The organism is Streptomyces antibioticus, assembly GCF_002019855.1.
In the GTDB taxonomy this organism is placed as follows: Bacteria; Actinomycetota; Actinomycetes; order Streptomycetales; family Streptomycetaceae; genus Streptomyces; species Streptomyces antibioticus_B.
This window is the reverse complement of record NZ_CM007717.1, coordinates 5,922,608-6,151,180: the sequence shown is the minus strand read 5'-3', so window position 1 is coordinate 6,151,180 and position 228,573 is coordinate 5,922,608. Positions and strand designations below refer to the sequence as shown.

The following is a 228,573-nucleotide window of genomic DNA, read 5'->3' as shown; positions in this document are numbered from 1 at the left end:
CCCGCCACCCCGCCGGTATCCGGTCCGCGACCCGCCCGTGCAGGGCCTTGAGCCAGGCACGGGACGGATGGTGCGCGGAGTCCACGGACCGCGCGTGCAGCCCGTCCGCGTACAGCGTGGTGTTCTCCCCGTCGAGCTTCTCGGTGACCACGACCTCCCGCCCCACGAACCCGCCCAGCCCACCGACCCGCACATCGTCGGCGGAGGCGCCCGGTGACCAGGGCAGATGAGGGGTTCGGGGGTAGGGGACACGCATGCGGGGACTATAGGACGGCGCGAAAGGGACCCTCCAGCGGATTTCCGCCCGTCAGACGCGGGCCGCCGGTCTCAGAGCCCCACGATCGAGTTCCACCGCTTGGTGAACTCGACGCGTTCCTTCGACTCGATGTCCCGGGCGATCGCGAGGCGCTCGCGCATCGTCGCGTCGGGGAAGATCAGCGGGTTCTCGGCGAGGGCGGCGGTGTCCTCGTCGTCGGAGTCGGCGAGGACGGCCTGGGCGGCGGGCACCGGGCAGACGTAGTTGACCCAGGCCGCGAGTTCGGCGGCGACCTCGGGGTCGTAGTAGTGGTCGACGAGCCGTTCGGCGTTGGTCTTGTGCCGGGCGAGGTCGGGGATCATCAGAGAGTCCGACCACAGCTCCGCGCCCTCCTCGGGGACGACGAAGCGGATGTCGGGGTTGTCGGCCTGGAGCTGGATGACGTCACCGGAGTACGCCTGACAGGCCAGGACGTCCCCGCTGACCAGGTCCTTGGTGTAGTCGTTGCCGGTGAAGCGGCGGATCTGGCCCCGCTTGACGTTCTTCTCCACCTGGTCGCACACGGTGTGGAAGTCGTCGGCGGTCCAGCGGGTGATGTCGACGCCGTTGCCCTGCATGAGCAGCGCGAACGCCTCGTCGAGGCCGGACAGCAGGGTGACGCGGCCCTTGAGGTCTCCGGCCCACAGTTCGGAGACGCTGTGGATGTCGCGGCCCAGCTTGCGGCGGTTGTAGGCGATGCCGGTGATGCCGGACTGCCAGGGCACGGTGTGGACGCGGCCCGGGTCGAAGGCGGGCGAGCGCAGCAGCGGGTCCAGGTGGGCGGCGACGTTGGGCTGGGCGGACCGGTCCATCTCCTGGACCCAGCCGAGCCGGACGAACCGCGCGCACATCCAGTCGCTGATGACGATGAGGTCGCGGCCGGTCTGCTGGTGGTTCATCAGCGCGGGGCTGATCTTGCCGAAGAACTCGTCGTTGTCGTTGATCTCCTCGACGTAGTCGACGCTGATGCCGGTGGAGCGCTCGAAGGCGTCGAGCGTGGGGCGTTTCGTCGAGTCGTCGTCGTCCGTGTCGATGTAGAGCGGCCAGTTGGCCCAGTTCAGCCGCTTGTCGGTGGCGGAGAGGTCGACCCCGGCCCGGTCGCCGGGCTGAACGTACGCGGCCTGCACCCCGCAGCCGGCGAGGGCGCCGAGAGCGGCGGTGCCGCCGAGGGCACGCAGCAGGGAGCGGCGGGACACGGCGCGCTGGAGCGAGGGAGTCTGGGGCACGCGGCCAGCATGCCGCGAGGCCCGCCCCGGAACAATCGACGCAGCGTCGATCCCACCGACAGGAACCCGACACCCTGTCGATCACCGACCCGCCACCCCAGCTCCCGTCCCGACCCGGCGACTCCCGTCCCAGCCCGACCCGGCGACTCCCGTCCCTGCCCGACCCGGCGGCTTCCGTCCCGACCCATCCCGTCCCGACGGCCCGGCTCCGGTCCCGACCCGGCGGTCCCGTCGCGGCCCGGCACTGCGGCTCCCTGTCCCCGCCCGGCACCCGTCCTCCAGTCCCTCCCGGCCCGGCGGGCACGCAAGTCCACGTCCCGGCCAGGCATGCGGTTCCCGACCCGGCGCTCGCCTTCCTGTCCTCGCACCCGTCTTCCCACTCCCGCCCGGCACGTGCCCCCCATCCCCAGCCCAGCACGTGGTCCCCCGTCCCCGGCCACGCCCCGGCCCGACACCCGTCCTCCCGTCCCGGCCAGGCGGCCCCCTCCTCCCATCCCGGCGGCACCCCCCGGCCCGGCGCCCGTCCTCCACTCCCGGCCCGGCGGCACGCACGTCCACGTTCCGGCCATGCACGCTCCCGGCCCGGCACCCGCCTTCCAGTCCTCGCACCCGGCTTCCTACCCCAGCCCGGCACTTGGCCCCCGTCCCCGGCCCGACACCCGTCCTCCCGTCCCAGCCAGGCACCCGTCCTCCCGTCCCAGCCAGGCGGCCCGCTCCTCCCTGCCGGCGGCACCCCCACGACCCGGCCCAGCCAGTCCCGTCCCGCCGGGCGGCACCCGTCCCCCGTCCCGCCCCAACACGCACACCGGCCCCGGACGGGAGGGTGAACCCGTCCGGGGCCGGACTGTGCGGGTGGACCCGCGGAGCGCTACGCGTCCAGGGACGTCATCACGTGCTTGATGCGCGTGTAGTCCTCGAAGCCGTAGCCCGAGAGGTCCTTGCCGTAGCCGGACTTCTTGAAGCCGCCGTGCGGCATCTCGGCGACCAGCGGGATGTGGGTGTTGATCCACACGCAGCCGAAGTCGAGCTTCTTGGACATGCGCATCGCGCGGCCGTGGTCCTTGGTCCACACCGAGGAGGCGAGGGCGTAGTCGACGCCGTTGGCCCACTCCACGGCCTGGTCCTCGTCCGTGAAGGACTGGACGGTGATGACCGGTCCGAAGACCTCGTTCTGGATGATCTCGTCGTCCTGCTTGAGCCCGGAGACGACGGTCGCGGCGTAGAAGTAGCCCTTGTCGCCGACCCGCTGGCCGCCGGCCTCGACCTTGGCGTGGGCGGGCAGCCGCTCGATGAAGCCGGAGACCTGCTGGAGCTGGTTGGGGTTGTTGAGCGGCCCGTAGAGGACGTCCTCGTCGTCGGGCTGCCCGGTCTTGGTCTCGGCGGCGGCCTTGGCCAGCGCCGCCACGAACTCGTCGTGGATGGACTCCTGGACCAGGACGCGGGTGGCGGCCGTACAGTCCTGGCCGGCGTTGAAGTAGCCCGCCACGGAGATGTCCTCGACGGCCTTGGCGATGTCGGTGTCCTCGAAGACGACGACCGGTGCCTTGCCGCCCAGCTCCAGGTGGACGCGCTTGAGGTCCTTGGAGGCCGACTCGGCGACGGACATGCCCGCGCGCACGGAGCCGGTGATGGAGGCCATCGCGGGGGTCGGGTGCTCGACCATCAGCCGGCCGGTGTCGCGGTCGCCGGTGACGACGTTGAAGACGCCCTTGGGGAGGATCGAGCCGATGATCTCGGCGATCAGGACAGTGGAGGCCGGGGTGGTGTCCGAGGGCTTGAGGACGACCGTGTTGCCCGCGGCGAGCGCCGGGGCGAACTTCCACACGGCCATCATCATCGGGTAGTTCCAGGGCGCGACCTGCGCGCAGACGCCGACCGGCTCACGGCGCACGATCGAGGTCATGCCGTCCATGTACTCGCCGGCCGAGCGCCCCTCCAGCATCCGGGCCGCGCCCGCGAAGAAGCGGATCTGGTCGACCATCGGCGGGATCTCCTCGGAGCGGGTCAGCCCGATCGGCTTGCCCGTGTTCTCCACCTCGGCCGCGATGAGGTCCTCGGCCCGCTCCTCGAACGCGTCCGCGATCTTGAGCAGGGCCTTCTGGCGCTCGGCGGGCGTGGTGTCCCGCCAGGCCGGGAAGGCCGCGGCGGCAGCGGCCATCGCGGCGTCGACGTCCGCCTGTCCGGACAGCGGCGCGGTCGCGTACGCCTCGCCGGTCGCGGGGTTGACCACCTCGGTGGTCCGTCCGTCGGCGGCGTCCCGGAACTCACCGTCGATGTAGTTGCGCAGACGACGCAGCTCGGTGCTCACTGCCGCTCCTCCAAGTTCGCAGGTTGTCCCATGGCTGGTCCCCGTGGCGGGTGTCCAAGGGCTGAGACATCCACCCTAATCCGCCGCCCCACGTTTTCAACACCCCCGATCCCGCCAAGACTGCGAAATCCGCAGGCTTCGGTCACGTAAACAACGAATTTCATCGCAACGGCCTTGCGGAACTGTCGAGACGTCGTGCACAGTGAGGTCGTGGCCAGTCGAAGCGCAGAGCAGCGGGACTCCCGCGAGTCCAGGAACGGCTCCCCGGATGCCGTCAGCCTCGCCATCATCGAACAGCTCCAGGAGGACGGCCGCCGGCCCTACGCCGCGATCGGCAAGGCCGTCGGCCTGTCCGAGGCGGCCGTGCGCCAGCGCGTCCAGAAGCTGCTCGACCAGGGCGTGATGCAGATCGTCGCCGTCACCGACCCGCTCACCGTGGGCTTCCGGCGGCAGGCGATGGTCGGGATCAACGTCGAGGGCGACGTGGAGTCCATAGCCGAGGCGCTCACCGACATGGCGGAGGTCGAGTACGTGGTGATGACCGCGGGCTCGTTCGACATCCTCGCCGAGATCGTCTGCGAGGACGACGACCACCTGCTGGACGTCATCAACAAGCGCATACGGGCCCTGCCCGGCGTGCGCTCCACCGAGAGCTTCGTCTACCTGAAGCTGAAGAAGCAGACCTACATGTGGGGAACCCGATAACCGTGAGGACCCGATAACCGTGAGCACCAAGGACCTCAGCCGCACCGCGTACGACCACCTGTGGATGCACTTCACCCGCATGTCCTCGTACGAGAACTCCCCCGTCCCGACCATCGTCCGGGGCGAGGGCACCTACATCTACGACGACAAGGGCAAGCGGTACCTCGACGGTCTCGCGGGCCTGTTCGTGGTGCAGGCCGGTCACGGCCGCACGGAGCTGGCGGAGACCGCCTTCAAGCAGGCCCAGGAGCTGGCGTTCTTCCCGGTGTGGTCCTACGCCCACCCCAAGGCCGTGGAACTCGCCGAGCGGCTCGCGCACCACGCGCCCGGCGACCTCAACAAGGTCTTCTTCACCACCGGCGGCGGCGAGGCGGTCGAGACCGCCTGGAAGCTCGCCAAGCAGTACTTCAAGCTCCAGGGCAAGCCGACCAAGTACAAGGTCATCTCCCGCGCGGTCGCCTACCACGGCACCCCGCAGGGCGCCCTGTCCATCACCGGCCTGCCGGCCCTCAAGGCCCCCTTCGAGCCGCTCGTCCCGGGCGCGCACAAGGTGCCGAACACCAACATCTACCGCGCCCCGATCTACGGCGACGACCCCGAGGCGTTCGGCCGCTGGGCCGCCGACCAGATCGAGCAGCAGATCCTGTTCGAGGGCCCGGAGACCGTCGCCGCCGTCTTCCTGGAGCCGGTGCAGAACGCGGGCGGCTGCTTCCCGCCCCCGCCCGGCTACTTCCAGCGGGTCCGCGAGATCTGCGACCAGTACGACGTGCTGCTCGTCTCGGACGAGGTCATCTGCGCCTTCGGCCGCCTCGGCACCACCTTCGCCTGCGACAAGTTCGGCTACGTCCCGGACATGATCACCTGCGCCAAGGGCATGACCTCGGGCTACTCCCCGATCGGCGCGTGCATCGTCTCCGACAGGCTGGCCGAGCCGTTCTACAAGGGCGACAACACCTTCCTGCACGGCTACACCTTCGGCGGCCACCCGGTGTCGGCCGCGGTGGGCCTCGCCAACCTCGACCTGTTCGAGCGCGAGGGCCTCAACCAGCACGTGCTCGACAACGAGGGCGCCTTCCTCCAGACCCTCCAGAAGCTGCACGACCTGCCGATCGTCGGCGACGTCCGCGGCAACGGCTTCTTCTACGGCATCGAGCTGGTGAAGGACAAGGCCACCAAGGAGTCGTTCAACGACGAGGAGACCGAGCGCGTGCTCTACGGCTTCCTCTCCAAGGCGCTCTTCGAGAACGGCCTGTACTGCCGTGCCGACGACCGCGGCGACCCGGTCATCCAGCTCGCCCCGCCGCTGATCTCCGACCAGGGGACCTTCGACGAGATCGAGCAGATCCTGCGCGCGACCCTCTCGGAGGCCTGGACCAAGCTGTGAGCAACGCGCACTGATCTTCCTTCTGGATGATCAACACCGGCCCCGGTGGCGTCCGTTCGAGTGAGAAACGGACGACCGGGGCCGTGTGCTGTCCGGACCGCCCCTCGTGCCTGCCTAGCGTGCTCGTGACCGATCGGCCCCGTCTTCGTTCCCCCGGACGGGGGATCGCACGGGAACCACAGATCTGAACCGAGGTGTACGCCCATGGAGGCCCCGCCGGACAACGACGTGCTCTGGGCACGCTCCCTGCACTTCACCCACCGGGACGGCTCACCCGCCCTCGTCGGCGTCTCGCTGGGCGTGCGCGAGGGCGAGATCCTCGCCGTCAGCGGCCCGCGCGGCAGCGGCAAGACGACCCTGCTGCACTGTCTGTCCGGGATGGTGTCCCCCCAGCGCGGCGAGGTGTGGTTCAACAGCGTCCCCGTGCACACCATGGGCCCGATGGCCCGCGAACGGCTGCGCCGCGACCGCTTCGGCTGGATCGACCCGGCACCCGTCCTGGTCCCCGAGCTGAACGTCTGGGAGAACGCCGCCCTCCCCCTGATGCTGCGCGGCACCAGCCGCCGCCGCGCCAAGGCGGCCGCCATGGAGTGGCTGGAGCGCCTCGACATCGGCGACCGGGCCCGGCACCGCCCCGACGAACTCACCCAGGCCGAACGCCAGCGGGTCTGCATCACCCGGGCGCTGGCCCCCGCCCCTTCCGTCCTCTTCGCCGACGAGCCGACGGCCCCCCTCTACCGCGCCGACCGCAACCACGTCCTGCGCACCCTCACCACCGCCGCCCGCTCGCACGGCATCACCGTCGTCCTGGCCACCCACGACCCGGAGACCGCGGCCCTCGCCGACCGCACGGTCTCCCTCATGGACGGGCGCCGCGTCACCACCGTCCACCTCCCGCCGGTCACGGAGCCGGAAGGCCGGGGCGCCCCATGCTCGCTCTCCGTCTGAGCCGCAGCGCCCACCCCGCCGTCCAACTGCGCCGTCTGCTGGTCGCGGCGGCCTCGGCGGGCACCGGCTTCCTGCTGCTGTGCACCCTCGGCCACGCGCTGACCCACCCCGAGGCGTCGGCGACGTCCGTGCTCCGCCTCGCCTGGTGCGTGATCCCGCTGGCCGCGACGGTCTACTTCGCGCTGGCCGTGGCCCGCACCGACCCCGGCACCCGGCCCCGCCCGGGACTGGCGGCGATCGGCCTGGGCCCGGTCCGGCTGATGGCCGTCTCGGCGACCACGACGGCCCTGTCCACGCTGCTCGGCTCCATGCTGGCCCTGCTGCTCTTCCTGCATCTGCGCGGCGACCTCACCGGCATGCCCTTCGACGGCGCCGCCGCCGACTTCCTGGCCGCCGACGCCTCCCTCCCGCTGCCGGCCACCCTCACCCTGCTCGCCCTGGTCCCGCTCGCCTCCTCGGTGTCCGTGGCCCTGATGCTCCGGCCCCGGGACACCCGCCTCGCCGCCCGCGCGGCGGCCCCGAAGCTGTTCGGCACGGCCGGGGCGCTACGGCCCGGGGGCACCGGGACAGGGCGGGCGACGCCCGGACCGCGGACCGGCGACGACCAGGTACGGGCCGCAACCGACGCAACCGACGCACCCTCCGCATCCGAAGCGGTCCCGGCCGCCGAGCCGGCCGCCACCCCCGAGTCCCGGATCGAGCGTCCCGACCCCACGGCCCTGCCCTGGGGCGCCGCCCTCCTCGCCGCCGGGCTCGCCGTCGAGGGGTACGCCAGCCGCACCGCCACCGGCGCCGACGTCCCCCTCCCCACCGGCCTGCCCACCGGCCCCGCCGCGGTCCTCCTCGGCTGGACCCTCACCGCGGTCGGCCTCGCCCTCGCCGGACCCGGCCTCACCCATCTGTGCGGCCGCCTCCTCCAGGCGGTCCGCCCCGGCGCCCTGCGCCTGCTCGCGGGCCGCGGCCTGATGGAGGAGTCCGCCCGCATCGGCCGCCCCCTGGGCGTGGTCTGCGCGGTCGCCTCCGGCGCGTACACGATGGCCGTCCTCTACGACCCCTCCGACCCGGCCTTCGGCCCGCTCACCACGCTCGGCGCGCTGGTCGTCGCCGGCAGCACCGTCGCCACGCTCGTCACCGCCGCCGTGGAGGCCCGCCAGGCCCGCGCCGAGACCACCGCCGCCCTGCTGCGCCTCGGCGCCCCCACCAAGACCCTGCGCAGCGCCGCCGCCCTGCGCACCGGCGCGCTCCTCGCGCTGTTCGTCCCGCTCACCCTGGTCGTGGCCGAACTCGCGGCGCTCCCACTGGCCCGCTGAGAGAAATCCCGGCGCCCGCCGATGAGTTCCGCCGGCGCCCCCGGTCTACCCCTGCGAACAGCACGCACACGACGCACACCGCTCGATGGGAGAGACCCGATGACCGCCCCGGCCTACCAGCAGATGATCTTCGTCAACCTGCCCGTGAACGACCTCGACGCCTCCAAGAAGTTCTTCACGGAACTGGGCTACACGATCAACCCGCAGTTCAGCGACGAGAACGCGACATCCGTGGTGATCAGCGACACCATCGTCGCGATGCTGCTCACCAAGCCGTTCTACGCCACCTTCACCAAGAAGGAGATCGCGGACGCCACGAAGACCAGCGAGGCCCTCATCGCGCTGAGCGCCGAGAGCCGCGACAAGGTCGACGAACTGGTCGACCGCGCCCTCGCCCTGGGCGCCACCCCGAGCGGCGAGACCCAGGACATGGGCTTCATGTACGGCCGCGCCTTCGACGACCTCGACGGGCACACCTGGGAGATCATCTGGATGGACCCGACGGCGGTCGAGGGCTGATCGGGGGCCGAGGGGGAGGGCGTTGAAACGTCCCGGCGGTTAATGAGCGGGCAAAGCCGGGGAGTTCACAGGGGTCCATGGATTGACACTTCTTATGGAACGCTTATAGACCTGTGAGCCTGCTGGGGATGGTGACGCACTCGGCTTCACCGGGGGCGCCATCTCCCCCTCCACCCCCCGCAGTTGCGCTCCCCGTAAGGACAAACGTGTCCCTTTCCCGCCGTACCGCCGCGCGCTCCGTTCGCGCCCTCGGCGTCGCCGCCGCGTCCGCCGCCCTCGCATTCGGCACCGCCAGCTCCGCGTTCGCGTGCACGATCGGCGACTTCTCCGCCACCGCCGCCTGTGACGGCGACAAGGGCGTCATCACCGTCACGGACAAGGACCCGTCGGGCGTCACCGCCGAGGTCACCGTCTTCCTGGAGAACAACAACGCCGACGTCCGCCAGGTCGGCACCGCCCAGACCGTCAAGGGCACCGCGAAGGGCGCGACCATATCCTTCGCGGAGGACTGGGAGCCGAACGCCGTCTACCGGGTCCACATCGAGGCCGGCACGAAGTCCAAGAAGCTGGTCAGCGCCGACATCGACCCGTTCCTGAAGACCCCCGCGAAGGCGTGCAAGGCCGACGACACGACGACGCCGTCGACCCCGTCGAGCACCCCGTCCGGCACCCCCTCGGCGACTCCCTCCGCCTCCCCCTCGGAGTCGGCGGACACCGAGTCCCCGGCGCCGTCCGAGCCGTCGGCCGGTGGCGAGGCCACGCCCGCCCCGGCGGGCAACGACGTCCAGCCGGCCGCTCAGCAGTCCAACCTGGCCGAGACCGGCGCCAGTTCCAACACCGGCCTGATCGTCGGCATCGCGGCACTCCTCGTCGTCCTCGGCGGCGGCGCGGTGTTCTTCGGCCTGCGCCGCCGGGGCTCCGGCGACCGCTGATCCCCGCACACGAAACGGCCCGCTCCCCTCGACGGGGGGCGGGCCGTTCTTTCCGCTCAGGGGGCGTACGCCCCGTCGGCGAGGACGACGGTCTCCGCCCGGTCGAAGGTCACCCCGACCGTGTCCCCGACCTCCGGCGCCTCCCGCAGCGCGCACGCCGCCTCCAGGGCCGGCGCGCCCTCCGGCCGGAGCCGTACGGTGACATGGGTGCCCTTGAAGGTGCGGGCGAGGACCGTGCAGCGCAGGCCGTCCTCGGCGTCGGTCAGCAGGACCCCGGCGGGGCGCACCAGCAGGGTGCGCGGGCCCTGCGGGGAGCCGGCGGGCACCGCGACCTTGCCCCACGGGGTGACCGCGACCTCGTCGGCGACGGTCGCCGTCACGACGTTGTCGAAGCCGAGGAACCGGGCCACGAACTCGTCCGCCGGCCGCTGCCACACCTCAAGCGGCGTACCGGACTGGGCGATCCGCCCGTCCCGCATCACCACAACGCGGTCGGCGAGCGCGAACGCCTCGCCCTGGTCGTGCGTGACCGCGAGCACGGTGGTCCCCAACCGGCCGAACAGCTCGCGCAGTTCGACGACCAGCCGCTCCCGCAGCGAGCGGTCGAGCTGGCCGAGCGGCTCGTCGAGCATGAGCAGCCGGGGTCGGGGCGCCAGGGCGCGGGCGAGCGCGACGCGTTGCTGTTCGCCGCCGGAGAGCGAGGCCACGGCCCGCCGGGCGGCACCGGGCAGCCCGACCAGCTCCAGCAACTCCCCCACCACAGCCTGCCGTTGCCCCTTCGGGACACCGTGCATACGCGGCCCGAAGGCCACGTTGGCGCCGACGTCCCGCTGCGGGAAGAGCTGGTGGTCCTGGAACATCAGGCCCAACTCCCGCTTGTGCGCGGGCACTCCGGACTGGTCGCGGCCGTCGAGCAGCACCCGCCCGGAGTCGAGGGGCTGGAGTCCGGCGACCGCGCGCAGCAGCGTGGACTTGCCGCTGCCGCTGGGCCCGAGCACACACACGGTCTCGTGCTCGGCGACGTCGAGGCCGACGGCGTCGAGCACGGCCCGCCCGCCGAAGCGCACGGTCGCGCCCTGGAGGCTCAGCAGCATCAGAACTCCCCCGTCCGGTCGGTCCGCAGCCGCTCCAGGACCAGCAGGGCCACCGCGCACACCAGCATCAGAATCGTCGAAAGGGCCATCGCCTGGCCGTAGTTCAGTTCCCCGGCGCGGCCGAGCAGCTTGGCCACGGCGACCGGCAGGGTCGGGTTGTCGGGGCGCGCGATGAACACGGTTGCGCCGAACTCCCCGAGCGACACCGCGAACGCGAACCCGGCGGCCACCAGCAGCGCCCGCCGCACCATCGGCAGGTCCACCTCCCGCCACACCCGCCACGGCGACGCCCCCAGCACCGCGGCCGCCTCCCGCAGCCGTCCGTCCACGGCCCGCAGCACGGGCAGCATGGTCCGTACGACGAAGGGGACACCGACCAGGGCCTGCGCGAGGGGCACGAGGATCCAGGTGGCGCGCAGGTTCAGCGGGGGCTCGTCCAGGGCGATCAGGAAGCCGAAGCCGACGGTCACGGCGGAGACGCCGAGCGGCAGCATCAGCAGCGCGTCGAAGCCCCGCACCAGCCGTCCGGCGTCCCGCCGGGTGAGCGCGGCGGCGGCCAGTCCGCCGATCACCACCGCGATGGCGGTCGCGGCGAGGGCGTACTCCAGCGAGTTGCCGACCGCCTCGATCGGCGGCACCAGGAAGACATTGCCCTCGGTGCTCGTCAGGGCCCGGTAGTAGGCGAAGTCCGGCGCGTCGAAGGACCGTTGCACCAGGACGGCGAGCGGCAGCACGAGCAGCAAGGCGATGCTCGCGAGCACCCCGGCCAGCAGCGCCCACTGTCCGGCCCCGCGCGGCCGCCGGGCCGTGCCCGAGGCGTCCACCAGGCGGAGCGCGGTCTCCCGCCGCCGTACGGTCCAGGCGTGCACGGCGAGGATCGCGCCGACGGCGGCGAACTGGACGACGGTGAGCACGGCCGCCGTGGACAGGTCGAAGATCTCGGAGGTCTGCCGGTAGATCTCCACCTCCAGGGTGGAGAAGGTCGGCCCGCCCAGGATCTGCACCACACCGAAGGAGGTGAAGGTGAACAGGAACACCATGAGCGCGGCGGCGGCGACGGCGGGCCCGAGCGCGGGCAGGGTGACCGTGCGCCAGGCACGCAGCCGGGAGGCGCCGAGCAGCCGCGCGGCCTCCTCCTGCCGGGGGTCGAGCTGGGCCCACAGCCCGCCCACGGTCCGTACGACGACGGCGTAGTTGAAGAAGACGTGCGCCAGCAGGATCGCCCAGACGGTGGTGTCGAGGCGTACGCCCCACAGCTCGTCGAGGAGTCCGCCGCGGCCGACGAGCGCGAGGAACGCCGTACCGACGACGACCGTCGGCAGCACGAACGGCACGGTGACGACCGCCCGCAGCACCTGTTTCCCGGGGAAGTCCAGGCGGGCGAAGACGTAGGCGCCGGGCAGCGCGATCAGCAGGGTGAGGACGGTGGAGGCGAGCGCCTGCCAGGTGGTGAACCACAGGACGTGGCGGATGTCGGACTGCGCCAGGACCTCGCCCAGCCGGCCGAGCCGCCACACCCCGTCGACCCTGAGGCCGCGCGCGAGGATCGCGGCGACGGGGTAGGCGAAGAACAGCCCGAAGAACGCGACGGGCAGGGCCATCAGCCCCAGCCGCGCCGCGTTCCCGCGCCGCCGGGCGGCTACTTCAGTACGAGCGAGGTCCACGACTTGACCCACTGGTCACGGTCTGCGGCGATCTTCGCCGGGTCCATCGTCGCGGGGTTCTCGGCGGCGGGACCGTACTGGGTGAACTCGGCGGGCACGGCGGCGCCCTTGAGGACCGGGTAGACGAACATGTTGAGCGGCATGTCCTCCTGGAACCTCTTGCCGATCAGGAAGTCGATCAGCGCCTTGCCGCCCTCGGCGTTGCGGGCGTTGCTCAGCAGGCCCGCGAACTCCACCTGCCGGAAGCAGGTGCCGGTCGCCACCCCGGTCGGCGCGGTGGCCGGCTTCGGGTCGCCGTAGATCACCTCGGCGGGCGGCGAGGAGGCGTACGACACGACGAGCGGGCGGTCCGCCTTGGCCTTCTTGCCGCCGGCCGAGCCGGAGAACTCGTCGTTGTACGCCTGGTCCCAGCCGTCGACGACCTTCACGCCGTTGGCCTTGAGCTTCTTCCAATAGCCCTCCCAGCCGTCGTCGCCGTACGCGGCGGCGGTGCCCAGCAGGAAGCCGAGGCCGGGCGAGGAGGTGGAGGCGTTCTCGGTGACGAGGAGGTTCTTGTAGGCGGGCTTGATCAGGTCGTCGTAGGAGGTGGGCGGGGCCAGCTTGTGGTCGGCGAAGTACTGCTTGTCGTAGTTGACGCAGATGTCGCCGTAGTCGACGGGCGTGACCCGGTGCTTGCCGGCGTCGAGCTGGAAGCGGGTGTCGACCTGGTCGAGCCCCTTGGCCTCGTAGGGCTGGAAGAGGCCGTTGTCGAGGGCGCGGGAGAGCAGGGTGTTGTCGACGCCGAAGAACACGTCGCCCTGCGGGTTGTCCTTGGTGAGCACGGCCTTGTTGACGGCCTGCCCCGCGTCGCCGTCCTCCAGGACGCGGACCTTGTACCCGGACTCCTTCTCGAAGGCGGCGAGCACGTCCTTGGACACGGCCCACGAGGAGTGGCTGACGAGCGTGACGGTCTTGGACCCCTCGGAGCCGCCGTCGTCCCCCGCGGACGAACCGCAGGCGGTCAGCGTGACGAGACCGAGTCCCACGGCCGCGGCCGCGAACGTCTTGAAATGCACTGGATTTCCTCCTGGAGTTGACCAGGAAGAGACGCGGCCCTGCCCGAGAGTCCGTGAGGGCTCCTGGGCAGGGCGCAACAGCTTGAGTAGTGACCGAACTTCCTACCCAGAATGACCTGGGCGAGGTTCAGAGGGTCTGCGGCCCGCTTGCCGCACTCTCAGCGCTGTGGCGCTCCCCTGTCGGAATATGAAGATGTGATGGTACGTGGCCAGATTACCTCTCCGTGGCCGCGAGCTGACCACAGGCGCCGTCGATCTCCTGGCCCCGGGTGTCCCGGACGGTCACCGGCACCCCGTGCGCGGCGATGGCCTCGACGAACGCCTTCTCGTCCTCGGGCCGCGAGGCGGTCCACTTGGAGCCGGGCGTCGGGTTCAGCGGGATCAGGTTGACGTGCACGGGCTTGCCGCGCAGCAGCCGGCCGAGCCGGTCGCCCCGCCATGCCTGGTCGTTGATGTCCCGGATGAGGGCGTACTCGATGGAGAGCCGGCGGCCCGACTTCTCGACGTAGTCGAACCCGGCGTCGAGCACCTCACGCACCTTCCAGCGCGTGTTCACGGGGACGAGGGTGTCGCGCAGCTCGTCGTCCGGGGCGTGCAGGGAGATCGCCAGCCGGCACTTGAAGCCCTCGTCGGAGAAGCGGTGGATGGCGGGCACCAGACCGACCGTCGACACGGTGATCCCGCGCTGCGACAGCCCGAGCCCGTCCGGCGCCGGGTCGGTGAGCGCCCTGATGGCCCCCACGACCCGCTTGTAGTTGGCGAGCGGCTCGCCCATCCCCATGAAGACGATGTTGGACAGCCGCGCGGGCCCGCCGGGCACCTCGCCGTCCCGGAGCGCCCGCATCCCGTCCACGATCTGGTGGACGATCTCGGCGGTGGACAGATTCCGGTCCAGCCCCGCCTGCCCCGTCGCGCAGAACGGGCAGTTCATCCCGCACCCCGCCTGCGAGCTGATGCACATGGTCACCCGGTCCGGGTACCGCATCAGCACCGACTCGACGAGCGTCCCGTCGAACAGCCGCCACAGCGTCTTGCGGGTGGCCCCCGCGTCGGTCGACAGATGCCGCACGACGGTCATCAGGTCGGGCAGCAACGCCTCCCGCAACCGCTCCCGCGCCCCCGCGGGAATGTCGGTCCACTCCGCGGGGTCGTGCGCGTACCGCGCGAAGTAGTGCTGCGAGAGCTGCTTGGCGCGAAACGGCTTCTCACCGATCTCCGCAACGGCTTCCTTACGCTCCGCGGGCGAGAGATCAGCAAGATGCCGCGGCGGCTTCTTGGCTCCGCGGGGAGCGACGAACGTGAGTTCTCCGGGCTTAGGCATGGCTGTACCAGTGTCGCAGATCGACTCGGGGAGCCCAGGCCAGAGCGGGGTGGGGGTGGTCACCCGTGGGTGCCGTCTGTCAGCGTTGGTCGACCTCGGACGGCCCAGGGACGGCCCAGGGGCTGGCTCAGCGGTCGCGGGCACAATCTGCGGCACGCGACTCTCCGCTCAGAGGGAACTTGACCGTGACCTCCGCTTCAAGCTGGCGTAGGTCAGCCCTACAAGGGCACCTTGTAGGGCGTTCACCCTCCGCGCCAGCCCCTCCTTACGGCATCCTACGTGTACGCGTAGGAGCAGAACCGAAAAGCTGAAGCTGTACCTGTGGGGGAGCCATGGAAATCGTTGATCACTTCCTTGCACGCTACGCAAAGGAGTACGACTTCTACAACCGGGCAGCAGAATTAGTTGCTCAAGCCCTGGGAAGGGACCTCAAGGAGTCAGGTGTCCGCTGTATCGTCACTCACCGCGCGAAGGACATCAAACGCCTAGAAGAAAAGTGCCGCCAACGAGCACCTAGAAAGAACTACACCACTGTAGAAGACGTCTACGACGATATCGTCGATTTGGCGGGCGTCCGCATCGCGCTCTATTTTCCAGGTGAACAAGACCAGGTAGAAAAGGCCGTCAATCGCCTGCTCGATGTGACGGAGAAAAAAGATTTTCCCGAATCGAACGAGAGGCCACCTGGAAAAGAGTTTTCCGGATATTCGGCGACCCACTATCGAGTTAGACTAAAGGAACGCGAGCTAGTCGATTTGGATAAGCGATACGCGAAGGCGCGTGTCGAAGTGCAGGTCGCTTCAGTACTTATGCACGCATGGTCAGAGGTTGAGCACGATCTCGACTATAAGCCACTGTCGGGCGAATTGTCCGACGCAGAAAAAGCGATCCTAGACCAACTCAATGGACTGGTGATCGCTGGCGAGATGTCGCTCAAAATGCTGCAAGAAGCGAGTGAGAATCGAGTCGCCAGGAGCGGACGATTCCTCAACCACTACGAGTTGGCTGCATATCTATTGAGCCAGGCGGGGAAGATTTTGAACGAGCCGGTTGGAGACTCGGGCCTAGGACGAGTTGACCTGCTGTTCAATTTCTTGAGGAAACTGGAAAAAGAGTCACCTGCCGATCTGGCTCCGTATCTAGCATCACTGCACGACAACGTCGAGATGCGCCCTCTCGCAGAGCAGGTCATCGATGCCCTTCTCGCCGAAGACCCTTCGCGATACGAGCACTTCAACATGGTTCAAGTTGACGCAGATACCGCTTCACTTGATCCCCTTTCTCAAAGCGCACGAATGCATCAACAGATCGGTCATTTCCTTACAAGCTGGGTAGAGCTAGAAGAGTCTTTGCGCAACCTAGCACCACAGGAAGATGGCGAGCGGATCGCACCACCGATCTTCAGGCTCCTCGACCGTCTACCGATGCTGGACACGGAGACTCGCCACGAAATCGATCTGCTGCGCAGGGTTCGTAACAATGTGGTTCACGGGAGGGATGTGCCAGCCTCCAGCTACCTAGCCGAAGCTACTGATCGAATCCAAGAAATCACGAAAAGAGTGCGCCACTTGCTCTCCTCTCGATGATGGAAATTGCAGCTCTACCGCCGCCGCTGGGAAATTAGGTCGGTGGAGCGGCTTTGGGCTGGAGCTGCTTTGGGGCGAGTGATCATGGCCCCGTAAGCTTCCGGCGAGTCGGGCAGTCTGTGGACCTGCCCGTTAAAGCACGACGTTGGGGCCATGATCTTAGAGGCTCGCCCCAAAGTGGCTGCCTAAAGCCGTGGAGCCGGCCGCCCCAGCCACAGAGGGTGTCTCCCACTTCATGCCCGCAGCCGCCGAGCGCGCCGCCGGGCGCGGCCAGCCGGGGCGCAGACAGGAGGCAGGCCGCGCCGCAGAGGCGGCGCGCGCCCGCGCCGTGCGCGGGCCTTGATGAACGTAGGGAAAGTCTTACCGCACCCATGATCGGCAACCGCCCCGATCGTGGCCTGTCGGCTCTCTGCTCGCCTCGGCTAACGTTCCATGCATGCCTTCTGCACTGGACACGCCCCAGGGAGCGGCCGAACTCGCCGAGTCCCTGCTTCCTCCGCTCGGGAACCGCTGGCTGCACACTCAGGCCGTGGCCGCTCGGGCGCGCGAGGCATCCGCGGCTGTGTCCGAGGCGGACCGGGATCTCCTCGTCGCTGCTGCGTGGCTGCATGACATCGGCTACGCCCCCGAGCTGCGTGACACCGGCTTCCATCCCCTCGACGGTGCTCGGTACCTCGAATCGCTGGGTGCGCCGGCGCGCCTGGTGCGGCTGGTCGCTCACCATTCCGGAGCCGTGTACGAGGCGGAGCAACGCGGGCTCTCGCCAGAGCTGGCCGTCTACGAGCGGGAAGACTCCCCTGTCCTGGACGCACTGATCTTCGCTGACATGACGACCGGCCCCGCCGGGCAGTCCTTCGACTTCGACACCCGGATTGACGAGATCCTCGTCCGCTACGAGCCGGGCAGCGAGGTGCACAACGCGATCAGCAAGGCACGGCCGTACCTCCAGGGCGCTGTCGAGCGGACCCGCGACCGCATGGCGCATCAGCCGATGTAGGGCTCCGCCCAGTCGGCCAGGCCGTGCTCGATCCGCATGCGCATCGACGGATGGATGTTCAGCTCGTCCAGCCTGCTCGGGTCGACGAACGCCACTTCCTTGCTCTCGCTGCTCGTCCGCAGCTCACCGCCGGTGATGCGGGCCTGGAAGCAGATCGAGAACTGCTGGCGGACCTCTCCGTCGTCGTACGCCATGACGTGGCCTGGGTTGGTGTAGATGCCGACGAGGCCGGTCACCTCCACGTCGAAGCCGGTCTCTTCCTTCGTCTCGCGCACGGCTGCGTCTGGGGCCGACTCGCCCAGGTCGACGCCGCCACCGGGCAAGGCCCAGAGGTCGTTGTCGGTCTTGTGAATCAGCAAGACCTCTCCGGCCTCATTGCGCGCCACGGCGGTCACGGAGGGGACGAGGCTGTTCGCCTTCGGGGCGTTGGGATCGTTGAAGTAGTCGACACGGGCCATGTGTTCAGCGTTGCACGTCCGGACCCTGCTATGCCTCCCGGCCCCGCTCCCATGCGTAGTCGAAGCTCCGCATGTAGTGCCGGAAGGTCCGCGCTCCGGGGAGGTACCGGAAGTGCATCACCGGGTTCTGACCGGCGGGAGCTCCGAGAACATGCGGGTTCACAAGAACGTCCTCGTCGAACCGGTAGATCGAGTTGTAGAGGATCGTGTCGTGCAACCGGACTTCGACGCCGGGCGTCGACATGGCGGGCTCGAGGTAGCGCCGGGTGATGCGGGCACGTGCGGCCAGGTCACCACCGATGCCCTCCTCTTCGCCGCGCTGGCGGACCGCTTCGGAGTCGGGGTCCCCGAGCAGGATGCGGACCTGGGCGCCGGCCTTCGCCTTCTCGCCCAGTTGGTCGGGCAGGTCCGGGTTGCTGTCGAAGAGAAAGAGTCCGGCGTACACGAGGACGTCGACCTGATCCGTCGCCTTCTCGATCAGGGATGACCAGAGCGGGGCGGGCACCGCACCACGGTGCGGGTAGTACGTGATCAGCTCGGACGTGCTGGCCTTCTCCGCCTGCTTCTCCACGGACGGCCAGAGGTAGACCTCGTCGACTCCGAGGAAGCTCGCCGCCTTCCAGCGGTGCCCGCGGTGCGGAGTGCGGCCGGTGGTGATCCACCGTTCGACGCTCTTGGGGTCCACTGCGACGTGCTCGGCAACGGACTGAATCGTCTCGCCCTTCGCTGAAATCGCCGCGCGCAGACGCTCGTTCGCCATGACGTGCCCTTCACTCGGACGGCTAGGACGTTTTGACGGTACCTCAGACGTCCCTAAACGTCCATACGGGCGGTGATGCGTCCACCCCTTCTCACGGCTAGGACGTTTTGACGGTACCTCAGACGTCCCTAAACGTCCATACGGGCGGTGATGCGTCCACCCCTTCTCACGGTCTCCTGATCTCACCGACGGGATGTCGGTCAACACCTCACCGCAACAGGAGACAAGACGATGCGTCAGATCCCCGTGGACACCGCCAACGCCACCGTGATGGTCGCCAAGGCCCCGCAGCCCAAGGTGAAGGACCGCCGTACCGGTGAGATCGCCACCGACAAGGACGGTGCCACCCTGATGGTCGTGGAGGTCATGTTCTCCACGCCCGACGAGGTGGAGATCCTCAAGCTCACCGTCCCGCAGTCCGGCGTCTCCGAGGACCTGGACATGGGCACCCCGGTGATCCTGACCGGCCTGGTCGCCTCGCCGTGGGAGAACGAGTTCAACGGCCAGAAGCGGCACGGCATCGCCTTCCGCGCAGTCGCGGTGACCTCGCTGACCGCTGCGGACTCGGCCTCGAAGGCGGCCTGAGCCATGACGTGGCTGATCGTCGCCCTGGTGCTGGTCGTCGCCGCTGCGGGTCTCCTGCGGTGGCGGCGCCCCGCCTGGTACTGGCTGACCTTCGGGGTCACCCTCGCCGCGCTGCGGGTCCTGGTCCGGTACGGCTCGGTCATGGACGCCTGCGGCCTCACCGTCCCGGCCCCTCGCTGGCGACTGACGCTGGCCCGGATGACGAACCGCCCCGTTCCCGGACCCCGTGCCCCGCGCATTCTGCGGGTCCGAGTAACCCGAACCGGCCTGGTGCTCCGGCTCAAGCTCCGCCCCGGTCAGGACGCCTTCGACGTGGCCGCCTCATGTGATCGGCTGCGGCACTCATTCGCCATGTACGGCGTGACCTCTCGTGAGCTGCGCTCGGGTGTGGTCGAGCTGCGCATGACCGGCTACGACGTACTCAAGCGCGTGCAGATGCCTGCCGTGGTCGACACCCGACCGATGCGGGTCCCGGTTGCCCTGCGTGAAGACGGGGCCGTCCACTACCGCGACTACCGCGCCGTTCCGCACGCCCTCACCCTGGGGGCTACGGAGTCCGGGAAGTCGGTCTATCAGCGCAACCTCGTCGCCGCCCTCGCGTCGCAGCACGTCGCCCTGGTCGGCATCGACTGCAAGCAGGGCGTCGAGCTGTTCCCGCTGGCCCGCCGGTTCTCCGCGCTCGCCGACAACCCCGACACCGCCGCTGAACTCCTCGACGCGCTGGTGTCCCACATGGAGGACGTCTACCAGCTCATCCGGGCCGAGCAGCGGATCACTGCTGACGTGCCGGATGCGGAGATCGCCGCCGACATCTGGGACCTGCCCGAAGGACTGCGCCCGGTGCCCATGGTGGTCCTGGTCGACGAAGTCGCCGAACTCGCCCTCTTCGCGACGAAGGAGGAGGAGAAGCGGCGGGACCGCATCATCACCGCCCTGGCCCGGCTCGCCCAGCTCGGTCGCGCGGCCGGCATCTACCTGGAGATCTGCGGGCAGCGCTTCGGCTCCGAACTCGGCAAGGGCATCACCATGCTCCGCGCCCAGCTCACCGGCCGCACCGCCCACCGCGTCAACGACGAATCCTCCGCGAACATGGCCCTCGGCGACATCGCCCCGGACGCCGTCCTCGCCGCCATCCAAATCCCCACCGACACCCCCGGCGTCGCCATCACCGGCGACTCGACCGGCGGCTGGGCCCGCATCCGCGCCCCGCACACCTCGCTGCGGCAGGCCGTGAATATCTGCAATCGGCACGCCGACCTGACCCCGGACCTTCCCGCCCTCGCCCCGTTCCGGCCCGCGCTCGGCACCCTCACACCGGTTCCGGCCCCGGCAGTCGAGTCCGCCCCGGCCGCTGCCTGAGCCACACCACCTGATCGGTCGGCGCAACCGCTTCGCGCCAAGTCCCTACCCCTGCCATGCCAGAAACCGGAGGTGCACCCGTGGACACCCGCGAGGACTTCAACCGCACGGTGCAGCTGCTCAGCGCCCTGGCCCTGTACGCCCACACCTATGGAGCCGACCCCGCCTTCGTCGACGCCATCGGCCCCTCCCTGGCCGTCTCCCTTCCCGACCCCCCGCCCGGCATCTTCCCGCCCGGCTACGACCCCACCGACGGCCCCCAGTACCCGGGAGGGCAGCCGTGATGGCCCGCCTCCGCGTCGACGCCGTCCTGGTCCAGGCCGTCATCGCCGGGGCGCTGTCCTTCGCCCACCTGCACGACCTCGCCGCCGCTGCCGGACAGGACGGCTGGAAAGCCTGGGCCTACCCGGTCTCGGTCGACCTGCTCCTGGTCGCCGCCTGGCGTCGACTACGTACGGACGGGCCGTCCCGGCTCGCCTGGTGCTGGTTCCTCATCGCCCTGGTCGCCTCGCTCGGCGCGAACGTCGCCACCGCCGGACTCCTCGACCTGAACGACGTCCCGGCCTGGCTGCGCATCCTCGTCGCCGCCTGGCCCGCCCTGGCCTTCATGGGCGGCACCCTCCTCGCCCACTCACCCACTCGGCAGGAGCCGGAAGCGCCGGCACCCTCCGCCCCGGACCCGGAGCATGAGCCCGAACCGGTCACCGCTGCTGAGCCGGACCCGGAACCTCAAGCCGTAGCGGTCCCGGCGGCCGAGGAAGCCCCGGCGCTGCCCACCGCGAAGCCCCGTCCGGTGGTGCCGGTCCCGGCCGCGCTGGTCGACCACGCCCGCAAGGTCGCCGCCGACCACCAGCAGCGCACCGGCTCCCGGATCGACACTGACACCCTCCGCGCCCGCCTCGGCGTCCCGCCCCAGCTCGCGGACGCCATCGCCGCCCAGCTCACCTGACCCGAGAGGAGACCCCGTCATGCCCGCTCGCGACTTCTTCCACTCCGTGATGCGGATCGGCCCGGTGCAGATCGGCACCCACCGCGACCGCAACGGCCAGACCAAGCACGCCGCCGTGTGCAGCTCTGACGGCTGCGGCTGGTCCGCCGACTACTCCAGCCAGTCCGCCGCCCAGCTCGCCGCCCGCACCCACCGCTGCAAGGTCCGCTAGGAGGCCACCCCATGGATGTCCCCCTCTGGTTCGCCCTGGTCGTCGTCGGCTGGCTCGGCGTCAAGCTCATCCGCCCGCCGCTCTGGCTGGTCCTGGTGCTGCTGCTCGGCGGCTACCTCCTCGCCGACAGCCTCCTGTCCCCGGTCATCGACACCGCCGTCAAGTAAGGAGACCCGCCCATGTTCCGGCCCAAGCTCCCGACCATGCCCCAGCCCACCGGCCAGGTCACCCCGCCCGCCGTGGTGGAGCCGACCACCATCACCCCGGGCACCTCGGCTTCGACGCCCATCCCGGCCCCGGTCGCTGGCCCCGCCCGACCCACGGTCCAGCTCACCCCCGGCACCGCACTCGCCCTGGTCGGCGGCGGTACCGCCGTGGTCCTGGTCGTCGGCGCCGTCCTGGTCTCCATGCTCCTCGCGGTCGCCGTCACCGCCGCCTCGGTCGCCGTCTGCGCCGTCGTCCTGCGCTCGCTGCTGGCCTCCCAGCACCGCCGCTGACCGGTCCCGGTAGCGACGCACAAGCCGCCAAGCACGCCGCCGCCTTCCGGGACCCCGTACCTCGCCAACCGCCGTCACCGAAGGGAACACTCATGGACCTGCAGATAGCCGCCGCCCTGGTGCCGTTACTGGGCTGGGCCGTGCACGGGGGCGTCCTCACCCACCGGCTCGCCGCCGCCCGCCGTGACCCGCTGACCGGTCTGCACACCCGCGCCGGATGGACCGCCCGCGCCGAACACTGCATCCGCCGGCATCCGGCCACTGCCGTCCTCCTGGTCGACCTCGACCACTTCAAGGACCTCAACGACACCCACCGCCACGCCGCCGGGGACGCCGCGCTCATCGCCACCGCCGACCGCCTGCGCACCTGGTGCGGCCGTCACGGCACCGCTGGACGCCTGGGCGGGGACGAGTTCGTCGCCGTCGTCCAGGACCTGGCCGCCGTCGACCTCGACGCGCTCACCACCGCACTCCACCGGCCGCTGCCCTACAACGGCGTTTCGCTGCCGCTGGCTGCGTCGGTCGGCGTCTGCCGCCTTGCCGAGCTGCCGGTGCCGCTGCTTACCGATGCCCTCGCCGCCGCCGACGCGGCCATGTACGCGGCCAAGGGCCGTGGTCGCCGGGGCTCACGCCTCTCTCGCTGACCGGCCGCCGGGTGGCGCACAAGCCGCCAAGCACGCCGCCACCCGGGGCCGTTCCTTCCAACCGCAATCGAAAGGAACCACCATCATGACCCAGCACACCCCGCCCGCGTCGCGTATCTGCCCGGCCTGCGACGGCTTCGCCTCCGTCGCCGTCACCATCGGCGGTCGTGACCCGCGCGGGCACCTGCGCACCATCACCGCTCACTGCCCGGTCTGCCACGGCACCGGCACCGTCACCGCCCGCCGCGTCCGGGAGGGCGCTGGTGCCTGAGACGCTGCTCGACCCGACCACCCTCAGCGACCTGCTGAGGGTGGCTTCGGCCGTCGACTACCACCGCTGGGAAGAACAGATACGCCGCACCGGTGGCTGCGCCGACCCCATCCACCTGACCGGCTGGGTCGTGCACAAGGACAAGACCACCGGCGAGACCCTGCACCACTACTCCACCGAGGGCGAGCCGGGCGGCCGTCTCCGCCTCGCCTGCGGCAACCGGCGTGCCTCCCGCTGCCCCTCCTGTGCCTGGACCTACGCGGGCGACACCTTCCACCTCATCCGCGCGGGCCTGGCCGGTGACGACCGCCGCGACATCCCCGCCACCGTCCGCGATCATCCCCGCGTCTTCCTCACCCTCACCGCACCCTCGTTCGGCCCGGTCCACAACCGGCCCGACCGTGGCGTCTGCCGCTGTGGAGTACGGCACGCCCCTGACGCTCCGGAACTGGGCACCGCCCTCGACCCGGCGACGTACGACTACGCGGGCGCGGTGCTGTTCAACAACCACGCCGGACAGCTCTGGCAGCGCTTCACCAACCGGCTCCGTCGCGAGATCGCCGCTCGCGCCGGCCTCACCCAGCGCGAGCTGAAAGAGCGTGCCCGACTGTCGTACGGCAAGGTCGCTGAGTTCCAGAAGCGCGGTGCCCTGCACTTCCATGCCGTGATCCGACTCGACGGCCCGGACGGCCCGGATACTCCTCCCCCGGCCTGGGCGACCGTCGACCTGCTCGCCGACGCGATCCGTGCAGCTGCGGCGCACTCGTACACCTCGGTTTCCGTCCCGGCCGCCGAAGACCAACCCGCGCGGACCTTCCGCTGGGGCACCCAGCTCGACATCCGCCCCGTGAAGGCGTTCGGGGACGGCTCCGACATCACCGAGCAGGCTGTCGCCTCCTACGTCGCCAAGTACGCCACCAAAGCCGCTGAGAACACCGGCACCCTGGACCGCCGCATCGGCGAGCTGGCCGAGCTCGACCGCCACCAGGTCCCCGACCACACCCGCCGCCTGATCGAAGCCTGCAAGACCCTCGACCCGCTCTACCCGGACCGGCGGCTATGGGCCTGGGCTCACATGCTCGGCTTTCGTGGCCACTTCTCCTCGAAGTCCCGCCGCTACTCGACCACGCTCAGCGAACTCCGCCAGGCACGCGCCGAGTACCGGGCCGCCCAGGAGCGCGCCGCCCTCGGCCTCGAGGACGCCGAGCCGGACACCGTCCTGGTCCTCGCTGACTGGCAGTACGCCGGGCACGGCCACACCCCCGGTGAATCCATCCTCGCCGCGACCATCGCCCGCGACCTCCAGCTCAACCGCGAAACCGCCCGCGAAGCCCTACGCGACCAACTCGCCGACGAAAGGGAGTGCTGACCATGGCCTCAGAGCTGCCGAACCGGTTCCTGACTCCTGAGGACCTGGTCGAGATGTTCGAGCTGCCCAGCGTCGAGACGGTCTACCAGTGGCGTCGCAAGCGCACCGGTCCCCGCGGCTTCCGCGTCGGCCGGCACCTCCGCTTCGACCCGACCGACGTGCGTGCCTGGGTGGACTCACAGATTGGTGAGGCTGCCTGATGGCGGGGCACATCCAAGACCGCTGGTACAAGACAGAGACCGGTCCGGACGGCAAGCCCGTCAAGGTCAAGACTGACAGATACGGCGCTGGCATGCGTTACCGCGCTCGGTACATCGGCCCTGACGGCACCGAGAAGTCCAAGAGCTTCCCGGACCGACAGAAGCGCCTCGCCGAGCAGTGGCTCACGGACATCGCGTCGGACATGTCGCGCGGTCGGTACATCGACCCGCGTGCCGCTCGGGTCACCTTCCAGAGCTACGCCGAGAAGTGGCTCAAGACGCACGGCATCGACCCGGCCAGTCAGGTCGTCGTCGAGCAGCGGTTACGCCTGCACGCGTTTCGCCTGATCGGCTCTCGGCCGCTGGACTCGTTCCGCCCGGAGCACATTCGTGCGCTGGTGAGCGCGCTGGAGAATGACCCGGCCGTGAGCGGCGGCTATGCGCGGAACATCTACGGCGACGTACGGGCCGTCCTCAGTGCGGCGGTCGACGACGGGCTGTTGCCCCGTAACCCGTGCTCCGCGAAGTCCGTTCGTCCACCGGCCGCCGAGCAACGCCGGGTTGTGCCGTGGCTGCCCGCTCAGGTCCGGGCGGTCCGCGCGGCTCTCCCCCAGCGCTACCGGCCCATGGTGGACGTGGGTGCCGGGTGCGGACTTCGTCAGGGGGAGATCGTAGGGCTGGCTGAGGATGCGCTCGACTTCGACGGCGGCATCATCCGGGTCGTCCGGCAGGTGAAGCTGATCCGAGGGAAGGCCGTATTCGCTCCTCCGAAGTGCAACAAGGAGCGGGACGTACCCTTGCCGCCCTCGGTGGCCGAGTCCCTGCGGGCCCACATGGACGCCTTCAAGCCCGTCGAGATCACCTTGCCGTGGCGCAAGCCGGACGGCCCGAAGGTCTCCGCCCGTCTCCTGTTCACGAACACCGCCGGCGGCCTCGTCTGGCGCAGCAACTTCAACGTCCAGGAGTGGAAGCCCGCCCTTGGGGCGGCCGGACTGATCTCGACGGCCGGGGCCGACGGCAAGTACGAGTCCGCTCGGGAGCACGGCATGCATGCCCTGAGGCACTTCTACGCCTCGGTGCTCCTGGACGCCGGCGAAAGCATCAAGGCCGTGAGCGAGTACCTGGGACACGCTGACCCTGGGCTGACGCTGCGGGTGTACGCGCACCTCATGCCGTCAAGTCAGGACCGCACTCGCAGGGCGATCGACAGCGTGCTGAGGTCAACGCCGAAAAAGCGGTGACCTGTTGAGCCATGGGTCCCTAACCTGCGTCTATGGGAGTAGTCAAAACGTGCGGCTGGTGCAACGACCGGTGCAACATGAAGAACGTGCACACAGCCGAGGTTGGCACCGCCGGATGGGGTGAGCTGAAGCGCGTCGACATGGTCTTTCGTTGCGATGGCTGCGGTCATCTCAGCGTCGCAACCGGTCGGCAAGAGCTTGTGCCGTTCAGCTCCAGCGGCAGCACACGCCTGGTCGTGGACGGCCCAAGCGCGTGGTTCCCTCGGCAGGTCGGCAGGCGCGTCTACGACGATGTCCCGGCGACAATCGCCAGCATGGCCATCGAGGCGCACCAGTGCCTATCCATCGAAGCTAACAGGGCGGCTGTAGCCTTGGCCCGTGCTGTTGTCGAAGCCACAGCTAAGGATCGTGGGATCACAACCGGCACTCTCGAAAAGAAGATCGACAAACTGTTCGAGCAGCAACTTATTCGGGAGTACGTCAAGGACGCGGCCCACGAAGTCCGGTTCGGGGGAAACGAAGTCGCTCACGGCGATCTTGTGGCTGAGCCGATGGACAACGCCACCGCGACCGAGGTCCTCGGTCTAATGGACGAGATCCTTGACGAGGTGTTCCAGTCTCCTGCGCGGGTCAGACGTCGCAAGGAGCAAAGACTTGAGCGCGAGCGGCGACTCAAAGAGGGAGACGGGGCCGGCGCCGGTGAGGTGCCGCAAGAGACGCCCGCTGGTGATGTCGTGAGCGTCACCGAAGAGCCCCCGTTCTGACCGCCACGGCCCAGAGACGGCCCAGTGACCCAAACCTAGCCCCCTGCCCGCGCTAAATGCGCTGGTGGGGGGCTTACTGCTGCCCACTCGCTGCCAGTTCTCCGGGCTTCGGCATAACCCTTCCAGTGTGGCAGATCCACTCGGGTGACCCGGCCGGGAGCGTGGGGGCCCGCCAGTAGCATGATCCAATCCGAACCCGGGGGGGCTTGTGCGAACGAGATCGACCGCTGTGACGGCGGCCCTGGCATGCCTGGTGCTGGTGGGAGCCGCCGTGGTCGCGGGCGACAGCGCGGCGGAGGAGCGCTCCGCCGCGGAGGTGCTCGACGAGGCGAACGAGAGGATGCGTGCGCTGACGTCGGTGACGATCGACGGGGTCACCGATGTCGCCGGTGGCGGTGGCTACTCCATCCATGTGACGACCGACCTCACAGGCCGTTGTACGTCCAAGGTGACGTGGGACACGGGCGCCGGGCTGGAGCAGATCCGCATCGGTGATTCGGACTACGTCCGCCCGAACCGCGCCCTCGTCGAGCAGTCGGGCCAGGACGTGGCCGGGACTCAGGAGCAGCGCTTTTGGGCGAAGACCCCTGCCGCCGAGGCGCAGCGCGAGGAAGGGCTCATCGACTGCACCCACGACTTCACCTCCTTCGGCACAGTGACGAAGGGGAAGCCGGCCGAGGTCGACGGTGAGTGGGCGATCGTGCTGAAGGTGACCGAGGCGGACGACGAAGGGTCCTTCACCTTCTACGTCGCAGCCGAGGGCGAGCCGTACATACGCAAGGTCGTCTACGAGGGGCCCGAGTATCACTCCACGACGGAGTTCAGCGCCTTCGACGAGCCCCTGAACGTGCGGCCCCCGGCCGAGGCCGACGTGCTGGACATGAGCGTCCTCGGGCGGTGAGGGGGACGGGGGCCGGCTCGCTCAGAACAGCCGGAGGGTCGCCCTCGTGGGCGAACATGCGACGGGCCCCCGACCTGGGCTTTCAGGACGGGGGCCCGGTTCACGCGCGTGCGGGGCGTCAGCCCGAGCCCACGAAGAGGACCAGGAGGAGCCAGACCACCGGGGCCGTGGGGAGCAGGGAGTCCAGGCGGTCCATGATGCCGCCGTGGCCGGGCAGCAGCGTGCCCATGTCCTTGATGCCCAGGTCCCGCTTGATCATGGACTCGCCGAGATCGCCCAGCGTGGCGCTGGCCGCGACCGCGAGGCCCAGCAGCAGACCCTGCCACCAGGTGCCGTCGTCGATCAGGAACTGCATGCACAGCGCGCCCGCGACCATCGCGAAGGACACCGCGCCCAGCAGGCCCTCGCGGGTCTTGCCGGGGCTGATGCGCGGAGCGAGCTTGTGCTTGCCGAAGCGCCAGCCGACGGCGTACGCGCCGGTGTCGCTGACGACCGTCAGCAGCAGGAACGTCAGCACCCGGAAGGCACCGTCGTCGGCCGTGAGCATCAGCGCGACGAAGGTGGCCAGGAACGGGACGTAGAAGGCCGCGAAGACACCGGCCGTCACGTCCTTCAGATAGCCCTCGGGCGGCTCGGTCATCCGCCAGACCAGGACCGCGAGCGCGGTCAGGGCCATGGCGACCCAGGCGCCCTCGGGCCCCCGGACGTACCCGGCGACGACCATCGCCGCGCCGCCGACCGCGAGCGGCACCAGGGGCGCGTTGATGCCCTTGCGCTCCTGGAGCCTGCTGGTCAGCTCCCACAGCCCGACCACGACGGCGACCGCTATCACGCCGATGAACACGGCCTTGACGACGAACAGCGAGGCGACGATCACCGCGCCGAGCCCGACGCCGACCCCTATGGCGGCGCCCAGGTCTCGGCCCGCGCTCTTCTTCTGCGGTGCGGGCGCCGGCTGGGGGGCGTCGGGCATGGGCTCCGGATTCTGCGGCACCGCCGCAGAGGGCTGTGCCGACGGGGTCTCGTGGCGGAACGTCTCATCACGGAACGCCTGGTCGGGCGCACCGGGGCGGAACGTCTCGTCTCGGAACAAGGGACCGCCCAGCCGAGCGGCCCCCCGGTCGTCATCCTGGTTTCCGCCGTGTGCGGGTACGTCGGGGACGATGGGCATGGGGCGAGTCTGCTGCGCCTCAGGCGCATCGTACGCGGGACCCGCCGGGGCAGCCCCCTGGACAGGCCCCTGGCCGACGGACCGCTGGTCGACGGGCCCCCAGTACGCCGGCTGGTACCCCGGCTGTGCCCCCGTGTGCGGGTGGCCGGCGTGCGGCGGAGGGCCCCAGGAAGAGTCGTTCATCAGACCTCGAGGAGTTCCGACTCCTTGTGCTTCAGGAGCTCGTCCACCTGGGCGACGTACTTCGCCGTGGTGTCGTCGAGCTCCTTCTCCGCACGACGGCCCTCGTCCTCGCCGACCTCGCCGTCCTTGACGAGCTTGTCGATCGCGTCCTTGGCCTTGCGGCGCACCGAGCGGATGGACACCTTGGCGTCCTCGCCCTTGCCCTTGGCGACCTTGATGTACTCGCGGCGGCGCTCCTCGGTCAGCTCCGGGAACACCACACGGATGATGTTGCCGTCGTTGCTGGGGTTGACGCCCAGGTCCGAGTCGCGGATGGCCTGCTCGATGTTGCGCAGCGCCGTCTTGTCGAACGGGGTCACGACCGCCATGCGCGGCTCCGGCACGGAGAACGAGGCCAACTGGTTGATCGGCGTCGGCGCGCCGTAGTAGTCGGCCACGATCTTGTTGAACATCGCCGGGTGCGCACGGCCGGTGCGGATCGCGGCGAAGTCCTCCTTGGCGACCACGACGGCCTTCTCCATCTTCTCCTCGGCCTCGAGGAGGGTCTCTTCGATCACCACTTGCTCCTGCGTGTCTTGAGTAGGCCCGGCTGCGGTTCCCTGTCGGTGGCGGCGGCCGGCTGCGTCGCGTCTTCTTCCTGCACGGTTCCCGACCGGCAGGACATTGTCCATCCCCCGGCCAGGGTCCGTCCCCCGGTCAGGTGTTGTCGTGCGGACCGGGGTTTCAACCGGTCAGGCCCGGCTGTCCTGCTCACCCACAAGCGTGCCGATCTTCTCACCCCTGACGGCGCGAGCGATATTGCCCTCCGCCAGAAGCTCGAAGACGAGGATCGGGAGCTTGTTGTCGCGGCACAGCGTGATGGCGGTGGCGTCGGCGACCTTCAGGTCCCGGGTGATGACCTCGCCGTAGCCGAGGGCGTCGAACTTGACGGCCTCGGGGTTGGCCTTGGGGTCGGAGTCGTAGACGCCGTCCACGCCGTTCTTGCCCATCAGCAGCGCCTCGGCGTCGATCTCCAGGGCGCGCTGGGCGGCGGTGGTGTCGGTGGAGAAGTACGGCATGCCCATACCGGCGCCGAAGATCACCACGCGCCCCTTCTCCAGGTGGCGCACGGCGCGCAGCGGGATGTACGGCTCGGCGACCTGGCCCATGGTGATGGCGGTCTGGACCCGGCTGTCGATGCCCTCCTTCTCCAGGAAGTCCTGGAGGGCGAGGCAGTTCATGACGGTGCCGAGCATGCCCATGTAGTCCGACCGGGCCCGGTCCATGCCGCGCTGCTGGAGTTCGGCGCCGCGGAAGAAGTTGCCGCCGCCGATGACGACGGCGACCTGCGCGCCGTCACGGACGACGGCCGCGATCTCCCGGGCGATCTTGTGCACCACATCGGGGTCCACGCCGAGGCCCCCGCCGCCGGAGAATGCCTCGCCGGACAGCTTCAGCATGAACCGGCCGCGTACTTTGCCGTCGTCGCTCTTCTGGGCCTTGGTGGTCATGGGGGTTCCCGCCTCTTTCACGTGGTGCACATGCGAAGAAGGCCATTGCCGGTGGGGTGTCGATCGCATCCCATACGCGGCAATGGCCTCCTCGTCAGATCTGCTGTCGTCCGCCACGCACACGCGCGTGACGGCGTACCGGGACGACTGCCTACGACCCTCTTGGGGCCGACCCTATAGGGGTCCGGCGTCCGTCGCGGTACGGACTCAGATGCCGACCTTGATGCGCGAGAAGCGCTTCAGGGTGACACCGGCCTCGTCCAGGACCTTCTGGACGGACTTCTTGTTGTCGAGCGCGTACGGCTGACCGAGCAGCGTCGCGTCCTTGAAGAAGCCGTTGAGGCGACCCTCGACGATCTTGGCGATCGCGGCCTCGGGCTTGCCCTCGGCGCGGGTGGTCTCCTCGGCGATGCGGCGCTCGGACTCGACGACCTCGGCCGGCACGTCCTCCTTGGAGAGGTACTTCGGCGCGAAGGCGGCGATGTGCTGGGCGACGCCCTTGGCGACATCGGCGTTCGGCTTGTCCAGCTCGACGAGGACACCGATCTGCGGGGGCAGGTCGGGCATCGTGCGGTGCAGGTACGCGGAGACGAAGCCGTCGGCGAACTGCGCGAAGCGGTCCAGGACGATCTTCTCGCCGAGGTTGGCGTTGGCCTCGTCCACGAACGCCTGGACGGTCTTGCCGGGCTCGATCTCGGAGGCGAGCAGGGCCTCCAGGTCGGCCGGGGCGGTCTTGGCGACGTGCTCGGCAATGGTCTTGGCCACGGCCTGGAACTTCTCGCCCTTGGCGACGAAGTCCGTCTCGCACTTCAGCTCGACCAGGACACCGGAGGCGTTGTCGTCGGCGATGATCGCGACCACGGCGCCGTTCTCGGCGGAGCGGCCCTCGCGCTTGGCGACGCCCTTCTGGCCCTTGATCCGGAGCGCCTCGACGGCCTTCTCGACGTTGCCGTCGGCCTCGTCCAGGGCCTTCTTGCAGTCCATCATGCCGGCGCCGGTGAGCTCGCGGAGCTTCTTGACGTCAGCGGCGGTGTAGTTCGCCATGAGTCTTGAGTCTTTCTCGAAGTCTGGAAGATCGGAGATCCGCACGGGCCCGCGACCGGCGTGCGGCCGGATCGCGGGCGTCATGTCGGCCTGCGGGTGACGGGTGGGGGCGGGGTTGGGGCCGCCCCCACCGTCAACGCCGGTGTCAGGCCTCGTCGCCCTCGGCCTTGACCTCGGCGGCGGCGTTCTCGACGGCCTCGGAGATCGGGGCGTCGGGGGCGGGGGACTCGGCGGCGACCTCGACGGCCTGCGCGGCCTCGTCGGCCTTCTTCTCGCCCTCGAGCAGGTCGCGCTCCCACTCGGCCAGCGGCTCGCCCGCGGCCTTCTCGCCCTTGTCGCCGGTGGCGACGCCGGAACGGGCGATGAGGCCCTCGGCGACGGCGTCGGCGATCACGCGGGTGAGCAGGGTGACGGAGCGGATCGCGTCGTCGTTGCCCGGGATCTTGTAGTCGACCTCGTCGGGGTCGCAGTTCGTGTCGAGGATGGCGACGACCGGGATGTTCAGCTTCCGGGCCTCGCCGACCGCGATGTGCTCCTTCTTGGTGTCCACGATCCAGACGGCGCTGGGAACCTTGGACATCTCACGGATACCACCGAGGGTCTTCTCCAGCTTGGCCTTCTCGCGCGAGAGCACGAGAAGCTCCTTCTTGGTGAGACCGGACGCGGCGACGTCCTCGAAGTCGATCTGCTCGAGCTCCTTCAGGCGCTGAAGGCGCTTGTAGACGGTCGAGAAGTTGGTGAGCATGCCGCCCAGCCAGCGCTGGTTGACGTAGGGCATGCCGACGCGGGTGGCCTGCTCGGCGATGGCCTCCTGCGCCTGCTTCTTCGTGCCGACGAACATGACCGTGCCGCCGTGGGCGACGGTCTCCTTGACGAACTCGTAGGCGCGGTCGATGTACGACAGCGACTGGAGCAGGTCGATGATGTAGATGCCGTTGCGCTCGGTGAAGATGAAGCGCTTCATCTTCGGGTTCCAGCGACGGGTCTGGTGACCGAAGTGGACGCCGCTCTCCAGCAGCTCCCGCATCGTGACGACGGCCATGGCCGTTCTCCTTGGGTTTCTCGGTTGTGCCGCGGATGCCGGACGGCTCCCGCGCCTGACGCCCGCGGTGCGCCGAGCCACGAAGGACCGAGGGGCGCGGATACCGGAAGACCGACCGTGGCCGGCCCCCGATACCGGGGCGTGCGAAGTCGACCCGGTGACCCGGATCGCCAGAAGAAGTGTACGGGACCGGCGAGGCACCGGGTGACGCCGCTCTCCACAAGCGCGGGGTTGTCCACAGGTCCCGGCCATGATCGACGGATTCCGGGACGGTGAGTCCATGCACGTCAACCGACCCACCTGGTCCCTGCCGCTGTGCCTGCTCCTGCCGCTCCTGCTGCTCCTGTGGCCCACGACGCTGTGGTCACCGGCCCGGGCGGCCCCCGACCCGCCCCCGTCGTCCCCCTCGGTCCCCGCCATCGGCCGGACGTGGCCGGTGGGGACCCGCCCGGCGGTGGTCCGCGCCTGGGAACCCCCGCCGACGGCGTACGCCCGCGGCCACCGGGGCGTGGACCTGGCGGCGCCCCCCGGCGCACCGGTGCGCGCGGTGGCGGCGGGCGTGGTGTCGTACGCCGGGCGGGTGGCCGGCCGCGGCGTGATCTCCGTGACCCTGACAGGCACGAACCTGAGAACGACCTACGAACCGGTACGCCAGTCGGTCACGAAGGGCACGGAAGTCACCGCCGGCCAGGTCGTCGGCACAGTGGAACCAACGGGCTCCCACTGCACGACCCCATGCCTGCACTGGGGCCTACGCCACGACAGAACGTACGTGGATCCGCTGTCGCTGTTCCCTCCCTGGCTCTTGCGCAAGGGCCCGTCGAGACTGCTGCCGGTGCTGGGGGTGCCACTGCCGGGGTGAGGAGGGGGTGAGGGGACGGAGGTGGGGTGGGGGCCCGCGGGGAGCCCCTCAGCCCAGGACCCCCCGCAGCACCATCGACACCGTCGCGTCCGTGATCGTGTCCGGCTCCTCCGCCGCGCCGAGTTCGATGCGGCGGACTGCCGCGTCCACGACGCCCTGGACGAGCATCGCTGCCATGCGGGGTTCTGTGTGGCCCAGTTCTGCCAGGGCTTCGACGATCATCGCTACGAGGGCGCCGTGGGCCGCGCGGATCTTCTCGCGGGCGCCCGCGTCCAGCTCGCTCGCGGAGATCGCCACGACGGCGCGGTGCCGCCGGTCGCCGACGAGGGCGAGTTGCCGGCGGACGTACGCCTCGACCTTGGCCTCGGGGCCGTCCGCCGCGGCCATCGCCGACTCGACCTCCGCCGCCCACACGGGGAAGTCGACCTCGCACAGCTCCTCGACCACGGCCGCCCGCGACCGGAAGTACTCGTACACGGACGAACGCGCGAGGCCCGTCCGTTCGGCGAGCGCGGGGAAGGTCAGCGCCTCCGTCCCGCCCTCGGACAGCAGGGAGCGTGCCGCGTCCAGCAGGGCGGCACGCTGCATCGTCCGGTGCTCGGCCACGGAGGCCGCTCGAATCCTTGGCACGTCGTCCACTGTACGGACGCCGCTTCCTCAGCGGGAGGGACTCACCTCGACGCGCCCCTCGCCGGCCCCCGGTCAGCGCCCGAAAGCAGCGAGTTTCGCCCGCAACTGGAGCACCGATTTGGTGTGGATCTGGCTGACCCGGCTCTCGGTGACACCCAGCACGTTCCCGATCTCGGCGAGCGTGAGCCCCTCGTAGTAGTAGAGCGTGACGACGGTCTTCTCCCGGTCGGGCAGGGTGTTGATCGCCCGGGCCAGGAACCGCCGCAGCTCGCGGTCCTCGGCCACCTCCACGGGGTTGTCGGCGGCCGTGTCCTCCAGGGTGTCCATCAGGCTCAGCCGGTCGCCGCCCTCACCGCCGACATGCAGCAGCTCCTCCAGGGCCACCACGTTGGCCAGCGACAACTGGCTGAAAACGGCGTGCAATTCCTCGACGGCGATGCCCATCTCGGCGGCCACCTCGCACTCGGACGGTGTCCGCCGCAGCCGCGCCTCCAGCGTGGCGTACGCCCGCTCCACATTGCGGGCCTTCTGCCGCACCGACCGCGGGATCCAGTCCAGCGCGCGCAGTTCGTCGATCATCGCGCCCCGGATCCGGGTGATCGCGTACGTCTCGAACTTGATCTCCCGGTCGATGTCGAACTTCTCGATCGCGTCGATCAGTCCGAAGACCCCGGACGAGACGAAGTCAGCCTGCTCGACATTGGGCGGCAGCCCGACGCTGACGCGCCCCGCCACATACTTCACCAGCGGCGAGTAGTGCAGGATCAACTGCTCCCGCAGCCGTTCGTCCCCCGTCGTCTTGTACGACCGCCACAGCTCGTCGAGCGTCGAGGGCGCGGGCGGCCGCACGCCGCCACCGTCGCGGGCGGCTGGGGGTACCGCCGCCGCCCGGTCGGACCCGGAGGTGTGCTGGGGCATACGTCGCCTTGTGCCGTTCTGCCGTGAAGTACGGGGAGTCGGGGGTGCCTGGGTGCTCTGCTGATCGGAAGTCGCGCTGCTGCCGTTCTGTACCGGAATCCACGTGAGCGTAGCGTGACTGGAGCGTCGCGGTGCGCGAAGGGCGTGGCCCCACCTGTGCGCAGATACGTTCCGCTGGACGCTCCCCCGGGGCACGGCGGTCGCTCACCGTGACCCCCGGACCGCGTCAACTGGGGGAATTGGCAAGGGCTTCGGCGTTCCCCCGGACGGCCGAACACCCTCGGTCAGCGCGGGCTCCGGCCCGCTCGAACGGAGACCATCGCCTGGCGTGTCAACTTCCAGCCGTCGCCAAGTCGTTCGACATAGCCCAGCGCTCTGAGTTCGTACAGTCTCGCGATCGCGTCGTCGGCGGTGGTGCCCGCCTCACGGGCCACCTCCCCGGCCGCCGCGGGCCGGTCGCCGGGCAGCGCGGCCAGCACACGCCGGGCGCCCGGCTCCAGCAGATCGCGCGGCAGCACCGGCCCGCGCCGGTCCGGGGCCAGCTCCCCCATGTCCCCGACGAGTTCGACGACCTCCGCGGCATCCGTGACCAGCACCGCCTCCTCGCCGCGCAGTATTTCGTGCACTCCGGCGGAGAGCGCGCTGGTCGCGGGCCCCGGCACGCCCATGGTGTGCCGGCCCAGCCGTCGCGCCGCCCGCGCGGTGACCAGCGAGCCGCTGCGATAGGCGGCCTCGACGACGACCGTGCCCCGGGTGAGCGCGGCGATCACCCGGTTGCGCAGCACGAACCGGTGCGGAGTCGGATGGTCACCGGGCGGCAACTCCCCGACCACCAGCCCCTGTTCGGCGATTCTGTTGATCAACTCGGTGTGGCCGCGCGGATAGGGCCGGTCGACCCCGCAGGCGAGGACGGCGACCGTGGCACCGCCCGCCCCGAGAGCCCCGCGATGGGCCGCCCCGTCGACCCCGTAGGCGCCGCCGGAGACCACCACCCACCCCCGCTCGGCGAGGCCGGCCGCGAGGGTGGCGGCCATATGGGCGCCATAGGCGGTGCAGGCGCGGGCGCCGACCACGGCGACGGAGCGCAGCGCCCACATCCGCAGGCTGGGCCGGCCGCGCACCCACAGTCCGAGCGGCCGGGCGTCCCCGAGGTCGTCCAGCGGGCCGGGCCACTCGGTGTCCCCCGGGCACACGAACCGCACCCCGGCCTCGGCCGCGACCGCGAGATCCCGCTCGGGGTCGGCCGGCGCGGCGCGGGCGGTCAGCCCGCCCCACCGGCGCGCGGACACCCCGGGCAGCATCCCCTCGTCCGAGCGCAGCCGTCGGACCACCTCGGCGGCGCCCAGCTCCCGCACCCACCGGCCCCCGACCTCGTCCCCGGGCTCGACGACCCGGGTGAGGAACACCCGCGCGAGCCGGTCGCCGGCCTGCGGACCGGCCTGCCCCTCCACCACCCGTTCCCCGGCCACCGCCCGTTCCCCGGCCTCCCCCTCAGCCTCCTCGGCGCCGCTCACGCGACGGCCCCATGAGCCCCCTGGGCGCCGCGCGCCCCACCGGCCCCGAGCGCCATCGGCACCCCGCGCGGAACCCCCGTGCGCAGTTGCAGCGCGAGGGCGACGTCCCCGGCGTCGGGCCGGTCGTGGCCGACCAGGTCGGCGACCGTCCACGCGACCCGCAGCACCCGGTCGAGCCCACGTGCCGTCAGCACACCCCGCTCCAGGTTGCGTTCGGCGTCGTCCATCGCGCCCGGCGCCGCGTGGTAGCGGGTGCGCAGCTCCCGTCCCGGTACCTCGCTGTTGGTCCGCCACGGAGTGCCCGCCAGCCGGACCGCGGCGCGTTCCCGTGCCGCCCGCACCCGGTCGGCGACCGTCGCCGTGGACTCCCCTCCCGGGCCGCGGTGGGCGAGTTCCGTCCGGCTGACGGGGTCCACCTCGACCCTCAGGTCGACCCGGTCGAGCAGCGGCCCGGAGAGCCGGGCCTGGTAGCGGCGGATCGCCGACGGCGGGCATTCGCACAGGCTGTCCCGCAGCGAGAAGCGGCCGCACGGGCAGGGGTTGGCGGCGAGGACCATCTGGAAGCGCGCCGGGAACCGCACCACGCCCGCACTGCGCGCGATCACCACATGGCCGGCCTCCAGGGGCTGCCGCAGCGCGTCGAGGGTCTGGCCGCTGAACTCGGGTGTCTCGTCCAGGAACAGCACGCCCCGGTGAGCCAGCGAGACGGCGCCGGGCCGGGCGATGCCGGGGCCGCCGCCGACCAGGGACTGCATGGTCGCCGAGTGGTGCGGGGCGCAGTAGGGGGCGACGTCGATCAGCGGTTTGCCGGGCGGCAGGAGTCCGGCCACCGAGTGCACCGCCGTGACCTCCAGCGAATCCTGCCTGGTCAGCCGAGGCAGAACGGCCGGGAGCCGCTCCGCGAGCATGGTCTTGCCCGCACCCGGCGGGCCCTCCAGGAAGAGATGGTGTCCGCCCGCCGCCGCCACTTCCACGGCGGTGCGGGCCGAGCGCTGTCCGACCACGTCGGCGAGGTCGTGCCCCTGGTCGTGCTGGGCGGCGCCGAGGCTGTGCATACCGGTGGCCGCGCCGGTGCCGGGCATCCGCAGCCCGGCGAGCAGCGGGTCCGGGCGGCCCTGCTCGTCGGGCTCCTCCTCGGGCACGGGCTCGTCCGCGAGGATGGCGATGAGCTGCCGCAGACTGCGCACGCCGAGCACGGAGACACCCGGTACGAGCGACGCCTCGGCGGCCGCGCACTCGGGCACCACCACCTGTTCGTAGCCCGCGTCCGCGGCGGCGAGCACCGCGGGCAGGATGCCGCGGACCGGCCGCACCCGTCCGTCGAGGCCCAGCTCGCCGATCATCACGATGTCGGTGAGCACCCGGGGATCGATCCGCTCCGACGCGCCCAGGACGGCACTCGCCACGGCGAGGTCGAAGCCGCTGCCGGCCTTCGGCACCGAGGCCGGGCTGAGCCCGACGGTGAGCTTCTTCTGCGGCCACTCGCCGCCGGAGTTCACCACCGCAGCCCGTACCCGGTCCCGGCTCTCGGTCAGGCTCTTGTCCGGCAGCCCCACCAGCGTGAACGCCGCCACTCCGGGTTCGAGGTCCGCCTGCACCTCGACCACGACTCCTTCGACGCCGACCAGCGCCACCGAGCAGGTCCGTGCGAAGCCCATCTCAGACCACCCCCCGCACATGCTCGACCGCGGGTGCGCCGCGCGGGGGCAGGATCACCCCGACGACGTCGATACGGACGCCGCCCGGCGGTGCTCCGCCGTGGGCCTGGATCCAGCCCAGCGCGAGGTCCCGCAGCCGCTGGGCCTTCTCGGGTGTGACCGCCGCGAGCGGGTGCTCGAAGGCATCGCCCCTGCGGGTCTTGACCTCGCAGACGACGAGCACGTCCCCGTCCCGGGCGACGATGTCGATCTCTCCGGTACGGCCGCAGCGCCAGTTGCGCGCCAGGACCGTCATCCCGGCCTCGGTCAGCCGCCGCGCGGCCAGCTCCTCGCCGTACCTGCCGAGCGCGCTGCGAGCCCGCTGGGGCCTGCGAACCGTACTGCCGTTGTGTGCCTGTTGTGCGTTCATGTGGACACCACCTCCGGGGCCCACATTCACGCATCAGCCGCCACGAAAAGGATCTTGGTGGACAACCCGGCGACTGTGGAAAACTCCGTCACTCACACGAGGGAGCCGAAGAAGACGATCAGCTCCCCGGCAACTCCAGATCACTCTTGTTCAGCTCCTCAATGTTCACGTCCTTGAACGTGAGCACGCGGACCTGCTTCACGAACCGGGCCGGCCGGTACATGTCCCACACCCAGGCATCCGCCATCGACACCTCGAAGAACACCTCGCCCTGGACCGAGTGCACCTGCATCTCGTAGTCGTTGGTGAGGTAGAAACGCCGCTCGGTCTCGATCACGTATTTGAACAGACCGACGACATCGCGGTACTCCCGGTAGAGCTTCAGCTCCATCTCGGTCTCGTACTTCTCGAGGTCCTCGGCGCTCATGGCATGTTCCCCTTCAGCCGTGCGATCTCCCCATTGTGCGCCAGTCCCGTCGGCGTCTAGACGATTTCCGTGTCAAGGGTGACGGGCCGTGCCGGGGGACCGTCGTCGAGCAGCCTGCGCAGCAGCTCGGCGAGTCTGGTCGGATACACCGTCTCATGCGACCGGGCGAGTTCCCGACACGTCCACCAGCGTGCTCCGGCGACACTGCGCCGCTCCAGCTCGGTGAGCGCGGTGGCCCGCGTCGCCGTCACGCTCGTCCGGGCCAGGAAGTACCACTCGTCCTGGTCCCAGCGGCGTCCCGCGAACGGGAAGGAGCACCGGCGCCGCCACAGCACCGGGCCCAGCTCGACGTCGGTGATGCCGGTCTCCTCGGCGAGTTCCCGCAGCGCCGCCTGTTCCCGGGTCTCGTCGCCCTCGACACCGCCGCCGGGCGTGAACCACCAGTCGTCGGCACGGTCGTCCGGCTCATGGCCGTGCAGCAGCAGAATGCGGTCCTGCGGGTCGAGCAGCACGACCCGTGCGACCCGCCGCAGGCCGCCCTCATAGGTGTCGGCACAGGTGTCGGCCGAAGCTCCCCCGGCCGCGCCCGTCGCCTCAGCGGGCACCGGCGGGCTCCGGCCGGGTGCGGGTGCGGCGGGCGGCCGCGCGGGAGGCGATCGGGCCGTAGGCCCCGCCGCCGAGCACCAGCACCGCGCCGCCGAGGATCATCCACTGGATCGTGCGCAGCGGTCCCGGCTCGGAGAGCGCGCCGAGTTCCGTGAAGCCGGTGGGGCGGGCGAGCATGCCGTCCCAGGGCCAGACGACGGCGTCCACCCGGGCCTTGACCGCGGTGCGCGCCACCGTGCCGCTGGCGGCGTCCGTGAGGTGGGCGGTGGAGTCCAGCGAGCCCTGCCGCTCGTCGCCGAGGAGGAACAGCCGGCCCTCGGGGACCGTCACGGTCGGGAAGCCCTTGATCTCGGCGAGGCTGCCCTCGGGCAGATACGGCTCGTCGATCTCCTTGCCGTTGACGGTCAGCTTGCCCTCGGTGCAGCAGGCGACCGTGTCGCCGCCGACCGCGACGACCCGCTTGACCACGGCGGAGCCGGTGACCCAGGTCTTGTCCTCGAAGACGACGACGTCACCGCGGCGCACCTCGTCGCCGTCCACCCGCTCGGCCACCACGCGCGCGCCCGCGCCGATCGTGGGCGACATGGAGCTGGTGGGCACGGTGTAGGGCCGGTAGACCAGGGCCGCCCAGACGAATCCGCCCAGGAACAGCACGAGGCCCAGCGCGACGGCCAGTCCGGACAGTCGCTGTCCGGTCCGGCTGCCCACCGGGCCACCGTTGGTACCACCCCCGCTGTGCGGGGCCGTTCGTGTCGTGCTGTCGCCGCCCATGGGTCCGCACCCTACCCGGCGGTACCGAGCGGGGTCAGCCCTTCCTTCCCGGCCAGGACCCCAAGCTTGGGAAAGGGTTTACCGACCCGGTGCGGCCAGGTCAGCCCTTCCAGGACAGCTCCTGGCGCCGACGGCGCCACAGGACCACCGGCACGACCCCCACCAGGGCGAGCCCCTGCGGGGCGACGGCCAGGGCCGGACCGGACGACGACCGCGCGTTCAGGCCGGGCTGGTCGAAGGTGTCCGGAACCGGCAGGGTGCCCCAGCGGGTGATCGGCCACGCCTTGACGATGGCACGGCCGACGACCTGGTCGACGGGGACCATGCCGTGGTGCTTGTCGGACTGGTTGTAGCGCGAGTCCCGCGAGTTCTGGCGGTGGTCGCCCATCACCCAGATGTAGCCCTTGGGGACCTTCACGGAGAACTGACCACCCTGGTCGTCCTGGCTGCACGGGGTGTTGCCCGGGTACACGTACGGCTCGTTCAGCGCCTTGCCGTTGACGGTCAGCGGGCCGGTGCCCTTGCAGGTGACGGTGTCACCGCCGACCCCGACGACCCGCTTGATCAGGTCCTTCTCCTCGGCGGACGGCATCAGGCCGATCCAGCTCAGGAAGGTCTGGAAGGCGTTGGGATCGGTGGTGGCCTCGCCGGCCAGCCAGTTGTCCGGGTCGTGGAAGACGACGACCTCGCCGCGCTCGGGCTCGGAGCCGAACCACGGCGTCAGCTTGTCGACGAGGACCCGGTCGCCTTCCTTGAGGGTGTTCTCCATGGAGGCGGACGGGATCGAGAACGCCTGCACCAGGAACGTCTTGATCAGCAGCGCCAGCACCAGCGCGATGCCGATGAGGATCGGCAGCTCCTTCCAGAAGGAGCGCGGCCTCCTCGGTGCCGGGGCGGCACCGCCCGCTCCCCCGCCGCCGCCGGGGCGCGGGGGCTCGTCCGCGGGCGGCTCGCCGCCGCCCGCTCCCGGGTCACTCCCGGAGGTCACGGCGCCGTCCGGGGCCGGGCCGGCGGCCACGGGGCGTCCGCGGTGCTCCTCGCCGTCGTGCCCGGACCGTGCGCCAACCGCCACATCCCCCACGCCAACTCCTCACTCTCTGCCGCTGCCTGCCCCATGTACGGCGCAGGCCCACCACTCCCATAACGAGCGGGAGTTCCGCAGGGCTCGGGAGTTCTCGGATCGTTCCGTTCGGATCGTCCGGGGCAACCCTATGCGACGGCTGGGCGGCGGCGGCCGACCCGACGGTCGAGCCGGTCACCGAGGAGAAAGTTTGCGGTTCCTTGAGACGGTTCCAGTGCCCGAGGGGCCAGGCGATCACCATGGCGCGTCCGACGACCTCGTCCTCGGAGACGGTGCCGCCGTAGTCGGTGTCCTGGTGGGCGCGGGAGTCCGCGGAGTTGGCCCGGTGGTCGCCCATCACCCACAGGCGGCCCTGCGGGACGGTGATGTCGAAGGCGCTGTCGGAGGGCGCGTTCCCGGGGTACAGATAGGTTCCCTCGTCCAGGGGAACGCCGTTGACGGTGACCCGTCCCTGCGCGTCACAGCACTGGACGCGGTCGCCGCCCACTCCGACGACCCGCTTGATCAGGTCCTTCTCGTTGTCGGACGGCAGCAGACCGATGAAGGTGAGCCCTTCCTTGATCTGCTTGACGACGACGGGGTCGTCCTTGCGGGCGGTGGTCTGCTCGTCCGCGAGCCAGCCGCCGGGGTCCTTGAAGACGACGACGTCCCCGCGCTGCGGCTTGGAACCGAACCAGGGGGTGAACTTGTCGACGAGGACCCGGTCGCCGATCTGGATGGTCTGCTCCATGGAGCCCGACGGGATGACGAACGCCTGCACCAGGAAGGTCTTGAGGACCAGGGCGATCAGGACGGCGACACCGACCAGCAGCGGTATCTCGCGGACCGCGGAGCGCCTGCGCTTGCGCTTGACCTTCTGCTGGAGCCTGCGCCGCTCGGTGCGCGAACGGCCCGCGGCCGGGTAGGAGGCGCGCCGGGCGCCGGTGGGCAGAAGCTCGTCGGCGGGTGAGCTGGGGACCCCGCGCGGCTTGCCGCGGTTACCCATGTGCGCCCTCCGCGTCCCCCTGCACACCCTGCGCGGCGGGCACGCGCGCGTAGGCGTCCGGGCGGGTCAGCCGGCCGGCGTGCGCGGCGGGCCAGACGATCCAGTCGGCGCGGCCGATGACACGGTCGACGGGGATCATGCCGCCGCCCGGGGAGCCGAGGTGGTCGCGGGAGTCGCTGGAGGCGCCGCGGTGGTCCCCGAGGACGAACAGGGTGCCCTCGGGCACGACCACGTCGAAGTCCACGGAGGACGGGCTGTCGCCCGGATACAGGAACGCGGACTCGTCGACCGACCGGCCGTTCACCCTGATCCTCCCCTCCTTGTCACAGCAGACCACGTGGTCTCCCCCCGCACCCACGACGCGTTTGACGTAGTCGGCGTTCCCGAAATACCCGGCCCCGTCGAACACGACGACGTCGCCGCGCCGCGGTCCGGCACCGAAACGGTACGCCAACTTATTTACGAGAACGCGGTCGCCGATCCTCAATCCGTTCTCCATGGATCCGCTGGGGATCTGGAAGGGCCGCACGACGAACGCGTTGAGGACCAGCGAAAACAGCAGGCAGACGAGGAGTGTGAGGCTGATCCGGCCGCCCGGGAGCCATCGCGTGATCCGCGCCACCAACGCGAAACGCGACCGTCCCTCCGGCCTCTCCGCGCGCGGGGCCTCGTCCTGAGAGGCCGCCGCGGGGTCGGAGGGGCGGGAGGAGCGGTCGCGCTCCGTCGTCGGCTGAGCTTCGGTGTCCATCGGGGCCAGATGCTATCCGGCCCCTCCATGGATCTCCGAGTCCGCTCAGTTGTCGCGCTTCTCCTTGATCTTCGCGGCCTTGCCGCGCAGCTCACGGAGGTAGTACAGCTTGGCGCGGCGCACGTCACCACGGGTGACCAGCTCGATCTTCTCGACGATCGGGGTGTGCACCGGGAAGGTGCGCTCGACGCCGACGGAGAACGAGACCTTGCGGACCGTGAAGGTCTCGCGGACACCGGCGCCCTGGCGGCGGATGACGACACCCTTGAACTGCTGCACACGGGAGCGGTTGCCCTCGATGACGCGCACGTGGACGTTGACGGTGTCACCCGGACGGAAGGCCGGGATGTCGCTGCGCAGCGACGCGGAGTCGACGGTGTCGAGCAGGTGGGACATTGCGTCTGCTTTCTTCGCCGATGCCACAGGTCATCAGCGGGATCAAGGTTTCTGGGAGGGTGTCGTCACCGTCGGAGCGGGCGTCGTGTCCCCCTGTGGCAGGGGCGCACGCCGGACGGCGGACAACAGCGGCCTATTCTTCCATGCCGTTCGTCCTGCGCCAAAATCGGCCGTACGCCGCTCCCTCCGGGTCGGGCGCCCAGCCGAGGATGGAGAGCATCTCGCGGTCCTTCTTGTCGAAGGCGGCGGGCTCGCAGCGTTCGATCAGGTCGGGCCGGCTGGCGGTGGTGCGGCGCAGGGCCTCGTCGCGGCGCCAGCGGGCGATCTTGCCGTGGTGGCCGCTGAGCAGTACCTCGGGGATGCCCCGGCCGCGCCAGGCGGGCGGCTTGGTGTAGACGGGCCCCTCCAGGAGGCTCGCCATGGCGCCGGGCGCGAAGGAGTCGTCGCGGTGGGACTCGGCGTTGCCGAGCACTCCGGGCAGCAGCCGTGCCACGGCCTCGGTGACGACGAGGACGGCCGCCTCGCCGCCGGCGAGGACGTAGTCGCCGATGGAGACCTCGTAGACCGGGATCCGGGCGGCGTACTCGTCGACGACCCGCCGGTCGATGCCCTCGTAGCGGGCCGGGGTGAAGATCAGCCAGGGGCGTTCGGACAGCTCGACGGCGAGGCCCTGGGTGAAGGGGCGGCCGCTGGGCGTCGGGACGATCAGCGCGGGCCGGCCGGCGCCGCCCTCGTAGCCGTCGGCGAGGACGCTGTCCAGGGCGTCGCCCCACGGCTCGGTCTTCATGACCATGCCGGGGCCGCCGCCGTAGGGGGTGTCGTCGACGGTGTTGTGGCGGTCGTAGGTCCACTCCCGCAGGTCGTGGACGTGCACGTCGAGCTGTCCGCGCGCGCGTGCCTTGCCGACGAGGGAGACGTTCAGCGGGTCGAGGTACCCGGGGAAGATCGTGACGACGTCGAGCCGCATCAGGACGCGTCCCCGCTCTCGCCCCGGGGGGACTCCTCGCGGGACGACACGATCTCCGCGCGGTCGTCGATCAGTCCCGGCGGCGGGGTGATGACCGCCCGCTGCTCCTCCAGGTCGATCTCGGCGACGATCTCCGAGACGAACGGGATCATCACCTCGCTGCCGTCGGGGCGCTCGACGATGAAGAGGTCCTGGGAGGGCAGGTGCGAGATCTCGGTGATCCGGCCCACCTCGACGCCGTCGGCGGTGACCACGTCGAGGTCCATGAGCTGGTGGTCGTAGTACTCGTCCTCCTCCTCGGGCAGCTCCTCCGGGTCGACCTCGGCGATCAGGAGGGTGTTGCGCAGGGCCTCGGCGGCGGTGCGGTCGGCGACGCCGGCGAAGCGCAGGAGGAGACGGCCGCTGTGGACCCGGCCGGTCTCGATGGTGAGCGGTCCCGCGGCGGCGGGATCGGTGGCGAGCACGGCGCCGGGCGCGAGCCTGAGTTCCGGCTCGTCGGTACGTACCTCCACGGTGACCTCGCCCTTGACGCCGTGGGCACGGCCGATCCGTGCGACTACGAGCTGCACTGTCCTTGATCTCCTGTCATACGACTGCGGGCCGGGGACGGCCCAGTGGCCCTCCCCGGCCCGAGCCGGTTTGCAACAAGCGTCAGCGGACGTGGTCCACGTCGACGAGGTCGACACGGACGCCCCGGCCGCCGATGGCACCCACGACGGTCCGCAGGGCGCGGGCGGTACGGCCGTTGCGGCCGATCACCTTGCCGAGGTCGTCGGGGTGGACCCGGACCTCCAGCACACGCCCCCGGCGCAGGTTGCGCGAGGCGACCTGCACGTCGTCGGGGTTGTCGACGATGCCCTTCACGAGGTGCTCGAGAGCCTCCTCGAGCATGCTCAGGCCTCGGTCGACTCAGACGAAGACGACTCGGCCGCGGCCTCGTCCTTCTTCTCGGCCTTCTTCTTCTGGGTGATGGCCTCACCCTTGCCCGAGTCGTCGCCACCGAGGGCCTCGAACGACGGGCGCGCCTTCTTCGGCTCGGCCACGAGCAGCGGAGCCGGGGCGGGCTCGCCCTTGAACTTCTGCCAGTCGCCGGTCTTCTTCAGAATGGCGAGAACCGGCTCGGTCGGCTGCGCGCCGACACCCAGCCAGTACGCGACGCGGTCGGCGTCCACCTCGATGACCGACGGGTTGTAGGTCGGGTGGTACTTGCCGATCTCCTCGATCGCACGGCCGTCACGACGGGTGCGGGAGTCGGCGACGACGATGCGGTAGTGAGGCGAACGGATCTTGCCCAGACGCTTCAGCTTGATCTTGACTGCCACGGGAGTGGACTCTCCTGGTTTTGACGTGGTTGGGCACGCGAGAAGTCCGCGTGGGGTTGCGGTACCCGAATGCCCGATGGACGCGTCAGCCGGAGGAGAGAGGGGTCCTGTGCGACTGTCGAGTACAGCTAGCCATTGTGCCACACCCGGCCGGCCGCCCCGCGCCGAGGGGACCGGTGAGGAAGCCGGGCATGGCTGGGAAGCACCCGGCGCGCGGAGGGGACGCGCGACGGATGCGGGGTGCGCGGCCGGGCCGTCGCGGGGTGCCGGGAACGGCGAACAGCACCCCGCCGACGCGCCGACCTGAACCGACAGCCACGAGATGCCGGTGCAGGACCGTCCGCGGTTACGCCGCCCCCGCGATCTCCGGGATGCGGAACGGCTTGCCGCAGCCGCCGCACACGATCGGGGCCTGGGCCAGGACCGACGGCACCACCCGGACGTTGCGACCGCAGTCGCAGACGGCCTTGACCCGCACCCCGCCACCGGAGGACCCGTGACGGGCCGCGGGGCCGCGGAAGGTACGGCTGGTGTTGTCGGCGGAGGTGGCCGCGGTGTGGGCCTTGAGGGCCCGCTGGAGGCGCTCGATCGTCGGACGGTAGCGGCGCTTGGCCTCGGGGTTGAGCGTGACCAGGGAGAAACCGCTGCTCGGGTGCGGTTCCTCGGGATGGTCCAGGCCCAGCTCCTCGGCGATCGCGAGGAATCTGCGGTTGTGGTAGCGGCCGGCGCGGGAGGTGTCGCGGACGCCGCGGGACGCGGCGATGCCATGGACTGCCTCATGAAGCAGTCGCTCGAAGGAGAGCTCGTGACCGCAGGCGGACGACGACTCCCCGATCAGGGATTCTGGCGCGGCAAGGTCCGGCAGCTCGGGGTGGTACCGCTGAATGTCGGCCCACGCCTGTGCCAGCTCTGCGGCGAGAACAGGTGGTGTCTGTGTCGTGCTCACGTAATGACAACGAGCGGAGGTGCCCCCGTGTTCCTATTCCGGGGCATCTCAAATAATTTGCACGTACCCGTCAGTTGCCGCTGATGCGTGGAGACGAGGGCGGGTGCGCTGATCTGCGGAGAAGCCTCACAGCTCACCACAAGGTGGTGCGTAGTCCGCCGTACGCCCCGGCGCGTAGACGATGTCCGCGCGCCGGGGTGAGGACGTTCGGCAGGGGCGCAAGAGGTGTTTCGGCCGCGCTCCCGGCGGAGGGCCCCGTCTCAGTAAGCGCGCGCGACGACCGCGACGTTACCCGGAGCGTCCCCGTCGTCCGGCACCGACCCGTCCTCGGCGACCAGACACCGTACGGTCACCGCGTGCTCGGCCAGCCGGGCCTCGCCCTCCTCGCCGAGCGTCGCCCACGGAATACGCGCCCAGCCGCCGGACACGGCCGCCTCCACCGCCTCCTCGGCCGTGGACACCTCCGTCGTCCGCGACTCCCGGCGCTCCCGGGACTGCCGCAGCAGCAGCGCCTGGTCCTCCTCCAGCATCCCCGGCACCAGCTCCACCAACCGGTCGACGGCCACCGGCTCCTTCCCGCCCGGGATCCGGCGGGCCACCATCGCCGTGCCGTTCTCCAGGTCACGGGGCCCGATCTCGACCCGCACCGGCACCCCCTTCAGCTCCCAGTCCACCGCGCGCCGCCCGAACGGCACGTCCGTACGGTCGTCCACCCGCACCCGGACACCCGCCGCCCGCAACCGGTCGCCCAGCTCACGGACCGCGGCCAGAACCGCCTCGTCCCCCTTGATCGCCAGCACCACGACCTGGATCTGCGCCAGCCGCGGCGGCACCCGCAGACCGTCGTCGTCGCCGTGCATCATCACCAGCGCCCCGATCATGCGGGTCGTCGACCCCCACGACGTCTGCCACACCAGCTCCTGGGTGCCCTCCTTCGACAGGTACGACGTGTGGAACGCCTTCGCGAAGTTCTGGCCCAGCTCATGACTGGTCGCCATCTGCAGCGCCTTGCCGTCCCCCATCATCCCTTCCAGGGTGAGGGTGTTGATCGCCCCCGCGAACCGCTCCTTGACGGTCTTGCGGCCGGGGACCACGTCCATCGCGAGGACGTTCACCATGAAGTCCTCGTAGACCCGCCGGTGGATGTGCGCGGCGAAGTCACGCGCGTCCTCGTACGTGGCGTGTGCGGTGTGCCCCTCCTGCCAGAGGAATTCGCTCGTGCGCAGGAACAGCCGCGGCCGCAGCTCCCACCGCACCACGTTGGCCCACTGGTTGATCAGCAGCGGCAGATCGCGGTAGCTCTGCACCCACTTCGAGAAATAGTCGTTGACGATCATCTCGGAGGTGGGACGGACGACCGCCGGCTCCTCCAGCTCCTTGCCGCCACCGTGCGTCACCACGGCCAACTCCGGCGCGAAACCCTCCACATGGTCGGCCTCACGGGCCAGATACGACTGCGGGATGAGCAGCGGGAAGTACGCGTTCTGGGTACCCGTCTCCTTGATGCGGGCGTCCATCTCCGCCTGCATCCGCTCCCACAGCCCGTAACCGTACGGTCGGATCACCATGGTGCCGCGCACCGGACCGTTGTCCGCCAGCTCGGCCTTGTTGATCAGATCCTGGTACCAGCGCGGAAAGTCGTCCGCGCGCGGGGTGAGAACGGGTGCCTTCGCCATGGCGCGATGGTACGGGCCCGCGTTGCCGGAATGTGAATTTTCGCCACAGGCACATGCCGTCCCCAAGCAGGGACCCGCAACCCCTGGACGCGACCGCGGACGGGGAGTTACCTGGCATACGAGGGCGGTGCGAGACACCGCGCGGGGGGCACCTGATCAGGACTCATGAACTCAGGCACGGCGACAGACTCTCTCGGCGGATTGGGGCGCTTTTCCATGACACCTGTGCTCGTGCGACAGCACCTGTCTCACGCGGGGCCGGTGCCCCGCGCGGACCAGGGTGCACGCGCGCGTGACTGGTCCGAGATCCAGGAACGCATGCTCGTTCCGCTCTACGAGGCCGTCCACCAGCGACTCGACGTGGGACCGGAGACCCGGCTCCTCGCCCTCGGCTGCGGCTCCGGACTCGCCCTGGTGATGGCCGCCTCCCGGGGCGCCGCCCTCACCGGCGTCGAGCCCTCCTCCCCCGCCCGCCTCGCCCTCGCCCGCGAGCGGCTCCTGCCCGACCGGCCGGACGGCCCGCACAACGGCGGCACACACCCGCGTACCGGCATCCGGCTCACCGACCGCCTGCCCGCGGACCGGCCCGACCCGCGCACACCCGCCCACACCCTCGTCACCGCCTTCGAACCCATCGGACGCGTCGCCGGAGACGCGGAAGCGCTGACCGCGCTCCTGACCGCCGCCACCCCGCTGGCCCGGCGCGGCGCCCCCGTGGTCCTCACCGGCTGGGGCCCGCCCGAGCGCTGCGCCACCACCGCGGTCCTGCGGGTCGCGGCCCGACTCGCCGAACAGGACCGCGGCACGGTCCGGCTGCGCCCCGCCCTCCGCGACGACCTGGAGGAGGTCGCCCAGCGCGCCGGACTGCGCCCCGACGGATCGGGCCGGGTCGCCTGCCCCTTCGGCTACGCCGACCTGGACAGCGCCCTCAAGGGCCTGCTCTCCACCGGCCTGTTCGACGCCGCCGTCACCGCCACGGACCAGGCCCAGGTCGAGAAGGAACTCACCGAGGCCCTCCACCCCTACCGACGCCCCGACGGCACCGTCTGGATGCCCAACGTCTTCCGGTACCTGATAGCCCGGACCCCCTGAAACCCACCGGACGCCTCAGGTCTCCGACTTGGACAGCCGGGTGATCCCCGCGATGCGGTACGCCTCCGCCTCCTCCAGCGTCTCGTTCTCCAGCAGCGCCTCGGCCAGCGCGTCCAACTGGGCACGATGGTCCCGGAGTTTGCGGCACGCCTCCTCGTAGCACTCGTCCACGATCCGGCGCATCTCATGGTCGATCGCGTCGAGCGTGGCCGGCGCCGCCGACAGACCGTACGCCTGCTGGGCATCGCTCGGCAGCGCGGAGAGCCGGCCCACCCGCGGGCTCATCCCCCACCGGGCGACCATCCCGCGCGCGATGTTGCTCACCTGCTCCAGATCGTTCTCCGCACCCGTCGTCACCACCCCGTACACCTCGTGCTCGGCCGCCATCCCGCCGAGAGCGCCGATGATGCGGCCCCGCAGATACTCCTCGGAGTGCGCGTACCGCTCCACCTCCGGAGTCGACAGCGTCACGCCCAGCGCCCGGCCGCGCGGCACGATGGTGATCTTGCGAACCGGATCGGCGCCGGTCTGGAGCATCCCCAGCAGCGCGTGACCGCTCTCGTGATACGCGGTCCGCCGACGGTCCTCCTCCGGCATCACCAGCGTGCGCTCCGCCCCGAGCTGCACCTTCTCCAGCGCCTCCGACAGATCCGACGCCGTCACCTGCTTCTGCTTGCGCTTGACCGCGATCAGCGCCGCCTCGTTGGCGAGATTGGCCAGATCCGCACCCGTCATACCCGGCGTGGTCCGCGCCACCTGCGTCAGGTCCACATCCGCGGAGAGCGGGATGTCCCGCGTATGGATCCGCAGGATCGCCTCACGCCCGCCACGGTCCGGCGGCGACACATTGACGACCCGGTCGAAACGGCCCGGCCGGGTCAGCGCCGGATCCAGGATGTCCGCACGGTTCGTCGCGGCGATCACCACGACACCCTCCGAGCCGGAGAAGCCGTCCATCTCGGTCAGGATCTGGTTCAGCGTCTGCTCCCGCTCGTCATGCCCGCTCACCGAGGCACCCGCGCCCCGCACCCGCCCGATGGTGTCGATCTCGTCGATGAAGATGATCGACGGCGCCACCTTGCGCGCCTCCGCGAACAACTCCCGCACCCGCGACGCACCCACACCGACGATCATCTCGATGAACTCCGACGCCGACGCCGAGAAGAACGGCACCCCCGCCTCCCCCGCGACCGCCCGCGCCAGCAACGTCTTCCCGGTGCCCGGCGACCCCGCCAGCAGCACCCCGCGCGGCATCTTCGCGCCCATCCTGCGGTAGACGTCCGGATGCTCCAGGAAGTCCACGACGTCGTCCAGCTCGCCCTTCACCTCGTCGATACCGGCCACGTCCGCGAACGTCGTGCGCTGGGTACCCGGCAGCAACTCCACAGGCTTCGGCGGCGTCTTCCGGCCGAGCATGCCGCCCGCCCCGCCCGGCCCACCGCCGAACCGCCGCGCGAAGAAGATCCACACCGCGACCAGAATCACGATCGGCACCAGCGACAGCAACAAGTTCGGCAGCAGCCCGCGCTGCTGCACCACCGGCCGCGCGGTCACCGTGACGTCTTGCCGGTCCAGGCTCTGCCAGAGGTCGTCGTCCGCGAACGCCGGACGCTGCGTCTCGAACCGGGTGTACTCACCGTCCCCGTCGGGATCCTCCCGGGCCTCCTTTAGCTGCCCCTGGATCGCGTCGCCCTTGGAGTAGATCTTCTCGACATTGCCCTCGTCGACCTGCCGGCTGAACTCCGTGTACGAGATCGTCGGCTCGTCGCCGCTGTCGAGATAGTTCAACCCGATGTACACCGCCAGGAACACGATCACAGCGGTGACGGCGAGCCCCCACCACCGGCCGCGCATCCTCCGGCCGCCCGAGCGCCTCGGGGGCTCCTCGGGGGTTCCCTCGGTGCGCCACGGCTGGTCAGGTGCTGCCCTGCGGGGTGGCACGGCATTGCCCATATCTGGACGTTACGGCACATGGAGTACGTCGGCATGCGCTGAGGACGCCACCCCGTACGCGCCGAGGGCGCCCTCCCGCGCGGGGAGAGCGCCCTCGGGGCGACACCAGGGCGGCGGAAGCCGTCAGCCCATGAACTTCTTGAACCGTCAGCCCATGAACTTCTTGAACTCGTCCGGCAGCTCGAAGTCCTGGGCGCCCTGCTGCGGCAGCCCGAACGCGTTGCCGCCCTGGGCGCCGGCCTCCCGGCGACGGGCCGCCTCTTCCTCCTGCTGCTTGCGCTTCATCGGGTTGCCCGAGCGCTGCTTGCCCTTGGCCTGCTTCGGCTGCTTCTTCTGCCGGCCCGGGCCGCCGCCCATGCCCGGGATCCCCGGCATACCCGGCATGCCGCCGCCCTGGGCCATCCGGGACATCATCTTGCGGGCCTCGAAGAACCGCTCGACCAAGCCCTTCACGGCGCTGACCTCGACACCGGAACCCTTGGCGATACGGGCGCGGCGCGAGCCGTTGATGATCGTCGGGTCCTGGCGCTCGCCCGGGGTCATCGACTTGATGATCGCGGCGGTGCGGTCGACGTCCCGCTCGTCGAGGTTGTTGATCTGGTCCTTGATCTGCCCCATACCGGGCAGCATCCCGAGCAGCTTGCTGATGCTGCCCATCTTCCTGACCTGCTCCATCTGGGCCAGGAAGTCGTCCAGGGTGAAGTCCTGGCCCTTCTTGGACGCCAGCTTGGAGGCCATCTTCTCGGCCTCTTCCTGGCTGAACGTCTTCTCCGCCTGCTCGATCAGGGTGAGCAGGTCACCCATGTCGAGGATGCGGGAGGCCATCCGGTCCGGGTGGAAGGCGTCGAAGTCGTCGAGCTTCTCGCCGTTCGAGGCGAACATGATCGGCTTGCCGGTGATCTGCCGGATCGACAGCGCCGCACCACCGCGGGCGTCACCGTCGAGCTTGGAGAGCACCACGCCGTCGAAGCCGACGCCGTCACGGAAGGACTCGGCGGTGTTGACGGCGTCCTGGCCGATCATCGCGTCGACGACGAACAGGATCTCGTCGGGCGAGACGGCGTCGCGGATGTCCGCGGCCTGCTGCATCAGCTCCTGGTCGATACCGAGGCGGCCGGCGGTGTCCACGATGACAATGTCGTGGACCCGGGTCTTGGCGAACTCGATGGAGTCCTTGGCGACCTGGACCGGGTCGCCGACGCCGTTGCCCGGCTGCGGGGCGTAGACGGCCACGCCGGCCCGCTCGGCGACCACGCTGAGCTGGTTGACGGCGTTGGGGCGCTGGAGGTCGCAGGCGACGAGCAGCGGCGAGTGGCCCTGCTCCTTCAGCCAGCGGCCGAGCTTGCCCGCGAGGGTGGTCTTACCGGCACCCTGGAGACCGGCCAGCATGATCACGGTGGGCGGCTGCTTGGCGAACCGCAGACGACGGGTCTCACCACCGAGGATGGTCACCAGTTCGTCGTTGACGATCTTGAGGACCTGCTGGGCGGGATTCAGGGCCTTGGAGACCTCGGAGCCGAGGGCACGCTCCTTGACGTTCTTGATGAACGTCCGCACGACCGGCAGGGCCACGTCGGCTTCGAGCAGCGCGATGCGGATCTCGCGGGCGGTGGCGTCGATGTCCGCCTCGGAGAGCCGTCCCTTGCCGCGCAGGTTCTTGAAAGTCGCTGAGAGGCGATCGGAGAGGGTATCGAACACGGCGGCGTCGGTCCTTGGGGTCGGCGACAGTCTGGGCTGCCCTCCAGGGTATCCGGCTCAGCAACCAATTCGTCCCCGCCTGCTGTGATCAGCGGGCGGGGACGCGAAGGTCACGCCCGCAGCGTCTCCTCCAGCTTGCGTGCCACCGTCGTGGCCTCCTCGCCCGGCAGGGGCGAGCCGTCGCTCCCGGTGACGTAAAAGGCGTCCACGGCATTCGCGCCCAGCGTGGACACGTGCATGCTGCGGACGCGCACGCCCGCGTCGTCCAGGGCCGTGCCGATGCGGAAGAGGAGGCCCGGGGCGTCCTGGGCGCGGACCTCGATCACCGTGGCGTGGCGGGAGGCGGCCGGGGCGACCGTGACCCGGGGCGGGGGCGCGATGACGCCGCGCCGCCGGGGGTAGGCCGCGTCGCGTTCGGCGAGCCGGCCGGCGATGTCCAGGGTGCCGTCCAGCGCGCGGACGAGGTCGGCGCGCAGCCGGGCGGCCTGGGGCAGGGAGCCGTACTCGGCGGCGACCCGCCAGTTCAGCAGCAGGACGGAGCCCTCGACGCCGTCGGGCAGGTCCAGGGCGCGCAGCTCGGCGGTGCGGACGGTGAGGCGGTGCACGGCGAGGACGCCGGCCACGGCGGGCAGGACGCCCTCGCGGTCGGGTACGGCGATGAGCAGTTCCACGCCGAGGGGTTCGGGGTCGCCGGGCGGCTGTTCGGTGTCGTCGGCGGGGGGCTCGGTCTGGGCGCGCAGGGCGAGCACCGGGCTGCCGGTGGCGACGGCCTCGATGGCGAGGCGTTCCTGTTCGGCGGTGGCCGCCGCGGTGGCGGGTTCGTCGGGCTCGTCCCCGGCGAGGACCGCGGCGACGCGTTTGACCAGGTCCGTGACGAGTGAGGCGCGCCAGGTGGACCAGGCGGCGGGCCCGGTGGCCAGGGCGTCGGCCTCGGTGAGCGCGTGCAGCAGTTCGAGGGTGCTCTGGGAGCCGACCGCCTCGGCGACGGAGCGGACGGTGGCGGGGTCCTCCAGGTCGCGCCGGGTGGCGGTCTCGACGAGCAGGAGGTGGTGCCGTACGAGGGTGGACAGGACGGTGACGTCCGCGCGGTCGAAGCCGATGCGGGCGGCGACGTCCTTGACGATGATCTCGCCGGCCACCGAGTGGTCGCCGGGCCAGCCCTTGCCGATGTCGTGGAGGAGGGCGGCGACGAGGAGGAGGTCGGGGCGGCTGACCCGGCGGGTGAACTCGGAGGCGCGTACGGCGGTCTCGATGAGGTGCCGGTCGACGGTCCAGATGTGGACGGCGTTGCGTTGCGGGCGGCAGCGGACCCGCTCCCAGTCGGGCAGCAGGCGGGTGATGAGTCCCTCGGCCTCCAGGGCTTCCCAGACCTCGATGGTGGGCGGTCCTGAGCCGAGCAGGGTGACGAGCTGTTCGCGGGCCTCGGCGGGCCAGGGGGTGGGCAGCGGGCGCACGGTGGCGGCGAGGCGGCGTACGGCGTGCAGGGAGAGCGGGAGGCCGGCCTGGGCTGCGGCGGCCGCGGCGCGCAGCGGGAGCACGGGGTCGCGTTCGGGGCGGGCGGCGCGGGCGAGCACGACCTCGCCGTCCTGTTCGACGACGCCTTCGGCGAGCGGGGAGCGTTCGGCGACGGGTTTGCCGCCGCCGAGCATGGCGCGCAGCCGGGGCCGTACGGCGCGGGAGCGCAGCACGCGGCCGACTTCGCGCCAGGTGACGTCGCTGGCGTACGACACGACGCGGGCGGCCTCGTAGACCTGGCGCAGCAGGGTGTCGGCGTCGAGGAGGCCGAGTTCGGCGGCGACCTGGTCCTGTTCCTGGAGGGCGAGCCGGTCGGTGGCGCGGCCGGTGGCGAGGTGGAGGGCGTCGCGGACGTCGAGGAGGCGGCGGCGGGCGTCGTCGAGGCCCTCGCGGGGGGCGTCGGCGACCCAGGAGGCGGCGACGGCGCGCAGGGCGGTGGCGTCGCGGAGGCCGCCGCGGGCCTCCTTGAGGTCGGGTTCCAGGAGGTACTGGAGTTCGCCCTGGCGTTCGGCGCGTTCGGCGCAGAGTTCCTGGAGTTCGGGGAGGCGTTTGGGGGCCTGGTTGCGCCAGTCGGCGAGGACGGTGGTGCGCAGGGCGGAGGTGAGTCCGAGGTCGCCGGCGAGATGGCGGGCGTCGAGCAGGCCGAGCTGGACCTTGAGGTCCTCGGAGGCGGTCCTCCGGGCCTCCGCGGGGGTGCGGACGGAGTGGTCGAGGGCGAGGCCGAGGTCCCAGACGGGGTACCAGAGGCGGTCGGCGAGGGCGGCGACGGCCTTGCCGTCCCCGCCGTCGTGCAGGAGGAGCAGGTCGAGGTCGCTGCGGGGGGAGAGTTCACCGCGGCCGTAGCCGCCGACGGCGACGAGGGAGACGCCGCGCAGGTCCTCGGCGCCGGCGGTGAAGAGGCCGGTCAGCCATTCGTCGGTGAGCCGGGACAGGGCCGCACGGCGCGGCGGCCCGGACCGCGCCTCCTCGGTGAGGAGGCGCAGCCGGGCCGCCGCGTAGCCGCTGGGTCCCGAGTCCTCTGCATCGTTGCGCATGTCCGTACTCGTCACCCAGCGACTCCTGTTCTGTTCTGCGGTCAGAGCGCGTCCGGGCCGCGCTCGCCGGTGCGGACCCGTACGGCGGTCTCGACCGGGAGGGACCAGACCTTGCCGTCACCGATCTTGCCGGTGCGGGCGGCCTTGACGATGACGTCGATGAGCTGTTCGGCGTCGTCGTCCTCGGCCAGGACCTCTATGCGGATCTTGGGCACGAGGTCGACGGTGTACTCGGCACCGCGGTAGACCTCGGTGTGTCCCCGCTGCCGGCCGTAGCCGCTGGCCTCGGTGACCGTCAGGCCGTGGACGCCGAACGCCTGGAGGGCTTCCTTGATCTCGTCGAGCCGGTGGGGCTTGACGACGGCGGTGATGAGCTTCATGCGTCCACCTTCTTGCTCGCGTCGGCCACCGGGGCCGGGACGGCGGTCGTGCGGGCGGCGCCACCACCGGCACCGCTGAAGTCGTATGCGGTCTCGGCGTGCTCGGCCTGGTCGATGCCCGCCACTTCCTCGTCCTCGGAGACCCGCATCCCGATCGTCTTGTGCAGGAGGAAGGCGATGATCGCGGAGACGACCAGGGAGTAGGCGAGGACACCGAAGACTCCGGCGCACTGCTTCCAGAACTGGTCGAGGCCGCCGCCGTAGAAGAGGCCCTCGACGTCGGACTGGCCCTTGCCGGTGGCGAAGAAGCCGATCAGCAGGGAGCCGATGACACCGCCGACGAGGTGGACGCCGACCACGTCGAGGGAGTCGTCGTAGCCGAACTTGTACTTGAGGCCGACGGCCGCGGCGCACAGGACACCGGCGATGGCGCCGACGGCGATCGCGCCGAGCGGGGAGACGGCGCCGCCGGCCGGGGTGATGGCGACGAGGCCGGAGACCGCGCCGGAGGCGGCGCCCAGCGTGGTGAAGGCGCCGTGGCGGATCTTCTCGTAGATGAGCCAGCCGAGGACGGCGGCGCCGGTGGCGACCTGGGTGTTGACGAACATCAGCGCGCCGACGCCGTCGTCGTTGCCGAGCCACGAGCCGGCGTTGAAGCCGAACCAGCCGAACCACAGCAGGGCGGCGCCGAGCATGACCAGCGGGAGGCTGTGCGGGCGCATCGGGTCCTTCTTGAAGCCGACGCGCTTGCCGATGACCAGGATGACGCCGAGGGCGGCGGCACCGGCGTTGATGTGGACGGCCGTACCGCCCGCGAAGTCGATGACGCCGAGTTCGTAGGCCCAGCCGCCGGCGCCCCAGACCCAGTGGGCGACGGGGAAGTAGACGACGGTGACCCACAGGGCGATGAACAGGGCCCAGGCGGTGAACTTGACGCGGTCGGCCAGGGCGCCGCTGATCAGGGCGGGCGTGAGGATGGCGAACATCATCTGGAAGATGAGGAAGACGAACACCGGGATGGTGTAGCCGTCCCACAGCTCGGTCAGGCCGATGTTGCTGAGGCCGACCCAGTCGGAGTTCCAGCCGATGACGCTGCCGGAGTCGGTGCCGAACGCGAGGGAGAACCCGTACAGCACCCACAGGATGGTGACGATGCCGAGGCTGATGAAGCTCATCATCAGCATGTTCAGGGTGCTCTTGACGCGGACCATGCCTCCGTAGAAGAAGGCGAGGCCCGGTGTCATCAGCATCACCAGGGCGGAACAGATGAGCATGAAGCCTGTGTTCGCGGACGACAGCGTGGGTGCGTCCGCCGCAAGCGTGATGGCTGATGCCATCGGCGTCTCCTCGTCGTAGGTGCGGCCCCGTGCGGGCATAGCCAGAGCGGGTTGTGAGGGGGTGGGCCGGTTATGCGCCATGAGATTGACGCAGCGCGGTTTCGGTGGACGCCCCTCGTTGTTTCGCCGTCGTGACGAAGGCACCCGGTGCGTTACGCGTCGGTGAACTGGGTGATGTCCGCCGAGCGGATCGTTATCGTGGCGCAACCTTCTCCGAGGGATGCAAACCGGCCGCGGTCGGCCTTCCGATGACCTGGCACGGGGGAGCCGAGTCGGGCGGTTCGGGAAGGCCGGCCGCGGCCGGGGTTCTCGGGTTTTCCTCGGTGGAGGTGCGGTTCAGACGGCTTCGGCGGTCTCCGGGAGTTCGATGGCGAGCCGCTCGGTGAGGTCGACGACCTCGGACAGCTCACCGAACTCGCGGACGGCGGTGTCGACCGTCTTTCGGATACGAGTGTTGACGCGCTCGGAGCGGACCTTCTTGGCCTCCCTCATGGCCTGCTCGGCGAGGGTGGCGCTGTGCTCGGGCTCGCGGCGCAGAAGGTGGACGGTGGCCATGCCGATGAGGTTGAGGACGTAGGACCGCTGGTGGTCGCCGTCGTTCGCGAAGAGTTCGACGGCCTTCTGCATGAGGGGTTCGGCGAGGGAGGCGTAGGCGGGGCTGCGGCCGGCGACATAGGCGAGGTCGCGGAAGGAGTGGCTGTTCTCGCCGTACAGCTCGGCCTCGGAGAAGAAGCGGATCCAGTCGGGGTCCGGCTCGTCCCACTCCTCGGCCTCGGCGAAGGTGTCCTCGGCCATCCGCACGGCCCGCTTGCAGCGCCCCGGCTGTCCCATGTTGGCGTAGGCGCGGGCCTCCATCGCATACAGCATGGACTGGGTGCGGGGGCTCGCGCAGTCGCGGCTGCCGTACTGGGCGAGGTGGATCAGCTCCAACGCGTCCTCGGGGCGGCCGAGATGGATCATCTGGCGGCTCATGCTGGACAGGACGTACGAGCCGAGGGGGCGGTCGCCGGCTTCCTTGGCGGCGTGCAGGGCGAGGACGAAGTACTTCTGGGCGGTGGGCTGGAGCCCCACGTCGTAGCTCATCCAGCCCGCCAGTTCGGCGAGTTCGGCGGCGACCTTGAAGAGTTTGCGGGAGGTCGCCTCGGGTTGGGGCTCCTGGAGGAGGTCGGTGACCTCGTGGAGCTGTCCGACGACGGCCTTGCGGCGCAGACCGCCGCCGCACTGGGCGTCCCACTGCCGGAACATCACGGTGGTGGACTCCAGCAGGTCCAGCTCGGGCCGGGAGAGCCGGCCGCGGGCGCGGCTGGTGGGGACGGACCCGGGCTCCTCGGGCGGGGCGGGCGGGGCGGGCACCAGCCAGCGCTGCATGGGTTCGATGAGGGACGGTCCCGCGGACAGGGTCAGTGAGGTGCCGAGGAAGCCGCGCCGCGCGAGCATCAGGTCGCTGCGGGAGAACTCGCTGAGCAGCGCCACCGTCTGCGGGCCGGTCCAGGGCAGGTCGACGCCGGTCGCGGAGGGCATCTGGCGGGTGGCGCGCAGTCCGAGGTCCTCGACGGAGACGACACAGCCGAAGCGCTCGGAGAACAGCTCGGACAGGATCCTGGGGATGGGTTCGCGGGGGTTCTCGCCGTCCAGCCAGCGGCGCACGCGTGAGGTGTCGGTGGAGATGTGGTTGGCGCCCAACTGACGGGCTCGGCGGTTGACTTGACGGGCCAGTTCGCCCTTCGACCAGCCGCTGCGCACGAACCACGACGTGAGCAGCTCGTTCGGGCGCTTGTCCGCGCTCACCGCGCTGTTCCCGCTTCCGCCGTTGCCGCTCACTGGAACGCCCCCATCCCTCGAGACCACTTGTCACTGAGTGCGCCAAGCCCTATCAGAATGCCGGTGATCCCGGCCTCTCGTCCGGCAGTTGTCACCCCTCGAACGGAAACCCGACTTGCCTCCGGCATACCCACAAGCGCGTGTGCTCTCAGGGACCCGCACACTCAAAGTAATCCTACGATCACTGCTCCGGCCATGGCGATCCCGGAAACGCCACCATTCGCCACCCCTTCGAATGAACTCCCGGGGAGCTGTTCACGATTCACTTGACAGTGGACGGCCGAGAGATGGCGGAGCGAAGCACTCAGGGGCGCGCACGGCAGACCGCACCACCCGGAGCGCTTCCGGGCGCCGTCAGCGCACTACGCCCGAAGGGCGGCGAAAACACGCAGAGTTACTACGTACGTCCGTTACGTAACCACACCCGCGTCGGACCCGTTGGAGGGGGCATGGGCTTCACGATCGGCGGCATCCGCGAGATCCGCTCCGGCGCGCGCAGGCGCGGTCGCTCGTCCGAGTGCACCGCCGTCGCCGAGTTCACGGGACTGTGGGGCTGGGACGTGGTGCCGGGCGCCCGCGCCGCGGCCGGCGTCTGCTCGTGCGGCCGCCCCTCCTGCCGCGAGCCCGGCGCGCATCCCCTGATCTTCGCCCCGCAGGTGCCGGCCGGCGCCACGCTCGACGACGTCACCCGGGCCTGGTCCGAGTATCCGGGCGCCGCGGTGATGCTGCCGGTCGGGCAGGCGTTCGACGTGATCGAGGTGGCCGCCCCTGCCGGGCGCCGCGCGCTGGTCCGGCTGGAGCGGATGGGGCTGCCGCTCGGTCCGGTCACCGTCACGCCCGAGGGCCGCACCCAGTTCTTCGTCGCCCCCGGCGCCGCCGCCGAGCTGACCGGGCTCCTCTACCGCATGGGGTGGGACGACCCGGGCTCCCTCGATCTGCGCGGCATCGGCCCCGGCGCGTTCATCACCGCCCCGCCCTCCGACCGGGGCGGCCTCGGCCCGGTTCGCTGGCTGCGCCCGCCCGCGCTGGACTCGGCGAGCCGGCCCCCGGAGGCCCGGCTGCTGCTGGGCACGCTGGCGTACGTGGCACACCGGTCACGGGCGTAGCCCCACGCGCCCGCCTTTCCCCTCCCTGTACCCACTCCCCCTCGCCTTCCCCTCGCCGTCCGCCCGCCGCGGACACGGCGAAGCGCCCGCTCCCACTGCACCGGGGGCGGGCGCTTCTCGCGTGACCGAGGGCTTGACCGAGGGATCGGCCGGGGGATTCTCGTAAGGCCGGGGAGTCCGTGGGGTCAGTCACCGATCAGGGCGTCGACGAACGCCTCCGGCTCGAACGGCGCGAGGTCGTCGGGGCCCTCGCCGAGCCCGATGAGCTTGACGGGGACGTTCAGCTCGCGCTGGACGGCGATCACGATGCCGCCCTTGGCCGTGCCGTCGAGCTTGGTCAGCACGATGCCGGTGATGTCGACGACCTCGGCGAAGACGCGGGCCTGCACCAGGCCGTTCTGTCCGGTGGTCGCGTCCAGGACGAGCAGCACCTCGTCGAGCGGGGCGTGCTTCTCGACGACCCGCTTGACCTTGCCCAGCTCGTCCATGAGGCCGGTCTTGGTGTGGAGGCGGCCGGCGGTGTCGATGAGGACGACGTCGACCCCCATCTCCTTGCCCTCCTTCACCGCGTCGAAGGCGACGGACGCGGGGTCGCCCGCCTCCGGCCCGCGCACGGTGTGGGCGCCGACCCGCTCGCCCCAGGTCTGGAGCTGGTCGGCGGCGGCGGCCCGGAAGGTGTCGGCGGCGCCGAGGACGACCGTACGGCCGTCGGCGACGAGCACGCGGGCGAGCTTGCCGGTGGTGGTGGTCTTGCCGGTGCCGTTGACGCCGACGACCATCACGATGCCGGGCTTGCGGTCCTCGGGCTCGGTCTTCACCGTGCGGTCGACGTCGGTGCCGACCAGCTTGAGCAGTTCCTCGCGCAGCAGGGTGCGCAGTTCCGCGGGGGTGCGGGTGCCGAGCACCTTGACCCGCTCGCGCAGCCGTTCGACCAGTTCCTGGGTGGGCATGACGCCGACGTCGGCGGTGAGGAGGGTGTCCTCGATCTCCTCCCAGGTGTCGTCGTCCAGGTGCTCGCGCGAGAGCAGCGTGAGCAGGCCCTTGCCGAGGGCGTTCTGGGAGCGGGAGAGACGGGCGCGCAGGCGGACGAGCCGCCCTGCGGTGGGCTCCGGGATCTCGATCTCCGGAGCCTCGGCGGTGAGGTCGGCGGGCGGTTCCTCGACCGTGACCCCGGCCGGGCCGCCGCCGTCGGGTAGGTCCACCTCCTCGATCGTGCGGCGCGGTTCGTCGCGCGGTGTCTCGGCCTCGTCGCCGACCTGCGGCTCGGCCGGGGGTGCGGTGATGTCGGGCGCTGCGGGGGGCGGCGGGGGCAGCGACTTCTTCCGCCGGCTGCCGACGACGAGCCCGCCGAGCACACCGAGCACCAGCACGGCGATGACTACAGCAAGGATGACGGTTTCCATAACCCGTCCAGTATGCGTGAGCGCCCTGCGCGGAAGCGGTCGCCGGTGCGTCCGAACGGGCGGTACCGCACCCCTGGATACCTGACGGTGCGTCAGCTAATCTCCCCCTCCACCACGAAGGGGGGCCTCCATGCCCGTCACCGTCGTCCGTTTCAACCTCGTCGCCCCCGGCGCCTCCCCCGCCGAGCTGGGCGCCCGCTACCGGACCGCGCTGGAGATGGCCGCGTACGCCGACGGGCACGGGATCACGACCGTGCAGACCGAGGAGCACCACGGGGCCGAGAACAACTGGCTGCCGTCGCCGTTCGCCTTCGCGGGCGCGGTGCTCGGGGCGACCCGGCGGCTGGCGGTGACCGTCTCCGCGGTGATCGGCCCGCTGTACGACCCCTTGCGGCTGGCCGAGGACATCGCCGTACTGGACCTGCTGAGCGGCGGCCGGCTGGTCACGGTCGCCGGGATCGGCTACCGGCCCGAGGAGTACGAGCGTGCCGGCGTCGACTGGAAGCGGCGCGGCCGGCTCCAGGACGAGCTTCTCGAAACCCTGCTGAAGGCGTGGACGGGCGAGGAGTTCGTGTACCGGGGCCGTACGGTACGGGTCACCCCGCGCCCGTTCTCGGACCCGCACCCCCTGCTGCTGGTCGGCGGCTCGTCGAAGGCCGCCGCCCGCCGGGCCGCCCGGCTGGGCCTGCCGTTCTTCCCCAGCGCGCATCTGCCGGAACTGGAGGGCTACTACAAGGAGCGCCTGGTCGAGTACGGCACGGAGGGCTGGACGATGATGCCGGCCCCGAACACCCCGCTCCTGCACATCGCCGAGGACCCGGACCGGGCATGGGCGATGTACGGCCACCACTTCCTCCACGAGGCCCGCACCTACGCCTCCTGGCAGTCCTCCGAGATCCGCTCGGCGGTCCGCTCCACGGCCACGACGGTCTCCGAACTCCGCGAGGAGGGCGTCTACCGCGTCCTCACCCCGGCCGCCTGCACCACCACCGACCTCGACAACCTGGTCCTCCACCCCCTGGCGGGCGGAATGCCGCTGGAAGAGGGGTGGCGCAGCCTACGGCTGTTCACGGAGCGGGTGATTCCGGCGCTGGAGGGGTGAGCTGGGGGGCGGGCGCGCGGGGTGTCTGAATCGGGCTGGCCGGTGGGCGCGGGGCGACTGAACCCGGCCGGCGGACGCACCACCGCCCCCGTCCCGGGATTGACCGGGTCAGGGGCGGCGGTGGTGCGAGGGGAGGGGCGGCGGGGTGGTGGCCCCTCTCCTCGGGTTCGGGTGGGCGTCAGCCCATTTCCTCCAGGGTCTTGCCCTTCGTCTCCTTGACGTAGCGCAGGACGAACGGGACGGAGAGGGCGGCGAAGGCCGTGTAGATGACGTAGGTGACGGAGAGGTTCCAGTCGGCCAGGGACGGGAAGCTCGCCGTGATGGCCCAGTTGGCGATCCACTGCGCGGAGGCGGCGACGCCGAGGGCGGCGGCGCGGATCCGGTTGGGGAACATCTCGCCGAGCATGACCCAGACGACCACACCCCACGACAGGGCGAAGAAGAGGACGAAGACGTGCGCGGCGATCAGGGCGATCCAGCCCTGCGCGGCCGGGAGCCTGCCGTCGACCAGGTCGAAGGAGAAGGCCCATGCCTCCAGCGCGAGGCCGACGACCATGCCGACCGAGCCGATGATGGCGAGCGGGCGGCGGCCGATCCGGTCCACGAAGATCATGGCGATCACGGTGCCGACGATGTTGATGATCGACGTCGTGAACGAGTAGAAGAAGGACTCTGTCGGGTCGACGCCGACCGACTGCCACAGCGTCGAGGAGTAGTAGAAGGCGACGTTGATGCCGACGAACTGCTGGAAGACCGACAGGCCGATGCCGATCCAGACGATCGGCTTGAAGAAGAAGCCGCCGCCGAGCAGGTCCTTGAACGCGGACTTGTGCTCGCTGTTCATGGCGTTCTCGATCTCGGCGACGCGGGCGTCCAGGTCACCGCTCTCGCCCTCGACCTCGGCGAGGATCTCCCGGGCCCGCTCCCGCCTGCCGACGGAAATCAGGAAGCGCGGGGACTCGGGGATCGCGAAGGAGAGCAGGCCGTAGAGGACGGCCGGGACGACCATCACGCCGAGCATGACCTGCCATGCCTCCAGGCCCATCAGGGTGCCGCGCTGGTCGCCGCCGGAGGCGTTGAGGAGACCCCAGTTGACCAGCTGCGAGACGGCGATGCCGATGACGATCGCGGCCTGCTGGAAGGAGCCGAGCCGGCCGCGGTAGGCGGGCGGGGCGACCTCGGCGATGTAGGCGGGGCCGATGACCGAGGCCATGCCGATGGCGAAGCCGCCGACGACGCGCCACAGGGCGAAGTCCCACAGGGAGAAGGGCAGCGCCGAGCCGACGGCGCTGACGGTGAACAGCACGGCCGCGATCTGCATGACCCGGATCCGGCCGATGCGGTCGGCTATCCGGCCGGCCGTGGCGGCACCGATGGCACAGCCGATCAGGGCGATGGCGATGACCTGCGCCAGGGCCGCGGACCCGATGTCGTAGCGGTCCCGGATGGCCTCGACGGCACCGTTGATCACGGAGCTGTCGTAGCCGAAGAGGAACCCGCCCATCGCGGCCGCCGCCGCGATGAAGATGACATGCCCGAGATGATCGGGATGTGCCGTCCCGGGTCCTGACTTCTGTGCCTGCGCTGTGGTCACGTTCCACTCCCTCGTGGGGCCTCCAGATAGGTGGTACCTGAAGGTAAATCCAACGTTGCAGAGACTATGCCTTCAAGTCTCAAAATCAAACGTGGGGAAATGTGAGAACGGAGACACAAGAACGCCACATGCGTTCACTTCTTGAAGCCAGAAGCCCTGGCCCGACAGCGAGCGCAGCGCTCAGCGCAGCCGCTGGCTGATCACCTTCGACACCCCGTCGCCCTGCATCGAGACGCCGTACAGCGCGTCGGCGACCTCCATGGTCCGCTTCTGGTGCGTGATCACGATGAGCTGGGACGCCTCCTGGAGCTCCTGCATGATGCGGATCAGCCGCTGGAGGTTGGTGTCGTCGAGGGCCGCCTCGACCTCGTCCATGACGTAGAACGGACTGGGCCGGGCCTTGAAGATCGACACCAGCATGGCGACGGCGGTCAGCGACCGCTCGCCGCCGGACAGCAGGCTGAGCCGCTTGACCTTCTTGCCCGGCGGCCGTGCCTCCACGTCCACGCCGGTGGTGAGCATGTTGTCGGGATCGGTCAGGATCAGCCGCCCCTCGCCGCCCGGGAAGAGCCGGCTGAACACCCCCTCGAACTCGCGCGCCGTGTCCCGGAACGCCTCGGTGAAGACCTGCTCGACCCGCTCGTCGACCTCCTTCACGACCTGAAGGAGATCGGCACGCGTCTTCTTCAGGTCCTCCAACTGCTCGCTGAGGAACTTGTGGCGCTCCTCCAGCGCGGCGAACTCCTCCAGCGCGAGCGGGTTCACCTTGCCGAGCTGCTGGTACGCCCGCTCGGCTGCCCGCAGCCGCTTCTCCTGCTCGGCGCGGACGAACGGCACCGGCTGGTTGCGCGGGTGCTCAGGGTCCTCCGGCAGCTCCTCGCCCTCGGCGGGCGGCGACGGCGGGACGAGCTGGCGCGGGCCGTACTCGGAGACGAGCCCGGCGGGCTCCACGCCCATCTCCTCCAGCGCCTTGGTCTCCAACTGCTCGATCCGCAGCCGCTTCTCGGCGCCCAGGACCTCGCCCCGGTGCACGGAGTCCGTCAGCTTGTCCAGCTCGGCCTTGAGATCGCGTCCGGCGGTCCGGGCGGCGGCCAGGTCCTGCTCACGGCGCGCCTTGGCGGCCTCGGCGGCCACCCGCTCCAGGTCGGCGCGGCCGAGCGAGACCTCGACATGGGCGAGCAGTTGCCGGGCACCGGAGGCCACGGCCTCGGCGACGGCCGCCTCGTGGCGCAGCCGCGCCCGCCGCTGCTCGGCACGCGCGCGTGCCTCGCGTTCGGCGCGGGCGGCCCGGTCCAGCGAGTCGGCCCGTCCGGCGAGCCCTTTCACCCGTTCCTCGTGGGTACGGACCTGGAGGCGGGCCTCCATCTCGGTCTGGCGCGCGTTGGCCCCGTCGGCGGCGAGCCGGTCCCGCACCGAGGTGTCGGGCTCCTCCTCGACCGGCATCTCCTCGGCCACGGCCAGCCGTTCGGCGAGCACCTCGGCCTCCTCGACGGCCCGCTCCAGCGCCTCCTGCGCCCGGGCCGCGGCGGCGGTGGACCGCTCGGCCTCCCCGGCCGCTCCGCGCGCCTGCCCGGCGAGCCGGCCGAGCTGCTGGGCGACGGACGACTTCTCCCGGTCGGCGGCCCGGCGCCGCTCCCCCAGCTCCTCGACCAGCGCGGCGCACTCCGCCCGGCGCGCGGCGGCCTCCTGCTGCGCTTGGGTCAACTCCGTGCACCGTACGGCCAGTTCGGCCAGCTCGGCGGCGGCCTCGTCGACGGACGCCTGCACCTCCAGCAGGCTGGGCGCGCCGGCCGACCCGCCGTGCGCGAAGTGCGCCCCGAGCAGATCGCCGTCGGCGGTGACGGCGGTGAGACCGGGCCGCGCGTAGACGAGTTCCTCGGCGTCCTCCAGGGTCGGCACCACCACGATCCCGCGCAGCAGCGTCCGTACGGCGGCCATCAGCCCGTCCGGCCCCCGCACCAGATCGGCGGCGTACGGCGGCCCGTCCTGCGGTGCCGCCCGCTCCGCGGGTCCGGGGGCGCCGTCCAGCAGGAGGGCCGCGCGTCCCGCGTCCTGCTTGCGCAGCAGCCGGATGGCGTCGGCGGCGGCGGTGGGTCCGCTCACGGCGACGGCGTCGGCCGCGGCGCCGAAGGCGGCGGCGAGCGCGACCTCGTGTCCGGGGACGACGGTCAGCAGTTCCGCGGCGGGGCCGAGCAGTCCGTCCAGCCGGTCGCGGGCGCCGAGCAGCGCGCCGGTGCCGTCCTTGCGGCGCAGGCCGAGGGCGAGGGCCTCGTGGCGGGCCTGGGTGGCGGCGCGCCGGCGTTCGGCCTCGGTGACGGCCTCGCGGGCGGCGGTCAGCGCGGCCTCCGCCTCGGCGAGCCCGCGCTTCGCGGTGTCGTGGTGCCCGGCGAGTTCCGCGTCGCCCGCGTCGAGGCCGTCGACCTCGGCCTGGAGGGTCTCGTACTCCTCCTGGGCGGTGACGGCCCGCTCCTGGGCCTCGTCGCGGGCTGCGGCCAGCCGGTCGATCTCGGCCTGGGCGGAGGCGGCGCGCGAGCGGGCCGCGTTGACCTGGCCGTTGAGCCGGGCGAGGCCCTCGCGGCGGTCGGCGATGGCCCGAGCGACGTCCTTGAGCCGCCGTTCCTCGACGGCGAGTTCGCGCTCCAGGTCGGCGCGGTGGGAGACGGTGTCGTCGAGGGCGTGGCTGGCCGCCTCCAGGGCGGCCTCCAGCTCGGCCTCCTGCTCGCGGACGCGGGAGGCCTCGCGCTCCATGTCCTCGGGGTCGCGGCCGCGCCGCTCCTCGGGCGGCGCGGAGGTGGCGCTCTTGATGCGGGCGTCGGCCAGCGAGATCGTGCCGCGGACGCGTTCGGCGAGCTGGGACAGCTCGTACCAGGTCTGCTGGGCGCGCTGGAGACGCGGCGTGAGCTGCCGTACCTCGTCCTCCAGGAGTCCTTCGCGCTGGAGCGCCTTGCGCAGCTCCTGTTCGGCGGTCTCCTTGCGTTCCTTGAGGGCGGCCTCGTCGGCCACCTCGGCCTGGAGGGCCTCGCGCAGCCGTACGAGGTCGTCGGCGAGGAGGCGCAGGCGGGCGTCGCGCAGGTCGGCCTGGATGACCGCGGCCCGTCGGGCCACCGCCGCCTGCCGGCCCAGGGGCTTGAGCTGGCGGCGCAACTCGTCGGTGAGGTCCTGCACGCGCGCGAGGTTGGCCTGCATCGCGTCGAGCTTGCGCAGCGCCTTCTCCTTGCGCTTGCGGTGCTTGAGGACGCCCGCGGCCTCCTCGATGAAGGCGCGGCGGCCCATCGGATCGGCGTGCAGGACGGAGTCGAGCTGGCCCTGGCCGACGATGACGTGCATCTCGCGGCCGATGCCGGAGTCGGACAGCAGGTCCTGGATGTCGAGCAGCCGGCAGGTGTCGCCGTTGATCTGGTACTCGCTGCCGCCGTTGCGGAACATGATCCGCGTGATGGTGACCTCGGCGTACTCGATGGGCAGGGCGCCGTCGGAGTTGTCGATGGTCAGGGACACCTCGGCGCGGCCCAGCGGGGGGCGGCCGGTGGTGCCGGCGAAGATGACGTCCTCCATCTTGCCGCCGCGCAGGGACTTGGCGCCCTGCTCGCCCATGACCCAGCTCAGCGCGTCGACCACGTTGGACTTGCCCGAGCCGTTGGGCCCGACGACACAGGTGATCCCCGGCTCGAACCGGAGTGTGGTCGCCGACGCGAACGACTTGAACCCTCGGAGGGTCAGGGCCTTGAGGTGCACGGCGCTGGACTCTACCTTCCGGGCCGGTCTCACTCCATGAACGCCTGCCGCCCCTCGGTTTCACCCTTGAACGCGCAGGGCAGACCACACGTTGTAGAGACTGGGAGGAGCAGACGGGGGAAACGGGAGTCGTACGACCGGGGGAACGGCGGGAAGACGGCGGGGAAAGAACGAAGGGACGCCGAGGCGTCCCTTGCAACTTCTGACAACTTAAGCGGTCCGACGCGGTTGATATGTGCCGCCCGACCTCTGCATGTGCTGTCGTGGAGCGGTGCAGCGATCAGGTGAGCGCAGGCTCCGCCTGGTGTGCGTCGATGCTCTCCATGAACCTGTCGTGAGAAGCGGCAGCCGTCAGAGCGTCGTTCTCGGCCTGGATCCGTCCGAGCTCGGATTCCAGGTCCTGGACGCGCTGCTGGAGCCGTCGCATCTCGGCGAGGAGTCGCGGGTCGGAGCCGCCGACGTAACCGAGAAGCGCCTTTGCCATGATGGATGGTCCTCCACACTGAGTGACCGACCGAAGCGGTGTGGGTCGTGAGGGATTCGCACCCGCGGTGTCTGGATGGATCTTGTTCGTGCTGCCGTTCATCCATGCCAAACAGCGGAGGTGCGCGGGGCTTTCAGCGTCTCACCAAAAAGTTTGACGGTCAACACGATCACGCCCCGTATTGGCGGGCAACCCGTTGCCGCGCGGCCGGAACGGCGGCGCTGCGGCACCCTCGGGACCCTCGGGCGTGGCGATCATCCTTGCGTGCGGAGCATGCCATCGCAAGCGATTCTTGGCAACCACCTGCTCCTTTTCGCCGGGGGCGGGTGCCGACGGCACCTTCCGCCGCTTCCGCGGGGCCGCCCCGCACGCGTGCCTCAGCGGATCGCGAAGCCGTCGTAGCCGCCCCGCGGTGTGTCCCATATCTCTGTGACTCCGTCCACGCGCCCGGGCGTGTCGTCGCCCGCGAGCCAGTGGAGCAGCCCCTCGCAGCCCTCCCGGGCGCCTTCCGCGACCACCTGGACCCGGCCGTCGGCCAGATTGAGAGCAAAGCCACTCAGTCCGCCGATCTCCAGCGCCTTGGCCCGGGTGAACCAGCGGAAACCCACCCCTTGGACATGTCCACGCACCCAGGCGACCAGCCGTACATCCTCGCTCATGGGTGCAACCTAACCGGGCAAAGTCCCTCGGGGCACTTCCTCCCCCTGCGCCATGCGGTACCGTCCCCTCCCAATGATTCTCATATGAAACTCACTCGATCGAGTGAGTCGGGCCGAGCACAGGGCGCACGAGGGTCCAACCGCCCCGGCCGGCCGGTGGAAACACCGCATTGGACGAGGAAGGCAAGGACATGGGACGCCACCGACGCTCCGCCGCCGGCCGCGCCGCCACGGGCCGCGCCACGGGGGTCGCACAGCCGGACGACTCGTACCCCGGGGGCCACGACCCCCGGGACTCGTATCCGGGCGGAGCGCGGACGATGGGCATCGCGCCGTATCTGAATCCGGAGGCGTACGCCGAGTCGGTCGCACGCAGCCAGGAGTACCTCTACGCCACGGACGGGCTGTACGGCCCCGCCGACGGAGCGCAGGAGTACGCCCACGTCGGCGCCGCGGACGACTACGCGCGGAACTCCACGCCCGACTACGCCGTCCACCACGGCCGGGCCTACGGCCGGGACCTCCCCCCGGAGCACGGCCCCGGTCTCGGCTCCGACCTCGACCGCGATTTCGTCTCGGACTTCACTCCCGATGTCGCTCCCGATCTCGGTCCTGGTCTCGGTCCCGACTTCGGTCCCGACGACACCGCGCTGTTCACGATGGACGGCTACGCGCCCGACGGGGGTGCCCTGCGGCCCGGCTCGGGCCGGGGCGGCACCGGCCGGCGCCGTAAGCGCAAGCCCGTGACGCCCGTGAAGACGGGTCTGCTCGGGGTGTCGGCGGCCGTCGCGTTCGGCACGGTCGCGGTGGCCACCGGTGTGGTGCCGGGCCTGGACAGCTACCGCCTCGGGGGCGGCAGCGGTGCGGGCGACAACGTGCAGGCGGTGGACTCCCCCAGCAACTCGGCCTCCGAGTTCGGCGGCACGTCCGGCGCGGCCGACGGCGGGCGCGGCGACGCCTCGACCGGCCAGGGCACGGGCACCGCCACCTCGCCGTCCACCTCGACCTCCCCGTCGGAGTCCACGGCCTCGCCGAGCGAGACCGGCGGCGACCGGGCGACCGAGGACACGGAGACCACCCCGGCCGAGGAGCCGACCCGGGACCCGTCCTCCGAGGCCACCACGCCCAAGGCCCCGGAGAAGACCGAGGCGCCCGCGAAGCCGGAGACCCCGGCGACCGTCTCCGCCGAGACCCTGGCCGCGGCCGAGGTCCTCAGGCTGGTCAACGAGGAGCGGTCCGAGGCCGGGCTCGGCGCGCTCACCGCGAGCGGTTCTCTGGCGGACCTGGCCGAGCAGTTCAGCGACGACATGGCCGCCCGCGGCTTCTTCGACCACACCGACCCGGAGGGCCTGACCCCCTGGGACCGCGCCACAAGCGCCGGCGTGTCCGGACTCGGCGGCGAGAACATAGCCAGGGGCCAGTCCGACGCGGCCGCCGTCATGGACGCCTGGATGAACAGCCCCGGCCACAAGGCGAACATACTGAACCCCGACTTCAAGACCCTGGGCGTCGGCGTCCACTTCGGCGCGGGCGGCCCTTGGTGGACCCAGGACTTCGGCTACTAGGGCCCGCCGTGGAAGCACCTGGCCGGGGGCGCTGTCTCAGGGGCAGCGCGATCTGATGGTTCGCGCTGTCTTCGCGTACGCTCGGGGGATGAGCAGCGCGGAGCGAGCGGGGGAGCGGGAGCTTCCGTACGACGTGTTCGCCAAGGTGTGCCCCTCGCGCGGGACGCTGGAGCATGTCACCGGGCGGTGGGGCGGGCTCACGCTCGGGGCGCTGTACGAGGGGTCGCTGCGGTTCAACGAGCTGCGCCGGCGGGTCGACGGGGTGAGCGAGAAGATGTTGTCGCAGACCCTGCACGCGCTGGAGCGCGACGGGCTGGTGCACCGTGAGGCCCAGCCGACCAATCCGCCCCGGGTGGACTACGAGCTGACCCCGCTGGGCCGTGAGGTCGCCGGCCGGCTGCTGTCGCTGATCCACTGCGTGGAGGGGCGGATGGACGAGGTGCTGGCCGCCCGGGAGCGCTACGACGCGGCGCGCGGCGCCCTCTGACACGTCGGGCAGAAGTAGCTGGAGCGGTTCATCCAGGGCCGGCGGCGCATCGGCGTACCGCACCGCTTGCAGGGCAGCCCCTCGCGCCCGTAGGCGTCCAGGGAGCGGTCGAAGTAGCCCGACTCGCCGTTGACGTTGACGTACAGGCTGTCGAAGCTGGTGCCGCCGACGGCGAGGGCCGCGTTCATCACGTCCCGGACGTGGCCCAGCAGTTCGAAGGAGCGCGGGCGGGTGAAGGTGTGGGTCGGGCGGTCGTAGTGCAGGCGGGAGCGCCACAGCGCCTCGTCGGCGTAGATGTTGCCGACGCCGCTGATCAGTGACTGGTCGAGCAGGGCCCGCTTGATGGTGGTCCGCTTGCGGCGCAGCGCCTGGTGGAACGCCTCGTCGTCGAACAGCGGGTCGAGGGGGTCGCGGGCGATGTGCCCGATGACGTCGGGCAGTCCGTCCGCGGTGGTGTCGTGCAGAGAGAGGCCGCCGAAGGTGCGCTGGTCGACGAAGCGCAGTTCGGTGTCCACGGTGTCGGCGAACCGCACCCGGATGCGCAGATGCTTCTCGTCCGGCGCCGCGTGCGGCTGGACCAGCAGTTGGCCGCTCATCCCGAGGTGGGCGAGGATCGCCTGCCCGGAGTCCTCCAGCGGCAGCCACAGGTACTTGCCGCGGCGGCTGGGGGTGCCGATCCGGTGGCCCGCCAGGCGGTGCGCGAAGTCGTCGGCGCCCGCGAGATGGCGGCGGACGGCACGGGGGTGCAGCACCTCGGCGTCGGCGACCGTGCGATGGGCGACCCATCGCTCCAGACCGCGCCGGACGACCTCGACCTCGGGCAGTTCAGGCATGGATCCCCCGTACGGAACGCCCGCCTCCGGGTGGGAGGCGGGCGTTCGTCTCGTACTTGTGTTCCTGTGCGGGTGTTCGTCAGGCGGAGGCGGCGGACTCGGGGTCCACCGAGGCGTCGGCGGTGGCCGCGGCCGTGGCCGCCTTCGCCGCCTCGGCGCGCTCGTCCGCCGCGGCCCGGATGGACCGCCACGCGGACTCGGCGGCCTGCTGCTCCGCCTCCTTCTTGCTGCGGCCGGTGCCGGTGCCGTACGAGACGCCTCCGACGCGGGCGGCAGCAGTGAAGGTCTTCTCGTGATCGGGGCCGGTCTCCGTGACCAGGTACTCGGGGACACCGAGCCCTTCGGTCGCGGTCAGCTCCTGGAGACTGGTCTTCCAGTCCAGGCCGGCTCCGAGGTTCGAGGACTTCTCGATCAGCGGGTCGAACAGGCGGTGCACCAGTTCGGAGGCCGCGTCGAGGCCCTGGTCGAGATAGACCGCGCCGATCACCGCTTCGAGGGTGTCGGCGAGGATGGACGCCTTGTCCCGGCCGCCCGTGCCCTCTTCACCACGGCCGAGCCGGATGAAGGCGCCCAGGTCGAGGCCACGGCCGACCTCCGCCAGCGCACGCGAGTTGACCACCGCGGCCCGCAACTTGGCCAACTGGCCTTCGGGCAGGTCGGGGTGGGTGCGGTACAGCGTGTCCGTGACGACGAGGCCGAGCACGGAGTCCCCGAGGAACTCCAGCCGTTCGTTCGTCGGCAGACCGCCGTTCTCGTATGCGTAGGAGCGGTGGGTCAGCGCACGCACCAGAAGGGCGGACTCGAGCTGATAGCCGAGCCGCCCTTCCAGAAGCGTGTGGGACGAGGCCGCGTTGTCCGCCTGTTTCTTGGCGGTCGAGTCCGCCTTGGCGTCAGACATGAAGCCTCTCACCAGCCGCTCAGACCTCGAGGACCTGGCGCTTGTTGTAGGTGCCGCACGACGGGCACGCGATGTGCTGCTGCTTGGGCTCGTGGCAGCGCTCGCACGCAACCAGGGTGGGGACCGCAGCCTTCCACTGCGACCGGCGGTGGCGCGTGTTGCTGCGCGACATCTTCCGCTTCGGAACAGCCACGGCTACTTCTCCTGCTTCTCGTTGGCGCGCGCCGAACCGGGCGCTTCGCCACTCATCTCGTCCTTCTCGCCGTCTCCGAGTGAACCGGCGAGTCCCTGCAATGCCGCCCAACGGATGTCGGTGGCGTCGTGGTGGTGCCCCGGGTCGTCCGCCAGCCGGGCTCCGCATTCGGAGCACAGGCCGGGGCAGTCGTCCTGGCACACCGGCTGCATCGGCAGTGCGAGCACCACCGCGTCCCGCAGCACGGGTTCGAGGTCGAACATGCCGTCCTCGATGAAGAGCCTGTCCTCGTCGTCCTCGGCGTCGTCGGCCGGTTCCGCCTTCACGCGGCCCCGGTCATCGGCGTCAGGGTACGAGAACATCTCCTGGAAGTCCGCTTCGAGCGCGAGCTCCAGCGGCTCCAGACACCTTACGCACTCCCCCTCGGCCTGTGCACGGGCGGTGCCTGTGACGAGCACACCTTCCATGACCGACTCGAGCCGGAGTTCGAGCTCCACCGGGGCGCCTTCCGGCACTCCGACGACGCCCTGGATGCCGAGATCCACGGGGGCGTCGATCACGCGGGTCAGGCGCTGCAGCGCGCCAGGACGCCGACCCAGCTCGTGCGTGTCGAACACGAGGGGGTTGCGGTGGTCCAGCCGTGCGTTGGGAGCCATTCCTGCTTTCGATCTTCCAAGCTCTGAGGGTCGCCGCCCTTCGGTGTTCCGGGCGACGAAGATCGCGGGCGGATACGAAGGCAGCAAAACCGACGAACGCACACGCGACCGAAGAGCCAGGATACTGGAGCTTTCCCGCTCAGCCCAATCCGGGGCCCGCGCCGCCCGGCCCCGGCGTCCTACAGACCGCGTTCCTGCTCGTAGGCCCGCAGTTGCTCCGGGCTGATCATGCTGGTGTCGAAGAGGCTGGTCTCGTCGAGGGCGTACCCCGGCTGCTGCTGCATCTGCTGGGCCTGCTGCGGGATCTGCTGGGCCTGCTGCATCTGCTGCGGGTCGTAGGCGGCCTGCTGGGTGTCGTAGCCCTGATAGGCGTACGGGTCGGCCTGCTGGTAGCCGTACGGGTCCGGCTGCTGGCCGTAGCCCTGCTGCTGGGCGTAGCCGCCCGCGTAGGGGTCGGGCTGCTGCTGGTAGGCGTAGGCGTCCTGCGCCACCTCCTGCGGCTGCTGCTGCTCGTAGGGGTTCGGCGCGGCGGGCTGCTGTGCGGCCCGGGTGTCCTGTTCGGCGAGGGCGGCCAGGTCGGCGAGGTAGTCGGCGTCCGAGGAGTGCTGGAAGGTCGAGTCGTCGTCGGCGAGGGCGCCGAGGGCGTCGGTGGCGATCCGGCCGTGCAGCTTCTGGCGGCCCTTGCCGACCGCCTCCAGGGTCTTGCTGAGGACCGCCTCGAAGGCGCCCAGCTTGACGTCCACATAGGCGTCGGCGTCGCGGCGCAGGGTCTCGGGGTCGTGGCTGCGCTCGGGGGCGTCCTCGTCCTCGTAGCCCTGGTCGTCCAGGCCCGAGCCGGTGCCGAGGAGCTTCTCTCGGCCGCGGCCGACGGAGCCGATGGTCTTGGTGAGGACGACCTCGAAGTTGGCGAGCTTGGAGTCGACGTAGTCGTCGGCCTCCGCGCGGATCTCCTCGGCCTCCTGGCGGGCCTCGGCGAGGATGCGGTCCGCCTCGGCCTGGGAGCGGCGGGCGATCTCGGTGTCGGAGATCAGGGAGCCGCGTTCGGCGTGCGCGCCGGAGATGATCCGCTCGGCCTCCTGGCGGGCCTGTTCGACCATCTGCTCCCGGCCGCCGATCAGCTCCCGGGCCTCGGCGAGCGAGTCGGGCAGGGCCGCGCGCACCTCTTCCAGCAGGGCGAGCAGCTCGGCGCGGTTGACCACGCACGAGGCCGACATGGGCATCGACCGGGCACTGGAGACCGTGGTGACGATCTCGTCGAGCTTCTTCTGCACGTCCACCGGTTGCTCGCCACTCTCTGAAACTGTGTTGGAGACGGACGGGACGACTGTAGCCCCATCAGCCCGCGCGCAGGCGGGCGTCGAGGGCGTCGAGGACCACCGGGGGCACCAGGTGGGAGACGTCGCCGCCCCAGGTGGCCACTTCCTTGACCAGGGAGGAGGACAGGAAGCTGTAGGTGGGGTTGGTGGGGACGAAGAGCGTCTCGACGCCGGAGAGGCCGTTGTTCATCTGGGCCATCTGAAGCTCGTAGTCGAAGTCGCTGACCGCGCGCAGGCCCTTGACGATGGCCGGGATGTCGCGCTGCTTGCAGAAGTCGACCAGGAGGCCGTGGAAGGCCTCGACGCGGACGTTCCCGTACTCGCTGGTGACCTGGCGGATCAGGTCGATCCGCTCGTCGACCTCGAACAGGCCCTTCTTGGACTTGTTGATCATCACCGCGACATAGACCTCGTCGTACAGACGGGAGGCGCGGGAGATGATGTCGAGATGTCCATTGGTGATCGGGTCGAACGACCCGGGACAGACGGCGCGGCGCACTTGAGATCCCTCGCTCTCCGGTCCGGTCATCGTGCGTCTTCGCACGTAGAGGCGGCGCGACCGTACCAAAACGTTCCCTCGCCGTAGCGACGGGCCCGGAGTCCTTCGAAACCGTCGGGCCAGTGGAACTCCCCGCCTCTGGTGCTGCGCTCCACGGTGACGAGGGCGCGCGCCGCGAGCCAGCCCCCCGAGCGGAGTGTGAGCAGGATCTCCCGAAGATCGTCGTCCGTGACGGCGTACGGCGGATCGAGGAAGACCAGGTCGTACGGTGCCGTCGGCGCGGTCTGGATGATCTGGCGGGCCTTGCCCGCGCGGACCTCGGCGCCGGGGAGGGCGAGGCTCTTCACGTTCTCCCGGATGACGCGGGCCGCTCGGGTGTCGGCCTCGACGAGGAGGGCGTGGCCGGCGCCGCGGGAGAGGGCCTCCAGGCCGACGGCGCCCGATCCGGCGTAGAGGTCCAGGATGCGTTCGCCGTCGAGGGGGCCGCCGAGCAGGGACTGCCAGGTGGAGAACAGGCCCTCCTTGGCGCGGTCGGAGGTGGGGCGGGTGCCGGTCCCTGGCGGGACGGCCAGTCGGCGTCCGCCGGCCGTGCCGGCGATCACGCGGGTCATCTTCGGGTCCTTGGTCGTGACGGCGGGTGTGCGTTCAGTGTGGCCGGTCGCGGGGGTCTCCGCGCTCGCTGGGGGCGGCCCGGGGCACTCACCCCTTCTCCAGGTACTGCTCCCGCTCCTCGTCCACGAGGGCGTCCAGGGCGGTGCGCAGTCCGGGGTGCGCGGTCAGTTCCGGGTCCGCCTCGACGACGGCCACCGCCTCCTCGCGGGCCTGCTCGATGACCTCCTCGTCCTCGATGACCGCCAGGACGCGCAGGGAGGAGCGGGCGCCGGACTGGGCCTGGCCGAGGACGTCGCCCTCGCGGCGCTGTTCGAGGTCGATGCGGGACAGTTCGAAGCCGTCGAGGGTGGCGGCGACGGCGCCCAGCCGCTGCCGGGCCGGGCTCGCCTCCGGCATCTCGGTGACCAGCAGGCACAGGCCGGGGGCCGAGCCGCGCCCCACCCGGCCGCGGAGCTGGTGGAGCTGGGAGACGCCGAAGCGGTCGGCGTCCATGATCACCATCGCGGTGGCGTTCGGGACGTTGACGCCGACCTCGATGACGGTCGTGGCGACCAGGACGTCGGTGTCCCCGGCGGCGAAGCGCCGCATCACGGCGTCCTTGTCGTCGGGGTGCATCCGGCCGTGCAGCACCTCCACGGTGAGCCCCTGCAGCGGGCCCTTGGCGAGGTGGTCGGCCACGTCGAGGACGGCGAGCGGGGGGCGCTTCTCCGCCTCGTCCTCCGGGGACTTCTTCCGCCCGGCCTTCTTGGGGTCCTCGTCCTCGTCGCCGATGCGGGGGCAGACGACGTACGCCTGATGGCCGTTCGCCACCTCCTCGCGCACGCGCTCCCAGGCGCGGGCCAGGAAGTGGGGTTTGTCGGCGGCCGGGACGACATGGCTGGCGATGGGCGAGCGGCCGGCCGGGAGCTGGTCGAGGACCGAGGTCTCCAGGTCGCCGAAGACGGTCATCGCGACCGTGCGCGGGATGGGGGTGGCGGTCATGACGAGCAGGTGCGGGGGCTGCTTGCCCTTGCCGCGCAGGGCGTCGCGCTGTTCGACACCGAAGCGGTGCTGTTCGTCCACCACGACCAGGCCCAGGTCGTGGAAGCGGACCTTGTCCTCGATCAGGGCGTGGGTGCCGATCACGATGCCGGCCTCGCCGGTGACCAGGTCCAGGAGGGCCTGGCGGCGGGCGGCGGTGCCCATGGAGCCGGTGAGCAGCACGACCTTGGTGGCGCGGTCCGCGCCGCCCAGCATGCCGCCCTCGGCCAGTTCGCCCATCATCTCCACGACGGAGCGGTGGTGCTGCTGGGCGAGCACCTCGGTGGGGGCGAGGAGGGCGGCCTGTCCGCCCGCGTCGACGACGGCGAGCATGGCGCGCAGGGCCACGAGCGTCTTGCCGGAGCCGACCTCGCCCTGGAGCAGCCGGTGCATCGGATGGTCGGTCGCCAGGTCGTCGAAGATCTCCGCGGAGACCTTCCGCTGGCCGTCGGTGAGGGTGAAGGGCAGCCGGTCGTCGAAGGCGGAGAGCAGACCGTCGGCGGCGGGCCGGCGCGGGACCGCCGGGAGCTGGGCGTCGGCGTGCCGGCGGCGGGCCAGGGCCACCTGGAGGACGAACGCCTCGTCCCACTTCAGGCGGGTGCGGGCGGCGTCGATGTCGGCCTTGGTGTGGGGGCGGTGGATCTTGAGGAGGGCCTCGGGCAGGGAGACCAGGCCGCGGCCCTCGCGCAGGCTGTCCGGGAGCGGGTCGACGGCCTCCTGGGCGCTGGGCAGGACGGTCTGGACCGCCTTGCCGATCTTCCAGGACTCCAGCTTGGCGGTGGCGGGGTAGAGCGGGATCAGCGCCCCCGCCCAGGTCTCGACGGCCTCCTCGGTGTCGCCGCGCAGCAGTTCGTACGCCGGGTGGGCGAGCTGGAGGCGGCGGTTGAAGACGGAGACCTTGCCGGCGAACATCGCGCGGGTGCCCGGCAGGAGTTCCTTGTGGGGCTTGTGCACGCCGTTGCCGAAGAAGACCAGTTGGAGCCGGCCGTGGCCGTCGGTGATGGTGACCTCGAGCCGCTGGCCCTTGCCGCGCGGGGACTTGGCGGAGGCGAAGGAGTGCAGCCGGGCGTCGGCGACCATGGCGACCACCGTGACGTGCTCGTCCATGGGGAGGTCGGCGAGGTGGGTGAGCTGGCCCCGCTCCTCGTATCTGCGCGGGTAGTGGTGCAGGAGATCGCCGACGGTGTGCAGGCCGAGATGCTCGGCCATCACCTTCGCGGTAGGTGGGCCGAGCACCTTTTTGAGCGGTTCTTCGAGTGCGGGCACGAGATCCATTGCACACCACCGCACTGACAACGGTGGACACGCGTCACCCACATTGCCGGATCCTTATCCCGAAACCCCTGGTCAGACGGCTCGTTCGGGCCCTAGGATGGCGCGCCTCCAGCCATCATTCGCGGTCACCGCCCCACCGGGACCGCCCGACCCCGCGCCGTGCCCGACCCCAACCCGCGGCGCCGTAGCGATGGACTCCCAGACCTCACAGGCATCCCAGGCAACTCCGTCACCACACACCTTCCAGGTCGACCTGCGTGGTCTGGTGGACCTGCTGTCCCATCATCTGTACTCAAGTCCCAAGGTCTACCTGCGCGAGCTGCTCCAGAACGCCGTGGACGCCATCACGGCGCGCCGGGCCGAGGAGCCCGACGCCCCGGCGCGGGTGCGGCTGTTCGCGGCCGACGGCGCGCTGCGGGTGGAGGACTCCGGCGTCGGGCTCACCGAGGCCGATGTGCACACCCTGCTGGCGACCATCGGGCGCAGCTCCAAGCGGGCGGACGACCTGCGGGAGGCGCGGGCCGACTTCCTCGGCCAGTTCGGCATCGGACTGCTGGCGTGCTTCGTGGTCGCCGAGCGGATCCGGGTGGTCAGCCGCAGCTCGCGCACCCCGGACGCGCCGCCCGTGGAGTGGACGGCACGCGACGACGGTTCGTACACCGTGCGGACGCTGCCGCACGAGGAGCGGCCCGAACCGGGCACCACCGTGCATCTGGTGGCGCGGGCCGGGGCCGCGGAGTGGCTCACCGAGGAGCGGGTGCTCCGGCTGGCCCGCGACGTCGGTTCGCTGCTGCCGTACGACGTCCGGGTGGGCGAGGAGGCGGTCACCGATCTGCCGGCGCCCTGGGACCGGCCGTACGCCTCCCCCGCCAACCGGCGGGTGGCGCTGGCCCGGCACTGCCACCAGCTCTTCGGATTCACGCCGTTGGACACCATCGAGCTGGACGTGCCGGCGGCGGGCGTGCGCGGGGTGGCGTATGTGCTGCCGGCCGCGGTCAGTCCGGCGCAGCGGGCCACGCACCGGGTGCACCTCAAGGGCATGCTGCTGACCGAGCGGGCCGAGCAACTGCTGCCCGACTGGGCGTTCTTCGTGCGCTGTGTGCTCGACACCGACAGTCTGCGGCCGACGGCCTCGCGCGAGTCGCTGTACGAGGACGAGACGCTGGCCGCCGTCCGGGAGGCGCTGGGTGAGCGGATCCGGGCCTGGCTGACGGGTCTCGCGGCCGGTGACCCGGAGCGCCTCGGGGCGTTCCTCGCCGTGCACCATCTGGGGGTCAAGTCCCTGGCGCGGCACGACAAGGAGATGCTGCGCACGATGCTGCCGTGGCTGCCCTTCGAGACGACCGACGGGCGGCTGTCGCTGGAGGAGTTCGCGCAGCGCCACCCGGTGGTGCACTTCACGCGCACGGTGGAGGAGTACCGGCAGGTCGCGCCGATCGCGTCCGCGCAGGGCGTCGGGGTGATCAACGGCGGTTACACCTACGACAGCGAGCTGGTCGAGGCGCTGCCGTCGGTGCGGCCGGGGACGGTGGTCGCCGAGCTGGACGCGGACACCGTGACGGCCCATCTGGACTCGGTGGACCCGGCGGAGGAGCTGGCGCTGGCGGGGTTCCTCGCGGTGGCGCGGGCGAAGCTGGACCCGCTGGGCTGCGACGTGGTCCTGCGGGCCTTCCATCCGCTGTCGGTGCCGGCGCTGCATCTGGACGACCGGGCGGCCCGGCACGAGCAGGCGCGCGCCGAGGCCGAGGCGCAGGCCGACGATCTGTGGGCGGGCATCCTGGGCTCGCTGCGCGGCAGCGCCCCGCGCGCGCGTCTGGTGCTCAACCATCTCAACCCGCTGATCCGGCGGATCAGTTCGCTCGGGGAGCCCGAACTGATCGGGACGGCCACCGAGTCGCTGTACGGGCAGGCGCTGCTGATGGCGCAGCGGCCGCTGCGGCCGGCGGACTCGGCGCTGCTGAACCGGGCGTTCATCGGCCTGCTGGAGTGGGCCACGCACGGCGAGGCCGTTCCCGGTTCCGATTCCGACACCGCGGGGGGCGGTCACTGAATGAGCGAGATCACGGACTTCGACGCCCTGCGCCGGGCGATGGCGGAGAACGGCGAGCGGCCGGAGGGACCGGCGCGCAACGCGCGCGCGGAGCAGTTGCTGGTGGCGGCCGAGCGGCTGAACGAGCCGCTCGCGGTGATCGAGGCGCTCGGGCACCAGCTCAAGGTCTACAACTACAGCTCCGAGAAGGCGAAGATGTTCGTCCCGTTCGCGCGGCTGCTGCGCATGTGGGACGAACGGCCCGGGGACTTCGACGAGTACGAGACGCACGCGCTGCACTGGGTCTTCAAGTGGATGTCGGCCGGCATGCTGGACCAGCCGCACATCCCGCTGGCGTCGGTCGAGAAGTGGCTCGGCGAGATGGACCACCGCTACCGGCTGGCCGGGCACTCGGAGCGCGCGGTGCGCAGCGCCGAGCTGAGCGTGGCCGCGCACGTCGGGGACACCGCGCGCGCGGAGCGGGCGTTCGACGCCTGGCTGGCGGCGGACCGGGACGCGATGGCCGACTGTCACGCGTGCGAGCTGCACGGGCAGGGCTGGTGGCACGCCGAGAGCGGCCGGGACGCGGAGGCGCTGGAGCTGTGGGCGCCGGTCCTGGAGGGCGCGTACACGTGTGCGCACGAGCCGCACACCGTGCTGGCGTCGTCGCTGGTGCCGCTGCTGCGGCTGGGCCGCGCGGACGAGGCGCGCGCCAACCATCTGCGGGGTTTCCGGCTGGTGCGGCCGATGGAGAGCATGCGCGGCGCGTACGCCGACCATGTGGAGTTCTGCGCGCTGACCGGCAACGAGGCGCGCGGTCTGGAGCTGCTGGCGGAGCGGCCGGCGTACTTCACGGACGACGGGCATCCGCGCAGCAGGCTGGAGTTCCTGTGCGTGGTGGTGCTGCTCATGGAGCGGCTGGCGGACATGGGCCTGGAGGGGCAGCGGGTGCCGGGTCCGGCGGGGCGGGAGTGGACGGCGGCCGAGCTCGCCGCGCACGCGCGCGCGGAGGCCCTGGCGCTGGCCGCGCGGTTCGACGAGCGCAACGGCACACCGCACATCGGTGAGCGGGCCCGCGCGCGGATGGCACAGCGTCCGCTGGTGGAGCGGCTGCCGCTGGGGGTGCGGGCGGCCCGTCCGGCCCCGGCCGCGGCGAGCGCGCCGCCCGCGGCCCGGGAGGCCGGGGCGGCACCGGCCGACGGGGCCGGTGCGGAGGGTCTGGAGGCGCTGATCGCCGAGGCCAGGCGGCTGTCGGACACGCTGCGGCCGAACGCCGTGGAGGCGTGGGCGGCGGTGGCGCGGGCCGCCGAGGCCGCCGAAGGCCCAGCGGGGGCCGGGCTGGACGCGCGGGACCGTGCGGAGATCGCCGACCACGCGGCGATCGCGCTCGGCCCGGAGGGCGCTGAAACGTTCGCGCGGGCCGCGGAGCTGTACGCGGAGGCGGGCGACCCCGGCGAGGCCCTGGCGGCACACGCGCGTGCGGCGTACGTCCACGCGCTCGCCGAGGACGACGTCCCGGGCGCGCTCACGGCGGTCGCCGGCCCCTACGACGAGGTCCTCGCCCTGTACGCCGACGGCGGCACCGGGGTGCGGCAGGCGGCGGGCGTGCTGATGTCCCGGGCGCGGATCCTGATGCGCTCCGTCCACACGGCCGAGGGGCCGGTCGCGGAGCCGGTCCTCGCCGACGCGGAGAGCGCCGTACGGGAGGTGCTGGCGCTCGTCGAGGGGCGGACCGACGACGACGTACGGCTGGCCGCGCGGGTCGCCGAGGCGCACGCGATGCTCGCGGAGCTGGCGACGCGCTCGGGGGACCCGGAGTCGGGCGCGGAGCTGTTCGCGCGGGCGGCGGCGGAGTTCACCGGGGCGGGGCTGCCGTGGTTCGCCGTGGAGTACGAGGCCCGGCTGGCCGGGCTCGCGCACCATCTGGGCGACATGGTGGAGGCGGAGCGGGCGCTGCGGGCGGCCCTGGAGCACGGCGGGCCGTATCTGGAGCCCGTGGGCCGGGCCCAGCTCCATCTTCAGCTCGCCGAGGTGGTCGGGGGCCGGGGGCAGGCCGACGAGGCCACGGAGCACGCCCTGGAGGCCGCGCACTGGGCCGACGAGTCGGGCGAGGGCCCGGCGTTCGGCGCGTGGGCGCGTCATCAGCTCGGCGGGTATCTGGTCCGCCAGGGCCGCTGGGCGGAGGCCGCCGAGGTGCTGGAGTCGGCGCTGGCCGACCTGAACGCCGAGACGCACGGCGACGGGCCGGTCGTGCAGACGATGTGGTGGCTGGGCGACTGTCTGGCCGAGCTGGGCGAGCACCGGGACGCGGCCGAGCGCCGGCTCCGGGCCGCCGAGATCGCCCGGCACTGGCCCGAGCAGCACGACCACGCGACGCTCGCGCATCTGGCCGCCGAGTCGCTCGGGCAGGCCGGGCTGCACGCCGACGCCGACCAGGCGTACGCGCGTGCGGGCGAGCTGTGGCGGGCCCTGGGCAATGTCCACGGGCTGGTGCGCTCGCTGCGGGCCCGGGCCTGGCTCGCGCTGCGCACGGACGACGGCACGGACACCGCGCGCGGGCTGATGACGAGCGCGGTGGAGGAGTGCGCGGACGCGCTCGGCGCGACGGACGACGAGGAGAGCCGGCTGCGGCTGGTCGCCGAGCTGGGGCACACCCACCGCCAGTTCGGGGACCTGCTGGCCCGTTCGGCGGGCGAGGACGCCGACGACGACGCGATCCGGGCCACCCTGGAGGAGGCGCTGTCGCAGGTGGCGGAGGCGGTCGCGGTGTTCGTGGGGCTCGGCGAGGACGGGCTGCCCGCCCGGACCGGCGCCGAGCTGGCGGCGGGCTGGCTGGAGACGGACCTGGGCCGCCCGGCGGACGCGGCGGCCCGCGCGCGTGCCGTGCTGCGGGCCTATCCGGAGGACGACGCGGCCCAGAGCGGCGAGGACGGCGGGCCCGCCCGGGCGCGGCGCGCGGAGGCGGAGCAGCTCCTGCAGGTGGTGGCGGAGCAGACGGCGGACTGAGCGACCCGCTCCCCCGTCAACGGCTACTCGACACCGATGAGCAGCAGCGCGCCCTGCCGCCCGCCCCGGTACACCACCGTGTCGACGGCGAGGTACGCCTCACGCACGCGTGCCTCCAGGTGCTCGGCGATCCCCTCGGGGGCGTCGTCGCCGAGCACCAGGGTCACCAGCTCGCCGCCCGCCGACAGCATCCGGTTCAGGACGCTCACGGCGGTCTCGGTGACATCGGCGCCGATGACGGCGACGTCCCCGTCGACCAGCCCGAGGATGTCACCGGCCTGGCAGATGCCCGCCATGGTCCACGACTGGCGCTCGGCGACGACGACCTCGGCGTGCCGGGTCGCGCCGGCCGCCGAGGTCATCGAGACGACGTCCTCGTCGAAGCGGCGGCCCGGCTCGTGCACGGCGAGGGCGGCGATCCCCTGGACCGCCGAGCGGGTGGGGATCAGGGCCACCCGGATGCCCTCGGCGCGGGCCTGTTCGGCGGCCGCGGCCGCGGTGTGCCGCAGTTCGGCGTCGTTGGGCAGCAGCACGACCTCGCGCGCGTGGGCCCGCCGTACGGCCTCCACCAGCTCGCCGCTGGCGGGCGGCTCCCCGGGGCGCGCCAGGACGGTGGTGGCGCCGGCCTCGGTGTAGAGCCCGGCCAGGCCCTCGCCCGGCACCACGGCGACGACGGCCCGCTGGGCGCGCTCGCGCAGCGGACGCTCGCCCACGCGCGCGTGCGCGTCACCGGCCCCGAAGTGCGTGATGCGGATCCGGTACGGCCGTCCCGCCTCGACGCCCGCCTCCACGGCCGCGCCGGCGTCGTCCACATGGACGTGGACGTTCCACAGGCCGTCGCCGCCGACCACCACGAGCGAGTCCCCGAGGGCGTCCAGGCGGCGCCGCAGCCGGGCGACGGCCGTGTCCTCGGCCTCCAGGAGGTAGATCACCTCGAAGGCCGGGCCGCCGTCCTCGCCGTCCGCCCCGTCGGCGCAGCTCTCCGCGGGCCCGGCGAGCGAATCGGGAAGGGCGTCCACGCGTGCGTGCGGGCCGTCGGTCGCCGTCGTGAGGAGCGCCGGGGCCTCCCCGGCGAAGGTCTCCACCAGCGCGGCGAGGACCGCGACCAGTCCCCGGCCGCCCGCGTCGACCACCCCGGCGCGCGCCAGGACGGCGAGCTGGGCGGGGGTCGCGGCGAGCGCCTCGCAGGCGCCCCGGTGGGCGGCCCGGGCGACCGTCACGCAGTCGCCCTCGGCCCCGTCGGCGGCGTCCGCGGCGGCCGAGGCGACGGACAGGACCGTGCCCTCGACGGGATGGGCGACCGCCAGCCGGGCGGAGTCGGCGGCCCGGCGCAGCGCGAGCCGCAGCCCCTCCCCGCCGCTGTGCGCGGCCCCGCCGTCGGCGGCCAGCACCTGGGCCATGCCGCGCAGCAACTGGGCGAGGATCGTGCCGGAGTTCCCGCGCGCCCCGATGAGGGCGCCGTGCGCCATCGCGCGCACGGCGTCGGCGAGGGAGGGCGCGCCGCCGTCGGCGCCCGCCTCGTACCCCGCGAACACGGCCTCGACGGCGGTCGCCGCGGACTCGACGGTCAGATAGAGGTTGGTGCCGGTGTCCCCGTCAGCGACGGGGTACACGTTGATCGCGTCGATCTCCTCACGCGCGCGTCCCAGCGCCGCGAGGGCGAGGCCGCACCAGGTGCGCACCGCGAGAGCATCGAGAAATGTCTGCGGGGCGTGCGCCACCTGCGCCTCCTTGAGCTGCTGGACTGGACGCAGCGTAGACCCCGGGCCCGGGACCGCCGGACGGAGGTGGGCCGGGGCGGGGGCCCGGCCGGGCGGAGGGCCCTGAGCAGCCATGGTAGTTTCGTTCTACTGGCGCAGTCGTTGTATGCTGCTCCGGTTGCCCGATCCTGATCGGGCCATTCCCCCCGGCAGCGCCACTCAGATCCTACGATCCTGATCCCGGCTTGTCGGGATCATCCGTAAGTGCATCTGAAGTCTTTGGAGTGACCCGTGGCTGCCAACTGCGACGTCTGCGGCAAGGGGCCGGGCTTCGGCAACAACATCTCGCACTCGCACCGCCGTACGTCCCGTCGCTGGAACCCGAACATCCAGCGTGTGCGTACCGTGGTGAGCGGGACGCCGAAGCGCGTGAACGCCTGCACCTCGTGCATCAAGGCCGGCAAGGTCTCGCGCTGACGCTCCGCTGAGCGCGCGGCCATGTCGGTTCGCCGCATCTAGCCGGTCCACCTCGGGTGGGCCGGCTTTTTGCTGTGCTTCCAAGGCCCCGGCAAACGCTCAGGCCGTCCCCCGCCGCAGCTCCCACGCGTGATCCACGGGCCCGATCCCGGCGCCCAGCGAGAACCCGGCCGCGATCGCCCCGGTGACGTACGCCTTGGCCGCCGTCACCGCCGCCGGCACCGACTCCCCGCGCGCGAGATGGGCGGCGATCGCGGAGGCGAGGGTGCAGCCCGTGCCGTGCGTGTGCCGGTTGTCGAGGCGCGGCGCGCTCAGCCAGTGCTCCTCGGTGCCGTCCGTGAGCAGGTCCACGGCGTCGCCGGAGAGATGGCCGCCCTTGATCAGCGCCCACCGCGGCCCGAACTCCAGGACCGCCCCGGCCGCCCGCCGCAGATGGTCCCGCGACGCGACGTGGACGCCGGTGAGTTGCGCGACCTCGTCCAGGTTGGGCGTGGCCACGGTCGCCGCCGGGAGCAGCCTGGTGCGCACGGAGTCGAGCGCCGAGGCGGCCAGCAGCGCGTCGCCGTGCTTGGAGACGCCCACCGGGTCCACCACGGCCGGGGCGTCGGTCCCGGCGATCAAGTCCGCGACCGCCTCGACCAGTTCGGCGGAGGCGAGCATGCCGGTCTTCACGGCCTGGACGCCGATGTCGTCCACCACGCTGCGGTACTGGGCCCGTACCGCGTCCACGGGCAGCTCCCAGGCGCCCTGCACCCCGAGGGAGTTCTGCGCGGTGACCGCGGTGACGACGCTCATCCCGTGGGTGCCGAGCGCGAGCATCGTCTTCAGGTCGGCCTGGATGCCGGCGCCGCCCCCGGAGTCGGAGCCGGCCACCGTCAGGACCCGGGGCTTCACGGGGTCAGGCCCCCTCTATGTCGCCGAAGTGGTCCCAGCCGCCCTGCCGGGTCCAGGGCGCCCCGTCGACCGTCACCTGGGGCAGCGCGGAGGGGTTGAGGACCTCGCCGATCACCTTCCAGCGCGCGGGCAGCTTCACGTCCGGCGGGAAGGTCGCCACGATCGCGTGGTCCTCACCGCCGGTGAGCACCCACTGGACGGGGTCGACGCCGACAGCCTGCCCGATGTCGTTCATCTGGCTGGGGACGTCGATGGCGCCGGAGCGGATGTCGATACGGACCTTGCTGGCCTCGGCGATGTGCCCGAGGTCGGCGATCAGTCCGTCGCTGACGTCGCACATCGCGGTCGCGCCGAGCCCGGCGGCCGCCGGGCCCGCGTGGTACGGCGGTTCGGGGCGGCGGTGCGCCTCGACGAAGGCGCGGGGCGAGCGGAAGCCGCGGGAGAGGACCGCGTACCCGGCGGCGGACCAGCCGAGCCAGCCGGTCACCGCGACGAGGTCGCCGGGCTGGGCGCCGGCCCGGGTGACCGGCTCATGGCCGCGCAGATCGCCGAGCGCGGTGATCGACACCATGATCGTGTCGCCGCGGACCACATCGCCGCCGACCACCGAGGCCCCGGCGACCTGGCACTCGTCGCGCAGGCCGTCCATCAGCTCGCTCGGCCAGGTGACCGGCAGTTCGGCGGGCACCACGAGACCGAGCAGCAGCGCGGTGGGCACGGCGCCCATGGCGGCGATGTCGGCGAGGTTCTGGGCGGCGGCCTTGCGGCCGACGTCGTAGGCCGTGGACCAGTCGCGGCGGAAGTGCCGGCCCTCCAGCAGGATGTCGGTGCTGGCCACGACCCGGCGATCGGGTGCGGCGACCACCGCGGCGTCGTCGCCGGGGCCGACCCGGACCGCCGAGGTGGTGGTGAGACGGGAGGTGAGCTCCCTGATGAGCCCGAACTCCCCTAGCTCACCGACGGTCCCCTTCATTGCCCTTTCGCCCCTTCTGTCCCTGTCCGTGCCCGGTCGCGCAGGACCAGTGTCCTCGATACGGTCGATGTGACCGTCAACCTCTGATGAGCCCGCACTACGGCGCGCGTGTACGGCCCCCCGCAGGTCTCCCCGCGGCGCGCGACGACGCGATACCGTGGCGTTCCTTTTCCCCACATGATCCTCGTGGCCGCCCTGGAGGTTCCGTGGTACAGGCGTACATCCTGATCCAGACGGAGGTCGGCAAAGCGTCGACCGTCGCCGAGGAGATCAGCAAGATCCCTGGCGTGGTCCAGGCCGAGGACGTCACAGGACCGTACGACGTGATCGTGCGGGCCCAGGCCGACACGGTGGACGACCTCGGCCGGTTGGTGGTCGCCAAGGTCCAGCAGGTGGACGGGATCACCCGTACCCTTACCTGCCCGGTCGTGCATCTGTAGCCCCCGTCTACCCTTGGCCGGTGAATCTTTTCCGTCACCGGCTCAGTGGCCTGTCCGCCCTCGTCCTGCTGTGCGCCGCCGCGGGCTGCTCGTCGGCGGACGACACCGCCTCCGCGCGGGTCCCCGCCCCCGCGGCGAAGACCGCGACGGTGTGCGAGAACCTGGACGGGGCGCTGCCGTCGAAGGTGGACGGTCTGGACCGCCGGGATCCCGAGCCCGCCTCCGCGCTGACCGCGGGCTGGGGGAACCCGGCGATCATACTGCGCTGCGGTGTCGAACGACCCGAGAAGATGAGCGATACAGAGGCCGACGGCGTCGAGGTGGACGGTGTGGGCTGGCTGTTGGAGGAGCGGTCGGACGACTCGTTCCGCTTCACCACGACCCTGCGGACGGCGTACGTCGAGGTGACGATCCCGTCGGGACGGACCGGCAACGGCCTCGCACCCCTGGTCGACCTGGCGCCGGCCGTCAAGAGGACGGTCCCGGAAGGGATCGCGGACTGAGAAGTCCCCTCCCCCGTGAAGTCCCCGTCCCCCGCAGAGTCCCCCCGTCGAACCGTGAAGCCCGCCCCGCACGTTCCGCGGGGCGGGCTTCACGTCGTCGTCCGGCCGGTCAGCGCAGCCCGGTGGAGCGGCGCAGGGCGGCCTGGATGAGCCGGTCCACCAGCTCCTCGTAACCGACGCCGCTCGCCTGCCACATCGCCGGGTACATCGAGATCGGCGTGAAGCCCGGCATGGTGTTGATCTCGTTGATGACGAAGTCGCCGTCCTCGGTGAGGAAGAAGTCCGCGCGGACCAGGCCCTCGCAGGAGGCCGCCTCGAAGGCGTCCACCGCGAGCCGCTGGACCTCGGCCGTCTCCTCGGGGGTCAGCGGGGCCGGCACCAGACCCGGGGTGGAGTCGATGTACTTGGCCTCGAAGTCGTAGTACGCGTGCGCGTCCGGCGGCGGGATCTCGGCCGGGACGGAGGCGCGCGGGCCGTCCTCGAACTCCAGGACGCCGCACTCGATCTCGCGGCCCCGCAGCGCCGCCTCGACCAGGATCTTGGGGTCGTGGCGCTGGGCCTCGGCGATCGCCTCGTCCAGGCCGGCGAGGCCGTCGACCTTGGTGATGCCGATGGACGAACCCGCGCGCGCGGGCTTCACGAAGAGCGGCCAGCCGTGCTCGCCCGCGAAGTCGACGATCTTCTTGCGGGCGGCGGACTCGTCGCGCTCCCACTCGCGCGGCCGGATCACCACGTACGGGCCGACCTTGAGCCCGAAGGAGGTGAACACCCGCTTCATGTACTCCTTGTCCTGGCCGACGGCCGAGGCGAGCACGCCCGAGCCGACGTACGGGACACCGGACAGCTCCAGCAGGCCCTGGAGGGTGCCGTCCTCGCCGTAGGGGCCGTGCAGGACGGGGAAGACGACGTCGACCTCGCCGAGCGCCTTGGGCACCGATCCCGGCTCGCTGTAGACCACTTCGCGGTCCGCGGGGTCGAGGGGGAGCACCACACCGCCCTCGGACGACTCGGCCAGCTCCGCGATGTCGGGGGTGCGGCGGTCGGAGATCGCCATCCGCTCCGGCTCGTCGGCGATGAGGGCCCAGCGTCCGTCCCGGGTGATACCGATCGGCAGGACCTCGTACTTGGTCCGGTCGATGGCCTTCAGGACGGCGCCGCCGGTGACCACGGAGATCCCGTGTTCGGAGCTGCGGCCGCCGGACACGACGGCCACGCGCGGCTTGCGCGAGCGCTGCTCGGGGCTCTGGGGGAGGTTCTCGGTGCTCATATCGGCTTGAGAGTACCCGGTGGTAGAGCCCCGACACAGCGTCGGATCCGCAGCTCGCGCGTGGCGTCCCCGGGGCGGCCGCACGGGGCCCTTGCGGGGTCGCTCAGCGTCGCTCGGGCTTCGCGCTGCGCGACATCAGCTCCTTGAGCGCGACCACGGGCGGCTTGCCCTCGTGGACGATGTCCACGACCGTCTCGGTGATCGGCATCTCGACTCCGTGCCGGCGGGCCAGATCCGCCACGGACTCGCAGGACTTGACGCCCTCGGCGGTCTGCCGGGTGACCGCGATGGTCTCCTGGAGGGTCATGCCCTTGCCGAGGTTGGTGCCGAAGGTGTGGTTGCGGGAGAGCGGTGAGGAGCAGGTCGCCACCAGGTCGCCGAGGCCCGCGAGTCCGGAGAAGGTGAGCGGGTCGGCGCCCATCGCGAGCCCGAGCCGGGTGGTCTCGGCGAGACCGCGCGTGATCAGCGAGCCCTTGGCGTTGTCGCCGAGCCCCATGCCGTCCGCGATGCCGACGGCCAGACCGATCACGTTCTTGACCGCGCCGCCCAGTTCGCAGCCGACCACGTCGGTGTTGGTGTACGGGCGGAAGTACGGCGTGTGGCAGGCCGCCTGGAGCTTTTGGGCGACGGCCTCGTCGGTGCAGGCGACCACGGCGGCGGCCGGCATCCGGGAGGCGATCTCGCGCGCCAGGTTGGGTCCGGTGACCACGGCGACGCGGTCCCGGCCGACCTTGGCCACGTCCTCGATCACCTCGCTCATCCGCATGGTCGTGCCGAGTTCGACGCCCTTCATCAGCGAGACGAGGACGGTGTCCGGGGCGAGCAGCGGGGTCCACTCGGCGAGGTTGGCGCGCAGGGTCTGCGACGGGATCGCGAGGACCGTGAAGTCGGCGCCGCGGGCGGCCTCGGCGGGATCGGCGGTCGCCCTGAGGTTCTCGGGGAGTTCGACGCCGGGCAGGTAGTCCGGGTTGGTGCGGGTGGAGTTGACCGCGTCGGCCAGTTCGGCGCGGCGCGCCCACAGCGTGACCTCGCAGCCCGCGTCGGCGAGGACGGCGCCGAAGGCGGTCCCCCACGACCCGGTGCCGAACACGGCCGCCTTGACGGGTGTGCTCACGTGCCGCTCTCCCCCTCGTGTCCGGTCTGGGCCTTGGTGCGGCGGCGCTGCTCGATCCGCTCCTGGCGCGGGTCGTAGGGCGTCGCGGGGGCCTTCTCGCCGCGGATCTCCTCGAGCTGGCGGGTGATGGCCGCCATGATGACCTCGGTGGCCTCCTTGAGGACGTCGGCGGTCATCTCCCGTCCGTAGAACCGCGAGAGGTCCACCGGCGGTCCGGCGAGCACCCGGTGGGTCTTGCGCGGGAAGAGATGCGGCCTGGTGCTGTACGGCGGCAGCAGTTCGTTGGCGCCCCACTGGGCGACCGGGATCACCGGGCACTTGGTCTGGAGGGCGACCCGCGCGGCACCGGTCTTGGCGGTCATGGGCCAGCCGTCGGGATCGCGGGTGATGGTGCCCTCGGGGTAGAACGCGACGCACTCGCCGCGCTCCACGGCGTCGATCGCGGCCCGGAACGCGCTGAGCGCGTCGGTGGACTCGCGGTAGACGGGGATCTGTCCGGTGCCGCGCATCGCGGCGCCCACGAACCCCTTCCTGAACAGCCCGCTCTTCGCGAGGAATCGCGGCACTCGCCCGGTGTTGTACTGATAGTGCGCGTACGCGAAGGGATCGACGTGCGAATTGTGGTTCACCGCGGTGATAAAACCGCCGTCGGCCGGAATGTTCTCCATTCCGCGCCAGTCCCGCTTGATCAGAACCACCAGCCAGGGTTTGCAGAGGACCGCGGCGAAGCGGTACCAGAAGCCGATTCTGCGGCGGGGCACGCGGACACCTTCCTTCTTGGACTTCTCTCCGGCCGGTACTTCTCTCCGGAGCCTGTGAGCCGCACAAGTGTCACCCCGGACCGCCGGTATGTCGAGAACACCGTACGCCCGCCCGCCCGGCCGGCGGACGGGCCGGGTGACAATGTCCGCGAGGAGAGAGGGGCGGTACGCCGGTGCAGTGGACCTTGGTCATACCCCTGAAGCCCTTGGCGCTCGCCAAGAGCAGGCTCGCGGACACCGCCGGGGACGCACTGCGTCCGGGGCTCGCCCTCGCCTTCGCCGAGGACACGGTCGCCGCGGCGCTGGCCTGCGCGGCCGTACGGGATGTGGTGGTCGTCACCGACGACGCACCGGCCGGGAGCGCGCTGGCGGCGCTGGGGGCCCGCGTGGTCCCCGACGAGCCGCGGGCGGGCCTGAACGCCGCTCTGACGCACGCGGCGGCCCACGCCCGCGCGGTACGCCCCGAGACGCCGCTGGCGGCGCTGAACGCCGATCTGCCGGCCCTGCGTCCGCCGGAATTGGCCCGGGTGCTCGACGCGGCCGCGGAATTCCCGCGCGCATTTCTCCCGGACGCGGCCGCAATCGGCACGACCCTTCTCGCCGTGGCCGCCGGACGTGAATTGCTTCCCGTATTCGGGACGGATTCCCGCGTCCGGCACCGCGCCTCGGGCGCCACCGAACTCCGGCTGACCGCCGTGGATTCCGTACGGCAGGACGTGGACACCGGTGACGACCTGCGGGCGGCTCTGGCACTGGGGGTGGGTCCCCGGACGGCCGCCGCGGCCGCGCGGCTGCTGGGGATCGGGCAGTAGGCTGCGGCCATGCAGGCCACCGCGTACACGTACGACCCCGAGAGCCGCAGCGGACAGGTGCTCCTCGACGACGGCACCCCGGTGCCGTTCGACGCGCCGGCCTTCGACGCGGGCGGGCTGCGGTTGTTGCGGCCGGGCCAGCGGGTGCGGATCGAGACCGAGGGCGAAGGCGACTCCCGGCGGGCCGTGCTGGTCACCCTGCACACCTTCTGAACACCCTGACGGGTTCCGACCACCCCCGCGGGGGTCTCGACACCCCGGCAGGAGTGCGCACACGCCGCGGGCCGGACTCCGAGAGGGAGTCCGGCCCGGCGCGTGAGTGCCCATGCGTGTGCGGCCCGTGGGCGGGTTGCCCGGCGGGCGGTGTGCTCAGCGGGCGGTGGCCTTCTTGGCGGTGGTCTTGCGGGCGGTCGACTTCTTGGCGGGGGCCTTCTTGGCGGTCGCCTTCTTCGCCGGGGCCTTCTTGGCCGCCGTCTTCTTCGCGGTGGCCGTCTTGGCGGTGGTGGTCTTCTTCGCCGCGGCGGAGGTCTTCTTCGCGGTGGTCTTCTTCGCCGTCGTCTTCTTGGCGGCGGCCGTCTTCGCGGTGGTGGCCTTCTTCGCCGTGGTCTTCTTCGCGGCGGCGGTCTTGGCGGTGGTGGCCTTCTTCGCGGCGGCCTTCTTGACCGTCGCGGAGGCACCGCCGGTGAGGCTGCCCTTGGGGGCCTTCTTCACGGCGACCTCGCCACCGCGCGGAAGCTTCTTCGAGCCGCTCACCAGGTCCTTGAAGCCCTGGCCCGCGCGGAAGCGCGGCACGGAGGTCTTCTTGACCCGAACCCGCTCGCCCGTCTGGGGGTTGCGAGCGTAGCGGGCCGGCCGGTCGACCTTCTCGAACGAACCGAAGCCGGTGACCGAGACCCGGTCCCCCGCGACGGTCGCGCGGACGATGGCGTCCAGGACCGCGTCCACCGCGTCGGCGGCCTGCTGGCGACCGCCCAGCTTGTCGGCAATCGCTTCTACGAGCTGCGCCTTGTTCACGTCTTCCCCTTCGGAGACCTCGCCAGAACGAAAGTGTTCAAGCTTTTTCGCACGTTAGGCAGATATATACCGCAAATCAAACACGAAACGGGCTAATCACCCTTGTGCCGCAACGAACTCGGCTGCCCCGGAGGCGATCAACGCTCCTCTTCGGGCAGGCGACCCTCGTCGAGGTCCGCCATGAACCGCTCCAGTCGCCTTGTCGCGTCGGCGAGATCGTGCTTGGCCGCGGCCGTAATGACCAGCAGCTTCCGGGTCAGCGCCATCCGTACGCCCTCCGGGACTTGCAGTGCGCGCACGGTTGTGTGCGCTTCCTTGAGCTGGTTCGCGACCGCCGTATAGAGCTCGAGTTGGCCGTCGTGTTCCATGCACAGATTGTGCCATCTAGGGCGAGTTGTCGCCCGCCCAGGGGGCAACTGAAACCTCCCGAAGCGCCGCGAACACCCCCTCACGGCATCTGCGCACAGGCCGCGTACCCCGGCAACCACCCTTCTAACGTGGGAAGTTGGGAGATAGCGCGAAGAGTTCGGCAGCATTTCGAGCCCGGACACGCCCGTACCCCCGATCGGCTCGATCGGGGGTACGGAGGGGGTCTTTCGGTGGCCGAAAGTAGACCGGCCGGGTGGACGGTCAGCTCTGGAGCGTCCTCGGCTTGTACGACGGGCGCTTGGCCTCGTAGGCGGCGATGTCGCCCTCGTTCTGGAGGGTGATGGAGATGTCGTCCAGCCCGTTCAGCAGCCGCCAGCGGGAGTTCTCGTCCAGCTCGAAGGAGGCGGTGACGCCCTCGGCGCGCACCTCGCGCGCTTCGAGGTCGACGGTGATCTCGGCCTGCGGGTCGCGCTCGGTCAGCTCCCAGAGCGCGTCCACGATCTTCTGCTCGATCACCACGGTGAGCAGGCCGTTCTTCAGCGAGTTGCCGCGGAAGATGTCGGCGAAGCGGGACGAGATGACCGTCTTGAAGCCGTAGTTCTGGAGCGCCCAGACGGCGTGCTCACGCGAGGAGCCGGTGCCGAAGTCGGGGCCGGCGACCAGCACGGTGGCGCCCTGCCGCTCGGGGCGGTTGAGGATGAACTCCGGGTCCTTGCGCCACGCCTCGAACAGCCCGTCCTCGAACCCGTCCCGCGTGACCTTCTTGAGCCAGTGAGCAGGGATGATCTGGTCGGTGTCGACGTTGGAGCGGCGCAGCGGGACGGCCCGGCCGGTGTGCGTGGTGAATGCTTCCATGACTGTTCAGACTCCAGCGGGCGCGGGGGTGTCGGCGGACAGGTCGGCGGGGGACGCGAGGTGGCCCAGGACCGCCGTGGCGGCCGCGACCTGCGGCGACACCAGGTGCGTACGGCCGCCCTTGCCCTGCCGGCCCTCGAAGTTGCGGTTGGAGGTGGACGCGGAGCGCTCACCGGGGGCGAGCTGGTCGGGGTTCATGCCCAGACACATCGAGCAGCCCGCGTGCCGCCATTCGGCGCCGGCCTCCTTGAAGACGATGTCCAGGCCCTCGGAGACGGCCTGGAGACCGACCCGCGCGGAACCGGGGACGACCAGCATCCGTACGCCGTCGGCGACTTTGCGGCCCTTGATCAGCTCGGCGGCGGCGCGCAGGTCCTCGATGCGGCCGTTGGTGCACGAACCTACGAAGACGGTGTCCACGTTGATGGACTTCAGCGGCTGGCCTGCCTCCAACCCCATGTATTCCAGGGCCTTTTCGGCGGCGAGGCGCTCCGAGGCGTCTTCGTACGAAGCCGGGTCGGGGACCGCGCTCGAAAGCGGCGCGCCCTGACCGGGGTTGGTGCCCCAGGTGACGAACGGCGAGAGTTCGGCGGCCTTGATGACGACCTCGGCGTCGAACTCGGCGTCGTCGTCGGTCTTCAGCGTCTTCCAGTACGCGACGGCGGCGTCCCAGTCCTCGCCCTCGGGCGCGTGCGGGCGGCCCTTGAGGTACGCGAAGGTGGTCTCGTCGGGGGCGATCATGCCCGCGCGGGCGCCGGCCTCGATCGACATGTTGCAGATGGTCATCCGGGCCTCCATCGAGAGCTTCTCGATGGCGGAGCCGCGGTACTCCAGGACGTAGCCCTGGCCGCCGCCGGTGCCGATCCGCGCGATGATCGCGAGGATCAGGTCCTTGGCGGTGACGCCGTCGGGCAGTTCGCCGTCGACCGTGATGGCCATGGTCTTCGGGCGGGCCATGGGCAGCGTCTGGGTGGCCAGCACATGCTCCACCTGGGAGGTGCCGATGCCGAACGCCAGACCGCCGAAGGCGCCGTGCGTGGAGGTGTGGGAGTCACCGCAGACGACGGTCATACCGGGCTGGGTCAGACCGAGCTGCGGGCCGACGACGTGCACGACGCCCTGCTCGACGTCGCCCAGCGGGTGCAGCCGGACGCCGAACTCGGCGCAGTTCTTGCGCAGCGTCTCGAGCTGGGCGCGGGAGACCGGGTCGGCGATGGGCTTGTCGATGTCGAGGGTCGGGGTGTTGTGGTCCTCGGTGGCGATGGTGAGGTCGAGACGGCGCACCGGGCGGCCGTTCTGCCGCAGGCCGTCGAAGGCCTGCGGGCTGGTCACCTCGTGCAGGAGGTGCAGATCGATGAAGAGAAGGTCGGGCTCGCCCTCGGCGCGCCGGACGACGTGGTCGTCCCAGACCTTCTCCGCGAGTGTCCTACCCATCGCTTTCCCTCCGGCCGGCAATGACGCACCGGCCCAACTAGAGATCTTGTGGTGGCGACTCCCTCGGGCGTGTTCCTCGGTGTTCCCGGGCACCCCGCCGCCTGGCCCGCTGGTCTCCGGGCCGCCATGCGTCCAAGGGTTGCGCGTCTCACGGAAAAATGAACTTGCGTTTCACAGAGTGAGACGGGAATATCGTTTCATGGACAACAGTAGCGGCGTGGGCGTTCTGGACAAGGCGGCCCTTGTCCTGAGCGCCCTGGAGTCCGGTCCGGCCACCCTCGCGGGACTGGTCGCGGCCACCGGACTCGCACGACCAACGGCCCACCGACTGGCCGTGGCCCTGGAGCACCACCGCATGGTGGCACGCGACATGCAGGGCCGTTTCATCCTCGGACCCCGCCTCGCCGAGCTGGCCGCGGCCGCCGGCGAGGACCGTCTGCTCGCGACCGCGGGCCCGGTCCTCACGCATCTGCGGGACATCACGGGCGAGAGCGCGCAGCTCTACCGCCGCCAGGGCGACATGCGTATCTGCGTGGCCGCGGCGGAGCGCCTGTCCGGCCTGCGGGACACCGTCCCGGTCGGCTCCACGCTCACGATGAAGGCGGGTTCCTCGGCGCAGATCCTGATGGCCTGGGAGGAGCCGGAGCGGCTGCACCGCGGCCTCCAGGGCGCGCGCTTCACCGCGACCGCCCTGTCGGGCGTACGGCGCCGTGGCTGGGCCCAGTCGATCGGTGAGCGCGAGCCGGGTGTCGCGTCGGTCTCCGCGCCGGTGCGCGGGCCGTCGAACCGGGTGGTGGCGGCCGTGTCCGTCTCGGGCCCCATCGAGCGCCTGACGCGCCACCCGGGCCGGATGCACGCCCAGGCGGTCATCGACGCCGCCGCCCGCCTGTCCGAGGCCCTGCGCCGCACGGGCTGACCCCTACGGGACCCGCACGGGAGAAGGGCCGGCCTCAACGCCGCGGCAGGCCCCTCCCGTCAGGCTCCCCTCAGGACCCTTCCCGCACGGACTCGGGCTCCTTCGCCCCCTCCCCCGACCGGTACGCGTACCGGTCCTTCGCGTACCGTCCGCGCCGCTCCAGCGGCACCTGCCCGTGCGCGGCCGCGAGGCCGAACGCCGGCATGTCCCCGTAGATGGCCTCGTAGGACCCCTCGGGCACGATGTACGCCTCGTGCCAGATGCCGACGTGCCCGCGTATCTTCCCGCCCTTCTCCAGGCGGTTGAGCCGCGCCCACGCCCGGTGGTGGAACGCGTCGGGCGCGCCCGCGTACGCGTACAGCTTCTCCTTGGACTCCCAGTACTGGACGACGTAGTACGTCCGCGGCGAGGCCGTCAGCAGCACCCGGGACAGCAGTCCGCGCTCCGGGTCCTTCTTCAGCTCGGCCAGCATGCGGAACATCGCCAGCATCACCGGCAGCCATTGGTGCACGGCCCAGAAATGGTTGACCCGCATGCCGATCAGCAGGACCACGACGTCCCCGCGGGCGTCGGCGGTGGTACGACTCGGTGTGGTGGACATGCTTGGATAGTGACGCTCACCAAGGAGGGGCGCAAGGGATGCGACTGGCCGAACTCAGCGAACGCAGCGGGGTCTCCACGGCGACGATCAAGTACTACCTGCGCGAGGGCCTGTTGCCGCCGGGACACCAGGTGAACGCGACGACCGCCGAGTACGACGAGGAGCATCTGCGGCGGCTGCGGCTGGTGCGGGCGATGATCCAGGTGGGCCGGATCCCGGTGGCGACGGTCCGCGAGGTGCTCGGGCATGTCGACGACGACTCCCTGGGCCGGACGATCCGGCTCGGCGCGGCCCTGTGGGCGCTGCCCCGGCTCCCGGAGCCGGACGCGGAGGACGAGCACGTCACGGCCGCGCGGACCGAGGCCGACGATCTGCTGACCGCCCTGGGCTGGACCAACGCCCGTCTGCTGACCAGCATCTCGCCGGCCTACCGTTCGCTGGTGGTGGCGGTGGCCGCGCTGCGTCGGCTCGGCTACGACTGGGACGCCGAACTGCTCGCGCCGTACGCCGAGTTGATGCACCGGGCGGCCGTACTGGACCTGGATTTCGTGGAGTCGCGGGAATCGGAGGCGGAGCGGATCGAGACGGCCGTCCTCGGGGCGATCCTGATCTCGCCGATGCTCCAGGCGCTGCACCGGCTGGCGCAGGAGGAGGAGTCGGCACGGCGGTACGGCTTCGAGTGAGCCGGGGCGGTGCGGGCAGGATCGACTCGGTCGGGGAACGCCGAAGGGCCCCCACCGAAGTGGAGGCCCTGTCGGACTGTGTACCCCCGACCGGATTCGAACCGGCGCTACCGCCTTGAGAGGGCGGCGTGCTAGGCCGCTACACAACGGGGGCATGGACACTGCGTTTCCGCAGGTCCGAGCTGGTCTACCTGGACTCGAACCAAGACTAACTGAACCAGAATCAGTCGTGCTGCCAATTACACCATAGACCAATGTGGTTTAGACCAGTCAGTACCCCCGACCGGATTCGAACCGGCGCTACCGCCTTGAGAGGGCGGCGTGCTAGGCCGCTACACAACGGGGGCCCTAGCGATCCCGAGTTGATCGAGATCAGTACCCCCGACCGGATTCGAACCGGCGCTACTGCCTTGAGAGGGCAGCGTGCTAGGCCGCTACACAACGGGGGCTTTGTGGATGTCCTCCACGGTGCGGATGAGCTCCGCGAGCTGGCCTACCTGGACTCGAACCAAGACTAACTGAACCAGAATCAGTCGTGCTGCCAATTACACCATAGGCCACTGGAACGCAAATCCCGGAAGAGGGATCCTGTTCTAGCTTGCGCCCCCGGCTTCCGGCCTTTCGGCCCGCTCCTCGGCGGCGCAGGAAGAACATTACCCGAAGGTGGACCGGGCTCCAAAACGGGTATCGGGGCCGAGGATCGCGGGCAGTTCGGCGAGGGTGACGATCCGGTGCCGGCCGGACGGCGGCTCGACGGCCGCCGTGCCGCCGCGGCGGTCGATCCACACCGAGAGCAGTCCGGCGTCGGCGGCGCCGCGGCCGTCGATCTCCGGATGATCACCGACGTAGGCCACCTCGTGCGGGGGCAGGGCGAGGGCCTCGCAGGCGGCGAGGAAGGCGGCGGCGTCGGGTTTGGAGACGCCCAGCTCGGCGGCGCACAGGATGGTCTCGAAGCGGTGGTGCAGGCCGAGGACGCGCAGCTTGTGGTCCTGGACGGTCAGGCTGGAGTTGGAGAGCACCGCGTGCCGGTGGCTGGCGGCGAGGGCGTCGAGCACGGGCACGACGTCGGGGAACACCGCCCAGGCGGCCTCGTAGTGCCCGATGTAGCGCCGGAACCACTCCTCGGCCTCCGCGTCGGTCAGCTCCGGCCGGTCCAGGAACACCCGCACCCGGTCCCGCCGCTGCCCCTCGAAGGTGACCTCGCCGGCGGAGAACCGCGCCCACTGCCCGTCGGTGACCTCCCGCCACCGGTCCAGGGCCTGCTCCGGGGTGCCGTACCCGGCCATCAGCCCCTCGGCGACGAGATGCGCCCGCATGCCCTCCCGGTCCGCGGTGGTGTAGTCGAAGAGGGTGTCGTCCACGTCCCAGACCACGGCACGAATGCTCATGCCTCCGACGGTATCGCGGGGCCGGTCCGCCGCGTACGGCCGAGGGGCGGCACCCGGTGGTCCCGGGTGCCGCCCCTCGGGCGTGTGGTGTCAGGCCGTGAGCTTGGCCAGGGCCGTGTCGATGCGGGTCAGGGTCTTCTCCTTGCCCAGGATCTCCAGGGACTCGAAGAGGGGGAGGCCGACCGTGCGGCCGGTGACGGCGACGCGGACCGGGGCCTGGGCCTTGCCGAGCTTGAGGCCGTGGGCCTCACCGGCGGCCAGGACGGCCTCCTTCAGGGACTCGGCCGAGGTCCAGTCGGCGGACTCCAGCTTCTCGCGGGCGGTGCGGAGCAACGCGTCCGCGCCCTCCTTCATCGCCTTCGCCCACGACGTCTCGTCGAAGACCGGCTCCGGCAGGAACAGGAAGTCGACGTTGTCGGTGATCTCGGAGAGGACCTTCAGACGCGTCTGGGCGTGCGGGGCGATCGCCTCCCAGCGGGCCTCGTCGAAGTCCTCCGGCGCCCAGGGCGCGAAGGGGGCGCGCAGCCACGGGCGGCAGCGCTCGGTGAAGTCCTTCACGTCCAGCAGCCGGATGTGGTCGGCGTTGATCGCCTCGCACTTCTTCAGGTCGAAGCGCGCCGGGTTGGGGTTGACGTCGGCGATGTCGAAGGCGGCGACCAGCTCGGCGGTGCTGAAGATGTCCTGGTCGGCGGAGAGCGACCAGCCCAGCAGCGAGAGGTAGTTGAGCAGGCCCTCGGGGAGGAAGCCGCGCTCGCGGTAGAGGTTGAGGGACGCCTGCGGGTCACGCTTGGAGAGCTTCTTGTTGCCCTCGCCCATGACGTACGGGAGGTGCCCGAAGGCCGGGATCGCCTTGGCGACGCCCAGGTCGATCAGCGCCTTGTACAGGGCGATCTGCCGCGGCGTGGAGGACAGCAGGTCCTCGCCGCGCAGCACGTGGGTGATCTCCATGAGGGCGTCGTCGACCGGGTTGACCAGCGTGTAGAGCGGCGCCCCGTTGGCGCGGACGATGCCGTAGTCCGGGACGTTCTCCGGGGTGAAGGTCAGTTCGCCGCGGACCAGGTCCGTGAAGGTGATCGTCTCGTCGGGCATCCGGAAGCGGACGATCGGGGCGCGGCCCTGGGCGCGGTACTCCTCCACCTGCGCCTCGGACAGATCGCGGCAGTGGCCGTCGTAGCCGGAGGGGCGGCCGGCGGCGCGGGCGGCCTCACGGCGGGTGTCCAGCTCCTCCTGGGAGCAGTAGCAGTGGTAGGCGCGGCCGGCGGCGAGGAGCTTGGCGGCGACGTCCTTGTAGAGGTCCATCCGCTGCGACTGGCGGTAGGGCGCGTGCGGGCCGCCGATCTCGGGGCCCTCGTCCCAGTCGAAGCCGAGCCAGCGCATCGAGTCCAGGAGCTGTTCGTACGACTCCTCGGAGTCGCGGGCCGCGTCGGTGTCCTCGATGCGGAAGACCAGGGTGCCCTGGTGGTGCCGGGCGAACGCCCAGTTGAACAGGGCGGTGCGGACCAGGCCCACATGGGGGTTACCGGTGGGCGAGGGACAGAAACGGACGCGTACGGGAGAGCCGGATGCGCTAGCCACGCTTGACAACCTTGTTGGTGAGAGTGCCGATGCCTTCGATGGTGACGGCGACCTCGTCGCCGACAGCCAGGGGGCCGACCCCTGCCGGGGTGCCCGTGAGGATCACGTCGCCGGGGAGCAGCGTCATGGCCTCGGTGATGTTGACGATCAGATCCTCGATGGAGTGGATCATCTCGCTGGTGCGGCCGAGCTGGCGCTGCTGGCCGTTGACCGTGAGCTGCACGGTCAGGTCGGAAGCGCGGGCCAGGTCGAGGTCCGTCTCCACCCAGGGGCCGAGCGGGCAGGAGGTGTCGAAGCCCTTGGCCCGGGCCCACTGCTTCTCGCGGCGCTGGACGTCGCGGGCGGTGATGTCGTTGGCGCAGGTGTAGCCGAAGATCACGTCCGCGACGCGCTCGCGCGGGACCTCGCGGCACATCCGGCCGATGACCACGGCGAGTTCCGCCTCGTGGTGGAGTTCCTGCGAGAAGGGCGGGTACTGGATGTCGTCGCCGGGGCCGATCACCGAGGTGGACGGCTTGAAGAAGGCGAACGGGGCGTCCGGCACCTCGTGGCCCAGTTCCTTCGCGTGCTCGGCGTAGTTGCGCCCGAAGGCCACGACCTTGTTGGGCAGCACGGGCGGGAGCAGTCGGACCTTGTTCAGCGGCACCTTGGTGCCGGAGAGCTGGAAGTCCGCGAACGGGATGCCCTTGATGATGTCGAGGACGAGCTCGTCCGGCTTGTCGCCCTCGACCGCGCCGAAGGCGACGTTCCCGTCGATGGAGAACCTGGCGATGCGCACGGGTTGGTTGGCCCCTTGACTGAGCTGGCTGGAGTGTGACGCTCCAGGCTAACGCGGAAGGGCGCCCCCGGCCGGGGACGCCCTTGACATCCTGGGGTGGGGGCCTTTGAGCAATCTGCCGCCCTCACCCGTATACCTCCGCGTGAAGATCGCGTGGATCCCTGTGGAACCTCCGTGGATCCCTGGGGATCTTCTCTGCAGATCTACTCCGCGACGGAGGCCGTGACCGGGGCCTCCATGAGGATGGTGCGCTTGGGATTGGCAGTCTGGGCCGGCAGGTCGACGGCGTGCTCCGGCCGCTCGGGGAGCCGCAGGTCGACGGCGTCCTTGAGGTGCGCCAGCGTGGTGCGCTGCGGGTTGGCGATCTTGTGGAACATCGGCGGCGTCTTCACTGTTGTACGTGACCCTGTCATGTCGGGCGCCTGAGGGCCGGGGAAAGGAGCCCTCGCGCAGGCGCGGCTTGTCGGATATGCCATTTCTGTAAAGCGTCAGGCTAAACACGCGATTCCCCGGGAACGCGTGAAGGTCTCATGATCAGTGTGTGAGTTTGCTCACGAATCAGCGCCCAAAGCGGTCAATTCAGACCGGCGCATGGAGATGAGCAAACGGACATTCCGCCCCTGAAGCGCTTATTCCGCTCCTGATCATGGCGACTGGGACACGTGCCACCACCCGGCACCCTGAGCCCTTATGCCTGCTTTACACGGGTTCGTTCTCTACGGCCCGTGATGCGGCCCTCACATGCTGTCACGCATGTCACAGCCCGGCCAACACACCTTGTTGGAGATCCTGCACTGTGCTGGAATCTCACGAACCGCCGCAGGATCTAGCCGGCGCACAAGGGGCGCACATGCGCCGAAGTGGCGGCGAGAAGGGGGAACCCGCGCCGGTAATTCCGACCACCCGAGGGGCGCAATTCAGGGCTCCCCTCAACACGCCGACACCGTCCTTCCGTTCACCCGGAAGGGCGCCTGGTCCAGAGGTTGCGACGCTAGTGCAGGGACGTTTCAAGAGGGATGGCAGTGCTTCGGCGATGCCGGAGCCGCACGGCGGGACTGCCCCCAGCAATGGCAGCTCCTCGCCCCAGCACGCCCAGAACCCGGGCCAGGCACCGTCCGGCGACGGCGGAGAGCGCTCCGGGCGCCCCGGCGCGTCGGCGTCGTCCGGTCTGCCCCCGACTCCGAAGACGAAGCCCTCGGCCGGTCCGCCCGGCCCCGGCTCGCGCGTGGCGCTGCGCAACTGGCGCATCTCCACCCGACTGGTGGCGCTGCTGACCCTCCCGGTGGTCGCGGCCACCTCGCTGGGTGCGCTGCGTATCAACCAGTCCATGGACGACATCCAGCAGCTCGACAACATGAAGCTGCTGACGGAGATGACCAAGCAGGCCACCGAGCTGGCCGTCGCGCTCCAGGACGAGCGCGACCGCTCGGCCGGCCCGCTGGCGCACGGCGCCAAGGACACCGACTTCGGCGTCAAGGGCAACCGGACCAAGACCGACCGGTCCATGACCGCCTTCCAGGACGCCGCCGAGAAGATCAACGTCGCGTCCACGGACGGCAACCTCCAGGGCGTCCGCGACACCCTCGTGGGTCTCCTCGGCGAGCTGGGCAAGCTCCAGCAGATACGCTCCAGCGCGTACGCGGACGAGGACAACTCGATGCGCACGGTGGACGCCTACCACCAGCTCATCACCAGCCTGCTCGACCTCTCCCAGGACATGGCGCAGGCCACCAGCAACCCGGAGATGATCCAGCGCACCCGCGCGCTGGCCGCCTTCTCCACCGCCAAGGAGTGGGCCTCCGTCCAGCGCGCCGTCCTCGCGGCCGCGCTGCCGGCGAACAACACCACCTTCGGCAAGCTCTCCGAGAACGACCGGCAGTACGCCGACGCCGCCCGCGAGAGCGAGGAGTCGGAGCTGTCGTCCTTCCGCGGCATCTTCGGCGACGAGGGCGCCGAGGACCTGCTCCAGCCCATCGAAAAGGGCAACCCGGTCATCGAGGAGTCCGACACCTACGCCACCCGGGCGCTCAACTCGTCCTCCGGTCTGGCGTCGCTGGACAAGCGGTCCTACCAGGACTGGCTGGACGACAGCAGCACCAAGATCCGCCAGATGAACAACATCGAGCACACGCTGCTCGAGCAGATGGAGCAGAAGGCCCGTGAGCTGCGGGCCGAGTCGGAGCAGGAAGCCATCATCTCCGGTGCGCTGATCCTGCTCGTGCTCGGTGTGTCGCTCGTCGGCGCCTTCGTCGTCGCCCGGTCCATGATCCGCTCGCTGCGCCGCCTCCAGGAGACCGCCACCCGGGTCGCCCAGGACCGCCTGCCCGAGCTGGTCAAGCAGCTCTCCGAGTCCGACCCGCAGGACGTCGACACGTCCGTGGAGTCGGTCGGTGTGCACTCCCGGGACGAGATCGGCAAGGTGGCCGCGGCCTTCGACGACGTGCACCGCGAGGCCGTCCGGCTCGCCGCCGAGCAGGCCCTGCTGCGGGGCAACGTCAACGCGATGTTCACCAACCTCTCGCGCCGCTCCCAGGGTCTGATCCAGCGCCAGCTCTCGCTGATCTCCGAACTGGAGTCCCGCGAGGCCGACCCGGACCAGCTCTCCTCGCTCTTCAAGCTCGACCACCTCGCCACCCGTATGCGCCGTAACGGTGAGAACCTCCTCGTCCTCGCGGGTGAGGAGCCCGGCCGCCGCTGGACCCGTCCGGTCCCGCTGGTCGACGTCCTGCGCGCCGCCGCCTCCGAGGTGGAGCAGTACGAGCGCATCGAACTGTCCTCCGTGCCGACCACCGAGGTCGCCGGCCGGGTCGTCAACGACCTCGTGCACCTCCTCGCCGAGCTGCTCGAGAACGCCACGTCGTTCTCGTCGCCGCAGACCAAGGTCAAGGTCACCGGTCACGCCCTGCCCGACGGCCGGGTGCTGATCGAGATCCACGACACCGGTATCGGTCTCTCCCCGGAGGACCTCGCCGCGATCAACGAGCGGCTCGCCTCGCCGCCCACCGTGGACGTCTCCGTCTCCCGGCGCATGGGCCTCTTCGTGGTCGGTCGTCTGTCCCAGCGGCACGGCATCCGCATCCAGCTCCGCCCGTCCGACTCCGGTGGTACGACCGCGCTGGTCATGCTGCCCGTGGACGTCGCCCAGGGCGGCAAGAAGCCCCAGCCCAAGCCCGGCCAGGGCGGTGCCGCGGGCGGTCCCGCCGCCGCGCAGGCCGCGGCCGGTGCCGCGGCGGCCCGCCGCCAGGCCGGCCAGCAGGGCGGTTCGCTCGGCGCCGGTGCCCCGGCGGCCGGCGGCGCCCTCGGCGCGGGCGCCGGCAACGGCGGCCGGCTCGCCGCCGGTCAGGGTCCCCGGGCCGCGCTGCCCGGCCGGGACGGCGCGGGCCGCCCCGCCGGCAACCCGCCGCGCGCCCAGCAGCCGCCCGCCGCTCCGCCGCAGGGCCGTCCGGCCCCGGCCGGCGCGGGTGCCGGGTACGGCAACCAGACCCAGGGCGCGTCGCAGAACCTCCAGTCCTCCGGGACCGGCGGGCAGGGCACCGACATGTTCGGCGGGCGTCCGCCGCAGCAGCGCGCGAACAAGCCCGAGCAGGGCGGCCGCGGCCGTCAGCCGCAGCTTCCGCCGCGCGGTGGTCCGCGTGCCGAGCTGCCCGGCGGCGACAACCCGCAGCCGCGGGTGACGAGCTGGGGCGACGAGAACGCCCAGCCGCCGGTCGGCCGCACCTCGATGGACGCCCCGCGCGGCCACGAGGAGCCGGACACCCAGCAGACCTCGCGGATGCCGCGGATCGACCAGCGTCAGGGCCCGGCCGGTCCCGCCGACTTCGGCCGCCCCGCCGTCCCGCAGCAGGGTCAGTCCCCGGCGGGCCGCCAGGACACGGGCCAGTTCCCGCGCCCGGGCGCCGGTGCCAACGGCCAGCAGCCCTCGGGCGGCGGCTACACCCGCTCCGACGTCTTCGGCGCCCCCAACGGCCAGCACCCCCAGAACGGTCACGCCCCGGCGAACCCGAACCAGTTCGCGGCTCCCCAGGCGTACGACAACAGCTCCACCGGACAGTTCGCCCAGCCCGGCTACGACGGCTCCGCCACCGGACAGCACGCGCTGCCCGGCCACCAGGACCCGTCCGCCACCGGTCAGTTCGAGCGTCCGCAGCTCAACGGGACGGGCGGCTACGGCCAGCCGCAGCCGTCGGTCCCGCCGCGTCCCGCCGTCCGCCCCGAGCCGGAGGCACTGCCGCCGGCCACGGGTCCGGGCGACGGCCGCACCCCGCTGTACGACACGCTGGAGACCAACTGGTTCCACGGCGGTCCGCAGGCGGGCGGTCAGGCTCCGGCACCGCAGGCCCCCCAACAGCCGGCGCCGCAGCAGCAGGCTCCTGCCAATCCGCAGCGAGCCGCGTCCACCGGCGCCGCATGGCGCACGTCTCCCAACGACGAGCTGGTCCGGCAGGCCGAGCGCGTCAGGCAGCCCGCCGCGGGCGGCGTCACCACCTCCGGCCTGCCGCGCCGGGTACCCCGGGCGAACCTCGTCCCGGGCACGGCTCAGCAGCAACAGCACCAAACCGGTCCGCAGGTCTCGCGTGCGCCTGACGACGTACGCGGCCGGCTGACCAATCTCCGTAGGGGCATCGCCCAGGGTCGACAGGCCGGCAACGGCCCGCAGACCGGCAGTTTCCCCAGCCCCACTCACCCGCAGGAGCGTTAGTTGAGCCAGATGAGCCAGGCGGCCCAGAACCTGAACTGGTTGATCACCAACTTCGTGGACAACACCCCTGGGGTGTCCCACACCGTCGTCGTGTCCGCCGACGGGCTTCTGCTCGCGATGTCCGAGGGCTTCCCGCGCGACCGTGCCGATCAGCTCGCGGCCGTCGCGTCGGGGCTCACCTCGCTCACGGCCGGCGCCTCCCGGATCTTCGAGGGCGGCAGCGTGGCCCAGACCGTCGTCGAGATGGAACGAGGATTCCTCTTCCTCATGTCCGTCTCGGACGGCTCGTCCCTCGCTGTGCTCGCGCACCCCGAGTGCGACATCGGTCTGGTGGGTTACGAGATGGCACTCCTCGTCGACCGGGCGGGTGCGGTACTCACGCCCGACCTGCGCGCCGAGCTCCAGGGCAGTCTGCTCCACTGACCCGCCCCAGTACCACCCGCCTCACGAAATCACCGTCCGGCCGACACAATCCCCCCACCGGCCCAGACGGACGGCACGACCGACCGAGAAATGCTGTCCCGCCCGGAGGATTCATGACCCCGCCCACCGCCCATCATGATCCGTACGCGGAGCCGTACGGGGATGAGGGCGACCAGCCGCTGGTGCGTCCCTACGCGATGACCGGTGGCCGGACCCGGCCGCGCTATCAGCTCGCCATCGAGGCGCTGATCAGCACCACGGCCGACCCGGCAGCGCTCATGGGGCTGCTCCCGGAGCACCAGCGCATCTGCCATCTGTGCCGTGAGGTGAAGTCGGTCGCCGAGGTCTCGGCGCTGCTGGCCATGCCCCTCGGTGTGGCGCGGATCCTGGTGGCGGACCTCGCCGAGGCCGGACTGGTGGCCATTCACCAGCCGGGCGGCGACGAGAACAACGGCGGCGCTCCGGACGTGACGCTGCTCGAAAGGGTGCTCAGTGGACTTCGCAAGCTCTGACGGAGGCCGGGCGACCACCTCCGCGAAGATCGTGGTGGCGGGTGGCTTCGGCGTGGGCAAGACCACGTTCGTGGGCGCCGTCTCCGAGATCAACCCGCTGCGCACGGAGGCCGTGATGACGTCCGCGAGCGCGGGCATCGACGACCTCACCCACACCGGGGACAAGACCACCACCACGGTGGCGATGGACTTCGGCCGTATCACGCTGGACCAGGATCTGATCCTGTACCTGTTCGGTACGCCGGGCCAGGACCGTTTCTGGTTCATGTGGGACGACCTGGTGCGCGGTGCCATCGGCGCGGTGGTCCTGGTGGACACCCGCCGGCTGGCCGACTGCTTCCCCGCGGTCGACTACTTCGAGAACTCCGGCCTGCCGTTCGTCGTCGCCCTCAACGGCTTCGACGGCCAGCAGCCGTACCAGCCGGAGGAGGTCCGTGAGGCCCTCCAGATCGGGCCGGACACCCCCATCATCACGACGGACGCCCGGCACCGCTCGGACGCCAAGAGTGCGCTCATCACACTGGTCGAGCATGCGCTGATGGCCCGACTGCGATAGTTTTCCCATGATCCGTGCCGTACGGCACCCGTCGTAGACGTTCCGGAGCCGACCGTGCCCTTTGACACGGTCGGCTTCGGTGTTCATAACGTTTCGGCAGAGGAATCCGGTGGTACGGCAACGCGTCGCGGTCACTTGGTCTCGCTGCGCGCATGAAAGCCCTGTCTTTTGGCGGGGCTCGCTCTTTTTGACCGTTTTATCTGGGGCTTACATCACAGCGAACCGGCTCTTCTCACTGTTTGGAAGAGCGCTGGTCGTCATGCTGGAATGCCTGAACTGCCCAATAGTCAATGACGTACTCATGGTCGATGGCTGACCGGGCTCTGAGACACTGCGGCACGACGAAGGTGCCGACCGCCGAGAGGTTGTTGGTCGAGTGAGGCGAAGCAATAACAGTCCCGAGCCTGCGGCCCGGGGCAACTTCACCCCGCCGCCGCGCGGAGCGGCGACCGCCCCTGTGCCCGGCTCGGAGCCGACGGCAACGCCCGCGCAGAGCGGCGGCCGTCTCTCCCCGCGCAACTGGCGGGTGCCGACCCGGCTGAACGCGATCCTGCTCATACCCGTGCTGGTCGGCCTGGTCATGGGCGGCTTCCAGGTGAAGAGCTCGATCGACACCTGGCAGGAGGCGGAGGACGCGCAGAACACGGCCCAGCTCGTGCGGGCCGCTCTGACGTACGACGACGCGCTCTACAAGGAGCGCGACATCAGCGCCGCGCCGCTCCTCGCGGGCAAGCGGGACGACGACACCGTCACCGAGGCCCGCCGGAACACGGACGCCGCGGCCGCCGCCTTCAACGAGGCCGCCGAGAGCATGCCGGACAAGCCGGGTCTCCAGCGCCGTCTGGACCTGTTCCGCGCGGCGGAGAAGAACCTGCCGAAGATCCGCGCGGCCGCCTACACCTCGAAGCTCCCCGGCGTCGGGACCGAGGAGGGCTACACCTCGGTCGCCCACCCGCTCATGGAGTTCTCCAACGAGCTGGGCCTCGGCACCGGAAACATCACCTCCTACGGCCGTACGGTCTACGCGATCTCGCTGACCAAGGCCGCCACGTCCCTCCAGCGCTCGATCGGCATGCATCTGCTGATCTCGCCCGGTCCGAAGGACGGCGACTTCGCCAAGCAGCGGGTCGCGCTCTCCTCCTACGCCTACCTCGAGCGCATCGCGATCGAGGAGTACAAGGGCGGTGGCAGCGAGGAGGACGCCGCCAAGCTGGAGACCGCCGAGGCCGAGCTGAAGACGCAGGCCGGCGCGTTCGCCGCCGAGCAGAAGCAGAAGGACGACGACTACGTCCCGCCGCCGTCCGACTCGACCGTCATGGTCGGCGCCATCTCCACGATGAAGACCACCGACGGCGCCGAGCGCGCCGGTCTGGCCCAGGTCGGCATCAGCAAGGAGAACTGGTGGGCGCTCACCACGCTGAAGTACGACGCGTACCGCCAGATCCAGTCGGACATGGCCGACGCGGCCGTGACCGAGGCGTCTGACATCGCCTCGGACGCCAAGACCTCCGCGATCATCACCGGTGCGGCCGTCGTGGTCGCCCTGCTGCTGGCGTTCATCCTCGCCGGCGCGGTGGCCCGCCAGATGTCCCGCGCGATGCGCCAGCTCCGCAACGCCGCCTTCGGCATCGCCGAGCAGCGCCTGCCGATGCTGGTCGACCAGCTTTCCCGCACCGACCCCGGCCGGGTCGACACCCGGGTCGCCCCGATCCCGATCACCACCACGGACGAGATCGGCGAAGTCGCCCGCGCCTTCGACCAGGTCCACCGCGAGGCGGTCCGGCTGGCCGCCGAGCAGGCCCTGCTGCGGGGCAACATCAACGCGATCTTCACCAACCTGTCGCGCCGCAACCAGTCGCTGATCGAGGGCCAGTTGACCCTGATCACCGACCTGGAGAACAACGAGGCCGACCCGGACCAGCTCGAGAACCTGTTCCGTCTGGACCACCTCGCGACCCGTATGCGCCGCAACGGCGAGAACCTCCTGGTCCTCGCCGGCGAGGAGCCGGGCCGCCGCTGGGACCAGCCGGTCCCGCTGGTCGACGTGCTGCGCGCCGCCTCCTCCGAGGTGGAGCAGTACGAGCGCATCGAGCTGTCGGGCGTCCCGGAGGCCGAGATCCACGGCCGCGCCGTGACCGACCTCGTGCACCTGCTCGCCGAGCTGCTGGAGAACGCCACCACGTTCTCCTCGCCGCAGACCAAGGTCCGGGTCACCGCGACCCGTCTGCCCGACGGCCGTGTGATGATCGAGATCCACGACAAGGGCATCGGCCTCACCGCCGAGGACTTCGCGGACATCAACCACAAGCTGGCCAACCCGCCGACCGTGGACGCCGCGATCTCCCAGCGCATGGGTCTGTTCGTGGTCGGCCGGCTGTCCGACCGGCACGGCATCCGGGTCCAGCTCCGCCCCTCGGGCGAGCAGGCCGGCACCACCTCGCTGGTCATGCTCCCGGACGCCATCACCCACGGTGGCGGCGGCGAGCACCAGCCCGAGCGCGACGAGTTCACCGTCTCGCAGATCATCCCGGAGCAGCACGTCCCGGGTGAGGACTTCAACAACGGTCTGCCGATGCGCACCGCCGCCGAGCTGGGCTTCGACGACAGTGCGTACGAGGTTCCGGACGATCTGCGCGACCTGGACCCGGTCGGCCGTTCGCTGATGCGCGAGGAGCGCAGGGCGGCTCTTGACCCCCAGAACGGCCAGCCGCAGCAGGGCCACGAGGCCCCGTCGTACGACGGGGGCTTCGACGCCGGGCAGCAGCAGGGCTTCGACGGCGCGCAGAACGGCTACGACGCGGCCCCGGGCGGGTACGCGGACGCCCCCGCCTCCTACGAGGGCGGCCACTCGGCGTACGACGACCAGCAGCAGGCTCCGTACGAGGAGCAGCAGCGTCCGGCGTACGACGACCAGTACTTCGCGCCCAACGGCGGCTACCCGGACCCCGCGTATGCGGAACCGGTCCAGGAGGAGCGCGCTCCGGCGCACACCCCCGCCGGCGAGGGTTACTCGGGGTACGAGGAGCAGTCCTACCAGGACGACTGGCCGCAGCAGAACGGTTTCCAGAACGGCTACCCGGACCAGTACGCTCCGGAAGCGGAATCCGCCCGGCCCGCTGACGCGGGTGAGCGGGACCGCGTAGGCTTCGACCGGCCGGGACCGGCTTCCGCCGCCCCCCACACGATGACCGACGCCGGACTGCCCCGCCGTGGATCCCTCGGCGCGAGCGGTTCGAACGGCGCCGCACGGCCCGCGAACCGCGAGCCCGCGGCCCCCGCCCCGCAGAGCAACGGCGACAGCGGCTGGCAGTCGGCCAACGACACGCGCTGGCAGCAGGCGTCGGCGCTGAAGAAGCCGAAGGCGGGCGGGGTCACCTCCTCCGGTCTGCCGCGGCGCGTCCCCAAGGCCAACCTGGTCGAGGGAGCCGCCGAAAGCACCCCGCAGGGAGGCCCACAGGTCTCCCGCGCCCCGGAGGACGTCCGAGGCAGGTTGAGCAACCTGCGTCGGGGTGTCCAGCGCGGGCGCAACGCAGGCAGCAGTGAAACGAACGGCCAGGGCTTCGGTCCTGACAGCACCTACAACCAGGAGCGTTAGTGTGAGCCCGATGAGCCAGGCGGCACAGAACCTGAACTGGTTGATCACCAACTTCGTGGACAACACCCCGGGGGTGTCCCACACGGTGGTGGTCTCCGCCGACGGACTCCTTCTGGCGATGTCCGAAGGCTTCCCCCGCGACCGCGCCGACCAGCTCGCGGCCGTCGCTTCCGGTCTGACGTCACTGACGGCGGGCGCCTCCCGGATCTTCGAGGGGGGCGCGGTGAACCAGACGGTCGTGGAGATGGAGCGGGGATTCCTCTTCATCATGTCCGTGTCCGACGGTTCCTCGCTCGCGGTACTTGCACACCCCGAGGCGGACATCGGCCTCATCGGCTACGAGATGGCCCTCCTGGTGGACCGAGCCGGCTCGGTTCTGACGCCCGACCTTCGTGCGGAGCTCCAAGGGAGCCTTCTCAACTAACTAACGGACGGTGCGTTTTGGCGTCCCGAGGCCGTAGGGTTTCGGGACGCGGCTCCACGTGATGGGTGCCAGGCACAGTCGGAGGAGGAGAGAAAGTGGCAACACCCCCAGGCGGTTCTAATTCGGGCAATTGGTCGTACGGCCCTGCCCAGGGCCAGGGCGACGGTTCCCAGAACCCGAACCGTTACAACTTCCCCTCCGCCCCCGGCCAGCAGCGGCCGTACTCGCCCCAGGGTCCGCAGGGTCCCGGGCCGTCCCCGTACGACCAGCCGCCGGCCCCGCGCATCCAGCCCGTGCAGCCGCACCGGCGCAGCCCCGAGGCGGCGCCCGCCGGAGCCTCGAACAACCCCCTGGTGCGTCCGTACGCCATGACCGGCGGCCGGACTCGCCCGCGCTACCAGCTCGCCATCGAGGCGCTGGTGCACACCACTGCGCAGCCGCACCAGATGCAGGGCCAACTGCCCGAGCATCAGCGGATCTGCAATCTGTGCCGTGAGATCAAGTCGGTGGCCGAGATCTCGGCCCTTCTGACCATCCCTCTCGGCGTGGCCAGGATCCTCGTCGCCGACTTGGCGGAGGCGGGCCTGGTCGCCATCCATCAGCCCGGCGGCGACGAGAACGCCGGCGGCCAGCCAGACGTGACACTGCTCGAAAGGGTGCTCAGTGGACTTCGCAAGCTCTAGCGGCGGTCCTTCCCGCTCCACCACCTCGGCGAAGATCGTGGTGGCGGGTGGCTTCGGCGTGGGCAAGACCACGTTCGTCGGGGCCGTTTCGGAGATCAACCCGCTGCGCACAGAGGCCGTGATGACTTCCGCTTCGGCGGGCATCGACGACCTCACCCACACCGGTGACAAGACGACCACCACGGTCGCCATGGACTTCGGCCGTATCACCCTGGACCAGGATCTGATCCTGTACCTGTTCGGTACGCCCGGTCAGGACCGTTTCTGGTTCATGTGGGACGACCTGGTGCGCGGCGCCATCGGCGCGATCGTCCTGGTGGACACCCGCCGACTGGCCGACTGCTTCCCCGCGGTCGACTACTTCGAGAACTCCGGCCTGCCGTTCGTGATCGCCCTCAACGGCTTCGACGGCAACCAGCCGTACAACCCGGACGAGGTCCGCGAGGCCCTCCAGATCGGCCCGGACGCCCCGATCATCACGACGGACGCCCGCCACCGCGCGGACGCCAAGTCGGCGCTGATCACCCTGGTCGAGCACGCGCTGATGGCGCGGCTGCGGTAGTACGCCCGTGCCGAAAGGCCCCCGTCCCTCCCGGTGGAGGGGCGGGGGCCTTTCGCATGCCCTCCCACGCGCGGGAGGCGCCCGGGTACGCCGAAGGGGGCCCACCCGGGCGGGTGGGCCCCCTTCGGGGCCGTACAGGGGCTACAGGAGGCTCAGCGCCAGCTGTGCGGGGCGCGGAAGCCGCCCTCGCGTTCCAGGCGGCGCCAGCCGGCCCTGGGGCGGCCACGGTGGGCCAGGGCGGGCTCGGAGGGGCGGGCGGCGGCACGGGCCAGCAGGATCGCCGTGATGGCGGCGACCTCTTCGGGCTCGGCGTGGCCCTTCTCGACGCGGATGTCGGGAGTGCTCATGGGTGTCAGTCTCCGTGGATGAGGTTTCCGCAGGGGTACCGCGAGGGATCGGGCGGGTTACTGCGGAGGGTTGCCGTGCTTGCGCGACGGCAGGTCGGCGTGCTTGGACTGGAGCATCGCCAGCGAGCGGATGAGCACCTCGCGGGTCTCGGCCGGGTCGATGACGTCGTCGACCAGACCGCGTTCGGCCGCGTAGTACGGGTGCATCAGTTCGGACTTGTACTCCTTGACCATGCGGGCCCGCATGGCCTCGGGGTCCTCCGCCTCGGCGATCTGGCGCCGGAAGATGACGTTGGCGGCACCTTCGGCGCCCATCACGGCGATCTCGTTGGTCGGCCAGGCGTAGGTGAGGTCGGCGCCGATGGACTGGCTGTCCATGACGATGTACGCACCGCCGTACGCCTTGCGCAGGATCAGCGAGATCCGGGGCACGGTCGCGTTGCAGTAGGCGTAGAGGAGCTTCGCGCCGTGGCGGATGATTCCACCGTGCTCCTGGTCCACGCCGGGCAGGAAGCCGGGTACGTCCAGAAGAGTGACGATCGGGATGTTGAAGGCGTCGCACATCGTGACGAAGCGCGCGGCCTTCTCGGATGCCTCGATGTCGAGCACGCCGGCCACCGACTGGGGCTGGTTGGCGATGATGCCGACGACCTGGCCGTCCAGGCGGGCCAGCGCGCAGATGATGTTGCGGGCCCAGCGCTCGTGGACCTCCAGGTACTCGCCGTCGTCGACGATCTCCTCGATGACCTTGGTCATGTCGTACGGCCGGTTGCCGTCGGCCGGGACCAGGTCGAGCAGGACGTCGCCGCGGCGGTCGGCCGGGTCGCTCGACTCGACGCGCGGCGGGTTCTCGCGGTTGTTCTGCGGGAGCAGCGACAGGAGGTAGCGCACCTCCGCGATGCAGGTCTCCTCGTCGTCGTACGCGAAGTGGCAGACGCCGGAGGTCTCGGCGTGCACGTCGGCGCCGCCCAGGCCGTTCTGGGAGATCTCCTCGCCGGTGACCGCCTTGACGACGTCCGGTCCGGTGATGAACATCTGCGAGGTCTCGCGGACCATGAAGACGAAGTCGGTGAGGGCGGGGCTGTAGGCCGCGCCGCCCGCGCAGGGGCCGAGCATCACGGAGATCTGCGGGATCACGCCGGACGCCTTGGTGTTGCGCTGGAAGATGCCGCCGTAGCCGGCGAGGGCGGAGACGCCCTCCTGGATCCGGGCGCCGGCGCCGTCGTTCAGGGACACCAGTGGGGCGCCGGCCGCGATGGCCATGTCCATGATCTTGTGGATCTTGGTGGCGTGGGCCTCGCCGAGGGCGCCGCCGAAGATCCGGAAGTCATGGGCGTAGACGAAGACCGTGCGGCCCTCGACCGTGCCCCAGCCGGTGATGACACCGTCGGTGAAGGGCTTCTTGGCCTCCAGGCCGAAGCCGGACGCGCGGTGCCGGCGAAGCTGCTCGACCTCGCGGAAGGACCCCGGGTCCAGGAGCAGCTCGATGCGCTCCCGGGCGGTGAGCTTGCCCTTGGCGTGCTGCGCCTGGGTGGCCTTCTCGCTCGGGCCGGCCAGAGCCTGCGCACGGATCTCGTGCAGTTCGGCCACGCGGCCTCGCGCGTCCGTGGGCTCGGTCGACTCGCCCGTCGTCTCTTCCAAAACGGTCATGTAGTGACCTTACGAAGCCGACCAAGGAAAGCGAGACGTCGACTCCGTACAGTCTCCGGCGCGTTTTCCTGGTACCCCTGAACAGAACCCGGGGCGCGTGCAGGCGTTCCGACTGCTCAGGGGGTCCGCGCGTTGTGGGGGTCCGACAAAGGGCGGGGTGAGATCCCCTTCACATCCGGGATCGGCCGAGGGGGTGACGGGCCGTCGGAGACACCCCGGACGCAGATGTTGAACATTGAACGGAATAGGTCTAGGGTCGTGCTCGTTGGAGGTCGTTGAGAGTTAAACATTACGGCTCTCGACCACCGGATCCTCACCACCCGCCCGTCCCCAAGGAGCACACGTCATGGGTATCTTCGGCCGCAAGAACGACACCGAGACCACCACCGCGACCGCGACCGCCGTGAACCCGGAGCTGGCCGCCCTGACCGGCGAGTACACGATCGACCCGTCCCACTCGTCGCTCGGTTTCGTCGCGCGCCACGCCATGGTCACCAACGTCAAGGGCAAGTTCCTGGACTTCAGCGGCTCGCTGCACCTCGACGGCACGGACCCGTCCCTCTCCACCGCCTCGCTCGACGTCACGATGGACAGCATCGACACCGGCTCGGCGGACCGCGACGGTCACCTCAAGAGCGCGGACTTCTTCAAGACCGACGAGTTCCCGACGATGACGTTCCGCTCCACCTCCGCCGAGGCGCTGGGCGGGGACGACTACCGCATCACCGGTGACCTCTCGATCCTCGGCGTCACCCGGCCGCTCACCATCGACCTCGAGTTCAACGGTTCCGCCAAGGACCCGTTCGGCAACGAGCGCGTCGGTTTCGAGGGCAAGGCCGAGCTGCTGCGCTCCGAGTGGGGTCTCACCTGGAACGCGGCGCTGGAGACGGGCGGCGTTCTCGTCTCGGACAAGATCAAGCTGAACTTCGACATCTCGGCGATCAAGAACGCGTGATGATTCGTCCCGAATCTGTCTGATTCGCTGTGGTTACGGCAATAAAGGGCCGGAAGTGATCAACTTCCGGCCCTTTGCTGTGATCTGTGCCACAGTCACGGACATGAGCACCAGGACAGGGCCCCAGAAGTACCCGGGGGCGAACCGGGACCACTGGTACCAGGCGCGGTTCGGCGGTGACCGTATGGAGGTCAACGTCGTCGTTCTGCACACGACGGAAGGCCGGTCGCTGCCCGACTATCAGGGCGGCGCGGTCGCGCCCAACCTCACGGCGGTGCCGGATCTCGCCGCCCGCAGGCTGAAGTGGTACCAGCACTTCGACATCGACATCTCCTCACGGGCGCTCGCCAATCTGCGCGGCGGCGTCGAGACGAACACCCTCAACGTCTGTCAGGTCGAACTCGTGGGCACCTGCGCCCCCGAGACCCACACCAAGTGGAAGACGAGCGACAAGGCCCACGTCTACTGGCCGAAGGCCCCCGAGTGGGCGCTGCGCGAGGTCGCCGGCTTCCTCGCGTGGGCCCACCTCCACCACGACGTCCCGCTGCGCGGACCCGCCCTGTGGCCCGCCTACCCCAAGTCCTACGGCAACGGCGGCGGGCAGCGCATGAGCTTCTCCCGCTGGAACTCCTTCCGGGGCGTCTGCGGCCATATGCACGTCCCGGAGAACCTCCACGGCGACCCCGGCGCGATCGACTTCGACACCCTGATCGGCTACGCGAAGTCGGCGGCCCAGGACTGACCTCGACGGGGGCCCGCCGACGGTGCGTCCGCTACCGTCCTCGCGTGCCCACGGGCCGGCCCCGGCCGCGCCCCTCACCCCCGGAGCGTCACCCATGACCGCCACCGACCCCGCCGCCTGGGCGCTCGTCGCCTCCTACCCGAACCTGCCCGGGCGGCCGTCTCCCCGGACCGCCGTGCACGGTTGACTGCGGGAGCGCGGGATCGACTGGATGCCGTTCGCCCCCGACCAGATGCGGTGCGACCTCATGTGCGGCCTCGGGGAGGACGGGCGCTGGTGGGGCGAGTTCTCCGTGTTCGTCGACGCGCGGGCGCTCGCCGCGCTCGGGCTTCTGGACGGGCAGCCGACGGCCGCGGCAGCGTCGCCGCCGGGGTGGTGGCATGCCGCCGGGGAGCGGTACGCGGCCTCGCGGTGGCCTCTTGTCCGGGTCGGGTAGCCCAGCGTGGCTGAATCGCGGCTCTTGTGCTGCGGGTCACAGGGTTCTCATAATCCAGCCACAGGCTTGACCTGACCATGCCAGGACCTTCCCACGGGTTCTGGAGTGACATGGGCATGTCATGAGTTCCCCCCACACACGGAGGCAGCACCATGAAGAAACTGCTCACCGCGCTCAAGAGACTCGCGGCCGCCGGCGCCACCGCGCTCGCCGTCGCCAGCCTTCAGCCGGTCTCGGCGGCGCACGCCGCTCCCTCGCCCGTGATCGGCGGCAGCCAGGCCGCTCAGGGCGAGTTCCCGTTCATGGTCCGCCTCTCGATGGGCTGCGGCGGCGCGCTCTACACCCAGCAGATCGTGCTCACCGCCGCGCACTGCGTGGGCAGCACCGGCGCGAACACCAGCATCACCGCCACCGCCGGTGTCGTGGACCTCCAGTCCACCAGCGGCCGGGTCCAGGTGCGCTCCACGTACGTCTACCGGGCCCCCGGCTACAACGGCAACGGCAAGGACTGGGCGCTGATCAAGCTCGCGCAGCCCATCAACCTGCCGACGCTGAAGATCGCGACCACCACGCAGTACAACACCGGCACGTTCACCGTCGCCGGATGGGGCGCGGCCCGCGAGGGCGGCGCGCAGCAGCGGTACCTGCTGAAGGCCAGCGTGCCGTTCATCAGTGACGCCACCTGTCGCACGTACAGCGGCTACAGCGGGCTCATCGCGAGCGACGAGATCTGCGCCGGGTACGCGTCCGGCGGTGTCGACACCTGCCAGGGCGACTCGGGCGGCCCGATGTTCCGCCGGGACGCCAACAACGCCTGGATCCAGGTCGGCATCGTGAGCTGGGGCATAGGCTGCGCCCGGCCCAACGCGCCCGGCGTCTACTCCGAGGTGTCCACCTTCGCCTCGGCGATCGCCTCCGCGGCCTCCTCGCTCTGACGCCTCCCGCTCAGCACCCCGTGAGGGCCCGGCACCGCGCCGGGCCCTCACCGGTGTCTAGAAGCCTCCTCCGAAGTCCCCTCCCCCGCCGAAGTCCCCGCCCCCGAACCCGCCGCCGTCGCCGCCGAAGCCTCCGAAGTCGCCCGTGTCGAAGTCGGCGCCGGAGACGTCACCGCCCTCGTAGCCGCCGAAGTCGCCGTAGCCGGAGCCGTAGTCGGAGGCGTAGGCCGGGGCGGACATCATGCCGCCGAGCATCGTGCCGATGAGCAGGCCGGGCAGCAGACCGCCGCCGAAGTAGCCACCGGCCCAGGGGCCGTAGGCCGGGCCCGCCTCCCAGTAGGGGCGGCGGCCGTAGTCGCTGTCGACCTCGCGGACGGCCGGGTCGCGCCCCTCCTTCAGCCGGCCGGCGTCCGCCGCGCAGACCGGGACCTCGCGCGGGGAGCCGCCCGGCGGGGTCCACTCGGCGTCGGTGACGGACGGCCCGTGGCGCGGGTCGAAGAAGCAGGGCGGACGACGTTCGGGCAGCGGGCGCCCCTCGCGGCGGGCGGCCAGCACGGCCAGCGAGAAGCGGCCGTCCTCCAGCGCCTCGGTGACCGGCCGGACGTCCTCGGGGCGGGCCGCCGCCGCCATCGCCGACTTGGCCCGGTCATAGGCGTCCAGGGCCCGTTCGTAGTCGCCGCGCATCGCGTCGTCGGCGCCGGGCTCGGCCGGGTGGAAGTCCAGCCGGTCCAGCTCCTCGCCGAAGGCCGTGATGTCCTCGTCCACGACGACCCGCAGCCGGTCGAGTGCCGCGCGCCGCTCCTCCTCGTGCCGTTTCCGGTTGCGCCGCACCACCGTGTAGGCGCCCGCGCCGCCCGCCACCAGGACCACGCCCGCGGTGATCAGCGCGCTCGTGGACACTCCGCCGCCCCCGCCGGACGAACCCCAGCTCGCGGGCGCGGACCCGCCCATGTTCGCCAGCGCCCGGTCGGTGAAGTCGTCGAGCTGGGTCTTGACGTCGTCCTCGCCCTGGACGCTGGTGACCAGGTTGCGGACCGCCGTGCGCGACAGGACCGAGGAGTCGGCGCGGGCGTCGAAGCGGTCGCCGAGCCGGATCGCGTAGAGGCCGGTGACTCCGGTGGCGGTGCGCAGGTCGGTGAAGAGGTCCTCGGTCGGATAGCCGGCCGGGAGAACGGCGATGAAGAGCGGCTTGTCGGCCTTCTCGATGCGCTCCTGGAGGGCGTGCGCGTCCGCCTGGGAGAGCAGTCCCGATGCCTCCGGGTCGACATAGACCGGGCTCTCGCGCAGCGCCCGGGCGATCGTGGAGACGTCGGTGGCCGCGTCGGCGCGTGGGGCGAACACCGCCAGTACGGCCAGGGCGGCGAGCACGAGCGCGGCCACGAGGGAGAGGGGGCTCCGGGCCGACGGTACGACCTTCATACCTCGAAACTACCCGAAGCCCCCTAAATCGGTCATCAGTACGGAGGTGCCGGAGGGCTCAGCCCGCCCGGTACGCCTCCGTCAGCTTCTCCACCGCCGCCCCGTACCGGCCGGTCAGCAGCAGATGCTCGGCGTCGGCGAAGGGGGCCGCGACCCGTGCCGTGATCCGGCCGCCGGTCTTCTGCTGGACGATCAGCCGGGCCTTGGTGACCAGGGCGCGCCCCACCGTGTCGGCGCCCGCCCGCTCGGCCGCCCTGGCCGCGATGCCGAGCGCCTTCAGGGTGGCCGTACCGCCCTGCGGCACCTTGGTCAGGGTCGTCAGACCCCAGCCGTACGGGTACTGCGGGTCGTAGGCCCGGTCGCCGACGTTGACCGGGAGCTGGGCCTCGGAGCGGGGCCAGGTGACGGGGAGCTGCCCGGTGAAGGCGCGCCGGCCGTAGAGCACGTCGGCCACCCCGGCGCCCTCGGTGCCCGGCAGCCAGCTCGCGACCAGGGCGTCGATCGCCCCGAGCCGGTCGCCGACGAGCTGCGGCCGTCCGGAGACGACCAGCACCACGCACTTCACGGCCGCGCACACCGTGTCCACGGCCGCCCGGTCGGCGGCGCTCAGCTCCAGGTCGTGGCCGTTGCCGACATCGCCGACGCCCTCGGCGTACGGGGTCTCGCCGACCACGACCACACCGACGTCCTGGCCGGTCAGGGGCGCGGAGGCGTCCTTGGAGTACGTGACGGTGCCGCCCGCCGCGCGTATGCCCTCCAGGATCGTGGTGCCGGGGGTGATGGCGCCGGACGCGCCCTGCCAGGTGATGGTCCAGCCGCCGGTCTGGTTGCCGATGTCGTCGGCGTTGGATCCGGCCACGTAGACCTTCTGGCTCTTCTTCAGGGGCAGGACGCCGCCGTCGTTCTTCAGCAGGACCTGGGAGGCGGCGGCCGCCTGCCGGGCCACGGCGCGGTGGGCGGCGGAGCCGATGCGGGAGGCGCCACGGGTGTCGGCGTAGGGCCGCTCGAAGAGGCCGAGGCGGAACTTCTGGGTGAGGATGCGGGCGACCGCGTCGTCGAGCCGCCGCTCGCTGACGCGTCCGGCCTTCACCTCGGCGACCAGGGCCGCGCTGAACTCCTTGTAGCTGTAGGGGACCATCATCATGTCGACGCCGGCGTTGACGGCGGTGCGGACCTGGGTGGCGTAGTCGCCGGGCAGTTGGTCGATGGCGTTCCAGTCGCTGATCACGAAGCCGTCGAAGCCCATCCGGCCCTTGAGGACGCCGTTGATCAGGTCGGCGCGGGCGTGCATCTTGACCGGGCCGCGGCCGTCGCCCGCGAGGTCGAGCGAGGAGTACGACGGCATGACGGTGCCGACGCCCCGGTCGACCGCGTCCTGGTACGGCGACAGGTGGACGGCCTCCAGCTCGCGCCGGGTGACCTCGGTGACGCCCTGGTCGATGGTGTAGCTGCCGGTGGTGGAGGAGCCGTAGGTGGTGCCGCCGTCGCCGACGAAGTGCTTGGCGGTGGCAAGGACCTTGTCGCCGTCCTTCAGGTCGCGGCCGTCGCGGGCGCCCTGGAGGCCCTGGATCACCGTCTCCATGGACTTCACCAGCGCCGGGTCCTCACCGAACGCCTCGTAGGAGCGGCCCCAGCGTTCGTCGCGGGTGACGCACAGGCAGGGCGCGAAGTCCCAGGGGACGCCGGTGGCGCGGACCTCGGCGGCGGTCACCTCGCCGGTGCGCCGGGCGAGTTGCGGATCGCGGGACGCGCCGATGCCGATGTTGTGCGGCATGACCGTCGCGCCGACGAGGTTGTTGTGGCCGTGCACCGCGTCCACGCCGTAGATCAGCGGGATCTGGAAGCGGGTCGCCTGGGCCCGGAGCTGGAAGCCGTCGATCATCTTCGCCCAGCCGGCCGCGGTGTTGGGCGTCGGGGTGGAGCCGCCACCGGAGAGCAGCGAGCCGAGGCCGTAGCCGGCGATGTCCGCGGGGGCGGTGATCGCACCGCGCTCGGCCTGGGTGGCCTGGCCGGCCTTCTCCGCCACGGACATCCGGGACAGCAGGTCCTTCACGCGCTGCTTCACCGGCAACTTGGCGTTCAGGTACGGCAGTCCGTGCGCGTCGACGACGATCTGCGGGGTCTCGGCGGGCGGGGCGGCGCCGGTGACGGTCAGTTTCAGGGGGACGGTCTCGGCGGCCTCGGCGGTGCGGTCCTTGACGGTCGGGACCTTGATCGTGCGGACGGCGCCGGAGGCGGTGCCCGCGGGGAAGGTGACCGTGCCGGAGACCGGGGTGTAGTCGGCGCCCGCGGACGCGGTGCCGCCGCCGGTCTCGTAGGCGACGGTCACCGGCCGGTCGACGGGGGCCGCGCCGGTGGTGGTGAGGGTGACACGGACGGCGGCGGAGGCGCCCTCCTCGACGGGGTACACGGCGGCGTCGGTGGTGACGGAGGCGCGCCGCGTCTGGTCGGCGCCGCCGTACAGCTCGACGCCGTCCATGGCGAACTCGCCGCTCTCGCCGGTGGGGAGGGTGACGGCGTAGCCCCACATGGCGGTCAGTCCGAGGACCTGGTCGATGCCGCCGACGGGCTGGTAGTCGGTGCGGTAGACGAAGTCGGAGAACGGGATCTCGATCCGCTTCCAGCCGGTGAAGTCGTCGGTGAAGGACGTCGTCCACAGCTCGGACGCCTCGCCGTGGGCGCCGCCGTCCTTGATCTCGAAGTTGATCTTCTTGCCGGTGGACCGGCCCTCCCACCAGAAGCGGATCCCGCGGTGGGCGGACCAGTCGTGGGCGGGTTCGGCGGCGGCGTAGTCGTGGGTGAAGCCGCCCCAGCCGCTGATGGCGTAGGTGCCGGCGAGGACCTTCTGCCCCTCGGGGGCGTCGGGCCGCTCGGCGAGGCGCAGCGTGGGCGGGTCGTCGGCGTCGCTGCCCCAGGTGAAGATGCCCTCGGCGGGCTGGGCGGCGAAGGGCACCTCGCCCTCGAAGCGGTCGACGGGGGTGGGCGCGGGATCCTCGGCGGCGGCGCGGGAGGCGGCCGGGGTCAGCAGGGCGGCGAACAGGGCGGTGGAGACGAGCAGGGCCGTTCTCGATATGGACCGTTCCCTTTGCATAGACCTTCCCTACGGCTCGTGGGTCTCGGGTCTCTGATGTGCAGGGCGCTGGTTCACTGAGGTGCGGGGCGCTGGTTCACTCGGACGCGCACGGTTCACTCATGACTTAGATCATGTCGTGAGTTAACTGGCGTTGCATGAACCCGTCAAGATGTCCCGTCCGGACGACTCGGTCCCGCGCCTGGTGCACCATGGGGGAAAACGATCGGGAGTGTGCCATGACCACAGCACGGGACCTGTTGTTCGTCTCCCTCGACGTGCCGTCCGCGCGGCCCGTAGAGCGGGGGGACCTGTCACTCGCGCTGGCGGGGGCCGAACTGGTCGATCTGCTCGATGCCGGGGCCGTCGCGCTGGACGGCGACCGCGTCGTGCCGGGCACGGGCGCGCCCACCGGTGACGGCCCGCTGGACGAGGCGGGCGCGGCGCTCGTCCGGCAGGAGCCGTACGAGTCGGTCGAGGACTGGCTGTGGCGCCGGGGCGACGGGCTGGCCGCGGCGTACGCGGCGGGTCTGGAGGCCGAGGAGCGGTCCGGGCGGCCGCGCCGCTCCTGGCTGGCGCGGGGGCGGGCGGACACCTCCGCGTCCGCGCAGCCGTCGGCGGACGCCCCGGACCGGCGGCACGCGGCCGACCGCTGGGCCGCCCGCGAGCCGGTCCTCGTCGGGCTCGCGGCCGCCCTCGGCATCCCTGAGGAGGCGGCCGGCGAGCCCGAGGGACTCGCCGACGACACCGAGGCCGTGCTGGCGGCGGTGCACGGCGCGCTGACCGAGCTGGAGGCCGTGCGTCAGCGGCGCCGGATCGAGGACGCCGCCTTCGACAACGTCTGGCGGGCTCCCTGAGGGGTGCCTACTCGGCCGGGGTGACGCCCGCCCGCAGCAGACCGTAGGTGTACGCGTCCTCCAGGGCCTGCCAGGACGCGGCGATGACGTTCTCGGCGACACCGACCGTCGACCACTCCCCCGCCCCGTCCGTCGTGGAGATCAGGACGCGGGTGGTGGACTGGGTGCCGTGGACGCCTTCGAGGATGCGGACCTTGTAGTCCACCAGGTCGAGCTTGGCGAGCTGCGGGTAGATCTTCTCCAGGGCGACGCGCAGGGCCCGGTCGAGGGCGTTGACCGGGCCGTTGCCCTCCGCCGTGGCGACGATGCGCTCGCCCTTGGCCCACAGCTTCACCGTGGCCTCGTTGGCGTGGGTGCCGTCGGGGCGGTCCTCGACGATGGCCCGCCAGGACTCGACGTCGAAGTACTTCAGCGGGCGGCCCTCGACCTCGGCGCGCAGCAGCAGCTCGAAGGAGGCGTCGGCCGCTTCGTACGTATAGCCCTTGAGTTCGCGTTCCTTGACGCGCTCCACGACCCGGCCGACGAGTTCGCGGTCGCCGCCGAGGTCGACGCCGAGTTCCTTGCCCTTCAGCTCGACCGAGGCGCGGCCCGCCATGTCGGAGACCAGCATCCGCATGGTGTTGCCGACCTGCTCGGGGTCGATGTGCTGGTAGAGGTCCGGGTCGACCTTGATGGCGGAGGCGTGCAGACCGGCCTTGTGGGCGAAGGCGGAGACACCCACATAGGGCTGGTGGGTGGAGGGCGTGAGGTTGACGACCTCGGCGACGGCGTGCGAGATCCGGGTCATCTCGCGCAGCCGGCCCTCGGGCAGCACCCGCTTGCCGTACTTCAGCTCCAGGGCGGCGACGACCGGGAAGAGGTTGGCGTTGCCGACGCGCTCGCCGTAGCCGTTCGCCGTGCACTGGACGTGGGTCGCGCCCGCGTCCACCGCGGCGAGGGTGTTGGCGACGGCGCAGCCGGTGTCGTCCTGGGCGTGGATGCCGAGCCGGGCGCCGGTGTCGGCGAGGACCGTGGAGACGACCGCCTGCACCTGGGCGGGCAGCATGCCGCCGTTGGTGTCGCACAGGATGACGACGTCCGCGCCGGCCTCGGACGCGGTGCGCACGACGGCCTTGGCGTACTCGGGGTTGGCGCGGTAGCCGTCGAAGAAGTGCTCGCAGTCGACGAACACCCGGCGGCCCTGCGCGCGCAGATGGGAGACGGTGTCCCGGACCATCTCCAGGTTCTCGTCCAGGGTGGTGCGCAGGGCGAGTTCCACATGCCGGTCATGGGACTTGGCGACCAGGGTGACGACCGGCGCGCCGGACTCCAGCAGCGCCTTGACCTGCGGGTCCTCGGCTGCCTTCGCACCGGGCCTGCGGGTCGCGCCGAAGGCCACCAGCTTGGCGTGCTTGAAGTCGATCTCCTGCCGCGCGCGGGCGAAGAACTCGGTGTCCCGCGGGTTGGCGCCGGGCCAGCCGCCCTCGATGAAGCCGACGCCGAAGTCGTCCAGGTGCCGTGCGATCGCGAGCTTGTCGGCGACGGTGAGGTTGATGCCCTCCCGCTGGGCGCCGTCGCGCAAGGTGGTGTCGAAGACGTGGAACGAGTCGTCGAGTTCGCTGGTTGCCGTCTCGGTCATGGTCTCAAGGCTCCTGTTGTGGATCTTCGGTCTTACCGGAATGACCGGCTCCACCGTCCCCATGGTCCCTCGTGCGCTCGCTCCCGGCTGCGGGTGGGCCAGAAAAGCGAAAAACCCCTCGCGGGTGCGAGAGGTCTGCGCGCGGGTCGAGGACGACGGTGGCCACCCGTACCTGGTCGTACGTGGTGGTCACTGCGGACCGGCGCGCCTGCTGCCAATAATCGTGGCGAACGAGAGCACGGGGGAAGTCTGGCACAGGCCGCCCGGGTGCTCACGGAGTGTCTCAGGATGCGAGCAGTGCGGTATCGAGAAACTCGCGGACGTGCGCGAGCGCCCGGTCCCGGCCGGTGCCGCGCAGGCCGATCGCCACATGGATGGAGAGGCCGTCGAGCAGGGCGCGCAGCCGGGTGGCGAAGCGGTCGGCGTCGACGGGGCGGAACTCGCCGCGCGAGACGCCCTCGGCGAGCAGGGCGACCAGGTCGCGGTGCCAGGCGCCCTCGATGGCGGCCTGCCGGTCGCGGGCGGTGTCGTCGGCGTTCTGCGAGCGGGTCCAGACCTCCAGCCAGAGCGTCCAGTGCGGGTCGCGGTGGCCGTCGGGGACGTACAGGCCGACGTAGGCGTCGAGCCGTTCGCGGGCGGAGCCCCCGCGGGTGAGCAGCCGGGAGCGCTCGGCGCCCAGGCGGCCCTCGCTCCACTCCAGGGCCTGGAGCAGGAGTTCGTCCTTGGAGTGGAAGTAGTAGAGGAGATGGCCGCTGCTCATGCCGACCTCGCGGCCGAGCGCCGCCATCGTCAGCTTCTCCAGACCGCGTTCGGCGATCATCGCCATGGCGGCGGCGAGGACCTCCTCACGGGGCGGGGCGTTCCGGCGCGCACCGGCCATCCGCTGTACTCCTCGATCGTCCGGATCCCTCTAGATCCTCGGCTGCTGCTGGGTGATGCAGTGGATGCCACCACCGCCGGAGAAGATCGTACGGGCGTCGACCAGGGTCACCGTCCGCTCGGGGAACAGCCGGCGGAAGATGCCCGCCGCCGTCTCGTCCCGGGGGTCGTCGAAGCCGCAGAGCACGACGCCGCCGTTGCAGAGGTAGTGGTTGATGTAGGAGTAGTCGGCCCAGTGCCCGTCGGCCTCCAGGACGGTGGGCGCCGGGACCTCCACGACCTCCAGACGGCGGCCGCGGGCGTCGGTCTGCGCCTTCAGCAGGCCGATGACCTCTGTGCTCACCTCGTGGTCGGGGTGGGCGGGGTCCGGCTGGGAGTGGGCGACGACGACACCGGGGCGGGCGAACGCGGCGACGATGTCGACATGGCCGAGGGTGCCGTAGCCGTACGGGGGATAGTCGCCGGTGAGGCCGCGGGGCAGCCAGATCGCCTTGCGGGTGCCGAGCATGGCGTGGATCTCGGCCTCGACCTCGGCGCGCGTCCAGCCGGGGTTGCGCTCCGGGCCGAGCTGGACCGTCTCGGTCAGCAGGACCGTGCCCTCGCCGTCGACATGGATCGCGCCGCCCTCGTTCACCAGCTTCGAGGCGTACGTGCGGGCCCCGGCGAGATCGGCGACATGGGCGGCGATCTTCGCGTCGTGCTCCCAGCGGGCCCACTCCTGGGCGCCCCAGCCGTTGAACGTCCAGTCGACGGCGGCGAGTTCACGGCCGTTCGTGAGGAAGGTGGGCCCGATGTCGCGCATCCAGGCGTCGTCCAGGTCGCGTTCGACGGTGTCGACGCCCGGTCCGAGCATCGTCTGCGCCTCCGCCGACCGGCCGGGGCCGCACACCACCGTCACGGGTTCGAAGCGCAGGACGGCACGGGCCACGGAGGCCCAGGCCATCCGGGCGGCGATCAGGTCGTCCCGGTCGTCGAAGGTGGGGTTGGGGCCGGGCCACGCCATCCAGGTGCGGGCGTGCGGGGTCCACTCGGCGGGCATGCGGAAGCCGTCGGCGGCGGGGGTGGCCGACGTGGCGGTGGCCGAGGTGGCGGTGGCCGGGGCGGGCGTGGTCTTCGGGCTCATGTCCGGTGTCCTTGGCGGCGTCAGAGGAAGTACAGGCGGTTGAGGGAGACGGAGTCGGCCGGTTCGGAGCGCAGCAGCTCTCCGTCGAGGGTGACAAGGCCGGTGCGCCGGTCGACGTCGACCGCTCCGGTACGGGAGTTGAGGCGCAGATCGGCCGGGCCGATCCCGCGGGTGCCGCGCACGGCGACCCGGCGGCGGCGGGTCGGCATCCGGTCGTCGCCCCGGTCGAGCGCGGCCCGGGACACGAACGCCACGGAGAGATCGGCGGGGGTGGCGCCGTAGGACCCGAACTGCGGTCCCAGGACGAGGGGTTCGCAGGTGTCGGTGGCCGCGTTGGGGTCGCCCACCACGCCGTAGGCCGGGAAGCCGGACTTGAGCACCAACTGCGGTTTGGCGCCGAAGTATTCGGGGCGCCACAGCACGATGTCGGCGAGCTTGCCGGTCTCGATCGACCCGATCTCGTGCGCGAGTCCGTGCGCGATCGCGGGGTTGATCGTCAGTTTGGCGATGTACCGCAGGACGCGTTCGTTGTCGTGGTCCTCGGGCGCGCCGAACTCGGCCTTCATCTTCCCGGCCATGGCGAAGGTGCGGCGGACGGTCTCGCCCGCGCGGCCCATGCCCTGCGCGTCGGAGGAGGTGATGCCGATCGCGCCCAGGTCGTGCAGGACGTCCTCGGCGCCCATGGTGCCGGCGCGGATGCGGTCGCGGGCCATGGCGGCGTCGCCGGGCAGATCGGTCTTGAGGTCGTGGACGGAGACGATCATGCCGTAGTGCTCGGCGACGGCGTCCCGGCCGAAGGGCAGGGTGGGGTTGGTGGAGGAGCCGATGACGTTCGGGACCCCGGCCATCTTCAGCACGTTGGGCACATGACCGCCGCCGCAGCCCTCGATGTGGAAGGCGTGGATGGTCCGCCCCTCCAGCACCCGCAGGGTGTCCTCGACGGACAGGCACTCGTTCAACCCGTCGCTGTGCAGGGCCACTTGGACGTCGTGCTCCTCGGCGACCCGCAGGGCGGTGTCCAGGGCGCGGGTGTGGGCGCCCATGTCCTCGTGCACCTTGAACCCGGACGCGCCGCCTTCGGCGAGCGCCTCCACGAGCGGGGCCGGGTCGGAGGACGAACCCCGGGCCAGGAAGCCGATGTTGACGGGCCAGGCGTCGAAGGCGTTGAACGCGTGGCGCAGCGCCCAGGGCGAGTTGACGCCGACGCCCCACACCGGGCCGAACTCCTGCCCGATGACCGTGGTCACCCCGGAGGCGAGGGACGCCTCCATGATCCGCGGGGACAGCAGATGGACATGGGTGTCGACGGCCCCGGCGGTGGCGATCAGCCCCTCGCCGGAGACGATGGAGGTGCCGGTGCCCACCACGACGTCGACACCGTCGAGGGTGTCGGGGTTGCCGGCCCGGCCGATGGCGTGGATCCGCCCCTCGCGGATGCCGATGGACACCTTCCGCACGCCCAGCACGGCGTCGATCACGACGACATTGCTGATCACGACGTCACAGGTCTCGCGGACCGCGGCGGCCTTGAGGTGCAGTCCGTCCCGGGCGGTCTTGCCGAACCCCGCGAGGAACTCGTCGCCGGGCCGCTGGGAGTCGGACTCCACGCGGATCACCAGGCCCGAGTCACCGAGGCGGATCCGGTCGCCGGCCCGCGGGCCGTGGGTCGCGGCGTACTCGTGGGGGGTGAGACGGCGGGCCTCGGCGGGGTGGCCTCCGGGGCGGCTCATCGGTCGGCCTCCTGCTCAGGGGTTTCCGGTACGCCGAGATAGCCACAGGCGGCTGCGCGGCGCAGCGCCTCCGCGCGGGCGCCGGGCGCGTCCAGCGGTCCGTCGACGAGTCCGGCGAAGCCGACGGCGACACGGGCGCCGCCGATCGGCACCAGGCCGATCTCCAGCGACTCCCCCGGCCCGAACCGCACCGACGACCCGGCGGGGACGGCGAGCCGCATCCCGTAGGCGGCCGGACGGTCGAAGTCCAGGCGGGGGTTGGCCTCGAAGAAGTGGAAGTGGGAGGTGACGGAGACGGGCACGCCGGCGGTGTTGGTGACGGTCAGCCGGAGGGCGGGCTCGGGCTCGCCGGACCCGGCGTCCTCGCTCGTGTCCTCGGGCCGCGGGAGCAGTGCGCCGGGGGCCCGGTCGCCCAGGCCGCCCGCGATCGGGGCGGAGACGACCGCGAGCCGGGAGCCGTCGTCGAAGACGGCCTCGACATGGACCTCGGTGACGACGTCCGCGACACCGGGCAGGACGTCGTCCGGCCCGAGCACCGAGCGGGCGCGCTCGATCGCCTCGGCGAGCCGGGCGCCGTCGCGGGCGGCCTCGCAGACGGTGTCGGCGATGAGGGCGGTGGCCTCCGGCACGTTCAGCCGCAGGCCCCGGGCGCGGCGGGCGCGGGCCAGCTCGGCGGCGCCGAAGAGCAGCAGCCGGTCGCGTTCGGTGGGGGTCAGTCTCACGTCGCGGCACCTCCTTGCGTTCCCTGGGCTTAGAGCATCACTCTAAACGCGAGATTCATGCAAACGAAACGTTGACGGACCAACTTCGACTGCGTCACATTGAACGCCGCTCAAACATTCAGCCAGGCGGCCGTCGAAGGAGACCAGCCATGCCGATCGAACAGCACGGGGTCGACACCATCCCGGAGAGGGAACGGACCAGCGGGCCGAAGGACCTCGTCTCGATCCTGCTCGGCTCCAACCTCTGCCTCGGTGTGATCATCTTCGGCTGGCTGCCGCCGTCCTTCGGACTCGGCTGGTGGGCGTCGGTCTCCTCGGTCGTGGTGGGCACGCTCGTCGGCACCCTGTTCACCGCCCCGCTCGCCCTGGTCTCGCTGCGCACCGCGACCAACCTCTCCACCTCCTCCGGCGCCCAGTTCGGGGTGCGCGGACGGCTGGTCGGCTCGGTCGTGGGCCTGCTGCTCGCCCTCGGCTACACCGCCCTGACCGTGTGGATCGGCGGGGACGTGATGGTGAGCGTGCTCGGCCGGCTCTTCGGACTGGAGGCGAGCGGAGCGGCGTACGGGATCGTCTACGGGCTGCTCGCGGCGGCGACGGTGGCGGGCGCGGTGTACGGCTACCGGGTGCTGCTCGCCATGTCCCGGGTGCTGGCGGTCGGTATGACGGCGCTGCTGGTCGTCGGCGTGGTCGCGTACGCCCCGCACTTCACGACCGGGGCGCTGCCCGAGGCGGGCGGATATCTGCTCGACGGGTTCTGGCCGACGTGGCTGCTGGCGACGGTGGCCGCGGGACTGTCCGGGCCGGTCGCCTTCATCACCCTGCTGGGCGACTACACCCGTTACATCTCCCCCGCCCGGTACTCCTCCCGCCGGGTCCTGCACGCCACCTGGCTGGGCCTGACCGCCGGGCTGCTCGTCCCCCAGCTCTTCGGCACCTTCACGGCGTACGCGGCCCGGGCGGCGACAGACTACGCGGGCCCGCTGGTGGACGCGGCGCCCGGCTGGTACCTGGTGCCGCTGCTGCTCGCCGCCTCCGCGGGCTCGGTCGGCAACGCCGGTCTGATGCTCTACTCCATGGGCCTGGACCTGGACGCGATCCTGCCGCGCGCCTCCCGGGCGCGGGCCACGTACGCGGTCGCCGTCGTCGCCACGGCGTGTGTGTTCGTGGGGCACTACGCCTCGGACGCGCAGTCCGCCATGACGTCGTTCGTCCTGCTGCTGACGGCGATCGGCACCCCTTGGGCGGTCATCACCCTGATCGGCTTCGCCCGCTGCCGCGGGGTCTACGACGCCGACGCCCTCCAGGTCTTCAACCGCCGCTCCCGGGGCGGGATCTACTGGTACCGGTCCGGCTGGAACGTCCGCGCGACCGTCTCCTGGGCGCTGGGCGCCGCGGTCGGTCTGGCCGCCGTCTCCCTGCCGTCCCACGAGGGTCCGCTGCTGTCCCTGACGGGCGGGGTGGACTGCAGTTTCCTGCTGTCGGGCACGGTCGGCGGTCTGCTGTACCTCGCGCTGAGCCGGGGGACGGCACCGGCCGTGGCGGAGGGCGAGCCGGGGACGGCCGACCGGGGCGCCTCCCAGGAGAGCGCCCCGGTGTGAGCGGGGTCCCGGTGCGGGACGCTCCGGGTCAGCCGAGCGGGTGCATCCAGCCGTGGGTGTCGGCGGCCGTGCCGCGCTGGATGTCCAGCAGGGCCTGGCGCAGCCGCAGCGTGACCTCGCCGGGCTCGCCGCCGGACTGCTGCCACTCGGCGCCGGTGCGCTTGACCGTGCCGACCGGGGTGATCACGGCGGCGGTGCCGCAGGCGAAGACCTCGGTGAGGGAGCCGTCGGCGGAGTCGCGCTGCCACTGGTCGACGGAGATCCGGCCCTCCTCGGCCTCGTAGCCCAGGTCGCGGGCGACGGTGAGGAGGCTGTCGCGGGTGACGCCCTCCAGGATGGAGCCGGTCAGCGACGGGGTGATGATCTTGTTGCCGTACACGAAGTACAGGTTCATGCCGCCGAGTTCCTCGACCCAGGTGCGCTCGACCGCGTCGAGGTAGCAGACCTGGGCGCAGCCCTGCTCGGCGGCCTCGGCCTGGGCGAGGAGGGAGGCCGCGTAGTTGCCGCCGGTCTTGGCGTCGCCCATACCGCCGGGGACGGCGCGGACGTGGTCCTCGGAGACCCAGATGGAGACCGGCTTGACGCCGCCGGGGAAGTAGGCGCCGGCCGGGGAGGCGATCACCAGGAAGAGGTACTCGTTGGCCGGCTTCACACCGAGGCCGACCTCGGTCGCGATCATGAAGGGGCGCAGGTAGAGGGACTCCTCGCCGCCGTGCGCGGGCACCCAGTCCTTGTCCTGGGCGACCAGCGCGTCACAGGCCGCGATGAACGTCTCGACGGGCAGCTCGGGCATGGCGAGCCGGCGGGCGGACGCCTGGAAGCGCTTGGCGTTGCGGTCCGGGCGGAAGGTGGCGACCGAGCCGTCGGGGCGGCGGTACGCCTTCAGACCCTCGAAGATCTCCTGGGCGTAGTGCAGGACGGTGGTGGCCGGGTCCAGGGGGATCGGCGCGTACGGGACGAGCTGGCCGTCGTGCCAGCCGCGGCCCTCGGTCCACTTGATCGTCACCATGTGGTCGGTGAAGTGGCGGCCGAACCCGGGGTTCGCCAGGATCGCCTCCCGCTCGGCGGTGGCGAGGGGGCTGGCGGAGGGCTTGAGCTCGATCGTGGGCGTCGTCATGAGTGGTTGTCCTTCACCGGTTGTAGTGACGGGCCGCGCTCACGTCCACCCGGCCGGTGGCCTGTGCTAGGACGTCCGAGCATTCCCTCACTCCGCGGCTCCGCGTTCGATTATCGCAAGCGGGAACCGTGGAAGAAAACGGCGTGAATGCGACCCAGGGGATGATGGTGGCACCCGGCGGGGGACAGGGGAAAGCCGCCGGGTGCGGATGCGACCCGGCGGCTTCGAGGTGTGTGCGAGCGGCGCGGGTCAGCCGGCTACTCGTACGGCGAGCGCGTCGCCGATCTCGGACGTGCTGCGGGCGGGCTTGCCGGTGCGCTCCGCGAGGTCGGCGGAGACGGCCTCCTCGATTCGCGCGGCCTCGGCGTCGTAGCCCAGATGGCGCAGCAGGAGGGCGACGGACAGGACCGTGGCGGTCGGGTCGGCCTTGCCCTGGCCGGCGATGTCGGGCGCGGAGCCGTGCACGGGCTCGAACATCGACGGGAACTCGCCGGAGGGGTTGATGTTGCCGCTCGCGGCGACGCCGATGCCGCCGGAGACGGCCGCGGCGAGGTCGGTGATGATGTCGCCGAAGAGGTTGTCGGTGACGATCACGTCGAAGCGGGCGGGGTCGGTGACGAGGTAGATCGTCGCCGCGTCGACATGGATGTAGTCGGTGGTGACCTCGGGGAACTCCTCGGCCACCTTGTTGAAGACGTTGGTCCACAGGTGTCCGGCGAAGGTCAGCACGTTGTTCTTGTGGACGAGCGTGAGCTTCTTGCGCGGGCGGGCCTGGGCGCGGGCGAAGGCGTCGCGGACGACGCGCTCGACACCGAAGGCCGTGTTCACGGAGACCTCGGTGGCGACCTCGTGCTCGGTGCCCTTGCGGATGGTGCCGCCGTTGCCCGTGTAGGGGCCCTCGGTGCCCTCGCGGACCACGACGAAGTCGATGCTCGGCTCGCCGGCCAGCGGGGTGGCGACACCCGGCAGGAGCTTCGAGGGACGCAGGTTGACGTGGTGGTCGAAGGCGAAGCGGAGCTTGAGCAGGAAGCCGCGCTCCAGGACGCCGGAGGGGACCGACGGGTCGCCGATGGCGCCCAGCAGGATCGCGTCGTGCCGCTTGAGCGCGTCGAGGTCGGCGTCGGTGAGGGTCTCACCGGTGTCGTGGTACCGCTTGGCGCCGAAGTCGTACTGCTCGGTCTCCAGCTTCACATCCTGCGGAAGGACGGCGGAGAGGACCTTCAGACCTTCGGCCACGACCTCCTGGCCGATGCCGTCACCGGGAATCACTGCGAGATTGATGCTGCGAGACATGCGGGAACCCTACTCCTCGTCCCAGGTGATGACACGGACCGTCCGCCATACGGACGAGGAGGCGGGGTTCCGAGGCAGGCGGCCTACAGGTGGCCGGTCTCGCCGCCGTTGTCGCGGCGGTCGAGGGCGCGCTGGAGCGCGGCGGCGGCGTTCTTGCGGTCGGACTCGCTCGTACGGGAGGTGTGGCGGACTCGGCGGCGGACGGTCGTCTCGGCCATGGGAAATCGACTCCTTCGAAGACCAGGGAGTGCGGAAATGGGATTGCGAGACGCCGGTGGGCGGGGAGCACGGCCGCAGGGGTTGCCTGCACGGGTCGGCTCTCGACCGCCATTCGCTTGATCGAGCGAGACGTTCGGCTCCTACAAAACTAAGGGAGGAGCACGCGCCTGTCTCCACAGTTAGTCGGACTTCCTACTATCTGAGACGGGCACGGGAAACGGGCGCGGGAAAGGGCATGGGAAAGGGCCGGGCCCGTGAGGGGGCCCGGCCCTGCTCCCAGGGGGGGGGGGAGGACTGGGGGTACCGCGCAGGCGTCAGCCCATGTGCGGGTACGTGTAGTCGGTCGGGGCGACCAGCGTCTCCTTGATGGCGCGGGTCAGCGTCCAGCGCATCAGGTTCTGCGGGGCGCCGGCCTTGTCGTCGGTGCCGGAGGCGCGGCCGCCGCCGAAGGGCTGCTGGCCGACGACGGCACCGGTCGACTTGTCGTTGATGTAGAAGTTGCCGGCCGCGTAGCGCAGCTTCTCCATCGTGTACGCGGTCGCGGCACGGTCGTTGGAGATGACCGAGCCGGTCAGGGCGTAGTCGGACACCGACTCCATCTGGGTCAGCATCGCGTCGTAGGCGTCGTCCTCGTAGACGTGCACGGCGAGGATCGGGCCGAAGTACTCGGTGGTGAACACCTCGTTCTCCGGGTCGGTGCACTCGACGACCGTCGGACGGACGAACCAGCCGACCGAGTCGTCGTAGCTGCCGCCCGCGACGATCGTGCAGGTCGGGTCGGCCTTGGCGCGGTCGATGGCGGCCTTGTTCTTGGCGAAGGACCGCTCGTCGATGACGGCGCCGAGGAAGTGCGACAGGTCGGTGACGTCACCCATGGTGAGGCCGTCGATCTCGGCGGCGAACTCCTCCTTGAAGCCGGAGTTCCAGATCGACGCCGGGATGTAGGCGCGGGAGGTCGCCGAACACTTCTGGCCCTGGTACTCGAAGGCACCCCGGGTGAGGGCCGTCTTCAGGACCGCGCGGTCGGCGCTCGGGTGGGCGACGACGAAGTCCTTGCCGCCGGTCTCGCCGACCAGCCGCGGGTAGGAGCGGTACTTCTCGATGTTGTTGCCGACCGTCTTCCACAGGTACTGGAAGGTCTTGGTCGAGCCGGTGAAGTGGATGCCGGCCAGGTCGCGGTGTTCCAGGGCGACCTCGGAGACGGCGATGCCGTCGCCGGTGACGAGGTTGATGACGCCCTTGGGCAGCCCCGCCTCCTCCAGCAGCTCCATGAGAAGGACGGCCGCGTGGGTCTGGGTGGGGGACGGCTTCCAGACCACCACGTTGCCCATCAGGGCGGGGGCGGTCGGCAGGTTGGCGGCGATGGCGCTGAAGTTGAACGGCGTGATCGCGTAGACGAAGCCCTCGAGCGGGCGGTGGTCGAGGCGGTTCCACACGCCCGGCGAGTTGGCCGGGGGCTGCTCGGCCAGGATCTGGCGGGCGTAGTGGACGTTGAAGCGCCAGAAGTCGACCAGCTCGCAGGGGCTGTCGATCTCGGCCTGCTGGGCGGTCTTGGACTGGCCCAGCATGGTGGAGGCGGCGATGGTCTCGCGCCAGGGGCCGGCCAGCAGCTCGGCCGCGCGCAGGATGATCGCGGCGCGGTCGTCGAAGGACATCGCGCGCCAGGCCGGGGCGGCGGCGAGGGCGGCGTCGATCGCGTCCTGCGCGTCCTGGCGCGTGGCGTGCCGGCCGGTGCCGAGGACGGCCTGGTGGTTGTGCGGCTGGACCACCCGGAAGGGCTCGCCGCCGCCGAGCCGCTTCACGCCGCCGATGGTCATGGGCAGCTCGACCGGGTTGTCGGCCAGCTCCTTGAGCTTGGCCTCAAGCCGGGCACGCTCGGGCGAACCGGGGGCGTAGCCGTGCACCGGCTCGTTGACGGGGGTGGGGACCTGGGTCACAGCGTCCATGAGATCCGTAACTCCTTGACTTGAGCGGGTGGTTCGGGCTCAGCCCTTGGTGAGCATGCTGCGCGCGAAGAAGCGCAGGTTCGCCGGCTTCTCGGCGAGGCGGCGCATGAAGTAGCCGTACCAGTCGGTGCCGTAGGCGGTGTAGACGCGCATGCGGTGGCCCTCGGCGGCGAGCCGCAGGTGCTCCTCGCCGCGGATGCCGTACAGCATCTGGAACTCGTACTCGTCGAGCTTGCGGCCGGCCTTGCGGGCGAGTTCCTGGGCGATCGAGATCAGGCGCGGGTCGTGGGACCCGATCATCGGGTACCCCTCGCCCTCCATGAGGGTGCGCAGGATCCGGACGTACGCCTTGTCGATCTCGTGCTTCTGCTGGTAGGCGACCTCGGCGGGCTCCTTGTAGGCGCCCTTGACGAGCCGGACGCGGCTGGCGCTGTCGGCGAGGCGGCGGGCGTCGGCCTCGGTGCGGAAGAGGTACGCCTGGATGACGCAGCCGGTCTGCGGGAAGTCCTTCCGCAGCTCCTCGTGGATGGCGAACATCGAGTCGAGGGTGGTGTGGTCCTCGGCGTCGAGGGTGACGGTGGTGCCGATGGCGGCGGCGGCCTCGACGACCGGGCGGACGTTGGCGAGGGCCAGCTCGTGGCCGCCCTCCAGCGCCTGACCGAACATGGACAGCTTGACGGACATCTCGACCCGCTCGCCGAGGCCGAGGTCGCGCAGCCGGTCGATCAGCGTGAGGTAGGCGTCGCGGGCGGCGGCGGCCTGCTCGGGGGTGGTGATGTCCTCGCCGACGACGTCCATCGTCAGCTCCAGGCCGCGGCCGGTGAGGTCCTCGACGATCGGGACGATGTCGTCGACCGTCTCACCGGGGATGAACCGGTCGACGACCTGCTTGGTGACCGGAGCCGCCGAGATCAGGCGTCGCATCCGGTCGCTGCGCGACGCGGCGAGAATCACGGGACCCAGCACGGGGCACCTCCACATACCAACCCATACGAGGCCGACACCCGACGGTCCGGGAACGGCACGGAGAACCACCGTGAAACCTAAGGATCCCTCCGATCGTCGGCCATCGACACCTGTCACGCATCCGTGCCGCGGATCTCAGACATATGTATGAAGGCTCCCCGGGGATGGGAGAGAATGCCCCGGTGACGTCCGAACACAGGGGTGACTACCAGGAGCCGGTCGACGAGATCTCCGAGCTGCTCGGCGCCCCCGCGACCCTGGAGAACCGGGACTTCGAACTGATCGCGTTCGGCGCCTACGACAGTGAGGACGAGCTGGACGCGGCGGCGCTGGACCCGGTGCGCACCCGCTCGATCCTGACCCGGCGCTCCACGGCGGCGGTCCGCACCTGGTTCGAGGGCTTCGGCATCACCCGGGCGACCGGCCCGGTCCGGATCCCGCCCACCCCGGAGGCGGGCGTGTACCGGGGGCGGATCTGCCTCCCGGTACGCCATCGGGGGGTCGTCCTCGGGTACGTCTGGCTGCTGGACGACGATCCGGGGCCCTCGGACGCGCAGCTCGCGGCCGCGATGGAGGTCGCCGGGCGGATCGGCGCGCTGCTCGCGGACGAGGCGCAGCACGGGGCTGACCTCACCCGGGAGCTGCGGGCGGTGCTGACCGCGGGGGCCGACTGGCAGCGGGACATGGCGGTGGCCGAGCTGCGCACGGCGCTCGGGGTGCGCGCCGACGGCCCGCACACGGTGGTGTGCGTGGCGCCCTGGCCGTCGGCGGAGCCGGACGACGCGCCGTCCCTGCGCACGCTCCCGGGGGCGACGGCGCTGTGCGCGGTGCCGTGGGACACGGCGGGCCGGTGTCTGGCGGTGCTGGTGCGGCTGCGCGCCCCGGACGTGCCGACCGCGGCGGGAGCGGTGGCGCACCGGCTGCTGGAGCGGGCGCCGGGCGCGGCGGCGGGTGTCGCGGCCGGCCGGTCGGGCCTGACGGACCTGGGCACGGCCTGGCGTGAGGCGGCGGCCTCGGCACGGGCGGCGCTCGCGGAACCCCGTCTCGGCCCGGTGGCCCAGTGGGCGTCCATCGGCCCGTACCGCCTCCTCACGGCCCTCCCCCCGCAGTCCTCCCAAGACCCTTCGGTACGCCCCCTGTTGACCCCGGCCCACCGCGAACTCGCCCGCACCGCCGAGGTCTACCTCGACCGCGCGGGCCAGGCCGGCCGCACCGCCGCCGAACTGGGCATCCACCGCCAGACCTTGTACTACCGCCTGTCCCGCGTGGAACAGCTCACGGGCCTGGACCTGGACGAGGGCGAGGACCGCCTGCTGCTGCACATGGCGCTGAAGGCGGCGCGGCTGTCGGGTCCGGCCGGGGGCTGACCGTCGGGAGGGGGCGGCCCGGGGCCGTGGAGGCGCACACTGGGAGGCCAGGGGCTCGCCGCAGCCGGGGCGGGTCCGTCGACGGTTCCCGGTCCGGTCGTGCCGGCCAGGAGGTGCCATGTCCGTATCGTCGGCCCGGACCGGTGTGGCGTTGTGGCGTCGTGCCGTTCCGTTCCTCGGTCGGCGGCGGGTGCGGGCCGGTCCGGCCCGGCCGTCCCGCGAGGCCCAGGTGGGGGCGCTGCTCGCCGTGCTGGAGGAGGCCGTCGCTCTTCAGCGGTCGGCCGACGCTGCGGTGGCCGCGTGCGGTGAGCCCGGTGCCGTGGCCGGGCGGGTGGCCCGGGACTGCGGTGTCGCCGGTACGGCGATCCTGCATGTGCGGTCCCGGCTGCGGGAGTTGACGCTCACCGAACCGGATCTGCTGGAGGCGCGGGCCTACGCGGGGCGGCTGCTGGACTACGGGCAGTGGATGGTGCACCAGTCGGCGAACCTGGCCTTCACCGTGCGCCGGGACGCCCGTACGGAGGCCGCCCGGTGCCAGTTGAACGGCCTGGGACGGCCGGCCGACGATCTGCGACGGCTGCGCGACACCCTCACCGCACGGGAGGGCCGTCCGTGACGCCCTCGATGACCTGGCGCAGGCCCTCGGTGAGGGCGTCGGCGTCGGGTGCGGTCCTGGGGTCGAAGGTCCACTGGGCGATCAGGCCGAGCATCAGCGTCGTGTAGAAGCCGCCGAGGGTGTCGGCGGTGGCGTCCGTGACCTTCTCCTCGGGCACGCCCATGAGCAGGGAGACGAAACCGCGCGCGCCCTCCCGCTGGGCACGCGCCAACTCGTCGCGCACGCCCGGCAGTTGATCACCCATGACGACGATCTCCATGCTGAGCCGCCAGAGCGAGCCCGGCTCGCGCATGGTGGCGACCACGTTCGCCCAGACCGCCCGGAACCGCTCCAGGGAGCCGGGCTCCCCCGGCGCCTGCCCGGCCGCCTCCGCGTCGAAGGCGTCGGACAGCTCCTCCACCAGCGTCACGTATGCCTGCGCGAGCAGGGCGTCCTTGGAGCCGTAGTGGTAGCCGATCGAGGCGAGGTTGGTCCCCGACTCCTTCACGATGTCGCGCGCGGTCGTGCGCGCGAACCCCTTCTGAAGCAGGCAGCGCTTGGCGCCTTCGAGCAGATCCTCGCGGTGTCCCATGCGGGGCAGCGTACCCCAGGATCCATACAGGCGTCCTAGACGTGCGACTTATACGAGCGACTTATACATTCGTTCTAGACACTCGTTTAATACAGCCGTACAGTTCTCGGCATGACGAACTCGACCTGTACCGACGGGACTTCGACAGGCCCGCGCGCCGGACGCCGGGAATGGACCGCCCTCGGCGTGCTGATGCTGCCGCTCCTGCTGGTCTCCATGGACCTGTCCGTCCTGTACTTCGCGATCCCGGCGATCAGCGCGGATCTGGAGCCGAGCGGCACCCAGCAGCTCTGGATCTTCGACATCTACGCGTTCGTGCTGGCCGGCCTGCTGATGACGATGGGCTCGCTCGGCGACCGCGTCGGCCGCCGCCGGCTGCTGCTCGTCGGCGCCCTCGCCTTCGGCGCCGCCTCCCTGGCCGCCGCCTACGCGAACAGCGCCGAGACCCTGATCGCGGCCCGCGCGGTCCTCGGCATCGGCGGCGCCACCCTGATGCCCTCGACGATGGCCCTCGTGCGCACGATGTTCACCGACCCCGCCCAGCGCGCCAAGGCGATCGGTCTGTGGTCCGGGGTGATGACGGCCGGGATCGCTCTCGGCTCGGTACTGAGCGGGGTGCTGGTCCACTACTTCTGGTGGGGCTCGGTCTTCCTGGTCAACCTGCCCGCCATGGCCCTGCTGCTGGTCCTCGGCCCGATCCTGCTGCCGGAGTCCCGCGACCCGGCCCCCGGCCGCTTCGACCGGCCCAGCGTCCCGCTGTCGATGGCCGCCGTGCTCCCCGTGATCTGGGGCCTGAAGGAGATCACCGCCGAGGGCTGGCACTCCGCCTACGTCGTCTCGATCACCGTGGGCCTGCTCTTCGGCGCCCTGTTCGTCCACCGTCAGCGCACGGCCGCGAACCCGATGATCTCCCCCGCCCTGTTCCGTGCCCCCGGCTTCGCCCCCGCGGTCGTGCTGAACCTGGTCTCCGCGTTCGCCATGGTGGGCTCGGCCTTCTTCACCACGCAGTACCTCCAGTCGGTGCTCGACAAGAGCGCGCTGGAGGCCGCCCTGTGGGCGCTGCTGCCCTCGGTGCCGATCGGCATGGCCGCTCCCCTGGCCACCTCCCTGGTCCAGAAGGGCGTCGCCCGGGCCCATGTCGTCACGGCGGGCTTCGCGATCGCCGCCGCCGGCTACGCCCTGCTGGCCCTGGCCGGCACGGACGCGATGTGGCTGGTCCTGGCGGCCTGCGGGGTGCTCGCCTCCGGGATCGTCATGGTCATCTCCCAGATGACGGACCTGGCGCTCGGCACGGTCCCGGCCGAACGCGCCGGTTCCGCCTCCTCGTTGCTGGAGACGGGCACCGAGTTCGGCGGCGCCCTGGGCATGGCCGTCCTCGGCTCCATCGGTACGGCGATCTACCGCCACGAGATGCCGGCCGCCGCACCGGCCCCGGCCCGCGAGACGCTCGGCGGCGCCCTGGCCGTCGCCCACGAACTGCCGGGGCGCGCGGGAGACGCCCTGGCGGCCGCGGCCCGGGAGGCGTTCACCACCGGCATGCGGGGCGCGGCGCTGGCGGGGGCGCTGGTCCTGGCGACCGCGGCGGTGACGGCGGTGTCGACACTGCGGAGACGGTGACATCGCAAACGCCGGACGGGCTGACCAACCAGCCCGTCCGGCGTTTGAGGACAAGGCCCGTTCAGGGCCGAAGCGGGGGCCTGGGGGCGGCAGCCCCCAGAAGTGCGGTGGGCCTAAACCAGGTTCACCGCACGAGCAGACGTCGCACCGATCTCCGCCGCGACCTCCGCCAGCACCCCGGAGGGCACCGTGTCGTCCACGGTCAGCACGGCCAGCGCCTCGCCGCCGACCGCCGCACGGGCCACCTGCATACCGGCGATGTTGATCCCGGCCTCGCCGAGGATCCGGCCGACCGTGCCCACGACACCGGGACGGTCCTCGTACTTGAGGACGACCATGTGGTCGGCGAGGGCGAGATCGACGTCGTACTCGCCGACCGCGACGATCTTCTGGAGGTGCTTCGGGCCGGCCAGGGTGCCGGAGACCGACACCTCCTCGCCGTCGCCGAGGGTGCCGCGCACGGTGACCACGTTGCGGTGGTCGGCCGACTCGGAGCTGGTGGTCAGACGCACCTCGACACCGCGCTCCTGCGCGAACAGCGGGGCGTTGACATAGGACACGGTCTCGTCGACGACGTCCTCGAAGACGCCCTTGAGCGCGGAGAGTTCGAGCACCTTCACGTCGTGCTGGGTGATCTCGCCGTACACCTCGACGTCGAGGCGGACGGCGACCTCGCCGGCCAGCGCGGTGAAGATCCGGCCCAGGCGCTCGGCCAGCGGCAGACCCGGCTTGACGTCCTCGGCGATGACACCACCCTGGACGTTCACCGCGTCCGGGACCAGCTCGCCGGCGAGGGCGAGGCGCACCGAGCGGGCGACGGCGATACCGGCCTTCTCCTGGGCCTCGTCGGTGGAGGCGCCGAGGTGCGGGGTGGCGACGACCTGGTCGAACTCGAAGAGCGGGGAGTCCGTGCAGGGCTCCTTCGCGTACACGTCGAGGCCGGCGCCGGCGACCCGGCCCTCCTTGAGCGCCGAGTACAGCGCCTCCTCGTCGACGATCCCGCCGCGCGCGGCGTTGACGATCCGCACGCTCGGCTTGACCTTGCGCAGCGCCTCGTCGCCGATCAGACCGACCGTCTCGGGGGTCTTGGGCAGGTGGACGGTGATGAAGTCGGCGACTTCCAGCAGCTCGTCGAGGGTGAGGACCTTGACGCCCATCTGCGCGGCCCGCGCGGGCTGCACATAGGGGTCGTAGGCGACGACCTTCATGCCGAAGGCGGACATGCGCTGGGCGACGAGCGCGCCGATGCGGCCGAGGCCGACGACACCGAGCGTCTTCTCGGCCAGCTCCACACCCGTGTACTTGCTGCGCTTCCACTCGCCGTTCTTCAGCGCGGCGTTGGCCTGCGGGATGTGGCGGGCGGTGGCCAGCAGCAGACCGCAGGCCAGTTCGGCGGCGGTCACGATGTTGGAGGTGGGGGCGTTGACGACCATCACGCCGGCCTTGGTGGCGGCGGAGACGTCCACGTTGTCCAGGCCGACGCCGGCGCGGGCGACGACCTTCAGCCTGTTCGCGGCGGCGATCGCCTCGGCGTCGACCTTGGTGGCCGAGCGGATCAGGATGGCGTCGACCTCGGCGATGGCCGGCAGCAGTTCGGCGCGGTCCGCGCCGTTGCAGTGCCGGATCTCGAAGTCCGGACCAAGCGCGTCCACGGTCGCGGGCGACAGCTCTTCAGCGATGAGTACGACAGGTTTCGAGCTCACGTGAGTCCTCACAAGTCCAAAGCGTGCGGACGGCCGTCCCGACGGCCGCAGGCGGAGGAGGGGCTAGCCGCGTGGAAGACGCACGACGCTGTGGGCCTGAACGCGTATGTAGGCAGCAGTGTAGTGCTGCGGCGGAGGCCGCCTCACGCCTCCGCGGAAGGATCACCCGTCCGTGGTTCGACGGGATGGCCAAAAGGGCCGGAGCGGCTCGCTCCGGCCCCCGGCCGTGAGGCTCACGCCTCTTCGTTCACCCAGCTCATCAGCTTGCGGAGCTGCTTGCCGGTGGTCTCCAGGAGGTGCTCGGAGTCGGCGTTCTTGTACTCGTTGTACTTCTTCAGACCGCCGTGGTACTCGTCCATCCAGTTGCGGGCGAAGGTGCCGTCCTGGATCTCGGCGAGGACCTGCTTCATCTCGGCCTTGGTGGCGTCGGTGATGATGCGCGGGCCGGTGACGTAGTCGCCCCACTCGGCGGTCTCGGAGACGGACCAGCGCATCTTCTCCAGGCCGCCCTCGTACATGAGGTCGACGATCAGCTTCAGCTCGTGGAGGCACTCGAAGTAGGCGATCTCCGGCTGGTAGCCGGCCTCGACCAGAGTCTCGAAGCCCGCCTTGACCAGCGCCGCGGTGCCACCGCACAGCACGGCCTGCTCACCGAACAGGTCGGTCTCGGTCTCCTCGGTGAAGGTGGTCTTGATGACACCGGCGCGGGTGCCGCCGATGGCCTTGGCGTACGACAGGGCGAGCGCGAAGGCGTTGCCGGTGGCGTCCTGCTCGACGGCGGCGATCGCGGGGACGCCGCGGCCCTCCTCGTACTGGCGGCGGACCAGGTGACCCGGGCCCTTCGGGGCGACCAGGGCGACGTCGACGCCGGCCGGGGCCTTGATGAAGCCGAAGCGGACGTTGAAGCCGTGCGCGAAGAACAGCGCGTCGCCGTCGTTCAGGTTCGGCGCGATGGACTCCTCGTAGACCTGGGCCTGGATCGGGTCCGGGATCAGGATCATGATGACGTCGGCCTCGGCGGCGGCCTCGGCGGGCGTCACCACGCGCAGGCCCTGCTCCTCGGCCTTGGCCTTGGACTTGGAGCCCTCGTGCAGACCGACGCGGACGTCGACACCCGAGTCACGCAGGGACAGCGCGTGGGCGTGGCCCTGGCTGCCGTACCCGATGACCGCGACCTTGCGGCCCTGGATGATGGACAGGTCGGCGTCGGCGTCGTAGAACAGCTCGGCCACTTTGGGTTCTCTCCTTGTGTACGGGTCTTGCGTCCCACCGTATGACGGCGGGCGGGAGCGGAGTTTCGGGGTCTCGGTATGCGGGCGGGTGACCCGGGCGGCCGTCGGTCGGCGGCCGCCCGTTCCCATCCTTATGCCGATCGGTCGAGAGCGCGCAGCGACCGGTCCGTGATCGAACGGGCGCCGCGTCCGATCGCGATCGTGCCGGACTGGACCAGTTCCTTGATGCCGTACGGTTCCAGCATCTTGAGCATGGCGGACAGCTTGTCGTTGCTGCCGGTGGCCTCGATGGTCACGGCCTCCGGGGAGACGTCCACGGTCTTGGCGCGGAAGAGCTGGACGATCTCGACGATCTGGGAGCGCGTCTCGTTGTCGGCGCGCACCTTCACCAGAACGAGTTCACGGTGGACGGCCTGGGCCGGCTCCAGTTCGACGATCTTCAGCACCTCGACGAGCTTGTTGAGCTGCTTGGTGACCTGCTCCAGCGGCAGGGCGTCGACGCTCACCACGATCGTGATGCGGGAGATGTCGGCGTGCTCGGTGACGCCGACCGCGAGCGAGTCGATGTTGAAGCCGCGGCGGGAGAAGAGGGCGGCGATCCGGGCCAGGATGCCCGGCTTGTTCTCCACCAGGACGGAGAGCGTGTGCTTGGACATTTCTCGTTCGTCTCTCTCGCTCAGTCGTCTTCGTTGTCGCCGAAGTCGGGGCGGACGTCCCGGGCGGCCATGATCTCGTCGTTGGAGGTGCCGGCGGCGACCATCGGCCAGACCATCGCGTCCTCGTGGACGATGAAGTCCACCACCACCGGACGGTCGTTAACGGCGTTCGCCTCCTCGATGACCTTGTCGAGGTCGTCGGCGGACTCGCAGCGGATGGCGTGGCAGCCCATGGCCTCCGACAGCTTCACGAAGTCCGGGACCCGGGTGCCGCGGGCCTCCGGGTTGACGTCGCTCGGGCCGCTGTGCAGCACGGTGTTGGAGTAGCGCTGGTTGTAGAACAGCGTCTGCCACTGGCGGACCATGCCCAGGGCGCCGTTGTTGATGATGGCGACCTTGATCGGGATGCCGTTCAGGGCGCAGGTGGTCAGCTCCTGGTTGGTCATCTGGAAGCAGCCGTCGCCGTCGATCGCCCAGACCGCCTGATCGGGCGCGCCGGCCTTGGCGCCCATCGCGGCCGGGACCGCGTAGCCCATGGTGCCCGCGCCGCCGGAGTTCAGCCAGGTGGCGGGCTTCTCGTACTTGATGAAGTGGGCGGCCCACATCTGGTGCTGGCCGACGCCCGCGGCGAAGATCGTGCCCTCGGGGGCGAGCCGGCCGATGCGCTCGATGACCTGCTGCGGGGAGAGCGAGCCGTCGGCGGGCTGGTCGTAGCCCAGCGGGTAGGTGTCGCGCCAGCGGCTGAGGTCCTTCCACCAGGCGCTGTAGTCGCCGCGCTGGCCCTCGCTGTGCTCCTTCTGGACCGCCTGCACCAGGTCCGCGAGAACCTCGCGGGCGTCCCCGACGATCGGCACGTCGGCGGCGCGGTTCTTGCCGATCTCCGCCGGGTCGATGTCCGCGTGGACGATCTTGGCGAACGGCGCGAAGCTGTCCAGCTTGCCGGTGACGCGGTCGTCGAAGCGGGCGCCGAGGGCGATGATCAGGTCGGCCTTCTGGAGGGCGGTCACGGCGGCCACCGAGCCGTGCATCCCGGGCATGCCCAGGTGCAGCGGATGGCTGTCGGGGAAGGCGCCCAGCGCCATCAGCGTGGTGGTGACGGGCGCGCCGGTCAGCTCGGCGAGGACCTTCAGCTCGGCGGTGGCGCCGGCCTTGAGGACGCCGCCGCCGACGTAGAGGACGGGCCGCTTGGCGGTCGTGATCAGCTTGGCGGCCTCGCGGATCTGCTTGGCGTGCGGCTTGGTCACCGGGCGGTAGCCGGGCAGGTCCATGACCGGCGGCCAGGAGAACGTCGTCTTCGCCTGGAGGGCGTCCTTGGCGATGTCGACCAGGACCGGGCCCGGGCGGCCGGTGGAGGCGATGTGGAACGCCTGCGCGATGATCCGCGGGATGTCCTCGGCCTTGGTGACCAGGAAGTTGTGCTTGGTGATCGGCATGGTGATGCCCACGATGTCCGCCTCCTGGAAGGCGTCCGTGCCGATCGCCTTGGAGGCGACCTGGCCGGTGATCGCGACGAGCGGCACCGAGTCCATGTGGGCGTCCGCGATCGGGGTGACCAGGTTGGTCGCGCCGGGGCCCGAGGTGGCCATGCAGACGCCGACCTTGCCGGTGGCCTGCGCGTAGCCGGTGGCCGCGTGGCCGGCGCCCTGCTCGTGGCGGACCAGGACGTGGCGGACCCGGGTGGAGTCCATCAGCGGGTCGTAGGCGGGAAGGATCGCACCGCCGGGAATGCCGAATACCGTGTCGGCGCCGACCTCCTCGAGGGAGCGGATGAGGGACTGCGCGCCCGTGACGTGCTCGACGGGGGCGGAGTGTCCTCCGGATCGGGGCCGCGGCTGCGGATGAGCCCCGGTGGCCTGCTCGGTCATCGGCATTCTCTTCTCGATGCTGAGGGTTCTACTGCGGGTTCTTGCGGGTTTTGTGCAACAAAAAACCCCTCGTGCCATAAGGCAAGCGAGGGGAGCGCGCCGGGTGTGGGTCGCTGGGATTCCGGGTCCGTCCGGACGTCACCAGCTTCAGCCGACGCGCTTTCCAAGTACGAGAATTCGGGTGCGCATGGCATTGACCCTCCCCCTGGCGCGCACCGACTGTCAAGTGGGTGGGACAGGAGTCTCATTATGTGAGCGAAGGGCACTTCCGCTCCCCAGGACGGCGCTCACCCCACTACTGGTGTACACCCCGGTGCCGCCGCCCGCGAACGCGGGTTCCGCGGGGCCGTGCGGCACCGGATAGCGGCCGGTGGCGAGCGCCCGGCGCAGCCGGTACTCGTCGAGCGGCCCGGAGAACGCCATGCCCTGGCCGTGCGTGCAGCCCATCGCGCGCAGGGCGACGACCTGCTCGGGGAGGTCCACACCCTCGGCCACGGAGTGCAGCCCGAGATCGCAGGCGATCCTCAGCAGCCCGCTGGTGATCTTGTGCAGCCGGGCGGACTCGACGACGCCCTCGACCAGGCCCCGGTCCAGTCTGAGGACGTCCACGGGGAGTCTCCGCAGGGCCGTGAGCGCGCCGTAGCCGGTGCCGAAGCCGTCGAGGACGATCCGGACGCCGTGCCGGCGCAGGGCGCCCAGACGGCGCTCCAGCTCGTCCAGCGGCACCTTGGGGTCGAGGTCCGACAGCTCGATCATCAGCGCCCCGGACGGCAGCCCGTGCCGGGTCAGCAGCGCCTCGACGGCGCCGGGCGGCATCGACCGGTCCACGAGCCGCCGTGCGTCCATCCGCACGGTCACCGGGACGGTACGGCCGCCCGCCGCCCGGTCGGCGGCCTGGGCGACCGCCTCCTCCAGCACCCAGCGGCTCAGCTCGGCGGTGCGGTCGCCCTCGTCCGCGACCCGCAGGAACTCGGCGGGCGTGAACAGCACCCCCTGCGAGGAGCGCCAGCGCGCGTGCGCGGCAACCGACGAGATCCGGCCGTCCTCCAGCCGCACCACCGGCTGGTGCAGCAGCGCGAACTCGCCGTCGTGCAGCGCGGCCCGCAGCCGGGTGGCCAGCTCCGCCTTGCGTACGACGTCCTGCTGCATCTGCGGCTTGTACAGCTCGACGCGGCCCTTGCCGCCCGCCTTGGCGCGGTACATCGCGAGATCGGCGTTGCGCAGCAGCTCACCGGCGCCGAGGCCGGGTTCGGCGAAGGCGACACCGATGGACGCGGCGACTCTGACGTCGTTGCCATCGATCACGTAGGGCTGGGAGAGCGTGAGCCGGAGGCGGTCGGCGAGTTCCAGGATGTGCCGCTCGCGGGCGGGGCGGTCGCGGGTGGTGTCGCCGACGATCAGGGCCGCGAACTCGTCGCCGCCGAGCCGGGAGGCGGTGTCGCCCTTGCGGACCGCGTCCTGGAGCCGGCGGCCGGCCTGGACGAGCAGTTCGTCCCCGGCCTGGTGCCCGATGGTGTCGTTGACCGCCTTGAAGCCGTCGAGGTCGATGAAGAGCACCGCGGTGTTGCGCAGCGCGGCTCCCCGGTCGGAGCTGCGCCGGCCCGACAGGGCCTGCTGGACGCGCCGGGTGAACAGGGCGCGGTTGGGCAGGTCGGTGAGCGGGTCGTGCTCGGCGTTGTGCTGGAGCTGCGCCTGGAGGCGGACGCGTTCGGTGACGTCCCGGCTGTTGAAGATCAGGCCGCCGTGGTGGCGGTTGACGGTGGACTCGACGTTGAGCCAGCCTCCCCCGCCCCCGGAGCGGAACCGGCACTCGATGCGCGTGGTGGGTTCGTCCTGGGGGTTGGCGGCGAGGAAGCGGCGCACCTCGTGCACCACGCAGCCCAGGTCCTCCGGGTGGATGAGATCGGCCAGTTCGGTGCCGACCAGCGCCTCGGCGGGGCGGCCGTAGACGCCGGCGGCGGCCGGGGAGACGTAGCGCAGGATGCCGCTGGGGGCGGCGATCATGATGACGTCGCTGGAGCCCTGCACCAGGGAGCGGAAGTGGTTCTCCTTGTGGGCCAGTTCCTGGGTGAGGGTGATGTTGTCGAGCAGCATGATCCCCTGGCGCACCACGAGGGCGAGCACGACCGCGCCGCCGGTCAGCAGGACCACGCGGTCGACGCTGCGGCCGTTGAGGACGTTGTAGAGGATCCCCAGGGTGCAGACGGCGGCGGCGAGGTAGGGCGTGAGGGCGGCCAGCGAGCCGGTGATGGGCCGGGTGGCCGGATACCGGCCGTGGTCACCGGCCTGCGCGGGGGCGTGGTGGTGCTGATGGCTGCCGGGGCGGGCGCCCGGCAGGTGTTCGCGCACCACACGCGTGTGCCCCTCGTCGCCGCCGGGCCGGTGCTGCCGGGAGGCGGCCCAGGGGGCGTACGCGAGGAGCAGCGAGCCCGCGAACCAGCCCGCGTCGAGGAGTTGGCCCGAGCGGTAGCTGTGGTGCATCAGGGGCGAGGTGAACAGCGCGTCGCACATCACGGTGAGGGCGAGCGCGCCGACGGCGGTGTTGACGGCGGTGCGGTTGACCGCGGAGCGCCGGAAGTGCAGCACCAGCACCATGCTCACCAGGGCGATGTCGAGCAGCGGATAGGCCAGCGACAGCGCGGCGTGCGCGACGGACGGGCCGTCGAACTTGGCGGCCTGCGCGAGGGCGAGGCTCCAGGAGAGGGTGAGCAGCGAGCCGGCGATCAGCCAGGCGTCGAGGCCCAGGCAGATCCAGCCCGCCTTGGTGACGGGCCGGGCGGCCAGCACCAGCAGCCCGACGATCGCGGGCGGCGCGAAGCACAGGAAGAACAGGTCGGCGTAGCTGGGGCTGGGCACGGGGCGGTTCAGGACGACCTCGTACCACCCCCAGACCAGGTTGCCGAGGGCGGCCATCGCCGAGGAGAGCGAGAACAGCAGCCAGGCGGGTCGAAAACGGACCCGGCGGGTGCGCGCGTAGAGGAAGCAGGACACGGCGGCGGTGCCGGCGGCGGCGGTCAGTCCGAAATCGCCCATGATGAGGGCGAGTTGGTCGGAGCCCCAGCCGAGCGCGGAGCCGAGGCCGTAGCCCCCGCACAGCAGGGCCAGCACCAGTTGGTGGACGAGGTTCGGCTTGACGCCGGCGGACGGCGGTCCGGCCTGAGGGGCCGTCACCGGGGCGGGTGTCCGCGGCGCCGCGTCGACTCCGTCGAGCACGGGGGTGGAGGTCGTCGGCGAACTCACCGGATCCTCCCGCTCCGCGCCGCTCCCGGGTCCCACAGGTCCCGGTGCGCCGGCGCCGCAACTCGTCGCAGGCCGTTGCCGGTCGGGCGCCGGTGCGGGTGCGGGTGGTGATGGATGTCCTGGCCGCGCCCGCGCGTGGCCGTGCGCCAGGGCCGCCGCCGGCGGTTCCGCCGCGTCGGATCGTTCGTCCATAGGCTGTGCATCGCCCGTCGCCCCCCTCGCAAGTCTGAAATGTCCGTCCCAGGCGCCGAAAGGTCGCGGCGCAGCCCCAGTCGGGACGATACACCAGTCTCGTCACTCAGGGACATAGGTTCTCTACGCTCCGTGACGATCATCGGCGGGCGGGTACGGAACGCGTCCGGGGAACTGCGGAGGGTGCCGGAAGCGGACTACACGTCTGCCGTACCCGTCGTCAGGATCACGTGCCGCAGGGGCTCGTGGTTCAGATGGCGACCGAGTTGGTCCACCAGCAGACGCTTGGCGCGGGGCAGGAAGGCGGACGTGGGCCCGCCGACGTGCGGGCTGATCAGCACGCCCGGCGCCTGCCACAACGGGTGCCCGTGGGGCAGGGGTTCGGGGTCGGTGACGTCGAGGGCGGCGGTGAGACGGCCGCTCTCCACCTCGGTGAGCAGGGCCTTCGTGTCGACGACCGGGCCGCGGGCGACGTTGACCAGCAGCGCGCCGTCCTTCATCCGGGCCAGGAACGGGCCGTCGACCATGCCGCGGGTGGTGTCGGTGAGGGGCGTGGTGAGGACGACGACGTCCGCCTCGGGGAGCAGGGCGGGCAGTTCGGTGAAGGGATGCACTGGACCGCGCGCCGTCGTGCGCTGGGAGCGCGCGACGCGCGCCACCCGCGCGACCTCGAAGGGCACGAGCCGGTCCTCGACGGCGGCGCCGATCGCCCCGTAGCCCACGATGAGCACGTTCTTGTCGGCGAGCGCCTCGTGAAAGCCGCCGCCCCATTCCTGCCGGTCCTGGGCGCGCACGAAGCCGGGGATGCCGCGCAGCGCGGCCAGGGTCAGGGCGAGGGCCAGTTCGGCGGTGCTCGCCTCGTGCACCCCGCGCGCGTTGCAGAGCCGGACGCCGGGCGGCAGGTCCGACAGGCGCGCGGTGATGTCGTCGACGCCGGCGGTGAGCGTCTGCACGACCTGTACGTTGCGCATCTCCCGCAGCGGGCCGACCTTCACCTGCTGCCGCTTCATGTAGGGCACCACGTAGAAGACGCACCGCGCCGGGTCCCCGGGGTACGTCTGTTCGCCCTCCTCGCCCCCGTCCCAGAACAGGTAGTCGAGCCCCGCCGGGAGTCCGTCGATCTCGTCGGGCGGGATGGGCAGCCATACGTCACGGGGCGCGTCGATGCTCATGTCAGGAGGCTATGTCAGGCACCCGTGTGCCCAGAGGTTAGGTTGGGGGTCGGGAGAAGGAGGGTCACGGCAGGTGGAGCGCAGGACGATCGGCGCGGGGGCGCTTGCGACAGGGGCCGTCGGACTGGGATGCATGCCGATGAGCTGGGGGTACAGCGGCTCCCGGCAGCGCGGCGACGAATCGCTCCGGGCGGTGCACCGGGCGCTCGACCTCGGCTGCACCCTTCTGGACACCGCCGACATGTACGGCCCGTTCACCAACGAGCTTTTGGTGGGGCGGGTGTTGAAGGAGCGCCGCGCGGAAGCCTTCGTCTCCACCAAGGTCGGCCTGCTGGTGGGCGAGCAGCACATCGTGGCCAACGGCCGCCCCGGGTACGTGAGAAGAGCGTGCGACGCGTCGCTGCGCCGCCTGCAGACCGACGTCATCGACCTCTACCAGCTCCACCGCGCCGACCCCGAGGTCCCCGTGGAGGAGACCTGGGGCGCGATGGCGGACCTCGTCCAGGCGGGCAAGGTGAGGGCGTTGGGACTGTGCGCGGTCGGCGCGCGCGGCGCCCGGCGCTCCGGCGGCCGCCTGTACGACGGAACGATCCGCCAACTGCGGCGTGTGCAACAGGTGTTCCCGGTCAGCGCGGTCGAGGCCGAACTCTCCGTGTGGTCGCCGGAGGCCCTGGACACCCTGCTGCCGTGGTGCGCCGCGCGGGGCGTCGGATTCCTGGCGGCGATGCCGCTCGGCAACGGCTTCCTGACCGGCACCCTGACCCCCGGCGAGGGCTTCGAACCGGACGACATGCGCGCCCGCCACCCCCGCTTCACCGCGGAAATGATGGCCGCGAACCAGCCGATCATCGCCGGCCTCCGCCGCGTGGCCGCCCGCCACGGCGACGCCGTGACGGCCGCACAGGTGGCCCTGTCCTGGGTCCTGTCCCAGGGCCCCCACGTGATCCCGATACCGGGCGCCAAGCGGGAGCGGTGGGTGACGGAGAACGCGGGGGCGACGGAGATACGGCTGACACCGGAGGATCTGGCGGAGGTGGCGGGGTTGCCGGGGGCACGGGGGTCTTGGGACTGAGAACCGCTCTCCGGGAGCGACGTCAGGCCGTGGCTCCCACGGCGGCATGCGCGGAGCGTTCCGTCCACCGTCGCACGCTCAAGCCGGGTTGAACAGCGCACGTGCAGCCAGGTGTTCGCCAGGCCATCGACGCGTTTCTCGGGCAGCCTGAAAAGCCGGGACGAGCAACGGAGGCACCCCGTGGCGGCCGAAGACAAGAAGAGCACGAAAGATCTCGCAGACGAAACCACCCGTGAGCAAAAGCCCGCCGACCCGCAGAAGCCTCAACTGGTCCTGAGGACCGAAGCGGTCTTCGATTGTCCAGTGTCCGATTACGCCGCCGCGCTGCCCTGGTCGCCGCTTGCCGGCATCCGCAGTGTGTGGTCACCGAAGTCGGCAACCAGGTCCAACCTGCCGCCGAGCGCTTCGACGTAACGTGCGATGACATCGAGAGTGGCGACTTCGCCGTGCTCGATCTGGGACACGCGGGCGATGCTCACACCCATACGGGCAGCCACGTCTCTCTGGGCCAGCCCGTACTGCTTCCGCGCCTCAGCGAGTTGATGACCACGGGCTTCCGCCAGCAGTCGACGTGAACCGGCCTCCACTTCAGCGGGATCCACACCAGCCGAGTGCAGCTCCTGCTCCAGGGTCTCCCAGTCCTGCGGGGTCTTCTTGGGCATGCCTACTCCTCACTCCTCAGTGTCACTGGTGTAGTCGCGGTAGAGCTGTTCAGCCAGAGGAATGTTGTCGCGGTACCAGCGCTCCCAGTTTCCCGCCTTGTCGCCCCCGAGGAGCAGCAGGGCTGAACGAGTCGGATCAAAGGCGAAGATGATCCGGATCTCGGACCGGCCACCTGACCCTGGCCTGAGTTCCTTGAGGTGATGCAGGTCCGATCCCTTCAGCCGGTCCACGAGGGGACGCCCCAGCGTGGGGCCGGCGTCACGCAGAGCGGCAACGGCCTGCGCAACCTGAGAGGCAGAACCGAGATCCTCCTTGATCAGCCGCCTGAACCACTCCGCGTACTCATCGGTGACCTTGATCGCCCAACTCAAGACGGCTCCCCTCGACACCAGCATCACGAGTTTAAGGATTTACTTAAACGGCGACAAGCCAACAGGGTTCTCATGAACCATCACTGCTGGTGGGAGGTTCTGAATTCCTCACCGCACTCACAAGCTCGCGCCACGCACGGATGACGGCACCCACGTCCATCAACAGTGCTCGCACCTGGTGGAGCAGTACGCGGATCACCAACAGTCCCACAACAGCGCCGCCTCCCGCGGTGATCCACTCCATCGGGCTGCCTCCTCACCTCGGGCAGCAGGGTCCTCGCATTGAGGACCGAGGTCTTTGCCTGGAGAGGTAAATCTCTTGATCTTGAGTCGAGGCACCTCGCCTCGCTCGCCACCTCGGATACCAGGCTGCCCATCGTGGAGGTCGACGTCTGCAGCGTAAAACCGGCTTTTTGTGATCTTCCGATCCGGCTGGAGGGTGTCGAGGCGGGTACCGCTTTCGGGTGGGTCGGGGGCTGTCGGGAACCTGTGGGGTGGCTGCGGCGTAGGACAAGGGGAAGCCGTTTTCGGGTATCGCTGTGTCGAAGGGAGCGGGAATCGTGCGTCGTACTGCTGTGCCGGCCGTGCTGGCCGTGGGTGCTCTGCTGTTCAGCGCCGGCTGCTCCTCGGACGACGGGGGGTCGCCGGGGAGCGCTAGCGCCTCGGCGAGTGGGTCGGCCGTGCGGGGGTCGTCGTCGCCGGGCGGTGAGGCCACTCCGGCTGCGAAGGGCTCCGTCGAGGTGGTGCGGACCGTCGCCGAGGGGCTGGACAGTCCGTGGGGCGTGGCCGTGCTTCCCGAGGGCGGGCTGCTGGTCGCCTCGCGTGACGAGGGCACGATCACGCTGGTCGACGAGGACTCGGGGAAGAAGACCGAGCTGGGTGAGGTCCCCGGGGTCTCGGCGGCCGGGGAGGGCGGTCTGCTGGGCATCGCCCTCTCGCCGGACTACGCGTCCGATCACATGGTCTACGCGTACTTCACCTCGGCCTCGGACAATCGCGTCGTCCGCATGATCTACGACCCGAAGCGCTCCCCCGGCGATCAGCTCGGCGCCCCGGACACGGTCTTCAAAGGCATCCCCAAGGGCATGATCCACAACGGCGGCCGGATCGCCTTCGGGCCCGACGGCATGCTGTACGCGGGCACGGGCGAGAGCGGTGACACGGGGCTGTCCCAGGACAAGGAGTCCCTGGGCGGCAAGATCCTGCGGCTCACCCCCGAGGGCGAGCCGGCCCCGGGCAACCCCTTCCCCGGCTCCCCCGTGTACTCGTACGGCCACCGCAATGTGCAGGGCCTGGCCTGGGACGCGAAACAGCGGCTGTTCGCGGCGGAGTTCGGCCAGGACACCTGGGACGAGCTGAACGCGATCGAGCCCGGCGCGAACTACGGCTGGCCGGAGGTCGAGGGCGAGTCCGACGACTCCCGGTACCGCAATCCGCTGGCGCAGTGGCACACGGACGTGGCCTCCCCCAGCGGGATCGCCTACGCCCAGGGCTCGATATGGATGGTGGGGCTGCGCGGCCAGCGTCTGTGGCGCATCCCGCTCAAGGGCACCGAGGCGTCGGCGGACCCGCAGTCCTTCCTGGACGAGAAGTACGGCCGGCTGCGCACGGTGATCGCGGCGGGCGGCGACCGGCTCTGGGTCACCACCAGCAACACCGACGGCCGCGGCGCCCCGAAGGAGGGGGACGATCGGATCCTGGAGCTCAAGGTGAGCTGACCGGGGGGGCGCGTCCCGCAGCTCGCTCAGGTGAGTGCCCCCCGGCCCTCCGCCCCCGCCTGCTCCTCCGTCGGGGACAGTCCCACCCGGTGGGCCACCGCCGCCGCCTCGCCGCGGCCCGACACCCCCAGCTTGGCCAGGATGTTGGAGACGTGCACGCTGGCCGTCTTGGGGGAGATGAAGAGCCGTTCGGCGATCTGCCGGTTGGTGCGGCCGGCCGCGACCAGCCGTAGGACGTCGCGCTCCCGGCTGGTGAGGCCGAGCGCCTCGACGGGGTCGGCGGAGCACTGCGGCAGGGCCGGGACGACGGCCAGCCGGGCGCGCCGGGCCAACAGGTCGACCGCGTCGGCGAACGGCCGGGCGCCGAGATGGGTGGCGACGGCGTGGGCGAGGCGGAGCAGTTCGGCGGCACGGTCCCGGTCGTTCTCGCGGTCGCCGTCGTCGTCCGTGCCGCCGGTCAGCAGGGCCTCGGCCAGGCGGTGGCGGGTGCGGGCCAGGTCGTAGGGGCGTTCGAGGTGTTCGAAGGCGGTGACCGTCTCGGTCCACTCCTCCAGGGCGGGGTGGCCCTCGGCGCGCAGGAGTTCGGCGCGCAGCCAGAGCGCGTGGGCCTGCCAGACGGCGGCGCCGGTGGGAAGCCTGCGGCTCGCGGCGCGGATCCGGGCGAGGAGGTCCCCGGTGGTCGCGGCCGGGATCGCGGTGATCAGGAGCGGCCAGACATAGCGCTGCGCGCCGGGCTGGAAGCCGGCGTCCAGGGCGCGTTCGAGGAGATCCGCGGCTTCTTCGGGGCGGCCCTCGGCGATCGCGAGGGCGATGGAGTGGCGGGCGAGGGGGAGGTGGTGCTGTGCGGTGTGGTGGTGGGAGCCGAAACAGTCGCGGGCCACGGCCAGTTGTTCATGGGCCTCGGCGAAGTCGCCGCGCGCTATGGCGAGTTCCGCGCGCAGGATGGCGTGCACACCCTTGGCGCCGACGGCGAGTCCCATCCGCCCGGGGTCCACGAAGGCGCGGGCGGCGTCGTCCCAACGGCCCACCGAGAGCAGGGACTCGGCGAGATTGCCCCAGATCCACGCCTGGCTGTCGGGCAGTCCATGGCGTCCGGCGAAGGCGACGCCCCGTTCGAGGACGGCCATGGCCTCCCGGGAGCGGCCGACGGCCTCCAGTTCGGAGGGGAGGTTCACATAGGCGTTCACCGCGACCATGGGGATGTCCTCGGCGAGCGCCCGGTCCTTCACCTCGGCCAGTTCGGCCAGGCCGGCCTCGGTGTCACCGGAGGCGACCATGAGGACCCCGAGGATCTGGCGGGCGTCGAGTTCGGTGTCGCGGGCGCCCACCATCCGGGCGTACGCGACGGCCCGTTCGGCGGCCTCGAAGGCGCCGGGGCCGGGGGCGTGGACCATGAACCAGTTGGCGGCGTGCGTGAGGACCTCGGCGTGCACCTCGCCGGGCGGCAGTCCGCGCACCAGCTCCTGTGCCTCGGCCAGTTCCTCGCGTCCGCTGCCCCGGCCCAGGGCGCGCACCAGACGGGAGCGCTGCACCCAGAACCAGGCGGAGCGCAGCGGATCGTCGTCGTCCGCGAGGAGGCGCAGCGCCCGCTTGGTGATCTTCAGGGCGCGTTCGCGTTCGCCGCAGTAGCGGCCCGCGACGGCGGCCTCGGCCATGAGGTCGAGGTAGCGCAGCGAGGCTTCGGGCCGCGGGGCGGGGTACGCCTCGGTGTAGTCGGCGGGCCGCAGCCGGGCGCGGACCTCGTCGGGCGCGCTCTCCCACAGCTCCATCGCCCGTTCCAGGAAGTGCAGTTGCTCGCTGTAGGCGCGGCGGGAGCGGGCCGCGACGGAGGCGTCCAGGGCGGCGGGCAGCGCCTTGGCCGGGTCGTGGGCGTGGCACCAGTAGCCGGCGAGCCGCATCACGCGTTCGTCGGCGGGGACGAGCGTCGGATCGGCCTCCAGGGCCTCGGCGTAACGGCGGTTGAGGCGGGAGCGTTCGCCGGGCAGCAGGTCGTCGCTGACGGCCTCGCGGACCAGCGAGTGCCGGAAGCGGTAGCCGTCGCCGTCGGGGGTGGCGAGCAGCAGGTTGGCGTTCACGGCGGCCCGCAGCGCGGCGATCAGGTCGTCCTCGGCGAGCCCGGCGACGGCGGCCAGCAGCCGGTACTCGACGGTGGAGCCGCCCTCGGCGACGATCCGGGCCATCTGCTGCCCGGCCTCGGGCAGCGCCTCCACCCGCACCAGCAGCAGATCGCGCAGCGAGTCGGTGAGCCCGGCGCAGCAGCCCTGGTTCCCGGCGACGGCGAGTTCCTCGACGAAGAAGGCGTTGCCGTCGGAGCGCCGGAAGATCGCGTCGACCTGGGCGGGGTCGGGTTCCTGGGCGAGGATGCCGGCGATCTGGCGGCCGACCTCCTCGCGGGTGAGACGGGCGAGTTCGAGGCGCCGTACGGTGCGCAGCCGGTCGAGTTCGGCGAGCAGGGGGCGCAGCGGGTGACGGCGGTGGATGTCGTCGGCGCGGTAGGTGGCGAGGACGACGAGCCGGCCGGTGCGCAGGGTGCGCAGCAGGTAGGAGAGGAGGTGGCGGGTGGAGGCGTCGGCCCAGTGCAGGTCCTCCAGGGCGAGGACGACCGTGCGGTCGGCGGCGACGCGCTCCAGGAGCCGGGCGGTGAGTTCGAAGAGGCGGGCCATGCCCTCCTCGTCGTGGCGTCCGGTGCCGGGTTCGCCCAACTCGGGCAGCAGCCGGGCGAGTTCGCCCTCCTGTCCGGCAGCGGCGGCGGCCAGTTCGGCGGGCAGGGCGCGGCGCAGGGCGCGCAGGGCGGTGGAGAAGGGGGCGAACGGCAGCCCGTCGGCGCCGATCTCGACACAGCCGCCGAGCGCGACGGCCGCGCCCCGGGCGCTCGCGGCGGAGGCGAACTCCTCGACGAGGCGGGTCTTGCCGACCCCGGCCTCACCTCCGATGAGCAACGCCTGCGGCTCCCCGGCGCCGGCACGGGCGAGCGCGTCGTCCAGAGCGCCCAACTCATCGGCACGCCCGACGAAGACGGGGCTGACGGACCTGGTATCCACGGACGCGAGCATCGCACGCGCGACGGGCGAGGGCCCAGTGGATATCACCGGGCCCGCCGTCGGAGCAGCGATCAGCGCGCGTCCGCCGCCCGTCGTCACCGAAGGGCGGCCGACCCCCGTACGGCCGCCCTCCTGTGCCCCGGCGGACATCGGCGCCGACACCCCGGCGGGGGTCGCCGTCGGCGTCCGTGCGGTCGCCGCCGCCATCGGCCCGGCGACCGCCGCTGCACCCGGGCCGGCGGTGACCGCCACCGGCGGACCAGCGGTTGTTCCGGTCCGACGCCGTGCGGTGGGCACCACCGCCGAACCGGCGGCGCCCGCTGTCCCCACCGACCGCGGACCGGCAGGGGTCGCCGCCTTCCGGGAGCCGGCCGTCGGGGCTGTCTCCCGGCCGGTGCCGGGCGCCGTCGTCGGGCCGGCGGGGTTCGTCGCCCGGGAGGAGTGGTCGGCCGTCATGCCGTCCCGCTCCCCCGCCTCCGTGTTCACGCGGCGCGCGGGAAGCGGGGGCGGCGCGGGCGGTGGGTATGGGGTTCGGACTCGGGGTTCGTGGTGGTGCGGTCGTGGGCCGCGCGCTCCGCGGCCTCGCGGCGGGCGGCGCGGCGGCCGCGGACGGCCTCCCGGGCCAGGCGCTCGTCGGCGGCGCGGCGCAGCAGTTCGGCGGAGCGGATCTGGTGCAGCTCGTACTCGTACATGGTGTCGTCCCCTGACGGTCGGTGGTCCCCGCAGCGCTCGCTGCGATGACTCCACCTTCGTCCGCCAGAGGGGTCCGCCACATCGGGAGAGTGCCGCATCTTCCGGGGGCGGGCGGTGCCTTAGACACGCCTGAGGGGTCTTAGGGCGGCCGTAAGGTCCGGCCGGGCTCCCTAAGACCCCTCACACAAGACGGCTCGTGGATCAGCCCGCGGAGGGCAGGCCGAGCAGCGCGTCGGTGTACTTCAGGACGGCCAGCAGCAGGCCGATGACGCCGAGGGCGATGCCCGCCCAGGAGACGGACTTGATCCAGGGGGCCTGCGGCCGGGCCGGGCTGCCGAAGGCGGGGCGGGCCAGCACGACGACACCGGTGACCAGCGCGGCCAGCGCGAACAGGCCGCCCCACAGCGCGGTGGTCTGCCAGGCGTCGCCGTAGACGGCCTGGATCTGCTCCGCGACACTCGCGGACCCGGAGGACGACTTGAGCTGGCCGACCAGGGTCTGGCGGGCGCCCGCGACCGTGCCGATCCAGCTCCCCGTGAGCGACACGAGGCCGAGCGCGGCGGAGACCACGGCGCCCGCGCCCTGGCCGACGCCGGTCGGACCGGCCGGGACGTCCCCGACGGCGGCGTCCGTGTCGTCGGCGTCCGTGTCCTCGCCGTCCTCGACAGCCGTTTCGTCAACGGCGTCGGTCTTCGTCATGTCCACCGCCCGGTCGTCATTCGCGACCTCAGTGGCCTCGGCGGCCTCGGTGACCTCAGTGGCCTCGGTGCCGGGCTCGGCGCCGGTCTCGTCAACAGTCTTGGTTCCCATAACCCCGCACCGTACGGACGCTCTCTGAGAGGTCCCTTAATGATCGTTGTGAGCGGCACGCGCGCGTGCGGTGCGCCACTCCTGGGCGAGCACGGACCACACCTCGAGGTCGTGCCGGACCCCACGATAGGGGTACGCCTCCCGGCGCACACCGTCGCGGGTGAAGCCGAGCCGCCGGGCGACGTTCAGGCTGTTGGTGTTGCCCGCCGAGGCGACCCACTCCAGGCGGTGGACGCCCCGCCGCTCGACGGCGAAGTCGATCAGCACCCGCATGGCCCGGGTGACCAGGCCGCGCCCGGTGCCGGCGGGCTCCAGCCAGCAGCCGACCTCGCAGTTGCCCTGCTCGGCGTCGAAGTTCAGGAAGAGCACCCCGCCGACGAGCCGCCCCTCGGACCAGATGCCGTGCAGCGAGCCGGTGTCGGCGGCGCGCATGTCGGCGTACCGCTGGAGCACCTCGCGGGCGCCGTCCGGGTCGGTGGCCTGCGAGCCGAACGGGATGAACTCGTTGATGAAGTCACGGCCGCGCTCCAGGTGGGCGAGGAACTCCTCGGCGTTCCACGGCTCCAGGGGCCGCAGTTCGGCTCCGTCGTCACCCAGCGATATCGCGTACATCCGGTTCCCGCTCCTTCTCCAGCTCCGCCATGACGTCGGTGAGCCTCTCATGGGCGGCGCGGCACTCGGGCGGCTCGATGCTGATGCGGGGCAGGCGCCGCTCCAGCCAGGCCGGCAGCCACCAGTTGGCGCCGCCGAGCAGATGCATCAGGGCCGGCACCAGCAGCGTGCGCAGCACGAAGGCGTCCAGGGCGACGGCGGCGGCGAGCGCGATGCCGAACATGGCGATCACGCGGTCGCCGCTGAGGACGAAGGCGAGGAACACCGAGATCATGATGACGGCGGCGGAGTTGATCACCCGGCTGGTCTCGGCGAGCCCGACCCGTACGGCCCGCCGGTTGTCGCCGGTCTCCAGCCACTCCTCGTACATCCGGCTGACCAGGAAGACCTGGTAGTCCATGGAGAGGCCGAAGAGCACGGACACCATGATCACGGGGAGGAAGGGCTCGATGGGTCCGGCCCGGCCGAGCCCCAGCAGTTCGCTGCCCCAGCCCCACTGGAAGATCGCGACGACGACCCCGAAGGCGGCGGCGACGGCGGCCACGTTCATCACGGCGGCCTTGAGCGGGATGCCCACGGACCGGAAGGCGAGCAGGAGCAGCAGACAGCCCAGGCCGATGACGACGCCGACGAAGAGCGGCAGTTTGCCGACGATGACCTCGGCGAAGTCGTCGTAGCCGGCCGTCACCCCGCCGACCTGGACGTCGAGGGAGGTGCCGGACTCGGCCCGGGGCAGCACCTCGTGGCGCAGCCGGTCGACGAGTTCGCTGGTGGCGCGGGACTGCGGGGCGGACTCCGGTACGACGGTGAGGTAGGCGGTGCGCCCGGCGGAGTCGAAGGTCACCGGGGTGACGGAGGCGACGCCCTCGGTGGCGCGCAGGGTGGTGTCGAGGCGGTCGAGGGCGAGCCGGTCCTCGGCGCCGGCGACCCGGGTCACCAGGGTGAGCGGCCCGTTGACCCCCGGCCCGAAGCCACCCCCGGCCCCGCCCGCACCCGCGCCCTCGCCGTCGCCGGAGGCGCCTTCGGCCAGGAGGTCGTACGCCTGCCGTGTGGTGCTGGACTGCGGGCCGTTGCCCTGGTCGGAGGTGCCCAGGCGGAGGGAGAACGTCGGCAGGGCGAGGACGGCGATCACCACGAGGGCGACGGTGCCGAGCAGCTTGGGGTGGCGCTCGACGAACGCCGACCAGCGGGCGGCGAGCCCGGTCGGCAGCTCCGGCTGGGGCCCGTGCTCGGCGAGCCGGCGCCGTTCGCGGCGGCTGAGGGCGCGCGGGCCGATGTACGACAGCAGGGCGGGCAGCAGGGTCACGGAGGCGGCGACCGTGAGGACGACGGTCAGGGACGCGGCGATCGCGACGCCGTTGAGGAAGTTCAGGCGCAGGATCAGCATGCCGAGCAGGGCGATGCAGACCGTGGCGCCCGCGAAGACGACCGCCCGTCCGGTGGTCGCCACGGCGTTCTCGGCGGCCTCGGTGACGGTGAGCCCGCGTTTCAGGCCGCGCCGGTGCCGGGTGACGATGAACAGCGCGTAGTCGATGCCGACGCCGAGGCCGACGAGCATGCCGAGCATCGGCGCGAAGTCGGCGACGGTCATGGCGTGCCCGAGCAGCACGATCCCGGCGTAGGCGGTGCCGACGCCGACCAGGGCGGTGGCGATGGGCAGCAGCGAGGCGGCGAGGGAGCCGAAGGCGAGGAAGAGCACGACGGCGGCGACGGCCACGCCGACGATCTCGGCGAGATGGCCGCCGGAGGACTCGGTGAGGGCGATCGCGCTGCCGCCCAGCTCCACCTGGAGGTCGTCGGACTCGGCGGCCTTGGCGGTGTCGACCACCGCCTGTGCCTCGCCCCGGTCGATGTCCTCGGCGCGGTCCTCGAAGGTCACGGTGGCGTAGGCGGTGTGTCCGTCCGCGCTGATCCGGGCGGCGCCCCCGTCGTCGTAGGGGCCGTGGACGGCGGCCACGCCGGGCAGTTCCCCGATCCGGTCCAGGGCGCGGGTCATGGTCTGTTCGACGGCTGCGGCGCGGACGGTGCCGGAGGCGGTGTGCCAGACGACGGTGTCGCTGTCGCCGCCGAGTCCGGGGAAGCCCTCGGTGAGCAGCCGGGTGGCGCGGCCGGACTCGGTGCCGGGGACCTCGTAGTCGTTGGAGTACGCGGAGCCGGCCGCTACGGCGGCGGTGGCGGTGCCCACGAGGGCGAGCAGCCAGAGCACGACCACGATCAGGCGGTTGCCTACACACCATCGAGCGAGGGCTGCCACAGACGTGCTCCCGGGGTGAATTGTGGATCTTTGACCGGGAAACAGCCCGCAAAGAACGTATGAGCGATGTGGGGCCACTCTTACAGGCGGGAGAGATCGTTTGTACCGTTCGTGTGCCTTTTCACAGTTCGTGGGGGCGCACGGAGGAAGGGCCCGCGGGTCAGTCCACCTGGTCGCCGAGCGCCATCACCATCACGCCGGCGATGAGGAGCCACAGGGCGCGCCGGGTGCGGCCCCGGGCGCCGAGGAGCGCCGCGAGGGCGCAGACGCCCGCGCCGAGGGCGTAGGCGACCGGGACGAGGGCCGGGGCGGGGCCGGTGAGGCGCAGCAGGGCGGCCGCGAGTCCGGCGAGGGTGAGCAGGGCGCCGGTGCCGGTCGCGGTCCAGCGGGCGCGGCGGGCGTCGTCGGGGCCGTACTCCTCGTCGTCGCCGGCTATGTCGCCCGGGGAGCCCGCAGAGCCCTGGGAGTCCGGGGAGTCCGCGGAGCCCTGGGAGTCCGGGGAACCCTGGGAGCCCTGGGAGTCCGAGTCGGTTCGTGCACTCATCGTGGGCGAGCGTAGCGCCTCCGCCGGAACGGCCGAGAGGGGGTGCGCCCGAACCGGACGCACCCCCTCCCCCGACGATCGCCGAGGTCAGCCCTCGCTGACCCCGAGCTTCTCCAGGATCAGTTCCTTGACGCGGGCCGCGTCGGCCTGGCCGCGCGTGGCCTTCATCACGGCGCCGACGAGTGCGCCGGCCGCGGCGACCTTGCCGCCGCGGATCTTGTCGGCGACGCCCGGGTTGCCGGCGATGGCCTCGTCGACCGCGGTGCCGAGCGCCGAGTCGTCGGAGACGACCTTGAGGCCGCGCTTGTCGACGACCTCGTCCGGGGTGCCCTCGCCCGCGAGGACGCCCTCGATGACCTGCCGGGCCAGCTTGTCGTTGAGGTCGCCCTTGCTCACCAGCTCGGTGACCCGGGCGACCTGCTCCGGAGTGATCGCCAGTTCGTCCAGCGAGGTGCCCGACTCGTTGGCGCTGCGGGCCAGTTCGCCCATCCACCACTTGCGGGCGGAGGCCGCGTCGGCACCGGCGTCGATCGTGGCGACGATCAGGTCCAGGGCGCCGGCGTTGAGGATCGCCTGCATGTCGGTGGCGGAGACGCCCCACTCGGCGAGGAGCCGGTTGCGGCGGGCCAGCGGCAGTTCGGGCAGTCCGGCGCGGATCTCCTCGACCCACGCGCGGGAGGGGGCGACGGGGACCAGGTCGGGCTCCGGGAAGTACCGGTAGTCCTCGGCCTCCTCCTTCACGCGGCCCGAGGTCGTGGACCCGGTGTCCTCGTGGAAGTGGCGGGTCTCCTGGACGATCGTGCCGCCCGAGGAGAGCACGGCCGCGTGCCGCTGGATCTCGAAACGGGCCGCGCGCTCCACGGACCGCAGCGAGTTGACGTTCTTCGTCTCCGAACGGGTGCCGAACTTCTCGGTGCCGTTCGGGCGCAGCGACAGGTTCACGTCGCAGCGCATCTGGCCCATCTCCATGCGGGCCTCGGAGACGCCGAGCGCCTTGATGACCTCGCGCAGCTCACGGACGTACGCCTTGGCCACCTCGGGGGCGCGCTCGCCGGCGCCCACGATCGGCTTGGTGACGATCTCGATGAGCGGGATGCCGGCGCGGTTGTAGTCGAGGAGCGAGTGCGAGGCGCCGTGGATACGGCCCGTCGCGCCGCCGACGTGCGTCGACTTGCCGGTGTCCTCCTCCATGTGGGCGCGCTCGATCTCCACGCGGAAGGTCTCGCCGTCCTCCAACTGCACGTCGAGGTAGCCGTCGAAGGCGATCGGCTCGTCGTACTGGGAGGTCTGGAAGTTCTTCGGCATGTCCGGATAGAAGTAGTTCTTCCGGGCGAAGCGGCACCACTCGGCGATCTCGCAGTTCAGCGCGAGACCGATCTTGATCGCGGACTCGATGCCGATCGCGTTGACGACCGGGAGCGCGCCGGGCAGGCCGAGGCAGGTGGGGCAGGTCTGCGTGTTGGCGTCCTGGCCGAGTTCGGTCGAACAGCCGCAGAACATCTTGGTCTTGGTGCCGAGTTCGACATGGACCTCGAGGCCCATGACGGGGTCGTACGACGCCAGCGCGTCCTCGTACGACACCAGGTCGGTCGTGGTGGTCACGGTGAAACTTCCCTCTCAGCCCAGCAGGACGTCGTCGTCGCCCAGCCGCTTCAGCTCGCGGTACAGGATGGCGAGGCCGGTGACGATGGCGACGGCGGACACGGTGGCGTCGATCAGGACCAGGGTGTCCTTCTCGGCGCGGGCCTTGCGCAGCCGCTTGGCGACACCGATCGCGCCGAACGCGGTCCCGGCGATGGACAGGTACGCACCGGACTTGGACTTCTTGAAGCCCTTGGCCTTGTTCAGTGCACTCACAGCGACGGAGCCTCCTCCAGGAGCGGGTGACCCCACCTTTCCACGAAGGCGGCCTCGACGGCGGCGCCGACCTTGTAGAGGCGGTCGTCCTTCAGCGCCGGGGCGATGATCTGGAGGCCGACGGGGAGGTTGTCCTCGGGGGCCAGACCACAGGGCAGCGACATGGCCGCGTTGCCCGCCAGGTTGGTGGGGATGGTGCACAGGTCGGCCAGGTACATCGCCATCGGGTCGTCGGCGCGCTCGCCGATCGCGAAGGCGGTGGTCGGGGTCGTCGGCGAGACGATCACGTCGACCTGCTCGAAGGCCTTCTCGAAGTCCCGCGTGATGAGCGTGCGGACCTTCTGGGCGGAGCCGTAGTAGGCGTCGTAGTAGCCGCTGGACAGGGCGTAGGTGCCCAGCATGATGCGGCGCTTGACCTCGGGGCCGAAGCCCGCCTCACGGGTGAGGGAGGTGACCTCCTCGGCCGAGTGCGTGCCGTCGTCGCCCTTGCGGACGCCGTAGCGCAGGCCGTCGAAGCGGGCGAGGTTGGAGGAGCACTCGGACGGCGCGATCAGGTAGTACGCCGACAGGGCCAGGTCGAACGACGGGCAGTCCAGCTCGACGATCTCGGCGCCCAGGTCCTTGAGCAGCGCGACGGACTCGTCGAACCGCTGGATGACGCCGGCCTGGTAGCCCTCGCCGCGGAACTGCTTGACCACGCCGACGCGCATGCCCTGCACGCTGCCGTTGCGGGCGGCCTCGACGACCGGCGGGACGGGCGCGTCGATCGACGTCGAGTCCAGCGGGTCGTGTCCGGCGATGACCTCGTGCAGCAGCGCCGCGTCCAGGACCGTACGGGCGCAGGGGCCGCCCTGGTCCAGGGAGCTGGAGAACGCGACCATGCCGTACCGCGAGACCGCGCCGTACGTCGGCTTGACACCGACCGTGCCGGTGACGGCGGCCGGCTGGCGGATGGAGCCGCCGGTGTCGGTGCCGATGGCGAGGGGCGCCTGGAAGGAGGCGAGGGCCGCGGACGACCCGCCGCCGGAGCCACCGGGGATCTTCGTCAGGTCCCAGGGGTTGCCGGTCGGGCCGTAGGCGCTGTTCTCCGTCGACGACCCCATGGCGAACTCGTCCATGTTGGTCTTGCCGAGGATCACGACGTCGGCGGCCTTGAGCCGCTTGGTGAGCGTCGCGTCGTACGGCGGGATCCAGCCCTCCAGGATCTTCGAGCCGACGGTCGTGGGCACGCCCTCGGTGGTGAAGATGTCCTTGAGCGCGAGGGGGACGCCGGCGAGCGGGCCGAGCTTCTCGCCGCGCTCCCGCTTGGCGTCGACGGCGCGGGCCTGCGCGAGGGCGCCCTCGCGGTCGACGTGCAGGAAGGCGTGCACCTTCTCGTCGACGGCCTCGATCCGGGCGAGGTGCGCCTCGGTGACCTGGACGGCCGTCAGCTCGCCGGAGGCGATCTTCTCGGCGGTCTCGGCGGCGGTGAGCCTGATGATGTTGACGTGGGTGTCCGTCATGGTGATTAGTCCTCCCCCAGGATCTGCGGCACCTTGAAACGCTGCTGCTCCTGGGCCGGGGCGCCGGAGAGCGCCTGCTCGGGGGTGAGCGACGGACGGACCTCGTCCGCCCGCATGACGTTGGTCAGCGGGAGCGGGTGCGAGGTCGGCGGTACGTCTTGGTCGGCGACCTCGCTGACGCGGGCGACCGCGCCGATGATGTCGTCGAGCTGGCCTGCGAAGTGGTCGAGCTCTTCGGGCTTCAGCTCCAGACGCGCCAGCCGGGCGAGGTGGGCGACCTCCTCGCGCGTGATGCCAGGCATGCAGCGTTCCTCTGGGGTGAGTGAGATGTGATGTGAGCCCAATCCTAGGGGGCGGCAGCTCGTGCCCGTGAAACGGTTTGCCGCCGTGAGACGCCGAGAGGTCCCACCGGGCAGCCCGGAGGGCGGCGTCTGGGCCGAACGGGTGAGACCGGGTGGGGCGACGCGGGCCGTGCCGTCAGTCGTCCGTGGCCGCTGCCGGGAGGGCCGCCGCCGGGCGTTGCCAGCCTCGGGAGCCGCGGGCGCGGAGCCAGGCCGTCGTCTCGTCGGGGGGCATCGCGGCGGCGACCAGCCAGCCCTGGACCGCGTCGCAGCCCAGGTCGCGCAGGCGTTCCCAGGTCTCGTCGTCCTCGACACCCTCCGCGACGACCAGCAGGCCGAGGGAGTGGGCCAGGTCGACCGTGCAGCGCACGATCTCCGCGTCCTCGGTGTCGACGGCCAGCCGGGCCACGAAGGAGCGGTCGATCTTCAGTTCGCTCACGGGCAGCCGGCGCAGGTGCACCAGGGAGGAGTAGCCGGTGCCGAAGTCGTCCAGGGACATCTTCACGCCGTGCCCGGTCAGGCCGTTCAGCGTGTCGGCGGCGCGCTGCGGGTCCTCCAGGAGGACGTGTTCGGTGATCTCCAACTGGAGCGCGCCGGCCGGGACCCCGTGCCGGGCGAGCCGCGCGGCGACGGAGCCGGCGAAGCCGGGGGTGTGGACATCACGCGGGGAGACATTGACCGCGACCGGTACGAAGAGGCCCTGGGCGCGCCAGGCGGCGACCTGTCCGAGGGCGGTCTCCAGGACGTACTCGGTGAGGTGCGGCATCAGCCCGGAGGACTCGGCGATCGCTATGAACTCGTCCGGCGGCACCTTCCCGCGCTCCGGGTGCACCCAGCGCACCAGGGCTTCGAGTCCGGCCACCTGTCCGTCGAAGCGGACCTTCGGCTGGTAGTGGAGCTGCACCTCGTGCGCGTCGAGCGCGCGCCGCAGATCGCCGAGCAGTCCGAGCCGGTCGGGGGTGTTGGAGTCCCGCTTGGACTCGTACACCTCGACGCCCGTACGGTCCCGCTTGGCCTGGTACATCGCCACGTCGGCGCGGCGCAGCATGCCCTCGGCGTCGTCGGCGTGGTCGGGGAAGACGGCGACCCCGGCGCTGGCCTCCAGCACGAGGGTGAGCCCGTCGAGATCGAGCGGCGAGCTGAGGTGGGCGACGAGGCCGCGGGCGACCCGGGTCGCGGAGGTCGTGGAGTCGGCGACGGGCAGTAAGACGGCGAACTCGTCACCGCCGAGCCGCGCCACCTCCGCCCCGCGGGGTATCGCGTGCCGCAGGCGTTCGGCTATCTGGAGGAGGAGCCGGTCGCCGGCGAGGTGTCCGAGGGTGTCGTTGACCGAGCGGAACCGGTCGAGGTCGATCAGCATGAGCGCGGCCCGGGCGCCGATGCGTTCGGCGTCGTCGAGGGCGGTCCAGATCCGCTCCAGCAGCCACTGCCGGTTGGGCAGCCCGGTCAGCGGGTCGCGCAACTGCTCCTCGGCGCGGGCCCGGGCGATCCACAGGGTGGAGTCGAGGGCGATCAGCGGGATCGCGAACAGCGGCAGCAGAATCGGTTTGGCGACGGCCACCACGCAGATCAGCGGGGCGATGCCGAGCAGCGCGACGGCGACCAGGCCCTGGCGGACCAGGGCGGTGCGGGCGACGGTCGGCAGTCCGCCGGCGCGCGGGGCGTTGAGGTACCAGAGCAGGACGCGGGTGACGGCGAGATAGGCGACGGCGACCAGGACGACCTGCGGGGCGGTGTAGAGCGTCCAGTTGGCGGGGTACCAGGGCCGTTCGACGGACGGCACCCGGCCGCACAGGGCGAGCAGCAGCGCGCCGGTGCCGATGCCGATGATGTCCACCGCGCCGTGCAGGACGCCCTGCCGCCAGCGGTGGCGCCTGGCTATGCCGACCAGGACGACGACGGTGAGGCTGACCATGCCGGCCGGGACCCAGCCGTAGAGCAGCAGGACGGCGAGGGTGAGGGCGGCGCCGGAGCCGGTGCCGCCCCACCAGCGGGCGCGGCCGAGCAGGACGAGGTGGCCGACGATGACGCCGGTGAGCACGGCGAGCGACCAGCCGACGGTGCCGCACGGGAAGAGGGCGTGGCCGCCGGTGAAGGCGCGGTAGAAGCCAGCGCCGAGCGCGAAGGCGGCGGTCCCGACGACGGCGGCGGGCAGCGCGGGCCAGGACGGGTGCCGGTCGGACTCGGCGTCGGGCAGGACGGAGGCGGGGTGCGGGCCGCCGGCCGCGGAGGCCGCGGCGGGGCCGGCGGGCAGTGCGGGGAGGCGGGTGTCGGGGGCGGCGGGCGGCGGCTGTGCTCCCGCCGTGCCGCCCGGGTGCGGTGCGGACCGCGGCGCCCACAGGCTGCCCCACCAGACGCCGGCGACCCGGCGCCTGCGCAGCCATGAGTCAGGAGCGGCGCTCTCGGTCGGTTCCATTCCGTCCCTCTCACAGCCGGCGGTGCCCACGCCACGCGGCCCGTTGCCCGACAACCGTCAACGGCGCCGCGTTGGAAAACCCTTCCCCCGCTCGCCAGGAGCACGGGAATGCCCCGACCGTAGCTGGGCACGGCAGGCGCATACCCCAACAGTAGGCCGCGGAAGGCTTCCACGGGCAGCGGTCGTCGACGGTTGCCCGAATGCGCCCCGGGCGCCCGGATGCGTCAGGTATACGCCGATCGGGTGGTCTTCGACCGCCGCTTTCGGCTACTCCTCGGCCGGCGGGGCGGCTTCGGCGGTGGCTTCGGCGGTGGCTTCGGCGACCGGGAGGGCGGCCTCGGCCGCGGCCTCGGGGCCCTCTTCGAGGAGGACCGTGAAGCCGTCCTCGTCCAGCACGGGCACCTTGAGCTGCATGGCCTTGTCGTACTTCGAGCCGGGGTTGTCGCCCACGACGACGAACGACGTCTTCTTGGAGACCGAGCCGGTCACCTTCGCCCCGCGGCTCTGGAGGGCGTCCTTGGCGCCGTCGCGGGTGAAGTGTTCGAGCGTGCCGGTGACCACGACCGTCAGGCCCTCAAGGGGGCGGGGGCCCTCGTCCTCGCCGGTGCCCTCCTCCTCCATGCGGACGCCGGCGGCTCTCCACTTGCGGATGATCTCCTGGTGCCACTCCTCGGCGAACCACTCCTTGAGGGAGGCGGCGATGATCGCCCCGACGCCCTCGGTGGCCGCCAGCTCCTCCTCGGTGGCCTGTTCGATCCGGTCGATGGAGCGGAACTCGCGGGCGAGCGCCTCGGCGGCGACCGGTCCGACGTGCCGGATCGACAGGCCGGTGAGGATCCGGGCGAGCGGGCGGTCCTTGGCCGCGGCGATGTTCGCCAGCATGGCGACGGCGTTCTTCCGCGGCTCGCCCTGCTGGTTGGCGAAGACGGTGGCGATCTTCTCCTCGCCGGTCTTCGGGTCGCGCTTGGGCAGTCCGCTGTCCTGGTCGAGGACGTACGCCCTGATGGGCAGCAACCGGTCGACGGTGAGGTCGAAGAGGTCGCCCTCGTCGCGCAGCGGCGGGTCCTCGGGCTCCAGCGGCTTGGTGAGGGCGGCGGCCGCGACATAGCCGAAGTTCTCGATGTCCAGCGCCTTGCGGCCGGCGAGATAGAACAGCCGCTCGCGCAACTGGGCGGGGCAGGTGCGGGCGTTGGGGCAGCGCAGGTCGACGTCGCCCTCCTTCATCGGCCGCAGCGGGGTGCCGCACTCGGGGCACTCGGCCGGCATCACGAACGCGCGCTCGCTGCCGTCGCGCAGGTCGGCGACGGGGCCGAGGATCTCGGGGATCACGTCACCGGCCTTGCGCAGCACCACGGTGTCCCCGATGAGGACGCCCTTGGCCTTGACGACGTCCTGGTTGTGCAGGGTGGCGAACTCGACCTCGGAGCCGGCCACATGCACCGGCTCGACCTGCGCGTACGGCGTGACGCGGCCCGTACGGCCCACGCCCACCCGGATGTTGACGAGCTTGGTGTTGACCTCCTCGGGCGCGTACTTGTACGCGATCGCCCAGCGCGGCGCGCGGGCGGTGGAGCCGAGCCGCCCTTGGAGGCGGATCTCGTCGAGCTTGACGACGACGCCGTCGATCTCGTGCTCCACGGAGTGCCGGTTCTCGCCGTAGTGCGCGATGAACCGGCGTACGCCGTCGAGGTCGTCGACGACCCGGTTGTGCGGGGAGGTGGGCAGGCCCCAGGACTTGAGCAGGCCGTACGCCTCGGAGAGCCGGCCGGGGCTCTCGTAGCCCTCCAGGGCGCCGATGCCGTGGACGACCATGTGCAGCGGGCGGGTCGCGGTGACGCGCGGGTCCTTCTGGCGCAGTGAACCGGCCGCCGCGTTGCGCGGGTTGGCGAACGGCTTGTCCCCGGCCTCGACCAGACGGGCGTTCAGCTCCTGGAACTTGTCCATCGGGAAGTAGACCTCGCCGCGGATCTCCACGAGCTGCGGCACCCCGTCGCCCGTGAGCCGGTCGGGGATCTCCGCGATGGTGCGGACGTTGGGCGTGATGTCCTCGCCGGTGCGGCCGTCGCCGCGGGTCGCCGCGCGGGTCAGACGGCCGTTCTCGTAGGTGAGGTTGACGGCGAGTCCGTCGACCTTCAGCTCGCACAGGAAGTGGTAGGGGGAGGCGCCCACGTCCTTGTGGACGCGCTCCGCCCAGGCGGCCAGCTCCAGGTCGTCGAAGGCGTTGTCCAGGGAGAGCATGCGCTCGCGGTGCTGGACGGCCGTGAACTCCGTGGCGTACGCGCCCGCGACCTTCTGGGTCGGCGAGTCGGGCGTGCGCAGCTCGGCGTACTCCTCCTCCAGCGCCTCCAGGGCGCGCAGGAGACGGTCGAACTCCGCGTCGCTGACGACGGGGGCGTCCTTCACGTAGTACCGGAAGCGGTGCTCCTCGATCTGCTCAGCGAGCTGCGCGTGCTGTTCCCGCGCCTCGGCGGGCACCGTCGTCTCCGCTTGGTTGTCGCCGGCCACCGTCATGTCCTCCCGTTACTCTGGGTTGTCCGCGAGTGATCTCGCCGCCCGGACGCAGTGGGCGAGCGCCTTGCGGGCGTACGCCGGGGAGGCCCCCGCGAGACCGCACGCCGGGGTGATCGTGACCGCCTCCGCGAGCAGCCCCGGTCGCAGCCCCAGCCTGCGCCACAGCGTCCTGACCCCCATGACGCTACCGGCAGGGTCGGACAATGCGGTGTCCGTGCCGGGTACGACACCGGCGAGCAGCCGGGTCCCCGCCTCCACGGCCTCGCCGATCGCCTCCTCGTCACGCTCGGTGAGCAGCGAGAAGTCGAAGGAGATCCCGGCGACCCCGGCCCGGCGCAGCAGGGCGAACGGCACGTCCGGCGCGCAGGAGTGGACCACGACGGGGCCGTCCTCCTGCACGCCGGCGACGTCGCGGAGGGTGGCCTCGACGAGCTGGCGGTCGACGGCGCGGTGGGTGCGGTAGCCGCTGGCGGTGCGCACATGGCCGCGCAGGACGGCGGTCAGGGAGGGCTCGTCGAGCTGGAGGACGAGCTGGGCGCCGGGCGCCCGGCGCCGTACCTCGGCGAGGTGGAGCCGCAGGCCCTCGGCGAGGGAGGCGGCGAGGTCGCGGACGGCGCCGGGGTCGGAGAGGACGGCCTCGCCGTTGCGCAGCTCCAGTGCGGCGGCGAGCGTCCACGGGCCGACGGCCTGGACCTTCAGCGGTCCCTCGTGCCCCTGGGTGAACTCCTCCAGGGCGTCGAGGTCCTCCCCCAGCCAGGACCGGGCGCGCCGGGTGTCGCGGCCCGGCCGGTCGCCGAGCCGCCAGCCGCTGGGCTCCACGCGCGCGTACATCTCGACGAGCAGGCCGGCGGTGCGGCCGATCATGTCGGCGCCGGGGCCGCGGGCCGGCAGTTCCGGCAGGAACGGGAAGTCCTCGAAGGACCCGGTGGCGGTCCTGGCGGCCTCGCGCGCGTCCCCGCCGGGCAGGGAGCCGACGCCGGTGGCGGGGCCGAAGACGAACGGGCGGTCGCTCTGGCTGTCGTTCATGCGCGCCTCACCGTCCGGGGCGGACGGTGAGGTCGTTGACCTCGGCGTCCCGCGGCAGGTCAAGGGCGAGCAGGATCGTCGTCGCGACGGACTCGGGGTCGATCCACTCGTCGGCGTCGTACTCCTTGCCCTCCTGCCGGTGGACCTTGGCCTGCATGGGGCTGGCGGTGCGGCCGGGGTAGACGGAGGTGACGCGGACGCCGTTGCCGTGCTCCTCGTGGCGCAGGGCGTCCGCGAGGGCCTTGAGGCCATGCTTGGAGGCGGCGTACGCGGACCAGTCGGCGCTCGCCCGCAGGCCCGCGCCGGAGTTGACGAAGACCACGTGCCCGCGCGTGGTGCGCAGTTGGGGCAGGAAGTGGCGGGTCAGCTCGGCGGGCGCGACCAGGTTGACGTTCAACTGGTGGTGCCAGGTCTTCGGGGTCAGTTCGCCGACCGGACCGAGGTCGACCACTCCGGCGATGTGCAGCAGCGAGTCCACCCGGTCCGGCAGGCTCTGGTGGGAGAACGCCCAGCTCAGCCGGTCGGGGTCGGCGAGGTCGCCGACGAGGGTCCGCGCCCCGGGGAACGCGGCGGCCAGTTCCTTCGCGCGGCCCGCGTCGCGCGCGTGCAGCACGAGGTCGTCCCCGCGCGCGTGGAGGCGGCGGGCGACGGCGGCGCCGATGCCGGAGCCCGCCCCGGTGATCACATGTGTAGCCATGTCCGCCATGCTCGCATCACCGCACGCCCGCGCTCTCCTCCAGGTGGGCGAGGGCGCGTCACGCCACCTCTGCTTCTACGAATTGACATCCTCCCCCTCTTGGAAGAGGGGGATTCCAGCCTGTTCAGGCTGAGGTTCACGGACGTTCGACCCGTTGCGGGGTGTCGTCCCTCCGGCACCGGCTGTTGGCCGGGGGCGAAAAATCCCGCCCTGTCCTGCCGCGACGTTGATACTCGCGTTGGTGTCCGCGTTGCAGGTGAAGCCGCAGGAGGAACAGACGAACTCGGCTTGGCTCTTGCGCGAGTTCTTGTCGATCCATCCGCAGTCGCTGCACCGCAGACTCGTATAGGGGGCGGGTACGTCCTCGACCCGGCCGGGGGCCTTGTGCTCGGTGCGTTGGCGCAGGAGTCCCCAGCCCTGGGCGAGGATGCCCCGGTTGAGTCCGGCTTTGGCGGCGCGACCGTTCTTGAGGTGCCGGCCGGGCCGGTCGGGGTCGGGCTTCGGCTTGGCCTTGGCCGTCATGTTCTTGATGTTGAGCTTCTCGAACCGGATCAGGTCGAACGACTTGGCAAGCATCGTGCTGGTCTTCTCGCACCAGTCCTTGCGCCGGTTCGCCTCACGGGCCTTGAGTCGGGCGGCCTTGGCGTACTCGGCCGGCTTGCAGTCGCTGCCCTTGGGGGCGCGTGCGGCGCGGCGCTGGTGCTTGCGAATCTGCGCGCGTTCCTTGACGGTGAGCTGGGGGCAGTTGAGGGTGCGGCCGTCGGAAAGCGCGGCGGTGATCCTCACGCCCCGGTCGATGCCGATGACCTCGCCCGTGCCCGGAGCCGGGCCCGGCTCGGGGACGACGGCGAACGCCGCATGCCACTGCCCGTTGCGGAAGGTGACGCGGAACGTCTTCGCGGACGGAAGCCGAGCCCCTTTGCCTTTCGCGCTGAGGCGGAAGCGGACCCAGCCGCAGCCGGGCACCTTGACCTGCGCCCACCGGCGGTTGAGCTTTCGCACCACGACGGAGCGGCCCATGACCTGCTTGCCGGTCTTCGCGTTCAGCCTCGGTGTGCCGTCCTCGTTGTACTCGGGTACGCGGTCGGTGCCGATGACGCGGAAGCCCTCGTGCCGGAACTTCCTGCGCCAGGTCGGCTCACCGAACCCCGAGGTGAAGCGGGCGTCCTTGGCCTTCGCGAAGTCCTTGAGCGCCTGCTGCTGCACGTCGGCGTTCCCGGCACCGAGCCATTCACTGTCGCCTCGGGCCTCGGTGAGCTGGCGGCACTGTTCGACGAACCCGGGAGCAGACTTCCGCCCGCGCTGCCAGTGCGCGTGCTGCTCGACGGCGAGGTTCCAGACGTACCGGGCATGCGCGCAGTGCAGCAGCATCTGCTGCTCCTGCCCGCCCGTCGGGTGCATCCGAAAACGACTCATGGTCCCATGATAGCTACACATTGGGACCGATGCCAGAATGGTCCTGTGACCAAGCATGTGAACCTTCGTCTCCCGGACGATGTGCACGCCCTCGCCGTGGCCGCCGCTGCGACCGACGACCGCTCCCTGAATTCATGGCTGATCTCCGTAGTGCGACGCGCCGTCGCGTCCTCCGGTACGCAGGATCGCCCTGACGGCGATCCGGCTACCCCTGCCCCGCTACGCAGGAACGGGCATGCACCCCGGCCCTGAAAGGCCGGGCCTCCCGCCCGGCAGGCAAAGTGGAAGTGTCGTAGGGCGATGACCGCCGTGCCGTGCGGCAGTCTGCTCTGGCATGGACAAGAAGACCATTTCGCGCGACGGCACGGAACTCGCGTACGCGCGCGCGGGGCAGGGTCCCGCGGTGATCCTGGTGAGCGGAGCGATGTCCACGGGCGGCACCGTGGCACCCCTGGCCGGGCTGCTGGCGCGGCGGTGCACCGTCCTGTGGTACGACCGCCGGGGCCGCGGCGGGAGCGGTGACACGGCGCCGTACGCGGTGGAGCGCGAGGTCGAGGACCTGGCCGCGCTGATCGACGCGGCGGGCGGCGAGGCGGCCCTGTACGGCATCTCCTCGGGCGGCGCGCTGGCGCTTGAGGCGGCGGCGGGCGGGCTGCCGGTGCGGCGGGTGGCGGTGTACGAGGTGCCGTACGCGCGCGACGAGGGGGCGGCCGACGAGCGCGCCGCGTACACCGAGCGGCTCACCGAGGCGCTGGACGGGGGCCGGCGCGGGGACGCGGTGGAGCTGTTCCTGCGGCTGACGGGGCTGGCCGAGGAGATGATCCAGCGGGCCCACCAGTCGCCGATGTGGGCCGGCATGGAGGCCATCGCGCCCACGCTGGCCTACGACGACGCGGTCCTCGCGGGCGGCCGGGTGCCCCGGGACCGGCTGGCCGGCATCGGGGTGCCGGTGCTCGCGGTGGCCGGCGGGGACAGCCCGCCGTGGCTGCGGGAGGCGGCCCGGGCGGTCGCGGAGGCGGTGCCGGAGGGCACGTACCGCGCGTTGGAGGGCGAGACCCACATGGTCGACCCGAACGTCCTGGCGCCGGTGCTGGCGGAGTTCTTCGGCTAGAGCCTGGCGTGGGTCAGGAGACCCCGGCCGTCGCCCGCAGGGTCGAGGCGATCGTCGCCGAGCCGACCACGCGCGTGCCGTCGTACAGGACGATGGCCTGGCCGGGGGCCACGCCGCGGACGGGCTCGGTGAAGGTCACGCGCAGTTCGCCGTCGACCGGCTCCGCCGTCACCTCGCACTCGCCGCCGTGGGCGCGGAGCTGGGCGGTGTAGGTGCCGGGGCCGGTGGGGGCGGTGCCGCACCAGCGGGGCTTGATCGCGGTCAGTCCGCTCACGTCCAGGGACGCGGCGGGGCCGACGGTGACGGTGTTGTCGACCGGGGAGATGTCGAGGACGTAGCGCGGCTTGCCGTCGGCGGCGGGGGTGCCGATGCGCAGGCCCTTGCGCTGGCCGATGGTGAAGCCGTACGCGCCCTCGTGGGTGCCGATCTTCGCGCCGGACTCGTCGACGATGTCGCCCTCGGCCCGGCCGAGCCGGCCGGCGAGGAAGCCCTGGGTGTCGCCGTCGGCGATGAAGCAGATGTCGTGGGAGTCGGGCTTCTTGGCGACGGCCAGGCCGCGCCGCTCGGCCTCGGCGCGGATCTCGTCCTTGGTGGTGAGGGTGTCGCCGAGCGGGAACAGCGCGTGGGCGAGCTGCTTCTCGTCCAGGACGCCGAGGACGTACGACTGGTCCTTGGCCATGTCGGAGGCGCGGTGCAGCTCGCGGGTGCCGTCGGCGCCGGTGACGATCTGCGCGTAGTGGCCGGTGCACACCGCGTCGAAGCCGAGCGCCAGCGCCTTGTCGAGCAGGGCGGCGAACTTGATCTTCTCGTTGCAGCGCAGGCACGGGTTGGGGGTGCGGCCGGCCTCGTACTCGGCGACGAAGTCCTCGACGACGTCCTCGCGGAAGCGGTCGGCGAGGTCCCAGACGTAGAACGGGATGCCGATGACGTCGGCGGCCCGGCGGGCGTCGCGGGAGTCCTCGATGGTGCAGCAGCCGCGCGCGCCCGTGCGGAAGGACTGGGGGTTGGCGGAGAGCGCCAGGTGGACGCCGGTCACGTCGTGGCCGGCTTCGGCGGCACGGGCGGCGGCGACCGCGGAATCGACCCCGCCGGACATGGCGGCGAGTACACGGAGGGGGCGGGGGCGCTGCGAGGTCTCAGTCATAACCCTTCCAGGGTACGGGGCGCCGGGAACCGGATCCCGCGGATATCCGTTGACGGGTTCGAGGGGCGACGAAGGACGGGTGAAGGACAGGTCATGGGGGCGAGGAAGCGGGACTCCGACCGGCGGATCGGCCGGCGGGCGCTGCTGGTCGGCGGGGCGGCGGCGGCCGTGGGCTCGGCGTTCCTGGCGCGGGACGAACTGTCCGAGTTGTACTGGCGGCTGCCGGGGGTGCGCAAGCCCCGGGTGGAGGGCGCGGTGGACTACCGGGGCGCGCGCTGGGTGTCGGCCTCGGAGGCCAACTTCCGCTGGGCGGACCGTCCGGACGACTACGGGATCGACATGATCGTGGTCCATGTCACCCAGGGCGGGCTGGAGAGCGCGGTGAAGGCGTTCCAGGACCCGGGCCACCAGGCGGCCGCGCACTACATCGTGGGCAAGGACGGCCGGGTCACGCAGATGATCCGCGAGCTGGACGTGGCGTACCACGCGGGCAACCGGGGGTACAACGAACGCAGTGTGGGTATCGAGCACGAGGGTTTCGTGGACCGCCCGCAGGACTTCACGGACGTGATGTACGAGGCGTCGGCGCGGCTCGCGGCCGGGATCTGCCGGCGGTACGGCATACCCGTCGACCGGGAGCACATCGTCGGGCATGTGGAGGTCCCGGGGACGGACCACACGGACCCGGGCGAGCACTGGGACTGGGACCGGTACATGAAGCTGGTGGCGGCGGCGCACACCGCCACCGCCTGAGACGACGGGCCGCGCGCAGCCTCAGGTCAGGCCGGCCGCGCGGGCGCGTTCCACGGCCGGTCCGATGGCCTTGGCGACGGCCTCCACGTCGGCCTCGGTGGAGGTGTGGCCGAGGGAGAAGCGCAGGGTGCCGCGGGCCAGGTCGGGGTCGGTGCCGGTGGCGAGCAGGACATGGCTGGGCTGGGCGACTCCGGCGGTGCAGGCGGAGCCGGTGGAGCACTCGATGCCCTGGGCGTCGAGCAGCAGCAGCAGCGAGTCGCCCTCGCAGCCGGGGAAGGTGAAGTGGGCGTTGGCGGGCAGCCGGCCCCCGGGTGCCGGGTCGCCGCCGAGGAGGGCGTCGGGGACGGCCGTACGGACCGCGGTGACCAGGGAGTCGCGCAGGGCGCCGATCTCGCGGGCGAACCACTCCTGCTGCTCGGCGGCGAGCCGGCCGGCCACCGCGAAGGAGGCGATGGCGGGGACGTCGAGGGTGCCGGAGCGGACGTGGCGTTCCTGGCCGCCGCCGTGCAGCACGGGCACGGGGCTGTACGCGCGGCCGAGGAGCAGCGCGCCGATGCCGTAGGGTCCGCCGACCTTGTGACCGGAGACGGTCATGGCGGCGAGGCCGGAGGCGCCGAAGTCGACGGGGATCTGCCCGAACGCCTGGACCGCGTCGGCGTGCAGCGGGACGCCGAACTCGGCGGCGACGTCGGCGAGTTCACGGATCGGCAGGACCGTGCCGATCTCGTTGTTGGCCCACATGACGGTGGCGAGGGCGACGTCGTCGGGGTTGCGGGCGAGGGCGGTGCGCAGGGCGTCGGGGTGGACGCGCCCGTAGGAGTCGACGGGGAGGTACTCGACGGTGGCGCCCTCGTGCTCGCCGAGCCAGTGCACGGCGTCGAGGACGGCGTGGTGCTCGACGGGGCTGGCCAGGACGCGGGTGCGGGCCGGGTCGGCGTCGCGGCGCGACCAGTACAGGCCCTTGACGGCGAGGTTGTCGGCCTCGGTTCCGCCGGAGGTGAAGACGACCTCGCTGGGGCGGGCGCCGAGGGCGTCCGCGAGGGTCTCGCGGGCTTCCTCGACGGTCCTGCGGGCCGTGCGGCCGGACGCGTGCAGGGAGGAGGCGTTGCCGGTGACGCTCAGGTGCGCGGCGAGTGCCTCGACCGCCTCCGGGAGCATCGGGGTGGTCGCGGCGTGGTCGAGGTAGGCCATGGTGACCCCGATTCTACGGGGCCCGGTTCGGAGCCTCGCCGCGTGGTCGGCCGCGCGGGTGGGACGACCGGCGGACGATGGCTCAGAAGCTCCAGGAGATGGTCGAGTCCGCGTGCATGAAGGCCAGCAGGACGACCAGGTCGGCGACGCCCAGGGTGAGGCCCAGGAAGGCGCGGCCGCGGCGGGCCGTGCCGCGCCAGAGGGCGACGGAGGCCAGGACGATGGCGATGGGGCCGAGGAACACATTGAGGACGAGCAGTCCCAGCAGGCCCAGGATGAAGGACGCGACGGCCATGCCGTCGGCGTCACGGGCGGCGGTGCGCTGCGGGGTTCGGGTGGCGGGTGCGGTGAGCTGCATGACGGTTCGACTCCTCGGGTCGTGGGTGCGCGGGGTGCGGGTCAGTGGGTCGGGGTGGTGTGCCGGCGGCGGCCGTGGCGCTCGCGGAGCGCGAAGATGCCCAGCCAGACGGCGATCACGGCGGCGGTCACCAGGGTGAAGGTGAGCGGCGCGTGGGCCACGGTGCCCATGACCACGCCGAGCAGCAGAAGTGCGGCGACGAGGAACAGCATGCGATGAAACCCCCTCCGGACGGTCCGGACGACCGTCTCTCGTTAAACTTCGGTGAACAGTTGTAGTTACACTTGTTCACTGACTCTTGAGTCTAGCGTGTCCGACGACTTTTCAATTCCGGAGAACAGTTGTTAACTGGATGACATGAGTCACACCCTCGGCATCCGGCAGGCCCAGAAGCAGAAGACCCGGCAGGCGCTCCTGGACGCGGCGCTCGTCCTGCTGGAGGAGCAGAGTCTGAGCAGCCTGGGTCTGCGCGAGGTCACCCGGGCCGTCGGGGTCGCCCCGACCGCCTTCTACCGGCACTTCCGCTCCACGGCGGATCTCGGGGTGGCGCTGGTCGAGGAGGCGCTGGGCAGCCTGCACCCGATGATCCAGAACACGGTGGCGGGCGCGCACACCAGCGAGGAACGCATCACGCGGGCCGTCGAACTGATCGCCCGTCACGTCCACACGCAGCCGGCGCACGTCCGGTTCATCGCCCGGGAGCGGCACGGCGGGGTGCAGCCGGTGCGGGAGGCGATCCGCAGCCAACTGGGCCGGTTCGCCGAGGAGGTGCGGGCCGAGCTGGCCAAGGACCCCCAGTCGGCGGGCTGGAGCGAGGAGGATCTGCTGATGCTGGCGCATCTCTTCGTCGACCAGATGCTCGTGACGGCCTCGCTGTTCCTGGAGTCCCTGGAGGCCCCGGAGGAGGAGCGCGAGCGGGTCACCCAGCTCGTGACCCGCCAGATGCGGCTCATCAGCATCGGCCGCCGTCACTGGCTCGACTGACGCCCGCGGGTACGGGCGTACGGCGGGGGGGCGGCGCCCCCTTGGCCGGGTGCGCCGCCCCCGGTGGGTCGGTCCGCCGCGCCGTCGCGGGTCAGCCCTGCGACGGCTGTCCGCCACCCGGCCCGCCGCAACCGCCCTGGCCGACACCGGGACCCCCGCTCGGCATGCCCGACGGGACACCGGTGGGGACGCCGGTCGGAGTACCGGTCGGGGCACCGGTGCGCGCGCCCGACGGGACACCCGACGGAACGCCGGAAGGGGCACCGCCTGGTCCCCCGCCCAGGCCGCCGTTAGGCATGCCGGAGGGCGCCTGGCAGTTCTGGCCGCCGGAGGTGCCGCTGCCCGAGCCCGACGAGTCGCCCGAGCCGCAGGCCACCAGGCCCGCCTTGACCCCTCCTGCCCCCTGACTGTCGATCAGGTCAAGCGGACCTTGAACCTCTCGTCAGGCGAGCCTGGCCCGCGCCAGTTGCCGGGACTGGGCCACCAGGCGCCCCGCGCTGTCCCAGACCTCCGCGTCCTCCTCCAGGAAGCCGCCCGCGAGGTTGCGGGTGGTGATGGAGACGCGCAGCGGCCCGGGAGCCGGGCGGGAGCGGACGTGGACGGTGAGTTCGACCGTGGGGACCCAGCCGCGCAGGCCGATCTCGAACGCGGTCGGCGGCAGCGCGTCCACCGCGAGCAGCAGGGAGAGCGGGTCGGGGTCGCGGCCGTCCTTCAGACCGAACCAGGCCCGCATCTCGCCCTTGCCGGAGGGCTGCCCGAGCGCCCAGCCGAGGGTGGCGGGGTCGAGCTTGAGCATCAGCCGGTCGGCGATCGCGGAGCTGCCGTCGACGGGCGCGGGGCCGTCCTCGGGGCCGAAGCACTGTTCCATCGGCGGGATCGCGGGCGGTGTCGCCGTCGTCCGTACATCGTCGGGCAGGGCGCCCAGGTCGCCGTAGGAGGCGAGGACGCGGATCCGCTCGACCTCGTTGCCCTGCTCGTCGTACTGGAGAAGCGAGGCGGTGCCGGTGGAGAGCGTGCGGCCGGTGCGGACCACGTCGGTGCGCACGACGGCCGGGCCCGGCTGGGAGGCGGTGAGGTAGTGCGCCGAGATCGTGAACGGGTCCTGGTGCGGCAGGGCGTCCGCGAGGGCGCGGCCGAGGACGGCGAGCAGATAGCCGCCGTTGACGGCATTGATGATCGTCCAGCCGGCCGAGAGGTCGATGTCGTAGACACCCGGTGCGCGCCGGGTCAGCGCGGTGTCCCGGTCGAACTCGCTGTCGCCGATGGTGGCCCGCGGGGCCGCCGCGGTAGCTGCTTCTGACATGACTGAACGGTACAACAGGTAATTACTAAGCGGTAGCTTTCCCGTTCCCCCCCAGTCTGCCTCCCTCACTCCTCCCGCACCGTCGACCGCCGGTTCCACGCGCGCGGCGCCCGCCAGTGGTACCGCATCGCCAGCAGCCTCAGCACGAAGGCCACGGCGGCGGCGAACCCGCTGGCCAGCGGGGTGAGGGCGTCGTAGCGGATGCAGATCACGACCATCGCGGCGCCCACCATCGCCGGGACCGCGTAGAGGTCGCGGTCCCAGCGCAGCAGGGAGGGCACCTCGTTGGCCAGGACGTCCCGCAGCACACCGCCGCCGACGGCCGTGGCCAGGCCCAGCGCGGCCGACGCCGTGAGGTTGAGCCCGTAGTCGTACGCCTTGGTCGTGCCCGTGACACAGAACAGGCCGAGGCCGGCCGCGTCGAAGACGTTCACGCCGGTCTGGATCCGCTCCACCTGGGGGTGGAGGAAGATCACCAGGAGCGCGGCGAGCAGCGGGGTGAGGAAGTAGCCCAGGTCGGTGAAGGCCGCCGGCGGCACCGCGCCGATGACCAGGTCCCGGAAGAGTCCGCCGCCCAGCGCGGTGACCTCGGCGAGGACGCCGATGCCGAAGACGTCGAAGTTCTTGCGGACGGCCAGCAGCGCGCCCGAGATGGCAAAGACGAAGATGCCGATCAGGTCGAGCGTATGCTGAACGGACGGACTGAAGATCTGCTGCATCACCTTCATATTGTGACGCAAAGCAAAGCCCCCGCCTTACATTGCAAGGCGGGGGCTCCGTGTTGAGCTACTTCTCTTCAGTGTCCTTGGCGACCTCGGCGGTGTCCTCGGCGGCCTCCTTGGCCGTCTCGGCGACCTCCGCCGCCACCGCGGCCGACGTCTCCGCCGACTCCGCGAGCACCTCGTCGGCCACCAGCTCCGCCGCTTCCTTCGCGGCGGTCAGCAGGACGGTGTCCTGCGGGGCCTGGTCCGTGAAGTTCTCCGGGTGGTGGCAGGCCACCTGCTGGCCGGTCCGCAGCTCGATCAGCTTCGGCTCGGTGGTCCGGCAGATGTCCGTCGCCTTCCAGCACCGGGTGTGGAAGCGGCAGCCGCTCGGCGGCGAGATCGGCGAGGGCACGTCGCCCTTGAGCAGAATCCGCTCGCTCTTGGCGTTCCGGCGCTTGGGGTCCGGGATCGGCACCGCCGACATCAGCGCCTTGGTGTACGGGTGCATCGGCGACTTGTAGAGCTGCTCGCGGTCGGCCAGCTCCACGATCTTGCCGAGGTACATCACCGCGATCCGGTCCGAGACGTGCCGGACGACCGAGAGGTCGTGCGCGATGATCACGTACGTCAGACCCAGTTCCTCCTGGAGGTCGTCGAGGAGGTTCACGACCTGGGCCTGGATCGACACGTCCAGCGCGGACACCGGCTCGTCGGCGACGACCAGCTTCGGGTTGAGCGCGAGGGCGCGGGCGATGCCGATGCGCTGGCGCTGGCCGCCGGAGAACTCGTGCGGGTAGCGGTTGTAGTGCTCGGGGTTGAGACCCACGACCGACAGCAGCCGCTGCACTTCCTTCTTGATGCCGCCCTCGGGCGTCACGCCCTGGAGCTTGAAGGGAGCGCCGACGATCGTGCCGATGGTGTGCCGCGGGTTCAGCGACGAGTACGGGTCCTGGAAGATCATCTGCACGTCGCGGCGCAGCGGACGCATCCCGCTCACGCCGAGGTGCGTGATGTCCTTGCCCTCGAACTCGATCGTGCCGCCGCTCGGTTCGAGCAGCCGGGTGATCAGCCGGCCCATCGTCGACTTGCCGCAGCCGGACTCGCCCACGACACCGAGGGTCTCGCCGGACCGGACCTCGAAGTCCAGACCGTCGACCGCGTGCACCGCCCCGACCTGCCGCTGGAGCAGGCCCTTCTTGATCGGGAAGTGCTTCTGGAGCCCGGTGACCTTCAGCAGGACGTCGCCGTCGGTCCGGCCCGGCCCCTTGCTCTGCGCGGGGATCTTCACCGCATTCTCGTCACTCACAGCTTCGGCGCAATCTCTTCGGTCCAGATACGCTCCCGCTGCTCCGTGCTCATGTGGCAGGCGGCCCAGTGACGGCCGCCGACCTCGGCGAGCTCCGGACGGACGGTGCGGGTGACGTTGTCCTTCGGGAGGTCCGCGTACGGGCAGCGCGGGTTGAAGGCGCAGCCGGACGGGATGTTGATCAGGGAGGGCGGGGAGCCCTTGACCGGGATCAGCCGTTCCTGCTGGTCACGGTCGAGGCGCGGCATGGAGCCGAGCAGACCCCAGGTGTAGGGGTGGCGGGGCTCGTAGAACACCTTCTCCGCCGGGCCCCGCTCCACGCAGCGGCCGCCGTACATCACCAGGATGTCGTCGGCGAGTTCGGCCACCACACCCAGGTCGTGGGTGATGACGATGACCGCGGAGCCGAACTCCTTCTGGAGGTCGCGGATCAGGTCGAGGATCTGCGCCTGGACGGTCACGTCGAGGGCGGTCGTCGGCTCGTCCGCGATCAGCAGCTCGGGGTTGTTGACCAGCGACATCGCGATCATCGCGCGCTGGCGCATACCGCCGGAGAACTCGTGGGGGTAGTTGTCCACGCGCTTGTCGGGCTGCGGGATGCCCACCCGGTCGAGCATCTCGACCGCGCGTCGCTTCGCGGTCTTCTTGTCGACGTCGTGGTGGATCCGGTACGCCTCCACGATCTGCTGGCCGATCGTGTAGTACGGGTGCAGCGCGGACAGCGGGTCCTGGAAGATCATCGCCATCTCGCGGCCGCGCAGCTTGCGCACGTGGTCCGGGTCGGCGGAGAGCAGCTCGGTGCCGTCCAGCCAGATCTCGCCGGAGATCTGCGCCTTGCGCTTGCCGTACTGGCCGGCGGTGTGCAGGCCCATGATGCCGAGCGAGGTCACCGACTTGCCGGAGCCGGACTCGCCCACGATGCCGAGGGTCTTGCCCTTCTCCAACTGGAAGCTGAGCCCGTCGACGGACTTGACGAGACCGTCGTCCGTCGGGAAGTGCACCTTGAGGTCGCGCACCTCGAGGAAGGCGGTCGGCGCGGGCGAGGCGGGGGTGGGTTCTCCCACGGCCGCTCCGCTCTTGCTCAGGTCGGTCATGCGAGCCTCACTCGGGGGTCGATCACGGCGTACAGGATGTCCACCACGAGGTTGGCGACGAGCACCGCGAGGGAAGTGACCAGGGTGACGCCCAGGATGATGGGCAGGTCCTGGTTCTTGATGGCGTTGAGCACGGCCTGGCCGAGGCCGGGCAGGTTGAACGCCGTCTCGGTCAGGATCGCGCCGCCGATGAGGGCGCCGAGGTCCATGCCGAGCATGGTCAGCAGGGGGGTCATCGTGGAGCGCATGGCGTGCTTGCCGATGACGGTCCGCTCCGTGAGGCCCTTGGCGCGCGCGGTGCGGATGTAGTCCTCGCCGAGGATCTCCAGCATGGTGGCGCGGGTGATCCGGGCGTACATCGCCGCGTACAGGAAGGCGAGCGTGACCCACGGCAGGATCATGCCGCCGAACCAGGCGCCGAAGTTGTCCTCCAGCGGCACGAACTGTCCGTCGAACAGGTCGAGTCCGTAGACGAAGATCGACAGCGCGACCATGCCGGTGAAGTAGATCGGGAGGGAGACGCCCGACAGCGCGATCACCATCGCGCCGCGGTCCCACAGGCTGCCCCGCTTGAGGGCGGAGAGCACACCGGCCGAGACACCCATGAGCAGCCACAGCACGGCGGCACCCAGCGCGAGCGCCAGGGTCACGGGGAAGCGGTCGGTCAGCACAGGCCAGACGGCCTGCTCACTGCGGAAGGAATAGCCGAAGCACGGGGCGGCGCAGTGGATGGTGTCCCCACCGCCCGTGTAGGTGCGGCCGGCGAATATTCCCTTGAAGAACTCCCAGACCTGGGCGTAGATCGGGTCGCCCAGGCCCAGCTTCTCGCGCACACCCTCGACGGCGGCAGGGTCGGCCTGCTTGCCCACGAAGCTCAAGGCGATGTCCACGCCCGCCCACTTGGGGATGAGAAAGAAGATGCCGAAGACCACCATGACGATGACCACGAGCATCACTGCGGCGGCGAACAACCGCCTGATGAGGTAAGCGAGCACAGCTCTCGGCCCGCCGCGGACCGCGGGCCACCGGAGATCGTCCGATGGCCCGCGGTCACGCCGCGACGGCCTTCACCTGCCTTTCGTGCCGTTCGGCGGGTGTGCCGCGACTACTTCTTGGGGTTCTTCAGACCGAGGTTGACGAAGTCGTACTGACCGCTGTAGCCGTCGGTCGTGTAGACGTTCGCCAGGTTGTCCGAGCGCCAGTTGATGAAGCGCTCGAAGACGAAGGGCAGGTAGTACGCGCCCTCCATCACCTTGTGGTTGATCTCCGTGGAGATCTTGGCCTTGCCGGCGTCGTCAAGGGTGGTGACGTACGAGTCGAAGAGACCGTCGATCGTCTTGTCCTTGATGAGCGCGTAGTTGTTGTTGCCGCTCTCGGAGATGTACTTGCTGCTCCACAGCGGGAGACCGAAGCCCTGCACGGACGGGAAGTCCGGGCCCCAGCCCATGATGATGATGCCGTAGCCCTTCTTCTTCACGTTCGAGGGGCTGCCGATGATGCCGGCGGTCTGCGAGCCGTCGTACTGGTCGATCTCGGCGGTGATGCCGATCTTCTTCAGCGACGCCTGGAGGGACTGCGCGGTGGCCACCTCGACCGGCTTGTTGTTACGCACCGCGATGGTGGTCTTGAAGCCGTCAGGCTGACCGCAGGCCTTCAGGGCCTCCTTGGCCTTGGCCTCGTTGCCGCTCTTGTTGGCGCCGGAGATCTCGTACGGGTCGTACTTCTGACCCTCGGCACCCGGGACCGACGGCGGCAGCATGTTCGTGCCGATGTCGCCACCGGCGATCGGGCCACCACGGGCCGTCTGGAGCGAGACGTGGTCCGCGCCCAGGATGACGGCCTTGCGGCACTCGATGTTGTCGAACGGCGCGACGCTCTGCGGGAAGACCGCGTAGCGGACGTAGCCGGAGACCGGGTTGTCCAGGTTGGCCTTGTGCTCCTTCAGGGCGGTGGTGCGGCCCTGCGGGGACATGCCGGTCTGGTTGAGGTCCAGGTCCAGGTCACCGCTGATCAGACGCTGGTCGAGCTGGTTGGCGTCCGAGAAGAACTGGATCGTGATCTTGTCCGGGTAGGCCTTGCGGACCGGGTCCGACGCCTGCGCCCACTTGTCGTTGCGGACCAGGGTGAGGTCCTTGCCCGGGGCGTACGACTCGAACTTGTACGGGCCGGAGGAGAACGGCTTCAGGCCGTACTTGGACTTGGTGTCCTTGTCCTGGCGGACCGGGGAGGCCGAGACGAGCGCCAGCATCTCCTCGAAGTCCGAGTTGGCCTGCGGGAGCTTGAAGACGATGGTCTTCTCGTCCGGCGTCTCGATGGACTTCAGGCCGAGCTTGTCCTTGGAGGTGTCCTTGTAGGGGCCCTTGTACTCGCCCTTGGGGTCGAGGACGTCCTTCAGGTACGTCGGACCGCCGGCCAGCACGTCCTGCGCCCAGACACGCTCGATGCCGTACTTGACGTCCTGGGAGGTGATCGGCTTGCCGTCCTCCCAGGTGATGCCGTCACGCAGGGTGTACGTGTAGGTCTTGCCGTCGTCCGTGACCTTGGCGGTCTCGGTCGCGAGGTCCGGCGTGATCTCGGCACCCGCGGCACCCGGCTCAGCCTTGTTCGTCACGAGCTGACGGCTGTAGTAGCGGGCGAAGTTCCACATCATGCCGTAGTAACCGCGCGTGGTGTCCCACGAGTCGGCGTCCTGGGCGGCGCCGAACTTCAGCGTGCCGCCCTTCTTGGCGAGGGACGCCTGGGCGACCTTGTTGTTGGCTGCGTCGAAGCCGGCGGCACCGGTGCTGGAACCCTTGCCGCTGTCGTCGTCGCTGCCGCCGCCGCACGCCGCCGTGGTCAGCAGCGCGGCGACCGCGACGGCAGCGGCAAGTGCCTGCTTCCGCCGCCCTGAGGTGCGTTGGGTAGTCACGATCTCGGATCCTCCGGATTTGATGAGAGCCCCCGTGTCAGTGCCACGGGACATTTGTGGTGCGGCTGCGGTGCGGCGGTTCAGCGGGACGCCTTCGGGTCGAGCGCGTCCCGGACGCCGTCGCCGAAGAGGTTGAACGCCAGCACGGTGATGAAGATCGCCACGCCGGGGACCACCATGAACATGGGGTCGGACTCGTAGTAGTCGATGGCGCTGGAGAGCATCTGGCCCCACGAGGCGGTGGGCGGCTTGACGCCGACGCCCAGGAAGCTCAGCGCCGCCTCGGTGAGGATGTTCGTGGGAATCATCATCGTCGTGTAGACGACGATCGGGGCGACCAGGTTCGGCAGCAGCTCCTTGAAGAGGATGTACAGCCGGCCCGCGCCCAGCGACCGGGCGGCCTCGACGTACTCGCGCTCGCGCAGCGAGAGGGTCTGGCCGCGCACCACGCGTCCGATGTAGGGCCAGCCGAAGAAGCCGATGACGAGGATCATCACGAAGACGCGCACGCTCGAACCGGTGAGGCCCAGCAGGTTGTTCGGCATCACGGAGACCAGCGCGATGATGAACAGGAGCTGCGGGAAGGCGAGCAGACCGTCCATCACACGGCTGATGAGGGAGTCGACCCAGCCGCCGAAGAAGCCGGCGAGGATGCCCAGGATCGTGCCGAGGATGACGGCGACGACGGCGGACAGGAAGCCGACCAGCAGGGAGATCCGGGCCCCGTAGAGGATGCGGGCGAGGATGTCGCGGCCGTTGACGGGCTCGACGCCCAGCAGGTGGTCGCCGCTCAGACCGCCGAGGGACCCGGTCGGGGTGCCGAACAGCGGGTCGATGAGGTTCTCGTGGTACTCGTTCGGGTCCTGCCCGAGCAGGCCCGTGATGAACGGGGCGAACACGGCCACCAGGACGAGGACGAGCACGACGATGCCGCCCGTCAGGGCGAGCTTGTCCCGCTTGAGGCGCTCCCAGGCGATCCGGCCGAGGGAACGACCTTGGACGGCCTTGGCGCCCGAGGTGGCGACCGCCGCTTCGTCGGCCGCGCTCGGGGCCGCTTCCGCGGTCGGCTCGTGCAATGGTGCCGTCATCTGGCAGGGACCCCTCTCAACCGGCGGTAGCCGGCCCGCGCTTGCCGCTGTGGCGGCTGATCCGTCCGTCGTACACAGGGACGAAGTCCCCTGGACCGGGAGTCTTCAACGCTTTGGCGATCTGTAGCCAGACTTGACGGTGAAAGGATGCGTAACCGTGATACGGGTGGGTAGATTCCGTTATCCGGACGCCGGGTAACGCCCCCCGGACACCCACAAGTTGGGGCACAAACGGACAAGTCACCATCAATCGCCGCTATCTACGCGCGAAGATCCCTTGGAGATTCTCCAGGTATTCTGTGCGCGTGCACCGCCCGTTTCCGGCAGGTCAGTACCGGCCGGAGGGCGGATAGCCGTACCCCGCGGCCGGCGCCTGCGCCGGAGCGGGAGCGGGAGCGTGCGCCTCACGGTCGTAGAACGGCCGCGCACCGGCCCGCATCCACATCACGACCGGGTCGTACTCGTCGGTCATCGCGACCGTCGACACCGAGAGCCCGTCCGGCACCGCCCCGACGGACTGCTGCATCATCGCCCGTACGGCGTCCACGGCCGGCGGCGAGGAGTCGTACACATCGAGCCCGATGGCCAGGTACGGCGCGCCCAGCGCCGGCTGCACCCAGGCGCGGCGCAGCGCGCGCACCGCCGGGGTGCGATGGGCGTTCTGCGCGAGCAGGGCGTAGAACTGCGGGATCTCGATGGCCGGTTCGGAGAGTCTGAGCGGTCCCGCGGGCTGACGGTCGAGGCCCGTCGCGATCCGGCGCAGATCCAGCCAGGGGATGCCGACACCGCCGCCGGGGGCGTGCGGGTTGAGCCAGAGCCCGTAGTGGTCGGGGAAGAGCGTGCGGGCCGCGTCGATCCCGTCGACCACCTCGTACGAACGGTTCCAGCCGCTCGCCGACAGCTCCTGCGCGGAGGTGACACAGGGGGCGTAGCCGTGGCCGTCCACCTCCATGGTCCCGTACTGGGCGTCCGGGGATCCGGCCCGGCCGTGCCACAGGAGCATCCAGACCTGGCCGGAGGCGGGGGTGGCGAGGGCGCGCAGGAGCGCCTCGTAGGCGTCGTACCGCCCGGGCGTGACCTGGCGCAGCGTGTGCTCGACCTGTCCGGCCGCGATGCCGCTGGCGCTCACCTGTACCGCCCCTTCATCCATGAGTTGCCCCGCGTACGGGAACAGCTTAAGCGCCCACGGGCCCGGGGCCGCCGACGGTGGCGGCCGGGAGCCGCTAACGCCGGTAGAAGGGGCGGACCTTGTCCTTCATCCACTCCCCCACCGGATCCTGGGCCACGTCCAGGAGGATCAGGTTGACCGGCCAGCCCACCGGGGCACGCCCCAGGGCGCGGCCGAGGGCGTCCAGCGGGAGTTCGCGCAGGTCGGGGTCGAGGTGGGAGACCTCGACGCCGATGAACATCACCGGGTCGGCGGTCTCGATCGCCGCCAGGCAGCGGCGGGCGGTGCGGACCACGCCCGTGGCGTCGAACTCGGCCGAGGCGGCGGCGAGGAAGTCCACCGGGTCGTCCTGCCAGTCGGGTTCGAAGAGACGGACGCGGCCGCCGGCGGCGGGGCCGTCCAGCGGGGTGCGGCCGGCCCGGCACAGCTCGGCCACGGCGGCCGGCGGCAGCGGGACGCCGACCACGCCCTCCGGGTTGACGAACAGGCCGGCCTGTGGCGGCAGACCGCGCGCGAACTCCACGGCCGGGGCGATCGTGAACGACATATGGGTGCCGGCGACCTGACGGAGCTGCTCCTCGGAGCTGAACACCGGCACGTACGCCTGCCCCTCCAGCTCGATGGCGGGCAGATCGAGGGGGCCGCTGCGCGGGCCGCCGCCGCTGGGCAGCGGGACCCAGACGAAGCTGCGGCCGAGCACCTCCACGATGCGGCCGCCGGCGCCGGGCACGCCGAGGGAGGCGGAGAGCACCTCCTCCAGTTCGTTGCCCGGCCATCCGCCGTGCGGATGGGGGTGTGCCGGTGCGGGGAATGCCGTCGGGAAGTCCGCCGGTGGGAAGTCCATCTGCCTACCGCCTGCTGGTGACCACGGGTGTGGCTGAAAGGCTAACGGGTACGGGGGCGCTTTCCTCCGGGTTCCTCCGGGCGAGAGGGGAGCGCCGGGCCCCCGTGGTGATCAGGCGGAGAAGCCGATCCGGTTCAGGGCGTCCGCCGCGTCCCGGTCGAGCAGCACCGCCGCGCCGACCCCGGCGGGCAGCCGGCCGCGCTCCACCGAGCGCAGCAGCCGGGCGGCGGCCGTGCGGTGGCGCAGGAACGCGTACCGCGAGACGCCCCGGCCGCGCTCGCGCTGCCCGGCCAGCGCCGCGTCCGGGGTGACGTCGAGCAGCAGCAGATGCAGGGTGGCGCCGCGGCGCCGGGCCTCGCGGGCCAGCCAGTCGCGCACCCACGCCTGGGTGCCGCAGTCGTGGACGACGACGCCCTCACCGGTGCGCAGGGCGCGGCGCAGCGCGGCGAAGTGGGCGAGGCGGACCAGGGGGCGGTAGAGGGCGTAGGGCAGGAAGCGGGGCACGCGGGCGTCCCAGCGGTCGCGGGTGTCCTGGGAGTCGATACGGGTGCCGGTGACCGCGCGCCGCATCAGCGTCGACTTGCCGCTGCCGGGCAGACCGGTGACCACCACCAGGTCGTGGCGGCCGAAGAGCAGGCCGTGCGGGCCGCGTCCCGAGCGGTCGCGCAGATCGCGGACGACGGGTGCGGTCCGGGCTCGGCGCGCCTCCCGGGCGGGTGCGGCGGGCTGTGCCGGCAGCGCGAGCGCCGAGGTGGTCGCGAGAACCGTGGTCCTCGCGGGGGTCCTGTTCACCGTGATCGTCCTCCCCTGGGGTCAGGCAAGTCTTCTCCCCACCGAGCGTAAAGAGAAGGTAATGCGTGATGTCTCGCGTTTTCGTGCGCGTACCGCCACAGGCCGGTTACAGATGCGGCCTGTGGCGACCGGGGCGGGGCGTGCAATGATGGGCGCGCCAACTGCATACCGGCCGTTTGAATCCGCGCGGGAGAGTTCCCAGTCTTCGCTGGGGCGCCGAAGGAGCAAGTCCCTCCCTTGAATCTCTCAGGCACCGTTACCGCGCGGGCGAGGCACATCTGAAAAGCGGACCGCCGTCACCGGTGGTCCCACCCAAGGTGCAAGCCACGACCCGCCGTGTCCACAGGCGCGCGGTCATGGCGAACCTCTCAGGTTCCGATGACAGATGGGGAGGAACGCCCTCGCCCTGTCTGTCATGCCTTGGGAGACGAACGACCGATGAGCAGTACCGAAGAACTCCGTCACACCGCGCTCGATGCTCTGCATCGCTCGCTGGGCGCGACGATGACCGACTTCGCCGGCTGGGACATGCCCCTGCGCTACGGCTCCGAGCGCGACGAGCACACCGCCGTACGCACCCGCGCCGGGCTCTTCGACCTCTCGCACATGGGCGAGATCGCCGTCACCGGCCCGCAGGCCGCGGCCCTGCTCGACTTCGCCCTGGTGGGCAACATCGGCGGGGTCAAGCCCGGCCGGGCCCGCTACACCATGATCTGCCGGGCCGACGGCGGCATCCTGGACGACCTGATCGTCTACCGGCTGGCCGAGACCGAGTACCTGGTCGTCGCCAACGCCTCCAACGCGCAGACCGTGCTGGACGCCCTGGTGGAGCGGTCGGCCGGCTTCGACGCCGAGGTCCGCGACGACCGGGACGCGTACGCGCTGATCGCCGTCCAGGGCCCCGAGTCCCCCGGCATCCTGAAGTCCCTCACCGACGCCGACCTCGACGGCCTGAAGTACTACGCCGGCCTGCCGGGCACGGTCGCCGGGGTCCCCGCGCTGATCGCCCGCACCGGCTACACCGGCGAGGACGGCTTCGAACTGTTCGTGAAGCCGGAGCACGCCGTCGAGCTGTGGCAGGCGTTGACCGAGGCCGGCGCGGGCGTCGGACTGGTCCCGTGCGGGCTGTCCTGCCGCGACACGCTGCGCCTGGAGGCGGGCATGCCGCTGTACGGGCACGAGCTGTCGACCGCGCTGACCCCCTTCGACGCGGGCCTCGGGCGCGTGGTGAAGTTCGAGAAGGAGGGCGACTTCGTGGGGCGCGAGGCGCTCCAGGAAGCCGCCGAGCGGGCCGCCGCGAAGCCGCCGCGGGTGCTGGTCGGCCTGGTCGCCGAGGGCCGCCGGGTGCCGCGCGCCGGGTTCTCCGTCGTCTCCGGCGGCGAGGTGATCGGCGAGGTCACCTCCGGCGCCCCCTCCCCGACGCTGGGCAAGCCGATCGCGATGGCCTACGTCGACGCCGCGCACGCCGCCCCGGGCACCCCGGGCGTCGGCGTGGACATCCGCGGCACCCACGAGCCGTACGAGGTCGTGCCGCTGCCGTTCTACAAGCGGCAGAAGTAGGACCTCTCTTTCGGATCTGGCCGACCCCGAGTGACGGTGCGTCTCGGCGGGCCCGAGCGGGGTCTGGTGCGTGCAGCTGCAAGGCGGAGGAGGGCGGCAACGCGGAGCGTTGACAACCGACGACAACGCCGCAGATGTGCGTGCCAGGGCCCGCGACCCCCGGCAAGATCCGAAAGAGAGGTCCTGAACACTGAGCACCGCGCGCGGGTGACCCCTGCGCACCTTTGCGCTGCTCACTCGCGTGTGCAGCAGTCCCTCATTCACCAGCAGTCCCTCGCGTACAGGAGAATTCAGGCCATGAGCAACCCCCAGCAGCTTCGGTACAGCAAGGAGCACGAGTGGCTGTCGGCCGCCGCGGACGGCGTCTCGACGGTCGGCATCACGGAGCACGCGGCCAACGCGCTCGGCGACGTGGTCTTCGTCCAGCTCCCGGAGGTCGGCGACGCGGTCACCGCGGGCGAGTCCTGCGGTGAGCTGGAGTCCACCAAGTCGGTCAGCGAGCTGTACTCGCCGGTCGACGGCGAGATCGTCGAGGTCAACCAGGACGTCGTCGACGACCCGTCGCTGGTGAACTCCGCCCCCTTCGAGGGCGGGTGGCTGTTCAAGGTACGCGTGACGGGCGAGCAGGAGGAGCTGCTCTCCGCCGACGAGTACACCGCCTACACCGCCGGCTGAGGAGTCGTAGCCGTATGTCCGTCCTGAACACGCCCCTGCACGAGCTCGACCCGGAGATCGCGGCCGCGGTCGACGCCGAGCTGCACCGCCAGCAGTCCACCCTGGAGATGATCGCCTCGGAGAACTTCGCTCCGCTCGCGGTCATGGAGGCCCAGGGTTCGGTTCTGACCAACAAGTACGCCGAGGGCTACCCCGGCCGCCGCTACTACGGCGGCTGCGAGCACGTCGACGTGGCCGAGCAGATCGCGATCGACCGGGTCAAGGACCTGTTCGGCGCCGAGTACGCCAACGTCCAGCCGCACTCCGGCGCCTCCGCCAACCAGGCCGCGCTGTTCGCCCTGGCCCAGCCCGGGGACACCATCCTCGGCCTGGACCTGGCCCACGGCGGCCATCTCACCCACGGCATGCGCCTGAACTTCTCCGGCAAGCAGTTCGACGTGGTCGCGTACCACGTGGACGCGGAGACCGGTCTGGTCGACATGGCCGAGCTGGAGCGGCTCGCCAAGGAGCACCGCCCCAAGGTGATCATCGCCGGCTGGTCGGCGTACCCGCGCGAGCTGGACTTCGCCGAGTTCCGCCGGATCGCCGACGAGGTCGGGGCCCACCTGTGGGTGGACATGGCGCACTTCGCGGGCCTGGTCGCGGCCGGTCTGCACGCCAACCCGGTGCCCCACGCCGACGTGGTCACCTCCACCACCCACAAGACCCTGGGCGGCCCGCGCGGCGGCATCATCCTGGCGAAGAAGGAGTTCGCGAAGAAGCTGAACTCCTCGGTCTTCCCGGGCTTCCAGGGCGGTCCGCTGGAGCATGTGATCGCCGCGAAGGCGGTCTCCTTCAAGGTCGCGGCCTCGGAGGACTTCAAGGAGCGCCAGCGCCGCACCGTCGAGGGCGCGCGGATCCTCGCCGAGCGTCTGACGGCCGCCGACGCCCGTGAGGCCGGGGTGAACGTGCTGTCCGGCGGTACGGACGTGCACCTGATCCTGGTCGACCTGCGCGACTCCGAGCTGGACGGGCAGCAGGCCGAGGACCGTCTCCACGAGGTCGGCATCACGGTCAACCGCAACGCCGTCCCGAACGACCCGCGGCCCCCGATGGTCACCTCGGGCCTGCGGATCGGCACCCCGGCCCTGGCCACCCGCGGCTTCACGGCCGAGGACTTCGCCGAGGTCGCGGACGTGATCGCCGAGGCGCTCAAGCCGTCGTACGACGCCGCGGCGCTGAAGGCGCGGGTCACCGCGCTGGCCGAGAAGCACCCGCTGTACCCCGTTCTGAACAAGTAGTTCCTTTTCGTCGGTCGCCCCGCACACTCGGAAGTGAGACCCGGAGGTGCGGGGCACCCGGCGAGCACCTGTGACGCACCACCCCCGCACCACCCCTGCTGTGAGGAGTACCCGTGGCCATCTCGGTCTTCGACCTGTTCTCGATCGGCATCGGCCCGTCCAGCTCCCACACGGTCGGCCCGATGCGCGCGGCCCGGATGTTCGCCCGGCGGCTGCGCAACGAGGAGCTGCTGGACGCCGTGGCCTCGGTCCGCGCCGAGCTGTACGGCTCCCTGGGCGCCACCGGCCACGGCCACGGCACGCCCAAGGCGGTCCTGCTCGGCCTGGAGGGCGCCTCGCCGCGCACGGTCGACGTGGAGTCGGCCGACGAGCGCGTGGAGCGGATCAAGGAGTCGGGCCGGCTGAACCTGCTCGGCGAGCACGAGATCCCGTTCTCCTTCGACGACGACCTCGTGCTGCACCGCCGCAAGACCCTGCCGTACCACGCCAACGGCATGACCATCTGGGCCCACGACGCCTCCGGCACCGAGCTGCTCTCCAAGACGTACTACTCCGTCGGCGGCGGGTTCGTCGTCGACGAGGACGCGGTCGGCGCCGACCGCATCAAGCTCGACGACACCGTCCTGAAGTACCCCTTCCGCACCGGTGACGAGCTGCTCCGCCTGACCAAGGAGACCGGCCTGTCGATCTCCTCGCTGATGCTGGAGAACGAACGCGCCTGGCGCACCGAGGACGAGATCCGCACCGGGCTGCTCGACATCTGGCACGTGATGCGCGCCTGTGTCTCCCGGGGCATGTCCCGCGAGGGCATCCTGCCGGGCGGGCTGCGGGTGCGCCGCCGCGCCGCCGTCACCGCCCGCCAGCTCCGCGCCGAGGGCGATCCGCTGGCCCACGCCATGGAGTGGATCACCCTGTACGCGATGGCGGTGAACGAGGAGAACGCCGCCGGCGGCCGGGTCGTCACCGCCCCCACCAACGGCGCGGCCGGCATCATCCCCGCCGTCCTGCACTACTACGACAACTTCGTCCCCGGCGCGGACGAGGACGGCGTCGTGCGCTTCCTCCTCGCCGCCGGCGCGATCGGCATGCTCTTCAAGGAGAACGCCTCCATCTCCGGCGCCGAGGTCGGCTGCCAGGGCGAGGTCGGCTCCGCCTGCTCCATGGCCGCCGGTGCCCTCGCCGAGGTCCTGGGCGGCAGCCCGGAGCAGGTGGAGAACGCCGCCGAGATCGGCATGGAGCACAACCTCGGCCTGACCTGCGATCCCGTGGGCGGCCTGGTCCAGATCCCGTGCATCGAGCGCAACGGCATGGCCGCCGTGAAGGCCGTCACCGCCGCCCGTATGGCCATGCGCGGCGACGGCTCCCACAAGGTCTCCCTCGACAAGGTCATCAAGACCATGAAGGAGACGGGCGCGGACATGAGCGTCAAGTACAAGGAGACGGCGCGGGGCGGGCTCGCGGTGAACATCATCGAGTGCTGACCGCCGGCCCCCGCGGCCCGCTACTCGCGGGCGAGCATCGCCTCCGCCTCTCGTTCGAGGTCGACGTAGGGGTCGCCGCTGACGTCGACGGCGACGCGGTGGAGGGTGCCGCCGGTGAAGGCGTGGGGGGCGGGGCCGGGGTAGTCGGAGGTGACGGCGTCGCCGCCGTCCTTGCCGACGTTGAGGCCCTCGCCGGCGAGGGTGAAGCGGCCGGGCTGGGTCCTGATCCGGCCCTCGCCCACCTTCCGGTCGCCGTGGTACAGGCTGAGGATGCCGGTGGCGACGCCGGGTGAGACCTCGCCGTCCTTGTCGAAGGAGGCGGCCAGGATGAGCTGTTCGCCGGCCGGCAGGTCCTCGGTCGCGGTGATCCGCTGTTCCTCGCTGCCGAGGAAGTTGTAGACGTACGTCAGCCTGCCGTCCTTGACGTAGAGCGCGTGGCCGCCGAAGCGGCCGCCGTGGGCGAAGAGGACGCCCGCCGCGGCGGGGCCGCCGGGCAGGTCGACGAGGGCGCCGATGGCGTACGAACGGTTGCGGATGTTGACGGCGACGGCCTCGGGCACCTCGGAGCCGCCCGGCCGGTACACGTACCGGTTGCGGGCCGGGGTGAGTTCGGGGCGCGGGGTGGAGAGGATCTCCAGGGCGGAGCGGTCGTCGAGCGGGAAGGCGCCGTTGACTCCGGCCTCGTGGAACCACAGGCCGATCAGCTCCTGGAGCCGCTCGGGCTCCTGGCCCGCGAGGTCGTGGAGTTCGGAGCGGTCGGTGTCGGTGTGGTACAGCTCCCAGGTGTCCCGCTGGAAGTTGCTCCAGCCGCTGATCGCCGGGTGGGTGGTGACGGCCTTCCAGCCCTGGTGCCAGATCCCGCGCGTGCCGAGCATCGAGTAGAACTGGGTGCTCTTCGCGGACGGCAGCGCGGCGGAGTCGAAGCTGTAGCGCATGCTGACGCCCTGGAGCGGGATCTGCGGGGCGCCCTTGACGGTCGCGGGCAGGTCCAGGCCGAGGCAGTCGAGCAGGGTGGGGACGATGTCGATGGCGTGGTGGTACTGGTCCCGCACCTCGCCCCGGGCGGCGATCCCGGCCGGCCAGGAGATCACGCACGGGTCGCAGGTGCCGCCGTTGAACGAGTACCGCTTCCACATCTTGAACGGCGTGTTGAAGGCCATGGCCCAGCCGTTCGGATAGTGGCCGTATGTCTCCAGACCGCCCAGCTTGTCGATCATGGCGAGGTTCTCGGCGAGGTCGTCGGCGACGTTGTTGAAGAACTTGTTCTCGTTGACCGAGCCGTTCGGGCCGCCCTCGCCGCTGGCGCCGTTGTCGGACACCACGACGAAGATCGTGTTGTCGAGCTGCTCGATCTCCTCCAGATAGGCGAGCAGGCGGCCGATCTGGTCGTCGCAGTGCGACAGGAACCCGGCGTACACCTCGGCCATCCGGGAGAACAGCCGCTGCTCGTCCGCGCTCAGCTCGGCCCACGGGCGGGTGAAGTCGAGCGGCGGGAACGGCTCGCCGTTCGGGCCGCTGCGGGTCTCGGGGGTGCCGATCGGGTTGAGCGGCGGCAGCTCGGTGTTCTCCGGGACCAGCCCGAGTTCCTTCTGCCGGTCGAGGATCTCCTCGCGCATCGCCTCGTACCCGGCGTCGAACCGCCCCCGGTAGCGGTCGATCCACTCGGGCGGCGCCTGGTGCGGGGCGTGCGCGCAGCCGGGCGCGTAGTAGAGCAGGACGGGCCGCTCGGGGGCGATGGCCTTGACGTCGTCGATGTACTGGAGGGCCTTGTCGGTGATGTCGACGCCGAAGTGGTAGCCCTCCTCCGGGGTGGTGGGCTGCTCGACCGGGTGCTGGTCGTGGACCAGGTCGGGGTGCCACTGGCTGGTCTCGGCGCCCAGGAAGCCGTAGAAGCGTTCGAAGCCGCGGCCGGTGGGCCAGTTCCGGCGGGTGGAGGCGAGGTTCATCTCGTCCTCCGGGCACAGATGCCACTTGCCGACCAGCGCGGTGCTGTAGCCCCGTTCGACGAGGACCTCGGCGAGGGTGGCGCACTCGGACGGGATGTGGCCGTTGGCGCTGGGGAAGCCGATCGCGGCCTCGCTGATGCACGCCATGCCGTTGGTGGTGTGGTTGCGGCCGGTCAGCAGGGCGGAGCGGGTCGGCGAGCACAGGGCGGTGGTGTGCCACTGGGAGTAGCGCAGGCCGTTCGCCGCGATCCGGTCGATGTTCGGGGTCTCGATCGGGCCGCCGTAGCAGCTCAGCGCCCCGAAGCCGACGTCGTCGAGCACGATGTAGACGATGTTCGGCGACCCGGCGGGAGCCTTCGGCTGCTGGTACGGGGTCCAGTCGGGGACGGAGTCGCGGACATCGAGGTTGATCACACCACGGAACGTGTCAGACACCGGGCGTCCTTCCCTGCGGGCTTCGGGTCGCGAGAACGCGGTTGTCAGCAGCTTCGCGGGTGCGGACGGCGGCCGCCCGTCCGGTCGTACGAACGGGTGGCGCGGTGGGGAGTCAGGGGGCCGGGGTGTCGTCCGGGGACGGGAAGACGCGGGACCAGTCGTCGCGGACGCTGACCGTCGTCCACCCCCTGCGCGCGGCCTCGCTCAGGGCCTGCTCGGCGCCGGTGTCGTAGGCGGGGTCGGCGCGGTCCGGGTCGTCGTGGTGGACCAGGAGCGCGAGGCCGCCGGGGGTGGCGGCGGCGTAGGCCAGCATGTCGATGTCGCCGTTGGAGTTGCCGCAGGCCAGCAGGGGGCGGCGGCCCAGCCGGCTCCAGATGCGCAGGGGTTTCTCGGGGCCGTCGTCCAGCAGCTCGATCCCGTCGCCGTACACGACGTCCGCGCGGTCGGGGTCCCAGCGCAGGGCGGGGGTGGAGCCGATGACCCGCTCGGGCGGCACCCCGTACACCTCCTCGGAGATCACGCGCATGAAGTCCCGGCCGCCGCCGGAGACGATCACCGTGGTGAACCCGTGCCCGCGCAGCAGGCCGAGCAGCTCGCGCATCGGCTGATAGGCGCACGCCTGGTAGGGCCGGTCGAGCTGCGGGTGCCGGGCGGTGGCGAAGAACTCCCCGATCCGGGCGGCCAGGGTCGCGGTGTCCATGCCGCGCTGGGTGGCGATCACGGCCTCGGCGAGCGTGGGCAGCCGGGTGTCGTCCCCGGCGTAGTGGGCCGCGACGACGGAGGCGATCCACGTCGGGTCGCCGGTGAGCGCCGAGGCGTACGGCTCCTCGGCGGCCAGCTCGGGGCGTTCGGCGGCCATGCGGCGCCACTGCTCGGTGAGGTGGTGCAGTTGGACGGGCATGGGCAGCTCGGGCCAGAGGGTGCCGTCGTTGTCGAACGCGGCGATCCGGGCCTCGGGCGGCACGAAGGCCGGGCCGCCCGGTGTGGTCACCTCGTCGACGAACCTCAGGAGGGTGGTGCGGGTGCGGCCGTCGCGCCAGGAAGGGAGCGGGTTCAACGGGGTCTCCTCGTACGGTCGGCGGGCGGGGCGGCCGGGGTTTCCGGGCGGATCACGCAGCGGAAGCCGAGGTGGCAGGTCGCGGTGTCCTCGCTCTGGCCGGTGCGGGCGGCCGGGCGGTAGCGCAGGCAGTAGTTCGGGGCGCAGAGGTGGGAGCCGCCCTTGGTGACCCGGCGCGGGAACCGCTCCCCCGCGGGCGACGGCGGCCCGGCGGAGCGGCCGCGCGGGGCGCAGCAGGGCCGCGGGGCCGGATCGGGATGCCGGTCGGTGTAAGGGTCCGCCGTCCACTCCCACACATTGCCCGTCATGTCGTGGAGGCCGTAGCCGTTGGGCGGGTAGGTGCCCACGGGTGTCGTGCCGGGGTACGGCTGCCGCGGCGAGGCCGGGACGTACTCCCAGGGGAACGCGCCGTGCCAGGTGTTCGCCATCCGCCGGCCCCGGGGCGCGAAGTCGTCGCCCCACGCGAAGACCGCCCCCTCCAGCCCGCCGCGGGCGGCGAACTCCCACTCGGCCTCGGTGGGCAGTTCCTTGCCCGCCCAGGCCGCGTAGGCGACGGCGTCCTCGAACGCGACCTGGGTGACCGGGTGGCGCTCCCGCCCGTGCAGGGTGCTGCCGGGCCCTTCGGGCCGGTGCCAGCAGGCGCCGGGCCGGTACGTCCACCAGCGGTGCCAGTCGTCCAGCGGCACCGGGCCGGGGGTCCCGCGGAAGACCAGCGCGCCGGGGACGAGCCCGGCGGGGTCGGCGCCCGGGAAGTCGGCCGGGTCGGGCGGCCGTTCGGCGACCGTCACATGGCCGGTCGCCTTCACGAACCTGCGGAACTCCGCGACCGTCACCGGGTGTTCGTCGATCCAGAACCCGTCCACCGACGCCCGGTGGACGGGCCGCTCCTCGGGATAGAAGTCCTCCGATCCCATGAGGAACGACCCGCCCGGGATCCACGCCATCCCCTTCGGCGACGGCCCGCCCGCGATCCGGGGCTCTTCGGTGACGGTCATGCCCTCACCGTGCCTCAGCCGCCCCCGGCGCCCGCGTAGCGACGCGCGCCCTGGAAGACGCCCGGGACGGCCGGCTCAGCCGCGGAAGGCCGCCGGGCGCTCCGGGCTCGCCTCGGACAGGGCCTTGGTGACCTCGTCCACGCCGCCGCGCAGGCCGTAGACGGGGGTGTCGGGCTGCTGGCGCCAGGAGTCGTCGATGCCGCCGGCGTCGACGGTGTCGAAGCCGATCTCGTCGATCAGGGCGCGGATCTTCGCCTTGGCCGCCTCGTCGTCGCCGGCGACCGGCAGGGCCACGCGCTCGGGGTCACCGGCCGGGCGGGGGCGGTCCAGGATGTCCTGGGCGTAGGTGCCGTTGAACGCCTTGATCACGGGGTGGCCGATCTGGCGCTCGGTCCAGCGGCTCTCGGTGAGGCCCTCGTCCTCGATCCCGGCGATACGGCCGTCGCGCTGCTGCGGGTAGTAGTTGTTGGTGTCGAGGACGGCCACGCCCTCGGCGGCGCCGTCGAGGACTCCGGCGGGCAGGTCCGGGATCGCCTTGAGGGGGATGGTGATCACCACGACCTCGGCGCCACGGGCGGCGTCCCCGACGGCGACCGGCGTGGCGCCCGTCTCCGCCGCCAGTTCCGTGAGCGTGTGCGGCCCGCGGGAGTTGGCCACGGAGACCTCGTGGCCGAGGGCGGTGAGCCGTCGGGTGAGGTTGCCGCCGATGTTGCCCGCGCCGATGATGCCGATCTTCATGTCAGGCCTTTCCGGTCCGTACGTGTCCGTCGGTGTCGTCCGTCCGGAGGATGGATGCATGCGCATACACCCTCCGGTGGGCGACAACCGCGGCCGGCCGGCGGCTATTCCGGAGGGCGCTACTTGTTCAGGTGGCTCCAGAACTCGTCGAACGAGAGGACCTTGTCCCCGTTCAGGTCGCGGCTCTTGATGAGGGCCTCGGCTACCGACTCCGTGACGTTCCAGTCGCCCTGCTGGGCCAGGGCGGTCTTGAACTCGGCGGCGGTGATGAACCCGTCCCCGTCCGCGTCGATCCGGTCGAACTGCTTGCGTGCCTCTTCGATGTCGGCCACCGATCCGCCCCTTTTTCCGTCGCTTACTGTCGTACTGCCGCAGGTCAGATTAACGGCCCTGACGAGTGCCCGGTGCGGCGGCCAGGAAGAGGGGGACGGGTGGAGACACTGCGGGACATTCTCGACGCGGCGGCGCGCGGGGTCTTTCCGCCGCCGGAGGGCCGGACGACGGTCGTACCGCAGATGTCGGTCCGGGACGCCGGGGTGCTCGCCTTCACGGCGCACTCGGTCGTCTTCACGGACGAGGACCCGGAGTGGGTGGCGGCGGTGCTGCGCGGGGTCGACTGCGATCCGCTGTCCGCGACGATGAACCCGCGTTTCCTGTCCGCCCTCATGGACCGCACCGGGCGGACGGCCGAGACGATCGACGCCATGCTGGTGGCCGCCCCGCTGCCGGGCCCGCCGCCGGTCGCCCTGCGCGAGATCACCGACCGCGGCCATCCCCGCGTGCGCTACGCCCGCCGTCGGCGCGATCACGTGCGGGTGTGGGCGGCGGACGGCGGGGTGCTGGTCATGGGCCGCGGTATCGGCGGCCGGCTGGAGGTCTCGGCCGAGGTGGACGAGGCGGTACGGCGGCGGGGGCGCGGGCGGCTGCTGGTGACCGCCGCCCGCCACCTCGCCGACGAGCCGGTGTGGGCCCAGATCGCGCCGGGGAACGCCCGCAGCGTACGGGCGTTCCAGGCGGCGGGGTACGTCCCCGTGGGCGCGGAGATCCTGCTGACGCGCGCCGGGTAGCGGTCAGCGGAAGATGCCCGTGTGGCCCAGGGAGTAGCGGCCGGGCTGGGGGTAGACGGCCAGGCCGTGCGGGCCGCTGCCGACCGGGATGCGGGCGAGCTGCTTGCCGGTGCGGGTGTCGATGGCGTACACCTCGGCGTCGTAACGCCCGGACAGCCACAGGACCTTGCCGTCCGCGGAGACGCCGCCCATGTCGGGGCTGCCGCCGTCGGGCAGGTGCCACTTCTTGGTGATCCGGTCCTCGGTGAAGTCGAAGACGGAGACGGTGCCCTCGCCGCGGTTGGAGACGTACATCTCGCGGGAGTCGCGGCTGACGTAGAGCCCGTGGCAGCCCTTGCCGGTGGGCAGCAGGGTCGGCTTGCCGAAGGTGTCGCCGTCGATCACCCACATCCCGTCGGCCATCATGTCGGCGATGTAGAACCGCTTGCCGTCGGGCGAGACCTTCACGTCCTGCGGCATGGCGCCCTTGAAGGGGAGTTTCTGCTGTCCGACGACCTCCATCCGCTCGGTGTCGACCTTCAGCAGCTCCCCGCTGAACTCGCAGGAGACGATGAAGTACCGGCCGTCGCGGGAGAAGTCGGCGTGGTTGACGCCGTAACAGGTGACCGGCTCGGTCTTGATCCGCTTCATGGTGTGCGGGTCACGGAAGACGAGTTCGCGGTCGAGGGAGGCCATCACGATCGCGTACTTGCCGTTGGGCGTGAAGTAGAGGTTGTACGGGTCGTGCACCTCCACCTCCTTGCCCGCCTTGCCGGTCTTGGGGTCGATGGGGGTGAGGGTGTGCCCGCGGTTGTTGTTGACCCAGAGGGTCTTGAGGTCCCAGGAGGGCACGACGTGCTGCGGCTGCCGGCCGACGTGCAGGGTGTCGACGACCTTGTAGGTCTCCGGGTCGATGACGGTGACGGTGTCGGACTCGGTGTTGGGCACATAGACGCGGGACGGGAAGTCCTTGACCACCGGGGAGAGCCGGTTGGGACGGTCGGCCGCGTAGACGTCGTTCGGGTCGAGCACGGGCGGCATACCGGGCAGCCCCGGGACGGCGGGTTTCTCCTTCTGCCGCTGGTGCGCGGGGGCGGGTGCGGCGGCCTTGGGCGACTGATCGGTCCCGCCGGCCTTGTCCTTGGACTCGGTGCCGCAGGCGGCGAGGGCGGCGACGGCGGTGAGGGCGGTCCCGGTGAGCAGGGCGCGCCGCAGGAGGGTGGGGTGCATCAGCTGAGCAGCTCCGTGGTCGTGACCGCGCGCAGGCCGCGGCGGTCCAGTTCGTCCAGGACGGCGGGGAGGGCGGCGACCGTGTCCGCGTACCCGAAGTGCAGGCTCACGACGGATCCGCCCCGGACGGCGTCGAGGACGGTCCGGGTGACGGCGGGCGCGCCGGGCGAGGTGAAGTCGAGGGAGTCGACGTCGTAGGAGAGGACGTGGGGGTATCCGGCCCGGCGGGCCAGGGTCTCGACGAGCGGGGAGGCGCGGGCGGCGCGGGAGGGGCGGAACCAGGTGCCGACGGATCCGGTGAGCCGCTTCAGCCGGGCGGCGCAGTCCTCGATCTCGCGGGTGGCGTCCGCCTCGGACATGGTGTTGATGTCGAGGTGGCGCATGGTGTGGTTGCCGAGGTCGTGGCCGCCGTCGAGGATCCGGCGGGCCATCCCGGGATGCGCGTCGAGCCAGGTCCCGACGGCGAGCACGGTGACCCGCGCACCGCGCCGCTCGGCCTCGGCGAGCAGCGCACGCGCGGTGGCGGGATCGCCGTTCCCGTGAAAGGTGAGCGCGACCCGGGGCCGGCCCCGGGGCCCGTGATCGACCTGCACGGGCTGCCCGGGGAAGCGCCGCGGCGACGGCGCGGGGCGGGCCGGGCCGGTCGGCGGGGGCGGGCTCGTGGCATCGGGCGCGGAGTGCGCGACGGCACCGGTCCTGGCACACCCCGCGGCGAACGCCCCCGCGACGGCGAGCCCGGCACCGGCCCGCAGAACCCCCCGACGATCAGTCGTGGTCACCCGCCCCATTTAAGGCGGTTGAGCCGTCGAATCGGGCGATTGGTCCATTCGGCGGCCGGTTGGCCTCCCGCGCACGGAAGCCGCGGGGCCGCCCCGCGGAGCGGTCAGCGGTCGGCGACGCGCATCTCGAACCAGGTCGTCTTGCCGCGTGGGAGCAGGTCGACGCCCCAGCGGTCGGAGAGTTTGTCGACGAGGAAGAGGCCACGGCCGCTGACGTCGAGTTCCTGGACCGGCATCAGACAGGGCAGACCACGGGACGGGTCGCGGACCTCGATGCGGATCCAGCCGCGGCGGCGCCGCATCCGGAGGCCGAACACCCGGGCGCCGGTGTGCCGTACGGCGTTGCCGACGAGTTCGGAGACGAGGAGGACCGCGTCCTCGGTCATCCGAGGGCTCAGGCCCCACTGCCGCAGGACGACGACCTGGGTGAGCCGGCGGGCCGTGGCGGCGGACTCGGGGCGGGACGGCAACGGCACCTCGCCCTCCGTCGGGTTCCCGAACAACTCCAGCGCCTTGAGCGCCCGTTCGTCCTCGACCGCAGGCGACCATCGTGCCGCGGCCACACGCTCGTGCCCCCGCGGCTGTTCGACATCCTCCAGCCCCGCCATGCCCACCATGATGGCCGCCCGATGTCGCCCGCGTGGCCGTTCCGGGGGAATACGCCCCCTGTGCGACCCCTTTCCGCGCGGGCGAGTTGACATATGCCAGAGGCAGGCCGGAGCCCGCCGGACCCCAACTGACCTGCTCAGTAAGCCCTTTCGGGGGCAAGCCCAGGATCCCTGGCCAAGGCAGGCTTAAGGTCACCTTAAGGTTCCCATAATCCGCCCCATCGAGGGATCCCGGGTCAGACACCCTGTCAATTGCAAGTGGTTCCGGCGGGATTCACAGAGATGTGTCTCACAGGAACGTGGCCTTGCCGGGGCCGTCCTCCACGAAGCTGCGCATGCCGATCTCACGGTCGGGGGTGGCGAACAGGCCCGCGAACCAGTTGCGTTCGACCGCGAGGCCGGTGTCGATGTCGGTCTCCAGACCGGTGTCGACGGACTCCTTCGCGGCCCGCAGCGCGAGCGCCGGACCCTGTGCCAGCTTGGCGGCCCAGGCGTGCGCCTGGGTGTAGACCTCGTCGGCCGGCACCACCCGGTCGACCAGGCCGAGCGTCAGCGCCTCGTCCGCCTTGACCATCCGGCCGGTGAAGATGAGGTCCTTGGCCCGGGAGGGGCCCACCAGCCGCGCCAGCCGCTGGGTGCCGCCGGCGCCCGGGATCAGCCCGAGCAGGATCTCCGGCTGGCCGAGCTTGGCGTTCTCCCCCGCGATCCGGTAGTCCGCGCACAGCGCCAGCTCGCAGCCGCCGCCCAGCGCGTAGCCGGTGACGGCCGCCACGACCGGCTTGGGGATCCGGGCCACCGCCGTGAAGGCGTCCTGGAGGGCGCGGGCGCGCAGGACCATCGCCGTGTGGTCCATGGCCTGCATCTCCTTGATGTCCGCGCCCGCCGCGAACACCTTCTCCCCGCCGTACACCACGACGGCCCGCACGTCCTCGCGGCGGGCCGCCTCCTCGGCGACCTCCTTCAGCCGGTCCTGGGTGGCGATGTCCAGCGCGTTCATCGGCGGACGGTCGAGACGGATCGTGCCGACGCCGTCGGCGACTTCGAGATTCACGGTCATGGCAGCAGGTTAACGCCGACTAACAGCGACGGGCCCGGTGCCGTGGCTCACAGCACCGGGCCCGTCCGCCCGAAAGGATCGCGCGTGGACTACTTCGTCCACTCCGCCCACGAGAGGTTCCAGCCGTTGAGGCCGTTGGAGGGGTCGACCACCGGGTCGGTGGAGTTCTTCACGACCACCACGTCACCGATCATCGACTGCTTGAAGAACCACGCGGCCGGCACCGAGCCGTCGTAGCCGCCGCGCACGTCCCGCAGGCCGATGCAGCCGTGGCTGGCGTTGTAGTTGCCGAAGGCGTCGCCGCCCCAGTAGTTGCCGTGCACGAAGGTGCCGGAGTTGGTCAGGCGCATGGCGTGCGGGACGTCCTTGATGTCGTACTCGCCGTCGTAGCCGACGGTGTCGCCGTTCATCCGGGTCACCGTGAACTTCTCGCTGATGACCATCTGGCCGTTCCAGGTGGCGTAGCCGGGCTTGCCGGTGGTGACCGGGATGGTCTTGACGACCTTGCCCTCGCGCATGACCTTCATCGTGTGCTTCTTGGCGTCCACGACGGACACCTGGTCGCGGCCGATGGTGAAGGAGACGGTCTTGGCCTGCTTGCCGTAGACGCCCTTGCGGCCCTCGACGCCGTCGAGGTTGAGCTTGACGGTGACCTTGGTGCCGGCCTTCCAGTACTTCTCGGGCCGGAAGTCGAGGCGGTCGTTGCCGAACCAGTGGCCCTGGACGTCGACGGCCGGCTCGGTCGTGATCTTGATGGCCTTCTCGACGTCGTCCGGCTTGGTGATGCCGCGCGTGAAGCGGACCGAGAACGGCATGCCGACGCCGACGGTGGAGCCGTCCTCGGGCGTGAAGTTGCCGGTGAAGGTGTTCTGCGGGCTCAGCGTGGTGAAGGAGGAGTCCTCGGCGGCCGTACGGCCCTCGGAGTCCTTGGCCACCGCGTGCACCTGGTACTCGGTGGACGCCGCGAGATGCGTGGCGGGCGTCCAGCTACTGCCGTCGGCGGAGATCGTGCCCTCGATCTTCGTGCCGTCGTCGTCCTTGACGGTGACCTCGGTCAGCTTGCCCTTGTCGGCGCTGACCTTGAGGGCGCCGCTGGTGTCCACGTCCTTGGCGCCGGTCTTCGGCGCGATCGTGACGACGGCCACCGACTGCTTGCTCTCGGCGGCGGCGGTGCTGCCCTTGCCGTCCTTGTCCTTGCCCTCGGTCCCCGCGTTCGATCCCCCGCCCCCGCCGCAGGCCGTGACGGCCAGCAGCGCGCCGCCGACGATCACCGCCCACCGCTTGTTGCGGCCGCGTGAGCGTCCACCCGCCGACGCCCCCGATATCGGTCGCACGTTCACAGTCGTTCTCCCCTCGCAAGGCCCGGTCAGGCCCCCACCCCAGCGCGTCCCGCGCGATCACTGGCGCATATTAACTGCACGGTTTTGAGCATCGTGTCAGGTCAATGTCACCGTTCCGTCGCAACTTGGACCGTACGAGGGCGGGGATGGTTGCACGGAGAAGCAAAGGCGGGGCGAGGGGCGCCGGGAATCAGCCGAGGGCGCTGCCTTCCTTCCACTCCCGCCAGCCCATGTTCCAGCCGCCGAGGCCGTTGTCGGGCGCGACCTGCTTGTCCTTGCTGTGGACCACCTCGACGACGTCCCCGACGAGCGAGCGGTCGAAGAACCAGCCGGCCGGGGTGTCCGAGGCGCCGCCCTTCACGTCCCGCAGCCCGACGCAGCCGTGGCTGACGTTCTCCCGCCCGAAGACGTCGTCCGCCCAGTAGTTGCCGTGCAGGAAGGTGCCGGACTCGGTCAGCCGCATGGCGTGCGGGACGTCCGGGATGTCGTACTCGCCCTTGCCGTTCTTCTTCTTGAAGCCGACCGTCGCGCCGTTCATCCGGGTCAGTTCGAGCATCTCGGTGACGACCATCTTGCCGTTGTACGTCGTCGTCCTCGGCGCCCCGGCCGTGATGGGCACGGTCGCGATCAGATCGCCGTCGCGGTGGACCTTCATGGTGTGGCGGGCCGCGTCGACGAGGGAGACCTGGCTGCGGCCGACGGTGAAGGTGACCTTCTTGTCCTGTACGCCGTACACCCCGGGCGCGCCCTCGACGTCGCGCAGCCGCAGGTCGACGGTGACCTCGGTGCCGGGCTTCCAGTAGCGGCGGGGCCGGAAGTCCAGGCGGCCGTCGTGGAACCAGTGCGCCCGGATCTCGACGTCCGGGACGGCGGTGACCCGGACGGCGCGCTCCACGGCGGCCCGGTTGGCGATCTCCCGGCTGAACTCCAGGGAGACGATCATCCCGGTGCCGACGGTCGAGCGGTTCTCCGGGGTGACGTACCCGACGAAGCGCTCCTCGGGGACCTGGGTGGTGAACGTGGTGCGGCGCGCGGCGCGGTCGCCGTCGGCGTCGAGCGCCACGGCGTCGACGGTGTAGCGGGCGGCGAGGGCGAGCCGGTCGTCGTCGGGCCGCCAGGACCGGCCGTCGGCGGAGATCCGGCCGGGCACCGCGGTCTCCTGGGCGTCCTGGGAGCGCACGACCTTCACCGACTCCAGCCGCCCGTCCGGCACCGCCACCCGCAGCCCGGCCCCGGGGCGGACGCCCTTGGTGCCGTCGGCCGGGGTCACCCGGATGGTGTCCGCTGCGGCCGGCGCCTTGCCCAGCATCCGGTCGAGTCCGCCGCCCTCCGCGGTGCAGCCGGCCGCCCCGGCCAGCAGTCCTGCCCATGTCACTACGGCGGCCACTGCGACCCTCGCGCGCCGTGCGCGCCCTTGTACGTGCCTCACGGCGTGTCCAACGACCGGGCACGCTCCGGGGAAACGTGAGTGCGAGGCACGCTCTGGGCAGAACAGGGGGGAGGACGACGCGACGGGGAGCAGCGGCCGGGACGCCCCGCCCCTTGCCCACGTCGTCCCACGAGCCGCGGGAGGCGGAACGGTGTCCAGCGCAGCCGAGCAGGAGACGGTGGCAAAGGAGCGGGTCGCGCCCGAAGCCGTCGTGAACGGTGCGTCGCACAGGACGCCCGGCGTGCCCGTGTGGCCGGGCGCGCCCACGCCGCTCGGCGCCCGGTTCCGCACCGGGCCCGACGGGGTGGCGGGGACCAACTTCGCGCTGTGGGCGGGCGGGGCGGAGGCGGTCGAGCTGTGTCTGTTCGACGCGTCGGGGCGGGAGACCCGCGCCCGGCTCACCGAGCTGACGCACGAGATCTGGCACGGCTTCGTGCCGGGGGTGATGCCGGGCCAGCGCTACGGCTACCGGGTGCACGGCCGCTGGGACCCCTGGACGGGCGGCCGCTGGAACCCGGCGAAACTGCTCCTCGACCCGTACGCCCGCGCGGTGGACGGCGACTTCACCCTGCCGCCCGAGGTGTACGGGCACGTCCGGGACTGGCCGCAGCAGCAGGTCGCCGACACCGTGCGCGACGACCGGGACTCGGCGCCGTACGTCCCGAAGGGCGTCGTCGTCCACGATGACGACGACTGGGCCGACGACCGCAGGCCCAAGACGCCCTGGGCCGATTCGGTGATCTACGAGGTGCACGTCAAGGGCTTCACCCGGCGCCACCCGGGCATCCCCGAGGAACTGCGCGGCACCTACGCCGGGCTGGCGCACCCGGCGGCGGTCGAGCACCTGGTGAAGCTGGGCGTGACGGCGGTGGAGCTGCTGCCGGTCCACCAGTTCGCGCACGAGGACCATCTGCTGCGCCGGGGCCTCGCGAACTACTGGGGCTACAACTCCATCGGCTACTTCGCCCCGCACGCCGGATACGCCTCCGCCGGGACCCGCGGCGAGCAGGTCGGCGAGTTCAAGCGGATGGTGCGGGCGCTGCACGCGGCGGGCGTCGAGGTGATCCTCGACGTGGTCTACAACCACACGGCGGAGGCGGGCGAGCTGGGCCCGACGCTGTCCCTGAAGGGCATCGACAACCGGGGCTACTACCGGCTCCAGCCGGACGCCCGCCGGTACGCGGACTACACCGGCTGCGGGAACACCCTGCACGTGGTGCAGCCGCACGTGCTGCGGCTGATCACGGACTCGCTGCGCTACTGGGTGACCGAGATGGGTGTGGACGGCTTCCGCTTCGACCTGGCCGCCGCGCTGGCCCGCTCCATGCACGACGTGGACATGCTGTCGCCGTTCCTCGCGGTGATCGCGCAGGACCCGGTGCTGCGCCGGGTCAAGCTGATCGCCGAACCGTGGGACGTCGGCTCCGGCGGCTACCAGGTGGGCGCCTTCCCGCCGCTGTGGACGGAGTGGAACGACCGCTACCGCGACGCCGTGCGGGACTTCTGGCGGGGCGCGCTGCCGGACGTGCGCGAGATGGGCTACCGGCTGTCGGGCTCCAGCGACCTGTACGCCTGGGGCGGGCGGCGGCCGTACGCGTCGGTGAACTTCGTGACCGCCCACGACGGCTTCACCCTGCGCGACCTGGTGTCGTACGAGCGCAAGCACAACGAGGCCAACGGCGAGGGCAACCGGGACGGCACGAACGACAACCGGGCCTGGAACTGCGGGGCCGAGGGGGAGACGGACGACGAGCGGATCCGGGCCCTGCGCCGCCGCCAGCTCCGCAATCTGCTCACCACCCTGCTGCTGTCGACGGGCGTGCCGATGCTGGTCGCGGGCGACGAGATGGGCCGTACCCAGGGCGGCAACAACAACGCGTACTGCCAGGACAACGAGATCGGCTGGGTGGACTGGGAGCTGCTGGAGGACCCGGCGTGGCAGGCGCTGTTCGACCTGACGGCCCGGCTGATCGCGCTGCGCCACCGCCACCCGGTGCTGCGCCGGCGCGCGTTCTTCTCCGGGCGGGCGCACTCGGCGGACGGGCTGCGCGATCTGGCGTGGTTCACCACGCGCGGCACGGAGATGACGGAACAGGACTGGTACGCGCCCGCCGCCACGCTCGGCATGTATCTGTCCGGCCGGGACATCCCGGGCCGGGACGAGCGGGGCGCGCCGATCACCGACGACAGCTTTCTCACCGTCCTGCACGCCGGGGACCGCCCGGTGAACTTCGTCCTGCCGGGGCCGCCGTGGGCGGAGCGCTACGAGGTGGTCGTGGACACCTCCCGCGACGACCAGACGGACCCGCCCGCGGTCCGGCACACGGCGGGCGAGGAGGTGACGGTGCCGGCGCGGGCGGTGTTGCTGCTGCGGGTGGTGGGGTGAGGGCCGACGGGCCGGCGGGCCGTCGAGCTGTCGGGCGCTCGGGCCGTCGGGCCGAAACTCGGTGGGCGATGTCAGTGGCGAACCGTAGGCTCGCTGCTGATGTCCACCATTCCTGAATCCGCCGAGGACCGGTCCGCGGTGCGGGCACTGCTGCGCCTGTGGCCGTACGTGCGGCCCGTGCGGTCGCGCCTGTTCACCGCCGCCTTCGTCGCGGTGATCGCCTCCTGTACCGGGCTGGTGATCCCGCTCGTCCTGAAGTGGATGGTGGACGGACCGGTCGCAGACGGGGACACGGCCGGCGTCTGGCTCGGCGCCCTCTACCTGCTGCTGCTCGGCCTCGTGGAGGCAGGCCTGTTCGGGCTGCGGCGCTGGCTGGTGGCCCGGCCGCTGTCGCACGTCGAGGCGGAGATGCGGGCCGATCTCTACCGGCATCTCCAGCGGCTCCCGGTGGCCTTCCACGACCGCTGGGCCTCGGGGCAGTTGCTGTCCCGGGGGACCACGGATCTGATGCTGGTGCGGATGTTCCTCGCCTTCCCGCTGACGTTCCTGCTGGTCAACTCGGTCACCATCCTCGTCGGTGTGATCATCATGCTGCTCCAGGACTGGACGCTCGGCCTGGTGATCCTGGGCCCGGCCGTCCCGGTGATGGTGATGTGCGTGGTCTTCGAGCGCCGGTACGCGATCGTGGCCCGCCGGGCACAGGACCAGGTCGGCGATCTGACGACGGTCGTCGAGGAGAGCGTCCTCGGCATCAGGATCATCAAGGGCTTCGGCCGGCACCGCAGCCAGGCGCGCGCCTTCCGCGAGCTGTCGGCCACCCTGCGCGGCACCGAGCTGCGCAAGGCACGGCTGCTGGCGACCATCTGGGCGGTGATCGTGACACTGCCGGAGGTGGCGATCGGCGCGGCCCTGGTGCTGGGCGCGGTGCAGGTGGCCGACGGCGCGCTGTCGGCGGGCACCCTGGTCGCGTTCCTGTCCACGGCGCTCGCGCTGCGCTGGCCGGTGGACTCGATCGGCTTCCTGCTCGCGATGAGCCAGGAGGCGGCGACGGCCACCGAGCGGTACTTCGAGGTGATGGACGAACGGCCGGAGGAGGAGACCGTGTCCGGCACGAGCCCGGTCGCCGAGGACGGCGGGCTCCGCTTCGACGGGGTCGTCTTCCGCTACCCCGACGCGCACCCCGGCTCCCCGCCCGTCCTGGACCGGATCGACCTGCACATCCGGCCCGGTGAGTCGATGGCCCTGGTCGGGGCCACCGGCAGCGGGAAGACCACGCTCACCGCCCTGGTGCCCCGGCTGCACGAGACGACCGCCGGGCGGATCACGCTCGACGGCACGGACATCACCGCGATGCCGCGCGCCGAGCTGCGCGCGAAGGTCGCCGTCGCCTTCGAGGAGCCGACGCTGTTCTCCGCGAGCATCGGGGAGAACGTGCTCATGGGCGCCGACGACACCGCGGGCGCCGAGGAGCTGGAGCGGGCGCTGGAGGTCGCGCAGGCCGGCTTCGCGCACCGGCTGCCCGAGGGCACCGGGACCCAGGTCGGCGAGCAGGGGCTCAGTCTCTCCGGCGGGCAGCGGCAGCGGCTCGCGCTGGCCCGGGCGGTCGTCGGACGGCCCCGGTTCCTGGTGCTCGACGACCCGCTCTCCGCGCTGGACGTGCACACGGAGGCCGCCGTGGAGGCCGCGCTGCGCGAGGTCCTCGCCGGCACCACCGCGCTGATCGTCGCCCACCGTCCGTCGACCGTGCTGCTCGCCGACCGGGTGGCCCTGCTGTCCGGCGGCCGGATCACCGCCGTCGGCACCCATCAGGAACTGCTGCGCGGCAACGCCGAGTACGCCCACCTCATGTCCGGAACCGGCCGCCAGGAGGACGACCGATGACCGCCCCCACCACCTCCTCCCCGGTCGCCGAGGAAGAGCCGGACGCCCCGCGCCCGCCGGCCGACGGCGACGCCTTCGACCATGACGCCCTGCCCACCCCGCCGGGCGCGACGGGCGCGCTGCTGCGTTCCCTGCTCGCCCCGATGCGGGCCCGGGTGGCGTTCACGACCGTTCTGCTGCTGCTCCAGCAGGCGGCCGTCCAGGCGGGCCCGCTGCTGGTGGCGTACACGATCGACCGGGCCGTACCGGCGTTCCGCGCCGACGACCACGGGCCGCTGTTCGCGGTGGGCGCCGGCTATCTGCTGTGCGCGCTGGCGGCCGGCGGCCTCCAGTACGCGTTCCTGACCGCGGCCGCCCGGGTCAACCAGGACGTGCTGCTCGATCTGCGCGGCCGGATCTTCCGGCACGCGCAGGCGCTCAGCCTCGACTTCCACGAGCGCTACACCTCGGGCCGGCTGATCTCCCGCTCCACGACGGACGTGGAGTCGCTGCGCGAGCTGCTCGACGAGGGGCTCCAGGAGCTGGTGACCGTCGTCCTGTCGTTCGTCTACATCTCGGCCATGCTGCTCTGGCTGGATATGGGGCTCGGCGCGGTCGCGGTGGCGTCCTTCGTGCCGCTGTACCTCCTGGTGCGGATGTACCAGCGGCGCGCGGCACGGGTGTACGCGGCGCGGTCCACGGCGATCGCGGCGGTGATCGTGAAGTTCGTGGAGACGATGAACGGCATCCGCCCGGTGCGCGCGTTCCGCCGCGAGGCCGTCAACGACGCGGACTTCCGGGTGCTGAACCGGCGTCACGAGCGCTCCAACGGCGACGCGCTCCTGGAGATGGCCCGCTATGTGGTCGGCTCCCGCCTGGTGGCCAACACGGCCGTCGCGGCGATCGTGCTGTGGGGCGCCCACCGGGTGGCGGACGGCTCCCTGGAGCTGGGTGTGCTGGCGGCCGCGGTGCTCTATCTGCGGCGGCTGTACGACCCGATCGACCGGCTCGGCATGTTCCTCAACTCCTACCAGTCGGCGGGCGCCTCGCTGGAGAAGATCGCCGGGCTGCTCGCGCAGACCCCGTCGGTGCCGGAACCGGCCGTGCCCCGCGAACTCCCCGCCCGGACGGGCGGACGGCCCGGCCGTGAGGTGGTGTTCGACGGGGTCTCCTTCGGCTACCGCACCGGCGGCGAGGTGCTCCCGGGCTTCGACCTCACCCTGCCCGCCGGGCAGACCGTCGCCGTCGTCGGCTCGACCGGCGCCGGCAAGTCGACCCTGGCCAAGCTGCTCGCCCGCTTCTACGACCCGACGGACGGCCGAGTGCTGCTCGACGGGGTGGACCTGCGCGACCTGCCGGTGCCGGAGCTGCGGCGCGGGGTGGTCATGGTGACGCAGGAGGCGTTCCTGTTCTCCGGCACGGTCGCCGAGAACATCGCGATCGGACGGCCGGACGCCACCCGTGAGGAGATCGAGCGGGCGGCGAAGGCGATCGGGGCGCACGAGTTCATCACCTCACTGCCCGACGGCTACGACACCGACGTCCGCAAGCGCGGCGGCCGCATCTCGGCGGGCCAACGCCAACTCGTCGCGTTCGCCCGCGCGTTGCTCGCCGATCCGGCGGTGCTCATCCTCGACGAGGCGACCAGCTCCCTCGACGTCCCCGGCGAACGGGCCGTCCAGGCGGCGATGACGACCGTCCTCGACGGCCGCACGGCGGTGGTGATCGCCCACCGCCTGTCGACCGTGGAGATCGCCGACCGCGTCCTCGTCATGGAACACGGCCGCATCGTCGAGGACGGCCCCCCGTCCGAACTCATCACCGGCACTGGCCGCTTCGCGGATCTGCACCGGGCTTGGCGGGACAGCTTGGCGTGACGGGGCGAGTGGCCCCAACTCGCCTTGCCTGAAAGGACGTTGACGCCGAGTCCCCCAAACCCTGTCTCATCCGTATATCGAACATGAATTCCCGGACAACGGAACGTTTCCGGCCAATTTTCTGACGCGCTCCTGACAGAGAGCGCAATCACCTGCCACTCTTCCCTCTGCTACTTCACAGCAACCCCACAGCTTCACGTTCTGCGTACCGCCTTTGTCGTGCCGGGCGGCCCACCCGCCGTCCGGTCTCCCCCTTGGCCGTGTGATCCGCGGCCGCGCAGAAGGAGTCAGTGTTGAGAAGCAGTTCCTCTCGCAGACGCACCCCCCACACCCCCCACCGCAGAACCGCCGCCGTCGCCCTCGCAGGCGTCGCGGCGCTCATCGCGGCCGCCGTGCAGACCGGCGCCGCCACCGCGGCCCCCCAGCAGGCGCCCTCGGCCGCGGGGCAGGTCCTGCCCGGCGCCGAGTCCGTCCGCCTCACCCCCGCCCAGCGCGCCGAGCTGATCCGCACCGCGGACGCCGGCAAGGCCGACACCGCCAAGGAACTCGGCCTGGGCGCCCAGGAGAAGCTGGTCGTGCGGGACGTCCTCAAGGACGGCGACGGCACCGTGCACACCCGCTACGAGCGCACCTACGCCGGACTGCCGGTCCTCGGCGGCGACCTGGTCGTCGAGTCGACCGCGTCCGACGCCACCGCGTCCGTCGTCAAGGCCACCCGCGCGAAGATAGCCCCGGCGACCACCACGGCCGCCGTACCCGCCGCCAAGGCCGAGGCGCAGGCACTGAGTGCCGCGAAGGCCGAGGACGCCAAGAGCCCCGACGTCAACCGCGCCCCGCGCAAGGTGATCTGGGCGGCGAGCGGTACGCCGACGGTGGCGTACGAGACGGTCGTCGGCGGCTTCCAGCACGACGGCACCCCGCAGGAGCTGCACGTCATCACGGACGCCACCACGGGCGCGAAGCTCTACGAGTGGGAGGCGATCGAGACCGGCACCGGCAACACGGTCTACAGCGGCACGGTCAACCTGACCACCACGCAGTCCGGTTCGACGTACAACCTGACCGACGGCGCGCGCGGCAACCACAAGACGTACAACCTCAACCGCGGCACGTCCGGCACCGGCACGCTGTTCTCCGGGCCCGACGACGTCTGGGGCAACGGCTCCCCGTCGAACCTGGAGTCGGCCGCCGCCGACGCGCACTACGGCGCCCAGCTCACCTGGGACTACTACAAGAACGTGCACGGCCGTTCGGGCATCCGCGGCGACGGGGTCGGCGCGTACTCGCGCGTCCACTACGGCAACAACTACGTCAACGCGTTCTGGTCCGACAGTTGCTTCTGCATGACGTACGGCGACGGCTCGGGCAACTCCAACCCGCTGACGTCGATCGACGTGGCCGCGCACGAGATGACCCACGGTCTCACCTCCAACACCGCGGGCCTCAACTACTCGGGCGAGTCCGGCGGTCTGAACGAGGCGACCTCGGACATCTTCGGCTCGACCGTCGAGTTCTACGCCAACAACGCCTCCGACGTCGGTGACTACCTCATCGGCGAGGAGATCAACATCAACGGCAACGGCACCCCGTTGCGTTACATGGACAAGCCGAGCAAGGACGGTTCGTCCAAGGACAGTTGGTACTCCGGTATCGGCTCGATCGACGTGCACTACTCCTCGGGCCCGGCGAACCACTTCTTCTACCTGCTGAGCGAGGGCAGCGGCACCAAGACCATCAACGGTGTCACCTACAACTCGCCCACCTCGGACGGCCTTCCGGTCACCGGTATCGGCCGCGACAAGGCGGAGAAGATCTGGTTCCGCGCGCTGACCACGAAGTTCACCTCGACCACCAACTACGCGGGCGCCCGTACCGGCACCCTCGCGGCGACGGGTGAGCTGTACGGCACGACGAGCGCCGAGTACACGGCCGTGCAGAACGCGTGGGCGGCCATCGCGGTGGGCTCGCGGCCCGGTGGCGGCGGCGGTGGCGGCACCGTCTTCGAGAACAACACCCGGGTGTCGATCCCGGACCGGGGCGCGGCGGTCACCTCGTCGATCACCGTCTCCGGGCGGACCGGCAACGCCCCCTCGAACCTCCAGGTCGCCGTGGACATCGTCCACACCTACATCGGTGACCTCCAGGTCCAGCTCGTCGCCCCCGACGGCAGCGCGTACACGCTGAAGGGGTACGGCACCGGCGGCAGCACGGACAACATCAACACCACGTACACCGTGAACGCCTCCTCCGAGGTCGCCAACGGCGTCTGGCAGTTGAGGGTCCAGGACAACGCGTCCCTGGACACCGGCTACATCAATGGCTGGAAGCTCACCTTCCCGTAGACCCGGGCGACCCAGGTCCTGAAAGCCGAGCACGGCGCCGCCCCGGAGGTCCGACCTCCGGGGCGGCGCCCCTTTTTTGCCTCCCGATTACTGCCTCCCTGTTGGCCCTTTACCGAGGTCAACGGCGTTTACGTTCCGGCAATGTTCACCCGTTCGTCGATTTTGAGCCAACATCACAAAGGGGTCCTGACATGTACGCGACTGTGATGCCAGGCTTCGTCGCACCCGCCGCACAACTTCACGACCGTCACGGCCGGCCCCCCACGCCTGCCGGGCACCCCCACTCCAAGGAGCTTGTGTGTCCTCCCTCTACGCGCGTCGCAAGCGCACCACCCTGGTCATCGCCACCGCCGTCGCGGCCGGTGCGCTGGTCACCACCGGCCTGACCACCGGGAGCGCCGCCGCCGAGACCCCGGCGGACTCCGGCGCCCGGGCGCCGCTCGCCGTCCCCGTGGCCCTCAGTGCCTCCGCCCGCACCGCCCTGATCCAGGACAAGCAGGCCGACGCCGCCACGACCGCGACGGAGATAGGTCTGGGCGCGCAGGAGAAGCTGGTCGTCCGGGACGTGGTGAAGGACGCGGACGGCACCGTCCACACGCGCTACGAGCGGACCTACGCGGGCCTTCCGGTGCTCGGCGGCGACCTCGTCGTCCACGAGTCGGCCGCGGGCGCGAGCCAGGGCGTCACCAAGGCGACCAAGGCGGTCATCAAGGTGGCCTCCGTCAAGCCGGTCATCGCCGCCGCCAAGGCCGAGAAGCAGGCCCTCACGCTCGCCAAGGCCGCCGGCTCCGCCGAGACCGCGGCCGACGCCGCGCCCCGCAAGGTGATCTGGGCGGGCAACGGCAGCAAGCCGGTCCTCGCCTACGAGACGGTCGTCGGCGGCCTCCAGGACGACGGCACCCCCAACGAGCTGCACGTCATCACCGACGCGGCCACCGGCGAGAAGCTCTACGAGTACCAGGGCATCGAGACCGGCACCGGCAAGAGCCTGTACTCCGGCACGGTGACGCTCGGCACGGCCCTCTCGGGCTCGTCGTACCAGCTCTACGACACCTCCCGCGGCGGCCACAAGACGTACAACAAGGCGCGCGCCACCAGCAGTTCGGCGGGCACCCTGTTCACGGACGCCGACGACACCTGGGGCACCGGCGCGGCCTCCAGCTCCTCGACCGACCAGACGGCGGCGGTGGACGCGGCCTACGGCGCCCAGACCACCTGGGACTTCTACAAGAGCACCTTCGGCCGCAACGGCATCAAGAACAACGGCGTCGCCGCCTACTCCCGGGTCCACTACGGCAACGCGTACGTCAACGCCTTCTGGGACGACTCCTGCTTCTGCATGACGTACGGCGACGGCGCGGGCAACACCAAGCCGCTGACCTCGCTGGACGTGGCGGGCCACGAGATGACCCACGGCGTCACCTCCAACACCGCGGGCCTCAACTACTCGGGCGAGTCCGGCGGTCTGAACGAGGCCACCTCGGACATCTTCGGCACGGCGGTCGAGTTCTACGCGGCGAACTCCTCCGACGTCGGTGACTACCTCATCGGCGAGAAGATCAACATCAACGGCAACGGCACCCCGCTGCGCTACCAGGACAAGCCCAGCAAGGACGGCGCCTCGGCCGACTACTGGTCCTCGTCGCTGAAGAACCTGGACGTGCACTACTCGTCCGGCCCGGCCAACCACTTCTTCTACCTCCTCGCGGAGGGCAGCGGCGCGAAGACCATCAACGGGGTGTCGTACAACTCGCCCACGTACAACGGCTCCACGCTCACCGGCATCGGCCGCGCCAAGGCGGTCCAGATCTGGTACAAGGCGCTGACCAGCTACATGACGTCGACCACCAACTACGCGGGCGCCCGTACGGCGACCCTGAACGCGGCGTCGGCGCTGTACGGCTCCACCAGCACCGAGTACAAGGCCGTGGCGGCGGCCTGGACGGCCGTCAACGTCGGCTGACGCTGTCCGAGTGTGACCGAAGGCGGTACCCGGGACCGAGGCGCCCCCGGGTACCGCCCTACTCTTGGCTCCCATGTCCTTCACGTACGACGATGTCGGCGCGACCCGTGACCGTCCCGGCTTCTGCCCGCCCGGCTTCCACCTCCTGCACGTCCGCACCCGTCTCGGCGAGGGACTCGACGTCTTCCGCCAGGCCTCGGAGGCTGTGATGACCTGGGAGATGCACCGCGCCCTCGGCGTGGGCATAGCCGCCACGGCCCCCCGCGCGGCCCCCGACGTCGACGTCACGGTCACCCTCGGCGGTGTCATCAAGGCCCCCTGCCGCGTGGTCTGGACGGTCGACGAACACCGCCGCGCGGGCTGGGCCTACGGCACCCTCCCGGGCCATCCGGAACGCGGCGAGGAGTCCTTCGTCGTCGACCGCACCGGCGACGGCACGGTCTGGCTCACGGTCTCGGCCTTCAGCCAGGGCGCCAAGTGGTACGCGAGAGCGGCGGGCCCGGCGACCCGGGGCCTGCAACAGGCGTACGCGCGCCGGTGCGGGACGGTGCTGCGGGGGCTGGTCGGCGAGCCGAAGGACTGACCTCTCAGCCCTGGTTGGACCCCGGGACCGTCTCGACGGGGTCGCCCGGCTGCCACTGCCCGGACGTGAAGTCGGGCTGGGGAGCGGGACGGGACGGGGCCGGCGGCGGATTGGCACCCCGATTGGGGTTCTGCGGAACGGTCCCCGAGCCGCCGGAACCGCCGGAGCCGCCACCGGACCCACCGCCGCTCGTACCGGAGCCGGAACCCGAGCCGGAGCCCGAACCCGAGCCGGAGCCGGTGCCCTTGGACGCGCCGGCGCCACCCGCCCGCTTCGACGCGCCGTCCGTCTTCCGCACGGCCGGTGCCGCGCTCTTCGTCGCCGACGGGGAGGCGGAGGCGGAGGGGGACGCCGAGGCGCTCGCCGTCGAGGACACGGAAACGGACACGGAGGGCGAGGGCGTCCCACGTCCCGGCTCCCCGGCACCCGTGTCTCCCCCGGCCGCGCATCCGGCCGTACCCAGCACGAAGATCATGGCCGCCCAGGGCGCCAGCCCCCGCGAACCGCCTGTTCTGACCGTCTCTGCCCACGTCACGGACGCATCGTAGGCGCTGCCGGCCGAAAAAGATCAAGGGCGGCCGAAATCGATACGGCCCCGCACCCGCCACCCGGCGGACACAGGGCCGTACACGAACCGTCAACGCGCGGGCGCTACCGCAGCAACACCCCCGCCGCCGACGTCAGTTCCTCCGACGGGACCGTCACCACGCCCACCTCCGTGGTGGAGGCGAGGAGGGGGTGGGAGGGGAGGATGCGGACCGTGTAGCCGAAGGGGCCCGTGCGGTCCAGGGAGAGCGGGCCCTCGTAGAGCCAGCGGCCCTCCAGGTCGGGGCCGCCCGCCGGTTTCAGGGGGACCGTCGTCGCGTCGGTGATGCGGTCCTCCTCGTCGACGCGCCCGGAGACGGCCTGCACCTCCACGTCCTCGGGGGCCAGTTCGCCGAGGCCGACGCGGACCCGCAGGGCGAGTGTCGAGCCGAGTTCGGCGGTGGTCGTGACGACCGAGGTCTCCACGTGGTCGACGGTCACCGCGTGCCAGGCGGAGCGCACCCGGCCCTTCCAGACGGCGAGTTCCCGGGCGGTGTCCGGGTCCATCGCGCGGTGCGCCTCCGCGGCCGGGGCGTAGAGACGCTCCACGTACTCGCGGACCATCCGGCCGGCCAGCACCTTGGGCCCGAGCAGCGACAGCGTCTGGCGGACCATCTCGATCCAGCGGTCGGGCAGCCCGCCCCGGCCCCGCTCGTAGAAGCGGGGCGTGATGCGCTGCTCCAGCAGGTCGTAGAGCGCGGCTGCCTCGATGTCGTCCCGGTGGTCGGGGTCGGTGCCGGCGCCGTCCGCCGTGGGGATCGCCCAGCCGAAGTCGGGCTGGAACCACTCGTCCCACCAGCCGTCCAGGACGGAGAGGTTGAGACAGCCGTTGAGCGCCGCCTTCATCCCGGACGTCCCGCACGCCTCCAGCGGCCGCAGCGGATTGTTCAGCCAGATGTCGCAGCCCGGGTACAGCTTCTGCGCCATCGCCATGCCGTAGTCGGGCAGGAAGACGATCCGATGGCGCACGCGCGGGTCGTCGGCGAACCGGACCAGCTCCTGCACCAGGCGTTTGCCGCCGTCGTCCGCCGGGTGCGCCTTCCCCGCGACCACGATCTGGATGGGCCGCTCCGGGTGCAGCAGCAGTTCCATCAGCCGGTCGCGGTCGCGCAGCATCAGCGTCAGCCGCTTGTACGAGGGGACCCGGCGCGCGAACCCGATGGTCAGGACGTCGGGGTCAAGGACGCCGTCGATCCAGCCCAGTTCGGCCGTACCGGCGCCGCGCTGGCGCCAGGACGCCCGCAGCCGGCGCCGTACCTCGTCCACCAACTGCTCGCGCAGGAGGCGCCGCAGCTCCCAGACCTCCTGGTCGGGGATGCCGGCGACCGCGTCCCAGCGTTCGCTGCCGCCGACGGTCAGCGCGTCCTCGGTGCGCTGGGCGCCGACCTCGCGGGCACCGAGCCGCAGCACCTCGGGGGCCACCCAGGTCGGCGCGTGAACGCCGTTGGTGACGGAGGTGATCGGCACCTCGGCCGCGTCGAACCCGGGCCACAGGCCGGCGAACATGCCCCGGCTGACCTGGCCGTGCAGCAGCGACACCCCGTTGGCGCGCTGGGCCAGACGCAGGCCCATCACCGCCATGTTGAAGAGGTTCGGCTCGCCGCCCGGATAGGTCTCCATGCCCAGCCGCAGGACGCGTTCGACGTCGATGCGCGGGAGTTCGGCGTCGGGTCCGAAGTGCCGGGCGACCAGTTCGCGGTCGAAGCGGTCGATGCCGGCCGGGACGGGCGTGTGCGTGGTGAACACGGTGCCCGCCCGCACCGCTTCCAGCGCGGAGTCGAAGTCCAGCCCGTCGTCGCAGAGTTCGGCGATCCGCTCCAGGCCGAGGAAGCCCGCGTGGCCCTCGTTGGTGTGGAACACCTCGGGCAGGGCGTGCCCGGTGAGGCGGCAGTACGTGCGTACCGCCCGGACACCTCCTATGCCGAGCAGCATCTCCTGGAGCAGCCGGTGCTCGCTGCCGCCGCCGTAGAGCCGGTCGGTCACGCCGCGTTCGCCGAGGTCGTTCTCCTCGACGTCGGAGTCGAGCATGAGGAGGGGGACCCGGCCGACCTGGGCCAGCCAGATCCGGGCGTGCAGTTGTTTGCCGGCCGGGAGCGCGAGGGCGACCCGGGCGGGGGTGCCGTCGTCCTCCCGCAGCGGGGTGAGCGGCAGCTCGTTGGGGTCGAGGACGGGGTAGTGCTCCTGCTGCCAGCCGTCGCGGGAGAGGGTCTGGCGGAAGTAGCCGTGCCGGTAGAGCAGTCCGACGCCGATCAGCGGGACGCCCAGGTCGCTGGCCGCCTTCAGATGGTCGCCGGCCAGGATGCCGAGTCCGCCGGAGTACTGCGGCAGGGCGGCCGTGACGCCGAACTCCGGGGAGAAGTAGGCGACGGCGGCGGGGAGTTCGGTGGTGCGGGCCTGGACCTGGTACCAGCGTTCGCCGGTCAGGTAGTCGTGCAGGTCGTCGGTGACCGCGGTCAGCCGGCGCAGGAACCGGCGGTCCTCGGCCAGCTCGGCGAGGCGCTCGGGGCGTACCCCGCCGAGCAGCCGTACCGGGTCGCCGTCCGAGACGGCCCAGTGTTCGGGGTCGACGGACTGGAAGAGTTCACGGGTGTCCGCGTGCCAGGACCAGCGCAGATTGCGGGCCAGGTCACTGAGCGGCCGGAGGGGTTCGGGGAGAAGGGGTCGGACGGTGAATCGACGGATCGCCTTCACATTCCACCTCGGCGTGGCGCGTTCGCTGAATGGGCGCACGGCTCTGTGCGCCCGGTGACTCAGCACCGTACCGGTGATGCCCCGGCACCTGGGGGAGGCTTTCCCCGAACGGTCAGAATCACGCATTCCAGCGATATGGCTGATTCCCCTCACACCGGCCACCTTGTGGCACTTCACCCCGCACGAGAGGCTTCCTGGTGAGTCGAGGAGGGGAACTCGAACCATGGCACGGACGCGTACCCGGCGTCTGCGCGGGGCGGGGGGCCTGATCGCGGTGGTCACGACCGTGGTCCTGTCGGCCGTCACTCTGCCCGCGCACGCCGTTCCGGAGGGGACGATACTCGGCGCCGGCCGGCCCGGCGCCGTCGACGGAAGCTACCTCGTGACGCTGAAGGAGGCCCCGGACCCAGGCGCGTCCGACCCGGGCACCCCGGCGTCCGCCGCGGCCGGACGGCGCCTCGCCGAGGCGTACGGGGCGAGAATCAGCCATGTCTACGGCACGGTCCTGCACGGCTTCGCCGTCGAGGCGGACGCGAGACAGGCCCGGCGGCTGGCGGCCGACCCGAGCGTCGCGTCGGTCGTCCAGGACACCCGGGTCACGGTGGACACACCGGTCACGGAGGACACGCCGGTCACGGTGGACACACCCGTCGCCGTCGAAGCCAGAAGCACGGACAACACCACCGGCACCGCCGCCCGCACCCCCGCGTCCTGGGGACTGGACCGCATCGACCAGCCCTCCCGGCCCCTGGACGACAGCTATTCCTGGCCGAAGTCGGCGGGCGCCGGGGTGACCGTGTACGTCATCGACACCGGCGTACGGATCACCCACAAGGACTTCGGCGGCCGGGCGCGCCACGGCTGGGACTTCGTCGGCGGCGACGGCACGGCCGCCGACGGCAACGGCCACGGCACCCATGTCGCCGCCACCGTCGCGGGCACGTCCTTCGGGGTGGCCAAGAAGGCGAAGGTGGTCTCGGTCCGGGTGCTCGACGACACCGGCGCGGGCACGATCGCGCGGGTGATCGCCGGTATCGACTGGGTGACCCGCAACGCCCGCAAGCCCGCGGTCGCCAACCTCAGCCTGGGCGGCGGCTACAACGCCCAGCTCGACGCGGCCGTCCGCGCCTCGATCCGATCCGGCGTCACCTACACGGTGGCGGCGGGCAACGAGGGACGCCCGGCCGCCCTCCAGTCCCCCGCCGACGTCCGCGAGGCCGTCACCGTCGGCGCCGTCGACCGCACGGACACCCGGCCCGCCTTCTCGAACCACGGCTCCGCGCTCGACCTGTTCGCGCCGGGCGTGTCGATCACCTCCGCCTCGCACCGCGGCGACACCGCGCGCGCCACCTTCTCGGGTACGTCGACGGCGGCGCCGCACGCGGCGGGGGCGGCCGCGCTCTATCTGGCAGATCACCCGAAAGCCACACCGGCCCAGGTCTCCCGGGCACTTGTCGCGGGTGCCGCGAACGGCAAGGTCTCCGGCCGGGGCAGCGGTTCACCGAACAAAATCCTGCAAGTGCCGCCGTTCTAGGGAGCTATGGCGGCTGTCCCCCGTGACCGGCCCCGTTCTTCCGGACGGGGCCGGTCTTGTGCGTAGACATACGCGCGAGTAGTTAACAAAGTGCCGGAGTGCGCACCCGTTCAGGGTGGGAAGGCTCCCCCGGTACTCGACCCCACATCCCTCCGCCCACCCCCCGTTGAAGCGGACAGGAGCGGTCATGCCCGCCACGCACCACTCGTCGGCACCCCCGGCGTCCCATACCAAGGCAACCAAGAAGACGGACCAGGCAAGTCGACCGAACGAAACGGCCGAAGCGACCGAGACGCCACCCGCGCGTCCCGCCGAGGCCGCCACCGCCCGCACCACCACTCCAGCGGTCACAGCCCCCGCCACCACCGTCGGCCGCATCCCTGTCCTGGACGTCCACCCCGTGGTCCAGCAGGGGCGCAGGCCCGCCAAGGCGGTCACCGGTGAGACGTTCGAGGTCTCGGCCACCGTGTTCCGCGAGGGCCACGACGCCGTCGCCGCCAATGTCGTCCTGCGGGACCCGCGCGGCCGCCCCGGACCCTGGACGCCGATGCGCGAACTGGCCCCCGGGACCGACCGCTGGGGCGCGGACGTCACACCCGACGCGCCCGGCCCGTGGACGTACACCGTGGAGGCATGGAGCGATCCGCTCGGCACCTGGCGGCATCACGCCACCATCAAGATCCCGGCCGGGCAGGACACCGAACTGGTCCTGGAGGACGGCGCCCGCCTGTACGAGCGGGCCGCGGCCGGAGTGCCCGCGCGCAGCGCGGAACGGACCCTGCTGCGGGCCGCCGCCCGCGCCCTGCGCGACGAGAGCCGTCCGCCCGCCGCCCGGCTGGCGGCGGCGTTGACGCCGGAGGTGGACGCGGTCCTGGCCCGCCATCCCCTGCGGGAGCTGGTCACGGCCTCCGCGCCGATGCCGCTGCTGGTGGAGCGTGAACGGGCCCTGTACGGCGCCTGGTACGAGTTCTTCCCCCGCTCCGAGGGCACCCCCGAAACCCCGCACGGCACCTTCCGCACCGCCGCACGGCGGCTGCCCGCCATCGCCGCGATGGGCTTCGACGTCGTCTACCTCCCCCCGATCCACCCCATCGGCACCACCCACCGCAAGGGCCGCAACAACACCCTCAACGCCACCCCCGACGACGTCGGCGTGCCCTGGGCGATCGGCTCACCGGAAGGCGGCCACGACGCGGTCCACCCGGCACTGGGCACCCTGGAGGACTTCACCTGGTTCGTGGAAGAGGCCGCACGGCACGGACTGGAGATCGCCCTCGACTTCGCGTTGCAGTGCTCCCCCGACCACCCCTGGGTGGACAAGCATCCGGAGTGGTTCCACCACCGCCCCGACGGCTCGATCGCCTACGCCGAGAACCCGCCCAAGAAGTACCAGGACATCTACCCCGTCGCCTTCGACGCCGACCTGGACGGCATCACCGCCGAGACGGTACGCATCCTGCGGCACTGGATGTCCCACGGCGTGCGCATCTTCCGCGTCGACAACCCCCACACCAAACCCGTGCTCTTCTGGGAACGCGTCATCGCCGAGATCAACCGCACCGACCCCGACGTGCTCTTCCTCGCCGAAGCCTTCACCCGCCCCGCGATGATGCGCACCCTCGCCCAGATCGGCTTCCAGCAGTCCTACACCTACTTCACCTGGCGGACCACGAAGCAGGAACTGACGGAGTACCTCACCGAACTCGCCGGTGAGAGCGCCTCCTACATGCGGCCCAACCTCTTCGCCAACACCCCCGACATCCTCCACGCCTCCCTCCAGGACGGCGGCCGGGCCGCGTTCGCGCTGCGGGCCGTGCTGGCCGCCACCCTCTCCCCCACCTGGGGCATCTACAGCGGCTACGAACTCGCCGAGAACACCCCCCTGCGCCCCGGCAGCGAGGAATACCTCGACTCCGAGAAGTACCAGCTCAAAGCCCGCGACTGGGACACCCCCGACACCCTCGCCCCCCTCATCACCCGCCTCAACGAGATCCGGCGGGACAATCCGGCGCTGCACCGGCTGCGCAATCTGCACTTCCATCACGCCGACCAGGAGGCGGTGATCGTCTACTCGAAGCGGAGCGGTTCGAACACGGTTCTGGTGGTCGTCAACCTCGACCCCCACCACACCCAGGAGGCGACGATCTCGTTGGACATGCCGCAACTCGGCCTGGACTGGCACGAGTCGGTACCGGTGCGCGACCAGCTCACCGGTGAGACCTATCACTGGGGCAGGGCCAATTACGTGCGCCTGGAACCGGGCACTCGGCCCGCGCACGTCCTCACCGTCCTGCGACCGTCCAACCCGCAGATCGGAGGGTCACCCACACGATGATCGTCAATGAGCCCGTTCCGGACACCTTCGAGGACACCCCGGCCAAGGACCGCGACCCCGAGTGGTTCAAGCGCGCCGTGTTCTACGAGGTACTCGTCCGCTCCTTCCAGGACAGCAACGGCGACGGCGTCGGCGACCTCAAGGGCATCACCGCCAAGCTCGACTACCTCCAGTGGCTGGGCGTCGACTGCCTCTGGCTTCCGCCGTTCTTCAAATCCCCGCTCCGTGACGGCGGTTACGACGTCTCGGACTACACGTCGGTACTCCCGGAGTTCGGTGACCTGGCCGACTTCGTGGAGTTCGTCGACGCCGCGCATCAGCGTGGGATGCGCGTGATCATCGACTTCGTCATGAACCACACCAGCGACCAGCACCCGTGGTTCCAGGAGTCCCGCGCCAACCCCGACGGCCCGTACGGCGATTACTACATGTGGGCCGACGACGACAAGCAGTACGCCGACGCCCGCATCATCTTCGTCGACACCGAGGTCTCCAACTGGACCTTCGACCCGGTCCGCAAGCAGTACTTCTTCCACCGCTTCTTCTCCCACCAGCCCGACCTCAACTACGAGAACCCGGCCGTGCAGGAGGAGATGATCTCCGCGCTGCGGTTCTGGCTGGACCTGGGCATCGACGGTTTCCGGCTGGACGCGGTGCCGTATCTCTACGCGGCGGAGGGCACCAACTGCGAAAACCTTCCTGCGACCCATGACTTCCTCAAGCGGGTCCGCAAGGAGATCGACGCGCACTATCCGGACACGGTGATCCTGGCGGAGGCCAACCAGTGGCCCGAGGACGTCGTCGACTACTTCGGCGACTACGCCTCCGGCGGCGACGAATGCCACATGGCCTTCCACTTCCCCGTCATGCCCCGCATCTTCATGGCCGTCCGCCGCGAGTCCCGCCA

General features: G+C 71.3%; 204 protein-coding genes, 5 tRNA genes and 2 riboswitches (2 of these 211 only partly in view). Of the genes, 74 read left to right on the top strand and 135 right to left on the bottom strand.

All coding sequences use genetic code 11. The annotated features are described in order from the left end of the window. From AFM16_RS28030 to AFM16_RS28020, 3 genes are all read right to left on the bottom strand, one after another. On the bottom strand, positions 1-256 hold the beginning of the coding sequence (locus AFM16_RS28030; protein WP_078634981.1) for an RNA ligase family protein. It extends 1,466 nt beyond the left edge of the window; the window shows 256 of its 1,722 coding nt (coding positions 1-256); the start codon lies at positions 254-256; its stop codon lies off the left edge, out of view. A 71-nt stretch (positions 257-327) separates the two neighbouring features. Beyond that, positions 328-1,521 (bottom strand): ABC transporter substrate-binding protein, encoded by a 1,194-nt coding sequence (locus AFM16_RS28025; RefSeq protein WP_030796944.1) that lies wholly within the window; start codon positions 1,519-1,521, stop codon positions 328-330. A gap of 868 nt (positions 1,522-2,389) precedes the next feature. Then, positions 2,390-3,829 carry a gamma-aminobutyraldehyde dehydrogenase gene (locus AFM16_RS28020; protein WP_030796942.1) on the bottom strand — a complete coding sequence of 480 codons (1,440 nt, stop codon included), beginning with the start codon at positions 3,827-3,829 and terminating at the stop codon, positions 2,390-2,392. 195 nt (positions 3,830-4,024) lie between these two features. Between AFM16_RS28020 and AFM16_RS28015 the strand changes: the two genes are divergently transcribed. The 6 genes from AFM16_RS28015 (at position 4,025) to AFM16_RS27990 (ending at position 9,627) form a co-directional block, all read left to right on the top strand. Further along, positions 4,025-4,534 (top strand): Lrp/AsnC family transcriptional regulator, encoded by a 510-nt coding sequence (locus tag AFM16_RS28015; protein ID WP_030796935.1) that lies wholly within the window; start codon positions 4,025-4,027, stop codon positions 4,532-4,534. A 19-nt stretch (positions 4,535-4,553) separates the two neighbouring features. Beyond that, on the top strand, positions 4,554-5,918 hold the full coding sequence (locus AFM16_RS28010; RefSeq protein ID WP_030796933.1) for an aspartate aminotransferase family protein: 1,365 nt from the start codon (positions 4,554-4,556) through the stop codon (positions 5,916-5,918). Between the two features lie 204 nt (positions 5,919-6,122). Then, positions 6,123-6,866 carry an ABC transporter ATP-binding protein gene (locus tag AFM16_RS28005; RefSeq protein ID WP_078634980.1) on the top strand — a complete coding sequence of 248 codons (744 nt, stop codon included), beginning with the start codon at positions 6,123-6,125 and terminating at the stop codon, positions 6,864-6,866. Continuing rightward, a complete protein-coding gene (locus tag AFM16_RS28000) occupies positions 6,848-8,176 on the top strand; it encodes a hypothetical protein (protein ID WP_078634979.1) in 1,329 nt (442 codons plus the stop codon). The genes AFM16_RS28005 and AFM16_RS28000 overlap by 19 nt, the downstream gene beginning before the upstream one ends. 99 nt (positions 8,177-8,275) lie before the next feature. Next, positions 8,276-8,695, top strand: a complete 420-nt coding sequence (locus AFM16_RS27995; protein ID WP_078634978.1) for a VOC family protein — start codon at positions 8,276-8,278, stop codon at positions 8,693-8,695. Positions 8,696-8,901: 206 nt separating this feature from the next. Further along, positions 8,902-9,627 (top strand): LAETG motif-containing sortase-dependent surface protein, encoded by a 726-nt coding sequence (locus tag AFM16_RS27990; protein ID WP_078634977.1) that lies wholly within the window; start codon positions 8,902-8,904, stop codon positions 9,625-9,627. A gap of 56 nt (positions 9,628-9,683) precedes the next feature. Here the strand turns inward: AFM16_RS27990 and AFM16_RS27985 are convergent, their stop codons facing one another. The 4 genes from AFM16_RS27985 to rlmN all read right to left on the bottom strand — a co-directional run bounded on the left by AFM16_RS27985 (position 9,684) and on the right by rlmN (position 14,761). Then, positions 9,684-10,721: an ABC transporter ATP-binding protein gene (locus AFM16_RS27985; RefSeq protein WP_078634976.1), complete on the bottom strand. Its 1,038-nt coding sequence runs from the start codon at positions 10,719-10,721 to the stop codon at positions 9,684-9,686. Next, positions 10,721-12,385: an ABC transporter permease gene (locus AFM16_RS27980; RefSeq protein WP_078634975.1), complete on the bottom strand. Its 1,665-nt coding sequence runs from the start codon at positions 12,383-12,385 to the stop codon at positions 10,721-10,723. Before AFM16_RS27980 ends, AFM16_RS27985 begins: the two co-directional genes overlap by 1 nt. Beyond that, positions 12,361-13,440, bottom strand: coding sequence for a thiamine ABC transporter substrate-binding protein (locus AFM16_RS27975; protein WP_078634974.1), 1,080 nt, complete (start codon positions 13,438-13,440; stop codon positions 12,361-12,363). The genes AFM16_RS27980 and AFM16_RS27975 overlap by 25 nt, the downstream gene beginning before the upstream one ends. 214 nt (positions 13,441-13,654) lie before the next feature. Next, complete coding sequence (rlmN, locus tag AFM16_RS27970) at positions 13,655-14,761, bottom strand: dual-specificity RNA methyltransferase RlmN (RefSeq protein WP_030796916.1); 1,107 nt, start codon at positions 14,759-14,761, stop codon at positions 13,655-13,657. A 332-nt stretch (positions 14,762-15,093) separates the two neighbouring features. Here rlmN and AFM16_RS27965 point away from each other — a divergent pair, with 332 nt between their 5' ends. Together AFM16_RS27965 and AFM16_RS27960 are read left to right on the top strand one after the other, a co-directional pair. Continuing rightward, a complete protein-coding gene (locus AFM16_RS27965; protein WP_078634973.1) occupies positions 15,094-16,347 on the top strand; it encodes a GTP pyrophosphokinase in 1,254 nt (417 codons plus the stop codon). Between the two features lie 436 nt (positions 16,348-16,783). Then, a complete protein-coding gene (locus AFM16_RS27960; RefSeq protein ID WP_078634972.1) occupies positions 16,784-17,344 on the top strand; it encodes an HD domain-containing protein in 561 nt (186 codons plus the stop codon). Here the strand turns inward: AFM16_RS27960 and AFM16_RS27955 are convergent. Both AFM16_RS27955 and AFM16_RS27950 read right to left on the bottom strand, forming a co-directional pair. Continuing rightward, positions 17,332-17,802 (bottom strand): NUDIX hydrolase, encoded by a 471-nt coding sequence (locus tag AFM16_RS27955; RefSeq protein ID WP_078634971.1) that lies wholly within the window; start codon positions 17,800-17,802, stop codon positions 17,332-17,334. The two genes, AFM16_RS27960 and AFM16_RS27955, sit on opposite strands and share 13 nt — an antisense overlap. A gap of 28 nt (positions 17,803-17,830) precedes the next feature. Next, positions 17,831-18,562 carry an XRE family transcriptional regulator gene (locus AFM16_RS27950; RefSeq protein WP_078634970.1) on the bottom strand — a complete coding sequence of 244 codons (732 nt, stop codon included), beginning with the start codon at positions 18,560-18,562 and terminating at the stop codon, positions 17,831-17,833. A gap of 231 nt (positions 18,563-18,793) precedes the next feature. Here AFM16_RS27950 and AFM16_RS27945 point away from each other — a divergent pair, with 231 nt between their 5' ends. From AFM16_RS27945 to AFM16_RS27885, 14 genes are all read left to right on the top strand, one after another. Continuing rightward, on the top strand, positions 18,794-19,147 hold the full coding sequence (locus tag AFM16_RS27945) for an SCO3933 family regulatory protein (protein ID WP_078634969.1): 354 nt from the start codon (positions 18,794-18,796) through the stop codon (positions 19,145-19,147). Between the two features lie 3 nt (positions 19,148-19,150). Continuing rightward, positions 19,151-20,506: an FtsK/SpoIIIE domain-containing protein gene (locus tag AFM16_RS27940; RefSeq protein WP_078634968.1), complete on the top strand. Its 1,356-nt coding sequence runs from the start codon at positions 19,151-19,153 to the stop codon at positions 20,504-20,506. A gap of 80 nt (positions 20,507-20,586) precedes the next feature. Then, positions 20,587-20,790 carry a hypothetical protein gene (locus tag AFM16_RS27935; protein WP_229886131.1) on the top strand — a complete coding sequence of 68 codons (204 nt, stop codon included), beginning with the start codon at positions 20,587-20,589 and terminating at the stop codon, positions 20,788-20,790. Beyond that, the gene (locus AFM16_RS27930; protein ID WP_078634966.1) at positions 20,790-21,455 is read left to right on the top strand and encodes a DUF2637 domain-containing protein; all 666 of its coding nucleotides are present in this window, start codon (positions 20,790-20,792) and stop codon (positions 21,453-21,455) included. The genes AFM16_RS27935 and AFM16_RS27930 overlap by 1 nt, the downstream gene beginning before the upstream one ends. Before the next feature lie 19 nt (positions 21,456-21,474). After that, positions 21,475-21,666 carry a mobile element transfer protein gene (locus tag AFM16_RS27925; protein ID WP_019527587.1) on the top strand — a complete coding sequence of 64 codons (192 nt, stop codon included), beginning with the start codon at positions 21,475-21,477 and terminating at the stop codon, positions 21,664-21,666. 11 nt (positions 21,667-21,677) lie between these two features. After that, the gene (locus AFM16_RS38720) at positions 21,678-21,833 is read left to right on the top strand and encodes a hypothetical protein (protein ID WP_106412442.1); all 156 of its coding nucleotides are present in this window, start codon (positions 21,678-21,680) and stop codon (positions 21,831-21,833) included. Between the two features lie 12 nt (positions 21,834-21,845). Beyond that, positions 21,846-22,163 (top strand): SpdD-like protein, encoded by a 318-nt coding sequence (locus tag AFM16_RS27920; RefSeq protein ID WP_078634965.1) that lies wholly within the window; start codon positions 21,846-21,848, stop codon positions 22,161-22,163. A 92-nt stretch (positions 22,164-22,255) separates the two neighbouring features. Beyond that, complete coding sequence (locus tag AFM16_RS27915; protein WP_078634964.1) at positions 22,256-22,807, top strand: GGDEF domain-containing protein; 552 nt, start codon at positions 22,256-22,258, stop codon at positions 22,805-22,807. An 85-nt stretch (positions 22,808-22,892) separates the two neighbouring features. Further along, a complete protein-coding gene (locus AFM16_RS27910) occupies positions 22,893-23,078 on the top strand; it encodes a hypothetical protein (protein ID WP_078634963.1) in 186 nt (61 codons plus the stop codon). Continuing rightward, positions 23,071-24,447 (top strand): replication initiator protein RepSA, encoded by a 1,377-nt coding sequence (repSA, locus tag AFM16_RS27905; protein WP_078634962.1) that lies wholly within the window; start codon positions 23,071-23,073, stop codon positions 24,445-24,447. The genes AFM16_RS27910 and repSA overlap by 8 nt, the downstream gene beginning before the upstream one ends. Before the next feature lie 2 nt (positions 24,448-24,449). Next, positions 24,450-24,647, top strand: a complete 198-nt coding sequence (locus AFM16_RS27900; protein ID WP_031017537.1) for a helix-turn-helix transcriptional regulator — start codon at positions 24,450-24,452, stop codon at positions 24,645-24,647. Further along, positions 24,647-25,888, top strand: a complete 1,242-nt coding sequence (locus AFM16_RS27895; protein WP_078634961.1) for a tyrosine-type recombinase/integrase — start codon at positions 24,647-24,649, stop codon at positions 25,886-25,888. The genes AFM16_RS27900 and AFM16_RS27895 overlap by 1 nt, the downstream gene beginning before the upstream one ends. Before the next feature lie 32 nt (positions 25,889-25,920). Beyond that, positions 25,921-26,652, top strand: coding sequence for a DUF4145 domain-containing protein (locus tag AFM16_RS27890; RefSeq protein ID WP_078634960.1), 732 nt, complete (start codon positions 25,921-25,923; stop codon positions 26,650-26,652). A gap of 229 nt (positions 26,653-26,881) precedes the next feature. Beyond that, a complete protein-coding gene (locus AFM16_RS27885; RefSeq protein ID WP_245177817.1) occupies positions 26,882-27,553 on the top strand; it encodes a hypothetical protein in 672 nt (223 codons plus the stop codon). A gap of 118 nt (positions 27,554-27,671) precedes the next feature. Here the strand turns inward: AFM16_RS27885 and AFM16_RS27880 are convergent, their stop codons facing one another. From AFM16_RS27880 to rpsB, 5 genes are all read right to left on the bottom strand, one after another. After that, complete coding sequence (locus AFM16_RS27880) at positions 27,672-28,907, bottom strand: phosphatidate cytidylyltransferase (protein ID WP_078634958.1); 1,236 nt, start codon at positions 28,905-28,907, stop codon at positions 27,672-27,674. Continuing rightward, positions 28,907-29,464: a ribosome recycling factor gene (frr, locus tag AFM16_RS27875; RefSeq protein ID WP_009190895.1), complete on the bottom strand. Its 558-nt coding sequence runs from the start codon at positions 29,462-29,464 to the stop codon at positions 28,907-28,909. Before frr ends, AFM16_RS27880 begins: the two co-directional genes overlap by 1 nt. 174 nt (positions 29,465-29,638) lie before the next feature. Next, positions 29,639-30,397, bottom strand: a complete 759-nt coding sequence (gene pyrH / locus AFM16_RS27870; protein ID WP_030797878.1) for a UMP kinase — start codon at positions 30,395-30,397, stop codon at positions 29,639-29,641. Positions 30,398-30,604: 207 nt separating this feature from the next. Further along, the gene (tsf, locus tag AFM16_RS27865; RefSeq protein ID WP_078634957.1) at positions 30,605-31,441 is read right to left on the bottom strand and encodes a translation elongation factor Ts; all 837 of its coding nucleotides are present in this window, start codon (positions 31,439-31,441) and stop codon (positions 30,605-30,607) included. Between the two features lie 145 nt (positions 31,442-31,586). Further along, on the bottom strand, positions 31,587-32,483 hold the full coding sequence (gene rpsB / locus AFM16_RS27860) for a 30S ribosomal protein S2 (RefSeq protein ID WP_030797874.1): 897 nt from the start codon (positions 32,481-32,483) through the stop codon (positions 31,587-31,589). A gap of 280 nt (positions 32,484-32,763) precedes the next feature. On the opposite strand from rpsB, the gene AFM16_RS27855 reads away from it, so the two are divergent. Further along, the gene (locus AFM16_RS27855) at positions 32,764-33,345 is read left to right on the top strand and encodes a murein hydrolase activator EnvC family protein (RefSeq protein WP_078637113.1); all 582 of its coding nucleotides are present in this window, start codon (positions 32,764-32,766) and stop codon (positions 33,343-33,345) included. Positions 33,346-33,393: 48 nt separating this feature from the next. Here AFM16_RS27855 and AFM16_RS27850 read toward each other — a convergent pair whose 3' ends face one another. The 18 genes from AFM16_RS27850 to proS all read right to left on the bottom strand — a co-directional run bounded on the left by AFM16_RS27850 (position 33,394) and on the right by proS (position 48,399). After that, positions 33,394-33,951: a TetR/AcrR family transcriptional regulator gene (locus AFM16_RS27850; RefSeq protein ID WP_078634956.1), complete on the bottom strand. Its 558-nt coding sequence runs from the start codon at positions 33,949-33,951 to the stop codon at positions 33,394-33,396. 96 nt (positions 33,952-34,047) lie between these two features. Continuing rightward, positions 34,048-34,893 (bottom strand): RNA polymerase sigma factor WhiG, encoded by an 846-nt coding sequence (gene whiG, locus AFM16_RS27845; RefSeq protein ID WP_030797868.1) that lies wholly within the window; start codon positions 34,891-34,893, stop codon positions 34,048-34,050. Positions 34,894-35,177: 284 nt separating this feature from the next. Further along, entirely contained in the window at positions 35,178-36,362 is a 1,185-nt protein-coding gene (gene dprA, locus AFM16_RS27840) for a DNA-processing protein DprA (protein WP_370628149.1), read from the bottom strand. Positions 36,363-36,403: 41 nt separating this feature from the next. Further along, positions 36,404-38,065 carry a YifB family Mg chelatase-like AAA ATPase gene (locus AFM16_RS27835; RefSeq protein ID WP_051781180.1) on the bottom strand — a complete coding sequence of 554 codons (1,662 nt, stop codon included), beginning with the start codon at positions 38,063-38,065 and terminating at the stop codon, positions 36,404-36,406. Position 38,066: 1 nt separating this feature from the next. Then, positions 38,067-38,474 carry a YraN family protein gene (locus AFM16_RS27830; protein ID WP_078634955.1) on the bottom strand — a complete coding sequence of 136 codons (408 nt, stop codon included), beginning with the start codon at positions 38,472-38,474 and terminating at the stop codon, positions 38,067-38,069. A 118-nt stretch (positions 38,475-38,592) separates the two neighbouring features. Beyond that, the gene (locus AFM16_RS27825) at positions 38,593-38,901 is read right to left on the bottom strand and encodes a DUF2469 domain-containing protein (protein ID WP_005311352.1); all 309 of its coding nucleotides are present in this window, start codon (positions 38,899-38,901) and stop codon (positions 38,593-38,595) included. 56 nt (positions 38,902-38,957) lie between these two features. Next, positions 38,958-39,506 carry an NUDIX hydrolase gene (locus AFM16_RS27820; RefSeq protein ID WP_167797267.1) on the bottom strand — a complete coding sequence of 183 codons (549 nt, stop codon included), beginning with the start codon at positions 39,504-39,506 and terminating at the stop codon, positions 38,958-38,960. Then, positions 39,496-40,278 (bottom strand): signal peptidase I, encoded by a 783-nt coding sequence (lepB, locus tag AFM16_RS27815; protein ID WP_030797858.1) that lies wholly within the window; start codon positions 40,276-40,278, stop codon positions 39,496-39,498. The genes AFM16_RS27820 and lepB (AFM16_RS27815) overlap by 11 nt, the downstream gene beginning before the upstream one ends. A gap of 100 nt (positions 40,279-40,378) precedes the next feature. Then, positions 40,379-41,359, bottom strand: coding sequence for a signal peptidase I (lepB, locus tag AFM16_RS27810; RefSeq protein WP_037877201.1), 981 nt, complete (start codon positions 41,357-41,359; stop codon positions 40,379-40,381). After that, positions 41,250-42,344, bottom strand: coding sequence for a signal peptidase I (gene lepB / locus AFM16_RS27805; protein ID WP_030797854.1), 1,095 nt, complete (start codon positions 42,342-42,344; stop codon positions 41,250-41,252). Before lepB (AFM16_RS27805) ends, lepB (AFM16_RS27810) begins: the two co-directional genes overlap by 110 nt. Further along, a complete protein-coding gene (gene lepB, locus AFM16_RS27800; RefSeq protein ID WP_030797852.1) occupies positions 42,337-43,092 on the bottom strand; it encodes a signal peptidase I in 756 nt (251 codons plus the stop codon). Before lepB (AFM16_RS27800) ends, lepB (AFM16_RS27805) begins: the two co-directional genes overlap by 8 nt. A 45-nt stretch (positions 43,093-43,137) precedes the next feature. After that, on the bottom strand, positions 43,138-43,488 hold the full coding sequence (rplS, locus tag AFM16_RS27795) for a 50S ribosomal protein L19 (protein ID WP_030797849.1): 351 nt from the start codon (positions 43,486-43,488) through the stop codon (positions 43,138-43,140). A 133-nt stretch (positions 43,489-43,621) separates the two neighbouring features. After that, positions 43,622-44,455: a tRNA (guanosine(37)-N1)-methyltransferase TrmD gene (gene trmD / locus AFM16_RS27790; protein ID WP_078634954.1), complete on the bottom strand. Its 834-nt coding sequence runs from the start codon at positions 44,453-44,455 to the stop codon at positions 43,622-43,624. After that, complete coding sequence (gene rimM, locus AFM16_RS27785; RefSeq protein WP_030797844.1) at positions 44,455-45,024, bottom strand: ribosome maturation factor RimM; 570 nt, start codon at positions 45,022-45,024, stop codon at positions 44,455-44,457. Before rimM ends, trmD begins: the two co-directional genes overlap by 1 nt. Before the next feature lie 82 nt (positions 45,025-45,106). Further along, a complete protein-coding gene (locus tag AFM16_RS27780) occupies positions 45,107-45,346 on the bottom strand; it encodes an RNA-binding protein (RefSeq protein ID WP_003973401.1) in 240 nt (79 codons plus the stop codon). A 2-nt stretch (positions 45,347-45,348) separates the two neighbouring features. Further along, complete coding sequence (rpsP, locus tag AFM16_RS27775; protein WP_030797841.1) at positions 45,349-45,777, bottom strand: 30S ribosomal protein S16; 429 nt, start codon at positions 45,775-45,777, stop codon at positions 45,349-45,351. Positions 45,778-46,123: 346 nt separating this feature from the next. Then, positions 46,124-46,723 (bottom strand): hypothetical protein, encoded by a 600-nt coding sequence (locus AFM16_RS27770; protein WP_078634953.1) that lies wholly within the window; start codon positions 46,721-46,723, stop codon positions 46,124-46,126. Between the two features lie 260 nt (positions 46,724-46,983). Further along, on the bottom strand, positions 46,984-48,399 hold the full coding sequence (proS, locus tag AFM16_RS27765) for a proline--tRNA ligase (RefSeq protein WP_078634952.1): 1,416 nt from the start codon (positions 48,397-48,399) through the stop codon (positions 46,984-46,986). A gap of 216 nt (positions 48,400-48,615) precedes the next feature. Between proS and AFM16_RS27760 the strand changes: the two genes are divergently transcribed. Further along, the gene (locus AFM16_RS27760) at positions 48,616-49,491 is read left to right on the top strand and encodes a class I SAM-dependent methyltransferase (protein ID WP_078634951.1); all 876 of its coding nucleotides are present in this window, start codon (positions 48,616-48,618) and stop codon (positions 49,489-49,491) included. A gap of 15 nt (positions 49,492-49,506) precedes the next feature. Here AFM16_RS27760 and ftsH read toward each other — a convergent pair whose 3' ends face one another. The 6 genes from ftsH to nsdA form a co-directional block, all read right to left on the bottom strand. Then, on the bottom strand, positions 49,507-51,444 hold the full coding sequence (gene ftsH / locus AFM16_RS27755; RefSeq protein ID WP_030797833.1) for an ATP-dependent zinc metalloprotease FtsH: 1,938 nt from the start codon (positions 51,442-51,444) through the stop codon (positions 49,507-49,509). A gap of 147 nt (positions 51,445-51,591) precedes the next feature. Beyond that, a complete protein-coding gene (gene ffh / locus AFM16_RS27750; protein ID WP_030797831.1) occupies positions 51,592-53,142 on the bottom strand; it encodes a signal recognition particle protein in 1,551 nt (516 codons plus the stop codon). 110 nt (positions 53,143-53,252) lie between these two features. Beyond that, a complete protein-coding gene (locus AFM16_RS27745) occupies positions 53,253-55,706 on the bottom strand; it encodes a [protein-PII] uridylyltransferase (protein WP_030797829.1) in 2,454 nt (817 codons plus the stop codon). Positions 55,707-55,732: 26 nt separating this feature from the next. Then, a complete protein-coding gene (locus tag AFM16_RS27740; RefSeq protein ID WP_003997576.1) occupies positions 55,733-56,071 on the bottom strand; it encodes a P-II family nitrogen regulator in 339 nt (112 codons plus the stop codon). Further along, positions 56,068-57,408, bottom strand: a complete 1,341-nt coding sequence (locus AFM16_RS27735) for an ammonium transporter (protein ID WP_030797826.1) — start codon at positions 57,406-57,408, stop codon at positions 56,068-56,070. Before AFM16_RS27735 ends, AFM16_RS27740 begins: the two co-directional genes overlap by 4 nt. Positions 57,409-57,744: 336 nt before the next feature. Continuing rightward, the gene (gene nsdA / locus AFM16_RS27730; RefSeq protein ID WP_030797824.1) at positions 57,745-59,229 is read right to left on the bottom strand and encodes a transcriptional repressor NsdA; all 1,485 of its coding nucleotides are present in this window, start codon (positions 59,227-59,229) and stop codon (positions 57,745-57,747) included. Positions 59,230-59,678: 449 nt separating this feature from the next. Between nsdA and AFM16_RS27725 the strand changes: the two genes are divergently transcribed. Next, positions 59,679-60,335 (top strand): bifunctional DNA primase/polymerase, encoded by a 657-nt coding sequence (locus tag AFM16_RS27725; protein WP_030797818.1) that lies wholly within the window; start codon positions 59,679-59,681, stop codon positions 60,333-60,335. 185 nt (positions 60,336-60,520) lie between these two features. Here AFM16_RS27725 and ftsY read toward each other — a convergent pair whose 3' ends face one another. Next, a complete protein-coding gene (ftsY, locus tag AFM16_RS27720) occupies positions 60,521-61,738 on the bottom strand; it encodes a signal recognition particle-docking protein FtsY (RefSeq protein WP_030797816.1) in 1,218 nt (405 codons plus the stop codon). 130 nt (positions 61,739-61,868) lie between these two features. Here ftsY and AFM16_RS27715 point away from each other — a divergent pair, with 130 nt between their 5' ends. Further along, positions 61,869-62,840 carry an LLM class flavin-dependent oxidoreductase gene (locus tag AFM16_RS27715; RefSeq protein WP_078634950.1) on the top strand — a complete coding sequence of 324 codons (972 nt, stop codon included), beginning with the start codon at positions 61,869-61,871 and terminating at the stop codon, positions 62,838-62,840. 178 nt (positions 62,841-63,018) lie between these two features. Here the strand turns inward: AFM16_RS27715 and AFM16_RS27710 are convergent, their stop codons facing one another. From AFM16_RS27710 to AFM16_RS27695, 4 genes are all read right to left on the bottom strand, one after another. Further along, a complete protein-coding gene (locus AFM16_RS27710) occupies positions 63,019-64,434 on the bottom strand; it encodes a sugar porter family MFS transporter (RefSeq protein WP_078634949.1) in 1,416 nt (471 codons plus the stop codon). A 180-nt stretch (positions 64,435-64,614) separates the two neighbouring features. Next, positions 64,615-68,169: a chromosome segregation protein SMC gene (gene smc / locus AFM16_RS27705; RefSeq protein WP_078634948.1), complete on the bottom strand. Its 3,555-nt coding sequence runs from the start codon at positions 68,167-68,169 to the stop codon at positions 64,615-64,617. A 280-nt stretch (positions 68,170-68,449) separates the two neighbouring features. Then, a complete protein-coding gene (locus tag AFM16_RS27700; protein ID WP_030793895.1) occupies positions 68,450-68,653 on the bottom strand; it encodes a hypothetical protein in 204 nt (67 codons plus the stop codon). Between the two features lie 377 nt (positions 68,654-69,030). Then, positions 69,031-69,312, bottom strand: a complete 282-nt coding sequence (locus AFM16_RS27695) for an acylphosphatase (RefSeq protein ID WP_030793892.1) — start codon at positions 69,310-69,312, stop codon at positions 69,031-69,033. A gap of 191 nt (positions 69,313-69,503) precedes the next feature. Between AFM16_RS27695 and AFM16_RS27690 the strand changes: the two genes are divergently transcribed. After that, positions 69,504-70,877: a CAP domain-containing protein gene (locus tag AFM16_RS27690; protein ID WP_030793890.1), complete on the top strand. Its 1,374-nt coding sequence runs from the start codon at positions 69,504-69,506 to the stop codon at positions 70,875-70,877. 88 nt (positions 70,878-70,965) lie between these two features. Continuing rightward, a complete protein-coding gene (locus AFM16_RS27685) occupies positions 70,966-71,364 on the top strand; it encodes a winged helix-turn-helix transcriptional regulator (protein ID WP_030793887.1) in 399 nt (132 codons plus the stop codon). On the opposite strand, the gene mutM is transcribed toward AFM16_RS27685, so the two are convergent. The 8 genes from mutM to recG form a co-directional block, all read right to left on the bottom strand. Further along, entirely contained in the window at positions 71,337-72,197 is an 861-nt protein-coding gene (gene mutM / locus AFM16_RS27680) for a bifunctional DNA-formamidopyrimidine glycosylase/DNA-(apurinic or apyrimidinic site) lyase (protein WP_078634947.1), read from the bottom strand. The genes AFM16_RS27685 and mutM overlap by 28 nt on opposite strands. A 79-nt stretch (positions 72,198-72,276) precedes the next feature. Further along, positions 72,277-73,095 carry a ribonuclease III gene (rnc, locus tag AFM16_RS27675; RefSeq protein WP_030793881.1) on the bottom strand — a complete coding sequence of 273 codons (819 nt, stop codon included), beginning with the start codon at positions 73,093-73,095 and terminating at the stop codon, positions 72,277-72,279. A 19-nt stretch (positions 73,096-73,114) separates the two neighbouring features. Next, positions 73,115-73,288, bottom strand: coding sequence for a 50S ribosomal protein L32 (rpmF, locus tag AFM16_RS27670; RefSeq protein ID WP_003951102.1), 174 nt, complete (start codon positions 73,286-73,288; stop codon positions 73,115-73,117). 2 nt (positions 73,289-73,290) lie between these two features. Continuing rightward, on the bottom strand, positions 73,291-73,944 hold the full coding sequence (locus tag AFM16_RS27665) for a YceD family protein (RefSeq protein WP_030793873.1): 654 nt from the start codon (positions 73,942-73,944) through the stop codon (positions 73,291-73,293). Positions 73,945-74,123: 179 nt separating this feature from the next. Continuing rightward, positions 74,124-75,221 (bottom strand): F0F1 ATP synthase subunit B, encoded by a 1,098-nt coding sequence (locus AFM16_RS27660; protein WP_078634946.1) that lies wholly within the window; start codon positions 75,219-75,221, stop codon positions 74,124-74,126. Between the two features lie 58 nt (positions 75,222-75,279). Then, positions 75,280-75,759, bottom strand: coding sequence for a pantetheine-phosphate adenylyltransferase (gene coaD / locus AFM16_RS27655; protein WP_179123390.1), 480 nt, complete (start codon positions 75,757-75,759; stop codon positions 75,280-75,282). 26 nt (positions 75,760-75,785) lie between these two features. Continuing rightward, positions 75,786-76,370 carry a 16S rRNA (guanine(966)-N(2))-methyltransferase RsmD gene (gene rsmD, locus AFM16_RS27650; RefSeq protein ID WP_078634944.1) on the bottom strand — a complete coding sequence of 195 codons (585 nt, stop codon included), beginning with the start codon at positions 76,368-76,370 and terminating at the stop codon, positions 75,786-75,788. A gap of 88 nt (positions 76,371-76,458) precedes the next feature. Continuing rightward, complete coding sequence (gene recG, locus AFM16_RS27645; RefSeq protein WP_078634943.1) at positions 76,459-78,666, bottom strand: ATP-dependent DNA helicase RecG; 2,208 nt, start codon at positions 78,664-78,666, stop codon at positions 76,459-76,461. 190 nt (positions 78,667-78,856) lie between these two features. Between recG and AFM16_RS27640 the strand changes: the two genes are divergently transcribed. After that, on the top strand, positions 78,857-80,716 hold the full coding sequence (locus tag AFM16_RS27640; protein ID WP_078634942.1) for an HSP90 family protein: 1,860 nt from the start codon (positions 78,857-78,859) through the stop codon (positions 80,714-80,716). Further along, entirely contained in the window at positions 80,717-83,701 is a 2,985-nt protein-coding gene (locus AFM16_RS27635; RefSeq protein ID WP_078634941.1) for a methyl-accepting chemotaxis protein, read from the top strand. A gap of 23 nt (positions 83,702-83,724) precedes the next feature. On the opposite strand, the gene AFM16_RS27630 is transcribed toward AFM16_RS27635, so the two are convergent. Beyond that, the gene (locus tag AFM16_RS27630) at positions 83,725-85,422 is read right to left on the bottom strand and encodes a DAK2 domain-containing protein (protein ID WP_179123314.1); all 1,698 of its coding nucleotides are present in this window, start codon (positions 85,420-85,422) and stop codon (positions 83,725-83,727) included. A gap of 270 nt (positions 85,423-85,692) precedes the next feature. Here AFM16_RS27630 and rpmB point away from each other — a divergent pair, with 270 nt between their 5' ends. Next, positions 85,693-85,878: a 50S ribosomal protein L28 gene (gene rpmB, locus AFM16_RS27625; protein WP_003973430.1), complete on the top strand. Its 186-nt coding sequence runs from the start codon at positions 85,693-85,695 to the stop codon at positions 85,876-85,878. A 99-nt stretch (positions 85,879-85,977) separates the two neighbouring features. Here the strand turns inward: rpmB and thiD are convergent, their stop codons facing one another. Together thiD and AFM16_RS27615 are read right to left on the bottom strand one after the other, a co-directional pair. Beyond that, positions 85,978-86,772: a bifunctional hydroxymethylpyrimidine kinase/phosphomethylpyrimidine kinase gene (gene thiD, locus AFM16_RS27620; protein WP_078634939.1), complete on the bottom strand. Its 795-nt coding sequence runs from the start codon at positions 86,770-86,772 to the stop codon at positions 85,978-85,980. Positions 86,773-86,776: 4 nt separating this feature from the next. Then, positions 86,777-87,745 (bottom strand): thiamine-phosphate kinase, encoded by a 969-nt coding sequence (locus AFM16_RS27615; protein ID WP_030793845.1) that lies wholly within the window; start codon positions 87,743-87,745, stop codon positions 86,777-86,779. Between the two features lie 206 nt (positions 87,746-87,951). Here AFM16_RS27615 and AFM16_RS27610 point away from each other — a divergent pair, with 206 nt between their 5' ends. Continuing rightward, positions 87,952-88,185: an Lrp/AsnC family transcriptional regulator gene (locus AFM16_RS27610; protein WP_030793842.1), complete on the top strand. Its 234-nt coding sequence runs from the start codon at positions 87,952-87,954 to the stop codon at positions 88,183-88,185. Positions 88,186-88,205: 20 nt separating this feature from the next. Then, on the top strand, positions 88,206-88,688 hold the full coding sequence (locus tag AFM16_RS27605; RefSeq protein ID WP_078634938.1) for a DUF3515 domain-containing protein: 483 nt from the start codon (positions 88,206-88,208) through the stop codon (positions 88,686-88,688). Positions 88,689-88,797: 109 nt separating this feature from the next. On the opposite strand, the gene AFM16_RS27600 is transcribed toward AFM16_RS27605, so the two are convergent. From AFM16_RS27600 to AFM16_RS27590, 3 genes are all read right to left on the bottom strand, one after another. Continuing rightward, positions 88,798-89,955: a D-alanine--D-alanine ligase family protein gene (locus tag AFM16_RS27600; RefSeq protein ID WP_030793836.1), complete on the bottom strand. Its 1,158-nt coding sequence runs from the start codon at positions 89,953-89,955 to the stop codon at positions 88,798-88,800. Between the two features lie 103 nt (positions 89,956-90,058). Then, entirely contained in the window at positions 90,059-91,069 is a 1,011-nt protein-coding gene (locus tag AFM16_RS27595) for an NAD(P)H-dependent glycerol-3-phosphate dehydrogenase (RefSeq protein ID WP_030793833.1), read from the bottom strand. Next, positions 91,066-91,830, bottom strand: coding sequence for a lysophospholipid acyltransferase family protein (locus tag AFM16_RS27590; protein ID WP_030793830.1), 765 nt, complete (start codon positions 91,828-91,830; stop codon positions 91,066-91,068). Before AFM16_RS27590 ends, AFM16_RS27595 begins: the two co-directional genes overlap by 4 nt. Positions 91,831-92,003: 173 nt before the next feature. Here AFM16_RS27590 and cofC point away from each other — a divergent pair, with 173 nt between their 5' ends. After that, positions 92,004-92,642: a 2-phospho-L-lactate guanylyltransferase gene (gene cofC / locus AFM16_RS27585; RefSeq protein ID WP_030793826.1), complete on the top strand. Its 639-nt coding sequence runs from the start codon at positions 92,004-92,006 to the stop codon at positions 92,640-92,642. Positions 92,643-92,651: 9 nt separating this feature from the next. Next, positions 92,652-92,855: a hypothetical protein gene (locus AFM16_RS27580; protein ID WP_030793823.1), complete on the top strand. Its 204-nt coding sequence runs from the start codon at positions 92,652-92,654 to the stop codon at positions 92,853-92,855. A gap of 156 nt (positions 92,856-93,011) precedes the next feature. On the opposite strand, the gene AFM16_RS27575 is transcribed toward AFM16_RS27580, so the two are convergent. The 4 genes from AFM16_RS27575 to leuC form a co-directional block, all read right to left on the bottom strand. Next, a complete protein-coding gene (locus AFM16_RS27575) occupies positions 93,012-93,656 on the bottom strand; it encodes an HU family DNA-binding protein (protein ID WP_030793821.1) in 645 nt (214 codons plus the stop codon). Positions 93,657-93,793: 137 nt separating this feature from the next. Then, positions 93,794-94,024: an SCO5555 family protein gene (locus AFM16_RS27570; protein ID WP_030793818.1), complete on the bottom strand. Its 231-nt coding sequence runs from the start codon at positions 94,022-94,024 to the stop codon at positions 93,794-93,796. Positions 94,025-94,286: 262 nt separating this feature from the next. Then, a complete protein-coding gene (gene leuD, locus AFM16_RS27565) occupies positions 94,287-94,880 on the bottom strand; it encodes a 3-isopropylmalate dehydratase small subunit (RefSeq protein ID WP_030793815.1) in 594 nt (197 codons plus the stop codon). Between the two features lie 6 nt (positions 94,881-94,886). Further along, entirely contained in the window at positions 94,887-96,314 is a 1,428-nt protein-coding gene (gene leuC / locus AFM16_RS27560) for a 3-isopropylmalate dehydratase large subunit (protein WP_078634937.1), read from the bottom strand. 199 nt (positions 96,315-96,513) lie between these two features. On the opposite strand from leuC, the gene ndgR reads away from it, so the two are divergent. Continuing rightward, the gene (gene ndgR / locus AFM16_RS27555) at positions 96,514-97,230 is read left to right on the top strand and encodes an IclR family transcriptional regulator NdgR (RefSeq protein ID WP_007384919.1); all 717 of its coding nucleotides are present in this window, start codon (positions 96,514-96,516) and stop codon (positions 97,228-97,230) included. A gap of 70 nt (positions 97,231-97,300) precedes the next feature. Here the strand turns inward: ndgR and AFM16_RS27550 are convergent, their stop codons facing one another. After that, on the bottom strand, positions 97,301-97,831 hold the full coding sequence (locus tag AFM16_RS27550) for a DUF4188 domain-containing protein (RefSeq protein WP_078634936.1): 531 nt from the start codon (positions 97,829-97,831) through the stop codon (positions 97,301-97,303). Between the two features lie 38 nt (positions 97,832-97,869). On the opposite strand from AFM16_RS27550, the gene AFM16_RS27545 reads away from it, so the two are divergent. Beyond that, positions 97,870-98,514 carry a MerR family transcriptional regulator gene (locus AFM16_RS27545; protein WP_030793809.1) on the top strand — a complete coding sequence of 215 codons (645 nt, stop codon included), beginning with the start codon at positions 97,870-97,872 and terminating at the stop codon, positions 98,512-98,514. 81 nt (positions 98,515-98,595) lie between these two features. Here AFM16_RS27545 and AFM16_RS27540 read toward each other — a convergent pair. From AFM16_RS27540 to AFM16_RS27500, 9 genes are all read right to left on the bottom strand, one after another. Next, a tRNA-Glu gene (locus AFM16_RS27540) sits at positions 98,596-98,668 on the bottom strand. Between the two features lie 28 nt (positions 98,669-98,696). Further along, positions 98,697-98,768: transfer RNA gene (locus tag AFM16_RS27535), tRNA-Gln, on the bottom strand. A 20-nt stretch (positions 98,769-98,788) separates the two neighbouring features. Next, positions 98,789-98,861, bottom strand: a tRNA-Glu gene (locus AFM16_RS27530). A 29-nt stretch (positions 98,862-98,890) separates the two neighbouring features. After that, positions 98,891-98,963: transfer RNA gene (locus AFM16_RS27525), tRNA-Glu, on the bottom strand. Between the two features lie 39 nt (positions 98,964-99,002). Continuing rightward, a tRNA-Gln gene (locus AFM16_RS27520) sits at positions 99,003-99,074 on the bottom strand. A gap of 93 nt (positions 99,075-99,167) precedes the next feature. Further along, on the bottom strand, positions 99,168-99,902 hold the full coding sequence (locus AFM16_RS27515) for an HAD family hydrolase (RefSeq protein WP_030793806.1): 735 nt from the start codon (positions 99,900-99,902) through the stop codon (positions 99,168-99,170). Between the two features lie 90 nt (positions 99,903-99,992). Beyond that, a complete protein-coding gene (gene gltX, locus AFM16_RS27510; protein WP_078634935.1) occupies positions 99,993-101,477 on the bottom strand; it encodes a glutamate--tRNA ligase in 1,485 nt (494 codons plus the stop codon). Further along, complete coding sequence (locus AFM16_RS27505) at positions 101,470-102,255, bottom strand: fumarylacetoacetate hydrolase family protein (protein ID WP_078634934.1); 786 nt, start codon at positions 102,253-102,255, stop codon at positions 101,470-101,472. Before AFM16_RS27505 ends, gltX begins: the two co-directional genes overlap by 8 nt. 203 nt (positions 102,256-102,458) lie before the next feature. Beyond that, positions 102,459-102,647 carry a hypothetical protein gene (locus AFM16_RS27500; RefSeq protein ID WP_063754153.1) on the bottom strand — a complete coding sequence of 63 codons (189 nt, stop codon included), beginning with the start codon at positions 102,645-102,647 and terminating at the stop codon, positions 102,459-102,461. Positions 102,648-103,249: 602 nt separating this feature from the next. On the opposite strand from AFM16_RS27500, the gene AFM16_RS27495 reads away from it, so the two are divergent. The 8 genes from AFM16_RS27495 (at position 103,250) to AFM16_RS27460 (ending at position 113,709) form a co-directional block, all read left to right on the top strand. After that, the gene (locus AFM16_RS27495; RefSeq protein ID WP_078634933.1) at positions 103,250-106,954 is read left to right on the top strand and encodes a sensor histidine kinase; all 3,705 of its coding nucleotides are present in this window, start codon (positions 103,250-103,252) and stop codon (positions 106,952-106,954) included. A 9-nt stretch (positions 106,955-106,963) separates the two neighbouring features. Then, positions 106,964-107,377: a roadblock/LC7 domain-containing protein gene (locus AFM16_RS27490; RefSeq protein WP_003993189.1), complete on the top strand. Its 414-nt coding sequence runs from the start codon at positions 106,964-106,966 to the stop codon at positions 107,375-107,377. Between the two features lie 113 nt (positions 107,378-107,490). After that, positions 107,491-107,889: a DUF742 domain-containing protein gene (locus tag AFM16_RS27485; protein ID WP_009190816.1), complete on the top strand. Its 399-nt coding sequence runs from the start codon at positions 107,491-107,493 to the stop codon at positions 107,887-107,889. Then, positions 107,870-108,445: a GTP-binding protein gene (locus AFM16_RS27480; RefSeq protein ID WP_030793795.1), complete on the top strand. Its 576-nt coding sequence runs from the start codon at positions 107,870-107,872 to the stop codon at positions 108,443-108,445. Before AFM16_RS27485 ends, AFM16_RS27480 begins: the two co-directional genes overlap by 20 nt. Positions 108,446-108,821: 376 nt before the next feature. Continuing rightward, on the top strand, positions 108,822-112,040 hold the full coding sequence (locus AFM16_RS27475; protein ID WP_078634932.1) for a sensor histidine kinase: 3,219 nt from the start codon (positions 108,822-108,824) through the stop codon (positions 112,038-112,040). Between the two features lie 10 nt (positions 112,041-112,050). Beyond that, positions 112,051-112,464, top strand: a complete 414-nt coding sequence (locus AFM16_RS27470; RefSeq protein WP_007384910.1) for a roadblock/LC7 domain-containing protein — start codon at positions 112,051-112,053, stop codon at positions 112,462-112,464. A gap of 95 nt (positions 112,465-112,559) precedes the next feature. Further along, complete coding sequence (locus AFM16_RS27465) at positions 112,560-113,147, top strand: DUF742 domain-containing protein (protein ID WP_030793789.1); 588 nt, start codon at positions 112,560-112,562, stop codon at positions 113,145-113,147. Then, entirely contained in the window at positions 113,128-113,709 is a 582-nt protein-coding gene (locus AFM16_RS27460; protein WP_030793786.1) for a GTP-binding protein, read from the top strand. Before AFM16_RS27465 ends, AFM16_RS27460 begins: the two co-directional genes overlap by 20 nt. Before the next feature lie 152 nt (positions 113,710-113,861). Here AFM16_RS27460 and AFM16_RS27455 read toward each other — a convergent pair whose 3' ends face one another. Both AFM16_RS27455 and AFM16_RS27450 read right to left on the bottom strand, forming a co-directional pair. Then, the gene (locus AFM16_RS27455; RefSeq protein ID WP_030793782.1) at positions 113,862-114,056 is read right to left on the bottom strand and encodes an acyl-CoA carboxylase subunit epsilon; all 195 of its coding nucleotides are present in this window, start codon (positions 114,054-114,056) and stop codon (positions 113,862-113,864) included. A gap of 57 nt (positions 114,057-114,113) precedes the next feature. Continuing rightward, complete coding sequence (locus AFM16_RS27450) at positions 114,114-115,706, bottom strand: acyl-CoA carboxylase subunit beta (protein WP_037876360.1); 1,593 nt, start codon at positions 115,704-115,706, stop codon at positions 114,114-114,116. Between the two features lie 346 nt (positions 115,707-116,052). On the opposite strand from AFM16_RS27450, the gene AFM16_RS27445 reads away from it, so the two are divergent. From AFM16_RS27445 to AFM16_RS27430, 4 genes are all read left to right on the top strand, one after another. Next, a complete protein-coding gene (locus tag AFM16_RS27445; protein WP_078634931.1) occupies positions 116,053-116,661 on the top strand; it encodes a YceI family protein in 609 nt (202 codons plus the stop codon). A gap of 103 nt (positions 116,662-116,764) precedes the next feature. Continuing rightward, complete coding sequence (locus AFM16_RS27440) at positions 116,765-117,403, top strand: hypothetical protein (RefSeq protein WP_078634930.1); 639 nt, start codon at positions 116,765-116,767, stop codon at positions 117,401-117,403. Between the two features lie 211 nt (positions 117,404-117,614). Further along, positions 117,615-117,839 (top strand): hypothetical protein, encoded by a 225-nt coding sequence (locus tag AFM16_RS27435; RefSeq protein ID WP_078634929.1) that lies wholly within the window; start codon positions 117,615-117,617, stop codon positions 117,837-117,839. A 152-nt stretch (positions 117,840-117,991) separates the two neighbouring features. Continuing rightward, entirely contained in the window at positions 117,992-118,774 is a 783-nt protein-coding gene (locus AFM16_RS27430) for a serine protease (protein ID WP_030793771.1), read from the top strand. Positions 118,775-118,831: 57 nt separating this feature from the next. On the opposite strand, the gene AFM16_RS27425 is transcribed toward AFM16_RS27430, so the two are convergent. Both AFM16_RS27425 and AFM16_RS27420 read right to left on the bottom strand, forming a co-directional pair. Beyond that, a complete protein-coding gene (locus tag AFM16_RS27425; protein ID WP_078634928.1) occupies positions 118,832-120,193 on the bottom strand; it encodes a hypothetical protein in 1,362 nt (453 codons plus the stop codon). 58 nt (positions 120,194-120,251) lie between these two features. Beyond that, on the bottom strand, positions 120,252-123,284 hold the full coding sequence (locus AFM16_RS27420) for a glycoside hydrolase family 3 N-terminal domain-containing protein (RefSeq protein WP_370628072.1): 3,033 nt from the start codon (positions 123,282-123,284) through the stop codon (positions 120,252-120,254). A gap of 218 nt (positions 123,285-123,502) precedes the next feature. Here AFM16_RS27420 and AFM16_RS27415 point away from each other — a divergent pair, with 218 nt between their 5' ends. After that, the gene (locus AFM16_RS27415) at positions 123,503-124,120 is read left to right on the top strand and encodes a GPP34 family phosphoprotein (protein WP_078634927.1); all 618 of its coding nucleotides are present in this window, start codon (positions 123,503-123,505) and stop codon (positions 124,118-124,120) included. Positions 124,121-124,127: 7 nt separating this feature from the next. On the opposite strand, the gene cimA is transcribed toward AFM16_RS27415, so the two are convergent. The 5 genes from cimA to ureA form a co-directional block, all read right to left on the bottom strand. Continuing rightward, positions 124,128-125,738: a citramalate synthase gene (cimA, locus tag AFM16_RS27410; protein ID WP_030793763.1), complete on the bottom strand. Its 1,611-nt coding sequence runs from the start codon at positions 125,736-125,738 to the stop codon at positions 124,128-124,130. 283 nt (positions 125,739-126,021) lie between these two features. Next, positions 126,022-126,618 (bottom strand): TetR/AcrR family transcriptional regulator, encoded by a 597-nt coding sequence (locus AFM16_RS27405; RefSeq protein WP_030793761.1) that lies wholly within the window; start codon positions 126,616-126,618, stop codon positions 126,022-126,024. A gap of 30 nt (positions 126,619-126,648) precedes the next feature. After that, positions 126,649-127,656, bottom strand: coding sequence for an agmatine deiminase family protein (locus tag AFM16_RS27400; RefSeq protein WP_179123389.1), 1,008 nt, complete (start codon positions 127,654-127,656; stop codon positions 126,649-126,651). Positions 127,657-127,760: 104 nt separating this feature from the next. Next, the gene (locus AFM16_RS27395; protein WP_078634925.1) at positions 127,761-129,470 is read right to left on the bottom strand and encodes an urease subunit alpha; all 1,710 of its coding nucleotides are present in this window, start codon (positions 129,468-129,470) and stop codon (positions 127,761-127,763) included. Beyond that, complete coding sequence (ureA, locus tag AFM16_RS27390; RefSeq protein WP_078634924.1) at positions 129,467-130,192, bottom strand: urease subunit gamma; 726 nt, start codon at positions 130,190-130,192, stop codon at positions 129,467-129,469. The genes AFM16_RS27395 and ureA overlap by 4 nt, the downstream gene beginning before the upstream one ends. Positions 130,193-130,341: 149 nt before the next feature. Here ureA and AFM16_RS27385 point away from each other — a divergent pair, with 149 nt between their 5' ends. Further along, positions 130,342-131,790, top strand: a complete 1,449-nt coding sequence (locus tag AFM16_RS27385; protein ID WP_078634923.1) for a cytosine permease — start codon at positions 130,342-130,344, stop codon at positions 131,788-131,790. Positions 131,791-131,818: 28 nt separating this feature from the next. On the opposite strand, the gene AFM16_RS27380 is transcribed toward AFM16_RS27385, so the two are convergent. The 5 genes from AFM16_RS27380 to AFM16_RS27365 all read right to left on the bottom strand — a co-directional run bounded on the left by AFM16_RS27380 (position 131,819) and on the right by AFM16_RS27365 (position 137,331). Continuing rightward, positions 131,819-132,907, bottom strand: a complete 1,089-nt coding sequence (locus AFM16_RS27380; RefSeq protein ID WP_030793747.1) for a branched-chain amino acid aminotransferase — start codon at positions 132,905-132,907, stop codon at positions 131,819-131,821. A gap of 249 nt (positions 132,908-133,156) precedes the next feature. Next, on the bottom strand, positions 133,157-134,200 hold the full coding sequence (locus AFM16_RS27375; protein WP_030793744.1) for a 3-isopropylmalate dehydrogenase: 1,044 nt from the start codon (positions 134,198-134,200) through the stop codon (positions 133,157-133,159). An 83-nt stretch (positions 134,201-134,283) separates the two neighbouring features. Further along, entirely contained in the window at positions 134,284-134,418 is a 135-nt protein-coding gene (locus tag AFM16_RS40205) for a hypothetical protein (RefSeq protein WP_107419162.1), read from the bottom strand. A 315-nt stretch (positions 134,419-134,733) separates the two neighbouring features. Beyond that, entirely contained in the window at positions 134,734-136,365 is a 1,632-nt protein-coding gene (gene pruA, locus AFM16_RS27370) for an L-glutamate gamma-semialdehyde dehydrogenase (protein ID WP_030793741.1), read from the bottom strand. Between the two features lie 39 nt (positions 136,366-136,404). Next, complete coding sequence (locus AFM16_RS27365) at positions 136,405-137,331, bottom strand: proline dehydrogenase family protein (protein ID WP_078634922.1); 927 nt, start codon at positions 137,329-137,331, stop codon at positions 136,405-136,407. A 143-nt stretch (positions 137,332-137,474) separates the two neighbouring features. Here AFM16_RS27365 and AFM16_RS27360 point away from each other — a divergent pair, with 143 nt between their 5' ends. Then, a complete protein-coding gene (locus AFM16_RS27360; protein ID WP_078634921.1) occupies positions 137,475-138,698 on the top strand; it encodes a PucR family transcriptional regulator in 1,224 nt (407 codons plus the stop codon). Positions 138,699-138,816: 118 nt separating this feature from the next. Further along, a complete protein-coding gene (locus AFM16_RS27355) occupies positions 138,817-139,314 on the top strand; it encodes a hypothetical protein (RefSeq protein ID WP_245177814.1) in 498 nt (165 codons plus the stop codon). Here the strand turns inward: AFM16_RS27355 and AFM16_RS27350 are convergent. Beyond that, complete coding sequence (locus tag AFM16_RS27350) at positions 139,289-139,885, bottom strand: TetR/AcrR family transcriptional regulator (protein ID WP_078634920.1); 597 nt, start codon at positions 139,883-139,885, stop codon at positions 139,289-139,291. The two genes, AFM16_RS27355 and AFM16_RS27350, sit on opposite strands and share 26 nt — an antisense overlap. A 111-nt stretch (positions 139,886-139,996) precedes the next feature. Here AFM16_RS27350 and AFM16_RS27345 point away from each other — a divergent pair, with 111 nt between their 5' ends. After that, positions 139,997-141,502, top strand: coding sequence for an MFS transporter (locus tag AFM16_RS27345; RefSeq protein WP_030793727.1), 1,506 nt, complete (start codon positions 139,997-139,999; stop codon positions 141,500-141,502). Between the two features lie 113 nt (positions 141,503-141,615). On the opposite strand, the gene serA is transcribed toward AFM16_RS27345, so the two are convergent. The 6 genes from serA to AFM16_RS27310 all read right to left on the bottom strand — a co-directional run bounded on the left by serA (position 141,616) and on the right by AFM16_RS27310 (position 151,562). Next, positions 141,616-143,205 carry a phosphoglycerate dehydrogenase gene (serA, locus tag AFM16_RS27340; RefSeq protein ID WP_030793725.1) on the bottom strand — a complete coding sequence of 530 codons (1,590 nt, stop codon included), beginning with the start codon at positions 143,203-143,205 and terminating at the stop codon, positions 141,616-141,618. A gap of 233 nt (positions 143,206-143,438) precedes the next feature. After that, entirely contained in the window at positions 143,439-144,437 is a 999-nt protein-coding gene (ilvC, locus tag AFM16_RS27335; protein ID WP_030793723.1) for a ketol-acid reductoisomerase, read from the bottom strand. A gap of 131 nt (positions 144,438-144,568) precedes the next feature. Next, positions 144,569-145,093 (bottom strand): acetolactate synthase small subunit, encoded by a 525-nt coding sequence (ilvN, locus tag AFM16_RS27330; protein ID WP_030793721.1) that lies wholly within the window; start codon positions 145,091-145,093, stop codon positions 144,569-144,571. Between the two features lie 20 nt (positions 145,094-145,113). Beyond that, the gene (locus AFM16_RS27325; protein ID WP_030793718.1) at positions 145,114-146,964 is read right to left on the bottom strand and encodes an acetolactate synthase large subunit; all 1,851 of its coding nucleotides are present in this window, start codon (positions 146,962-146,964) and stop codon (positions 145,114-145,116) included. A 216-nt stretch (positions 146,965-147,180) separates the two neighbouring features. Next, on the bottom strand, positions 147,181-150,198 hold the full coding sequence (locus AFM16_RS27320) for a putative bifunctional diguanylate cyclase/phosphodiesterase (RefSeq protein ID WP_078634919.1): 3,018 nt from the start codon (positions 150,196-150,198) through the stop codon (positions 147,181-147,183). 389 nt (positions 150,199-150,587) lie between these two features. Next, a complete protein-coding gene (locus tag AFM16_RS27310; protein WP_030793712.1) occupies positions 150,588-151,562 on the bottom strand; it encodes a 2-hydroxyacid dehydrogenase in 975 nt (324 codons plus the stop codon). Between the two features lie 73 nt (positions 151,563-151,635). On the opposite strand from AFM16_RS27310, the gene AFM16_RS27305 reads away from it, so the two are divergent. Beyond that, a complete protein-coding gene (locus AFM16_RS27305) occupies positions 151,636-152,634 on the top strand; it encodes an aldo/keto reductase (RefSeq protein ID WP_030793710.1) in 999 nt (332 codons plus the stop codon). 311 nt (positions 152,635-152,945) lie between these two features. Here the strand turns inward: AFM16_RS27305 and AFM16_RS27300 are convergent, their stop codons facing one another. After that, positions 152,946-153,296 (bottom strand): helix-turn-helix domain-containing protein, encoded by a 351-nt coding sequence (locus tag AFM16_RS27300; RefSeq protein ID WP_078634918.1) that lies wholly within the window; start codon positions 153,294-153,296, stop codon positions 152,946-152,948. A 9-nt stretch (positions 153,297-153,305) separates the two neighbouring features. Then, positions 153,306-153,692 carry a type II toxin-antitoxin system RelE/ParE family toxin gene (locus AFM16_RS27295; RefSeq protein WP_078637109.1) on the bottom strand — a complete coding sequence of 129 codons (387 nt, stop codon included), beginning with the start codon at positions 153,690-153,692 and terminating at the stop codon, positions 153,306-153,308. 536 nt (positions 153,693-154,228) lie between these two features. On the opposite strand from AFM16_RS27295, the gene AFM16_RS27290 reads away from it, so the two are divergent. Further along, complete coding sequence (locus AFM16_RS27290; protein WP_370628071.1) at positions 154,229-155,386, top strand: PQQ-dependent sugar dehydrogenase; 1,158 nt, start codon at positions 154,229-154,231, stop codon at positions 155,384-155,386. A gap of 26 nt (positions 155,387-155,412) precedes the next feature. On the opposite strand, the gene AFM16_RS27285 is transcribed toward AFM16_RS27290, so the two are convergent. From AFM16_RS27285 to AFM16_RS27215, 15 genes are all read right to left on the bottom strand, one after another. Then, a complete protein-coding gene (locus AFM16_RS27285) occupies positions 155,413-158,439 on the bottom strand; it encodes a helix-turn-helix transcriptional regulator (RefSeq protein WP_078634916.1) in 3,027 nt (1,008 codons plus the stop codon). Between the two features lie 470 nt (positions 158,440-158,909). Next, positions 158,910-159,119 carry a hypothetical protein gene (locus tag AFM16_RS27280; RefSeq protein ID WP_078634915.1) on the bottom strand — a complete coding sequence of 70 codons (210 nt, stop codon included), beginning with the start codon at positions 159,117-159,119 and terminating at the stop codon, positions 158,910-158,912. A 202-nt stretch (positions 159,120-159,321) separates the two neighbouring features. Beyond that, the gene (locus AFM16_RS27275) at positions 159,322-159,930 is read right to left on the bottom strand and encodes a hypothetical protein (RefSeq protein WP_078634914.1); all 609 of its coding nucleotides are present in this window, start codon (positions 159,928-159,930) and stop codon (positions 159,322-159,324) included. Between the two features lie 36 nt (positions 159,931-159,966). Beyond that, a complete protein-coding gene (locus AFM16_RS27270; RefSeq protein WP_078634913.1) occupies positions 159,967-160,542 on the bottom strand; it encodes a GNAT family N-acetyltransferase in 576 nt (191 codons plus the stop codon). Beyond that, on the bottom strand, positions 160,520-162,796 hold the full coding sequence (locus tag AFM16_RS27265) for an MMPL family transporter (protein WP_078634912.1): 2,277 nt from the start codon (positions 162,794-162,796) through the stop codon (positions 160,520-160,522). The genes AFM16_RS27270 and AFM16_RS27265 overlap by 23 nt, the downstream gene beginning before the upstream one ends. 160 nt (positions 162,797-162,956) lie before the next feature. Next, positions 162,957-163,340, bottom strand: a complete 384-nt coding sequence (locus AFM16_RS27260; RefSeq protein WP_245177813.1) for a hypothetical protein — start codon at positions 163,338-163,340, stop codon at positions 162,957-162,959. A gap of 87 nt (positions 163,341-163,427) precedes the next feature. Then, complete coding sequence (gatB, locus tag AFM16_RS27255) at positions 163,428-164,942, bottom strand: Asp-tRNA(Asn)/Glu-tRNA(Gln) amidotransferase subunit GatB (protein ID WP_030793687.1); 1,515 nt, start codon at positions 164,940-164,942, stop codon at positions 163,428-163,430. Positions 164,943-164,957: 15 nt separating this feature from the next. Further along, a complete protein-coding gene (locus AFM16_RS27250) occupies positions 164,958-165,197 on the bottom strand; it encodes a hypothetical protein (protein ID WP_078634911.1) in 240 nt (79 codons plus the stop codon). After that, positions 165,194-166,699 (bottom strand): Asp-tRNA(Asn)/Glu-tRNA(Gln) amidotransferase subunit GatA, encoded by a 1,506-nt coding sequence (gene gatA / locus AFM16_RS27245; RefSeq protein ID WP_078634910.1) that lies wholly within the window; start codon positions 166,697-166,699, stop codon positions 165,194-165,196. Before gatA ends, AFM16_RS27250 begins: the two co-directional genes overlap by 4 nt. A gap of 5 nt (positions 166,700-166,704) precedes the next feature. Beyond that, entirely contained in the window at positions 166,705-167,001 is a 297-nt protein-coding gene (gatC, locus tag AFM16_RS27240; protein ID WP_018531282.1) for an Asp-tRNA(Asn)/Glu-tRNA(Gln) amidotransferase subunit GatC, read from the bottom strand. 175 nt (positions 167,002-167,176) lie between these two features. Then, positions 167,177-169,456: a putative bifunctional diguanylate cyclase/phosphodiesterase gene (locus AFM16_RS27235; RefSeq protein WP_078634909.1), complete on the bottom strand. Its 2,280-nt coding sequence runs from the start codon at positions 169,454-169,456 to the stop codon at positions 167,177-167,179. 267 nt (positions 169,457-169,723) lie between these two features. Further along, positions 169,724-171,961 (bottom strand): NAD-dependent DNA ligase LigA, encoded by a 2,238-nt coding sequence (gene ligA / locus AFM16_RS27230; protein WP_078637108.1) that lies wholly within the window; start codon positions 171,959-171,961, stop codon positions 169,724-169,726. Positions 171,962-171,976: 15 nt separating this feature from the next. Continuing rightward, a complete protein-coding gene (locus AFM16_RS27225) occupies positions 171,977-172,993 on the bottom strand; it encodes a methionine synthase (RefSeq protein WP_078634908.1) in 1,017 nt (338 codons plus the stop codon). Positions 172,994-173,000: 7 nt separating this feature from the next. Beyond that, the gene (locus AFM16_RS27220; RefSeq protein WP_078634907.1) at positions 173,001-173,699 is read right to left on the bottom strand and encodes an SDR family oxidoreductase; all 699 of its coding nucleotides are present in this window, start codon (positions 173,697-173,699) and stop codon (positions 173,001-173,003) included. 66 nt (positions 173,700-173,765) lie between these two features. Continuing rightward, positions 173,766-175,106: an RNA-guided endonuclease InsQ/TnpB family protein gene (locus tag AFM16_RS27215; RefSeq protein ID WP_078634906.1), complete on the bottom strand. Its 1,341-nt coding sequence runs from the start codon at positions 175,104-175,106 to the stop codon at positions 173,766-173,768. A 334-nt stretch (positions 175,107-175,440) separates the two neighbouring features. Between AFM16_RS27215 and AFM16_RS27205 the strand changes: the two genes are divergently transcribed. Next, on the top strand, positions 175,441-176,217 hold the full coding sequence (locus AFM16_RS27205; protein WP_078634905.1) for an alpha/beta fold hydrolase: 777 nt from the start codon (positions 175,441-175,443) through the stop codon (positions 176,215-176,217). 13 nt (positions 176,218-176,230) lie between these two features. Here AFM16_RS27205 and mnmA read toward each other — a convergent pair whose 3' ends face one another. Beyond that, the gene (mnmA, locus tag AFM16_RS27200; RefSeq protein ID WP_030793660.1) at positions 176,231-177,361 is read right to left on the bottom strand and encodes a tRNA 2-thiouridine(34) synthase MnmA; all 1,131 of its coding nucleotides are present in this window, start codon (positions 177,359-177,361) and stop codon (positions 176,231-176,233) included. 93 nt (positions 177,362-177,454) lie between these two features. On the opposite strand from mnmA, the gene AFM16_RS27195 reads away from it, so the two are divergent. After that, a complete protein-coding gene (locus tag AFM16_RS27195; protein WP_078634904.1) occupies positions 177,455-178,114 on the top strand; it encodes an N-acetylmuramoyl-L-alanine amidase in 660 nt (219 codons plus the stop codon). Between the two features lie 21 nt (positions 178,115-178,135). Here the strand turns inward: AFM16_RS27195 and AFM16_RS27190 are convergent, their stop codons facing one another. The 3 genes from AFM16_RS27190 to AFM16_RS39485 all read right to left on the bottom strand — a co-directional run bounded on the left by AFM16_RS27190 (position 178,136) and on the right by AFM16_RS39485 (position 179,875). Then, positions 178,136-179,305, bottom strand: coding sequence for a cysteine desulfurase family protein (locus AFM16_RS27190; protein ID WP_078634903.1), 1,170 nt, complete (start codon positions 179,303-179,305; stop codon positions 178,136-178,138). Between the two features lie 82 nt (positions 179,306-179,387). Then, positions 179,388-179,663 (bottom strand): DUF4190 domain-containing protein, encoded by a 276-nt coding sequence (locus AFM16_RS27185; protein ID WP_078634902.1) that lies wholly within the window; start codon positions 179,661-179,663, stop codon positions 179,388-179,390. 41 nt (positions 179,664-179,704) lie between these two features. Continuing rightward, positions 179,705-179,875 carry a hypothetical protein gene (locus AFM16_RS39485; RefSeq protein ID WP_167797263.1) on the bottom strand — a complete coding sequence of 57 codons (171 nt, stop codon included), beginning with the start codon at positions 179,873-179,875 and terminating at the stop codon, positions 179,705-179,707. A gap of 145 nt (positions 179,876-180,020) precedes the next feature. Between AFM16_RS39485 and AFM16_RS27180 the strand changes: the two genes are divergently transcribed. After that, entirely contained in the window at positions 180,021-180,647 is a 627-nt protein-coding gene (locus tag AFM16_RS27180) for a TetR family transcriptional regulator (protein WP_078634901.1), read from the top strand. 442 nt (positions 180,648-181,089) lie between these two features. On the opposite strand, the gene AFM16_RS27170 is transcribed toward AFM16_RS27180, so the two are convergent. The 10 genes from AFM16_RS27170 to AFM16_RS27125 all read right to left on the bottom strand — a co-directional run bounded on the left by AFM16_RS27170 (position 181,090) and on the right by AFM16_RS27125 (position 191,854). Beyond that, positions 181,090-181,950, bottom strand: coding sequence for a thioesterase family protein (locus AFM16_RS27170; RefSeq protein ID WP_030793635.1), 861 nt, complete (start codon positions 181,948-181,950; stop codon positions 181,090-181,092). Between the two features lie 65 nt (positions 181,951-182,015). After that, positions 182,016-182,672, bottom strand: a complete 657-nt coding sequence (locus AFM16_RS27165; protein ID WP_030793632.1) for a trimeric intracellular cation channel family protein — start codon at positions 182,670-182,672, stop codon at positions 182,016-182,018. 64 nt (positions 182,673-182,736) lie between these two features. Continuing rightward, positions 182,737-183,942, bottom strand: a complete 1,206-nt coding sequence (locus AFM16_RS27160; RefSeq protein ID WP_370628148.1) for an ABC transporter ATP-binding protein — start codon at positions 183,940-183,942, stop codon at positions 182,737-182,739. Positions 183,943-183,956: 14 nt separating this feature from the next. Continuing rightward, positions 183,957-185,054 (bottom strand): ABC transporter ATP-binding protein, encoded by a 1,098-nt coding sequence (locus AFM16_RS27155; protein ID WP_030793626.1) that lies wholly within the window; start codon positions 185,052-185,054, stop codon positions 183,957-183,959. Beyond that, positions 185,051-186,049, bottom strand: a complete 999-nt coding sequence (locus AFM16_RS27150) for an ABC transporter permease (protein ID WP_030793623.1) — start codon at positions 186,047-186,049, stop codon at positions 185,051-185,053. The genes AFM16_RS27155 and AFM16_RS27150 overlap by 4 nt, the downstream gene beginning before the upstream one ends. A 110-nt stretch (positions 186,050-186,159) precedes the next feature. Then, a complete protein-coding gene (locus AFM16_RS27145) occupies positions 186,160-187,962 on the bottom strand; it encodes an ABC transporter substrate-binding protein (RefSeq protein WP_030793620.1) in 1,803 nt (600 codons plus the stop codon). An 80-nt stretch (positions 187,963-188,042) separates the two neighbouring features. Then, positions 188,043-189,050 carry an ABC transporter permease gene (locus tag AFM16_RS27140; protein WP_030793617.1) on the bottom strand — a complete coding sequence of 336 codons (1,008 nt, stop codon included), beginning with the start codon at positions 189,048-189,050 and terminating at the stop codon, positions 188,043-188,045. Between the two features lie 328 nt (positions 189,051-189,378). Further along, positions 189,379-190,179 (bottom strand): enhanced serine sensitivity protein SseB C-terminal domain-containing protein, encoded by an 801-nt coding sequence (locus tag AFM16_RS27135; RefSeq protein ID WP_078634899.1) that lies wholly within the window; start codon positions 190,177-190,179, stop codon positions 189,379-189,381. Between the two features lie 94 nt (positions 190,180-190,273). Then, positions 190,274-191,062, bottom strand: coding sequence for an enhanced serine sensitivity protein SseB (locus AFM16_RS27130; protein ID WP_030793611.1), 789 nt, complete (start codon positions 191,060-191,062; stop codon positions 190,274-190,276). 111 nt (positions 191,063-191,173) lie between these two features. Continuing rightward, positions 191,174-191,854, bottom strand: a complete 681-nt coding sequence (locus AFM16_RS27125; protein ID WP_370628069.1) for an AAA family ATPase — start codon at positions 191,852-191,854, stop codon at positions 191,174-191,176. A 177-nt stretch (positions 191,855-192,031) separates the two neighbouring features. Then, a riboswitch (glycine riboswitch) is annotated at positions 192,032-192,126 on the top strand. After that, a riboswitch (glycine riboswitch) is annotated at positions 192,127-192,249 on the top strand. It begins immediately after the preceding riboswitch. Between the two features lie 43 nt (positions 192,250-192,292). Between AFM16_RS27125 and gcvT the strand changes: the two genes are divergently transcribed. From gcvT to AFM16_RS27105, 4 genes are all read left to right on the top strand, one after another. Then, positions 192,293-193,414, top strand: coding sequence for a glycine cleavage system aminomethyltransferase GcvT (gcvT, locus tag AFM16_RS27120; RefSeq protein WP_078634897.1), 1,122 nt, complete (start codon positions 192,293-192,295; stop codon positions 193,412-193,414). Between the two features lie 297 nt (positions 193,415-193,711). Then, positions 193,712-194,089 carry a glycine cleavage system protein GcvH gene (gene gcvH, locus AFM16_RS27115; RefSeq protein ID WP_078634896.1) on the top strand — a complete coding sequence of 126 codons (378 nt, stop codon included), beginning with the start codon at positions 193,712-193,714 and terminating at the stop codon, positions 194,087-194,089. Between the two features lie 14 nt (positions 194,090-194,103). After that, positions 194,104-195,369: a serine hydroxymethyltransferase gene (gene glyA / locus AFM16_RS27110; RefSeq protein WP_078634895.1), complete on the top strand. Its 1,266-nt coding sequence runs from the start codon at positions 194,104-194,106 to the stop codon at positions 195,367-195,369. A 113-nt stretch (positions 195,370-195,482) separates the two neighbouring features. Continuing rightward, on the top strand, positions 195,483-196,850 hold the full coding sequence (locus AFM16_RS27105) for an L-serine ammonia-lyase (protein WP_078634894.1): 1,368 nt from the start codon (positions 195,483-195,485) through the stop codon (positions 196,848-196,850). A 20-nt stretch (positions 196,851-196,870) separates the two neighbouring features. Here AFM16_RS27105 and AFM16_RS27100 read toward each other — a convergent pair whose 3' ends face one another. The 5 genes from AFM16_RS27100 to AFM16_RS27080 all read right to left on the bottom strand — a co-directional run bounded on the left by AFM16_RS27100 (position 196,871) and on the right by AFM16_RS27080 (position 202,353). Then, positions 196,871-199,231 carry an arylsulfatase gene (locus AFM16_RS27100; RefSeq protein WP_078634893.1) on the bottom strand — a complete coding sequence of 787 codons (2,361 nt, stop codon included), beginning with the start codon at positions 199,229-199,231 and terminating at the stop codon, positions 196,871-196,873. 112 nt (positions 199,232-199,343) lie between these two features. Beyond that, complete coding sequence (locus tag AFM16_RS27095; protein WP_078634892.1) at positions 199,344-200,288, bottom strand: HAD family hydrolase; 945 nt, start codon at positions 200,286-200,288, stop codon at positions 199,344-199,346. Beyond that, positions 200,285-201,283 carry a formylglycine-generating enzyme family protein gene (locus AFM16_RS27090; RefSeq protein WP_078634891.1) on the bottom strand — a complete coding sequence of 333 codons (999 nt, stop codon included), beginning with the start codon at positions 201,281-201,283 and terminating at the stop codon, positions 200,285-200,287. The genes AFM16_RS27095 and AFM16_RS27090 overlap by 4 nt, the downstream gene beginning before the upstream one ends. A gap of 75 nt (positions 201,284-201,358) precedes the next feature. After that, entirely contained in the window at positions 201,359-202,081 is a 723-nt protein-coding gene (locus AFM16_RS27085; protein WP_078637106.1) for an NADPH-dependent F420 reductase, read from the bottom strand. Positions 202,082-202,140: 59 nt separating this feature from the next. Next, positions 202,141-202,353, bottom strand: a complete 213-nt coding sequence (locus AFM16_RS27080) for an EF-hand domain-containing protein (protein WP_030793584.1) — start codon at positions 202,351-202,353, stop codon at positions 202,141-202,143. Between the two features lie 99 nt (positions 202,354-202,452). Between AFM16_RS27080 and AFM16_RS27075 the strand changes: the two genes are divergently transcribed. Continuing rightward, positions 202,453-203,088, top strand: a complete 636-nt coding sequence (locus AFM16_RS27075; protein WP_078634890.1) for a GNAT family N-acetyltransferase — start codon at positions 202,453-202,455, stop codon at positions 203,086-203,088. Positions 203,089-203,091: 3 nt separating this feature from the next. Here AFM16_RS27075 and AFM16_RS27070 read toward each other — a convergent pair whose 3' ends face one another. The 6 genes from AFM16_RS27070 to AFM16_RS27045 all read right to left on the bottom strand — a co-directional run bounded on the left by AFM16_RS27070 (position 203,092) and on the right by AFM16_RS27045 (position 209,510). Then, entirely contained in the window at positions 203,092-204,297 is a 1,206-nt protein-coding gene (locus AFM16_RS27070) for a YncE family protein (protein WP_078634889.1), read from the bottom strand. After that, on the bottom strand, positions 204,297-205,085 hold the full coding sequence (locus tag AFM16_RS27065) for a polysaccharide deacetylase family protein (protein WP_078634888.1): 789 nt from the start codon (positions 205,083-205,085) through the stop codon (positions 204,297-204,299). Before AFM16_RS27065 ends, AFM16_RS27070 begins: the two co-directional genes overlap by 1 nt. A 95-nt stretch (positions 205,086-205,180) precedes the next feature. Further along, the gene (locus AFM16_RS27060) at positions 205,181-205,684 is read right to left on the bottom strand and encodes an ATP-binding protein (protein ID WP_030793573.1); all 504 of its coding nucleotides are present in this window, start codon (positions 205,682-205,684) and stop codon (positions 205,181-205,183) included. 289 nt (positions 205,685-205,973) lie between these two features. Next, positions 205,974-206,741 carry an enoyl-CoA hydratase/isomerase family protein gene (locus tag AFM16_RS27055; protein WP_030793570.1) on the bottom strand — a complete coding sequence of 256 codons (768 nt, stop codon included), beginning with the start codon at positions 206,739-206,741 and terminating at the stop codon, positions 205,974-205,976. An 89-nt stretch (positions 206,742-206,830) separates the two neighbouring features. Beyond that, the gene (locus tag AFM16_RS27050) at positions 206,831-208,081 is read right to left on the bottom strand and encodes a L,D-transpeptidase (protein WP_030793568.1); all 1,251 of its coding nucleotides are present in this window, start codon (positions 208,079-208,081) and stop codon (positions 206,831-206,833) included. Positions 208,082-208,271: 190 nt separating this feature from the next. Next, entirely contained in the window at positions 208,272-209,510 is a 1,239-nt protein-coding gene (locus AFM16_RS27045; RefSeq protein ID WP_078634887.1) for a L,D-transpeptidase, read from the bottom strand. A 151-nt stretch (positions 209,511-209,661) separates the two neighbouring features. On the opposite strand from AFM16_RS27045, the gene glgX reads away from it, so the two are divergent. The 7 genes from glgX (at position 209,662) to AFM16_RS39480 (ending at position 221,069) form a co-directional block, all read left to right on the top strand. Further along, the gene (gene glgX, locus AFM16_RS27040) at positions 209,662-211,896 is read left to right on the top strand and encodes a glycogen debranching protein GlgX (protein ID WP_078634886.1); all 2,235 of its coding nucleotides are present in this window, start codon (positions 209,662-209,664) and stop codon (positions 211,894-211,896) included. A 99-nt stretch (positions 211,897-211,995) separates the two neighbouring features. Continuing rightward, a complete protein-coding gene (locus tag AFM16_RS27035) occupies positions 211,996-213,777 on the top strand; it encodes an ABC transporter ATP-binding protein (protein WP_078634885.1) in 1,782 nt (593 codons plus the stop codon). After that, positions 213,774-215,633: an ABC transporter ATP-binding protein gene (locus tag AFM16_RS27030; protein WP_078634884.1), complete on the top strand. Its 1,860-nt coding sequence runs from the start codon at positions 213,774-213,776 to the stop codon at positions 215,631-215,633. Before AFM16_RS27035 ends, AFM16_RS27030 begins: the two co-directional genes overlap by 4 nt. Positions 215,634-215,926: 293 nt before the next feature. Beyond that, entirely contained in the window at positions 215,927-217,975 is a 2,049-nt protein-coding gene (locus tag AFM16_RS27025; RefSeq protein ID WP_030793558.1) for a M4 family metallopeptidase, read from the top strand. A gap of 298 nt (positions 217,976-218,273) precedes the next feature. Further along, positions 218,274-219,938, top strand: a complete 1,665-nt coding sequence (locus tag AFM16_RS27020) for a M4 family metallopeptidase (RefSeq protein WP_030793555.1) — start codon at positions 218,274-218,276, stop codon at positions 219,936-219,938. Positions 219,939-220,011: 73 nt separating this feature from the next. After that, on the top strand, positions 220,012-220,521 hold the full coding sequence (locus tag AFM16_RS27015) for a DUF1990 domain-containing protein (protein WP_078634883.1): 510 nt from the start codon (positions 220,012-220,014) through the stop codon (positions 220,519-220,521). 245 nt (positions 220,522-220,766) lie between these two features. Next, on the top strand, positions 220,767-221,069 hold the full coding sequence (locus tag AFM16_RS39480) for a hypothetical protein (RefSeq protein WP_167797262.1): 303 nt from the start codon (positions 220,767-220,769) through the stop codon (positions 221,067-221,069). Positions 221,070-221,172: 103 nt separating this feature from the next. Here AFM16_RS39480 and AFM16_RS27005 read toward each other — a convergent pair whose 3' ends face one another. After that, entirely contained in the window at positions 221,173-223,797 is a 2,625-nt protein-coding gene (locus tag AFM16_RS27005) for a glycosyltransferase family 1 protein (protein WP_030793546.1), read from the bottom strand. A gap of 223 nt (positions 223,798-224,020) precedes the next feature. Here AFM16_RS27005 and AFM16_RS27000 point away from each other — a divergent pair, with 223 nt between their 5' ends. From AFM16_RS27000 to treS, 3 genes are all read left to right on the top strand, one after another. Next, the gene (locus AFM16_RS27000; RefSeq protein ID WP_078634881.1) at positions 224,021-225,331 is read left to right on the top strand and encodes a S8 family peptidase; all 1,311 of its coding nucleotides are present in this window, start codon (positions 224,021-224,023) and stop codon (positions 225,329-225,331) included. A 187-nt stretch (positions 225,332-225,518) separates the two neighbouring features. Next, positions 225,519-227,666, top strand: coding sequence for an alpha-1,4-glucan--maltose-1-phosphate maltosyltransferase (locus AFM16_RS26995; protein ID WP_078634880.1), 2,148 nt, complete (start codon positions 225,519-225,521; stop codon positions 227,664-227,666). Then, positions 227,663-228,573: the 5' portion of a maltose alpha-D-glucosyltransferase gene (gene treS, locus AFM16_RS26990; RefSeq protein ID WP_078634879.1), read on the top strand. It continues 790 nt past the right edge of the window; 911 of the gene's 1,701 nt are visible here — the first part of the coding sequence; its start codon is at positions 227,663-227,665; the stop codon falls past the right edge of the window. Before AFM16_RS26995 ends, treS begins: the two co-directional genes overlap by 4 nt.

Bases quoted from the DNA above. Each gene is read 5' to 3' on its own strand.
- AFM16_RS27900 (WP_031017537.1), top strand. From the start codon at position 24,450: ATGGCCTCAGAGCTGCCGAACCGGTTCCTGACTCCTGAGGACCTGGTC.
- AFM16_RS27425 (WP_078634928.1), bottom strand. From the start codon at position 120,193: ATGAAGGTCGTACCGTCGGCCCGGAGCCCCCTCTCCCTCGTGGCCGCG.
- pruA (WP_030793741.1), bottom strand. From the start codon at position 136,365: ATGGACGCTGTGACCCAGGTCCCCACCCCCGTCAACGAGCCGGTGCAC.
- AFM16_RS27855 (WP_078637113.1), top strand. From the start codon at position 32,764: ATGCACGTCAACCGACCCACCTGGTCCCTGCCGCTGTGCCTGCTCCTG.
- AFM16_RS27825 (WP_005311352.1), bottom strand. From the start codon at position 38,901: ATGAGCGCCGAGGACCTCGAGAAGTACGAGACCGAGATGGAGCTGAAG.
- pyrH (WP_030797878.1), bottom strand. From the start codon at position 30,397: ATGACCACCAAGGCCCAGAAGAGCGACGACGGCAAAGTACGCGGCCGG.
- AFM16_RS27445 (WP_078634931.1), top strand. From the start codon at position 116,053: ATGGGTATCTTCGGCCGCAAGAACGACACCGAGACCACCACCGCGACC.
- AFM16_RS27015 (WP_078634883.1), top strand. From the start codon at position 220,012: ATGTCCTTCACGTACGACGATGTCGGCGCGACCCGTGACCGTCCCGGC.
- ftsY (WP_030797816.1), bottom strand. From the start codon at position 61,738: ATGGAAACCGTCATCCTTGCTGTAGTCATCGCCGTGCTGGTGCTCGGT.
- gcvT (WP_078634897.1), top strand. From the start codon at position 192,293: ATGAGCAGTACCGAAGAACTCCGTCACACCGCGCTCGATGCTCTGCAT.
- AFM16_RS27270 (WP_078634913.1), bottom strand. From the start codon at position 160,542: ATGTACGCGATATCGCTGGGTGACGACGGAGCCGAACTGCGGCCCCTG.
- mnmA (WP_030793660.1), bottom strand. From the start codon at position 177,361: ATGACTGAGACCTCGCAGCGCCCCCGCCCCCTCCGTGTACTCGCCGCC.
- AFM16_RS27945 (WP_078634969.1), top strand. From the start codon at position 18,794: ATGCGTCAGATCCCCGTGGACACCGCCAACGCCACCGTGATGGTCGCC.
- AFM16_RS27260 (WP_245177813.1), bottom strand. From the start codon at position 163,340: ATGAGTGCACGAACCGACTCGGACTCCCAGGGCTCCCAGGGTTCCCCG.
- AFM16_RS27570 (WP_030793818.1), bottom strand. From the start codon at position 94,024: ATGGAACACGACGGCCAACTCGAGCTCTATACGGCGGTCGCGAACCAG.
- AFM16_RS27690 (WP_030793890.1), top strand. From the start codon at position 69,504: ATGGGACGCCACCGACGCTCCGCCGCCGGCCGCGCCGCCACGGGCCGC.
- rplS (WP_030797849.1), bottom strand. From the start codon at position 43,488: ATGTCCCACCTGCTCGACACCGTCGACTCCGCGTCGCTGCGCAGCGAC.
- AFM16_RS27955 (WP_078634971.1), bottom strand. From the start codon at position 17,802: ATGGCCCGTGTCGACTACTTCAACGATCCCAACGCCCCGAAGGCGAAC.
- AFM16_RS39485 (WP_167797263.1), bottom strand. From the start codon at position 179,875: ATGCTGTTCCTCGTCGCCGCACTTCTGCTGCTCGGCGTGGTCATGGGC.
- proS (WP_078634952.1), bottom strand. From the start codon at position 48,399: ATGGCGAAGGCACCCGTTCTCACCCCGCGCGCGGACGACTTTCCGCGC.
- AFM16_RS27000 (WP_078634881.1), top strand. From the start codon at position 224,021: ATGGCACGGACGCGTACCCGGCGTCTGCGCGGGGCGGGGGGCCTGATC.
- rnc (WP_030793881.1), bottom strand. From the start codon at position 73,095: ATGTCTGACGCCAAGGCGGACTCGACCGCCAAGAAACAGGCGGACAAC.
- AFM16_RS27725 (WP_030797818.1), top strand. From the start codon at position 59,679: ATGGGCTTCACGATCGGCGGCATCCGCGAGATCCGCTCCGGCGCGCGC.
- AFM16_RS27635 (WP_078634941.1), top strand. From the start codon at position 80,717: ATGAGCGAGATCACGGACTTCGACGCCCTGCGCCGGGCGATGGCGGAG.
- AFM16_RS27275 (WP_078634914.1), bottom strand. From the start codon at position 159,930: ATGGGAACCAAGACTGTTGACGAGACCGGCGCCGAGCCCGGCACCGAG.
- glyA (WP_078634895.1), top strand. From the start codon at position 194,104: ATGTCCGTCCTGAACACGCCCCTGCACGAGCTCGACCCGGAGATCGCG.
- AFM16_RS38720 (WP_106412442.1), top strand. From the start codon at position 21,678: ATGGATGTCCCCCTCTGGTTCGCCCTGGTCGTCGTCGGCTGGCTCGGC.
- AFM16_RS27285 (WP_078634916.1), bottom strand. From the start codon at position 158,439: ATGCTCGCGTCCGTGGATACCAGGTCCGTCAGCCCCGTCTTCGTCGGG.
- AFM16_RS27300 (WP_078634918.1), bottom strand. From the start codon at position 153,296: ATGCCCAAGAAGACCCCGCAGGACTGGGAGACCCTGGAGCAGGAGCTG.
- AFM16_RS27940 (WP_078634968.1), top strand. From the start codon at position 19,151: ATGACGTGGCTGATCGTCGCCCTGGTGCTGGTCGTCGCCGCTGCGGGT.
- lepB (WP_030797852.1), bottom strand. From the start codon at position 43,092: ATGGACACCGAAGCTCAGCCGACGACGGAGCGCGACCGCTCCTCCCGC.
- AFM16_RS27640 (WP_078634942.1), top strand. From the start codon at position 78,857: ATGGACTCCCAGACCTCACAGGCATCCCAGGCAACTCCGTCACCACAC.
- AFM16_RS27225 (WP_078634908.1), bottom strand. From the start codon at position 172,993: ATGAACGACAGCCAGAGCGACCGCCCGTTCGTCTTCGGCCCCGCCACC.
- AFM16_RS27695 (WP_030793892.1), bottom strand. From the start codon at position 69,312: ATGAGCGAGGATGTACGGCTGGTCGCCTGGGTGCGTGGACATGTCCAA.
- AFM16_RS27485 (WP_009190816.1), top strand. From the start codon at position 107,491: ATGACCCCGCCCACCGCCCATCATGATCCGTACGCGGAGCCGTACGGG.
- AFM16_RS27895 (WP_078634961.1), top strand. From the start codon at position 24,647: ATGGCGGGGCACATCCAAGACCGCTGGTACAAGACAGAGACCGGTCCG.
- gatA (WP_078634910.1), bottom strand. From the start codon at position 166,699: ATGACGGACACCCACGTCAACATCATCAGGCTCACCGCCGCCGAGACC.
- AFM16_RS40205 (WP_107419162.1), bottom strand. From the start codon at position 134,418: ATGGCCGAGACGACCGTCCGCCGCCGAGTCCGCCACACCTCCCGTACG.
- leuD (WP_030793815.1), bottom strand. From the start codon at position 94,880: ATGGAAGCATTCACCACGCACACCGGCCGGGCCGTCCCGCTGCGCCGC.
- AFM16_RS27740 (WP_003997576.1), bottom strand. From the start codon at position 56,071: ATGAAGCTCATCACCGCCGTCGTCAAGCCCCACCGGCTCGACGAGATC.
- AFM16_RS27415 (WP_078634927.1), top strand. From the start codon at position 123,503: ATGACCACAGCACGGGACCTGTTGTTCGTCTCCCTCGACGTGCCGTCC.
- AFM16_RS27580 (WP_030793823.1), top strand. From the start codon at position 92,652: ATGCAGGCCACCGCGTACACGTACGACCCCGAGAGCCGCAGCGGACAG.
- rpsB (WP_030797874.1), bottom strand. From the start codon at position 32,483: ATGGCCGTCGTCACGATGCGGGAGCTGCTGGAGAGCGGCGTCCACTTC.
- lepB (WP_030797854.1), bottom strand. From the start codon at position 42,344: ATGGGTAACCGCGGCAAGCCGCGCGGGGTCCCCAGCTCACCCGCCGAC.
- AFM16_RS27130 (WP_030793611.1), bottom strand. From the start codon at position 191,062: ATGGACTTCCCACCGGCGGACTTCCCGACGGCATTCCCCGCACCGGCA.
- ilvN (WP_030793721.1), bottom strand. From the start codon at position 145,093: ATGTCCAAGCACACGCTCTCCGTCCTGGTGGAGAACAAGCCGGGCATC.
- AFM16_RS27910 (WP_078634963.1), top strand. From the start codon at position 22,893: ATGACCCAGCACACCCCGCCCGCGTCGCGTATCTGCCCGGCCTGCGAC.
- AFM16_RS27830 (WP_078634955.1), bottom strand. From the start codon at position 38,474: ATGAACGCACAACAGGCACACAACGGCAGTACGGTTCGCAGGCCCCAG.
- AFM16_RS27030 (WP_078634884.1), top strand. From the start codon at position 213,774: ATGACCGCCCCCACCACCTCCTCCCCGGTCGCCGAGGAAGAGCCGGAC.
- AFM16_RS27400 (WP_179123389.1), bottom strand. From the start codon at position 127,656: ATGCCCGCCGAGTGGACCCCGCACGCCCGCACCTGGATGGCGTGGCCC.
- AFM16_RS27170 (WP_030793635.1), bottom strand. From the start codon at position 181,950: ATGTCAGAAGCAGCTACCGCGGCGGCCCCGCGGGCCACCATCGGCGAC.
- gatC (WP_018531282.1), bottom strand. From the start codon at position 167,001: ATGCCTGGCATCACGCGCGAGGAGGTCGCCCACCTCGCCCGGCTGGCG.
- AFM16_RS27090 (WP_078634891.1), bottom strand. From the start codon at position 201,283: ATGACCGTCACCGAAGAGCCCCGGATCGCGGGCGGGCCGTCGCCGAAG.
- AFM16_RS27915 (WP_078634964.1), top strand. From the start codon at position 22,256: ATGGACCTGCAGATAGCCGCCGCCCTGGTGCCGTTACTGGGCTGGGCC.
- gcvH (WP_078634896.1), top strand. From the start codon at position 193,712: ATGAGCAACCCCCAGCAGCTTCGGTACAGCAAGGAGCACGAGTGGCTG.
- AFM16_RS27385 (WP_078634923.1), top strand. From the start codon at position 130,342: ATGCCGATCGAACAGCACGGGGTCGACACCATCCCGGAGAGGGAACGG.
- AFM16_RS27930 (WP_078634966.1), top strand. From the start codon at position 20,790: ATGGCCCGCCTCCGCGTCGACGCCGTCCTGGTCCAGGCCGTCATCGCC.
- AFM16_RS27405 (WP_030793761.1), bottom strand. From the start codon at position 126,618: ATGGCCGGTGCGCGCCGGAACGCCCCGCCCCGTGAGGAGGTCCTCGCC.
- AFM16_RS27995 (WP_078634978.1), top strand. From the start codon at position 8,276: ATGACCGCCCCGGCCTACCAGCAGATGATCTTCGTCAACCTGCCCGTG.
- AFM16_RS27760 (WP_078634951.1), top strand. From the start codon at position 48,616: ATGACACCTGTGCTCGTGCGACAGCACCTGTCTCACGCGGGGCCGGTG.
- AFM16_RS27215 (WP_078634906.1), bottom strand. From the start codon at position 175,106: ATGAGTCGTTTTCGGATGCACCCGACGGGCGGGCAGGAGCAGCAGATG.
- AFM16_RS27880 (WP_078634958.1), bottom strand. From the start codon at position 28,907: ATGAACGACTCTTCCTGGGGCCCTCCGCCGCACGCCGGCCACCCGCAC.
- AFM16_RS27350 (WP_078634920.1), bottom strand. From the start codon at position 139,885: ATGGGACACCGCGAGGATCTGCTCGAAGGCGCCAAGCGCTGCCTGCTT.
- cimA (WP_030793763.1), bottom strand. From the start codon at position 125,738: ATGACCGAGACGGCAACCAGCGAACTCGACGACTCGTTCCACGTCTTC.
- AFM16_RS27985 (WP_078634976.1), bottom strand. From the start codon at position 10,721: ATGCTGCTGAGCCTCCAGGGCGCGACCGTGCGCTTCGGCGGGCGGGCC.
- AFM16_RS27450 (WP_037876360.1), bottom strand. From the start codon at position 115,706: ATGACCGTTTTGGAAGAGACGACGGGCGAGTCGACCGAGCCCACGGAC.
- recG (WP_078634943.1), bottom strand. From the start codon at position 78,666: ATGGATCTCGTGCCCGCACTCGAAGAACCGCTCAAAAAGGTGCTCGGC.
- AFM16_RS27190 (WP_078634903.1), bottom strand. From the start codon at position 179,305: ATGGCCTACCTCGACCACGCCGCGACCACCCCGATGCTCCCGGAGGCG.
- AFM16_RS27380 (WP_030793747.1), bottom strand. From the start codon at position 132,907: ATGACGACGCCCACGATCGAGCTCAAGCCCTCCGCCAGCCCCCTCGCC.
- AFM16_RS27780 (WP_003973401.1), bottom strand. From the start codon at position 45,346: ATGCTCGAGGAGGCTCTCGAGCACCTCGTGAAGGGCATCGTCGACAAC.
- AFM16_RS27715 (WP_078634950.1), top strand. From the start codon at position 61,869: ATGCCCGTCACCGTCGTCCGTTTCAACCTCGTCGCCCCCGGCGCCTCC.
- AFM16_RS27395 (WP_078634925.1), bottom strand. From the start codon at position 129,470: ATGAGCCGCCCCGGAGGCCACCCCGCCGAGGCCCGCCGTCTCACCCCC.
- AFM16_RS27890 (WP_078634960.1), top strand. From the start codon at position 25,921: ATGGGAGTAGTCAAAACGTGCGGCTGGTGCAACGACCGGTGCAACATG.
- AFM16_RS27600 (WP_030793836.1), bottom strand. From the start codon at position 89,955: ATGAGCACCGAGAACCTCCCCCAGAGCCCCGAGCAGCGCTCGCGCAAG.
- AFM16_RS27470 (WP_007384910.1), top strand. From the start codon at position 112,051: ATGAGCCAGGCGGCACAGAACCTGAACTGGTTGATCACCAACTTCGTG.
- AFM16_RS27435 (WP_078634929.1), top strand. From the start codon at position 117,615: ATGCCGTTCGCCCCCGACCAGATGCGGTGCGACCTCATGTGCGGCCTC.
- AFM16_RS27295 (WP_078637109.1), bottom strand. From the start codon at position 153,692: ATGCTGGTGTCGAGGGGAGCCGTCTTGAGTTGGGCGATCAAGGTCACC.
- trmD (WP_078634954.1), bottom strand. From the start codon at position 44,455: ATGCGGCTCGACGTCGTCACGATCTTCCCCGGGTACCTCGACCCGCTG.
- AFM16_RS27685 (WP_030793887.1), top strand. From the start codon at position 70,966: ATGAGCAGCGCGGAGCGAGCGGGGGAGCGGGAGCTTCCGTACGACGTG.
- AFM16_RS27375 (WP_030793744.1), bottom strand. From the start codon at position 134,200: ATGTCTCGCAGCATCAATCTCGCAGTGATTCCCGGTGACGGCATCGGC.
- AFM16_RS27545 (WP_030793809.1), top strand. From the start codon at position 97,870: ATGCGACTGGCCGAACTCAGCGAACGCAGCGGGGTCTCCACGGCGACG.
- AFM16_RS27920 (WP_078634965.1), top strand. From the start codon at position 21,846: ATGTTCCGGCCCAAGCTCCCGACCATGCCCCAGCCCACCGGCCAGGTC.
- AFM16_RS27360 (WP_078634921.1), top strand. From the start codon at position 137,475: ATGTATGAAGGCTCCCCGGGGATGGGAGAGAATGCCCCGGTGACGTCC.
- AFM16_RS27280 (WP_078634915.1), bottom strand. From the start codon at position 159,119: ATGTACGAGTACGAGCTGCACCAGATCCGCTCCGCCGAACTGCTGCGC.
- AFM16_RS27155 (WP_030793626.1), bottom strand. From the start codon at position 185,054: ATGACCGACCTGAGCAAGAGCGGAGCGGCCGTGGGAGAACCCACCCCC.
- AFM16_RS27700 (WP_030793895.1), bottom strand. From the start codon at position 68,653: ATGGCAAAGGCGCTTCTCGGTTACGTCGGCGGCTCCGACCCGCGACTC.
- AFM16_RS27055 (WP_030793570.1), bottom strand. From the start codon at position 206,741: ATGACCGTGAATCTCGAAGTCGCCGACGGCGTCGGCACGATCCGTCTC.
- AFM16_RS28005 (WP_078634980.1), top strand. From the start codon at position 6,123: ATGGAGGCCCCGCCGGACAACGACGTGCTCTGGGCACGCTCCCTGCAC.
- AFM16_RS27735 (WP_030797826.1), bottom strand. From the start codon at position 57,408: ATGGCATCAGCCATCACGCTTGCGGCGGACGCACCCACGCTGTCGTCC.
- AFM16_RS27950 (WP_078634970.1), bottom strand. From the start codon at position 18,562: ATGGCGAACGAGCGTCTGCGCGCGGCGATTTCAGCGAAGGGCGAGACG.
- AFM16_RS27550 (WP_078634936.1), bottom strand. From the start codon at position 97,831: ATGTCCACCACACCGAGTCGTACCACCGCCGACGCCCGCGGGGACGTC.
- AFM16_RS27085 (WP_078637106.1), bottom strand. From the start codon at position 202,081: ATGCATCCATCCTCCGGACGGACGACACCGACGGACACGTACGGACCG.
- AFM16_RS27615 (WP_030793845.1), bottom strand. From the start codon at position 87,745: ATGAAGGGGACCGTCGGTGAGCTAGGGGAGTTCGGGCTCATCAGGGAG.
- AFM16_RS27180 (WP_078634901.1), top strand. From the start codon at position 180,021: ATGAGTCACACCCTCGGCATCCGGCAGGCCCAGAAGCAGAAGACCCGG.
- AFM16_RS27325 (WP_030793718.1), bottom strand. From the start codon at position 146,964: ATGCCGATGACCGAGCAGGCCACCGGGGCTCATCCGCAGCCGCGGCCC.
- AFM16_RS27205 (WP_078634905.1), top strand. From the start codon at position 175,441: ATGGACAAGAAGACCATTTCGCGCGACGGCACGGAACTCGCGTACGCG.
- rsmD (WP_078634944.1), bottom strand. From the start codon at position 76,370: ATGACCCGCGTGATCGCCGGCACGGCCGGCGGACGCCGACTGGCCGTC.
- AFM16_RS27490 (WP_003993189.1), top strand. From the start codon at position 106,964: ATGAGCCAGGCGGCCCAGAACCTGAACTGGTTGATCACCAACTTCGTG.
- AFM16_RS27430 (WP_030793771.1), top strand. From the start codon at position 117,992: ATGAAGAAACTGCTCACCGCGCTCAAGAGACTCGCGGCCGCCGGCGCC.
- AFM16_RS27035 (WP_078634885.1), top strand. From the start codon at position 211,996: ATGTCCACCATTCCTGAATCCGCCGAGGACCGGTCCGCGGTGCGGGCA.
- AFM16_RS27665 (WP_030793873.1), bottom strand. From the start codon at position 73,944: ATGGCTCCCAACGCACGGCTGGACCACCGCAACCCCCTCGTGTTCGAC.
- tsf (WP_078634957.1), bottom strand. From the start codon at position 31,441: ATGGCGAACTACACCGCCGCTGACGTCAAGAAGCTCCGCGAGCTCACC.
- AFM16_RS27965 (WP_078634973.1), top strand. From the start codon at position 15,094: ATGGAAATCGTTGATCACTTCCTTGCACGCTACGCAAAGGAGTACGAC.
- AFM16_RS27925 (WP_019527587.1), top strand. From the start codon at position 21,475: ATGCCCGCTCGCGACTTCTTCCACTCCGTGATGCGGATCGGCCCGGTG.
- ftsH (WP_030797833.1), bottom strand. From the start codon at position 51,444: ATGGGCAATGCCGTGCCACCCCGCAGGGCAGCACCTGACCAGCCGTGG.
- leuC (WP_078634937.1), bottom strand. From the start codon at position 96,314: ATGGGTAGGACACTCGCGGAGAAGGTCTGGGACGACCACGTCGTCCGG.
- AFM16_RS27835 (WP_051781180.1), bottom strand. From the start codon at position 38,065: ATGGGCTTCGCACGGACCTGCTCGGTGGCGCTGGTCGGCGTCGAAGGA.
- AFM16_RS27070 (WP_078634889.1), bottom strand. From the start codon at position 204,297: ATGCACCCCACCCTCCTGCGGCGCGCCCTGCTCACCGGGACCGCCCTC.
- AFM16_RS27960 (WP_078634972.1), top strand. From the start codon at position 16,784: ATGCCTTCTGCACTGGACACGCCCCAGGGAGCGGCCGAACTCGCCGAG.
- AFM16_RS26995 (WP_078634880.1), top strand. From the start codon at position 225,519: ATGCCCGCCACGCACCACTCGTCGGCACCCCCGGCGTCCCATACCAAG.
- AFM16_RS27345 (WP_030793727.1), top strand. From the start codon at position 139,997: ATGACGAACTCGACCTGTACCGACGGGACTTCGACAGGCCCGCGCGCC.
- AFM16_RS27195 (WP_078634904.1), top strand. From the start codon at position 177,455: ATGGGGGCGAGGAAGCGGGACTCCGACCGGCGGATCGGCCGGCGGGCG.
- AFM16_RS27355 (WP_245177814.1), top strand. From the start codon at position 138,817: ATGTCCGTATCGTCGGCCCGGACCGGTGTGGCGTTGTGGCGTCGTGCC.
- AFM16_RS27455 (WP_030793782.1), bottom strand. From the start codon at position 114,056: ATGAGCACTCCCGACATCCGCGTCGAGAAGGGCCACGCCGAGCCCGAA.
- AFM16_RS27185 (WP_078634902.1), bottom strand. From the start codon at position 179,663: ATGCAGCTCACCGCACCCGCCACCCGAACCCCGCAGCGCACCGCCGCC.
- AFM16_RS27065 (WP_078634888.1), bottom strand. From the start codon at position 205,085: ATGGGGCGGGTGACCACGACTGATCGTCGGGGGGTTCTGCGGGCCGGT.
- rlmN (WP_030796916.1), bottom strand. From the start codon at position 14,761: ATGCCTAAGCCCGGAGAACTCACGTTCGTCGCTCCCCGCGGAGCCAAG.
- AFM16_RS27140 (WP_030793617.1), bottom strand. From the start codon at position 189,050: ATGACGGCACCATTGCACGAGCCGACCGCGGAAGCGGCCCCGAGCGCG.
- AFM16_RS27515 (WP_030793806.1), bottom strand. From the start codon at position 99,902: ATGAGCATTCGTGCCGTGGTCTGGGACGTGGACGACACCCTCTTCGAC.
- AFM16_RS27420 (WP_370628072.1), bottom strand. From the start codon at position 123,284: ATGCAAAGGGAACGGTCCATATCGAGAACGGCCCTGCTCGTCTCCACC.
- AFM16_RS27060 (WP_030793573.1), bottom strand. From the start codon at position 205,684: ATGGCGGGGCTGGAGGATGTCGAACAGCCGCGGGGGCACGAGCGTGTG.
- AFM16_RS27235 (WP_078634909.1), bottom strand. From the start codon at position 169,456: ATGGAACCGACCGAGAGCGCCGCTCCTGACTCATGGCTGCGCAGGCGC.
- whiG (WP_030797868.1), bottom strand. From the start codon at position 34,893: ATGCCCCAGCACACCTCCGGGTCCGACCGGGCGGCGGCGGTACCCCCA.
- AFM16_RS28000 (WP_078634979.1), top strand. From the start codon at position 6,848: ATGCTCGCTCTCCGTCTGAGCCGCAGCGCCCACCCCGCCGTCCAACTG.
- ndgR (WP_007384919.1), top strand. From the start codon at position 96,514: ATGGACAACAGTAGCGGCGTGGGCGTTCTGGACAAGGCGGCCCTTGTC.
- lepB (WP_030797858.1), bottom strand. From the start codon at position 40,278: ATGGGCGGCGACAGCACGACACGAACGGCCCCGCACAGCGGGGGTGGT.
- AFM16_RS27220 (WP_078634907.1), bottom strand. From the start codon at position 173,699: ATGGCGGACATGGCTACACATGTGATCACCGGGGCGGGCTCCGGCATC.
- AFM16_RS27310 (WP_030793712.1), bottom strand. From the start codon at position 151,562: ATGAGCATCGACGCGCCCCGTGACGTATGGCTGCCCATCCCGCCCGAC.
- AFM16_RS27440 (WP_078634930.1), top strand. From the start codon at position 116,765: ATGAGCACCAGGACAGGGCCCCAGAAGTACCCGGGGGCGAACCGGGAC.
- mutM (WP_078634947.1), bottom strand. From the start codon at position 72,197: ATGCCTGAACTGCCCGAGGTCGAGGTCGTCCGGCGCGGTCTGGAGCGA.